The following is a 174,098-nucleotide window of genomic DNA, read 5'->3' on the forward strand; positions in this document are numbered from 1 at the left end:
GGGGTTCTTGTTGTGGTTTCAATTTTTCCCCCCCCCCCCGCCCCCCCCGGGGGGGGGGGGGGGGGGGCCCGGGGGGGGCGGGGGCCCCCCCGCCAGCACCTCAGCTGCCGCCGAGCGCCGCCTTGGCGTTCTTGTCGAAGCTCTGCAGCACCGTCTTCGGGTCGCCGTTGGCCAACCCCTGCAGACCGGTGTCGAGGTCCTTCAGGACGCTGTCCATCTTCGGGGCGTTCACCGGGCCCTGGGCGTACGCGGCGCCGTCGATGAACACCTTGTCCGCCTGGAAGGCGGCGGTGTACTGGTCGCGCGCCGACTGGCGGGACGGCATCACACCGAACGCCTTCGCGAAGGTCATCTGCTGCTCACCGCTGGTCATCGCCTCGACGAACTTGATCGCCTGGTCCTTGTACTTGCTCTTCGCGGCGATGCCCCAGCACTGGGTGAAGGAGAGGGTGCCCTGCCCCTTGGGGCCGGCCGGCAGCGCCACGACCTTGTACTTCACGTTCGGGAAGTCGTTCTGCAGGGCACCCTTGATCCAGTTGCCCTCGATGGTCATCACGGCCTTGCCCTTGCCGAACGCCTCACCGGACCAGCCGGCGTCGAGCTGCTTCGGGTACTTGGCCAGTCCGGTGCTGAGCATGGTCTTGACGTACTGGAGGGCGGCGAGGTTCTCCGGGGTGTCCGCTGTGGGCTGCTTGCCGTCCTTGCTGACCAGCCAGCCGCCGTTCTGCACCATGAAGGCGCCGATCCGGTCCCGGGTGTCACCGAGCGCCAACGGGACCTGCCCCTTGGCCTTGATCTTCTGGGCGACGGCGGTGAGCTGCTCCCAGGTCGTCGGCACGTCGGCGTCGGTCAGCCCGGCCCTGGTCCACAGGTCGGTGTTGATCTGCAGGGCCAGTGTCGAGAAGTCCTTGGGCGCGCAGTAGAGCTTGCCGTCGTACGTGAAAGCGGTGCGCAGGCTCTCGTAGAAGTCGCCCGAGTTGCTGACCTTGTCGCCGTACGGCTCCAGGGCGCCGACGCTGGCGTAGTTGGCGAACTGGGCCGCGTCCACGTAGAAGACGTCCGGCGGGGTGCCGCCGGCAAGCGCCTGACCGAGTTGCTGGGTGAGGTCCTGCGCCGGGGTGACCGTCGCGGTGTTGCCGGAGCTGCCGGCCCACTTCGCGGCGGCGTCCTGCACGGCCTTGGTCTCGGCCTCGCCGGACGAGCCGATCAGGATCTGCAGGCTGGCCGGGCCGCTGGACTGGGCGGTGTCGCCGGAGGAGTCGTCGAAGCCGCTGCCGCAGGCGGCGGAGCCGAGGAGGGCGACGGCGGCGAGGCCGGCCACCGCTGCCCGGGTGATTGTTCGGGGTGCCATGGTTTCTCCTGGTGGGGGGTGGGACTACGCGGTGTGCCGCAGCGCCAACGAGGGCTGGAGCAGCACGGGGGTGGGGGTCTCGTGGTCGCCGTCGAGGACCCCGGTGAGCAGGTCCACGCAGCGGGCGGCGGCGTCGCCGAGCGGTTGGCTGACGCTGGTCAGCCCGACCGCGGCGGCCACTGGTGTGTCGTCGAAGCCGATCACCGCCACCGGCGGGTCGATGCCGCGGATCGCCTGGAGGGCGCCGAGGGCGAGCGAGTCGCTGGCGCAGACCACGGCGCTCGGCGCGACCGCGACGAGCAGGTCACGCATCAGACGTTCGCCCTCGGCGATGCCGTCCTCGGTCTCCCGGTGCAGCCCGGTCGGGTCGACGTCGGCGGCACGCAGGGCGTCGCGCCAGCCGGCCCGCCGGTCGTCGCCGACGCCGGAGCCTTCCGGCCAGCCGATGAAGGCGATCCGCCGGTGGCCGGCGTCCAGCAGGTGCCGGGTGGCCTGGGCGGTGCCGGCAGCGCCGTCCACGTCCACCCAGGGGTGCGCGTCGAGCGCGTCCCATGGGCGGCCGAAGGTCACGAACGGCACGTCCCGGTCGGCGAGCCATTCGGTACGCGGGTCGCCGTACTTCGTGCCCACCAGCACGAACGCGTCCAACTCGTAGGTGCCGAGCAGGTCGCCGTAGGTGGCGATCTCCCGGTCGTCGTTGGTGGCGGTGTAGAGCAGGACCCGGTAGCCGGCGGCGTCGGCGGTCTCGGTGAGGCCGTGCAGGAAGCGGTCGAGCACGGAGCCGTTGATGCCGTCGCGGGTCGGGTCGATCCGGGCGGCGATGAGGCGGGACCGGCCGGTGCGCATCTGTCGGGCGGCCTGGTTGGCCCGGTAGCCGAGCGCGTTGATCGCGTCCTCGACCCGCTGACGGGTCTCCTGCCGCACGATGTGCGGGGCGTTGAGCACGTTGGACACCGTCTGCCGGCTGACTCGGGCGTGCCGGGCCACCGTCGCGATGGTCACCTTTTCGGCCACTTAATCCCTCTCGCCATCTTGAACGATCCAATTTGGATAAGGCAGGATTGGATCGTTCAAGTTTCTGGAATGTTTCGCACTTTGCACCGCCAGGGGCGCGTTGTCAAGATGGCCGCCCCGCACCCCGAGGATCTGGAGCCACACCGTGATCGAACGCCAGCTGCAACCCCTCCTGCACGAGCTGGTCGGGGTGGTCCTCGCCCCGACCAGCGCGCTGGGGGACGCGACCGGGCAGATCCGCCCGACCGGCGTCCAGGGCGTCTTCCACGCCGACGCCCGGGTGCTCTCCCGCGCCGAGCTGCGGATCGACGAGCGGGAGCTCGAAGGGCTGGCCCGCGGCGACGACGGCCCGCACGGCGCACACTTCGTGGGCCTGGCCCGCTGGCTCGGTGACCCCACGCCCGACCCCACCGTCCGCGTCGACCGGCTCCGGCGGGCCACCCGCAACGGCCTCACCGAGGAACTGCGGATCGTCTCCACCGCCACTGTCGGCGTACGGGCCACCGTCACCGTCGACCTCGGCTGCGACCTGGCACCCATCGAGGTCGTCAAGTCCGGTGGGGCCACCGACGCGTTGCCGGCCACGACCGCTCGGCCCGGCACGCTCACCTGGTCGGGCACCGGGATCACCGTCACCGTCACCGCGCCGGGCGCCGACGTGCGCGCCGACGGCGAGCGGGCCACCTCGCCCCGGCTGGTCTGGCCGGTCGACCTGCCGCCCGGCGGCGAGACCGTGCTGCGCTGGCAGTTGAGCGTCGACGACCCGCGCGCCGTCGTCGTCGGCCCGACCGGCGAGCCCGAGTGGTCCCGCCCCGAGGTGAGCGCCGACGACCGACGGCTGACCCGACTGCTCGACCGCAGCCTTGACGACCTGCGCGGCCTCCGACTGGCCGAGACCGGCGCACCAGGTGACGTGTTCCTCGGCGCCGGGGTGCCCTGGTTCCTCACCCTGTTCGGCCGGGACAGCCTCTGGGCCGCAAGGATGATGCTGCCGCTCGGCACCGACCTGGCCGCCGGCACCCTACGCGTGCTCGCCCGTCGGCAGGGCACCCGCGTCGACCCGGCGACCGGCGAGGCCCCCGGCAAGATCCTGCACGAGCTGCGCCGCCACGCGTTCGCCCTGCCCGACAACGGCCTGCGCCTTCCACCGGCGTACTACGGCACCGTCGACGCCACAATGCTCTGGGTGAACCTCCTGCACGACGCGTGGCGTTGGGGAATGCCCGCCGAGCAGATCGAGCCCCTGCTGCCGCACCTGGAGGCGGCGCTGCAGTGGCTCGGCGAGCACGCCGACCCGGACGGCGACGGACTGGTCGAGTACATCGACACCACCGGACACGGCCTGTCCAACCAGGGCTGGAAGGACTCCGGCGACGCCGTCCGCTTCCACGACGGGTCCCTGGCCACCGCGCCGATCGTGCTGGCCGAGGTGCAGGGGTACGCGCACGAGGCCGCACTGAACGGCGCCGCCCTGCTGGACGCCTTCGGCCGACCGGGTGGCGACCGCTGGCGCGAACACGCCGCCGCGCTGGTCGGCCGGTTCCGCAAGAGCTTCTGGGTCGACGGTCGCCACGGCCCGCAACCCGCGCTGGCCCTCGACCGCGACAAACGCCCGGTCGACTCGCTGACCAGCAACATCGGCCATCTGCTCGGCACCGGCCTGCTCGACCGGGACGAGGAGGCCCAGGTAGCGCGCCTGCTCACCACCGAAACGATGTCCGCCGGGTTCGGGCTACGCACCATGTCCAGCGACGACGCCGGATTCAGCCCGCTGTCGTACCACTGTGGCTCGATCTGGACCCACGACACCGCCATCGTGCTCGGCGGGCTGGCCCGGGCCGGGCACCGCGAGGCCGCGATCGGTCTGGCCGACGGGCTGCTCAGCGCGGCCGAGGCGTTCGACAACCGGATGCCGGAGCTGTACGGCGGCGACGACCGGGCGCAGGTGAGCCGCCCGGTGCCGTACCCGGCGTCGTGTCGACCGCAGGCGTGGGCCGCGACGGGCGCGGTGCTGCTGCTCCAGGCCGCCGCTGGGCTCTACCCGGACGTACCGGGCGGCACGGTGCGACTGGCACCCCTGGCGGGAGCAGAGCTCGGCGCCGTGGCGGTCGACGGCCTCCGCGTGGCCAACGCCTCGGTACACGTCACTGTCGACCGCACCGGCGAAGCCACGGTCACCGGCCTCCCCACCCCACTGACCGCAACCCCGACCCTCCCCACCCAACGCCACCCCAAAACCCCAACCCGCCTCCCCTAACCCCGCCCCCACCCCACCCCACCCCACCCCCGCCGGTCGATCATGGAGTTGTGGTGGGCGTCAGCTCCACATGTGCCCCTTATGGGAGGCACCACAACTCCATGATCGACGCGGGCCAGGCCCGGTGAACCCCGCGATCTTGCGGTTTCGGTTGTCGGTATGGGGCGGCCTGCCCTTTATGTCGCGACAGGAAGTGCAAGATCGCGGGGTCAGGGGGCTAGTTCGGCGATCAGCTCGTCGTCGTCCACGGCACCGGTGGGGTGGAAGCCCAGGGAGGTGTAGAGGGCGGCGGCTGGGGTGTTGTCGGGGTGGTACGACAGGCGGACCGGGGGGTTGCCGGCTCGGGCCGCCAGCCAGGGGGCCAGCGTCTGCACAGTGGCCCGGCCGACGCCCTGGCCCTGCTCAGCGGCGTCGATCAGCATCCCGCCGATCCAGTGCGAACCGTCGTCGTCCACGCCCCACATGACGTGCCCGACGACGGTCTCGTCGGCGTACACCGCGAGCGAGTTCCACACCTCGGAGCGAGTGCTCAGAAGCAGATAGCGCGCGCCCAGCGCGGCCACGAACCGGCGCTGGTCGTCGCGCGGGGCGACGTCGGCCACCGCCCGCCAGTTGTCGTCGTCGACCGGCCGCAGCGTCACTCGCCGCCCGGCCCGATCCAGGTGTCCCCCATTGATCATTCGCCGGATGCTACCCGGCCCGCGCTCGTAGATCTTGGACACTTTCCGTCAGCTAGGAACGGAAACTGTCCAAGATCTACGGTGCCGCGATGTGGAGGAGCGGACACGGACCGGTCAGTCGAGCAGGGCGTCCAGGCCGACGGTGAGGCCGGGACGGTTGCGCACCGCGCGGACGGCCAGCAGCACACCAGGCATGAACGACACCCGGTCGTACGAATCGTGCCGGATGGTCAGCGTCTCGCCGGTGCCGCCGAACAGCACCTCCTGATGGGCGACCAGACCGGTGGCGCGCACCGCGTGCACGCGTACCCCGTCGATCTCGGCGCCGCGCGCACCCGGCACCTCGTCCTTGGTGGCGTCCGGGACCGGGCCGAGGCCAGCCTCGGCGCGGGCCTGGGCGATCTGCCTGGCGGTGTGGGTGGCGGTGCCACTCGGGGCGTCAAGCTTGCGCGGGTGGTGCTGCTCGATGATCTCGACGGACTCGAAGTGTCGGGCGGCGCGCGCGGCGAACTGCATCATCAGCACCGCGCCGATTCCGAAGTTCGGGGCGATCACCACGCCCACCTCGGGCTTGTCGGCCAGCCAGCCGCGCACCTGTTCCAGCCGCTGCTCGGTGAAGCCGGTGGTGCCGACCACCGCGCTGATGCCCTGCCCGATGCACCACTGGAGGTTGTCCATGACGACGTCCGGCGTGGTGAAGTCGACGACCACCTCGGCGCTGGAGACGGAGGAGCGGCTGTCGCCCTGGTCGACCGCCGCGGTCAGGGCGAGATCGTCGGCGGCGTCGACCGCCTTGCAGACCTCGATGCCCATCCGGCCGCGCGCACCAAACACGCCGACCCGCAGCTGCTGGGCCGGGGTCTTTCCCTGCTCGTCAGTCACGGGGCACAACCTATCCCAATCGGGACGGGTCCTTCCGGCCGGATCCGCTGTGCTCCACCTGCCGGGACGCCCTACCGGGTTGCCTCGACCGGGCCGGGCGGCAGACCTCAGACCGCGAAGTCGCCAGCGCCGAACGGGCCCACGACGGCCAGCGACATCGGCCGGCTGAGCAGTTCGGCGGCGAGGACGTTCACGTCCTCCACTGTGACCTCGTCGACCCGGCGGAGCAGCTCGTCGACCGGCATCAGGTCGCCGTAGAGCAGCTCACCCTTGGCCAGCCGGCTCATCCGGGAACCGGTGTCCTCCAGGCCGAGCACGAACGAGCCCTTGCTCATCCCCTTGCCCCGGGCCACCTCGGCCTCGGTCAACCCGTCGGCGGCCACCCGGGCCAGCTCGGCGCGGGTCAGGGCCAGCACCTCGTCCACCTTGCCCGGCGCGCAGCCGGCGTAGACGGCGAACAGGCCGGTGTCGGCGTACTGGCTGGCGTAGGAGTAGACCGAGTAGGCGAGGCCACGCTGCTCGCGGATCTCCTGGAACAGGCGGCTGGACATGCCGCCGCCGAGCACGTTGTTGAGCACCCCGAGGGCGAACCGTCGATCGTCGAGCCGGTCGATGCCGGGGCAACCGAGGATGACGTGTGCCTGCTCGGTCTCCTTCGGCTCCACCAGTGTGGTCGCCGGCTTGGTGCGTACCGCAGGGGTCGCCGCGCGGTGCGGCGCCGGACTGGCCGGGTCGCTGTCCAGCGGGGTGCCGCGCACTGCCTGACGGACCAGCTTGACCACCGCGGCGTGGTCGAGGTTGCCGGCGGCGGCGATGACGATCTGCGGCGCGGTGTAGCGACCCCGGTAGAAGGTCTGGATCTGCCGCCGGGTCATCGGGGTGACGGTCTCGGCGGTGCCGGAGATCAGCCGGCCCAGCGGGTGATCGCCGTAGACGGCCTGGACGAAGAGGTCGTGCACCTCGTCACCCGGCTCGTCGTCGTGCATGGCGATCTCCTCCAGGATCACGCCACGCTCGGTCTCGACGTCAGCCGGCTCCAACAGCGAGTCCGCGACCAGGTCGCACATGACGTCGATCGCCAGCGGCAGGTCCTCGTCCAGCACGCGGGCGTAGTAGCAGGTGTATTCCTTCGTGGTGAAGGCGTTGGTCTCGCCACCCACCGCCTCGATCTGCGAGGAGATCTCCAGGGCGGTGCGCTTGTGCGTGCCCTTGAAGAGCAGGTGTTCGAGGAAGTGCGCGGCACCGGCCTGCGGGCCGGTCTCGTCACGCGAGCCGACCGCCACCCAGATGCCGAACGAGACGCTCCGCATCGCCGGAATCGCCTCGGTGAGGACGCGCAGGCCGCTGGGCAGCACGGTACGTCGTACCGTGCCGCCCAGCGGGTCGTCGCTGAGCGTCCGGGTCACCGCTCGGGCGGTGCCGCCGGAGCGGCCCGCCCCGGTGTCCCGAGACGGGGCCACCCCCCGTCGATCCGGTGGAAACGGCGCGCTGATGGCCCGACTCACGACTTGCTCCCGGTTCGACGAGGGGTGGGTGATGCGTTGTACGACTGTCAGCTGTGCCGGGTCCGACGACGCGGACGCTCGCCGCCCTCGCCACCCTCGCCGCCGCCGCCGTTGCCGCCCTCGCCGCCGCGCTCCGGGCCACGCCCGCCACGGTCGCCGCCACGCTCACGGTCGCCGCGGTCACGCGGAGCACGGTCGCCCCGGTCCCGGCCAGCCGGCCGGTCACCAGCGGCGGCCTCACCGGCGGCCGGAGCCTCGGTGCCCTCCGGGCGGACCTTGTCGAGGTAGATCTTGCCGCGGGCGTCGATGTCAGCGATCTCGACCTCGACCCGGTCACCGACGTTGAGGAAGTCCTCAACGCGCTCGACCCGCTTGCCGTCGCCCACCTTGGAGATGTGCAGCAGGCCGTCACGGCCCGGCAGGAGCGAGATGAACGCGCCGAACGCGGCGGTCTTGACCACGGTGCCGAGGAACCGCTCGCCCTGCTTCGGCAGCGTCGGGTTGGCGATGCCGTTGATCCGGTCGACGGCCGCCTGGGCCGACGGGCCGTTGGTGGCGCCGACGTAGATCGTGCCGTCGTCCTCGATGGAGATCTCGGCGCCGGTCTCGTCCTGGATCGCGTTGATGGTCTGCCCCTTCGGGCCGATCACCATGCCGATCTTGTCCACCGGGATCTTGACGGTGGTGACCCGCGGCGCGTAGTCGGACATCTCGGCCGGAGCCTCGATCGCCGCCTTCATGACCCCGAGGATGACCTGCCGGGCCTCGTTCGCCTGCTGCAACGCGGCGGCCAGCACGTCCGACGGGATGCCGTTGAGCTTGGTGTCGAGCTGGAGCGCGGTGACGAACTCCGGCGTGCCGGCGACCTTGAAGTCCATGTCGCCGAACGCGTCCTCGGCACCGAGGATGTCGGTCAGCGTCACGTACTGGGTCTTGCCGTCCACCTCGTCGGAGATGAGCCCCATCGCGATGCCGGCGACCGGCGCCTTCAGCGGAACACCCGCGGAGAGCAGGCCCAGCGTCGACGCGCAGACCGAACCCATCGAGGTGGAGCCGTTGGAGCCGAGCGCCTCCGACACCTGCCGGATGGCGTACGGGAACTCCTCGCGCGACGGCAGCACCGGGATCAGCGCGCGCTCGGCGAGGGCGCCGTGACCGATCTCGCGACGCTTCGGCGAGCCGACCCGGCCGGTCTCACCGGTCGAGTACGGCGGGAAGTTGTAGTTGTGCATGTAGCGCTTGCGGTTCTCGGGGGACAGCGTGTCCACCATCTGCTCCATGCGGAGCATGTTCAGCGTGGTGACGCCCAGGATCTGGGTCTCGCCCCGCTCGAACAGCGCCGAACCGTGCACCCGGGGCAGCACGCCGACCTCGGCGGTCAGCGCCCGGATGTCGCGCGGGCCACGCCCGTCCATGCGGACCTGCTCGCGCAGCACGCGGTTGCGCACCTCGGACTTGGTCAGCGACCGGAAGGCAGCACTGAGCTCCTTCTCCCGACCCTCGAACCGAGCGCCCAGCTCCTCGGCGACCCGGGCCTTGACCCGGTCCAGGGCCTCCTCGCGGTCGGCCTTGCCGGCGATGGTGATCGCCTCGGCCACGTCGGCGCGGGCCAGCTCGGAGACGGCGTCGTACACGTCGTCCTGGTAGTCCAGGAAGACCGGGAACTCGGTGACCGGCTTGGCGGCGACCTCGGCCAGCTCGCTCTGCGCGCGGCACAGCTCACGGATCGCCGGCTTGGCGGCCTCCAGGCCGCTGGCGACGACCTCCTCGGTCGGGGCGGTGGCACCGGCCGAGATGAGGGCGACGGCGTTCGGGGTGGCCTCGGCCTCGACCATCATGATCGCGACGTCGCCGTCCTCGAGCGTGCGGCCGGCCACGACCATGTCGAAGGTGGCGCGAGCCAGCTCCTCCAGGGTCGGGAAGGCGACCCACTGGCCGTCGATGTGGGCGACGCGGGTCGCACCGATCGGGCCGGAGAACGGCAGGCCGGAGAGCTTCGTCGACATCGAGGCGGCGTTGATCGCCACGACGTCGTACGGGTGCTGCGGGTCGAGCGCGAGGATGGTCTCGACGACCTGGACCTCGTTGCGCAGGCCCTTGACGAAGGACGGGCGCAGCGGCCGGTCGATCAGCCGGCAGGTGAGGATCGCGTCCTCGCTGGGCCGACCCTCGCGGCGGAAGAACGAGCCGGGGATGCGGCCCGCGGCGTACATCCGCTCCTCGACGTCGACGGTCAGCGGGAAGAAGTCGAACTGCTCCTTCGGGTGCTTACCGGCGGTCGTGGCGGAGAGAACAACCGTCTCGCCCAGCTGGGCGATGACGGAACCGGCGGCCTGGCGAGCCAGCCGACCGGTGGAGAAGGTGATCTCGCGGGTGCCGAAGGACCCGTTGTCGATCACGGCGGTGCGGGATTCGGTGCCGAGTTTGGTCTCGGTCATGTGCTGTGGTGCTCCTTCGCGTCGTGGGCCCACGACATCGGGGAGCTGCTCAGCCGGCCGGTCTTCGATCGAAGCGCCCGGGTGGCCGGCATGATGCCGGGGTTCCCGGGGGCCACTACCGGAGACCGGTACGCTGACCGGCTCCCTCTCGGGTGGTCGCGCGGCCCGTGTTTCCTCAGGTGGGACGCGGTACGGGGGAGCGGCCGTCCGGCCACTCCCCCGTCACGTCACCGGCGCAGACCGAGCCGCTCGATGAGCGACCGGTAGCGGGCAATGTCCTTCTTCTGGACGTAGTTGAGCAACCGACGGCGCCGGCCGACCAGCAGCAGCAGCCCACGGCGGCTGTGGTGGTCGTGCTTGTGCACCTTCAGGTGCTCGGTCAGCTCGGCGATCCGCTTGGTGAGAACCGCTACCTGGACCTCCGGCGAACCGGTGTCGCCCTCGGCGGTCGCGTACTCCGCGCGGATGCTGGCCTTGGCTTCCTGATCGAGCGCCATGTTCTCCCTGTTTCGATGGGTTGATCAAGTGGGTGTCCGTCGTCCCGATGGACCGGGAACGGACCGGTACCTCGCACCCGCGGCGTCGAGCAGGCACGCGAGGCCCCACGCCGGTCACCCGACGTCCCGGCAAGACTACCAGCACTCGCCGGTAACACCCGGCGAAGGGCCTCGGTGGCGGCCCGTCGCCCCGGCACGATCAGGCCAGTACGCGCCGGGTGCGCTCGACGTCCTGGTTCATCTGGGCGATCAACGGCTCGATCGAGTCGTACCGGATCTGACCACGCAGGTGCGCCACGAAGTCCAGGGCCAGTCGCTCGCCGTACAGGTCGCCGGAGAAGTCCAGCGCGTACGCCTCCACCCGCCGCTCCCGACCGGAGAAGGTCGGGTTGGTGCCCACGGAGACCGCCGCCAGCAGCGGCTCGTGCTGACCGCGGCGGATCAGCCGGGCCGCGTACACGCCGTCGGCGGGCACCGCCGCGTACCGGTGGCAGAGCAGGTTGGCGGTGGGGAAGCCCAGCTCCCGGCCCCGCTGGTCGCCCCGGACCACCACGCCCTCCACCCGGTGGGGGCGGCCCAGCGCGGCGGCGGCCGCGCCCACGTCGCCCGCGTCGACGCAGGACCGGATGTACGTGGAGGAGAAGACGGTGCCGGCCTCGGCGACGAGCGGGGCGCCCTCCACGCCGAAGCCGAACGTCTGACCCAGCCGTTCCAGCAACGCCACGTCGCCGGCGGCCCGGTGCCCGAAGCGGAAGTTGCCGCCGACCACCACCAACGCGGCGTGCAGGTGCTCGACCAGGACGTCGTGCACGAACTGCTCGGGCGGCACCCGGGAGAACTCCGGGGTGAACGGCACCACGCAGAGCACGTCCACGCCGAGCGCCTCGATCAGCTCGGCCTTACGGGCCGGCTCGGTGAGCACCGCCGGGTGCGAACCGGGGCGGACCACCTCGGCCGGGTGCGGGTCGAAGGTGACCACCACCGACTGCACGCCCAACTCGCGGGCCCGGGCCACGGCGTGCCCGATCGTCGCCTGGTGCCCCTTGTGCACGCCGTCGAAGACGCCGATGGTGACCACCGAGCGTCCCCACCCGCCGGGCGCCGCGTCGTAGCCCCGCCACCGCTGCATGCCGTTCCTCTCTGCTGTCCCGCCGGCCGGCGGGTCGACACCGCCGGCTGCGGGCCGGCGGACCTGCGCTGCGCTGTCAGGCCGGCGCGAGCACGATCTCCGCGCGGGCCCGTCCGTCCCGCTCGCTGACGATAGCGATCAGGCCGCCGGCCGGCCCGAAGACGGCGTACGGCCCGGTGAGGCCGGCCGGGTCCAGTGGCCCGCCGTGGGCGAGCACGCGGGCCTCGTCCGGCGTGGCCTCCCGGCGCGCGAAGAACCGGTCGGCCGCCGCGTCCAGTGGCAGGTTCACCACGTCCGGGGCGCGCTGTTCCAGCTCGTCGAGGGTCGCCGCCTCGGCGAGGGTGAAGCCCCCCACGGCGGTCCGCCGCAGCGCCGTGAGGTGCCCGCCGACGCCGAGCGCCAGCCCGGCGTCCCGGGCGATGGCCCTGATGTACGTGCCGGACGAGCAGGTCACGTCCACGTCCACGTCGACCACGTCCGGCTCGGTGCGACGGATCGCCAGCACCTCCAACCGGGAGATGGTGACCCGCCGTGCCGGCAGTTCGACGCTCTCCCCGTCGCGGACCCGCTTGTACGCCCGCTGCCCGTCGATCTTGATGGCGCTGACCGCGCTCGGCACCTGGTCGACCTCGCCGCTCAGCCCGGCCAGCGCGGACCGGATCGCGTCGTCGGTGACCTGCCCGGCCGGCACGGTGGCGGTCACGTCGCCCTCGGCGTCGTCGGTGACTGTGGTCTGGCCGAGCCGGATGGTGCCGGTGTAGCTCTTGCCGGCGCCGATCACGTAGGTCAGCAGCCGGGTGGCCCGGCCGACACCGATCACCAGCACGCCGGTCGCCATCGGGTCGAGGGTGCCGCCGTGCCCGACCCGTCGGGTCTTCGCCAGTCGGCGGATGCGCGCCACCACGTCGTGCGACGTCATGCCGCCGGGCTTGTCGACCACGATCAGACCATCGGTGCTCACGTCGGCCAAGCCTGCCAGATGACACCCGCTCCGCAGTGCGTGGGCAGGCCCTGCGTGACCCGAGCCTCCGGCACCTAGTATCTGCTCGCGCGCGTCACCAGCGGCGAAACTGACGGGGGAAGCATGGTCAACACGTCGTCGAACGAGCCCACACCGACGGACCCCGTCGACCCGCCACCGCCACCCACCGCGATAGCGCAGGTCAACCCGGTGCAGCTACCGGAGTGGCTGCGGTCGTCGCAGACCGAGCACCAGCCCATTGGATGGGACCGGGTCCGTTTCTTCTCGGCCCGGCACAACGGGGCCCTGCTGCTCGGCCTCGGGCTGGTGCTGGCACTGCTGATGGTCGTCGGCGGGGTGGTGTTGGTCGGTCGGGTCGCCGATGGTGTCCGCACGTCCGCCTCGGCGAGCCCCACACCGAGCAGCACGCCGCCGGTGAGCAGGGTCGGCGAACCACGGGACCTGTTCGCCGGGTCGCCGGCGGCCTCCTTCGCACCAGCCGAGGAGGCCGTGCGGATGCCGGCGGCCAAGGGCACGGGACCGTTCACCGCGACCCAGGTGCGGGCGGCGCTGGAGTCGGTGCGCAAGGCACTGATCGAGAGTCGGGTCGACATCTCGATGTTCTCCGGAGATCCGGCGCCGTTCCTCGCGCTGCTCGCCCCTGATGCTCGCGAACGGCTCCGGGGCGACTTCACCAACGGCAGCTTCCTGCGGTACGCCACGAGGATGGCGTCGCCGTCGGAGTGGGAGTTCGGCGTCCGCGCCGACGGCCGGGTCAGTTACCGCGCCACCAGGCAGAACGGCATCCGACTGCTGGAGGTCTCCACGGAGTTCGTCTGGGCGTACCCGTTCGACGTGGACCTGCGGGCGCCCGCCGGCGCGACGGTGGTGGCGCTACGCGACCAGGTGGTGTGGCAGGTGCCGCACCCGGACGACGTGCCGGCCTCCGCCCGCGGCCTCTGGATCACCTCGGCGGCGGCCGTGACCTGGAACGCGGACTGCGACCAACTCCGTGAGGGCTGGGTGCAGGAGCAGTTCTGGGTGGCCGATGTGCACGGGGACCGGATACCCGCGGGCGACCCGGGCACCATCTTCGACATCGACGCGCCCGCGCCGACCACCACGCGCTGCTGACCGGGGGGCCCGGCGACCCGTCAGCGGATCGCGCCGGTCACCGCCCACCTGCCGTTGCGCAGTCGCAGCAGCAGGGCGACCAGCCGGATCACCACGAACACGGTGAGCCCGGCCCAGATGCCGCCCAGCCCGAGGTTGAGCGCGTACGCCAGCCAGATGGCCGGCAGGAAGCCGCCAAGCGCGGCCACGATGGTGAGGTTGCGCAGGTAACGCACGTCGCCGGCGCCGATCAGCACGCCGTCGAGGGCGAACACCACCCCGGCCAGCGGCAGCATGACGACGAACCACGGCCAGGCCACCATGGCCTGCTCGCGTACCCCCGCATCGGAGCTGAACCACGACGGCACCACGCCCGCGCCGGCGGCGACGAGCAGCGCGAAGCCCACGCCGCAGACGCCGCCGAGCAGCCCGATCCGACGGGCGAGCGCCCGCGCACCCGCGTCGTCGCCGGCGCCGAGCGCGGCACCGACCAGGGACTGCGCGGCGATGGCGAGGGCGTCGAGCACCAGCGCGGTGAAGAACCAGAGTTGCAGGGCGATCTGGTGGGCACCGACGGCGGCGGCGCCGAAGCGGGCGGCGACGGCTGTCGCGGACAGGAAGCTGGCCTGGAACGCCAGCCCACGGATCAGCAGGTCCCGGCTGAGCACCAGTTGCTGGCGGATCACGCGAGGTTGGGGGCGCAGCGACACCTTCTCACCGACCAGGGTGGCGGCGAAGAGCACCCCGCAGAGCGTCTGCGCGACGACGTTCGCCACCGCCGAACCGACCAGACCCAGCCCGCCGGGGTAGACCAGCAGCGGGCAGAGCAGCGCGGAGAGCAGGTTGGGGCCGAGCACGAAGTACAGGGGGCGGCGAGTGTCCTGCACGCCGCGCAGCCAGCCGTTGCCGGCGGCGGCGAGGAGCAGGCCGGGAGCGCCGAGGGCCGCGATCCGCAACCACTGGGCGGCGGCGTCGGCGACCTCGCCACCACCACCGGCGAGGGTACGCGCGAGCGCGCCGCCGCCAACCTGCATGCCGATCGCGATCAGCAGACCGACACCGAACGCCAACCAGGACGACTGGACGCCCTCGGCGACCGCTGCGGCCCGGTCACCCGCGCCGAAGCGGCGGGCGGCGCGGCCGGTGGTGCCGTAGGCGACCACGGTGCCCACCCAGGCGGTGAGCGTCATGACAGTGCCGCCGACGGCGAGCGCGGCGAGCGGCACCCGGCCGAGGTGACCGACCACTGCGGTGTCGACAAGCACGTAGAGCGGCTCGGCGGCGAGCACCACGAGGGCCGGCAGGGCGAGCGCGGCGATCCGCCGAGGCGAGGCGGGTCGGTGAGCGGTGGTGGCGTGGTTCATCGCCGCCGATCCTGGCATGGCTGCGGTAAGGATCGCAATCCAGCAGGCTGCTTACCGTGGCCGGCGCGCCCCGTCGACCCGTGGCGCGTCAGGCTCGCCCGAGCCCTTCGCGCGGTACCTGGCGGCGCGCAGTCGGGGCGTCGGCCGGACGCTGAGCAGTCGTGGCGTCGGCCGGACGCTGCGCAGTCGGGACGCCGGTCGGACGCTGTGGAGTCCGGACGCCGGTCGGACGCTGCCCAGTCGGGACGCCGGCCGGACGCTGTGGAGCTGATGTCGTAGACGAATCACGTCGTGATGTCGCAGACGATTCAGCTCCAAAGGCGAACCGGGAGGTGCCCGGATCCTCCGACCACACGGACCCGAGGGATCACCCTCGGAGAAATCGGATCACTGACGGGTGTCCATCGACGTCTGCAGCGCGCGGCGGGCCTGCTCACGGGCGTCGTCGGTGGTGGTCTCAGGCTTGGGCTTGTTCGGCATGGTGGCGCTCCCCTTCCCAGGGCGTGAGCCGCCGACACGCGGCGGCCCTCACGGGCGGTCGTGCTGAGCGCCCCACGGCGGTCCGGGGTTACCGGAGCAGCCGACTGGGCAGCGTGAGCCCGGGTCGATCCGACCCTGGAGGGAGGCGGCACGGGGTGTGGCACCACCGCCCATGACCTGCACCGCCAGGCGGCACCGGCCTTCTCCCAAGTTATCGTTCAGGTCCACATACTGCTTACGGTTCCCGCCATTTGGACGGTCGGCGACCCGGTTCAGCGAGCCAGGAAATGCCAGCCCAGCCACCACCAGAACCCGAACAGACCGATCCGGCCCACCGGCACCGGACCGACCTCGTAGCGCATCACATAGGCGCAGACCTCGCCGAGGGTGGGGATCCGCGACCCCTCCCGCCGGGCCATCCACTCGACCACCCCGAAAAGGACCAGCGCGGTGAGGAAACCGCCGATCGCAAGCGCGCGCATCATCGCCGCACCAGCCCCCAGAAGGCGGCCAACCAGGCGAACCAGGCCGCCGAGCGAGTCAGTTGATCCTCCAGGAGAGGATCGGCCAACCGGGAGAAGGTGGGGAAGTCATCGCCGGCAGCCAACACGAAGGTCACGCCCTCGAAGACCCCGAAGACCACCACCGGCACCGCCCACCAGGCCGCCCCCGCGCCCAACCGGCGCGGCGCCGGCCGGCGCGGCACCCGGTTGCTCAGACCGAGCCAGATCAGCACCCCACCCGTCCCGAGGGTGAACAGATTCGCCTCGGTGGAGAAGGACGCGAACCGGCCACCGACGAGCGACAGGCAGACGAGGACGGGAACGGAGACGGCGGGCCGGTCCCAGGCGCGGGGGGCCTCCACGGTGAGGTCGTGCGGCTGCTCCATCCCGCAATTCTTCCCGGTATCACGGAACGCGGGAAGACCAACACTCCCCGGAGCTGACCCTGATCTTCCAGGACCGACGGACCGCCGGCGGTCCGAGGCCGGCGATCAGCCGATCAGCGCCGCGTCCAGCTGACCGCGAATCGACTCGACCACCTGCTCGGCGGTGCCCCGACCGGTGAACCCGGCCGCGAACGTGTGCCCACCACCGCCCAGTGCCACAGCGACCCGACTGACGTCCACCGCTCCCTTGCTGCGCATCGACACCGCCCACTCGGCGGGCCTGGTCTGCTTCACCACACAGCTCACATCCGCCTCGGCGGTGCAGCGCACGGAGTCGATCAGGGCCTCCAGCACGTACGGCCGCTGGTCGTGCCGGGCCAGGTCATCGAGGGTGGCGAAGGTCCAGACCAGGCCCCGACCACCGGCGGCGGCCGGCTCCAGTCGAGCCCGGCCGAGCACCTCACCAAAGAGGCGGACCGCGCCGAAGGGCCGGGTGTCGAAGACCCGCCGGGAGATGTCACCCGGCGAGATGCCGGTCGCCAGCAGTCGCGCGGCCATCTGATGCACCGCCGGAGTGGTCGCCTCGAACCGGAACGAGCCGGTATCAGTGGTCAACGCCACGTAGAGGCACTCGGCGATGGCCGGATCCACCACCACCCCGAGCCGGGCCAGCAGCTGCTCGGCCACGACCGACGTGGCCGCCGCACCCGGGTCGACCAGGTTCACAGTGCCGAAACCGGGGTTGGAGGCGTGATGGTCGAGCACCAGCGCCGCACCCGCCGACGACAGCCGCCCGGCCAACTCGCCGAGACGCGACTCGCTCGCCGCGTCGAAGCAGATCACCAGATCGGGTGCCGGGTCGGCGGCGTCCGCCGGGACCAGCAGGTCCAGGCCGGGAAGCCCTCGGAACGGCTCCGGCAGCTCCGGCGGCCCGGGAAAGGTCGCCTGCACGTCGCGTACGCCGAACTGCCGCAGGCCCAGACCGAAGCCGAGCATGCTGCCCAGCGCGTCGCCGTCCGGATTGATGTGGCAGATCAGCAGCACCCGGGCGGTCGGCGGGAGAGCCCGCACCAACGCCTCGGCCGCAGCCCAGTCCGCCTCGGCGGGGCCGCCCCCGGCTGCCCCGGCCAACGGGGCGCTAGCGGTGCTGGCGGTGCTGGTCACCGCGTTTCCCCACCCCGCGGGGTCTGCGTGACGTCGGTGGCCTCGTCGGCCTCGTCCGTCTCGTCCGCCTCATCAGCCTCGTCGTCCACCCGGTACGGCTGGGCCTCGCCCGCGTACTTCGCCTGGGCGGCCAGCCGCTGCACCTCGGCATCGGCATTGCGGGCGGCGGCGAGCAGGTCGTCGATGTGCTTGACCTGGTCCTGCACGTCGTCCAGGACGAACGTGAGGGTCGGCGAGTGGCGCAGCCCGAGGGCCTTGCCGACAGTGCTGCGCAGCAGCCCCTTGGCGCTCTCCAGCGCCGCCGCGGTGTCCGCCTGGGCCACCGAGTCACCGAGCACTGTGTAGAAGACCGTCGCGTCACGCAGGTCAGCGGTGATCCGGGCATCGGTGATGGTGATCATCCCGAGCCGCGGGTCCTTGATCTGGCTCCGCACCACCGACGCGACCAGCTCACGCACCCGTTCCGCGTGCCGGCGTACCTTGGCCGGATCAGACATCTCGCCACCTCCACGGCGTCCTGCTTCCGGTCGACCCGACGGCCAGGTGGCCGCCGGCCGACCGGCCAACATCTCGAACATTACCTTCGGGGCCGCTCCGGTCGCCCGGCACAGCCGGCACCATGGTCAGTCGTCGTCCGCGCCGTAGAGCCGGCGTCGAACCGACAGCAACTCGACCTCGGGGCGATTGGCCACCAGGCGCTCACAGGAGTCGAGCACCTCGCGGACGTGCGCCGTCTCGGCGGCCACCACGGCCACCGCCAGTTGCGCTCGACCATGCAGGTCGAGCGCACCCACCTCGGCGGCCGACACCTCGAAGCGGCGCAGCGCCGCCACGATCGGCCGTACATATGATCTCTTGGCTTTGAGCGACCTGGAGTCGCCCGGCAGCAGCAGGTCGAAGACCGCGGTTCCGGTGAACATCGCCCCGGACGATACCGCCAACCCGCCCCGCATGATCAAGGGGTTTACGCCGAGTGGCGTAAACCCCTTGATCAGCGTGTCACTGCCGGATCAGGCGCGAACCTTCTCCCGCATCTCGAAGGTCTCGATGACGTCGCCGACCTGGACGTTGTTGTAACCACCCAGGGTCAGACCGCACTCGAAGCCCTCGCGGACCTCGGTGGCGTCGTCCTTGAACCGCTTGAGCGAGGTGATCGTGAGGTTGTCCGCCACGACCGTCCCGTCCCGAAGCAGTCGAGCCTTCGCGTTGCGTCGGATGATGCCCGACCGGACGATGCAACCGGAGATGTTGCCGATCTTGGACGAGCGGAAGACATCGCGGATCTCCGCGCTGCCCAGCTCGGCCTCCTCGTACTCCGGCTTGAGCAGGCCCTTGAGCGCTGCCTCGATCTCCTCGATGGCCTGGTAGATGACGGTGTAGTACCGGATCTCCACGCCCTCGCGGTCGGCCATCTCACGGACCTTGTTCGAGGCCCGCACGTTGAAGCCGATGATCGTGACCGGCTCGGACGAGGCGCTCGCGAGCATGACGTTGCTCTCGGTGATCGCGCCGACGCCCCGGTCGAGGACCTTGAGCTGGACCTCCTCGGGGATGTCGAGGTTGAACAGCGCGTCCTCCAGGGCCTCCACCGAACCGGAGACATCGCCCTTGAGGATGAGGTTGAGCGAGGTCTTCTCGCCCTCCTTGAGCTGCTCCATGAGCGTCTCGAGGGTGGCCCGACCACGGGAGTTGGCGAATGCCGCCGCCCGCCGCCGTGCCTGTCGCTGCTCGGCGATCTGCCGCACCGTGCGGTCGTCCGCCGCGGCGAGGAACGTGTCACCCGCACCGGGCGGCGCGGTCAGACCCAGAACCATGACCGGACGCGCCGGCCCAGCCTCGGAGAGCTGGTTGCCGTTCTCGTCGAGCATGGCCCGGACCCGGCCGTGCGCCCCACCGGCGACGATCGAGTCGCCCGCCCGCAGGGTGCCCTTCTGCACCAGCACCGTCGCCACCGCACCGCGGCCCTTGTCCAGGTGCGCCTCGATGGCCACACCCTGCGCCGGCCCGTCGATCGGAGCGGTCAGCTCCAGCGACGCGTCGGCGGTCAGCAGGACGGCCTCGAGCAACTCCTCGATGCCGATGCCGGGCTTGGCTGCCACGTTGACGAACATGGTCTCGCCGCCGTACTCCTCGGCGACCAGGCCGTACTCGGTCAGCTGCTGGCGGACCTTGTCCGGGTTGGCCTCCGGCTTGTCGACCTTGTTGACCGCGACCACGATCGGCACGTCGGCCGCCTTGGCGTGGTTCAACGCCTCGATGGTCTGCGGCATCACGCCGTCGTCGGCCGCGACGACCAGGATCACGATGTCCGTCACCTGGGCGCCACGAGCACGCATGGCGGTGAACGCCTCGTGACCCGGGGTGTCGATGAAGGTCACCGCGCGGTCCACACCATCGTGCGGAACGTGCACCTGGTACGCACCGATGTGCTGGGTGATGCCACCCGCCTCACCGGCCACGACGTTCGCCTTACGGATGGCGTCGAGCAGCTTGGTCTTACCGTGGTCGACGTGACCCATGACGGTCACCACCGGCGCACGGCTGACCAGACGCTCCTCGGCCACCTCCGCGTCGAGGTCGATGTTGAACTGCGCGAGCAGCTCGCGGTCCTCGTCCTCCGGGCTGACGATCTGGATGTCGAAGCCCAGGTGCTCACCCAGCAGCTGCAGGGTGTCGTCAGAACAGGACTGGGTCGCGGTGACCATCTCGCCCAGGTTGAACATCTCCTGGACCAGCGAACCCGGGTTGGCGTTGATCTTGTCGGCGAAGTCCGACAGCGAGGCGCCACGGGAGAGCCGGACGACCTGACCCTGACCCCGGGGAGCACCCGAGCTCATGGTCGGAGCCGACAGGTTGTCGAACTCCTGTCTGCGCTGCTTCTTGGACTTGCGACCGCGAGTCGGCCGGCCACCCGGACGCCCGAAGGCACCCGCGGCACCGCCGCCACGGCCACGACCGCCGGCACCCGGACGACCGCCGCCGCCGGACGGAGCACCCGGACGGAAACCGCCACCGGGAGCACCGCCACCGCCGCCGGGACCGCCACGGTAGCCACCGCCACCGCCGGCACCCGCGCCGCCACCGGGGCCGCCGCGGTAACCGCCACCGCCACCGGCGCCACCGCCGGGACCGCCACGGAAACCGCCGCCACCGCCACCGGGACGACCTGCGCCGCCACCGGGACGACCGGCCCCACCGGGACCGGGGCGACCGGCAGCCGGACGCTGGCTCGGCATGGACGCCGGGCTGGGCCGCGGCGGCATGGAGTTCGGGCTCGGCCGCGGCGGCATGCCCGCCGGGGTGTTGGGCCGAGGGCCACCCGCACCGGCGGCCGGGGGCCGCTGCTGCTGGCCACCCTGGATGCCGAACGGGTTGTTACCGGCACCGCGCGCCGGCGGACGACCGCCCGGCCGGGCACCCGGACCGGGAGCCGGCGTGCTCGGACGAGCTGCCGGCGAACCGGGACGGGGCGGCATCGCCGCGGGACCCGGCCGAGGGCCGGGGCGGTTACCGCCCTCTGCCGGAGGCTCCCGGCGAACGGGGTTGTCCCGCTGCTGCTGGCGGGCGGCCTGCGCGGCCTTGACCGCGGCCTCCTGCTCAGCCTTCAGCGCGGCGGCACGCGCCTCCGCGGCCGCCACCTCGATGTCGTGGGCACTCGCCGGCTTGGCGACCGGGGCCGCCGTCTGCGGCGCACCGGGAACCGGACCCTTGGGCTTCGGACCGGGTGCCGGCGCGGCCGGCCGCCGAGGCGGCATCGGCTTCGCCGAAACCCGGGGCGCACCCGGGGTCGGGGTTGGCGTCGGGGTCGGGTTTGAAGCCGGCGTCGACGCGGGCGCCGACGGGGCGGCCGGAGCCGGGGCGCCGGCGGACGCGACGAATGCGTTACGCAGCCGCCGGGCGACGGGCGCCTCGACGGTGCTGGACGCGGACTTCACGAACTCGCCCATTTCCTTCAGCTTGGCGAGAACGGTCTTACTCTCGACCCCGAGCTCTTTTGCAAGCTCGTGTACGCGGGCCTTGCCTGCCACTGCACTCCTCACTCCGAGGTCGTGCGGGCAGCACCCGCAGCGACCTCACTCGTGCACTTGAAGCCTGGTCATTTCAGGGACTTCATCGTGTGCTCATGTCGGTCGTCCTACCCTGCTAGCGACCCTCGCCCGGTCGGGCTGACCGGACGTAGTGGTTGGCGCATCGACGTGCTCCGCCAGCGCACCGTGGTCGAGGACCTCGGTGCTGCGCAGCGCACGCCCGAAGGCGCGGCGCCGCACCGCCAGCGCGAAGCAGGCCGGATCCGGGTGCATGTTCGCTCCCCGACCCGGCAGCCTGCGGCGTGGATCAGGCCGGAGACTGTGACCAGCCTCGTCCCTGACCGCGACGATCCGCAGCAATTCGCTGGCCGGCGCACGTTGCCGGCAACCCACACAGGTGCGCTCCGGCTGCGCGCGTCGTACCACTGGAGGAAGTCTACCCCTAGCTCCCCGAGATCGCGCCGCCCGGCTCCCGCACGTGATCAGTTACCCCACGCGCTGCCGGCGCGGTCTGCTCCGCATCGGAACGAATGTCGATCCGCCAACCGGTCAATCGGGCAGCGAGTCGGGCATTCTGCCCCTCCCGACCGATGGCGAGCGAGAGCTGGAAGTCGGGAACTGTCACCCGGGCGGCCCGGTTGGCCAGATCGACCACCTCGACCCGCAGCGCCTTGGCCGGCGACAACGCGTTGCCCACGAAGGTGCCCGGGTCGTCCGACCAGTCGATGATGTCGATCTTCTCACCGTGCAATTCGCTCATCACGGCTCGCACCCGCTGACCCATCGGGCCGATGCAGGCGCCCTTGGCGTTCACGCCGGGGGTGGTGGAGCGGACGGCGATCTTCGTGCGATGGCCCGCCTCACGGGCGATCGCTCCGATCTCGACGGTGCCGTCGGCGATCTCCGGCACCTCCAGCGCGAAGAGCTTCTTGACCAGAGCCGGGTGCGACCGGGACAGGGTGATCTGCGGCCCGCGCATGCCCTTGGCCACGTGCACAACGACGCAGCGGACCCGCTCGCCGTGCGCGTACCGCTCGCCGGGCACCTGCTCGGACTGCGGCAGCACGCCCTCCAGCTTGCCCAGGTCGATGCTGACGATGCCCTTCTCGGTACGCGTCTCGTGCGCCTGCACCACGCCGGTGACCAGGTCACCCTCGCGGCCGACGTACTCACCGAAGTGCACCTCGTCGGTGGCCTCCCGCAACCGCTGGAGGATCACCTGCTTGGCGGTCATGGCGGCGATCCGGCCGAAGTCGTGCGGGGTGTCGTCCCACTCCCGCACCAGGCTGCCGTCGGCATCCATCTCCTGCGCGTACACCAGGGCGGCGCCCGACCTACGGTCGATCTCCACCCGGGCGTGCGGCTCGGCCCCGTCGGTGTGCCGGTAGGCGGTCAGCAACGCGGTCTCGATCGCCGCGAGAATCGTGTCGAACGGGATCTCCCGCTCGCGCTCGAGTGCGCGCAGCGCCGCGAGGTCGATGTTCACCTCTCCTCGTCCTCCACATCATCTTCGTCGTCGATGTCGTCTGAATCGTCGAACTCGTCGGAATCGTCCGCGTCGTCCGGCTCACCGAGCTCGGCGAGCCGGGTGAACTCGACCTGCACGCGGCCCGGGCCCAGCTGGGCGTACGCCCAGGCGGCGCGGCCGTCGTCGGTCTCCAGGTGCACGCCCTCGTCGTCGGCCGCGACCACCCGGCCGGTCAGCTGACGGTCACCGGCGGGCTGCTCGCCCCGCTGACCGGGCAGCGCGGCCGCCCCCCGGGCGGTCACCTTGACCAGTCGACCCACGTTGCGCCGCCAGTGACGGGGCAGGGTGAGCGGTCGGTCGACGCCGGGCGAGCTGACTTCCAACTGGTACTCGCCGGCGACGATGTCGCCACCGGTCTCCTCCGCGGCGTCCAGCGCCGCCGAGACCGCGCGGGAGACGTCAGCGACGGCGTCCAGGTCGATCCCGCCGTCGGTGTCCACCATCACCCGCACCACGTGCCGTCGGCCGGCCCGGGAAACCGACAGGTCCTCCAGGTCGTAGCCGGCGTCGTTGACCACCGGCTCGATTACGGCCCGCAGTCGGTCCCGTCGGGCGGCGAGGTCACCGCCGCGGGGGCCCGCAGCACCGCGGGGTCGACCCGTCGGCCTGGTGGCACGGCCACGCTGCGTCATCTCCGCACCCTTTCCCTGGTCGACGGGGACCCGTGGTCCCGCCATGCCGGCACGCCACCGGAGTGGACACGCCGGTGGTTGCGCAGAGCGTAACGCGCCTGCCCGGCGGCGGACCGGGCGGCGCACCGACGCCGGTGACCCCCGGACCGGCACGGATGGTGTTGACTTGGCCGGTGGGGATCGGCAGAACGACACAGCGCGACCAAGCATCCGGACATTCCCGGCGAAAGCTCCTGGGGGTCGGGGCGCTGCTGGTGCTCGGCGGCACCGTGACGCCGCTGACCGGCTGTGATCTTTTCGACCGCGACGACCAGCCAGCCCCGCCGCCCGACCCGCTGCGGCCGATGGTGGACGAGTCACTCGCGCTGGCCGCCGCGTACCGGGCGAACGCGACCGCCCATCCCGAGCTCGCCGACCGGCTCAACCCGATCGCCGAGACGCACACCGCGCACGCCGCCGAGCTGGCCCGGGTGATCGGGGTGACAGTGCCGTCGGCGGCCCCCGCCGCCCCGAACGGCGCACCGGCCGCCGATCCGAACGGCGCGCGCGCCGCCCTGCGGGCTCTGGAGAAGACCGCCCAGCAGTCCGCCGCCGCCGCCTGCGCCGCAGCGCCAGCGGAGCGGGCGGCACTGCTCGGGTCGATCGTCGCCGCCCGGGCTACTCATCAGGAGGCACTGAAGTGAGGCAGCCGTCCGCCGGGGAGGCACTCGCCTCCGCCCTGTCCGCCGAGTACGCGGCCATCTACGCCTACGGACGGATCGGTGTCCGGCTCAGCGGAGCGGCACGGGACGCGGCACGCCAGGCGGAGGCCGCGCATCGACGCCGACGCGACGCGCTGGTGGTACAGCTCACCACTGCCGGCGGCGTCGTCCCGCCGGACCGCGCCGGGTACGCCCTGCCGTTCCCGGTCACCGACCGGGCCAGCGCCCTGCGGCTCGCCGTCGAGGTGGAGGAGCGCACGGCCGCGCACTGGCGGGCCGCCCTGGCGTCCACCACCGGCGCCGAACGGGACCAGGCGCTTGCCGCCCTGGTCGAGTACGCGGTGCGGGCCACCCGGTGGCGGAAGACTGCGGGGCTGACCCCGCTGACCGTCCCGTTTCCCGGTCGACCGACCTGAGCCGGTCCACTCCGGTTGCGGTACGCATACCAGGTATGCATACTCCGTTTCCATGTCCATCCGTCACGGGTTGCTCGCCCTGCTCGAACGCGGCCAGATGTACGGCTACCAGCTGCGCGCCGCGTTCGAGGAGTCGACCGGCTCGACCTGGCCACTGAACATCGGGCAGGTCTACACCACGCTGTCCCGGCTGGAACGGGACGGTCTGGTGCGCCCGTTGCCGGAGAGCGAGGCCGGGCAGCGCCCGTACGAGATCACCGACGCCGGCCGGGCGGACCTGGCGCTGTGGTTCGCCACCCCGATCAGCCGTACCGACCGCCCCCGTGACGAGCTGGCGATCAAGCTGGCGCTGGCGCTGACCACCCCCGGGGTCGATGTCCGGTCGGTGGTGCAGGCCCAACGCAGCGCGACGATGCGGGCCCTTCAGGAGTTGACCCGGTTGAAGTACGGCAGCAACCGGCCGGAGGACCTTCCCTGGCGCCTCGTACTGGACTCGATGGTGTTCCAGGCCGAGGCCGAGGTGCGCTGGCTGGACCACTGCGAGACCAGTCTGGTCCGGCATCAACCCAGCGGCCCGGCGCCTCCCGCTTCCCGACCCGATGACCCCGACGCGCGGGACGCGGCTCGATGGGCCGGCGAGGAGGCAAGACGGTGAGCGGATCGGACGACGCGGTGCTGGACCTACGCGCCGTCCACCGCACCCATGGCGTCGGGCCGGCGGCGGTGCACGCGCTGCGCGGCGTCAGCCTGGTCGTCCGGCCCGGCGAGCTGGTCGCCGTGATGGGGCCGTCCGGCTCCGGCAAATCGACACTGCTGGCTCTCGCCGGTGGGTTGGACCGTCCGACCGGCGGCGAGGTCCGGGTCGAGGGGCAGCCGCTGGGGGCGCTGGACCGCCGCGGGCTGGCCCAGCTGCGCCGCCGTCGGATCGGCTACATCTTCCAGCAGCTCAACCTGCTGGGCAGTCTGAGCGCACTGGAGAACGTGGCGCTCCCGTTGGAACTCGATGGGACCAGCGGACGTCGGGCCCGCGCACTGGCCATGGCCGCGCTCACCGAGGTGGGGCTACCCGCGTTGGGCGACCGTTTCCCGGACCAACTCTCCGGCGGGCAGCAGCAGCGGGTGGCCATCGCCCGCGCGCTGGTGGGCGAACGCCGGCTGGTCCTCGCCGACGAGCCCACCGGGGCGCTGGACTCCCAGACCGGTGAGGCGGTGCTGCACCTGCTGCGCCGCCGGATCGACGCGGGCGCCGCCGGAGTGCTTGTCACCCACGAGGCGCGGCACGCAGGCTGGGCCGACCGGGTGGTGTTCCTCCGCGACGGCGTGCTGGTCGACACGACGGCACCGCTGGGCAGTGTCGAGCAACTGCTGTCCGGCAGCGACCGGTGACCGTTCGCCGTCCAACGCGGGCCCTCGGTCGGGCCGACACCGCGACGCCGCGGCCGGTCGCGCCGCCCGCCCCGGTCGGCCGGCGGCGGTTCGCCGAGCTGACCGGCTCCTGGCGGGCGGCGCTGCGGATCGCCCGGCGGGAGTCACGCCGGTCCCGACGGCGTACCGCCCTGGTGCTCGCGATGATCGCCATGCCGGTCGCGGCGCTGGCCTTCCTGGCGGCGAGCTACGACATGGCCGAGCTGACCCCGCAGGAACGCGTCGACCGCCGGCTCGGCGTGGCCGACGCGCAGTTGCAGTGGATCGCCAACACCCCTGTGGACCAGGACGAGTGGGGCGAGGGTTGGTCCACCCGCCAGGGCGAGCTTCCCGCGAAGGTCACAGCGGCCCAGCTGACCGCACTGCTCGGGCCGGGCAGCCGGGTCACCGAGGTGCGTCCACACGTCCCGCTGACCCTGCGCGGCCCGCACCGCGACGAGGTAGTGAACGGTCGGGTGCTGGACCTCACCGATCCGCTGACCCGCGGGCTGGTGCGGTTCCGGGCCGGCCGGGCGCCGCAGCAACCCGGTGAGGTCGCGGTCAGTCCGAGGGCGCTACGTCGCCTGGACCTGCGCCTCGGCCACGCCGTGGCCGCCGCCGACGGCAGCAGGGCGTACACGGTGGTGGGGGTGGTCGAGTTTCCCGACGACCTGGGACCGGTGGTGGCGCTGCACCCGGGGGCCGTGCCATCGACAGGTCCGGAGCCAGACGGAGTCTGGCTGGCGGACGTGCCGGGCACAGTCGACGCGGCGCTGGTGTCCCGGCTCAACGACAGTGGGGTGGTGGTCACCGCGCGGCACCTCGGCTCGGCCACCGGATCGGACCGGACCTGGCTCGGGTCGATCATGGGAGAAAACCCGAACGACCTGAGCACCGGCGTCCTGATCGCCGGCCTCGGGCTGCTGGAGGTCGTCCTGCTGGTCGGGCCGGCCTTCGCCGTCGGAGTCCGTCGCCGTCGACGGGACCTGGCGCTGGTAGCGGTGGCAGGCGGGGACGCCGCCCAGCTTCGCCGGGTCGTGCTGGCCGACGGTGTGGTGCTGGGTGTGCTGGGGGCCGCCGCCGGCCTGCTGGTCGGCGTCGGCGCGGCGTTCGCCGGTCGCCCGCTGATGGAGCAGTACGTCTTCAGCGCCCGTTTCGGCGGCTACCGCTGCTGGCCGAGCGCGCTGGTCCTGCTCGGTGGCGTCGCGGTGCTGGCCGGGGTGCTCGCGGCGCTGGCACCGGCGTGGACCGCCGCCCGGCAGGACGTCAGCGCCGGGCTCGCCGGACGACGCACCCCGGCGAAATCCCCGGGGCGGTGGTTGGCCCTCGGACTGGCGCTGGTGGTCGGCGGGGCGGGGCTGGCGGCGTTCGGGGCCACCCAGACCTCCCCGGCGGTGATCCTCACCGGGCTGATCCTCGGCGAGTTGGGGCTGGTCTGCTGCACACCCACGCTGCTCGGGGCGCTCGCCCGCCTCGGCCGGGTGTTGCCGCTGGCACCACGGATCGCGCTGCGCGATGCCAGCCGCAACCGGGCCGCCGCGGCACCGGCCATCTGCGCGGTGATGGCCGCCGTCGCCAGCAGTGTCGCCCTCGGCGGGTACCTGGCCAGCGACGGCGCCCGGGAAGCTCGCGCCTACCGGCCGGCGCTGCCGACCGGCCACGTACTGGTCTACCCGATCGGAACGACCGGGCAGCCCACGCTGGCCCAGATCACCGACGCGGCCCGGAATCAGCTCGGGGTCGGCGCGGTCGCCCCGGTGCAGACACCGAGCTGCGGGACGGAACGCACCGGCTACTGCGACATCGCGCCAGTGCTCCCGCCGACCCGGGCCTGCCCCTGGCAGCCGGGTGTTCAACTCCCCGAGGCGCACCGCCAGCAGGCCCGCGCGGATCCCCGCTGCCAGATCCGCCAGATCGACTACCTGGGCGGCTACGTGGAGGCCGAAGTCGACGACGGGACGGCGCTCCCCCTGCTCACCGGCGCGGACCCGGCCGCGACCGCCGCCGCCACAGCGGTGCTGCGGGCCGGCGGCGTGGTGGTGACCGACCCGCGCTACCTGCACGACGGCCTGGTGACCGTCCGGGTCCGCGAGAGGGAGGCCGCCCCGGACCGGGAGACCGTCCTTGACCTTCCCGGGTACGCGCTGCCCGGGGCGACCGGCCAGTCCCGCCTGATGCTGTCCACCACCGCGGCCCGACAACTCGGCCTGAGCTGGTCCCCGACCGGCTGGGTGATCGGCACCACGACCCCGCCCGACGAGGAGCAACAGGCACGGTTCGCCGCCGCCCTGCGGCCCTTCGGGACGCTCTCGCTGAGCGTGGAGACCGGCGGCCCGCCACGCGACGTCTCACCGGTGCTCCTGCTGCTCGCGGCGGCGGCCGGGCTGATCACGGTGGGGGCGGCCGGGGTCGCCACCGCGCTCGCCGCCGCCGAGGGACGCGCCGAGCTGACCACCCTCGCGGCCGTCGGCGCGGCCCCAGCGGTACGCCGGCTGCTGGCGATCTGCCAGGCCGGGGTGATCGCCGGTCTCGGTTCGGTGCTCGGCATAGTGGCCGGCCTCGGCACCGCCGCGATCGTGTTGTTCTCGGTGAACCGGCAGTACGCCAGTGACTGGCCGGTATCCGATCCGTACCCGTTTCTGGTGCCGTGGCCGGCGCTCGGGGTCCTGGTGCTGGTGCCTGTGGTGGCGATGCTCGGGGCGGGCCTGTTCACCCGGGCCCGACTGCCGATCGAACGGCGGCTGGACTGACCGATCCGCGGGGCGACCGAAACTGGACCGCGCGGGGGTGCCGCCGGGGCCGGGCAGCCGGCAGACTGACCGGCGTGTCAGTGCTCAGGAATGTCGTCCGTCGAGTCGGTCATCATCGCTGGTTCGGCGCCACAGCGCGCCTGCTGGTTCCGGCCGATCGGATGGTTGGTCGACTCACCCGGGGCCGGGTGGTCGCGCTCGGCCTGCTCCCCTCCCTGCTGATCACCACAACGGGCCGCCGCTCCGGTAAGCCCCGCAGCAATCCGCTGCTCTACGTGCCCGACGGCGACGCGTACGTGGTGATCGGCTCCAACTGGGGGCAGACCCACCACCCCGGCTGGGCGATGAACCTGCTCGCCGATCCGGCCGCCGAGGTGGACGTGAAGGGCCGGCGGGTCGCGGTGCGGGCCGAGCGGGCCTCCGGCGTCGAACGGGACCGGTTGTGGCAGCTACTGGTCACCGCGTGGCCCGCGTACCACACGTACGTGCAGCGGGCCGGTGGTCGGGAGATCCACATTTTCCGGCTGGCCCCGACCGGGCGCGGCGCGCCCGAAGCTCCGCCGTCGGCTGGCTAGGCTGACGCTCGGTAGCCAAGGCGAGGTGGTCCCGTGAGCGCGAGGAGTGAGCCGGGGTTACGAGCCCCGCAGCCGCGAACAGAGCTGGTCCGATGAGTGAGCAGGCCGACGTCGACAGGGGCCTCGACGATCGACGGTGGACGGTCGCGGAGCGGGTCGCTGAGGCGGTCCGACGACGGTTCCCGGCCGATGCGCTGGCGATCGCGGTGCACGGGCCTCTGGCGCACGGGGACGACGACGGCGGCGGGGACCGCGAGGCCGGAATGCTGGTGGTCACCTATCGACCCGGGTCCGGCCCGTCACCGGCGACCCGGCGGGTGGACGGGGTTCTCGTCGATCTGACAGTGGCCTCCGCCGAGGACTACCTGGCCCAGGCCCGGGTGCTCTCCCCGCTCTGGCCGCTGACCGCCGACCGGTACGTCACCACGCAGGCGTTGCACGATCCGACGGGCTGGTTGCGGACGTTGCGCGACGAGCACCTCGGCCGGCTGGCGCGAGCCCGGCCGGCGGAGTTCAGCACCGCGGCCCGCCAGGCGTGGTACCGGGGCAGCGCGGCGCACTCCCGGGCGGCCCGGCTGGCCGAGTGGTACGAGACCGACCAGGCTCTGCTGATGCTCGGTGAGGCCCGGCTGGCGGCGGCCACGGTGACCGGCCTGCTGAGTCGCACCTACTTCCGGGACCCGGGGGATGCGGTGCGGCGCACCGGGTTGGCCGGGGCGGACATGACCGAGGTGGGTGTGGTGCTGGCCCGGCAGGCCGAGGAGTTGGCCGCCCGTGGTCGCGCCGTCGACGGCACGATCGACGAGCTGCTCAGCACCTGAGGCGCGTCACAGCCCGCCCGGTACGCCGATCAGCGAGCCGATCAGGTAGGTGGCGCCGGCCGCCGCCGCGCCCAGCAGCAGTTGGCGCAGCCCACTGGTCCACCAGGGACGGCGGGTGAACCGGGCCACCACGGCACCGGCGACGAACAGCCCGAGCCCGCCGACGGCGAGCGCCAGCCACAGTTCGGTGGCGCCGAGCAGGTACGGCAGCAGCGGGACCAGCGCGCCGAGCGAGAAGAACAGGAACGACGAGATCGCCGCGGCCCACGGGCTGGGCTGGTCGTCGGGGTCGACGCCCAACTCCTCGCGGACGTGCACCCGCAGCGCCTCCTCCGGGTCGCGCCGCACCGCCTCGGCGACCTGGGTGGCGAGGTCCCGGGGCAGGCCCCTGGCCACCCACGCGTCGGCCAACTCCCGGGCCTCCGCCTCGGGGTGCCGTTCCAGTTCCCGGCGTTCCTTGGCCACCTCGGCGGCGACCTGCTCGTTGGCGGAGCGCACGCTCGTGTACTCGCCGAGGCCCATGGAGATCGCACCGGCGACGAGGCCGGCGCTGCCGGTGAGCACGATGCTGCGGGGCGACACCCCGCCGCCGCCGACACCGGCGATCAGGGCGATGTTGGTGACCAGGCCGTCCATCGCGCCGAAGACGGCCGGGCGCAGCCAGCCGCCGGAGACGTCCGCGTGGTGCGCCTCGCGCAGGGCCGCTGGGGTGTCGGTCACGGTGCCTGCCCTTCGTTCGCGACTGCGGAACTCCGCTTCGCTGCGTTCCTCGCGCTCACGGCAGGGTCAGGATCTCGTGGCCGTCGTCGGTCACCACGATGGTGTGTTCGAACTGCGCCGTCCACTTCCGGTCCTTGGTGACCACTGTCCACCCGTCGTCCCACATGTCGTACTGGTAGGTGCCGAGGGTGATCATCGGCTCGATGGTGAACGTCATGCCGGGCTCCATGATGTCCGTGGGGCGCGGGCTGTCGTAGTGCGGCACGTAGAGGCCGCTGTGGAAGGCCTCGCCGATGCCGTGGCCGGTGAAGTCGCGGACCACGCCGTAGCCGAACCGCTTGGCGTACGACTCGATGACGCGGCCCACCACGTTGATCTGGCGTCCCGGGGCAACGGCGCGGATGCCGCGCATCATCGCCTCGTGGGTCCGCTCGACCAGCAGCCGGGCCTCTTCGCTGACCTCGCCGACGCAGAAGGTGGCGTCGGTGTCACCGTGCACCCCACCGATGTAGGCGGTCACGTCGACGTTGATGATGTCGCCGTCGGTCAGGACCGTGGTGTCCGGGATGCCATGGCAGATGACCTCGTTGAGGCTGGTGCAGCAGGACTTCGGGAAGCCCTTGTAGCCCAGTGTCGACGGGTACGCGCCATGGTCGCAGAGAAACTCGTGCACCACCTTGTCGATCTCGTCGGTGGTCACGCCGGGCTTGCAGTGTTCGCCGGCGAGCTGGGTCGCCTGGGCGGCGAGCCGGCTGGCGATCCGCATCTTCTCGATGGTTTCCGGCGTCTGAACATGCGAGCCACGCCACTCCCGCGGACGCGTCTTTCCCACGTACTCGGGTCGGGCGATCTGGGATGGCACCGGTCGCATCGGGGAGAGCGTGCCTGGTGTCAGCGGCGGGCGGACGGTCATGCCGCAAGCCTATCGCCGGAGCCGCTGGTGACCCGCGCCACGGCCGCCCGGTGGAGGTTGTTGCCCTGCCAGGGTGGCTGTGCCATGGTGTCAGCGTGGATCAAGGGGGAGCGCCGCCCGTCTTCTCCGCCAGCGCCGAGATCGACGGTGACCACCTCCACGTCGTGGTGGCCGGCGAGGTCGACATGGCGACAGCGGACACGATGCTCCAGACGGCGCTACGCGAGCCCGCCGGCAAGATCACTCTCGACCTGAGCGCTGTCACCTTCTTCGACTCGGCCGCCATCCACGCCCTGGTCCGGCTCGCCCAGCAGTTTCCGGGGCGGCTCACCGTTCGCCCGTCCCGGCAGGTCCGTCGCGTGTTGGAGATCTCCGGCCTCGGCGAACAGGGCTGGCTCGACCCGGCCTAGACGCCCGGCCGCCGCCGGGCGCGCGGTCAGTCCTGCAACTGCCGGCGCAGCGTCACCTCGGTGCCTTCGGCGGTACGCCGTACCGACAGGTCGCCCAGCGCTCTGATCAGGGCCAGACCGCGGCCCCGGAAGCCGGAGCCGGTCGACTCCCGCCAATGCCCGCTGTCGCGCACGGTGGCGGTCACCGTCCGATCCTCGATGGCCACCTCCACACTGATCATGGCCTCGGCGGGGTGGACCGGGTGCTCGATGGCGTTCGCGGCGGCCTCGGAGACGGCGACGGTCAGGTCGAACAGGTCGGTCTCGCCGACGGAGTGCGCGACCAGGAAGTCCTCCAGCCGCTTTCGGAGCACGCTGAGCCGGGTCGGGTCCGCCGGGAGCCGCAGCGCGAAGCGGTTCAGCTCCGCCGCCTCCAGGGCGAGAACAGCCACGTCGTCGCGGCGCGGCCGGCCGGTGACCCGCTCGACCACCGCGTCGATCAGGTCCACCACGTGCTCACTGGGGGTGGCCGCGTCGATGCGCAGCTGGGCCAGTGCGGCATCGATGCCGAGCTGGCGGTCCTCGACCAGCCCGTCGGTGTAGAGCAGCAGTCGAGTGCCGGCCGGCAACTCGCCCTCGACCGACTCGTACGTCGCGTTGGGGAGGGCGCCGACCGGTGGACCGAGCGCCCGGTCATGCAGGAACGCCACGTCGCCTCCGGTGATCAACAGTGGGGACGGGTGACCGGCGCTCGCGTATCGCAGTCGACCGGTGCCCGGGTTGAACAGCAGACAGACCACAGTCGCGAAGGAGCGGCCCTCGGTGGAGCCGACCAGCCGGTTGAGCCGGGTCAGTGACTCACCCGGATCGAAGCCCTCCAGCACGTACGCCCGCAACGCGTTGCGCAGTTGCCCCATCGCCGCGGCGGCCCGGACGCCCTTACCGACCACGTCGCCGATGACCAGCACCAGCTCGTCGCCGTTGAGCGCGATCGCGTCGTACCAGTCGCCGCCCACCTCGACCTCGGCGCTGCCGGGCAGGTAACGGCTGGCCACCACCGCGCCGGGCAGTTGGGGCAGCGACCTGGGCAGCAGACTGTGCTGCAGGGTGGTGGCGATGCGATGTTCGGCCTCGTAGAGCTGGGCGTTCTCCAGTCGCACCCCGACGAGTCGGGCAAGTTGGGTCAACGCGGCGTCGTCGGCCTGCGCCTCGTCGCCGGCTGCCCGCCAGACCTGCAGCTCACCGAGCTGCTTGCCGGTCGTGCCGGTCAGCTCGGCCACGAAGGACGGATCGGCGGCGGTGGTGCCGCCGCCGTCCGCCTCGAAGCGCGCATCGGCCGCGGTGACCACCACGCGAGCCGCCTCCGCGAGGCTCAACGCGTGCCGGGCGGCGACCTGGAGCACGTCGGCGGTGGACCTGGCGGTGTTCACCGCCACCGCCGCGTCGGCCAATGCCCGGAGCCGGCGGATGATCTGCCCGCGCAACTGGCCCAGCTCGACGTTGGCCCGGACCCGGGCGATCAACTCCTGCGCGGAGAACGGCTTGGTGAGGTAGTCGTCGGCGCCGACGGCGAGACCGGCGACCGCCTCCGCGGAGCCGGCGCGGGCGGAGAGCAACACGATCGGCACATGCCGGGTACGCGGATCGGAGCGCAACGCGCTCACCAGCCCGAACCCGTCCAACCGGGGCATCATCACGTCGGTGAGCACCAGGTCGAACCCACCCTCGCGGGCCAGTGGCAGGGCGTCGAGCCCGTCGTTCGCGGTGACCACGTCCCAGGTCGGGGAGAGCAGGCGACTGACGTGCTCCTGCAGGTCGGCGTTGTCGTCGACGACCAGGATCCGGCCAGCCGAGGTGCCGTTCGTCCGCTGCCGGTCGAGCTCGGGTGCCGACGTGACACCTGCCCAGAGCGCGGTCTCCGCCACGAAGAGCCGAGCCTGCTCGGGCTCACCCACTGGCAGTGGGTCGAACGCCGCCACCCGGTCCGCCGGCAGGTGCGCCGAGCCGAACGGAACGGTCACGGCGAAGGTGCTGCCCACGTCGACGTGGCTGGTCAACCCGACCTCACCGCGGTGCATCTCGACCAGTTCCCGGACCAGCGCGAGGCCGATGCCGGTGCCTTCGTGGGTGCGTGCCCGCACCCCGGGGACCCGGTGGAACCTTTCGAAGACGTGCGGCAGTTCGTCCGGCACGATGCCGATGCCGGTGTCCGTCACCTCCAGGCGGGCCGCGCCCTCGACGGCCCGGATCCGCACCCGGATCTCACCGTCGAAGGTGAACTTGACAGCGTTCGACACCAGGTTGAGGACGATCTTCTCCCACATGTCCCGGTCGACGAAGACCGGCGTCGGCAGCGGCGGACAGTCCACCACCAGGCGCAACCCAGCCCGTTCGGTGGCCGAGCGGAAGGTGCTGGCCAGCCGGGCGGTGTAACCGGCGAGGTCGGTGGGCTGGTAGCGGGCGGTGAGCCGACCGGACTCCAGTCGGGAGAAGTCCAGCACTGTGTTGACGAGCTTGAGCAGGCGCAGCGCGTTGCGGTGCATCATGGTGAGCCGGTCGGTTTCGGCGGCGGGCAGCTCCGGGTCGGCGAGCATGTCCTCCAGTGGGCCGAGCACCAGGGTCAGCGGGGTGCGGAACTCGTGGCTGACGTTGGCGAAGAAGTTGGTCTTCGCCCGGTCCAGCGCGGCCAGCTCGGCGGCGCGGGCCCGTTCCTGCTCGTACGCCCGCTGGGTGCCGACCGCCCGGGAGATCTGGGCGGCGACCAGGCCGAGGAAGTCGCGGTAGTCGTCGTTGAGCGGCAGCTGACGGGCCACGCCGACGACCAGCGCGCCGACGGTCTCGTTGGTCGCCGTGAGCGGCAGCACGAGCGCCTGGTCGGCGGCGTCGACAGGCAACGCGTCGAGCAGAGCGGCCACCTCGATCGTGGCGGGAGCGCCATCGGCGGTCAGCCGGGCCGACAACTGCGCTGCGACATCGACGGCGGGCGGGGTGGTGCCGGTGCAGCCGGCGACTGTGAGCTGGTCGTTGTCGTCGGCCAGACAGATCAGGGCGAACGGCACGTCAGCCCGGTGCCGGCCGAGCACTCCGGCCGCTGTCCGACCCAGTTCCGTGGCGCTGCCGATGTCGCTCAGCTCGGCACCCAGCTCGGACAACGCTCGCAGTCGACGCTCGCCGAGCACCCGCCCGGTGGTCTCGCTGACGATGCAGTAGACACCACTGACCGAGCCGTCGTCCCCCCGGATCGGGTCGTACGAGACGTTGAAGTAGGTCTGCTCGACGAAGCCGTAACGGTCCAGCAGGAAGGGGTGGTCCTCACCGCGATAGGAGCGGCCGGTGCTCCGGACGCTGTCGAGCAGCGGGCCGAGCACCGCCCAGGTCTCCGCCCAGTTCGCGCGGGCCGGTTGGCCGATCACGTCCGGGTGTTTGCCGCCGATGGTCGGCCGGTAGGCGTCGTTGTAGAAGGCCAACTGCTCGTCGCCCCAGAACATGACGATGGGCGCGCTGGAGGCGAGCATCATGCCGACCGCGTTGGAGAGCGCCGGGGGCCACTGACCGGGCTCACCCAGCGGGCCGGAGGACCAGTCGAAGGAAGCCAGCCGCTCGCCCATCTCGCCGCCGGCCGCGAATGCGGCCGCCAGCATCGGCGGGGTCTCACGACCGGACAGGGCGGCATGCCCGATGTCCGCGCCCCCCTGGGCCGAGCTCATGCAGCCTCCCGCTCCGGCCGTACCCCTCGACCGTTGATCTTCACCCGCCGTGCTCCGACTTGTACCCCAGCGGACCAGCAACGTAACGCATCACGAGCGATGGACGCTGGTTACGTACGCCTGGGCCGTCGGGCACCGGACAGTGCGGGTGGACGGCGGCGTCGAACGGCGGTGGCCGGAACGCCCTGACGAGTCAGAAGACCGGCAGTCCGTCGATGCTTGCCGCGTTCCTGGTGGCCCGGTAGACGACCAGATCATCGGCGCTGCGGCGGGAGTGTGAGGTGAGTAACAGATCACGTTCGGCGCGGAAGTCCATCAGTGGCACCGCGTATCCGCAGGAATCACTGACCCGCTCCACCTCGACAGTGATGACCGCCCGGACGGCGTGCACGTCCGGCGGTGCGGGAAACTCGGCGAGCCGATCGGCGAAGGCGTCCTCGGTGACCGCGACGCTGCTGCCCCGACCGTGCAACCGGACGATCTTCGGCGGGCCGTCGAAGGCACAGAACATCAGCGTGATCCGGCCGTTGTCCCGCAGGTGGGCGATGGTCTCCGCCCCACTGCCGTGATAGTCGAGGTAGGCCACCCGGTGCGGGCCGAGGATCACGAACGTGCCCCGCATGCCCTTCGGTGACACGTTGACGTGCCCCTCGACCCCGGACGGGGCGGTCGCCACGAAGAAGAGCGGCTGCGCCGCGATGAAGTCACGCAGTCGATGGTCGATCTCCGGATAGACCTTGCCCATGCGCCGATCCTCCCACCGGTGCCGTGCACGGGCGGGGGCGATCCCGGTCACACCCGCCGGCAGGCGGCCCGCACCAACGCCGTGATCGGGGCGGGATCAGACTCGTTCTCCGGATGCCACTGCACTCCGAGCACGAACGGCAGGGCCGGATCCTCCACCGCCTCGACCACCCCGTCCCCCGCCCAACCGGTCACCGTGAGCCGGCCCGGATCGGCGACCGCCTGGTGGTGGTACGAGTTGACCTGGTCGACCCCGGCCAGCACCGATGCGGCCAGGCTCCCCGGCGCGAACCGCACCGCGTGCGCGCCGTACACCCCTGGTGCCGGGCGGTGCGCCTCGTGACCCACCACGTCGGGCAGGTGCTGGTGCAACGTGCCGCCGTACGCGACAGCGAGCAACTGCATTCCCCGGCACACGCCCAGCACCGGCACCTCGGCGGCGAGCGCGGCGGCCAACAGTGTCAACTCGCCGGTGTCCCGGTCCGGCCGGTCCTCGGTACGGGGGTCGGGCGGTTGGCCGTACCGCCCCGGGCCGACGTCCGCGCCACCGGCCAACAGCAACCCGTCGAGGACTGCCACCACATCCGCGTCCACGTCGTCCGGTGGCAGCACCACCGCCCGGCCACCCGCGGCCGCCACCGCCCGCGCGTACGCCTCCGGCACCAGCACCGCCCGCACACCCCGCCAGACCGCCCAGTCGGCGGGTTCGACGTACGCGCTGATCCCGATCAGTGGGCGTCGGCGCACTGCCGGCACCGTTCGCGACTGCGGGGCGCGCCAACCCGGCCCACTCCGCGCGCTCACAACGGGGTGACGTAGGCGCCTGTGATGCCGCCGTCGACCACGAACTGCGCGGCGGTCATGAACGAGGCGTCGTCGCTGGCCAGGAACGCCACCGCCGCGGCGATCTCCTCCGGTTGCCCGAAGCGTCCCATCGGCACGTGCACCAGCCGACGGGCGGCCCGCTCCGGGTCGGCGGCGAAGAGTTCCAGCAGCAACGGTGTGGCCACCGGGCCGGGACAGAGGGCGTTGACCCGGATGCCCTCACGGGCGAACTGCACACCCAGCTCCCGGGTCATCGCCAGCACCCCGCCCTTGCTCGCGGTGTACGCGATCTGCGACGTGGCCGCACCCATCAACGCCACGAACGAGGCCGTGTTGATGATCGAGCCCTTGCCCTGCCGACGCATGTGCGGAATGGCGTACTTGCAGCACAGGTAGACGCTCGTGGTGTTGACCCGCAGCACCCGTTCCCACGCGTCCAGGCCGGTGTCCAGGATCGAGTCGTCGTCGGGCGGTGAGATGCCGGCGTTGTTGAATGCGATGTCCACCCGGCCGTGCCGGTCGGCCACCCCGTCGAACAGGTCGCGTACCGCCGACTCGTCGGCCACGTCGGTGGCCACGAACTCGCCGCCGCACTCCTCGGCGGCCTTCGTACCGGCCGCCGCGTCGATGTCCACGCAGACCACCCGGGCCCCCTCGGCGGCGAACCGTCTCACGGTGGCCAACCCGATGCCACTGCCTGCTCCGGTGACCACTGCCACCCGGTCCTGCAACCGACCCTGCACTGGCGTCACTCCTCCGTCGCGATGAACACGTTCTTGACGTCCGTGAAGGAGTGGAGCGCGTCCGGGCCCAGCTCGCGGCCGAGCCCGGAGCGCTTCATCCCGCCGAACGGGGTCCAGTAGCGCACCGAGGAGTGCGAGTTGACGCTGAGGTTGCCCGAGTCGACGGCGCGGGCCAGGCGCAGGGCCCGACCCACGTCCCGGGTCCAGATCGAGCCGGAGAGGCCGTACTCGGTGTCGTTGGCGAGCCGGATCGCGTCCGCCTCGTCGTCGAACGGCAGCACCGAGACCACCGGGCCGAAGATCTCCTCCCGCCAGTGCCGGTCGGCCGGCGAGTCGGCCAGCAGCACGGTGGGCGCGTGCCAGAACCCGGGGCCGTCGGGGCAGGAGCCCGTGAAGGCGACAGTCGCCCCGGCGAGGTAACCGGCTGCCCGGTCCCGTTGGGCGGCGGAGATCAGCGGGCCCATCTCGGCGGTGTCGCGGGACGGATCCTCGACGCGCACCGCGCGTACCGCTGGTTCGAGCAGTTCCAGGAACCTGTCGTACACCGAACGCTGGACCAGGATCCGCGACCGTGCGCAGCAGTCCTGGCCGGCGTTGTCGAAGACCGCGCCCGGCGCGGTAGCGGCGGCGCGCTCCAGGTCGGCGTCGGCGAACACGATGTTCGCGCTCTTGCCGCCCAACTCCAGTGTGAGTCGCTTCACCTGGGCGGCGCAGCCGGCCATGATCCGTGTGCCGACCTCGGTGGAGCCGGTGAAGCAGATCTTGCGGACCGCCGGGTGGGTGACGAACCGCTCCCCCACCACCGAGCCCTCGCCCGGGATGACGGTGAAGACACCGTCGGGCAGGCCCGCCTCGCTGGCCAACTCGGCCAGGCGCAGCGCGGTGAGCGGGGTCAGTTCGGCGGGCTTGAGCACCACTGTGTTGCCGGCGGCGAGCGCCGGGGCGAACCCCCAGGCGGCGATCGGCATCGGGAAGTTCCAGGGCACGATCACGCCAACCACACCGAGTGGCTCGTGGAAGGTGACGTCCAAGCCGCCGGGCACCGGGATCTGCCGCCCGGTCAACCGTTCGGGCGCGCCGGCGTAGTAGTCCAGGACGTCGCGGACGTTGCCCGCCTCCCACCGGGCGTTGCCGATGGTGTGCCCGGAGTTGCGCACCTCCAGCACTGCCAACTCGTCCAGATGCGCGTCGACCACTGCGGCGAACCGCCGCAGCAACCGCGCCCGGTCCCCCGCCCCCACCTGACGCCAGGTCTCGAATGCCACGGCAGCGGCTGAGATCGCCGCGTCGACCTCGTCCACAGAGGCCGCCGCGACCTCCCGAAACCCCACCCCGCTAGCGGGATCCACCAGAACCGTCACGCGCCGCACCCCTCCCCGCCCCGGTCGATCATGGAGTTGTGGTGCCCCACCAAAGCCGCCTCACGGGACTTTCCGCCCACCACAAGTCCATGATCGACCCGGTGGGAGGGGGTGGGGCCGTGGTCAGAGGCGTTCGAAGCCACGGGTCAGCTCCCAGTCGGTCACCGCCGCGTCGAAGGCGGCCAGCTCGACTCGCGCCTGGTTGGCGTAGTGGGCCACCACCTCGTCGCCGAACGCCTCGCGGGCTGCCGTGGAACCCTCCCAGAGGGCCAGGGCGTCGCGCAGGGTGCCGGGAACCCGCTCGGCCTCCGGGTCGTCGTACGCGTTGCCGGTGCACTCAGCGCCCAGCTCCAGCTCGCCGTCGAGGCCGTGCAGCGCCCCGGCGACCAGCCCGGCGATCGCCAGGTACGGGTTGACGTCGGCGCCGGGCACCCGGTTCTCCACCCGCATGCCCTGCCCGTGCCCGACCACCCGCAGCGCGCAGGTGCGGTTGTCGACACCCCAGCGCAGCGCGGTCGGGGCGAACGATCCCGGCTGGTAGCGCTTGTAGGAGTTGATGTTCGGGGCGAAGAGCAGGCTGAACTCCCGCATGGTGGCCAGCAGCCCGGCGAGCACCCGCTGCCCGGTCTGCGACAGGTGCGCCGGTCCGTCGCCGAGCATCGCCGACGAGCCGGACTGGTCCCGAAGCGAGAAGTGGATGTGGCAGGAGTTGCCCTCCCGCTCGTTCGGCTTCGCCATGAAGGTGATCGCCATCCCCTCCTGGGCGGCGATCTCCTTGGCGCCGTTCTTGTAGATGACGTGGTGGTCGGCGCAGGCCACCGCCTCGTCGTACCGGAAGGCGATCTCGTGTTGCCCGAGGTTGCACTCACCCTTGGCGCTCTCCGGGGTGAGCCCGGCGTCGGCCATCTCGACGCGGATGCGGCGCAGCAGCGGCTCCACCCGGGCGGTGCCGAGCAGCGAGTAGTCGACGTTGTACTGGTTGGCCGGGGTGAGGTCGCGGTAGCCGCGCTGCCAGGCGTCCTCGTACGAGTCGCGGAACAGCACGAACTCCAACTCGGTGCCGGCGTACGCGGTCAGCCCGCGTTCGGCCAGCCGGTCCAGCTGCCGGCGCAGGATCTGCCGGGGCGAGGCGACCACGTCACCTGAGCCGTCGAGCCAGGTCAGGTCGGCCAGCAGCAGGGCGGATCCGGGCTGCCAGGGCACCCGGCGCAGGGTGGCGAAGTCCGGCACCATCGCGAAGTCGCCGTACCCGCGTTCCCAGCTCGACATCGCGTACCCGTCGACGGTGTTCATGTCGACGTCCACGGCGAGCAGGTAGTTGCAGCCCTCGCTGCCGTTGGCCACCACCTGGTCGAGGAAGAAGGGGGCGTGGAACCGCTTGCCCTGCAACCGGCCCTGCATGTCGACGAGGGCCAGCACCACGGTGTCGATCTCGCCCTCGGCGACGGCGACCCGCAGTTGTTCCAGCGTGAGCGGAGCTTTCCTCATTCGCGGGCCTCCATCACCAAGGTCTACTGGCAAACCGGATCACCGTCAATGCCCCCGGCGGCACGTGCGGCAAACCCGGCCGACGGCCGGCGGGACGGCAGCACCGCCCGTCCCGCCGGGTGCCGATCAGACCGGGCCGTCGGCCGGCGCCGGGTCGTCCGCCACAGCGGGCTCTTCGACGGTACGAACCGGGCCGGTGAACCACTTGTGGGCCGAGGCGTACCACCAGACGGCGACCACCAGGAGCACCCCGCCGACGGCGAGCGGCGCGTAGTTCACCGCCGACCAGGTGAACAGGTCGTTGCCGGGCACCCCGGCGGGCACGATCGGCAGCACGAAGTAGACGGCGATGATCGCGATCTCGATCACCGCGATCCAGCCGAGCAGCTTGTACTTGCGGCCCAGCGTCCACGGCCCGGGGACGAACCGGTCGCCCATCCGCAGCCGGAGTGCGATCGGGATGAGGAACGACAGGTAGAGCCCGAGCACCGCGACGGAGACGACCGCGTAGAAGGCGATCGGGATACCGGCGGAGCTCTCGTAGAGCGCCGGCAGGGTCAGCACCAGGCCGGCCACCGTGGCGCCGATGATCGCGTTGACCGGGGTGCCGTTGCGGTCGACAGTCGACCACAGTCGCCATCCGGGTACGGCACGGTCCCGGCTGAACGCGTACGCCATCCGGCTCATCGAGGTCACGCAGCTCATGCCGCAGAAGAACTGGCCGATCGTCGAGATGATGATGACGATCTTGAAGAAGACCGGGGTCAGCGCGGACTCGAAGATGGCGCCGGAGAAGCCGCCCGCGGCGTTGACCGCCTCGACGTCGGTGGCCGCGAAGAGGAACGCCAGCAGCAGGATCCAGCCGCCGACCGCCGAGTAGAAGATCGACTGCCAGAGCCCGCGGGCCGCAGCCTGTGAGGCGCCCCGGGTCTCCTCGGAGACGTGCGCACAGGCGTCGAAGCCGGTGATCGTGTACTGGGTCAGCAGGAAGCCCAGCGGCAGCACGTAGAACCAGAACGTCAGCCCGCCGATGTCCCCGTCGCCGAAGCCGGAGTTGTTGAACCGCTCGGTGAACACGAACTGGAAGCTCTGGTGGTTGTCGGGCACGAACACCAGGATGGCGACCACCACGGCCGCGCCGGCCACGTGCCACCAGACCGAGACGTTCTGAAGGACGTCGATGATCCGGTGCCCGAAGATGTTGATCAGCCCGTGCAGCACCAGGATGATCACGAAGAGGACGAACGCCTGCCGCAGCGTCCCGGCCCAACCGTCGAAGAGCGCCGACAGGGTGAGGTTGAGGAACGTCGCGCAGCCGTAGTCCACCGAGGCGGTGACCGCCACCAGACCGATCAGGTTCAGCCAGCCGGTGAACCAGCCGTGCACCGGGCGGCCCATGGTGGCCGCCCACCAGTAGATCCCACCAGCGGTCGGGTACGCCGACACCAGCTCCGCCATGCAGAAGCCGATGATCAGGATGAACAGCGAGATCAGCGGCCAGCCCCAGGAGATGGCGACCGGCCCGCCGTTGTTCCACGCCTGACCGAAGGTGGTGAAACAGCCGGCCAGGATCGAGATGATCGAGAAGGAGATGGCGAAGTTGGAGAAGCCACTCCACTTACGGCGCAACTCCTGTTTGTAGCCGAGTTCGGCGAGCCGCCGGGCGTCGTCGTCCAAAGGTTGCTCGGCGGTCGGCACGGGTGTCGTGGCCACTGCACACCTCCCTGAGGTGGTTCCGCGTGCGAGTGGGCAAAGTGTCGACCCGGCCGATCAAGGCGGTCAATACGTAGTCGGTGGGATTCTCTCGGCCGTCGGGCTAATTGCGTTGCCGACCGGCCGCCCCGCCCGGCATCCTGGACCAGTGACCAGGCCCGACAAGGGCCCATCCCGGGCGCTCGGACCGCCCGACCCGGTGGCGCGGGGCACGCCTCTCTCTCACGTACGGCCACTCCGCCGTACCCGAAAAGTGCCCCGCGCCCCTCTTCTCCTCGTGTTGATCAAGAGGTTTGCGTCAGATTTCGGGCCCTGCATGACGCAAAGCTCTTGATCAACGTGGTGGGGCGGGGGTGGGGTGGGGTTGTGGACGAGCCCTCACCCAGGGGCGGCGGTGAGCATGCTGGCCAGCGCTCGGTCCGGGCTTGCGAGGAAATCCGGTGCTTCCGCCTCGCATCCGTAGGGGACCAGCTTGGCGGTGCGCCGGAGGAAGTCGCCGAGAGCCTGTCGCGGGAGCCTGAACTCAGCACTCCCGCCGGGAGAGTAGAGGCCAAGCAGGAGCGTGCGGGACTCCCGAGCGGTGGAGCCGATCTGCGCGTCGCCCATGCCCGCGGGCTCGCTGAGTCCGCCCTTCAGCAGACCCCCTTCCGAGGGTCCAGGTGACGGGGGCAAATTCTTCTCCGAGGTCGAAGGTGATCTCGACGACGAGGGGGGTAAGCGTCGTTCCCACGTCGTGAGAGGCGCGAACGGGAGTCAGGTGATGTCGATCACGCCGAGACCGGGCTCCGCACACCTTCGCTTCGTGTTGGCATACGCCTTACCGCGCGCGCTGTAGCCCTGCCCACGGCCCGCATTCACCGGTGAGGTACGCCCTCAGTTGCCCCCGCCGGTCGCAGCGGGCTGAGGGGCTCTGAGAAAGATCCGCCTCGGAGCCTGACATTGTCCTGACCTGCGTCGTCATATTGGTCAGGGCGGCGACCGCCGGCCCGGAACGGAGTGAAAAATGAAGGTTTTCATCGCTGGTGGGCGCGGCCGTGTCGGCTCCCCCCTTGCTGACAAGCTGGAGGCCAGGGGCGTCGAGGTGGTCTCGGGAGGACTTGATGACGGGATCGACGTGATCTCTGGCGAGGGGCTCGCCGGGGCCCTCGTCGGAGTCGACACCATCGTGAACGTCCTGAACACCCCCCGTTTTGATGCGGAGGGGGCCATTTCGTTCTTCGAGGGAGCGATCAACAATCTGAATGCGGAGGGCAAGCGGGCGGGTGTGCGTCATCACGTCCTGCTCTCCATCGTCGGCGTCGGACAAGGAGACGCGTCTGAGATTGGGTACTACCTCGGCAAGGTAGCGCAGGAGAAGGCCGCACGATCCGGTTCGATCCCCGCAACCATCATCCGAGCCACTCAGTTTCAGAGCTACATTCCCATCCTCATTGACCAGCACACTGTGGACGGAAAGGTTTTCGCTCCCAGGTCGTTCATCCAGCCCGTCGAGCTGGACGAGGTCATTGAGCTGCTCGCCGAGGCTGCCACGACATCGGAGCCGGCGAGCGAGGTCGAGATCGCTGGACCCGACCGCTTCTACCACGATGACCTCTTCCGTGCCACGCTGGCTGATCGCGGAGACGACCGCGAGGTTGTGACCGTGGACGCGGAAGGGGCACCCGATGCCATGGTTCCACGTGGCGCTCACCGGGTAGGCACTGTGCGGTACCCCATTTCAGGAATCCCCCTCGCCTGAAGCCAAGATAAGAGGACGATGGAACGCTCGATTGTCAGCCGATAGTTGAGGCAGGCCGCGCTTAGATCGGAAAGGGTGCCCAATGTCGGAAGATCTTTCTGCCGAATCCGTTGGGCTTGGAGGAGCCGAGCGTGATGAATCGCGGATTCTCGATTCGGTCGCGGCCGAGCGACGCCGTTTGATGTCGCTGGCCTTTCGCATGATGGGCACCCTGGCCGACGCCGAAGATGTTGTGCAGGAGACGTATGTCAGATGGTACCGCCTTGAGGCCGAGGAACGCGAAGCGATTGCCACGCCCGCTGCGTGGTTGATGCGAGTTGCGAGTCGCATCTCACTCGACATGCTGGGCTCCGCGCGGGCACGACGGGAGACGTACGTCGGACAATGGCTACCGGAGCCAGTCCCATCTGACCTCTTTGCGGACACAGCGAAGGAGTCAACGAGCTCCAGTCATATCGCCGCCGATCCGCTCGATCGCGTTTCCCTCGATGAAACGGTCAGTATGGCTTTGTTGACGGTCCTCGAGTCGATGACCCCGGCGGAGCGAGTTACATTCGTGCTGCATGATGTATTCGGCGTGCCGTTTGGCGAGATTGCCAGTGTTGTAGGCCGTTCACCAGGAGCCGTAAGGCAATTGGCGACGTCCGCACGTCGGCACGTTCGAGGAGGACGGCGAGCCCAAGTTTCTCCTCAACAACATGATGAAGTTGTTCGGGCATTCCGCGACGCAACGGTTGGAGGAAATATTGAAGACCTGTTGCGCGTATTGGCCCCGGATGTCGAACTGCGAGTAGATGGCGGCGGATTCGTCAATGCCGCACCTCAGGTTATCCGAGGTTCGGATCATGTGGCGCGGTGGCTCATGGGAGTGATACGTAAGCAACCCGCTCTCCGTTTTGAGCGACGAGACACGGCTGACGGTCTCGGGTACATACTCAGGAATGAGGGGCGTCGATATGGGATGGCCACCTTTGACGTCAGTGCTGACTGTGTCACGAGCGTGTGGCTGATGCTCAATCCGCTGAAACTGACGAACTGGTCACTCGACTAAATGGATTGCAGATCATTAACACGTTGTTCTGATCTTGTTGTCCTCGCCGGTCTGTGCCTGGACCCGGTCCTGGAGGGCGGCGAGGGTCGCGGGTGGGGTTGTCGCCGGTGGGATGGTGATGCCGTGTGCTGCGAGCAGTCGCCGGTTCTTCAGGAGGGTGCGGTGCATAGCGGTGCGGCTGGTGCCGACAGCACGGCGAGGGTTTCCGCGGCCAGGGCGGCCCGCAGGTGGAGCACGGTGGCCAGGACCTGGTCGGCGAAGGCCAGCCGAGGAGGCCGACCGGGCCGGATATCCCCGTGCGGGGCCAGGGTCTCGGGCCGGTGATCGATCTTGTTCCACTTCTATGTGCCTGGTGGTAGGTGACAAGCTCATCGGCATGGCGGGCCGACCGAAGCGGAGGGCTGGCGCCTTCGCTGAGCCTGCAGTCCCGTCTTGAGTCGGGACCAATTCTTCTAGGTCAGGAGGAGGCCGGCTACCCAGAGGGCGGCGATGATCAGGGCGGCCAGGAACTCCACGAGCATCGAGAGGCCGGCGGCCTTGAGCGCCTGCACAGTGGACGGCCAGGCAAGGCGGTTGCTGCCGAGCCGTAGGCGTTCCGCCGCCCACACCCCGCCGACGAAGCCGAGCACCAACCCGACGACCGGCACCACGAAGAACCCGATGATGCCGACCACCCCGCCGGCGAGCAAGGTGGACGTCGGCACACCTGTGCGTTTCAGGTTCCGGCCTGGCCACGCGTACTTGATCAGGACGCCACCCGCGGCGGCCATGGTGGCGGCGGCGAACACCGCCCAGCCACCCATGCCTGCACCGCCGAAGATCGCCCAGAGCAGCACGCCGCCCCAGCACAGCGGCAACGCCGGCAGGCCCGGCACCACCACGCCGGCGATCCCGGCCAGGATGGCCAACCCGGCGACCACGGTCACCGCCGTCTGCGAGTCGGTCAGGTCCACGCAGTCACCTTCCCCTGCCGCCGCTCAGCCCGCAACGGTCGCCCGCTCGCCACGTTGCTGCAACTGGCTCACGGCACCACGTCACCACGGAGCCGGGCGGTGATCACCTCGGCCGGGGCGGGCGCACCGAAGTACCGGCCCTGCCCGGTGTCGCAGCGCAGCGCCCGCAGCCGTTCCGCCTGCACGCCGGTCTCCACCGCCTCGGCAGTGACCCACAGCTCCAGGGCGTGCGCCAACCGGACCAACGCGTCCACGATCCGTTCGTCGCGGTGGTCGGCCGCCACGTCGGTCCCGTCCGCGCGGATGCCCTCCACGAACGGACCGGCGAGCTTCAGGCAGTGGATCGGCAACCGGCGCAGGTACGCCAGGTTGGAGTACCCGGTTCCGAAGTCGTCCACCGCCAGCCGTACGCCGAGTGCGGCGAGCCGGTGCAGGCTGCGCAGGGGTTCACCGGCACTGCCCATCACGGCGCTCTCGGTCAGCTCCAGTTGCAGCAACTCCGCGGGCAGCCCGCTGGTCTGCAACGCGTCGGCGACAGTATCCACGATGGCCGGTTCGTCGGCCTGCCGGGCGGCCAGGTTGACGCTGACCACCAGCCGGGCGTCGGGGAACTCCCGCCACCACCGTTCGGCGTCCTCGCAGGCCCGCCGCAGCACCCACTCGCCGAGCCGGACGATCAGGCCGGTCTCCTCGGCCAGGCCGATGAACCGGTCCGGCCCGATCAGGCCCAACTCCGGATGCTCCCAACGGACCAGCGCCTCCACCGCGAGCATGCTGCCCTCCAGCAGCGACACGATCGGCTGGTAGTGCAGCACGAACTCGCCCCGCTCCAGGGCGGCCGGCAGCCCGGCGACCAGCGCCGAGCGGGCGATGTCCCGGGCGCCGCGCTCGGGGTCGTAGACCGCCCACCGGCCCCGGCCTGCCGCCTTCGCCCAGTAGAGCGTGGTGTCCGCCGCCTTCATCAGCTCGGACGGACTGGTCTCCGCCGCCGGGCACTGCACGATGCCCACACTGGCCGAGACGGCCAACTGGTGCTCACCGACGTGGACCGGGGCCGCGACGGCGGCCAGCGCGGCCTCCGCGACGGAGACCGGGTCGTCGGTGTCGTCCCCTCCGTCGACGAGGATCACGAACTCGTCGCCCCCCATCCGGGCGACCAGGTGGCCGTGGTCGGCCACGCACGCGGCCAGCCGTCGGCCGATCATCACGAGCAGCCGGTCACCGAGGTCGTGGCCGAGACTGTCGTTGATCGCCTTGAAGCCGTCCAGGTCGAGGAAGCACACCCCGACGCGCTGCCCGTCGTCCGCGGTGTCGAGCACCCGACCCAACGTCTCGAAGAACAACGTCCGGTTGGGCAACCCGGTCAACGGGTCGTGCAGCGCCTGGAAGCGCAGCCGCTGCTGGAGTTCGTACCGCTCGGTGATGTCCTCGATCATCGCGACGGTGAATCGCGGCCGGCCATCGTGTCGGATCAGCGAGACGGCCAGATCCGTCCAGACCGTCGTGCCGTCCTTGCGGTAGTAACGCTTCTCCACCCGGGCCGCGTCGTGCTTCCCTTCGATCATCTCCTGGTAGAGCTCCCACATCCCGGCCGCGTCGTCGGCGTGGACCAACCCTGCCACGTTGGTCCCGCGCAACTCCTCGATCGAGTAGCCCAGCATGTCGGCGAACGCCTGGTTGACGTCGATGATCCGACCGTCCACGCCGGCGATCCCGATCCCGATCGCGGCGCCGGTGAACACCGCCCGGAACCGTGCCTCGCTCTCGCGTAACGCCTGCTCGACCTCGTCGCGCGCCTGCCAGGCCGACCGGGCGATCCGCTCCTGCTGGCTGAAGGTGCGGTCGCGCAGCGCACGGGCAAACCCGGCGGCCAGCCCGCCCTGCACCGCCGCGATCCGGTCGGCGAGGTCGGCCGGCCGGTCACCGTCACCCAGCACCCGACGCCCGAACGTCGCGCCAAGCGCGTGCAGCGTCCACTCCAGGGCCTGCGGCTCGGTGAGGTGCGCCTCCACCAGCGCCCGCCCGACCTCCTCGGCCGGGTGGGCGCTGAACGGCTCCGCCCGTACCGCCTGGGCCAGCCGGATCGTGTGCGCCAGCAGCAGCCGTTCGGTCTCGGCCACGCTGAGCGGCACGAAACCGAGTCGACGCACCGCGCGCGCCCAGTCGGCGGCGTAGCCCTGGGCGTCCGCCCAACCGGCGAGATCCCGGCCAGCATCGACCCCGGTGGGGTCCCGGCCGGCATCGACCCCGGCGGGATCCGGGACGGCGGCCACGAGATCAGCCGGCGGGCTGGTCGTACCGGGCGACGCCCCCGAAGGCACCGAACCGCTCCGGGCGCTCGTCCACGTCGGACGGTGAGTCCGGGCGCCAGAGCGGCATGTGCACCACGCCCGGTTCCAGGACGGTCCAGTCGCCGAAGAAACCGGTGACCTGAGCGCGGGAGCGCAGGGTGATCTCGGTGGCGGTGCGGGCGGAGAGGCGCTGGGCGTCCAGCATCTCCTGCGGCTGGTCCTCGAAGGTGGAGTGGGAGACGACAAGGAAGCTGCCCGGCGCGGCGGCGGCCCGCAGGGTGGCCAGGATCGCCTCGGGTCGGTCGGCGTCCGGGATGAAGTGCACCACCCCGGCCAGCAGGATGCCCATCGGACGAGTGAAGTCGATCAGCCCGAGCTGTCGGGTCTCGGCGAGGATCCGCTCCGGCTCACGCAGGTCGGCGTGGATGACACCGGTCAGCTCGTTGCCAGCCAGCAGCTCCCGGCTGTGCGCGACCGCCACCGGGTCGATGTCGACGTACACGACGCGGGCCTTGGGGTTCACTCCCTGCGCCACCTCGTGCACGTTGCCCACGGTGGGAATTCCGGAGCCGATGTCGAGGAACTGGTCGATGCCGGCGTCGAGCAGCACCCGAACGGCCCGGCGCAGGAACTCCCGACCGGAGCGCATGGTGGCGGCGAGATTCGGGGTCATGCTGGCGATCTGCTCCGCCAACTGCCTGTCGATCTCGAAGTTGTGCGCTCCACCCAGAAAGTAGTCGTACACCCGGGCCGCGCTCGGCCTGGTCAGATCGATCTCGGTCGGCAGTCCGTCCGGCATCAGCGTGCTCCCCAGTTCATCGCCGCGGCGCGGGACGGCACCGGCGTCGGGGCGCGCAGCGGGCACGCGTGGGCACCGGTCGACCCGCGGGTCGTGTGGTGTGGACCACTCTAGGCGGCTGACTCCAGCAACAGCGAGATGCCTTGACCAACGCCGATGCACATGGTGGCCAGAGCCCGGCGGCCACCGCGACGGCGCAGCTCCAGGGCGGCGGTCAGCGCCAGCCGCGCGCCGCTGGCGCCGAGCGGGTGCCCCAGCGCGATGGCCCCACCGTTCGGGTTGACGTGGTCGGCGTCCACTGGCAGCCCCAGCTCACGCAACACCGCCACGGACTGCGCGGCGAACGCCTCGTTCAGCTCCACCACGTCCACAGCGCCCAACTCGACGCCGACGCGATCGAGCAGCTTGCGGGTGGCCGGCACCGGGCCGATTCCCATGATCCGCGGTGGCACACCGGCCGCCGCCGCGCCGACGATCCGGGCCAGCGGGGTCAGGCCGTACCGGGCGACCGCCGCCTCGCTGGCCACCAGCAACGCGACAGCGCCGTCGTTGACGCCCGAGGAGTTGCCGGCGGTCACCGTCCCGCCGTCGCGGAACGGGGTGGGCAGCGTGGCCAACTTCGCCAGCGTGGTCTCCCGAGGGTGCTCGTCGACATCGACCAGCCGGGTCTCCCGACGACCGGCCGGCACTGACACCGCCACGATCTCCTCGGCGAACCGGCCGTCGGCCTGCGCCTTGGCCGCACGCTGCTGCGACCGGTACGCGAAGGCGTCCTGCTCGGCCCGGCTCACGCCGTACTCGGCGGCCACGTTCTCCGCCGTCTCCGGCATCGAGTCGACCCCCCACCCGTCACGCATCAACGGGTTCACCAACCGCCAGCCCAAGGTGGTGTCGTAAACCTCTGCCGAGCGGGAGTACGCCGATGTCGCCTTCGGCATGACGAACGGCGCCCGGCTCATGCTCTCCACCCCGCCGGCGATCACCAGCTCGGCGTCCCCGGCGACGATGGACCGGGCTGCGCTGGCGAGCGCGTCCAGGCCCGAGCCGCAGAGCCGGTTGACAGTGCTGCCCGGCACCTCCTCGGGCAGCCCGGCCAGCAGCGCCGCCATCCGGGCCACGTTGCGGTTGTCCTCGCCGGCCTGGTTGGCGCAGCCGAGCACGACGTCGTCGACTCGGGCCCAGTCCACCGACGGGTGGCGGGCGACCAGTTCTCGGATCACGTGCGCGGCCAGGTCGTCCGGGCGGACGCCGGCCAGCGCGCCCGCGTACCGGCCGATCGGGGTGCGGACACCGGCCACCAGGTATGCCACGGTCATCGCGAGTCCTTAGGGGGTGCAGACGGCGGGGGTGGGGCACGCCCACCGGGTCACGAGGGCTGCCGGCCGCCAGGATATCCGCGCCCGCAGCGGATAGGTTGACGGCATGGCCCGGGCCCAGTTCAGCGCAGAGACCAGCGGCGGCGGCGCGTTCGTCCGCCAGCCGAACCGGTTCACCGGTCGGGTCACCGCCGACTCCACCTCGCCACCCGGCGGCGGCCCGGACGAGCAGGACCGCTGGCCGCTGGAGGCCGGCCGTTACCGGCTGATCTGGTGTCGGGCCTGCCCGTGGGCGCACCGGGCGAGGATCGTGCGCGGCCTGCTCGGGCTGGACGACGCGATCTCACTGGGCACCGTCGACCCGATCCGGGACGAGCGGGGCTGGGCGTTCGCCCTCGACCCGGACGGCTTCGACCCGGTCCTCGGGGTGAGCTTCCTCTCCGAGGCGTACCTGGCCACCGACCCGGACTACACCGGCCGGGTGACGGTGCCGGCGCTCGTCGACACACTGACCGGGCGGGTGGTCACCAACGACTATCCGCAGCTCACCCTCGACTTCTCCACCGAGTGGCGGTCGCTGCACAGGGCGGGGGCGCCGGACCTCTACCCGGAGGCGCTGCGCCCCGAGATGGACGCGCTGATGGCCGAGATCCACACCGACGTCAACAACGGCGTCTACCGCTGCGGGTTCGCCACCTCCCAGGAGGCATACGACGAGGCGTTCCGGGCGCTCTTCGCCCGGCTGGACGCGCTCTCCGAGCGGCTGGCCGGGCAGCGCTACCTGATGGGCGACACGATCACCGAGGCGGACGTGCGGCTGTTCACCACGCTGGTCCGGTTCGACGCCGCGTACCACGGGCACTTCAAGTGCAACCGCGACAAGCTGACCGAGATGCCGGTGCTCTGGGCGTACGCCCGGGACCTGTTCCAGACGCCGGGTTTCGGCGAGACGGTGGACTTCGACCACATCAAGCGGCACTACTACGGCACGCACCGGGAGATCAATCCCAGCGGCATCGTGCCACTCGGGCCGGACGAATCCGGCTGGAGCACGCCGCACGGGCGTGGTTGAGCCGGGTCGGCCGGCCGCCCCGCACCGGCGCTGCTCGCCACCGGGGCCGTGTTCACCGCCGTGTCCGGGGCGGTCACCTGTTCCGGCGGCTGCCCGTTGCCGCCGTTCGAGCGCGCGACGACGGCGGACCTGGTGCACGGCGGCGCGAGCATCGCGGCGACCGCGGCGGTGGTCTTTGCCATGATCACGCTGGCCGTCTCCGGGTCGGCCGGACGGACGGTGCGTCGGTTGGCCGGGGTGGCCGCCGTGCTGGCCCTGCCGCTCTGTGCCACTGTGGGGCTGGCGATGCTCGTGATCGGTCGGGGCCCGGTGGTGGGGTTGCTGGAACGGCTGATCCTCGCCCTCGCGGTGCTGTGGGGCCTGGGCACCGCCACCGCGCTGGCCCTCTGTAAGGAGCCTCACGCCGTCCGGTCCTTCCGATGAGCGGGAATCGGCGTATCGTCGGCCAGCGATGACCAATGTCTGGGGCCTCACTGTCCGCCTGTATGTCGATCTCCGACTACAGGCCAGTGGCATCTGTCCGGGCTAGCCGCGTTCCTACGCCTGCCCCGATCGGACCGGACAATTGGATACATTTTCATGCCCTTCAGCCTGCGCAAAATTCCCTTCTCCGTGCAGATCCTGCTCGGCCTCGTGCTCGGCGTCGCGCTGGGCTTCCTTGCCCGCAGCAACGACCTGAGCTGGCTGACCAGCACCCTGCACACAGTCGGTAGCCTCTTCGTCCAACTCCTCAAGCTGGCCGTGCCGCCGCTGGTCTTCACCGCCATCGTGGTCAGCGTGGTCAGCCTGCGCGGCGTCGCCAACGCCGCCCGGCTCGCCGTCAAGACCCTGATGTGGTTCGGCATCACCGCGCTGATCGCGGTGAGCATCGGCATCGGCCTCGGCCTGCTCACCAACCCGGGCAAGGGCGTGACCCTCGACCTGGGTGGCGCGGCACCGCCGAAGAACACCGGCTCGTGGACCGACTTCCTCACCGGCATCGTGCCCACCAACCCGGTCGGCGCGTTCGTCGAGGGCAACGTCCTCCAGATCGTCTTCCTCGCCGTCGTCATCGGTGCTGCGGCCCTGCTGGTCGGCGAAGCCGCCGAACCGTTCGTGGCGCTGAACCGCTCCCTGCTGGAGATCGTCCAGAAGGCGCTCTGGTGGGTCATCCGGCTCGCCCCGATCGGCACCCTCGGCCTGATCGGCAACGCCGTCGCCTCGTACGGCTGGGACCTGCTGGCCCCCCTCGCGAAGTTCACCACAGCCGTCTACGTCGGCTGCGCCATCGTGCTGTTCGTGGTCTACCCGCTGGTGCTGATCCTGGCCGGCCGCCTCAACCCGGTGCGCTTCTTCGCCGGCGCCTGGCCGGCGATCCAGCTGGGCTTCGTGTCCCGCTCCTCGGTCGGCACCATGCCGGTGACCCAGCGCTCCGTCGAGCGACTCGGCGTGCCCCGTGAGTACGCCTCGTTCGCTGTGCCCTTCGGCGCGACCACGAAGATGGACGGTTGCGCCGCCATCTACCCGGCCCTCGCCGCGATCTTCGTGGCCCAGGTGTTCGGCGTGCACCTCGGCATCGGCGACTACCTGCTGATCGCCTTCGTCTCCGTGGTCGGCTCGGCTGCCACCGCCGGCCTGACCGGCGCGATCGTGATGCTCACCCTGACCCTCAGCACGCTGGGTCTGCCGCTGGCCGGCGCCGGCCTGCTGCTGGCCATCGACCCGATCCTGGACATGATCCGCACCGCCACCAACGTCGCGGGTCAGGCGCTGGTGCCGACAGTGGTCGCCGCCCGCGAGGGCATTCTCGACCGCGAGGCGTACGAGTCCGCCGGTCGGCGTGACCTGACCGAGCCGGAGCCGGTAGCCAACAACCGGCCCGAGCTCAGCCCCGTTCCTGCCTGACCGATTCACCAGTACGGCGACGGGCCCCTCTCCCCGGGGGCCCGTCGCCGTGTCGGAGAGGATGATGCGATGAGCTCCCTGTTCACTCCCCTGGCCCTGCGCGCTGTCACAGTGCCCAACCGGATCGCCATGGCACCGATGTGCCAGTACTCCGCCGGCCCGGACGGCCTGCCCACCGACTGGCACCTGATCCACCTCGGCAGTCGCGCTGTCGGCGGCGCCGGCCTGGTGCTGACCGAGGCGACCGCCGTGCTCCCCGAGGGCCGGATCAGCCCGCAGGACACCGGCCTCTGGTCCGGTGCGCACGTCGACGCCTGGCGACCGGTGACCGCGTTCGTCGCCGCCCAAGGCGCGGTGCCGGCCGTCCAGCTCGCGCACGCCGGCTTCAAGGCCTCCACCTACCGGCCGTGGGCGCCGCAGCGCGGTGGCGTGCCGGACGCCGAGGGTGGCTGGACGCCGGTCGCCCCCGGCCCGGAGCCGTTCACCGCCGACTACCGGACGCCGACCAGCCTCGACGAGGCCGGCATCGCCGGGGTGGTCGAGGCGTTCGCGGCCGGAGCCGTTCGCGCGCTGGACGCCGGCTTCGCCGCCGTGGAGATCCACGCCGCCCACGGTTACCTGCTCAACGAGTTCCTCTCGCCGCTGACCAACCACCGCACCGACGCGTACGGCGGCGACCGGGCGGCCCGGATGCGGCTCACCCTGGAGGTGGCCCGCGCGGTGCGCGCCGCGGTCGGCGAGGACGTGCCGGTGCTGACCCGGATCTCCGCCACCGACTGGGTCGAGGGCGGCTGGACGATCGAGGACAGCGTGGTGCTCGCCGGTGAGCTGGCCGGTGTCGGCGTCGACCTGGTCGACGCGTCCTCCGGTGGGGTGAGCACTGACCAGCGCGTCCCACTCGGCCCGGGCTACCAGGTGCCACTGGCCGCGCAGATCCGCCGCGAGGCCGGCGTACCTACCGGCGCGGTGGGCCTCATCGTCGAGCCCGAGCACGCCGAGCAGATCGTCGCCAGCGGCGAGGCCGACCTGGTGCTGCTGGGCCGGGAGTTGCTGCGCGACCCGTACTGGCCGCGCCGGGCCGCCGCGAAGCTCGGCGTCGCGTACTCCGGCCCCGCCCAGTACGCCCGCGCCTCCTGATCCCCACCGGTCGGGCGGCCGCCGCGTGAGCGGCCGCCCGACCGTCGGTCAACCGGCCAGGTGTGACCAGTCGCCCTCCAGGTCCTGCCAGGTGCCCTGGGCGGCCACCGTGCCGCCGAGCAGCACCACCACGTGGTCGGCCCGGACCAACGCGGCGCGTTTCGCTGTCGAGCCGACAACCGTCACCCCGTGGCCCCGCAACGCCTGCCACAGCGCCAGCTCGGTGGTGACGTCCAGCGCCGACGACACGTCGTCGGCGACAAGCAGTTCGGTACGCGGGGCCAGCGCCCGGGCCAGCGCCAACCGCTGCAACTGCCCGCCGGAGAGCCGGGTGCCCTTGTGCCCGATGAGCAGGCCCAGCCCACCACCGGCGGCAGCCAGATCGTGGTCGAGCTGGGCTGTGCTGACCGCCCCCGCCGCATCCACCTGGTGCCCGAGGGCGATGTTGTCGGCCACCGTGCCGGAGAGCACCCGGGGCAACTGACCGACGTAGCCGACCTGGTTGGGACGCAGGAACAACTCCGGCTCGGTGACGGGGTCACCGTTCCAGGCCAGCTCGCCGGTGTGGTGCACAATCCCGGCCAGCCCGCGCAGCAACGAGGACTTGCCCGACCCCACCGGCCCGACGACCAACACCAACTGCCCGCGCTGCACGGTCAGGTCCACGTCCCGGACGGCCACAGTGCCGTCGGAGTGCACCACCCCGAAGCCGCGCAGCTCCAGCCGGCGCAGCGGATGCCGGGGCGGCATGGTCGGCGCGGGCGCCGTCCCGGCGGTCAGGTCGACCTCCGGCACCCCAGCGGAGTACGCGCTCACCCCGGTCATCGCCGCCGTGCGCCGGGTCCAGACCCGCGCCGAGGGCAGCTGCGAGATCAACGACGCCGTCGTCCAGGCGAACCAGCGGGCCGCGCCCAGGGTGGACACGGCCACCAGCACCGCCCCGGCGGAGAGCGAGCCGTTCAGGTAGAGCGCCCACGCGCCGATCGGCAACAACCCGCTGGCCATCGACGGCGTGGAGCGCGCCCACACCTGCACCGAGATCTCCCGCCGCTGCCTGTCGCTGCGCAGCACGTCCAGGCTCGCCAGGTGGCGCAGCACCGCAGTGGTAGCGCCGGCGAGCTTCACCGTCCGCGCCGCGGAGAGAGCGGAGACCAGCGCCGTGGCGAAGGAGGCCCGCGCCGCCACCGTCGCCCGGGCCGCACGCTCCAGCTTCGGCCCGAACAACGTCGCGGCCAGCCCGGAGACGACCATCGTACCGAGGAAGAACAGCCCGGGTACGACGCTGCCGGTGACCGCCGTCATGGCGACCACGAGCACCAGCGCGACCGTCTGGTCCAGCACGTTGTCGGCGAGTTGGACCACCCGTTCGGTGTCCCCACCCTGCGCCACCACCTCGGCGGGGGTGTGCGAGCTGACCCGGCGCGGCCCGGTCTGGCCGTGCACCAGGCGAAGGCCGATCCGCAGCATCTGCCGCACCCACCACTGCGGGAACCAGACGTGGGTGTAGAACGGCAACGGCAGGGTGATCAGCAACCCGGCGACGATCCCCACCGCCGGCAGGTACGGGTTACCGGTCCCGTCGACCAGGTCCGCCCAGAGCCAGGGCAGCACCGGGCCGTCCAGCCCGAGCAGGCTGAGACCGAGGAACAGCACGATCGCCGCCGCACCGTACCGGGGATCGTTGGTGCAGAGCCGGAAGATCTCCCGCAGCGTCCGGGCCGGCGGCACCGGCGGCAGCGGCGGCGGATCGGCCCGGGTCGGCCCGACCGTTGTGGCCTGCTCCGTCGGTCCGACCGCTGTGGCCCGCTCCGTCGGTCCGACCGCTGTGGCCCGCTCCGTCGGTCCGACCGGCTCGATCCGGGCCGGCGGCGGCTCGCTCGGCCAGGCGTCGGCCGGGCCGGGGCCGACCAGCAGGTCGGTGCCGACGCCGGCACGACCGGCCGGCGCCACAGTGGCGTACGCGGCGGCGTGGCTGGTCGCCAGGAGTTCGGCGAAGCGGGTCGACGTCTCCAGCGGACCGGCCTCGACCACCGCGCCGTCGGCCAGGACGACCACCTCGTCGCAGCGGCGCACCGAGGAGAGTCGGTGCGCGATGACGATGCCGATCCGGTCACGCAGCAGGCGTTCGGTGGCCCGCTGCACCCGCGCCTCGGTGACCGGGTCCAGCCGCGCGGTGGCCTCGTCGAGGATCACCACGTGCGGCTCCCGGACCAGGATCCGGGCGAACGCCACCAACTGCTCCTGACCGGCGGACAGCACATGCCCGCCCTCCCCCAGCCGGGTCGTCAACCCGTCCGGCAGCTCGGCGATCCAGCTGGCCAGGCCCAACTCGTCGAGCGCCCGAGCTGCCGCGTCGAGCAACTCAATGTCGAAGAGCGCCACGTTCTCGGCGAGAGTGCCGGCCAGGATCTCGGTGCGCTGCGGCACCAACGCCACCCAGCGGCGCAACTGCTCGACGTCGAGGTCGCACAGGTCGGTGCCGCCGAGGAAGACAGTGCCCGGCGGTACGTCGACCGCGCGGGTGAGCACCTTCGCCAGGGTCGACTTGCCCGAACCGGTCCGCCCGATCAGCGCGTAAGAGCGACCGCGCGCGAAGGTGAGGCTGAGCCCGCGCAGCGCGGCCCCCCGGCCACTCTCCCCGTACGCGAATGTCAGGTCCCGAATGCGCAGGTCACCCTCGCTCGGGCTGGCCCCGCCGACTGGCTCCTGCCTGGCCTTGTAGAGCAACTGCACCCGCGCCCACGCGCCGAGCGCCTCCTGGATCTCCGGCACCATCCGGCTGACGTGTTCAGCGGTCGCCCCGAAGGCCAGGGCGAGCAACCAGATGGCGGTGAGCCGGGCGGCGTCGATCCGGCCGCTCGCCAACGCCCAGGCACCGCCGAGCACCACAGCGCCGATGCCCGCCCGGATCGTCGCGGTGGCCACCGTCGCCACCCGGGCGGACAGCACCCAGACCACCAGGCCACGGGACAGCACGGCGGAGGCCCGCCGGGCGTACAACCGCAGCACGTACGGCCGCGCCAGACTGGTGCGTACGTCGTCCTGGCCGTGCACCGCCTCTTCCATCACGGCGGCCAGGTCGGACCACGCCTCCTCCTCGGCCATCCGGGCCGGGCCGATCCGCGCCGTGGGCCGGCGCAGGCCGACCGCGAGCACCACAGTGAGCAGCAGCATGGCGATCCCCGCCGGCCACCACACGAACACCGCCACGACCATCGACAACAGACCGACGCAGAGGCCCTGGGCGAGCCGGGTGCCCTGGTTACGAATTGCCGACGCAACCTGATAGACGTCCCCGTCGATGCGGTCCAGCAACTCGCCCACCGGAGTGGTCTCCAGGGTGGGCAGGTCCTGCCCGAGAGCGACGCGGCAGAGTCGGCGACGCACGTCCGCTGACCAGTCGGCGGTCAGGCCGGCCATCAGCAGACTCACCGCGAGGTCGCTGAGGACAACGGCAACCAGGGCCGCGGCCAGTACGGCGAAGAAGCCAGCCGAACGATGCACCAGCACCGCACCGGCCAGCGCCGACGCGCCCGCCTGCCCTGCGGCACCCAGCACGATGAGGACGGCCACGATCGTCACACGACGGGTCGAAGTACCCCACAGATCACGGAGCAGGCGCATGGAAAGTCCTCCGGGACGTGGGTGGCGGAGACCTCAGCCTGCCGGCACCACCCCGCCACCTCAACCGATTTTCCGGCCGTGAGCAGGGACTCCGTCCGTTGAAGCGGACCGGGCGGCCACCGTTCTCGATGCCGTACCCACCGTCGCGCCACCCGTTGATCAGCTAGACGCGCGGCACCGCGCCAGCGGTTCTCGGGCCAGAGCCGCCGCCCCGCCGGCCACCCTCGTGCCACCCACTCGATCAACCAAATCGGGATGCCGCGCCCGCGATTCTCGGATCAGAGCCGGCGCCCCGGCGGCCACCCTCGCGCCACCCACTTGATAGACCAAACCGGGCACCGCGCCCGCGATTCTCGGGTCAGGGTCGCTCTCGCCCGAACCGGTGCGTGCCGCGCCGCGGGTTTGCCACCGAAACCCACCGACGCTGGCCTTCTTGTCCGGTTTGCGCGGTCCGTGCGCCCCGACCGATTCGTGATCGACTCGGGTTTCATGAACTCGGGGTGTCCGCCCGTCCGGGACACCCCGTCTTCCGTGAATCCGAGTCGATCACGCGGGTGAGGGTCGATTCGACGCCTTGGACGCGGCGCTGGATGGGTGGTTTGTCCGGCAGTGGGGGTTTCTGGGGTGTGGCCGGGCGCACGCGTGGGCCGGAATCATGGCGGGGCCGGGGTCGTTACATACCCTGACGATCGCAGTACCACGGGCCCGCCGCCCGCCCCCTCGGGGCAGGTCGCGCAGGTTGGAATGCCGGCCAACGCCCGGTCGTTGCAGTCCCCACGACCGACCGCAGGCACCGCCACCATGAGGGTGCCGGCAGATGGGCCAACCCCGGAATGACCCCGGTCCGCCGGTCGTTACATAGGGTCCCGGCGCCACGAGCCCCCCGGCTCGGCAGGTCGCCGACCCGACGCCCTGATGGGCGTCACCCCCCAGAGACTTTTCCCTTTGTATGTGCAGCGCCGGACGAGGTGCTCACACCCTGCCGCCGCCCCCCTTTGGTGGTCGGGGTGTCCTACCCCCGAAGGAGCTACCCCTCATGAACACGATCTTCCGTAAGAGCATGCTGTCCGTTGCTGGTCTCGCGTTCGCCGGTGGTGTGTTCGCCGGCCCGATCGCCGCCCACGCCGCCACCCCGGCCGTGGATGCCAAGCCCGCCGCCGTGGCCGTGCAGTCGGCGGCGCCGAAGCCGCAGGGCGACCAGTCGCACATCACCCTCAACGATGAGCAGACCGCGAACGTGAAGGCGATCATCGCCGCCACGAAGAAGGCCGGTCTGCCGGAGCGGGCCGCGGTGATCTCGATCGCGACGAGCTTGCAGGAGTCGAAGCTGGAGAACCTGGGCCACCTCGGCGATATGAACGACCACGATTCGCTGGGCCTGTTCCAGCAGCGCCCGTCCAGTGGTTGGGGCACCCCGGAGCAGATCACCGACCCTGAGTACTCGACGACGGCGTTCCTCAAGGGTTTGAAGCAGGTCGACGGGTGGCAGGACATGCCCCTGACCGACGCCGCGCAGACCGTGCAGGTGTCGGCCTACCCGGACGCCTACGCCCAGTGGGAGCAGCAGGCCACCGACCTCGTCGGCCAGCACTGGAACAGCTGACCACCAGCACCACAGCAGGACAAGCATTCAACACCACCGCACGACAGCAGCACGCACAACAGCACCACCGCACGACACCGACCGCTGGCCGGCACCCCAACCCGGGGTGCCGGCCAGCGGCCTTTCCGTTGCGTCCGACCGCCGGACCGTCGGACCCGTGAAGCCGACCACCAACCACCGATACGCCGACCACCAACCGCCAACCATCAACAGCCGGCCCCGCTGGGGAATGTCGCGACGCAGGGACCCGCGGCGGAGGCGGATGGCGTCACCAAGCGGCACTCGTTCACAGATCTTGGACACTTTCCGTCCTGCGCTAACGGAAAGTGTCCAAGATCTGTAGGGACAGGCCGCCTTGTGGCACCGGGCTGGTGCGCGTCGGTAAGGCGGACCGCCGGCGGCCAACCCGCAGCGGTCAGAAGAGGACGGTGGCCAGGGTGCCGATCGGCTGGAAGCCGCAGCGTTCATAGACGCGGCGGGCCGGAAGGTTGAAGTCGTTGACGTACAGGCTGACGGTGGGGGCGACCCGTAGCAGCGCGTCGCGGACCACTGCTGCCATGGCGGCGGTGGCGATCCCCCGGCCTCGCCACTCGGGTGCCACCCAGACGCCCTGGATCTGCGCCGTCCGTTTGGTCACTACGGCCAGCTCGGCCTTGAACACGACCTTGCCGTCGATGATGCGGGCGTACGCGCGGCCGGTCCGGACCAGGTCGTTGACCCGCCGGCGGTAGCTGCGTCCGCCGTCCTCGGCCAGCGGGGAGACGCCGACCTCTTCGGTGTACATCGCCACCGCCGCCGGGAAGAGCCTGTCGACTTCGCCGGAGCGAACCTGGCGTACCTCCGGGTCGGCCGGTACGGGTGGCAGCGTGTCGGTGACCAGCAACGGCTGATTGGGGCGAACGTCTCGCGCTGGCCCCCACGTGTCGGAGAGGCGGTCCCACAGCCCGAGGACGGCGTCCGCGCGGCCGACGATGGAGGAGCAGAGCCGCTCCTCGCCCGCGAGCAGGTCGGCGAAGGCAGCCACCGCTGCGTCACTGGCCAGCACGGGAGTCAGGTTGCCGCCGAGCCAGCAGAGTGACTCGAGGTTGCGGCGAGCCCCGTACCCCAGGATTCTGCCCTCGGCCCGCCACCACGAGAGTCCGCGCGCGGCGATCCGCTCGGCGACCTGCGCGCCCGCGAACGGGTCATGGTCGAGCAGTCGCTCGACCGCGCGGCGCTCCGATTCCCCCAGTTGGCGTACCGGCACCGTCAGCACGACTATCAGCCTGCCAGATCGGCACCCTGCTTCGCCGGTCGAGTGACAAGGCCGGCACCGTCTCGGCCGGGCCGGGTCCGTCCGGCCCACCGGACGACCGGGGGCACCAGGGCTCCGAGCAGGAGAAACAGGGCACCGAGTACGAGCCAGCCAGGTACGCCCCAGCCGAGCGCTAGGGTGGTCACCACCACCGGTGCGAGCATCTTGCCCAGTTCGTAGCCCATGCCGTACGCCCCCTGGTACTGCCCCTGGGCGTCCGCTGGTGCCAGCCCGAAGGAGATCCCCCAGCCGGCGGCGGAGTGCCACAGCTCCCCGGTGACGTGCGCGAGTGACCCGAGGCCGAGCAGGCCCACCGCGCCGACGGTGGGCAGCGCGCCGCTGGCGGCGAAGAGTACGCAGGCCAGGGCGATGGCCACGCCTGCTCGGCGGGCGGCGCGGGCGGCTCCGGGCAGGGTGGCGGCGGTACCCGCGGCGCGTACCTGAAGGAGCACCACCAGCACTGTGTTGACAAGCGTCAACGCGGAGATCATCCAGGCGGGTGCCCGGGTGTGGCCGGCGATCCACAGCGGCAGGGCGATGGTGAGCAGGCTGAAGTGCATCGACATCAGCCCGTCGACCAGTGTGAAGGCGAGGAACGGGCGGTCCCGTAGGGCGACCAGCCGGGGGCCGTGCGTCGGGGTGGCGACCGGGGCGACGGTGGGCAGTCGAAGGAAGACCACCGCCGCGGCCAGTGATGTCGCCGCCGAGGCCAGGATCAGCGCGACGTACCCGGTTCGGGTGTCGGCCGCGATGGCGAAGCCGCCGAGGACAGCGCCGACGGAGATCCCGACGTTGGTGGTGGCTCGCAGGTAGGCGCGGGTGCGGACCCGCTGGTCGGCTGGGATCGCTCCGGCGATCAGCGCGCCGCGGGCGCCTCGCTCGACCGCGTCGGCAAGCGCGGTGGCCGCTCCCACCAGAACGAACGTGGGGAACGACCGGACGGCGATCAGGCCGATGGTCAGGGTGCCGGCGACGAACAGCGCGCCTACCTGCACGCTGCGGGGGCCGACGCGATCGGCCAGGTAGCCGCTCGGGGCGCTGGCCAGCACACCGACCAGGGCCGAGATGGTCAGCCCGATGCCGACCTGGGTGGCCGACAGGCCGACCGACCGGGTGAGGAAGAGAGCGCTGGCGACGAGCCAGAGACCCCGCCCGACGGTCTTGACCAGAGTGCCGAGGGTGAGGACCCGGGCCGGGCCCGGCGGGGGAAGCAGGCGCATGACCGACACCCTAACAAGACGTACGTACGGTTTGGTAGATGAGGGTTGTCGGCGATGCATTGCCGATATATCGTTGATGCATCAGCGATAGTCCAAAGGAAGGAAGAACCCGATGAGGTTCCACCGACAGCACCACCCGATGCACGAGGCCCGGATGCGGGGGTTCGGCTTCCCGCCGGTCCCGCCCGGTCCGCACGGTCATGGCCACGAGCACGGACACGGCGGCCCCTGGGGCGGCCGGGGCCGTGGACGGGGTCGGGGCCGACGCCCCAACGTCCGAGCCTCCGTGTTGGCCCTGCTCACCGAACGGCCGATGCACGGCTACGAGATGATCCAGGAGATCGACTCCCGCACCGGCGGTGCGTGGCGGCCGAGCCCCGGCTCGATCTACCCCACCCTCCAGCTATTGGAGGACGAGGGCGTGATCGTCGCCAGCACCGAGGAGTCCGGTGGCGGGCGGAAGCGGTTCACCGTCACCGAGGCCGGTCAGGCAGAGGCCACCGAGGCCGCGCAGACCCCACCGTGGGCGGACGTCGCCCAGGGCACGGTGAGCAACTGGCACGACATCCGTGACTCCGGCGCGCAGGCGATGAACGCTCTGCGCCAGGTGATGATGAACGGCACCGACGACCAGCGTGAGCGGGCCGCCCAGGTGCTCGACGAGACCCGGCGCAAGCTGTACGCGATCCTCGCCGAATCCGAGTGACGCCAGGCCGCACCACAGCGCACGACGCCAGGCCCCACCACGGCGCACGAGCACCAAGGCCGCCAGGCCGCACCAGCTACGGGCACCACAGCGCTCAAGCGCACGATCAGCGCAAACGCACAGCGGCCGTTCCCCGCACGGGGAACGGCCGCTTTTTCCAGCTCGAAAATCAGTGCACGGTGACGGTCGGGCCGGTGACCAGCCCGCGCAGCTCCTCGGGAAGCTCGGCACCCATCTCGTCGGCGATCCGCAGCGCCTCTTCGATCAGGGTCTCCACGATCTGGGCCTCGGGCACCGTCTTGACGACCTGCCCCTTGACGAAGATCTGGCCCTTGCCGTTGCCGGAGGCGACGCCGAGGTCGGCTTCCCGGGCCTCGCCCGGACCGTTCACCACGCAGCCCATGACGGCGACCCGCAGCGGCACCGGCAGCCCTTCCAGGCCGGCGGTGACCTCCTCGGCGAGCTTGTAGACGTCCACCTGGGCCCGCCCGCAGGACGGGCACGAGACGATCTCCAGGCCCCGCTCGCGCAGACCGAGGGACTCCAGGATCTGGTTGCCGACCTTGATCTCCTCGACCGGCGGGGCGGACAGCGACACCCGGATCGTGTCGCCGATCCCCTCGGCCAGCAGCGCGCCGAAGGCGACCGCCGACTTGATGGTGCCCTGGAACGCCGGGCCGGCCTCGGTGACGCCGAGGTGCAGCGGGTAGTCGCACTGCTCGGCGAGCTGCCGGTACGCCCGGATCATCACGACCGGGTCGTTGTGCTTGACCGAGATCTTGATGTCGCGGAAGCCGTGCTCCTCGAAGAGCGAGCACTCCCACAGCGCCGACTCGACAAGCGCTTCGGCGGTGGCCTTGCCGTACTTGCTCAGCAGGCGCTTGTCCAGCGACCCGGCGTTGACGCCGATCCGGATCGGCACGCCCGCCGCCCCCGCGGCGCGGGCGATCTCCTTGACCTTGTCGTCGAACTGCCGGATGTTGCCCGGGTTGACGCGGACCGCCGCGCAGCCGGCGTCGATCGCGGCGAAGACGTACTTGGGCTGGAAGTGGATGTCGGCGATCACCGGGATCTGCGACTTCTTGGCGATCGCGGGCAGCGCCTCGACGTCGTCCTGGGACGGCACCGCCACCCGGACGATCTGGCAGCCGGACGCGGTCAGCTCGGCGATCTGCTGAAGGGTCGCGTTGATGTCGGAGGTGAGGGTCGTGGTCATCGACTGCACTGACACCGGCGCACCACCACCGACCGGAACCGAACCGACCATGATCTGGCGGCTGGCCCGACGGGGAGCGAGCGGCGGGGGCGGCACGGCGGGCATACCGAGACTGATAGCTGTCACTTCAGGCACTCACCTTGAGAAGAGCGTGATGGGGTTGACGACGTCCGCGGCGATGGTCAGCAGCGTGAACGCGCCACCGATCAGGATCACCACGTACGTGAAGGGCATCAGTTTGAGGTAGTCCACCCGACCGGGGTCGGTCCGGCCGATCCGCGCGTAGACCCAGGAGCGGGCTCGTTCGAACCAGGCGATGGCGATGTGGCCGCCGTCCACCGGGAGCAGCGGCAGCAGGTTGAACACGCCGATGAAGAAGTTCAGCGACACGAAGAGCATGAAGAAGACCAGCCAGGCGTTGTTCTCCACCGCTTCCCCGCCGAGTCGGCTGGCGCCGACCACGCTGATCGGGGTGTCGACGTCCCGCTCGCCGCCGGTGAGGGCGGTCCACAGGGCGGGGACCTTCTGCGGGAGGCGCTGGAGCGCCTGGGCGGTGCCGACAGCCAGGTCGCCGGTGAAGTCGGCGGTGGCGCCGAAGGCGCCGACCGGGCCGTACGTCACGCGGGTGGGCGTGCTGGGGACGAGCCCGACGCCGAGCGCGGCCACCGGCGCGGCGGCACCGTTGGGGTCGTTCAGCGGCGGACGCTGGGTCTGCGCGAGCACGGTGCTGGTGGTGCCCGGCTGCCCGTCGCGGACGTAGGCGATCTGCGCGGTGTCGCCCGGCTTGAGGCCGCGCAGCGTGGTGAGCAGGTCGCCGTAGGAGTTGATCTGGGCGCCGTTGACCGAGGTGATCCGGTCGCCGTTCTTCAACTGCGCCTGGGCGGCCGGGCTGGCCGCGTCGGCGGGCGTGCATGCTCGCAGCGAGTTTTCCGGCACCACGCACTCACTGAGCCGGATGACGGCGGGCTCCTGGCGGGCCTGCGCGTCGGTGGTCGGGAAGTCGGGGTTGGGCAGGCCGGCGGAGACGGCGAGGATCCAGATCGTGACCAGGGCGAGCGCGAAGTGCGTGATCGACCCGGCGGCCATCACGATCGTCCGCTTCCAGACCGGGTAGCGCCACATCACGCGCGACTCGTCGCCCGGCTCGACGTCGTCGTCCTGCGGCGTCATCCCGACGATCTTGCAGAAACCGCCGAGGGGAATGCCCTTGAGTCCGTACTCGGTCTCGCCCCGCTTGAACGACCAGATGGTGGGGCCGAAGCCGACGAAGTATTTCGTCACCTTCATCCCGAACATCTTGGCGGTCAGCAGGTGACCCGCCTCGTGCAGGCTCACCGAGATGAGAATGGCCAGGGCGAAGAGGACCACCCCGAGCAGGTACGACATCAAGCTCCTTCCACCGAACCCGCGATGATCTCCTGCGCGTGCGCGCGTGCCCACGACTCGGCCGCGAGCACGTCCTCGACGGTACCTGGTTCGTCGAAGTCCGGAGCCTCCTCCAACACACGTTCGAGGGTGTCGACGATGCCGAGGAACGGCAGTCGGCCCGCCACGAACGCGGCCACGCACTCCTCGTTCGCCGCGTTGTAGATCGCCGGCCGGCAGCGCCCGGCCTCCCCGGCGGCCTTGGCCAGGGCGACGGCCGGGAACGCCTCATCGTCGAGCGGCGCGAACTCCCAGGTGTGCGCGGCCGTCCAGTCGACGGCGGTGGCCGCCTCGGGGACCCGGTCGGGCCAGCCCATGCCCAGCGCGATCGGCAGTCGCATGTCCGGTGGGCTCGCCTGGGCGATCGTCGACCCGTCGACGAACTCGACCATCGAGTGGATCACCGACTGCGGGTGCACCATCACGGTGATGTCGGAGTACGGCACGTCGAACAGCTCGTGCGCCTCGATCACCTCAAGCGCCTTGTTGACCATGGTAGCTGAGTTGATCGTGACGACCGGCCCCATGTTCCAGGTCGGGTGCGCGAGGGCCTGCTCGGGTGTGACCTGCGTCAACTCCTCGCGCCGCCGACCCCGGAACGGGCCACCGCTGGCCGTGACGATGAGCCGCCGCACCTCACCCCGCGTCCCGGAGCGCAGACACTGGGCCAGCGCCGAATGCTCCGAGTCGACCGGCACGATCTGCCCCGGCCGCGTCACAGCGGCCTTGACCAGCGGGCCGCCGGCCACCAGCGACTCCTTGTTGGCAAGCGCGAGGGTACGACCACAGCGCAGCGCGGCCAGCGTAGGAGCGAGGCCCAGCGAGCCGACCACCCCGTTGAGCACGATGTCGCACTGCCACTGGGCCAGCTCGGTCATCGCGTCCGGCCCGGCCACGATCTTGGGAAGCTTGAAGTCGCCCGTGGCCCAGCCGCGCCGACTCGCCTCCGCGTAGAACGCGAGTTGCAGGTCCTGCGCGGCGGACGCCTTGGCCACCCCGACCGCCTCGACGCCCAGTTCGAGGGCCTGCGCGGCGAGCAGTTCGACGTTGCCGCCGCCGGCACCCACGGCGACCACCCGGAACCGGTCCGGGTTGCGCCGGACGATGTCGATGGCCTGGGTGCCGATCGAGCCGGTGGACCCGAGCAGAACAAGGTCGCGGGGGGAAGTCACATGGCCATTCTTCCCCACCACCGCTGTACGCCCGCTGGGAGCCTCAGCCTTCCCCGCCCGGTGCTTCCGGCAGCGCCTCCTCGCCGAGCAGGTCGGCCGGATCAATGGAGAACTCGAACGGCTCCCGCATGACGAAGCGCGTCCCCGCCGCAGCGGCAGCCACCGGCCGGTACTCCCCCTCGGTCAGCTCGTACAAGGCGATGGTGGGCACCCGATTGCGCAGGTCGACCCGGAGGAAGAAGGGCACACCGGCTGCGGCGTACTCACGCGGTCGGTCGATGATGTCCTTGCGCCGGTTTCCGGGCGAGACGATCTCCCCGAGAAGCACGGCATGCCCGATGTCCATCGTCGTTCGACCGCCGCCCGGAGCGTCGAGAATGACGATGTCCGGAATGAAGAGATCCTGGCCCGAGACGATGTTCGTTTCAAGGTAGAGCCACAGCTTTGCCCGACGGGCCGCCTGCTTGAGGAGGTAGGCGAGGTCCAGCTCCGCGTCCTGATGGTCGTAACCGGCATGTGGTGTCACGATCACGCTTCCGCTCAGGACCTCAACCTTGGGGCCGTTGGTCTCCGGCAACAGGTCGAGGGCGAGCTGTGCGGTCCACGGCTCGTCGTGCCACCGCAGCACGTCGAACGACGGCTCGGTGTGCTGCGGCGCCGGTTCCGGCGCGAACGCTGCCTGGGCCATCCGGGCTCACCCCCTCAGCGGACCATCCTGCTCAGGTCAGCCTAGTCACGCCGCCCCGCCCGGTACGGCATCGCACACACGGTGCGACAGATTGGGATATCGGCCTGGTCGCCCAGGTTCCGGCGGCGTTCAGACCGGGGCGACGCAAAACACGACGTCGAGGTAGTCGGAGCGTTTTGTCCAGTTCGAGTAGTGGTAGTCCATGAAGCCGGGTGCCTGGGCCTCGCACACCGCATCGGCCTGCGCCTCGTCGGCGACAGCCTGTTCGACGCGAGCCAGCACCCGCCACGTCCCGGGACCACACGGGGAAATCTCGTACACCACGGTGGCCGCGCCACCGACGTTGCGCACACACTGGCCGGCCTGCACGAACTGCTCGTCGCCGCTCGCCGTGGCGGTGGGAGTGACCAAGGTCGGGCTCGCTTCCGGGCTGGTCCTCGCCGCTGGTGTGGCGCGGGACCCGGCCCATTCGATCACCTGGAACACCACGCCCACGATGCCGGCGATCGCGGCAGCGGCACCCAACCAGCGCAGCACTGCCCGCAGCGGTCGGCTTGTGGTGGACCCGGTTTCGTCATCCATGCTCGCCTCCGACCCTGCTACCGGGCAGCCACCGCGATCGCGGCGCCGATCCACCTTCCACATTGACAGGTCAGCACGAGGCACGTCACGCACCCTGGATCGCCACCAGAGGCAGCACAACTTCCGCTGCCCACCCTGTCGAACCAGGTCAACTGCCGTCCTCGACGGTCATGACCGGTTCTACCCGTTGGCAGCGGCGTCGGATGTCCGACTAACGCCAATACCCGGCGCTGATCGACTCGGGTTTACAGAAGTCGGGGTGTCCGCAGCGTGCAGACACCCCGACTTCACTGAACTCGTGTTGATCAAACGCGATCGTCGACCGGGGGCCGCCGGAGCGGCCCCCAGGCAGGGCTAGCCGCCGTTGATGACGAACTGCGAGCCCGGCTGGATGACGATGTTGCCGTCGGCCGAGTTGGTGATTGTCACGTTGGTCAGGTTGGCGTTGCCGCGCGCACCGCTCATCGCGAGGATGCCGGCACCGTTGACGGACCTGTCGATCCGCACGTTGGTGATCGCGAGGTTCGGTATGTTGCCGCCACCGTTCTTGAACTGGATGCCGTCGTACGTGGAATCGATGATGTCGGTGTCGCGGATCGTGACCCCGACGATGTCCCTGGTGGCCGGGAAGATCGTGATGGCACCGAACTCCTGGTCCTCGTTCCAGAAGGCGCCGCCGGTGCGGTAGAGCCCGTTGTTGGCGATCAGCGTCGTGCCGGAGAACGGCAGCGGGTCGTGGTCGGTCGCCAGCATGATGCCCGGGTAGTTGGCGGTGTCGTAGATCAGGTTGTTCTCGATCGAGTTGTCGTAGCCGCCGTAGATGGCGATGCCGTTGGCCCGCCAGGGCAGCTGGATGGTGTTGTTGACGAAGTGGTTGTCGTGGGCGATGTCGACGTTGCGGTCCTTGACGTACGGGTTGGCCCACACGGCGAGCGCGTCGTCACCCGTGGTGCGGAAGGACGAGTTGAACACCCGCGAGTTACGCGTGCCGTTGCTGAAGTTGATGCCGTCGGCGTACGTGTTGCGGATCCGCATGCCGGAGAAGTCCAGCCCGTCGGCCGGCCCCCACAGGTCGGGGATGTTGTCGTAGTCGCGCCCCACCCAGACGCCCACGTTGGCGTGCTCGATCCAGACGTTGCTGATCTTCGTGCCGGTGCCGAAGCGACCGTTCAGACCGACGCCACCCTCGGCGTTGCCGTCACCACCGCGGATCCGGCCCGAGCCGAAGATGGCGATGTCGGAGATCTGGGTGTTCTTGTCGATGTCGAAGCCGAAGTTGCCCTCGTGCGGGTGGTTGATGCCGCCCACCACGTTCTGCGGCTCGGTCAGCGTGTAGAGCTGCGAGTGCCACATCCCGGCGCCCCGGATCGTGACGTTGCTGATGCCGACCTGGTTGTGCGTACCCCGGTTCAGCGGGTCGTCGGTCAGGATCTTCTGCTCCTGCCGCCACTGCCCGGCGGGGATCCAGACGCAGCTGATGACACCGTTCTGGTCGTCGGTCACCGCCCGCTGGATGGCGGCGGTGTCGTCGAGCCCGTCGTTCGGGACCGCACCGTACGAGGTGATCGAGGTGCAACCGGCCGGCTGGCTCGCCGCCGGCGCCACCTGCTCCAGATCGATCATGTCGATGACGTAGAAGGAGGCGGTGTCACCCGAGTCGCGCTGCAACTTGAACCGGGTGCCGGCCGGGTACGACTGGGCCAACAGCGCGTTCGACTCGTCGAAGAGTCGTCGGGCGTCGGCCTGCGGGGTGTTGGTCAGCGCCTCCGGTCCGTCGGTGTTGCCGTAGAGCCAGCTGTGCTTCGACGACAGCGTCAACTTCCGGGAGAAGACGTCGTTGACGTAGAGGCTGATGCTCGCTTCGATGCCGCCTCCACCGGGCGCGTCCGGGATGGAGTTGCGCACCACTATCGAGTTGGACTGGTTGGCCGAGGTGAACTCGACGAACTGGCCGGTGCTGGTGAGTCGTACCGACTTGCGACCCGAGGACTCGCTGGCGAAGTTGGTGTGCCCGAAGGTACGCAGCGGGTCGGCCTCCAGCAACGTGCCCTGGTAACGGCCGGCCTCCGCCTCGTAGGAGACGTACGGGACGGCGGCCCCGCGACCGACCACTATCGACTGGCTGAACGAGTTGTTCGTCTCGTTGGTCTCGGTGACCAGGTTGGTGGCGTCGGCGGTGGCGGTGATGGTGGCGCCCCCGCTGGTGGCGGTCCAGCTACCGCTGACGGGCACTGTGACGGTCGCGCCGGCGGCGATCGAGGCGGTGCTGGTGTTGAGGGTGGTGCTGCCCGCCACCAGCCGGGTGACAGTTGTCGCGCCGGTAGCTGTGGTGCCCCGGTTGCGAACCGTCACGGTGAAGGTGACGGCCGCCCCGACGGCCGGGTTCGGCGGGTTCGAGGCGATGCTGAGCACCTGGAGGTCGGGGCCCGGGGCCTGCGTCACCACCAGCGGCGACGCCGCGGTGAAGCTGTTGTTTCCGTTGTTCTGCTCGACGATCGTGTTCGCCGGGTCGACCACCGCCGAGACGGCGTAGCTGCCCATCGGCCGCGTGCCGGCGTTGAACGACACCGTGGTGGAGGCGCCCGCGGCGAGCGTGCCCACGGTGGCGCTGCCGACGACCGCGCCGGCCAGGCTGAAGTTCACGGTGGTCGCGCCCGCGGCAGCCGACCCGATGTTCTGCACCACGGCCGAGAGGGTGACCGCCGAGACCTCGCTTGGCGACGTGGGCGACCAGGTCACGGAGCTGACGACCAGATCCGGGTTGGGTGCCGGGGTGCCGCACACCTCAAGCTCGGCCACCTGGCCGGACGGGGCACCGGTGTTGCCGGTGAACCGCAACTGCACGTCCGCTGTGGTGGCGCTGACCGGGATGGTCACGACGTTGGTGCCCTGGGTGAACTGGTAGGCCGCCGCCGACACCAGACTGGTGTACGCCGACGACGCCTGGTCGCGACCGAGGACCTGGATGGTCTGGGTACGGGTGCCCCAGGACGAATCCGGGTTGAGCTTCACTGTGACACCGGAGATGGAGTGGTTCGCGCCGAGCGCCACTGTCAGGTTCTGCGGGTAGCTCGCCGCGCCCTCCCAGTAGGTGCTGAGCTGCCCGTCGTTCGCCTTGTCCGGGGTGAAGCTGAAGGTGGAGCCGCTCGCCGTCATGCTCTTGCCCTGCGCCACGTTGGTGCAGGCCGGCGGGTTGCTGCCGGTCCGGGTGACGGTGTTGCTGTTGCCGGAGAGGTTGCCGGCGCCGTCGCGAGCACGGACGAAGTACGACACGGTAGCCGTCGCCGGCTGGGTGTCCTGGTAGGTGAGGACGGTGCCCAACGTGGCGATCAGGCTGCCGCCCCGGTAGACGTTGTAGCCGGCGAGCCCACTGCCACCGGAGTCGGTGGAGGCACCCCAGGTCAGCGTGATCGTGCTGCCCGACGTGCTCTGCGACAGGGTCCCCGGGACGCTCGGCGCTGTGGTGTCACCGCTGCCGGTCCGGGTCACCGTGTTGCTGTTGCCGGAGAGGTTGCCGGCGGCGTCGCGGGCCCGGACGAAGTACGACACGGTGGCCGTCGCCGGCTGGGTGTCGTTGAAGGTGGTCACGTTGCCGACGGACTGGAGGAACGCGCCGTTGCGGTAGACGTCGTAGCCGGCGATGCCGCTGCCGCCCGCGTTGTCGGTCGACGCGACCCAGTTGAGGCTGATGGTGGTGCCCGACTGGGTGTAGGAGAGGTTGCCGGGAACGCTCGGCGCTGTGGTGTCGGGGGTGCTGCCGCCGCTGCCGTACACCTCCAGCTCGGAGAGCTGCCCGGCCGGCCAGCCGCTGTTGGCGGTGATGGTGATCCGGACGTAGCGGGTGGAGGTCGAGCTGAAGTTGATCGTGGCGGTGCTGCCGCTCGCCGGGTTGAAGGTGTAGGTCTGCGACCCGACCAGGTCGGTGAAGGACGAACCGTTGGTGCTGCCTCGCACGCTCAGCGTCTGCGTCCGGGTGCCCCAACCGGAGGTCGGCAGCTTCAGGACGACCTGGTTGACGCTCTGCGATGAGCCGAGATCGACCTGCACCCACTGCGGGAAGGCGTTGTTGACGCTCTCCCAGTAGCTGCCCGCGTTGCCGTCGACGACCTTCGACGAGTCGTAGACGTCGGCGTGGCCGCTCTCCTGGGTGGGACGGCCCTGGGCGAGGTTGGTGGCCGCCGGCGCGAAGCCGGTGCTCGGTGCGGCAGCCGGGTCGACCGGTCGGGCGGCGGCGGCCGGGCCGGCGAGGGCGGTCGCCCCGGCCGTCGCGATCAGCGCGGCGGCGGCCGTGGCCGCCACCATCCTGAACAGATTCGTTCGTCTCATCACTGTCCTTGTCGTCGGGGGACGGTTGCCGCGGTGGCTGGACCACGGGGTGGGGGTGCGGCGGTGCAGCGCCGGCCGACGCGAGAGGGCCGGTGTCGAGAGAGACGGGATGGCACGGGCGGCGCGGGGGCGGCGCTCGTCCTGGAAACACCAGATGGGTACGACCATCAACGGGCCTCCTGAGGAGGCCCGTTGAATCTTCCGGGAGCATGCACAGAATCGTGCACGCCTTTGTCGAAATCTTGCATTACTTTGGCCAAAGGTTACTGACGTGCTACCGGAGCGTCAACACTTCGACAGCAGTCACTATTGACGGACTTCCCTGCCCCCCGACGGCTGCCGCCCGCACCGACCGGCCCACAAATTCGGGGAAGGTGTCGCCCCCGACCACTGGAGGCCAAACCTTCCCCGGAGTTGCGCAGGATCTTGCGTCAGGTCGTACGGGAACGATCAGGCATCTGATGCCGTCAGCACGAAGGTCTCCAGCAGCTCCCCGCCGTACCAGTCGGTGCGCTGACCGACATGCCTCATGCCCAGCCGCCGAGCGACAGCCATCGACGGCTCGTTGCTCGGCGACACGACCGCGTAGATCTCCCGGGTACCGGCGGCGAACTCCCGGGCCACCACCGCGCGGGCCGCCTCGGTGGCGTAGCCGTGACCCCACGCGTCCGGGTGCAGGTGCCAGCCCACCTCGATGTCGTCGGTTCGGCGCGACTCGTCGCGCCCCGGCAACGGCTTGAGCAACACGGTGCCCACCACCTGACCCGTCTCGCGTACCTCGATCGCCCAGGTGCCGTACCGGCCGCCGTCGTCGGCGTGCCGCTCCTGCCAGCTCCGCAGCCGCTCGACGGCCTGGGCGGGGTTGGTCATCGGCAGACCCGACGCCACACCCAGATATCGACTGACCTCGGGACGCGAGTAGATGTCGTAGATCCGGGCCAGATCGGCCGGATCGTCGGTCCAGTCGCGCAGGATCAGGCGTTCGGTAGTGAGAACAGTCATGACCGGCGATCTTAAGGAGTGACGGCCTCGACGACAGGGAAGGAGAACCCGATGGGCAACGGATGGCAGCGCGCGAAACGGATCACCACAGCCGCGTTCCGTCCGGTGCGCGGACGGGACCTGTCGCTGCACGCCGCCGCGATCACCTTCTACGGGGCGATCGCCGTGGTGCCGGTCGCCCTGCTGGCGATCTGGCTCACCGCGCTGGTGGCCGGGGCCGACCGGGTACGCCGGCTCACCTCGTACGCCGTGGAAGCCCTGCCCACCGCGATCGGCGCGCCCCGGGCGGTGGAGGCACTGGTCGACGCCGGGGTGGGGTTGACGCCGCTGCTGGCGCTGGCCTCCCTGCTGCCCGCCTCGCTGTATGGCGAGGGCCTGCGCAGGGCGTTCGTTTCGGTGGCCGCGCCCCGCACCGACGAGCACCTTGTCGGCTGGCGGGGCCGGCTCCTGCTGATGCCACTGCTCGCGCCGGCCCCCGCGCTGCTGCTGTCGATCCTGTTGGCGCTCCCGCTCACCACTCGCCTCGTACGCCAGGGCGGTTGGCTCGGTGTACTCGGCGTGGTGCTGTCGTTCCTAGCGGTCTGGCTGGTGCTCACGCCGGTGCTGGTGTGGGTGTTCCGGGTCGTCGGGCCGGCCTCACCGGACTGGCTCTCCACCCTCGGGATCGGGTCTTTCACCGCGGCGAACCTCTCCGGATTCCTGCACGGCTTCGTGCTCTTCGCCTCGCTCCCGCTGGACCTCGGAGTGCCCTTCGGCGGCTTCGACGACATCGGCGCCGGCGTGGCGGTCCTCCTCTGGCTCTACCTGTTCCATGTGATCGTCCTGGCCGGCTACTCCGCCACCCTGGCCCTCTCCAATTGGCGCACCACCCGCCCCCACCCACCCCACCCACCCCACCCCTGAGCCTGGTCGATCATGAAGTTATTGCCGCTCCACTCGGCGTGTCGGGGCAATAACTTCATGATCAACGCGGGCTGGGGTGGGAGGGGGAGGGTGGCGGCGGGTGGCGGGTGGCGGGGTTAGGGAGTGGAGAGGGCTTCGGTGGGGGTTAGGCGGGCGGCTCGGATTGACGGGTAGACGCCGGCGATCACCCCTACCAGGAGGGCGCCGGTGATTCCGCCGAGCACCGCGGTCAGTGGGATCGTGGGCGGCCAGCCCTGGTAGCTGGCGTAGCCGACCGTCGCGAGCACCCCCAGGACGGCCCCGGCGGCACCGCCGAGCACGCTGAGCAGCACCGACTCGGTGAGGAACTGCACCCGGATCTGGCCGCGGTTCGCGCCGAGCGCTCGGCGTAGACCGATCTCCCGACGACGCTCCAGCACCGAGATGACCATCGTGTTGGCCACGCCGATCCCACCGACCAGCAGGGCGACCGCCGCCAACCCGAGGAACAGCGCGGAGAAGCTGCTCTCGGTGGCCCGTTTCGCGGCGAGCGCGTCGGAGGGGCGGCTGACCTGGACCAACCCGGGCAACTGCGGGTTGAGGGTGGCCGGCAGCACGGCGCGGACGTCCTCCAACGCGTCCTCAGTGGCCCGCAGGTAGACGACAGTGGGGTGACCGTCGAAGTCGAGCATGGCCTTGGCGGCGTCCCACCCGACCAGCACCGAGCGGTCCAGATCCGGGGAGAGCGGCAACGGGTCCAGGATGCCGATCACGGTGAACCAGCGCTCGCCGATGAACACCTGGGGTGGTTGCCGGGGATCCACAGTGGCAAAGCCGAGCCGGCTCGCCGCTACGTACCCGAGGACTGCTGTCGGAAGCTGGGCCGAGCCGGCGTCGAGGGCCCGCCCGCTGCGGATCCGGCCGTTGACAGTCCCCAACAGGTCCGGCCGGGACGCGAGCACTGTGAGCCCGGACGTGTCGTAACGGTCCAGCAGGTCGTTGCGGCGTACGGCGGTGTGCGTGTTCGCGACCGCGCTCGCCGTCTGGACCGGCCCGATCCGCGACACCATGGCAGCGGCGTCCTCGGGCAGGAGGACGGGCGGGTTCTGATCCGGCACGGGCTCGACCCGCAGCAGGTTGGTGCCGAGGGCGGAGAGCTGGTCCATCAGGTCGCGCTGGCTGGACGCGGGGATACCCACCACGACCACCAACGTGGCGATGCCGATGGAGATGCCCAGGGCGGAGAGGACTGCCCGCATCCGGCGGGTGGTCAGGCCGAGCAGACCGAGCCGGAGTACGTCGGTCGGGGCGAGCCGGGTCGACCGGGTGTCACCCGGGGACGGACTCACACCCCGCTCCCGGTGACGGTGTCGGCGACGATCCGGCCGTCGCGGATCTCCACCTGCCGAGGCGTACGGGCGGCGAGATCGCGGTCGTGGGTGATCACCGCGATGGTGGTGCCCTCCGCGTTGAGGTCTGTGAGCAGGGCAAGAACCGCCTCTCCGTTGACCGTGTCGAGGGCGCCGGTCGGTTCGTCGGCCAGCACCAGCGCGGGCTCGTTGACGAGCGCGCGCGCTATCGCCACCCGCTGCCGCTCCCCGCCGGAGAGCTGCTGCGGCAGGTGGTCGACACGGTGCGCCAGGCCGACCCGGGCCAGCGCCTCGATCGCCGTTCGGCGACGGCGGCGGCGGGGCACCCCGGCGTAGAGCAGGCCGGTGGCGACGTTCTCGGCGGCATTCAGCCCGTCGGTGAGGTGGAACTGCTGGAAGACGAAACCGAGCCAGCGGCCCCGCAGCGCGGAGAGCCGACGGTCGGACAGCGCGGTGACCTCCTGCCCGGCGACGCGTACCCGACCGCTGGTCGGCAGGTCGAGGGTGCCCATGATGTTCAGCAGCGTGGACTTGCCGGACCCGGACGGCCCGACGATGGCGAGCATCTCGCCCGCGCGCACCGTCAGTGAGACGTCGTCAAGCGCTGTCACCCCGCCGGGGTACGTCCTACTGACTGCCTCGACGCTCAGCACCGGTTCGGCGATCACGATGCCGTCATGACGTCGAGGCCCTCGGTCACACCGGTGCCGCTGATCTCCACCAGACCCCGCGCGAACATCCCGGTCTCCACGGCCACCAGCCCACCGTCGGGCAGTTGCAGCGCATGCCCGCCCTCGCGGAGCGCCACCAGCGCGCCGACCGGCACCGCGAGCACGCCCTTGTGGACGGCGGTGGTGAAGCGGACCTGCACCGTTGCCGCGTCCAGCTTGGCCACGTCCGCTGCCCGGGTCGGTGCGACGAGGACGTCAACCGTCGGCGGGCTGCCCTGCCCGGTGCCGTCGTCCGAGCCACCGCCGCGCACCGTCTGCGAGATCGAGGCGACGGTGGCCGGGATCTCGGAGCTGTCCGGCAGGGCGACGACCACTGCGGCGCCCACAGTGATGGTGCCGACCTCGGTGGCCCCGACCGGCACTGTGACCAGCTTGACCTTCTCGGTGACGGCCAGCAGCTCACCGGCGACCGGGTCACCGGGCAGCGCCTTCACCGCACTGACCCGGGCCGGCCCGGTCAGCACAGCTGCCTGCCCGACCTCGATCGTGCCCGTGGGGTCCAGGCCGAGTGCCTGCTGCCACTTCTTGATCGCGCTGACCAGACTCTTGGTGAGCAGTGCCTGACCCGTTCCGATCTTCGTGCCGTCGGTGCCCCGGGACGGCTGCGTACCGGTCTGGTAGCCCAGCGCCTTCAGGTTGTCCGACACGATCCGTACGTCGCTGCCCACCAGACCTGGCTTGTCGAGCGTGCGGAAGAGCGGCGTCCCGCCGAACAGCACCGGCACCGGTCGGTCGTTGACCCAGTAGAGCGCCTTGCCCCGGGCCACCGTGTCGCCCACCTTCGGCAGCCGGGTGACGACGCCCTCCCCCGCGCCCTTCACCAACCGCTCCGGGCCGAAGCCGAGTGTGCCGTTCAGCGAGCGGCTGTCCGACAGGTCGGCCCGGGTCACAGTCGTCGTGGCGACCGGCGGCGGGGCGCTCGGGGCGTCACCGCCGGGGTGACGCCGCAGAGCCAACGCCCCGACGCCCGCACCCACGGCGACCACCACTGTCACCACCGCCACCACGATCGCGGTACGCCGGGTCGTCCGCCGACCAGGGCCGTCGGTCGGGTTACTGCCGGGCACCGAAGATCTCCATCGTGCATTCCTTGTCGAGCTTGGCCACGGCCTGACCGTCAAGTCCGTTGGTCGGGTCGGCGACCCCGTCGTCGTAGGTCCAACCGGAGCCGTCCGGCAGCGAGTGGATCTTCATTCCGCGTCCACGCAGGCACTGGACGTAGTCGTTCCACTGACTCACGTAGTTCGGGTTCTTCTTCGGATCCAGCTCCGGCGGCTGGAGCGGCAGCTTGTTCGCGCACGCCACGTACGCCGCCTTCGGCTCCCCGCTCTGGTCGAGGGACAGGCCCGTACCGTCCCCCACCGGGCCGGGTTGTGACCGGCCGTCGTTCAGCTTCACGCCGTTGTCGTGCAGGCAGATGTTGTACGTCCCCCAGAGCCGCTCCTCCTCCTCGTCGGTCATGTCCAGGCGTAGCTGTGGCCGACCGTTGGCGGCGCCACCGGTGGGGGTGGCGCTCGCCCGGGCGGACGGGGTGACGAGCGACGCGACATCGCCGCTGGCGGTGCCCTTGTCGGCGCTGGACGCACCGCCGCCGCAGCCGGTGAGGGCGACGGCGAGCACCGTGACCGCGGCGAGGCCGGCCGCGACCCGATGGGTTGAGTTGGTCATGGCGTGCAGCTTCACGCCCGGGTGTCAGAGACCTGTAAGGAACCGGTCGTCATCCGATAGTCCCAGCTCAGCGGCAGTGCTGGAACCGGTCGGGGCCACGTACAGTCGCTGCCGTGTGTGCGTACGTGCTGGTGGCCGAGGACGACCAGAAGCAGGCGGAGCTGGCGCGCCGGTATCTGGAACGCGAGGGGCACGAGGTGGTCGTGGTGGCCGACGGGCGGGCCGCGCTGGAGCAGATCCGGCAGCGGCCCCCGGATCTGCTGGTCCTCGACGTGATGATGCCGAAGGTCGACGGCCTGGACGTCTGTCGCATCCTGCGCCGGGAGTCGGACCTGCCGGTGCTCATGCTGACCGCCCGGTCGACCGAGGACGACCTGCTGCTCGGCCTCGACCTGGGCGCCGACGACTACATGACGAAGCCGTACAGCCCGCGTGAACTGGTCGCCCGGGCCCGCAGCCTGCTGCGCCGGGGCCAACGGACGCAGGCGGACCCGGTGCTGCGGGTGGGCGCGGTGCACGTCGACCCGGTGCGCCACGAGGTACGCAGCGACGGCCGCCTCGTCGACTGCACACCTGGTGAGTTCCAGCTGCTCCAGGCGATGGCCGCCCAGCCCGCCCGGGCGTTCACCAGGGATCAGCTCCTGGGCTACCTGCACGGTTTCGACAGGTACATCACCAACCGGACCGTGGACGTGCACGTGATGAACCTCCGCCGGAAGATCGAGCCGAATCCGCGCAAGCCGGCCCGGTTGGTGACCGTGTACGGCATCGGATACAAGTTGGTCGAAGAGTCCCCCCGTGTCGGTTGAGGTCCCGCTGCGCCGCAGCCTGCTGCTCCGACTGCTGGCGCTGGCCGTCCTCATCGCCATCGGCTCGATCGCGGCGACCGCGTGGCTGGCCGTCCGCACCACCACCGGAGCGATCCGGCAGGAGCAGGGGCAGGCGCTGGCCGACGACGCGCGCATCTACGACACGGTGCTCGCGTACGCGGCGACCCATCCGAACTGGGACGGGGTCGACGCGGCAGTTCGGCCGCTCGCCCAGGACGTCGGCCGGCGGATCGCCCTGACCACCGAGACGGGTGCGCCGATCGCGGACTCGGCACCCGGCGCGGGCCCGTTGCCGACGACGTCGTCCGCGGCCGTCGACGCGCTTGCCGTCGACACCGCGCTGATGCCCGGCACCACAATGCCGGGCGGCGGTGACGGTGGCGCCAGCCGCATCGACCCGCGCGCCATCGGGCCGTACCAGCTTCCACCTGAGGAGCGCGCCGCGCTGCGCGACGAGGCGGCCCAGGCGGTCCAGTGTCTGCGGCTCCGGGCGCAGATCGACGCCACCGTCGTGGACGGGCCCACCGGCCGCCCCCGCATCGACACCCCCGGCACCGACCTCGCCGACAGCGCCGTCTGCGGCCAGGCGAGAGAGGATCTCGCGACCCGTACGGCCACCGAGGGCAAGGCGCTCGCCCAGCTCAACGCCCTGGTGAACACCTGCCTGGCGCGGCGACGCCTGCCCGCCGTGCAGGTGGACCTGAACTGGACCTGGACGAGGCAGCCGGCGGCCAGCGCACCCGATTCCCGCAGCGCGGCCGGCGTCGACCAGGAGCACAACCGGGCGGTCAGCGCCTGCGTCGGCACCAGTCGACGCGAACAACTCCTGCCGTACGTCGCTCCGGCCGCGACCCTCTTCGTCACCGACCCGGGCGGTCGCCCCTCGACCACCTTCGACCTCTCCCCGGCCAACCAGACCCGCATCGTCGCTGTCGCCGGCCTCGTCCTGCTGGTGACGATCGGCTTCACAGTCCTCGCCGGCATCCGGCTGACCCGCCCGCTGCACGCGCTGACCGGGGCCGCCCAGCGGATGCGCGACGGCGACGGCGCCGCCCGGGTCCGGGTGACCGGCCGCGACGAGATCGCCCGGCTGGCCGAGGCATTCAACGACATGGCCGAGCGGCGGGAACGGCTGGAGCAGTTACGCCGGGCCATGGTCAGCGACATCGCCCACGAGATGCGTACGCCGGTGAGCAACATCCGGGGTTGGCTCGAAGCGGTCGAGGACGGCGTCGCGGCCCCCGATCGCCGGCTGCTCTCCTCACTGCTGGAGGAGGCGACGGTGCTCCAGCACGTGATCACCGACCTGCAGGACCTGGCCGAGGCCGACGCGGGCGCGCTGCGGCTGCACCCTGAAGAGGTCTACCTCGCCGACCTGCTCGCCCAGGTCGCTGAGGCGCACCGGGCCCAGGCCGACCGGGTCGGCGTCACCATCACGGTACGCACCGAGGCCGACCCGCGGGTGCACGCCGACCCGGTGCGACTCCGCCAGGCCGTGGGCAACCTGGTCGCCAACGCGGTGCGGCACACCCCGTCGGGCGGGCGCGTGACGATCAGCGCCAGCGCGAACGACGCCGAGGTCGTCGTCTCGGTGGCCGACACCGGCAGCGGTATCAGCGCCGAGGACCTGCCCCGGGTCTTCGACCGCTTCTGGCGGGCCGAGAAGTCCCGTAGCCGGCTGACCGGCGGCAGCGGCCTGGGCCTCGCCATCGTGCGCAAGCTCACCGAGGCCCACGGCGGCACAGTCAGCGCCACCAGCACCCCCACCCAAGGCTCCACCTTCACCCTCCACCTCCCCCACCCCTACCTCCCCCCACCCGCCGGCCCGGTTGATCATGAAGTTATTGCCACTCGGCGCGGCGTGTCGTGGCAATAACTTCATGATCAACGGACGACGGGGTGGGCGGGCAGGTGGGGCGGGGTATGGGGCGGGGTAAGGGTGGGGTGGAAGGGGTGACCTGGTTGGGCAGGGCGGACTAGGCTGCCGCGGCATGAGCAGTGAGATTCCGGCCCGCGCCGACGTCGTGATCGTCGGTGCCGGGCACAACGGTCTGGTCTCCGCAGTCCTGCTGGCCCGGGCCGGCCTGGACGTCCTCGTGCTGGAGGCCGCCGACGTGATCGGCGGCGCGACCCGCACCGAGAACCCGTTCCCGAAGGTGCCGGGGCTGCGCCACTCCACCGGGTCGTACCTGCTCGGGCTGATGCCCCCGGAGCTGCTCGCCACGCTCGACGTACGGATTCCGGTGCTGCGCCGCGACCCGCACTACTTCCTCCCCACCCCGGGCGGCCTCGGCTCGCCGTACCTGCTCTTCGGCAGTGACACGGCCGCCACCCGGGCGCAGCTCGCCGATTTCTTCTCCCCCGGTGACGTAGCCGCCGACGACGCCATGCAGGCCGAGTTGGCCGCGCTGCGGGAAGACCTCGCCCCGGCCTGGCTGGCCGAGCCGCTGAGCGTCCAGGAGACCGCCGAGCGGCACGTCCGCCCGGCGCTGCGCCAGGTATTCGTCAACCTCGTGCAGGGTTCGGTCGCCGACTACCTGGCCCGGTTCGAGTTCCGCTCCGAACTGCTGGTCAGCATGTACGCGGTCACCGACGGCCTGTCCGGGCTCAACGCCGGCCCGGACGACCCCGGCACCGGCCACAACTTCCTCGTGCACAACATGTGCCGACTGCCCGGCTCCGGCGGCACCTGGATGATCGCCGAGGGCGGGATGGGCACCGTCTCCCGGACCTTCGCCGAGGCCGCGCGCGCCGCCGGGGCCAGGATCCTGACCGGTACGCCGGTGCACGCGGTGACGCTGGACGGCGGCGCGGCGAGCGGAGTGGTGCTGGCCGACGGTCGGGAGGTCGCCGCTCGGGTGGTCCTCGGCGCGTGTGACCCGTACCGGCTGATGGACCTGTTGCCCGACGGCGCGCTCCCGGCGCGGCTCGGCGAACGGATGGCGGCGGTCCGCCGGCCCGGCACCACCCTCAAGCTGAACCTGGCGCTCACCGGGCTGCCGCGGTTCTCCTGCCTGCCGGACGGCACGCCGAGCCCGTTCGGCTCGACCATCCACCTGCTGCCCGGGTCGGCATCGCTGGTCGGCGGGGCGGAGGCGTCACCGATGACCGCGCTGCGCGCCATGTGGGCGGACGTGCAGGCCGGGCTGCTGCCGGCGGAGCCCACCATCGAGTGGTACCTGCACACCACAGTCGACCCGTCGCTCTCCGACGCCGCCGGGCACCACTCGTCGGCGCTCTTCGTCCAGTCCGTCCCCTACGAGTTGGCCGGCACCACCTGGGACGCGGAGCTGCCCGGCTACGTCGACCGGCTGCTCGGAATCGTCGAGCGGTACGCCCCCGGCACCGGTGACCTGATCGCCGACGCGGTGCCGCTGCCGCCGCCCGGCATCGAGGAGCACTTCGGCATCACCGGTGGGCACATCCACCACGTCGACAACACCGTCTCGTTCACCGACCGGATGCCCTACGCCACCGGCGTCGACGGTGTGTACGCCGGCAGCGCCGGCTGCCACCCGGCCGGCAGCGTCATCGGCGCGGCCGGCCACAACGCCGCCCGCCGCATCCTCACCGACCTGGGCCGCTGACCAGACTCCCGCGATCTTGCACTTTCGGACGCCGATACGGGTGGTATGCCCCGCTCAGGCGCGACAGCAAGTGCAAGATCGCGGTGGTGAGGGGGTCAGATCACTGCCTCGCCGGCGGGAGCCGGGGTTTCCGCGTCCACCCGGTGGGCTCGCACCTTGTGGCCCACGCTGGTCAGGCAGCGGCCGCTGGGCAGGTCGAAGCGCCAGCCGTGCAACTGGCAGGTGAGCTGGTCGCCGTCGACGATGCCGAAGCGGGTCAGGTCCGCCTTCAGGTGCGGGCACCGCCGCTGCACCACCCAGTCGCCCAACGTGATGTCCTCGGCGTCGGTGCTGCGCTCGTGCTCGTCGTACCAGCCCTCGGCGTACTGGAGCCGCTCCTCGGAGAGACACTTGAAGAACGCGTAGACGAACTCGTTGTACTGGCCGATCCGGGCCGCCGAGAACCGGCAGGACAGGAAGAGCGAGTTGACCCAGTCCACCTCGTCGATGAAGAGCAGGTGCTCGATCAGCGACCGCTCGGTCCGGAACCGGTAGCGCACCTTCTCGTCCGCGTACGGCCGGACCTCCTTGCCGGGGAAGTCCACCACGATCGACTCGACGCTCTCGCCGTCATACCCCACCAGGTCGAAACGGACCGGACCGCCGACCCCCTTGGCCAGGTAGATCGACTCGTCGAGCAGCGGCTCGATCCGACGCTTCATCTCGCCGAGCACGTCCACCTCGGGGTGCCGCCAGGACGCCTTCTCCGCCTCGATGATCGGGCGCTTACGCTCCCGCATCTCCTCCAGGTGCGCGACCTTGTTGGCGAAGAACTCCTGCACCGGCACCGGGTGGGTGGTGCTCGCGCCCTCGGTGGTGACCTCGGCGACGCTGCCCGGCAGCAGCACGATCCCGTTGGTGCCACCGACCTTGGCGTACTCCGACAGGAAGACCGACTGGTCGGGGAAGATGTTGCCCTCGTCGCCGTGGATGTCGTTGAACTGCCACAGGGCGTCGTCGAGGAAGCACGGCGGGCCGGCGATCGGGAAGACGTGCGACGCCTTCAGGTCGTCGATGTACCGCCAGGTCCGGTCGAACTGCCGGTCACGCTTCTGCTTACCGAACGCGGTCTTCGCCGCCTGCGGCAGTTCGTAGACCATCGGGTACCAGATCGCACCGGAGAACTGGAGCAGGTGCGCGTGCACGTGCCCCAGTTCGGCGAACACGCTCAGGTCGGTGGGGCGGGCGTCGTTCTGGTTGAGCAGCCGCACACCCTCGTACTCGACCCAGAGCGAAGAATCGCCGATCGGCCCGTCGGTCGGGCTGGTCAACGCCTGAATCATGATCTTCAGGCCGCCGGGCAGCTCCACCACCTGCTCGTTGGGCGCCTTCAGGAACTTGGTGAAGCCCAGCGCCCGGAACTCGTCCTCCATCTCCGAGGTGGGGAACTCGGGGAGCAGGACGGTGGCGTCCTTGGAGACGAAGTCGCGCAGGTGCTTCGCGTCGAAGTGGTCCCGGTGCAGGTGGGAGACGTACAGGTAGTCGACCTGCCCCAGGCTCTCCCAGTCCAGCAGTGAATTGTCCGGGAACGGGAACCACGACGCGAAGTAGGCCGGGTTGACCCACGGGTCGCACAGGATGCTGCCCGCGGCCGTGTCGATCCGCATGCTGGCGTGCCCGGTTCCGGTCACTCGCACCGCACAGTCCCCCTCAAACAGACAATCAGGTGTACGCCAAACGCTACCGGAGCGAGTCTGACCGCCGCCCCGCGACGCCGGTAGTGCCATCCAGCCCAGGTGGGGCAGGGCCGATGGCCAGGAAACCCCCACCCCACCGCACCGCGTACGAGGCGTGCCAGACTAACCAAAGATCCGATCGCGAGGGAAGGACCGACAGTGGCAGGAAGCGAGCCGGTAACGTCGCCAGACCAGCACAAGCCCGGGCACCGCAAGGCCGGGCAGATCGGCGCCGTGCTGTCCGCACTGGCGCTGCTGGCGATGATCTGCGGCAACCACGAGGGCAGGGTCGAGGACATCTGGCTGATCGGCCTGGCCGCGCTGCTGCTGATCATCGTGATCGGCGACATCGTGTTGCGGCGCAGCGGTCTGCGCTCCTGACCCGACCCACCGCCGGACGACCGGCCGACGTACGCCGAGGGCCCGCCCCCACCCGGGGGACGGGCCCTCGTCCGTATCGCGTCGGGTCAGCGCCCGAAGAGGATGTCCTGCACGTCCTTGAGCGCCGCGTCGACCTCGGCCTCGAAGTAGCCACCCGGCACCAGGCCGAACCGGAGCGTGTCCAGGTCCTTCGGGTCGACAGGCATCGGGTTCCGGCGCTGCATGCCACCGAGCAGGGTGTCGAAGAACCGGTCCACCTGGTCGGGGTCGTACCCGCTGCCGAACCGGCGCACCTGGAAGCTGCGACGGATCTGGTCGACCCGGTACAGGTCGCTGCCGGGCGGACCGGCCATCGGCGGACCACCCATCGGCGGGCCGCCCATCGGGGGGCCGGCCACCGCGGGCGGACCGGCCATCGGCGGGGCACCCATGCCCTGCTGCGGCAGCGGAGGCGGACCGGCCGGACCACGGCGCATGTCGCGCAGATCCCGCTCCGGCATCCGGATCTCGGCCGTCATGTCGGCGCGACCGTGCCGCCCCGCCTCGAAGCCGTCGAAGCGCGGCTCCTCCGGCGGCGGCGGATAACCGCCGGGCGCGCGCTGGTCGTCGGGGCCGTACCCGCCGCGCTGATCATCCGGGCCGTAGCCACCGGGTGAGCGCTGGTCGTCCGGCGGGCCGTACCCGCTGGGACCGGCGGGCAGGCCGCGCTGCGGCATGCCGTGGCCACCCATCGGGCCGGGGCCCATCTGGCCACCGGGGCCCATCGGGGGGCCGGCCGGGCCACGTGGCGCGTCGTAACCACCGCCGCGGGGGGCGTCGTACCCACCGGCGAAGGCACCGGTCGGCTCGTCGTAGCGGCCGTAGGGCGGGCCGGCCTGCGCGGGCATCGGCCGGGGCGGCATCGGCTGCGGGACCATGCCCCGGTCATCACGCATCGGCGGACCCATCCGGTCCGGTGGGCCCATCCGGTCACCCATCCGGGGGTCGCCACCGCGCCCGGCGCTGTTGCGCTCCTCCAGCTCGGCCAGCTGCCGCTCGACCCGGTCCAGGTGCAGGTCGACCTGCCACTCGTCGTAGCCGTTGAAGCGGACCCGGAAGACGACGTCATGAACCTCCTGGGAGGCCACCGGGGCACCGACCTGTCGGCCGTCGAGCGTCGCCTCGACCCGGTCGAGGAAGGCATCCACCTCGTCGACCTTGTATCCCCGGCGGAGCGCCTTGCGCCGGAAACGCTGACCCTGACTCGCCACTATGTCTCCTGGTCTCGTTCGCCACGCCCGGTCACGCCGGTGCCTCTCCGGCGCGGTCGGTGTTGGTGTCGTTGTCTTCGGCGGCGGCAAGCTGGCCACACGCGCCGTCGATCTCGCGACCTCGGGTGTCCCGAACTGTGGTGGACACCCCGGCGTCGCGCAACCGCCGGACGAACTCCCGCTCGACCGGCTTCGGGCTCGCGTCCCAGCGGCTGCCCGGCGTCGGATTGAGCGGAATGAGGTTCACGTGGGCCAATTTGCCGGCCAGCAGCCGCCCGAGCAGGTCGGCTCGCCACGGCTGGTCGTTCACGTCCTTGATCATCGCGTACTCGATCGACACGCGGCGGCCCGTCCGGGCGGCGTAGTCCCACGCTGCGTCCAGCACCTCGGCTACCTTCCAGCGCTGGTTTACCGGCACGAGTTCGTCGCGCAGATCATCATCGGGCGCGTGCAACGACAGCGCAAGGGTCACTGAGAGGTCTTCGCTGGCCAGTCGGTGGATAGCCGGAACCAGGCCGACAGTGGAAACGGTGATGTGCCGCTGGGACAGACCGAGCCCCTCCGGTGCCGGGCTGACCAGCCGACGGATCGCCGCGATCACCCGGTTGTAGTTGGCCAGCGGCTCGCCCATGCCCATGAAGACGACGCGCGACAGCCTCGGCGGGGAACCGGCGACCACGCCGGAGGCAGCCACCCCGGCCATGTACACCGCCTGGTCGACGATCTCCGCCGTCGACAGGTTACGGGTCAACCCGGCCTGGCCGGTCGCGCAGAACGGACAGGCCATGCCGCAACCCGCCTGGCTGGAGATGCAGACGGTCACCCGGTCCGGATAACCCATCAGCACGCTCTCCACCAGCGCACCGTCGTGCAGCCGCCAGAGCGCCTTGCGGGTCGCGCCGTCATCGCAGGCCAGCTCGCGCACCGGGTTGAGCAACGTCGGCAGCAACTGGTCGGCCAGCCGCTCCCGGGTCGCCGCTGGCAGATCGGTCATCGCCTGCGGGTCGCGGACCAACCGCCCGAAGTAGTGGTTGGAGACCTGCTTGGCGCGGAAGGCCGGCTCCCCCAGCCCGGTGACCAACGCCTGGCGGCCGGCCAGGTCCAGGTCAGCGAGGTGCTGAGGGGGCATGGAGGCCCGGCGCGCAGCGGGGGCGACCGAGATGGCGGGGATCAAGGGCAGGCTCGTCATGGCTGGTCCAGTGTGTCACGCCGTCGGCGGCGGCTGCCGCTCCGGAGGTGTCGAACGGGCCGCGACCACCACAGCCGGATGACCAGGTCGCCGTGATTCATACCTCAGCCCACCACCGGCACGAAGACCGCCAACAGCAGGTAGGCCGTCGGCACAGCGAACAGGATCGAGTCCAGTCGGTCCATCAGACCGCCGTGGCCGGGCAACAGGTTGCTCATGTCCTTCACGCCGAGATCCCGCTTGATCATCGACTCGGCCAGGTCGCCGAGGACCGCCGCGCAGGAGACGGCCACCCCGAACAGCGCACCCCACCAGGGGGCCACCTCGAACATCAGCCACAGCAGCAACGCCCCACCCAGGGCCGCCGCGGTGACCGAGCCGGCGAAGCCCTCCCAGGACTTCTTCGGGCTGATCGACGGGGCCATCGGGTGACGGCCGAAGGAGACCCCGGCCGCGTACCCACCGGTGTCGGAGAGGACCACCCCGATCAGCGTGGCCAGGATGCGCAGGCGCCCATCGCCGGGGGCCGCCGCCAGCAACGCCGCGAAACCGGCGAGGAACGGCACGTAGACGGCGATCAGGGTGGCCGCGGTGAGATCCCGCTGGAAGCCGGCCGGCCCGTCACCCAACCGCCAGATCATGGTGCCCAGCACTGTGACCAGCAGCCCCAGGCTGAGCGCGTCCGGGCCGGCGTACCAGGCCAGACCCACTGTCAACACGCCGCCGGCGATCAGTGGCACCAGCGGCGGGTGCGCGCCGCTGCGGCGTACCGCGCGGGCCATCTCCCAGATGCCGATGGCGACCGCGGCGGCGATCACCGGCAGGAATGCCAACGGATAGAAGACCAGCGGCACCACGATCAACGCGCCGAGGCCGAGCCCGACCCCGATCGCCGCGGGAAGGTTGCGCCCGGCCCGCCCGGTGCCCACCTGCTGGGTGGCCGGCCGGTCGAGGCTGGCCCGACGTCGCCCCTTCGACCGTCGACCCGTGGTCGGCTCCGGCTCGGCCGTCGGCTCCAGCTCCGGCCCGATCTCGGCCCCGATGGGCGCCAGCTGCGCGGTCGGGTAATCGGTGTCGTCAGGGCGGACCGGCCCGTCGAACGGTCCCGGGCCGCCGTACCTGCCAGGCTCGTCGAAACGCGGGACACCGCCGCGGGGCGGGGCACCCTCCGGACCGCTGGACGCGCGGTCGCCGTACCGGTCACCGCGACCCCGGTCGTCGTACCGGTCGGGCTGGTTGCGGTCGTCGACGCGCCGGTCACGGTCGTCGAAGCGGTCATCCGGGCGGACCGGGCGGCCACGCTCGTCGTACGGGTCCGCAGGGTGCGGGTCGGCGTACGGCCGGGCGTGCGGGTCGGCGTACAGCTCAGGGCCGGCGGCCGGACGGCGGCTCCACTGGCCGGCCTCCAGCTCCTGGTCCGGCCAGGGCAGCGCCACCGGGCGCTCCGGCCGGTCCCAGCCGCGAGGCTCGCTGCCGTAGGGGTCGGGGTGGGACATCACGCACCGCGAAGCGGCACGAGAACCACCACATGACGCAAGACCACAAGCATCCCCTACACGTGCGATGTTCCTCCGATTGACCGCCCCGACGGTCGGTCGATCCCCGGTGTTCACCACCCGGTGGCCGGGAATCCTGCCGAGCCTACTGCACACGCCGGATCGGCACGGCGGACGAGGCACGCCCACGGACGCCACCCGGCGCCGCCGGCCCGCCGGCCAGCGACGCACACCCATCCGGTACGGCAGACCGCAGGCGATCCGCAGCCGTCGATCCGACTCGTCCGGTGCGCGATCGAGTACTGAGCGCACCCGCCCGGCGTGGTCCGCTGGTGCCGCGCCGGCGCCAGCCCGCGCTCCGGAACGGGGGAAGGGCACTCACATGTACAAGTTCGGTCTCGCGGTGCTGACGGTGGCCGCCATGGTCCTGGGAGCAGGGTCACCGGCCGCCGCCACCACGGCACTGACCAGGATCACCATCGACCGCCACACCAGCGAGCTGTACCCGTTCGAGCCGCCCGTCGGCGAGCCGGGAGTGACGTACCCGGCGGCAGCGGTCACCGCCACCGCCCGGAACTGCCCGGCCGGCATCGTCCTCATGTCGGCCTCGCTGGTGCAGGACGGCCTGCCGACACTCTGGGCCACCGGGGGGCACGGCGCCGGCGAGATCCTCTGCGACGGCGGCACCGTCGAACTCGGAATGGCGTTCGCCCGGATCGCTCCGGCGCTGCACCCCGGCCGGGCCACCGCCCACTTCTCGCTGCGCGACTCGGACACCGGCGAGCAGTTCGCCGAAAGCACCAGGACCGTCTGGATCCCCTGCTGACCTATGGAACGAGGCCCGTTCCCGACGTCGGGAACGGGCCTCGGAGCATGGGTCACACCTCGAGCAGCTCGGTTTCCTTGTGCTTCACCAGGTCGTCGATGCTGGCCACGTACCGCTGGGTCAGGTCGTCGAGCTCCTTCTCGGCGCGGCGACCGTCGTCCTCGCCGGCCTCGCCGTCCTTGACGATCCGGTCCAGCTCCTCCTTGCCACGGCGGCGGACGTTGCGGATCGCCACCTTGGCCTCCTCGCCCTTGTGCCGAGCCACCTTGATCATGTCGCGGCGGCGTTCCTCGGTCATCTGCGGGAGCAGGATGCGCAGCTGGTTGCCCTCGTTGTTCGGGTTGACCCCGAGGTCCGAGTCGCGGATCGCCTTCTCCATGGCGTTGATCTGCGAGTTGTCGTACGGCTTGATGATGGCCATCCGCGGCTCGGGAACCGCGATGGACGCCATCTGCGTCAGCGGCGTGGGCGTGCCGTAGTAGTCGATGATGACCTTGGAGAACATGGCGGCGTTGGCGCGACCGGTACGGATGGCGCCGAACTCCTCCTTGGCGTGCTCAACCGCACGCTCCATCTTCTCCTCGGCCTCGAGGAGGGTGTCGTCGATCACCGGTCTCCTCGCCTCCTTCTGTGCTCGTGGTGGGCTCTGCTGAAAGTCGTCAGACCGCTGTCGTCGTCGCCGGTCGGCGGGGTTCAGGCGGTGATCAGGGTGCCGATCTTGTCGCCACCCACAGCGCGGATGATGGTGTCCTCACCCTGCGCGCCAAAGACCAGCATCGGCAGGCCGTTCTCCATGCAGAGGCTGAACGCCGCAGCGTCGGCCACCCGCAGGTTGCGGCGCAGCGCCTCGGAGAAGGTGATCGAGTCGAGCTTGCTGGCGGTGGGGTCGATCCGCGGGTCGGCGGTGTAGACGCCGTCCACGCCGTTCTTGCTCATCAGCACCACGTCGGCCCGGATCTCCAGCGCCCGCTGGGCGGCCACCGTGTCAGTGGAGAAGTACGGCATTCCGGCGCCGGCGCCGAAGATGACCACGCGGCCCTTCTCCAGGTGCCGGATGGCCCGCAGCGGGATGTACGGCTCGGCGACCTGGGCCATCGTGATGGCGCTCTGCACCCGGGTCTCGATGCCCTCCTTCTCCAGGAAGTCCTGGAGCGCGAGGCAGTTCATCACGGTGCCGAGCATGCCCATGTAGTCGGCGCGGGCCCGGTCCATCCCGCGCTTCTGCAGCTCCGCGCCGCGGAAGAAGTTGCCTCCGCCGACCACCACGGAGACCTGCACGCCGCGGCGGACCACTGTGGCGATCTGCCGGGCGATGGCCTGGACGACGTCCGGGTCGACGCCGATCGCGCCGCCACCGAAGACCTCACCGGAGAGCTTCAGCACCACCCGGCGGGCACGCCCCGGCGGCGGTGCCGTCGGATCGTCCAGCTCCAGCGTCCGGTCACTCACAACCTGCGTCATCCGCCCCGCCCTTCCCCACGCGCACGCCCCGTGCGGCGCGTACCGCGAACCTGCCGCTGCCGACCCTATGTGACGAGGAGGCCGCGGTGCCTGTCACGTACACCGGCGGCCTCCTCGTTGACGTCTTCTGCCCACGGGCGCGCGTGGCGCCCGGTGGCGGCTCAGGCCTGGCCGACCTCGAACCGCACGAAGCGGGTGACCTCGATGCCGGCCTCGGCCAGCAGCTGCTTCACCGACTTCTTGTTGTCAGAGACGGACGACTGCTCGATCAGGACGAAGTCCTTGAAGAAGGAGTTGACCCGACCCTCGATGATCTTCGGCAGAGCCGCCTCGGGCTTGTTCTCCTCGCGGGCGGTCTGCTCGGCGATGCGCCGCTCGGACTCGACGACCTCAGCCGGAACCTCGTCCCGGGTGAGGTACTTCGGCCGCATCGCGGCGATCTGCATTGCCACACCACGGGCGTCGGCGTCGCCGGCCTCGTCGGTCTTGCCGGTGTACGACACCAGCACACCGACCGCCGGCGGCAGGTCCTGGGCCTTGCGGTGCAGGTAGACGGCGGTGGTGCCCTCGACCCGGGCGAACCGGTTGAGGACCAGCTTCTCGCCGATCTTGGCGGACTGCTCCTGGATCAGGTCCGCGACGACCTTGCCGTCGAGCTCGGTGGCGAGCAGCTCCTCGGCGGAGTTCACGCCAGCGCGCTCACCGTGCTCGACCAGCTGCTGGCCCAGCGCGATGAACGACTCGGTCTTGGCGACGAAGTCGGTCTCGCAGTTGAGCTCGAGCAGCGCCTTGCCGGAGTGGGCGACCAGGCCGTTCGCGGCCGTACGGCCGGCCCGCTTGCCGACGTCCTTGGCGCCCTTGACGCGCAGGATCTCGACGGCCTTGTCGAAGTCGCCCTCGGCCTCGGTCAGCGCCTTCTTGCTGTCCATCATGCCGGCGCCGGTGAGGTCGCGGAGCTTCTTGACGTCCGCGGCGGTGATTTGGGACATGGCTCTCTCTTCGGTGTTGAGACGGCGTGTGGATGGTCAGAGGTGCCGGTTACCCGGATCCGGGCGGATCGTGCCCGGCGTACCGTCGCTGCCCGCCGTTCGCGAAAACGGACGGCAGGGCAGCGACGGTGCGATCACTCCGCGGTCGCGGCCGCCGGCTGCTCGGTGGCGGCCTGCGCCGGCTGCTCCGGGGTGGCGGGCTGCTCGGTGGCGGCAGCGGCGGGCTGCTCGGCCGGGGCGGCCGGAGTGGCCGACTCGTCGGCCTTCTTCGGCTCAAGCAGCTCGCGCTCCCACTCGGTCAGCGGCTCGTCGCTCGCGACACCCTCGGGCTTCTCGTCGTTGCCCCGGCGACGGCCGGAACGCGCGATCAGACCATCCGCGACGGCGGCGGCGACGACCTTGGTCAGCAGCTCCGCCGACCGGATCGCGTCGTCGTTACCCGGGATCGGGAAGTCGACCTCGTCCGGGTCACAGTTGGTGTCCAGCACCGCGATCACCGGGATGCCCAGCTTGCGGGCCTCGTCGACGGCGATGTGCTCCTTCTTGGTGTCGACGATCCAGACCGCGGCGGGAAGCTTCTGCATGTCCCGCAGGCCACCGAGGGTGCGGGTCAGCTTGATCTTCTCGCGGGAGAGCTGCAGGGTCTCCTTCTTGGTGTAACCGGCGGCGGTGCCGCTGAGGTCACCCAGGCCCTCCAGCTCCTTCATCCGCTGGAGCCGCTTGTAAACGGTCTGGAAGTTGGTCAGCATGCCACCGAGCCAGCGGTGGTTGACGTACGGCTGGCCGACCCGGGTCGCCTGCTCGGCAATCGCCTCCTGGGCCTGCTTCTTGGTGCCGACGAACAGGATGCTGCCACCCTCGGCGACGGTCCCACGCACGAACTCGTACGCCTTCTCGATGTACTCGAGGGTCTGGCGCAGGTCGATGATGTAGATGCCGTTGCGCTCGGTCATGATGAAGCGCTTCATCTTCGGGTTCCAGCGCCGGGTCTGGTGCCCGAAGTGGACACCGCTCTCCAGCAGCTGACGCATGGTCACGACGGCCATGGTTGGGGTACTCCTCAAGGTCCCTGGTTGTCACGCCCGGCCGGTGGCCGGGCGTCCTGGCGCCTGGTCGCCGACCCATGGTGGACCCGATCAAGATCGGGACCAGGGAGGCCGTCGCTCCACGACGATTCGTGAAGAGGGCGCGCGAGGTCGACCGCACGAGGCGGTCGCCAGTTGGCCAGTGTACGCCCCTCACCCGTTCAGCCGCCCCGGGGTGCGCGTGGCGTGCTGCTCCGCCGCTCCGCCGCTCGCTCGCGGGCGTCGGCGCGATCGCGGGCGTCGGCGCGATCGCGGGCGTCGGCGCGATCGCGGGCGTCGCCGGGAAGATCGCGCTGGTTCGTGGAAATAGTGGCCTCCGCGTCGCCGGATGCCACTATTTCCTGGTTGTTGTCCGAATCATCAGCGCGCACCCGGCCGCTGGCGGGCCGGTCGGGTCAGCCGGCGGCGAGCGCGGCGGTCACGAACAGCACCAGGCCGACGGTCAGGTAGGCCGTCGGTGGGCGCAGCCAGCCCCGACCGTTGTCGGCGAGCGCCAGACCTCCGGTTCGGAGCCCGTACAGCCCGGTCGCGAAGATCGGCAGTCCGGCGACCAGGGCGATACCCGCCACCACGTTCCCGGCATCCACGGGGTCGCCGGTCACACCCGCCAGCAGCACCCGCAACGCGGGAACCTCGAAGACCAACACCAACAGAGCGAAGAGTACGGCCAGCACCGGTCGGCGGGTCCGATAGACGCCGTCGGCGGCCGGCGGATACACCGGCGGCTCACCTGTGGGCAGGTCGGGGCGCGGGCCGATCCCGGGCATCGGGCCGGTAGGCATCTCCAGCGGGTGCGGCGTGTCGCCGCCACCCCGGGTGGGCTCGATGATCGGGTACCCGGCGAGCGGAGCGGGACGAGCCTGGTCAGCGAGCACGCCGGCCGACTCTGTCGCCGCGCTGTCGCGGGTGGTGTCAGGTGCCGCGCTGGTCACCGGAGATCCCGCAGTGGTCGTCTCGCGGGCGGCCCGGCGTCCGGGCAGCTCACCAGAAATCTCCGAGGGGTCCCGGTCCGCCCGCCGCGATCGGGTGGCCCGGTAACCGTCCACCTCCGGCCGGGCGGCACCCAACGGGTCGACAGCGCCGAAACGCCCCGAATCAGCCTCGCTCGCCCCGAACCGACCAGTCTGATCGTCCAGGACGCCGAAGCGACCGGAGTCCGGCTCCGGCGTACCGAAGCGGCTCGCGTCGACGGCGCTCAGACGACCCGAGTCCGACTCCGGCGTACCGAAGCGGCTCGCGTCGACGGCGCCGAAGCGTCCCGAGTCCGGCTCGCGGCGGCGGCCGACTCCGGTGTCCTCGACGGAGCGGCCGTCTTCCGCGCCACGCTGCTCGGGGACCTCACCGTCCCGGTACCGCGCTTCGCCCGCGCCACGCCACTCCGACTCGCCGTAACCGCGACCCCGCTCGTCGGGGTACCAGCGCGGCTCCTGATCTTCCGGAAAACTCCGTCGTCCGTCCACGTCAGGCACCGTATGCGACCGGCCACGCCCGCGCCATTTCAGCCCGGTCGGCCGCGCCGCCGATCGTCCGGGACAGCGCGGACACGAGTCGCGCCGTAGCACAGCGCCGGCATGATCGTCCGACTGTCCACAGCACCCCCGTTGTCCACAGGCGGGCCGCCGCCGGGTCGCGGCGGTCACCCTCCGGCGGGCACCGTGCCGGCCATGACGAAGCGGAACCAGGCGGTTGGCGCGTACGGCGAGCAGTGTGCGGCCCGGCACCTGACCGAGGCGGGGCTGCGCCCTATCGCCCGAAACTGGCGCTGCCCGGCCGGGGAGATCGACATCATCGCGTGGGACGGACCCGTGCTCGCCTTCTGCGAGGTGAAGACCCGACGGGGTGAGGCCTTCGGCACCCCGGCCGAGGCGGTGGTGCCGGCCAAGGCCCGCCGTCTGCGGGGGCTCGCCGCGCGGTGGCTGACCGAGACCGGCACGACCGCCGAGGAGGTGCGCTTCGACGTGCTGTCGGTGCGGCTGCCCGACGCCGGTCCGGCGCAGGTCGACCACCTCAAGGGCGCGTTCTGACATGCGTACCCGGAGGATTGGTGACGCGCCGTGAGCTACGCGAAGGTGCTCTGCGTGGGGCTGGTCGGGGTGACCGGCCACCTCGTCGAGGTGGAGGCCGACCTGGCCGCCGGTCTGCCGGCGGTGGTGATCTCCGGCCTGCCGGACACCGCCCTGCACGAGGCCCGCGACCGGGTCCGCGCCGCAGTGGTCAACTCCGGCCAGCGCTGGCCCAACCGGCGGATCACCCTCAACCTGCTGCCCGCCACGCTGCCGAAGTTCGGGTCGGCCTTCGATCTGGCCATCGCCGCGGCGCTGCTGGGTGGCTCGGGTGAGTTGCCGCTGCTCCCCCTGGAGGGGGTGGTGGTCCTCGGCGAACTGGGGCTCGACGGGACGGTCCGGCCGGTGCGCGGCGTACTCCCGATGGTCGCCGCCGCAGCCCAGGCCGGCGTCGCTCGGGTGATCGTCCCGGTCGGCAACGCCGCCGAGGCCGCCGTCATCCCGGGGGTACGGGTGCGAGCGGTGGACACCCTGCACCGGCTCGTCGCCTTCGTTCGGGACGGGACCCCGCTCATCGAACCACCGGCGGACATCCCGGAGCCACCGGCCGGTGGCCCGGATCTCGCCGACGTCGCCGGCCAGCAACTGGGTCGGCGCGCCCTGGAGGTCGCAGCGGCCGGCGGGCACCACGTGGCGCTGCTCGGCCCCCCGGGCGCCGGCAAGACGATGCTCGCCGAACGACTGCCGTCGATCCTGCCCGAGCTTGACGACGACGCGGCGCTGGAGGTCACCGCGCTGCACTCGGTCGCCGGGCTGCTGCCGCCGGGTGGTCGGCTGCTGCGTCGCCCGCCGTTCCAGGCGCCGCACCACACCGCGACAGTGCCGTCGCTGGTCGGGGGCGGCTCGGGGCTGGCCCGACCCGGCGCGGTGTCGCTGGCGCATCGCGGGGTGCTCTTCCTGGATGAGGCTCCTGAGTTCAGCAAGGGCGCGCTGGAGGCGCTGCGCCAGCCGCTGGAGCACGGCCGCATCCAGCTCAGCCGCAGCGGGGGCAGCACCGTGTACCCGGCCCGGACCCAGTTGGTCCTGGCGGCCAACCCGTGTCCGTGCGCCCAGCCGGCCGGCAACGCTCGCTGTGAGTGCAGCCCGCTGGTCCGCCGCCGCTACCTGGGGCGGCTCTCCGGGCCGTTGCTCGACCGGATCGACGTTCAGGTACAGCTGATGCCGGTGCGGGCGGCCGAGTTGATGGCGACCGACAGCGTCGAGCCCTCGGCGACTGTCGCCGCCCGGGTGGCGGCGGCCCGGCAGGCAGCCGCCGCCCGCTGGGCCGACCTCGGTCGACGGCTCAACGCCGAGGTGGAAGGTCCCCACCTGCGCCGACCGCCGTGGCGGCTGCCGGCCCGGGTCACCGTGGAGTTGCGTGGCCGGCTCGACTCCGGCTCGCTGTCGGCGCGCGGCTTCGACCGGGTGATCCGGATGGCCTGGACCATCGCTGATCTGGACGGTCGCGACCGACCTGACCAGGACGACGTCCGGGAAGCGCTTCAACTACGGACGGGGGAGGTGGCGTGAGCGCCGAGGACGAACGAAGGCTGGCCCGGGTCGCCCTGACCTGGTTGGCGGAGCCGGGCACGCGCGCTGTGCATCACCTTGTCGAACGACACGGTCCGGTGGAGACCCTGGCTCTGCTGCTCGACGGCGGCAGTCCGGACGGCTGGCTGCACACCACTGTCGCCGCACGCTCGGCGTCCGGCGACGCGCGGGCGGTGGCCGCGGAGGCGCTGGAGCGGGCGGACCGACTGGGTGCTCGACTGGTCACGCCGGACGACGAGGAGTGGCCGGCCCAGGTCGCCAGCCTGGCCGCGATGCGGCTGCCGGACGTCAGCCGCCGGGTGGACTGTGAGACCGCCCCGCCGCTCTGCTTCTGGGTACGCGGGAGCTGGCCGCTCGGCGAGGCTCTGGACCGTTCGGTGGCAGTGGTCGGGGCGCGGGCGGCCACCGGCTATGGGCAGCACGTCGCGACCGAGTTGGGGTACGGCTTGGCGGAGCGGGACTGGACTGTCGTGTCCGGTGGCGCGTTCGGCATCGACGCCGCCGCCCACCGGGGCGCACTCACCGCTGGCGGTCTGACCGTCGCGGTGCTCGCCTGCGGGCTCGACCGTCCGTACCCGATGGGCAACGCCGCGCTCTTCGACCGGATCGCCGAGACGGGGCTGCTGCTCAGCGAGTGGCCGCCCGGAGCCGAGCCGCTGCGGCCCCGGTTCCTGATCCGCAACCGGGTGATCGCCGCAGGCACCCGGGGCACCGTCGTGGTGGAGGCGTCGGCGCGCAGTGGCGCGACGCAGACCGCGCGGCGAGCCATCCACGCCAGTCGGGTGGCCATGGTGGTGCCAGGGCCGGTGACCTCGGCGATGTCCGTCGGCGCGCACGAGTTCCTGCGCGAGCAGTCCAAGGCCCGACTGGTCACCGGGGTCGCGCACGTGCTGGAGGAGGTAGGTCGGATCGGCGTGGACCTGGCCCCGCTGGCACGTGGACCGCAGCGGGCCACCGACGCGCTGGACGACGACGCGCTGTCGCTGCTGGAGGCGCTGCCCCGCCGAGGCGCGATGGGAGTGGACCGGCTCTCCGCACGCGCCGGCGTCGACGTCCGGACCGCGTTGCGCAAGCTGTCGCTGCTGGAGGAGCTGTCCATGGTGGTCCGTCGCGACGACGGCTACACCCTCGTCGCACCAGCCAAACAGAAGCGTGCGGCGGCGGAGACGTCCGGTCGACCTGTTGCCTGAGCGGATGCGTCACCGCCGCCCGGCCGAGGTGGTCGTCCGGGATGCCGGTGCCCTCTCGCGGTCGGGATCCCGGCCAGCCGATACTGCCGGTACCGTGCCCGGTCATGGGTGCAATCAAGCCGTGGCACATCAGCGTGCTCTGCTGTCTCGTCGTGACCGCCGTGCTCGTTGTCGGCTTGGTCGTGTTCCTGATCAAGAAGAACAACCGCCGGTAGTCGCGGGTGGACATCGGCGCCGTCGTGTCCGGTGGCGGAGGCGGACCGGCCGTAGGCTGGTGCCGTGTCAGCCGTCAGTGAGGGTGCCGGGGCCGAGGAACCGGCCGGCACGTCGGCGCGGCCACGATGAGCCGCCCGGACCGGGGCACCCGGGCCATGCACCAGGCGCTCCCGCCAGCGTTGCGCGACGCTGTCGACGACTTCGCCGAACACCTGTCCCGGGTCCGTAACCGCTCGGCGCACACCGTCCGCGCGTACGTCACCGATCTGGTCTCGCTGCTCGACCACGCCGTCCGGATGGGCTGCGTCGACCTCGCCGAGCTGGACCTGTCGGTGCTTCGCAGTTGGCTGGCGCGGCAGCGCACCACGGGTGCGGCCCGCACGTCGTTGGCCCGGCGGGCCGCGTCGGCGCGGGCATTCAGCGCCTGGGCACACCGGGCCGGCCTGCTCCCCGCCGACGTGGGCGCCGCGCTGGCCAGCCCTCGCGCGCACCGGGACCTGCCCAGCGTGCTGCGTGCCGACCAGGCCGCCGCTCTGGTCGAGGCACCGTCCCGGCAGGCACCGCCCGCCAGCCCGGGAGACCCGGACCCAGCCCGCACGGACGCGAGACGCACGAACCAGGCGCGCACGCACGTAGCCCACCGGGACACCGAGCCCACGGACCCAGCCGCCGGGCCGGCCTCGATCGCGACGGAGGAGACCGAAGCGGTGCCGCTACGGGACCGGGTGCTGCTGGAGCTGCTCTACGCCACCGGCGTACGGGTCAGCGAGGCGTGTGGGTTGGACGTCGGGGATGTCGACCACGGCCGGCGGGTGATCCGGGTGTTCGGCAAGGGCGGGCGGGAGCGTTCGGTGCCGTACGGGGTGCCCGCCCAGCGGGCGTTGGACGACTGGCTGCGCCGGGGCCGCCCGGTGATGGTGGGCGCCCGCTCCGGCGACGCGCTGCTGCTGGGTGCCCGGGGTGGTCGGCTCAACCCGACGACCGCACGTCAGATTGTCGGTGCGTACGCAGAGGCCGCCGGGCTCCCCCGGACCAGCCCGCACGATCTGCGCCACTCCGCGGCCACCCACCTTCTGGAGGGTGGCGCGGATCTTCGCGCCGTGCAGGAACTGCTCGGCCACTCGTCGCTGGCGAGCACACAGATCTACACCCACGTCTCGGTCGAGCGGCTGCGTACCGCCTACCGGCAGGCGCACCCGCGCGCCTGATCAAGGGCCGGAGGGACCGCACGCCCGCCTGATCAAGGGCCGGAGGGCGTGCGAGCGTGGCGGTTACGATCATCAAGTGAGCGTCCCGAATCCTCCTGAGCCGATCCCGGGCGCCCGCCTGCTCTTCTCCCTGGACCCGGCGGTCAGCCACCTCAACCATGGCTCGTTCGGCGCGGTGCCGATCGGCGTGCAGCGCGCCCAGCAGCGGCTGCGCGACGAGATGGAGGCGAACCCGCTGCGCTTCTTCACCCAGGGGCTGGTGGACAGGATCGCGCACACCCGCCGGCACCTCGCAGCGTTCCTGGGCGCCGACCCGGACGGCAGCGCCCTGGTGGGCAACACCACCACCGGCGTCGCAGTGGTGCTCCAGTCGGTTGGCCTCAAGGCCGGCGACGAGGTGCTGAGCACCGACCACGGGTACGGGGCGGTGAGCCTGGCCATTCAGCGCGAGTGCCGCCGCACCGGCGCTGTCAGCCGGGTCCTGCCGATCCCCCTGGCTGCCACCGATGAGCAGATCGTGCAGAGCATCCGCGCCGGCCTGCGCCCCGGGCGGACCCGGTTGCTCGTCGTCGACCAGCTCACCTCGGCCACCGCGAAGCTCTTCCCGGTGGCCGCCGTCGTCGGGGTGGCCCGCGAACACGGCGTGCCGGTCCTGGTGGACGCCGCGCACGCCCCGGGCATGCTGCCCACGGCGGTGGCCAGCATCGGCGCGGACTTCTGGGTGGGCAATCTGCACAAGTGGGCGTACGCCCCGCGCGGGACCGCCCTGCTGGCGGTGGCGCCGCAGTGGCGGGACCGGATTGAGCCGCTGGTGGTGTCGTGGGAGCAGGAGTCGGGTTTCCCGGCCCGGCTCGAGTGGCAGGCGACGCTGGACTACACGCCCTGGCTGGCCGCCCCGGCGGGCCTGTTCACGATGCGCAGTCTGGGCGTCGACCGGGTGCGGGCGCACAACGCCGCGCTCGCCGCGTACGGCCAGCGGGTGGTGGCGGACGCCCTGGGGGTGGCCCCCGCCGACCTGCCGGAACCCGGCGGGCCGGGGGTGGCGCTGCGCCTCATCCCCCTGCCGGCCGGCACGGGCACCACGATCGACGCGGCGCGGGCGTTGCAGGCGCGGATCGGTGAGCGACTCGCCGCCGAGGTGGCGGTGATGAGCTGGAACGGCCGGGGGTGGCTGCGGCTCACCAGCCAGGTCTACAACGCCACCGACGAGTACGAACGGCTGGCCGCACGGCTGCCGGCACTGCTCGCCCAGCGCTGACCGGACGGCCGGGAGCGGACACCGCGACCGGACCGACCGGGAGCAGCCGAACCTGGCCGAGGCCGAGCAGGGCCAGCGGGTCGAGGTATTCCTCGCCCCGGCGCAGGCCCCAGTGCAGGCACGCCTCGGCCGGGCACCCCGGATGCCCGGGCAGCAGCTCGCCCAGCGGCGCGCCGGCGGTGACCGGCTGGCCGGGGCGTACGCCGGGTTGGACCGGCTCGTGGGTGGTCCGCAGCCCGTCGGCGTGCGCCACGGTGACCACCGGTCGACCGGCCACCAGACCGGCGAAGAGCACGGTGCCCGGCCCGGCACTCCGCACCACCGCTCCAGCGGGAGCGGCCAGGTCGACGCCTCGATGGCCAGGCAGCCACTGTCGCGGCGGCGGGTCGAACCGGCGCACCGGACGGGGCGGCCCGTCGAGCGGCCAGCGAAACCGCCCGGCGGGCGGCGGGGCGACGGTCGGCTCCCCCAGGGCCGCTACCGGCACGGTCGGGGTCGGTGGTTGACCGGGCACCGCCGCTACCAGCACCGCCAGCCCGCAGAGCTGGACGGTCAGCGCCAGCGGGAGCGCGGCGCAGAGCAGCACGGTGCGGCGGATCGAACGGGCGGATGGCTGTCGCATGACGGCAGCCTCAGGCCGACGCTGGGTCGTCAGCCAGCCCGGCCGACGAGGCTGTGGACAACCGGAGGCGCTGTGGACGACCACCCGACGCCCTCGATGATCTGCTATGCCCGGACGCTGAGCCGACACCTGACAGACCAGGTCACCACCACTGTTCGTTGGACCCGGTCTCGTAGTCGTACTCCTCGACGTGCTCCCACTCCTGCCCGGTCGCTTTCTGGTAGGCGTTGGACGGGACGTCAAGAAGCGATTCCGCGTGGGCGGCCTCGTCGGTGGTGAAGCGCGCGAACGCCGCCGGATCGACCAGTACGGCATCGAACGCCGCTGGTCCGGCCACCACCACCGCGCAACGGGCGTACAGGAAACTGTCATCGGACAGACGGTCGCCGCCGGGCAGGACGGTCTGAGCGAGCATCCGACGGTCCAGTTGGTAGAGCGTGAACGCGAGCGTCTCCGCGAAGCCGATGATCCGCTCCACCGGCTCTTCCGCCAGCACGGCGGTCAACCGCTCGTACGGCCCGTCGTCGTGCGCCTCGGGCCGGCCGCCCAGCACCGCGACGAGCCGCCAGAATTCCTCATCCGCAATCATCACAACCCTCAATGATCACTCGGCCGAACCGGTACCGACTCACCACCCCCGCGCGGCCGTAGCTCCGGTGTCGTTCTCGGGTCGCCACGCAGGGCCTAGGCTGGGCCGCGTACGGCGGGTGCCGCCGTCTGTGCCGGGGAGGCCGCATGACCACTCTCGATGACCGGACGTCGTCCCCCACCGGGCCCACTGTGACCGAGGTGAGCGGCCCGTCCCGGCTCGCGGAGCCGGACGAGAGGATCAGCGCCGAGGAGTTGCAGCTCGCGGCCCGCAACCACGGCATCCCGTTGGAGGCGCTGCGCTACGACGTCACCCCGGCCGGGCTGCACTACCTGCTGATCCACTACGACATCCCGGAGCTCGACCCGGCGACGCACACGTTGACCGTCGGAGGTGCGGTGGACAGTCCGTTGACGGTCACCCTCGCCGACCTGCGCGAACGGCCTCGCGTCACCCGGCAGGTGACGCTGGAGTGCGCCGGCAACGGCCGGGCCCTGCTGCACCCCCGGCCGGTCAGCCAGCCCTGGCTGGTCGAGGCGGTCGGCAACGCGGAGTGGACCGGGACCCCCCTCGCTCCGCTGCTGCGGGAGGCGGGCGTCGGCCCGGACGCGGTGGACGTGGTCTTCACCGGCGCCGATCACGGTGTGGAGCGCGGGATCGAGCAGGACTACCAGCGGGCGCTTCCGGTCGCCGACGCGCTGCGCGAGGAGGTGCTGCTGGCGTACGAGATGAACGGCGCTCCCCTGCTGCCGCAGCACGGGGCGCCGCTGCGGCTGATCGTGCCGGGCTGGTACGGCATGGCGCACGTGAAGTGGGTCCACTCGATCGAGCTGCGGACCGAGCCGTTCGAGGGGTACCAGAACGCGGTGGCCTACCGGTTACGCCGGGACGCGGACGACCCGGGCGTGCCGGTCACCCGGATCGAGCCACGGGCGCTGGTCCGTCCACCCGGGTTCCCCGACTTCATGTCCCGCCGTCGGGTGCTGCGACAGGGCCCGTGCACGCTGGATGGTCGGGCGTGGTCGGGGCACGCCCCGGTGGTCGCCGTGGAGGTGACCACCGACGGTGGGCAGAGCTGGGCGCCGGCCGTGCTGGACCCGGCGGACGCGGGGGACTTCGCCTGGCGGCGCTGGCGGCACGAGTGGGTCGCCACCCCCGGCCGGTACGTGCTCGGCGCGCGGGCGACCGACGCGTCCGGGCGGACCCAGCCGGTCGAGCAACAGTGGAACCGTGGCGGCTTCGCCAACAACATGGTGCAGCGGGTCGAGGTGGTGGTGCCGGCCGAGTGATCGGCGGCGGGTGTCACGCCACGGGTGGGGGGCCCGTGGCACGGCCCGGCGGCTCGGGTGCGCTCAGCCGCCGAAGCCGGAGTCGGCGGGCAGTGAGATGTCGGGCTTCTCCAGCTCCTCGACGTTGACGTCCTTGAACGTCATCACCCGGACGTTCTTCACGAAGCGGGCAGGACGGTACATGTCCCACACCCAGGCGTCGTGCATCTCGACCTCGAAGTAGACCTCGCCGTCGGAGTTACGCACGTGAAGGTCGACCTGGTTGGCCAGGTAGAACCGACGCTCCGTCTCCACCACGTAGGAGAATTGGCGGACAATGTCGCGGTACTCCCGGTAGAGCTGCAGCTCCATCTCGGTCTCGTACTTCTCGAGATCTTCCGCGCTCATCGCACTCCGCCTTCCATGGCCACATCTTCCCCCACCGGCGTCGGAGGCCGAGGCTGCTCGCCCAACGCCACGCCGACGGTACCCCCTGACGCCCACGAGCGCTCCATCGGCTCATCCGGGCCGTGGCCGCCGGGCCGTCGGGCGCGCGGCGGCCGGCCGTCGCGGCCGGAGACCGCGGCGACATTGACGTACGAGAACCGGTGCTCACGGCACGGCCCGTGCTCCCGCAGCGCCGCCGAGTGCTCCGGGGTGATGTAGCCCTTGTGCTCGGCGAAGCCGTACGCCGGGAACACCCCGTCCAACTCCACCATGAGGCGGTCCCGGGTGACCTTGGCCAGCACACTGGCCGCCGCCACACACGCGGCCACCCGGTCGCCCTTCCACACCGCCAACCCGGGCACACCCAGGCCGTCCACGCCGAACCCGTCGGTCAGCACGTACTCCGGGCGGGTGGTGAGCGAGGCGAGCGCCCGGCGCATCGCGGCCAGGTTGCACACGTGCAGACCCCGGGCGTCGACCTCCTCGGCCGGGATGACCACCACGGCGTACGCGAGTGCGGTGTCCACGACCTCCGCGTACACGCGTTCCCGGCTGGCCGGGGTGAGCAGCTTCGAGTCGGCCAGCCCTTCGATCTCGCCGCGCCGCCCCTCGGGCAGCACCGCCGCGGCGGCGACCAGCGGACCGGCACACGCCCCGCGGCCCGCCTCGTCGGCCCCGGCGACGTGCCGGAAGCCACGCCGCTGCAACGCCCGCTCCAGGGCGTACAGGCCGGCCTCGCGACGCACCACGGTGCGCGGCGGGGTCAGCACGACGCCTCGCCGTGGCCGGCGGTGGTCGACAGCCCCAGCCGGGCCAGCAGGGCGGGCAGTTCGGGCGGGTAGAACCGGTCACCGCTGGCCGCCAGCTCGCCTGGATCCCACCAGCGGTGGTCGGCGATGCTGCGTCGCTCGATGTCGTTGAAGCCCGTGGTGTCCACCTGCCAGGAGTCCACCCGGAAGCTGAAGAAATCCTGCTCCTGGCGGTACCAGATGCCGTCGAAGGAGAAGTCGGTCGCGTCGGACCAGACCGGCTCGCCCAACTGGGCCGGGTCGAGTCGCAGACCGGTCTCCTCGGCCAACTCACGGGCGGCGCCCGCTGCCGGCGCCTCCCCCGGATCGAGCCCACCGCCTGGGGTGAACCAGTAGCGGTGCCCGGGTCGGGCCGGGTCGAAGCCCTTGAACAGCAGGACCCGGCCGGCCGCGTCGACGAGCAGCACGCGGGCCGCGCGTCGAGGGGTGTAGACGGTCACCGCACCAGCCTGCCAGACCGACTGCCGATCGCCCACGCCCCGTCGGCCTACGGCTTGGGAATGCCGTCGAAGCCGTCAGGCACCGTCAGCCAGGTGGCCCGGTTGAACGGCCAGAAGACGGTGAACGCCCGCCCGACCACGTCGTCCTCGGGGATGGTGGCCTCGGTGATGTTCTGCTGGGACTGCTGCCAGTGCTCCAGTGAGTCGCCGGAGGCGGAGCGGTGGTCGCCCATCACCCACAGCCGGCCCTTCGGCACGGTGATGTCGAACTCCTGGTCGGCGGGCTTGTCGCGAATCCCGTCCATGGAGAAGATGTACGGCTCGTCCAGCGACTTGCCGTTGATCATCAGCCGTTCCTCGGGGTCGCAGCAGACCACGTGGTCGCCGGGGATGCCGATCACCCGCTTGATGAAGTCCTCACCGTCGGGGTTACCGCTCCACGCGGTCGGTGCCTTGAACACGATCACCTCGCCGCGGTGCGGTGACCGGAAGTCGTAGACCAGCTTGTTGACCAGCACCCGGTCATCGATCTTGAGAGTGTTTTCCATGGACGGGGAGGGGATGAAGAAGGTCTGCAGCACGAAGGCGCGGACCAGCACCGCGACCAGGATCGCCACACCCAGCAGGATCGGCAGTTCCTTCCAGAAGGAACTGCGCGGCTTGTCGGTCTGCTCGTCAATCACGCCAAGGAGCCTACGTTGCCCGGCTGGACGGCACCGTCCGGAACGCGCGGGAACCGCGTAGTGCGACTGCCAACGGAAGCATCAGCAGCGCACCGCCCTGCGGAGTCGGTCGCGCCGGAGTCGCACCGGGGGACGCCGTGGCCGGCCCGGAGACATCCTCGAACGTGGACGGCACCGACAGCGCGCTCCACCGCGACGACGGCCAGACCACCATGAAGGCCCGGCCGACCACGTTGTCGATCGGCACCGGCCCCTGGCAACGCGCATCCTGGGAGACCTCACGGTGGTCACCCATCACGAAGATCTGACCGGGTGGCACGACGATCTCGTCGAAGCGCCGGGAGCGACACTCCGCCGGGTTGGGTGGCAGGTCCAGGGGTGAGTCCCGCAGGACGTACGACTCGTTGAGCGGGATGCCGTTGACTGTCACCCGGCCCTGGCTGTCGCAGCACCTGACCCGGTCACCGGGGAGACCGATCACCCGCTTGATGAAGTCCTTCTCACCGGGGCGGCTCACCCCGACCAGGTCGCCGACGGTGCGGGCGAGCCGGCCGCCGACACCGGGCTTCGGCTGCTCGTCGACCTGTGGCGCCCAGCGGTCGGTGCCCCGGAAGACCACCACCTCGCCGCGCAGCGGGTCACGAACGTCGTAGACGACCTTGTTGACCAGCACCCGGTCACCGACGAGGAGGGTGTCCTCCATCGAGCCGGACGGAATGAAGAACGCCTGGAGCAGGAAGGTGCGGATCAGCACCGCGAGGCAGAAAGCGACCACCAGCAGCAGCGGCAGCTCCTGCCAGAGAGGCATCTGCCGGCGGGTGCGGCGAGCCCGTCGGCGCCACGGATCGACGGTGCCGTCCTCGTCAAGCGTCTGCACCACGCCACTCCCCGGTCCGCAGAAAACACCACCGCCCGGGAGCCTCGTCGAGGCTCCACGGGCGGTAGTGGACAACTGCCCGCCACCTGGGCGGGCCCGCCGCCTCGCTGCGCCCGTACCGACCAGGGTAGTGCGCTCTGGTCGTTACGGCATACGCGCAGCTCGGGCGGCGTGGCGAGCGGGAAGTCAGCTGGGCTGCTTCTCCCGCTTCTCCTTGATCTTGGCCTTCTTGCCGCGCAGCTCGCGCAGGTAGTAGAGCTTGGCGCGACGCACGTCACCGCGGGTCACGACCTCGATCCGGTCGATGCCCGGGCCGTTGAGCGGGTAGGTCCGCTCGACGCCGACACCGAAGCTGACCTTGCGGACCGAGAAGGTCTCGCGCAGACCGTCACCCTGGCGGCGGATCACGACGCCCTGGAAGATCTGGACACGGGACCGGTTGCCCTCGACGACGCGGGCGTGCACCTTGACGGTGTCACCGGCCCGGAAGTCGGGAAGGTCGGTCCGCTTCGACTGGGCGTCAAGGGCGTCCAGGATGTTCATCGCTGCGTCCTCGTAAGGCTCACGGCGCACCGTCACTCGGTGCGCGGGTGGGTGATTCTGATTCCCGGGTGGTGATCGGCGGACCGACCCCGGTCGGGGATCCTCGCAGCCGACCGCGGGCGCGGACGGATGCGGCAACCCCCCTACTTTGCCACATCTCCCGGTGGAGGTTGAAATCCGGCCTGGTCCAGGGCCGCGATGTCCCGTTTGTCGAGCCGATCGGCAGGCAGCGCGGCCAGCAGGTCCGGCCGGCGGGCGGCAGTTCGCAGCAGGCCCTCCTCGCGCCGCCAGCGGGCGATCTTGCCGTGGTCACCGGAGCGGAGCACCTCCGGCACGTCGTGCCCACGCCAACTCGGCGGCTTGGTGTAGATCGGCGCCTCCAGCAGCCCGTGCGCGTGCGACTCCTCGTCCAGCGAGCCCGCGTTGCCCAGCACCCCGGGCAGCAGCCGGGTGACCGCCTCCAGCATCACCAGGACCGCGACCTCGCCGCCGAAGAGCACGTAGTCACCGAGCGACACCTCGGTGACCGGCATCCGGGTGGCGGCGTGCGCCAGGACCCGCTGGTCGATCCCCTCGTAGCGGCCGCAGGCGAAGAGCAGATGCGACTCGGCCGCCAACTCGTACGCCATGGCCTGGGTGAAGGGGGCACCGGCCGGCGACGGCACCAGCAGCCTTGGCGGCGGGGCGTCGACCGGCGCGAGGGCGTCCAGTGCCTCACCCCACGGCTCGGGGCGCATCACCATTCCCGGCCCGCCACCGTAGGGGGTGTCGTCGACAGTGCGGTGCACGTCGTGGGTCCAGGTCCGCAGGTCGTGCACGGCGAGCTGGAGTACGCCGTTGGCCCGCGCCCGTCCGATCAGCGACAGGTCGAGCGGGGCGAAGTACTCCGGAAAGATCGACACGACGTCGACGCGCATGCGGGCTGGTCCTAAAGGTCGAGCAGTCCGGCTGGCGGGTCGACGATCACACGTCCACCGGCCAGGTCGACCTCCGGAACGATCGCCCGGACGAACGGGATCAACGCGGTACGCCCCTCGGGGCGCCGCAGCACCAGCAGGTCGGACGAGGGCGCGTGGTCGATGCGGGCGACCTCGCCCAGGCGTTCGCCGGCCGGGGTCACCACGGCCAGTCCGACCAGCTGATGGTCGTGGAACTCCTCCGGGTCGTCCGGTGGGGTCACGTCGGCGCTGTCCACCACGAGCAGGGTCCCGCGCAACGCCTCAGCGGTGTTGCGGTCCGGGATGCCCTCGAACGCGATCAGCACCCGACCCTGGTGGAAGCGGGATTCCTCGATGGTCAGCTCCGCGGGAACCCGGAACGGCACCCCGGGCTCATCGCTGGCTGGCGGGGGTGTCGCCCCCGGCTCAGTGCGCAGCACTGCACCGGGGGCGAACCGTGCCTCGGGCTCGTCGGTCCGCACTTCGACGGTGACCTCACCACGGACACCGTGCGGCTTGCCGATCCTGCCGACGACGAGCTGCATCAGTACGAGTCGACGATGTCGACGCGAACCCCGCGCCCGCCGATGGAGCCGATCACCTGGCGCAGCGCCTTGGCGGTCCGGCCGGACCGCCCGATCACAGTGCCGAGGTCCTCGGGGTGCACGCGGACTTCGAGCCGCTTGCCCCGACGGGAATCGACCAGCCGCACCCGGACGTCGTCCGGGTGGTCGACGATGCCCTTGACCAGGTGCTCCAACGCCGGACGCAGTGGCATGTCAGGCCTGCTCACCGGCGTCGGCAGCGGCCGGCGCCTCGGTCTTCGGAGCCTCGGCGGCCGGCGCCTCGGTCTTCGGAGCCTCGGCGGCCTTGGCGGCCTTCTTGGCCGGCTTGGCCGGGGTCTCCGGGGCGAGCCCGGCGGCGGCCTTCGCCTCAGCCTCGTACGCCGCCTTGCGGTCGGCCCGCTCGGGGGCGACCAGGAGCGGCGGCGGGGCCGGCAGGCCCTTGTACTTCTGCCAGTCACCGGTCAGCTCCAGCAGCCGCTGCACCGCCTCGCTCGGCTGAGCGCCGACGGACAGCCAGTACTGGACCCGCTCCGACTTGACCTCGATGATCGAGGGGTCTTCCTTGGGCTGGTAAACCCCGACGAACTCGATCGCCCGGCCGTCGCGCTTGGTGCGCGAGTCGGCGATGACGATGCGGTACTGCGGGTTGCGGATCTTGCCCATCCGCAGGAGCCGGATCTTTACGGCCACAGTTGTTTCGCTCCTGTTGCGATCTCACCGGCCCAAACGGGCGGTGTGCATGGGTGAGCGCCGACCGGCACAGTGGGGTTGGGCCGGAGACTACTCGGTGGACTGGCGACGTGCCCGGGTTAGAGGGCGCCGGACGCGCGCCGGATACCAGCGACCTATTCTGCCAGATCCGATGCCGATCTCCCGCATCGGACCCGTACACGGCGTTGTCGGTGACCTGGGATACCGCTCAGCGCACCGGCGGACGGTCCCACCCCGGTGGCATTTTGTCCGGTATGACCCATTCTGGCGGGGGTGTGAAGTCACACCAGGTGCCATCGAACGGGAACTCGCCGGCCTCGGCGAGCGCGATCACCCGCTCCCCCTCGGCGCGGACCGCCTTCTCGTCGGTCACCCAGTAGTCGGCGCCGAAGGCGAGCCGCTCGACGAACTCGCCCTCGTCCTTCCACTCCCAGCTGCGGTCCGGCCACACCACCACGTCCAGGTCCTGGTCCACCACGTCGACACCGGCCACCAGGCCGTCGTCCCAGCGGACACCGGGGTCCTCCAGGTTGACGTACCAGTGGGCGAACCGACCCTGGGCGTCGGAGAACCACCAGACGGAGTGCGCCGCCCCGGTGGGCAGGAACTTCAACAGCGGCGGGCCGTTCCAGCGCCCCTCCGCCAACCGGTACGTCGACGCGATCCACTCGACGAACGGCATCGCCCGCATCCCCAGCCCGGCCTCGGTCACCTCGTGGGCCACCGGCGAGTCCCGGGCGATCCAGACCAGCAAACCTCGATCGTCGTCGCTGACCACGCGGGCCGGCCGGACCCACCCGATCCGGCCGTGCCGCACATTCCGATGCATGATCAGCCGACCCGGCTCGAACCGGTCGACGGGGTTACCCGGCCACACCTCAGTAGGCGCGGGCGAGGATGGCGACCAGATCCGGCTCGTCCTCCGAGTCCGGTACCGAACCGTCGGCGCGCAGCAGGCAGCGCACCGTGACGCCCTGACCGTTCGCCTCCGCCTCACCCGCCACGCCGACCGCCGACCACGGCACCCGCGCCCAGCCGGTCGCGGCGGCCTCGATCGCCTCGGCCAGGGTGGCCACCTCCACGGTGCGCGACTCGCGGTTGGCCAGCGCCTGGTCGTGCAGCACCTGCTGGTCGGTCTCCAGGGCGGCCAGCACCGCGGTGACCACGTCCGCCACCGGGGTCGGGGTCTTCGAACCGTCGGTCCGACGCACCACAGTCGCGTTGCCCACGGCCAGGTCACGGGGGCCGACCTCGACGCGTACCGGATAGCCGCGCAGCTCGGCGTCGACGGCCCGGCGGCCGAACGGGGTATCGGTCCGGTCGTCGAGCGCGACCCGGACACCGGCGTCGCGCAGGCCGTCGCGCAGCTTGGCCGCCGCCTCGCCGACGCCGTCGCCGTCCTTGACGATCATGACGTACGCCTGGATCGGCGCGAGCCTCGGCGGCACGCGCAGACCGTTGTCGTCGCCGTGCGCCATGATCAGGCCGCCGAGCATGCGGGTGGACGTGCCCCAGGAGGTGGTCCAGGCGTGCTCCCGACCGCCCTCCTTGGAGGAGTAGCTGATGTCGAACGCCTTGGCGAAGTTCTGGCCCAGCTCGTGGCTGGTGCCCAGCTGCAACGCCTTGCCGTCGCCCATCATGCCTTCGCAGGTGTACGTGGCCGTCGCCCCGGCGAAGCGCTCACGCGTCGTCTTCAGGCCGACCACCACCGGAATGCCGATCACGTTGACCATCAGGTCCTCGTACGCCTCGTGCAGGATCCGCCGCGCGTACGCCCGGGCGTCCTCACGGGTGGCGTGCGCGGTGTGCCCCTCCTGCCAGAGGAACTCGCTGGTACGCAGGAAGATCCGCGGACGAAGCTCCCACCGGACCACGTTCGCCCACTGGTTGAGCAGCAGCGGCAGGTCCCGGTACGAGTCGATCCACTTGGCCATGAACTCGCCGATGACCGTCTCGCTGGTCGGACGCACCACCACCGGCTCGGCCAGCGGCTTGCCACCACCGTGGGTGACGACCGCCAGCTCCGGCGAGAAGCCCTCGACGTGCTGCGCCTCGCGCTTGAGGTAGCTCTCCGGGATGAACAGCGGGAAGTACGCGTTCTCCGCACCCGCCGCCTTGATCCGAGCGTCCATCTCAGCCTGCATACGCTCCCAGATGGCGTAGCCGGCCGGTCGGATGACCATGGTGCCGCGAACCGGGCCGTTGTCGGCCAGCTTCGCCTTGGCGATCAGGTCCTGGTACCAGCGGGGAAAATCCTCCGCACGGGGAGTGAGCACGCGTGCCATGACCGCACATCCTATGCGCCGCTCGTCAGGGCGGTGCGCTCGGGCGCGGCATCGTTGGCCTCTGCCGTCACTACCTACCGCGATCCGCACGCCGGAGCGGCTCCCACCCCCGAACGTCGGCGCTCGGCGGCGCCGTTCCGACGAGCGCACCGACCTGAGGCCCCCGATCTGGCACACCTGACCGCGAGCCGGGTGCGCCGGAGGGCCCGACACCGGCAGCGCACCCCGCCCGATCACCGGCCGGTCCGGCCGACACGCCGGCCTACACTTCGACCACCATGATTGAGCAGAGGGACCCCACCCCGCTACGGACCGGCATCGTCGACGCCGCCCGCGCGCTGACCGTCGCGACCGGATGGGACGGCGTCCGGATGGGTGCCGTCGCGAACACCGCCGGGGTGAGCCGACAGACCGTCTACAACGAGTTCGGCAGCAAGGCCGGGCTGGCCGAGGCGCTCGCCCGCGCCGAGGTGGACAGGTTCGTCGGCGCCGTCCGGGCCGCTCTGCTCGCCCACGGCACCGACGTACGGGCCGGCGCGTACGCGGCTATCGCGCACACCCTCACCACGGCGGCGAAAAACCCGCTGATCAAGGCGATCCTCACCAGCGCCCGGGGCGGCTCGGACGAGTTGCTGCCGTACCTCACCACCCGGGCCGAGGTGGTGCTCACCGAAGCGGCCGGCGCACTGATCAACTGGGCCGGCGACCACCTGCCCGGAGCGGACCACGACGCGCTGGCCTTCGCCGCCGACACCATCGTCCGCCTGGTGGTCAGCCACATCGTGCTCCCCCGTGAGCCGATCGAGCAGACCGCCACGGCCCTCGCCGACCTTGCCGTACACCTCTTCAGCGCCGCCGCCCGCCCGGCCCCCTGACCCCGCACCGCCCGCCCAGTGGCCGAAGCCGCACACCCGCCCGCGCCCCCGTCGTGCGCCCGCCGTGCCCCCGCACCCCCGCCGCGCGCTCGCCGCACGCCCGCCGTGCGCCGCCGCACCCCCGCCGCGCGTTCGCCGCACCCCCGCCGTGCGCCGCCGCGCCCCTGCACCCCGCACCCCGCACCCCGCACCCCGCACCCCGCACCCCGCACCCCGCACCCCGCACCCCGCACCCCGCACCAAGATCGGAGCAACATCCGGGATGTTGCGGGGATCCTCCTCATTGATCTCGCCGCACGCCAAGATCGCGCTCGATCCTGGATGTAGTGGCATCCCCAAACATCGAGGCCACTACATCCTGGTTCGAGCGCGATCTTGGCGTGCCGGGCGGGACGCAGGGCGGCACGCGGCAAGGGGCGAGGCGCGGGGCGGGGCGCGACGCGGGGCGGGGCGCGGGGCGGGGCGCGGGGCGAGGCGAGGCGCGGGGCGAGGCGAGGCGCGGGGCGAGGCGAGGCGAGGGGCGCGACGCAGGGCGAGGCGCGGCGCGCGGGGCGGCGCGGCCTGCGGAGGTCAGCGGATGACGCGTCCGCGCAGGATCGTGCGGGACGGGGCACGGACGACGCGCAGGTCACTACGGGGGTCTTCGGGGTAGACGGTCAGGTCGGCGAGGCCGCCTTCGACCAGGCCGGCGAAGCCGAGCCACGCTCGGGCGCCCCAGGAGGCGGCGGCGAGTACGTCGATGGGTGCCATGCCGGCCTGTTCGTGCAGCAGAAGCATCTCCTCGGCGGCGAGCCCGTGGTCGATGCCGCCGCCGGCGTCGGTGCCCACGTAGATGGGCACCCCAGCCTCGTACGCGGCGCGCACCACTTCGGGGAAGCCGTCGCGCAGCGCGAGCATGTGGTCGGCGTACCCGGGGAACTTGCTCCGCGCCTGCTCGGCGATGCCCCCGAAGGTGGCGATGTTGATCATCGTGGGGACCAGTGCGGTGCCCTGGCGGGCCATCTCGTCGACCAGGTCGAGGCTGAGCCCGGTGCCGTGTTCCACCGAGTCGACCCCGGCCCGCACCATGATCTCGACGGCCGACTCGGAGAAGGTGTGCACCGCGGCGCGTACCCCGGCGTCGTGCGCCGCCCGCACGGCGGCGGTGAGGGTGTCCGCGTCCCAGGCCGGCGCCAGGTCACCGACGCCCCTGTCGATCCAGTCGCCGACCAACTTGACCCAGCCGTTGCCGGCCCGCGCCTGCGCGGCCACAGTGGCGGCCACCTCGGTCGCGTCGACCTCCACGCCGATGTCGCGCAGGTAGCGCTTCGGCGGGGCGACGTGCTGGCCCGCGCGGGCCAGTCGCGGCAGGTCCGGCTCGTCGTCGAGTTCGGGGTACGGGTACGGCGAGCCGGCGTCCCGGATCGCCAGCACCCCGGCGTCCCGGTCGACGTGGGCCAGTGCGCGGGCCTGGTCGAGCGAGGTGATCGGGGCGCCACCTCTGGCGATGCCGATGTGGCAGTGCGCGTCGACCAGCCCTGGCAGCACAAAACCACGGTCGACGACGGTCTCCGCGCCGGGCACCGGGGTGAAGGTCACCCGGTCGCCGACCAGCCAGAGATCCCGTACCTCGTCGTCGGGGAGCAGCACGCCGCGCACATGAAGAACCATGCGCACAGTCCTACCCGATCACTCCGCCTCGGGGGCGAGCAGGTGGTTCTTCCGGCAGGTCCACGGAGACCTTCCAGGGCTGCTCGGTGACGAACAGGTCGCCGGTGTGGGCGACCTGTTCGTACTCACGGTTGGCAAGGATGACGTCGCCCGCCGTCACCGACACGCGTCAGCGCGGGCCCTTGTCGCCGCCCTTGCCGAGCTTGTTGAAGTCGATCTTCGGGAGCTTGAAGCCGGGCGGAAGACCCTGGCCGCCGGCGAGGTCGTTCGGGTCCATCCCCGGCGGGAGCTGCGGCATGCCACCCGGGAAGCCGGCGGGCATCCCGGCGCCCGCGCCGGTACGCGGACGACCGCCACCCTTGGCGCCCTTGCGCTTGTTCTTCGGCGACTTGGTCGCCTTGCGGCGGCCACCGCCGGGCAGGCCCATCATGCCGCCCATCTGCTTCATCATCTTCTGCGCGTCGGCGAAGCGGTTGAGCAGCTGGTTGACGTCCATCACGGTGACGCCGGAGCCGTTGGCGATGCGCGCCCGGCGGGAACCGTTGATGATCTTCGGGTTGGTCCGCTCGCCCGGGGTCATCGACCGGATGATCGCGGTGACCCGGTCGAAGTGGCTGTCGTCCAGCTCGGCGAGCTGGTCCTTCATCTGCCCCATGCCGGGCATCATGGCCAGCACGTTGGCGATCGGGCCCATCCGCCGCACCGCGATGAGCTGGTCGAGGAAGTCGTCAAGGGTGAACTGCTCACCGCCCATCAGCTTGGCGGTCATCTTCTCCTTCTGATCGGAGTCGAAGGCCTGCTCGGCCTGCTCGATCAGAGTGAGGACGTCGCCCATGCCGAGGATCCGGCTGGCCATCCGGTCGGGGTGGAAGACATCGAAGTCCTCCAGCTTCTCACCGGTGGAGGCGAACAGGATCGGCTGCCCGGTGACCTCGCGGACCGACAGCGCGGCACCACCGCGGGCGTCGCCGTCGAGCTTGGAGAGCACCACACCGGTGATGCCCACGCCGTCGCGGAACGCCTCGGCGGTGCGGACGGCGTCCTGACCGACCATCGCGTCGATGACGAAGATGACCTCGTCCGGCGAGACGGCGTCGCGGATGTCGGCGGCCTGCTGCATCATCTCGGCGTCGATGCCGAGCCGGCCGGCGGTGTCGACGATGACGATGTCGCGGGCGGCGCGCTTCGCGTGCTCGATCGACGCGCGGGCCACCTGCACCGGGTCACCGGTGCCGTTGCCGGGCTCCGGGGCGTACACCTCGACACCGGCCCGACCACCGAGGACCTGGAGCTGCCCGACGGCGTTGGGGCGCTGGAGGTCGGCGGCGACGAGCAGCGGCTGGTGTCCCTGCCCCTTGAGCCAGCGGGCCAGCTTGCCGGCGAGCGTCGTCTTACCGGAACCCTGGAGGCCGGCCAACATGATCACCGTCGGCGGCTGCTTGGCGAACTGGAGCCGTCGACCCTCGCCGCCGAGCACCTTGATCAGCTCTTCGTTGACGATCTTGATGATCTGCTGGGCCGGGTTCAGCGCCTGGGAGACCTCGGAACTGCGGGCCCGCTCCTTGACGGCCGCGATGAAGCCCTTGACCACCGGCAGCGCGACGTCCGCCTCCAGCAGCGCGAGGCGGATCTCGCGCGCGGTGGCGTCGATGTCGGCGTCGGTGAGCCGCCCCTTGCCGCGGAGCTTGGTGAAGATCCCGGACAGGCGGTCACTCAAGGTGTCAAACACGCGAACATCCCGTTTGTCAGTGTTCCGGCGGGCACAACGCGGCCGGCACTGCGGAGTCCGGCCACCGCTAGGGTAACCGCCCGGCCGTAGGGCCGCTGTCGCCCGGCCCGGGCCTCACCCCGACACCAACCCCGACTGGTACGCGAACACGACGAGCTGGGCCCGATCCCGGGCTCCCAGCTTGCCCATCGCCCGGCTGACGTGGGTCCGCGCGGTCGCCGGGCTGACCACGAGCTGTGCGGCGATCTCCTCGTTGTTCAGGCCCTCACCGACCAGGCCGACGACCTGACGCTCACGATCGGTCAGCGCGTCCAGGCGGGGGTGCGGACGAAGCACCCGGGACGGCCGGGTGGCGAACTCCCGCACCACCCGGCGGGTGACCGACGGCGACAGCAGCGCCTCCCCCTCGGCGACGAGCCGGATCGCGCGCAGCAGCTCAGCCGGTCTGGTGTCCTTGGTGAGGAACCCGCTCGCACCGTGCCGCAGCGCGTCGAAGACGTACTCGTCCAGCTCGAAGGTGGTGAGCACCACCACCCGCGTGCCGGTCAGATCGGGGTCGGCGACGATACGGCGGGTCGCCTCGATGCCGTCGATGCCGGGCATCCGGATGTCCATCAGCACCACGTCCGGCCGTTCCCGACGCGCCAACTCGACAGCCCGCAGCCCGTCGGACGCCTCTCCGGCCAGCGTCAGGTCGTCCTCGCTCTCCACCAGCGCACGCAGCCCGAGCCGGACCAGGTCCTGGTCGTCGGCGATCAGCACCCGGATCACGTCGTCGGCTCCACCGGCAGCCCGGCGTACACCCGGAACCCGCCCCCGGCGCGCGGCCCGGTGCTCAACCTCCCGCCGAGCGCCGCGACCCGCTCGCGCATCCCGGCCAGACCGTGGCCACCCTCGTCGTCGGCCGGAGCCGTCCCGGCGCGGTCCGCACCCACCCCCCGGTCGGTGACCTCGACGGTCACCTCGTCGACGCGGTAGTCCACTGTCACCTCCGCGCTCGCCACTCCCGCGTGCCGCAGCACGTTGGTCAACGCCTCCTGCACCACCCGGTACGCGGCCAGGTCGACAGCGGCCGGCACCTCCCGGGGGTCCCCGACCACGCGCACCTCGACGGCGAGCCCCGCCCCGGCGAGCCGGTCGCGCAGCGCGGGGAGCCGGGCCAGGCCGGGTACCGGCTCGCGCTCGGCGCCCCGCCGCACCGCGCCCAGGGTGACCCGCAGCTCGTCCAACGCCTCGCGGCTGGTCCGGCTGATCGCGGTCAGGGCCACCTCCGCCTGCTCCGGCCGCTTCGGCAGCAGGTGCAGGGCGATCTCCGCCTGCATGCTGATCGCGGCCAACCCGTGCCCCACCACGTCGTGCACCTCCTGCGCGATGCGCAGCCGCTCCTCGTCGGCCTGCCGTCGCGCCTGCTCAACTCGGCTGCGGGCCTCTTCGGCACGGGTACGCGCGGTCGCCTCACGGCTCACCCGCACCACCACCCCCACCGCGAACGGCACGACCACCCAGGCCGCCGCGGGCAGCACTCCCGTCCAACCCGGCGCGGGCCCCCGCCCGAAGAAGACGTGCGCCAACAACAGGACGAACGCGCCACCGGTGGCGAGCGCCGCCTGTCGCACCGGCAGCCACACGGCCACTGTGTAGACCGCGACCAGGAACGTGACCAGAATCGGCCCGTACGGGTAGCCGATCAGCAGGTACGTCGAGATGGCCACGGTGACCACGGCGAGGGTGGCGACCGGGGCTCGCCGCCGACTCAGCAGGGCGAGCGCGGCGACGGCGATCAGCAGCCGGCTGGCGGCGTCCACCGGCCTCGACCCCGGCTGGTTGTCCCCGGCCAGACCCGTGGCGAGCAATCCGAACCCGAGCAGCACCAGGGCGAGCGCGGCATCCGCCGCCACCTCCGGCCACCGCCACCGTCCGCCTCGTCGCATGGCCGTCATTCTGCCCGCGCGGGTGCCGCTCGACGTGCGTCCACGAGCGGCACCGCCCCTACGCCCCCGGACGTACCCCACCCCACCCTCACCCCCGCGATCTTGCACTTTGTGTTGCCACCGTGCGGCTTTTGCGCGGTATGCGGGGACACTAAGTGCAAGATCGACGCGGGAGGGCGGGGGCGCGGGTGAGGGCGGGGCGGGGCGGGGGGGTTAGACGGCGGCTAGGACGGCGGTCTCTAGGCGGGCCCGGGTGGCGTCGTCCGGCCAACCGCCCACCAGATAGAAGGCGTCGACCACGTCGGCGCCGAGGGTGGAGATGCGGGCCGCGCGAACCAGGGCGCCGGCCTCGTCGAGCGCGCAGGCGACCCGGTAGAGCAGCCCGGCGGCGTCGGCGGCGCGCAGTTCCAGCAGTACAGCGTCGGTGGCCGCCTCGCGGTGCCAGACCACTCGTGGCGCCGCGCCTGCGCCACGGCTGGCGAGCGCACGGCCGCGCAGCCGTTGGGTGACCGACACGTCGCCGGCGACCGCCCGGCGCAGGTCGGCGCGGAGGGGGACCGGGTCCGGCGGAAGTCCGTAGCGGGGTTGCACCCGGCACTCGACCAGGGCCCGGCCGTCGACGGCGGAGGCGTCCGCGGAGATCACCTCCAGCCGGTGCAGCGCCAGGCAGCCGGCCACCGTGGCGAGCAGACCTCGCCGGTCCGCCGCCGCGACCGACACCCGGTCGCCGGTCAGGTGGACGACCGGCAGTGGCCCGGCCAGCAACTCCGGGTCCGGGGCGGGTGGCTCGGGGAGTACGCCGGTGTCCAGCGCGGTGCGAACCCGGGCGACCAGTTCGGCGACGAGTCGGCCCTTCCAGTCGGACCAGGCCGCCGGGCCGGTCGCCGCCGCGTCGGCGCGGACCAACGCGTGCAGCACGTCGAGGGTGCCGGTATCGCCGACCGCCTCGGCCACCGAGGCGATGGTGACCGGGTCGCTCAGGTCCCGGCGGGTGGCCACGTCGGGCAGCAGCAGGTGCAGCCGGACCAGCTTGCCGATCAGCTCGACCTCCGCGGTGGGCAGACCGATCCTGGTGGCCACCGCCTGGGCAACCGGCACACCGACGGTGCTGTGGTCACCAGGGAGGCCCTTGCCGATGTCGTGCAGGAGAGCGCCGAGGAGCAGCAGGTCGGGGCGCTCCACCTCGCGGGCGTGCCGGCTGGCCTCGTGCGCGGTCTGCACGAGGTGCCGGTCGAGGGTGAAGCGGTGCACCGGGTTGTGCTGGGGCAGGCTGCGCAGCCGGGTCCACTCGGGCAGCCAGCCGTCGACCAGCCCGTACCGGTCGCAGGTCTCCCAGGCCGGCACCAGGCCGGGACCGGCGCCCAGCAGGGTGATCAGCGCGGCCCGGGCCTCGGCCGGCCAGGGGGCCGGCAGGGGCGGGCAGTACGCCGCCAGCCACTCGCAGGTGGCCCGCGCGATGGGGATTCGGGTAGTGGCCGACGCGGCGGCCACCCGCAGCGAGAGGCTCGGGTCGGGGCGCGCCCCGATCGCCGTGCGGGCGAGCACCAACTCGCCGTCGTGTTCGACCACGTCGCGGGCGACCGGGCGGCGGGCCGGGCGGCCGGTGCCGCCGCGGGAGCGGCCGGAGCGCAGCCGGTCGGCGGCCCGGAAGGCGTCGTCCAGGGCGTGGCTGACCGTGCGGGCGTCACCGGCAACCCGACGCAGCAGCGCGTCGCCGTCTTCCACGACGGCTCCCGGGCGCCGCGCGGCGTCAGACGCGCCGGACTGGGGTTGGCGCAGGCCGAGCAGGTTGGCCACTCCGTCGCGCTCCTGGGCGACCAGCCGGTCGACCCGTCGGCCGACCTGCTGGTGCAGCGCGTCGCGGGTGTCCAACAGGCGCAGGTGAGCGGCGCGTACGGCGGGACGCAGCGCGTCGGTGATGCCGGCGGCGGAGATCGCCCGCAGCAGCCCCACGTCGCGCAGACCACCGGCGGCCTCCTTGAGGTCGCCCTCCAGCAGGAACGCCAGTTCACCGTGGGCCTGCCAACGAGCTTCGGTGACCTCACGCAGGCCGGGCAGGTGCCGGACGGCGGTGCGCCGCCAATGATCGGCGGCGGTGCGGATCAGCGCGTCGGCCAGCGCCTGGTCCCCCACGATCAACCGGGCGTCGAGCAGCCCGAGGGCGACCTTGACGTCGTCCTGGGCCACCGAGAGCGCCTCGGCGACGGTGCGTACGGAATGGTCGAGCCGCAGGCCCGCGTCCCAGATCGGGTACCAGACCGAGGCGGCCAACTCGTCGGTGCCGGGCACCCCTGCGTGCAGCAGCACCAGGTCGAGGTCGCTGTACGGAGCACACTGCCGCCGACCCAGCCCTCCGACGGCCAGCAGTGCCACCCCGTCCCGCGCCGGCAGCAACCCACGCAGGAACGAGTCGTAGGCCGCGGCCCGTCCCCGCCGAGCTGCTTCCCCGATTCCCCCGGGAACGCCGACGACCTCGTTGATCAAGAGGTTCGCGTCGCCGTCATCGGCGGGTCCTGACGCGTTCTTCTTGATCAACGAGGTCATGTCGGTAGTGGCCCGCGTCAGAGTGCGTCGAGGCCGCGTTCGCCGGTACGTACCCGGACGACCTCTTCGACACCGGTGACCCAGACCTTGCCGTCACCGATCTTGCCCGTGCGGGCCGCTCCGACGATGGCGTCCACCACCTTGTCGACGTCGATCTCGTCGGTGAGCACCTCGACCCGGATCTTGGGCAGGAACTCGACCGTGTACTCGGCACCCCGGTAGACCTCGGTGTGCCCCTTCTGCCGCCCGTACCCCTGAACCTCGCTGACGGTCAGCCCGGCCACCCCGAGGGCGTGCAGGGCCTCCTTCACCGCGTCCAGTTGGTACGGCTTGATGACTGCGGTCACCAGCTTCATGTCCAACCCCTCCATCCCAGGAACGTTAACCGGCGACCTTTTCGCTGACCGGCTCGGCGGGCTCCGCCTCCGGCTTGGCACCACTCGTCGTGCCGCCACCGGGGGTGCCGATGCCGGCCATCGCGAACGCGCTGCCCGTGCCGCCGCCGGCCGGGGACAGGTCGTAGCTGCTCTCGGCGTGCTCGGCGATGTCGATACCCTCGACCTCCGCCTCACCAGTGACGCGGAAGCCGATCGTCTTCTCGATGACGAAGGCGAGCACCCAGGCGATGCCGAACGACCAGGCGGTGACGATCAGGCCGGCGAGGGCCTGCCGCCCGAGCTGGGTCGCGCCGCCACCGTAGAAGAGGCCGTCGGAGGCGCCCACCACGTCGGTGATCGCGGCGTTCACCGAATTGGTGGCGAAGAGGCCGAGCCAGAGCGACCCGATCCAACCACCGACGAAGTGCACGCCGACCACGTCGAGCGAGTCGTCGTAGCCGAGCTTGTACTTGAGGCTGACGGCGAGCGCGCACACCGCGCCGGCGACGATGCCGAGCAGCACTGACGCCCACGGTGCGATGAAGCCACAGGCCGGGGTGATGGCGACCAGGCCGGCGACGGCGCCGGACGAGGCACCGACCATCGTCGGCTTCCGGGTCTTGACCCACTCGACAGCGATCCAGCCGAGCACCGCCGCCGCCGTGGCGAGCTGGGTGTTGATGAAGGCGAGTCCGGCGACCGAGTCGACTGTCAGCTCCGAGCCGGCGTTGAACCCGAACCAGCCGAACCACAGCAGACCAGCACCGAGCGCGACAAGCGGGATGTTGTGCGGCTTCATGCCCTCACGCGGCCAACCGAGCCGCTTACCGAGGACCAGGACCACGGCCAGGGCCGCCGCACCGGCGTTGATGTGCACAGCGGTGCCACCGGCGAAGTCCAGTGCGTGGATGTCACCGCCGATGATGCCGCCGCCCCACACCCAGTGGGCGACCGGGAAGTAGACCAGGGTGGCCCAGCCGAAGGCGAACAGCAGCCAGCCGGCGAACTTGGCCCGGTCGGCGATGGCACCGCTGATCAGCGCGACGGTGATCACCGCGAAGACCATCTGGAAGGCCATGAACACGTAGAGCGGGACGCCGATGCCGCTGGGGTTCTCCGCCGTGGCACCCCACAGGTCGGTTTCGGCGAGGAAGGTCTTGGTGCCGAGGTACGCGCCCGGGTCGCCCCAGAAGCCGTTCACGTCGGTCCCGAAGGCGACGCTGAATCCGTAGAACCACCACAGAATAGAGATGAGCCCGATAGCCGAGAAGCTCATCATCATCATGTTGAGTACGCCCTTGGCCCGGTTGAGGCCGCCGTAGAACAGCGCCAGTCCGGGGGTCATGAGCAGCACGAGCGCGGTCGAAACCAGCAGCCACGTGGTATTGGCGCCGTCGATCGTCGGTGCTTCAGGCACGCTGGCCTCCTAAAGGTGAAGTCCTCCTTCGCGGCTTTCCGGGGCAGCGTCGCCCGTAGGCCGGTTGCGCGGAAGCTTCGCGGCCGGCTGTTTCACTTTGGGTCCCGTGCGGGTTTCCGTTTCGTGACGGGTTGTTTCGGACGTGTCACGAACTCCGCACGGTCATCAGCATGGACGATTGTGGATCGACCGGACGGCGATCGTCGATGGCTGACCGGTCAACGGCATCGACCGGTGCGCTCGACCGGCCCGGCCGAGCATCGACCGGTCGGCGCTCAGCGGAGGGCGTTCTCCAGGGTGTGCCGCTCGTAGTCGAGCAGTCGCAGATCGCGCATCGGCCGACGCAGGTGGCCCTTGTGCACGATCCGGACGAACGCCGGCTCGCCGGCGGCGGCCATCCGCCGGATCCCCTCGACGTGGTCCACGATCCGTTTACGGATGGTCCGGATCAGCCGGTGCCGGTCCCGGGGGATCAGCCCGTACGCGTCGGCGAAGAGCCGGAGGCGGCGCGGCCGGTCCGGGTGCTTCCAGCCCAGCGTGATCGAGTCGCGGTCCGCGAAGATCGGCACCCAGGTCCAGGCCGCGTACGCCACGTCGTAGATCCGCGCTCCGGGCGAGGCGAGGTCGAAGTCGATCAGCCCGAGAGTGCCGTCCGGACGCCAGATCACGTTGTGCGGCGCGGCGTCGTGGTGGCAGATCACCTCGGTGTCCGGTGGTGGGGGCCCGAACGAGCGCCAGACCGCCGCCTGCGGAGGAGTGAAGCCGTACTGCGCGTCGTGGAACATCCGCAGCATGGTGGCGACGGTGACCAGGGCCTCGTCGGTCACCCAGTGCGGGGCGAGCGGATATTCTCCGCACTCCCCCTCCAGGTACGACAGCACCTCACGGTTGCGCTCGTCCATCCCGAGCGCCCGGGGGGCTCCGGTGAACCCCACGTACTCAAGGTGGCGCAGCAGCGCGTGCACGGACGGGGTCCACGGTCCGGCGTTGCGCCGGACCGTGTCACCCACGCGGACAACGGTGCTCACGTTGCCGCCGTGCAGCGGGATCTCCTGCGAAGTCACGTACGGTCTCCCGAGGCGCTGCGAAGGATGGCCAGGGTCACGCCAGCCCGCGTACGCGCGATCGTCAGTGGTCACCCGAGACTACGCGTCCCGGCCGGTGGCCTCGGTCCCCAGCAACGCGTCGACGAACTGCGCCGGGTCGAACGGGGCCAGGTCGTCCTTGCCTTCGCCGAGGCCGACCAGCTTCACGGGGATGCCGAGCTTGCGCTGCACGGCGATCACGATGCCGCCCTTGGCGGTGCCGTCGAGCTTGGTCAGCACCACCCCTGTCACGTTCACCACCTCGGTGAAGACGCGGGCCTGCTCCAGGCCGTTCTGCCCGGTGGTGGCGTCCAGGATGAGCAGTGTCTCGTCGATCGGGCCCTGCTTCTCCACCACGCGCTTGACCTTGCCCAGCTCGTCCATGAGGCCGACCTTGTTCTGCAGGCGGCCGGCGGTGTCGATGAGCACGGTGTCCACGCCGGTGTCGATGCCGCGCTTGACGGCGTCGAACGCGACGCTGGCCGGGTCGGCGGCCTCGGGCCCCCGCACGGTCTCCGCTCCGACGCGCGAGCCCCAGGTCTCCAGTTGGTCGGCCGCGGCGGCCCGGAAGGTGTCCGCCGCGCCGAGCAGCACGCTGCGACCGTCGGCCACCAGCACCCGGGCGATCTTGCCGCAGGTGGTGGTCTTGCCGGCGCCGTTGACGCCGACGACCAGGACCACCGCCGGCACGCCGTCCTTGGGTGCGGTCCGCAACGAGCGGTCCAGGCTCGGGTCGAGCGCGTTGACGAGCTCGGCGGCGAGCAGCGCCCGCAGCTCGGAGGCCGAGCGGGTGCCGAGCACCCGGGTGCGCTCGCGGAGCCGGTCGACGATGTCGCGGGTGGCGTCGACGCCGACGTCGGCGGTGATCAGGCTGTCCTCGATCTCCTCCCAGACGTCCTCGTCGAGGTGATCACGGGCGAGCAGGCCGAGCAGGCTCTTGCCGAACACGTTCTGTGAGCGGGACAGCCGGGAGCGGAGCCGGACCAGCCGCCCGGCGGTCGGCTCGGGAACCTCGACCTGCGGTTCGAGCACCGGCGGCGGCTCGACCAGGACACCGGTGGACAGATCGGACTCCGGTGCCTCGACCGGCGGGCCGGCGAGATCCTCCTCAGCCCTGGTGTCGACCTCGGTGCGTGGCAGCGGGGGCTCAGGCCGCCGCCGCAATCGCGGCACGACCAGCCCGACCGTGCCGGCGATCAGCACACCGAGCAGGACCAGAGCGAGGACGAGATATTCGGCCATGCCGGAATCCTGTCAGATGCCGGCGGCGGCGTCCCAGCCACCGCACCCCGAGCCGTGCCCGGAGTCTCAGCCACCGCACCCCGGCCGGTGCCGGGGACCGGCGGTAGGCTCGGCCGCATGCCCGCCGCACACCTCCTCATCGGCCCACTTCTGCGGCGAGTGGTGGACACCCGGGCGACGATCTGGGTGGAGACGGCGGCGCCCGCCGTGGTCACCGTCCGCACCGCCAGCGGCGCCACCGGCACCGCGCCCACCTTCTCGGCGTACGACCACCACTACGCCCTCGTGGTGGTGGAGGGCCTTGCCCCGGACAGCGAGACCACCTACGAGGTGCTGGTCGACGACGAGATCGTCTGGCCGGTGCCGAGCAGCGGGTTCCCGCCGAGCGTGATCCGCACGCGGGCCGCCGACGATCGGGACCAGCCGGTAAATCTGATCTTCGGCTCGTGTCGCGAGACCACCCAGCACGCCACCACCCGCAAGCTGCCACCGGACGCGTTGGACGCGTACGCCCGGAGGTTGATGGCCGACCCGGAGTCGAACCCGCTGCCGGACCTGCTGGTGCTGCTCGGAGACCAGGTCTACGCCGACGTCACCTCGCCGACAGTGCGCCGGCTGCTGCGTCGACGGCGGCGGCGGCCGAAGGGCGCTCCGGCCGACCAGGTGGTGAGCTTCGACGAGTACACCAAGCTCTACCTGGAGTCCTGGCGCGATCCGGAGATCCGCTGGCTGCTCTCCACAGTCCCCAGCGTGATGATCTTCGACGACCACGAGATCATCGACGACTGGAACACCTCGGCGGCGTGGCGAGCCGAGGTGCGCGAGCAGCCGTGGTGGCAGGAGCGGATCGGCAGTGGGCTCGCCTCCTACTGGGTCTACCAGCACCTGGGCAATCTCTCCCCCGACGAGATCGTCGCCGATCCGGTCTTCGCGAAGGTCGCCGCCGCCGAGGACGCCACCAGCGTGCTGCGCGAGTTCGGCCACCGGGTCGACCAGGAGTCCGACCTGGCGCACGACACCGAGCGTTGGCGCGCGGTGCAGTACCAGTGGAGCTACGCACTGGACCTGGGCCGGACCCGGCTGGTCATGCTGGACAACCGGTGCAGCCGGGTGCTCGAGTCCAACAGCCGGGCGATGCTGCCGCCCGGCGAGTGGGCCTGGTTCCTCGACCAGGCGCACGGGGTCTACGACCACCTGGTGGTGGGCGCCTCGCTGCCCTGGCTGCTGCCGCAGGGCATCCACCACATCGAGGCATGGAACGAGAAACTGGCGGACTCACGCCGGCCGTGGGTGGCGCGCGGGGCGGAGAAGCTGCGTCGCGCCCTGGACCTGGAGCACTGGGCGGCGTTCCGCCGGTCCTTCGAGGGGCTCGCCGAGACGTTCGCCCGCATCGGCACCGGCACGCCGCGGCAGTCCGGCGCGCGGATCGGGGCCGGCCCGGCGTACGCCCCACCGGCGTCGATCAGCGTGCTCTCCGGTGACGTGCACCACTCGTACGTCGCGCAGGCCCGGTTCCCGGACCCGGCGGTTGTCACTCCGGTGCACCAGCTCACCTGTTCGCCGATCCACAACCAGGTGCCGGCGGGCATCCGTCCGCTGATGCGGCTGGGTTGGTCGCCCGGTCCGGCTGGGGCCACCCGGGCGCTGGCCCGTTCGGCGGGCGTACCTCGACCGGGGGTGCGCTGGCGCAAGCTGGCCGGCCCGTACTTCGGCAACGCCGTCGCCACACTGACCCATCACGGACGCGGGGCCGACGTGGTCATCGAGGGCACCACCAAGGATGGGCACCTACGCCCGGTGATGCGGCGTCGGCTCTCCGGCGACGGCGAGCCGGCCGCGCCGTAGTCTCTACGCCGTGGACGAGCACCTGCCGGAGCCGATCCGGGCGGTTGAGCACGAGTTGACCGCTCTGCTGCGTCGTGGCCGGGCGGTCTCCTGGGAGATCGCCCGGGAGGTGCACCCGAACCTGGAGCCGAACACCTACGGGTTGCTGCTCTGGTTGCGGCGTAGCGGGTCGATCCGGTTGACCGAGCTGGCGGCGCGGCTGGGCGTGGGCAAGGGGACGCTGAGCCGTCAGATCAACGCGCTGGAGGTCCTCGGTCTGGTGCACCGCGACCCTGATCCGAGTGACCGGCGGGCCGCGCAGATAGGCCTCACCGACGAGGGGCAGCGCCGGTTCGACGTGGCCCGCGCGGCCCGGCTGGGCGAGTTCCTGCGCGCTCTGGACGGCTGGCCGGAGCGGGACGTCGAGGAGTTCGCCCGGCTGCTCGGCCGGTTCAACGACTCCTGGCAGTAGCCGCCCACTCCGGGCGGCCCCTGGCAGTAGCCGCACAGCGCCGGGGAATAGGGCGCCGTTCGATCAAGTTGTTGCTTCAGGCAACCAAGACATACGGTTGCCTCAGGCAACTCCCAGGCGGCCCGTGCGTACCAGCCCCGCCGTTCCACCTCGACTCCGCTCGGAGGCAACAAACGATGAGCCAGGCGACAGCGCCTCCCCAGGCGACCGCCGTGACCATGACCCACCGGCAGATCCTGGAAGCACTCTCCGGCCTGCTGCTGGGTCTGTTCGTCGCGATCCTCTCCTCCACGGTCATCTCGAACGCGCTGCCGCGGATCATCACCGAACTGCACGGCGGCCAGTCCGCGTACACCTGGGTGGTGACCTCGGCCCTGCTCGCGACCACAGCGACCACCCCCATCTGGGGCAAGATGGCCGACCTGACCAGCAAGAAGACCCTGGTCCAGCTCGCCCTGGGGATCTACGTGCTGGGCTCGGTGCTGGCCGGCCTCGCCCAGGGCACCGGTGAGCTGATCGCCTGCCGGGTGCTCCAGGGCATCGGCGCCGGCGGTCTCACCGCGCTGGCCCAGGTGATCATGGCCACGATGATCGCGCCCCGCGAACGAGGCCGCTACAGCGGCTACCTCGGCGCCGTGATGGCCGTCGGCACCATCGGCGGTCCGCTGATCGGCGGCGTGATCGTGGACACCTCCTGGCTCGGCTGGCGCTGGTGCTTCTACGTCGGCGTGCCGTTCGCCATCCTCGCGCTGATCGTGCTCCAGAAGACCCTGCACCTACCGGTGGTCAAGCGGAAGGCCGAGATCGACTGGTGGGGAGCCACCCTGATCACCGCGGCCGTCTCGGTGCTGCTGATCTGGGTCTCGCTCGCCGGCGACCAGTTCGCCTGGGCCTCCTGGCAGACCGCCGCCATGGTCGTCGGCGCGTTGGTCCTCGGCGCGCTGGCGATCCGGGTCGAGACCCGGGCCGCCGAGCCGATGATCCCGCCGCGGCTGTTCCGCAACCGCACCATCACCCTCGCCGTCGTCGCGAGCATCGCCGTCGGCGTGGGCATGTTCGGCGCGTCGATCTTCCTGGGCCAGTACTTCCAGATCAGCCGCGGTCAGAGCCCGACCATGTCCGGCCTGATGACCCTGCCGATGATCCTCGGCCTTCTGGTCGCGTCCACTGTCATCGGGCGGGTCATCAGCAAGACCGGCCGTTGGAAGCGGTACCTGGTCATCGGCTCGGCGCTGCTCACCATCGGCTTCGCGCTGATGGGCACCCTCCGCGCCGACACCAGCTTCACACTGCTCAGCGTCTACATGCTGCTGATCGGCGTCGGCCTGGGCATGACCATGCAGAACCTGGTCCTCGCCGTGCAGAACACCGTCGGCCCGCACGAACTCGGCGCGGCCAGCTCGGTGGTGGCGTTCTTCCGCAGCCTGGGTGGCGCGATCGGCGTCTCCGCCCTCGGAGCGGTGCTCGCCCACAAGGTCAAGGACTACACCGCCGACGGGCTGGCCCAACTCGGTATCCCCGCTTCCAGCTCCGGCAGCGGCGGCGCCCTGCCCGACGTGCACACCCTGCCCGGCCCGCTGCGGGCGGTGGTGGAGAGCGCGTACGGCCACGGCGCCGGTGACATCTTCCTGGCCGCCGCCCCGTTCGCGCTGATCGCGCTGATCGCGGTGGCCTTCATCAAGGAGGTGCCGCTGCGCCAGCACAACGGCAACCCGGTTTCCGACCAGGTCGAGCGGGAATCGACTCTCGCTGCCGGCGCTGGCGCACCCGTGATCCGTACCGGCGAGCAGAGGTGAGGTAGAACCATGGGCGTGGGAGCACCGGACCGCGAGGAGTACGGTCCCCGGACCCGACCGCTGCCCTTCGAGCGCGGCACGGACGGCCCTCGGGTGATCATGGCGGGTGTCGACGGCACCCGCACCTCCGAGCGGGCCGGCTCCTACGCCGCGGGCCTGGCCCGTCGGCAGAGCGCCGCGCTGGTGGTGGTCTTCGTCAGCTCACCGAGCGGGCTGACCGCCCTGGTGCCCGGCATGGACGCCGGGGCGGTCCAGCGCACCCACGACGAGTTGGCCGACGAACTGCGCCGCGAGTGCCGGCGTGGGGCCGAGCAGTGGGGCATTCCGGTGACCCTGCTGGTGCGGCGCGGCGACGCGTACGGCGAGCTGTGCGCGGCGGCCGACGAGTTCCGGGCCGACATGGTGGTCGTCGGCGCCTCCGAGCAGGCCGGACACCGGCTGGTCGGCTCGGTCGCCACCCGGCTGGTCCGCGCCGGCCGCTGGCCCGTCGTCGTGGTGCCCTGATAACCCGTCGCGCCATGTCCGAGGCGCCGGGCAGGATGCGCGGCATGACCTGGATCGCGCCGGAGATAACCCGGACCCCCGAACCGTACGTCGGCGACGAGCGCACCATGCTCGACGGCTGGCTCGACTACCACCGACAGACACTCCTGCTCAAGTGCGCCGGCCTGACCGGGGAGCAGTTGCGGACGCCGAGCGTGGAACCGTCCGGGCTGACCCTGCTCGGCCTGGTCCGGCACCTGGCCGAGGTGGAGGCCTGGTGGTTCCGGGAGAACTTCGCCGGCGCGCCTGTCGACTACCCGTACTTCACCCCGGAGAACCCGGACGCCGACCACGACGTCAGCGCCGCCGACGCCGAGACCGACTTCGCCATCTTCCACCGCGAGGTGGCGCTGGCCCGAGAGGCCGCCGCCGGTCACTCGCTCGACGAGACGTTCACCGAGGTCGGCGCGAAGAAGCGCACGTTCAACCTGCGCTGGGTGTACGTGCACATGATCGAGGAGTACGCCCGCCACAACGGCCACGCCGACCTGATCCGGGAACGCATCGACGGCGTCACCGGCGAGTGACAAGCGCTCAGTAGTCCAGGGCCGCCCGCAGGTAACGCAGGTCGGCGTGGCCGCCCCAGCGGTGCGCCGACAACCCTGCGGCCCTGGCACCCCGCACCGCCCAGTCCTCGTCGTCGACGCAGAGGACCCGGGCCGGCGGGGTGGCCAAGGCCACGCAGGCGGCCTTGAAGTATTCCGGGGCGGGCTTGTGCACGCCGATCACCGAGGAGTTGACCACCACGTCCAGCTCGCCGACCAGGCCGAGCGCGGCCAGGTCGGCGTCGAGCAGGTCGGTGGCGTTGGTGCCCAGCCCGACCCGGACGCCCGCCGCACGGACCTCCCGGACGAACGCCAGCACCTCCTGGTCTACCTCGCCCCGGTAGCCCTGCCACTGCTCCACCGCGGCGCGGGCCCGTTCCGGGCTGCCCACCGATTCGGTAAGGGCGTCCGCCACACTGTTCATCCACTCGGCGTGGTTGACCTGGCCGGTGAGCACCGGCTGGAGCCGCCCCCACTGCATGGCGATCTCACCGAGCACACCCTCGGAGAGGCCGTACTCCCGCTCGACAACGGCTGCCACCGCCGGATCCCACCGGCGCAGTACGCCGTCGAAGTCCAGCAGGAGCGCCGTCGCGCGTTCCCGAGCCACTACCCGTTCTCCTCGCCGCGGCCGTGCCGCTGGTCGTCCTCGTCGGCCCGGTTGAGCCGTTGGCTGATCACCTGGGTGACCCCGCTGCGCATTGTCACGCCGTAGAGCGCGTCGGCGATCTCCATCGTCCGCTTCTGGTGCGTGATGACGATCAGCTGACTCTTCTCGCGCAACTGTGCCAGCAACGTGATCAGCCGGCCCAGGTTGACGTCGTCCAGGGCCGCCTCCACCTCGTCCATGATGTAGAACGGGCTGGGCCGGGCGCGGAAGATCGCCACCAACATGGCCACCGCGGTCAGCGACCGCTCGCCACCGGAGAGCAGCGACAGCCGCTTGATCTTCTTGCCCGGTGGGCGGGCCTCCACCTCGACGCCGGTGGTGAGCAGGTCGTCCGGTTCGGTGAGGATCAGCCGTCCCTCGCCACCGGGGAAGAGCACTGTGAACACCTGCTCGAACTCCCGGGCGGTGTCCTCGAAGGCGCTGGCGAAGACCTCCAGGATCCGCTCGTCAACGTCCTTGACCACTGTGAGCAGGTCCCGACGGGTGGCCTTGAGGTCCTCCAACTGCTCGGAGAGGAACTTGAAACGCTCCTCCAGCGCGGCGAACTCCTCCAGCGCGAGTGGGTTGACCTTGCCGAGCAGGGCGAGTTCGCGTTCCGCCTTCGCGGCCCGCTTCTCCTGCACCGGCCGCTCGTAGCGCACCGGCTCGGGCACCGGCAGACCGTCACGTTCGGCCGCCGCGACGTCCACCTGGGTCGGCGGAACGGGCTGAGTCGGGCCGTACTCGGCGACCAGCGTCTCCACGTCCAGCCCGAAGTCCTCGGCGGCCTTCGCCTCCAATTGCTCGATGCGCAGTCGCTGCTCCGCCCGGGCCACCTCGTCGCGGTGCACCTGGCTGGTCAGCCGCTCCAACTCCGCGCCGAGCCGCTTGGCGGCACCGCGTACCTCCTGAAGCTCTGCCTCCCGCGCGGCGCGCTCCAGGGCGACCGCGTCACGGTGCTCCTCGGCCGTTGCGATCGAGGTGGTCAGCCGGGTCAGCGCCTCCCGGGCGCCACCGGCGACGGACCGGGCGATGCCCGCGCCTCGGGCGCGGGCGGCCCGCCGGGCCGCCGCGCGTTCCCGGGCGGCCCGCTCCGCGGTGGCCTGCCGCGCGAGCGAGTCGGCCCGGCCGGCGATCGAGGAGACCCGCTCCTCGGCGGTACGCACTGCGAGCCGGACCTCCATCTCGTTCTGCCGGGCCTGCGGCACCATGGCCGCCAGTTGATCCCGTTCGTCGCTGGAGGGCTCGGCGTCGACAGGGGTCTCCTCGGCCAGCCGGAGCCGCTCCTCCAGCTCGGCGAGCGCGGCGAGGTCCCGTTGCCGGGCGGCCTCGGCGCGGGAGCGGGAGTCGCCGAGCCGGTCGGTCTCGGCCTTCGCGGAGCGGGCCGCCGCGCCCAGCTCGGCCAGCCGGCGAGCCGCGGCGTTGCGGTGGCTCTCCGCCTCGCGCTTCTCGGCGGCGGCGTGCTGCACGGCCTCCTTGGCGGCCGCCACCTCGGCGCGCGCCTCCACCAACTGATCACGCAGCTCCAGGCCAGCGCGTTCGGCGGTGACCCGGTTGGCGCGGGCCTCCTCGACGGCGGCCTGCACCTCGATGTAGCTGGGGGCCTTGGCCGACCCGCCCGCCGCCGCGTACGCCCCGACCACGTCACCGTCCGGGGTGACCGCCCGCAGCTCGGGGTTGCTGGCGACCAGCTCGGCGGCGGCGGCGAGATCGTCGACGAGTGCCACGTCCCGCAGGGCCCGGTGCACCGCTGGACGCAGCTCGGCGCTGCACTCCACGAGGTCGGGCGCCCACCGGGCGTCGTCCGGCAGCTTCGGGCGCAGCGCGTCGGCGGAGCCGGTCATGCCGGGCCCCGCCGGACTGCCGACCAGCAGGCCGGCCCGGCCGGCGTCGGAGATCTTCAACATCCGCATCGCCTCGACGGCCTCGTCCACCCCGCTGACGGCGACGGCGTCGGCGAGGCCGCCGAGCGCAGCGGCCAGCGCGGCCTCGTGACCGGGCGCGACGGTGAGCAGCCCGGCGAGGCTGCCGAGCAGGCCAGGCACGTCTCCGGCGCGGGAGAGCAGCGCCCCGGCGCCGTCCTTGCGCCGCAGCCCCAGGGCGAGCGCCTCCTCGCGGGCCTTCCAGGTGGCGGCGTCCTTCTCCGCTGCCCGCTCGGCGTCGGACAGCGATCGGACGGTGGCCTGGGCCCGTTCCTGCACGGCGACCGCCTCGGCGTGCCGGGCGTCCAGGTCCGCGTTGTCCCGGTCGGCCTCGGTGGACTGGGCGGCGACCGCGTCCAGGTCGGCCTGCGCCTGCTCGGCGCGGCCCAGCGCGTCGGCGTGCGCTGTCGCGAGGCGTTCGATCTCCTCGCCGGCGCTGGTGGTCCGGGCCCGGGCGGAGTTGACCTGGCCGGTGAGCCGGGCCATTCCCTCGCGCCGGTCGGCGATGGCCTTGGCCGCGGCGACGAGCTCGCGCTCAGCGGCGGCCAACTGCCGCTCCAACTCCTGGCGGTGCTCAACAGCCTCGGCCAGTCGGATCTGGTCGTCGGTGAGCGCGCCGCGCAGCTCCTCCTCCTGCTCGCGGACGCGTTCCGCCTCGGCCTCCAGCTGCTCCGGGTCGCGGCCGGGCCGCTCATCGTCGCCGGTGGCGCTGAGGTGCCGCAGCCGCTCCCGGGCCAACTGCTCGATCGAGCGGAAGCGTTCCTGGAGGGCGGAGAGCTTGTACCAGGTGTCCTGGGCGGCGGCGAGCAGCGGAGCGTCCTCCGCGAGGGCGGCCTCCAACTCGCCGAGCCGGCCCTGCACCTCGGTGTGCTCACCCTCGATCTGCTCGCGTCGTTCGCGCAGCGCGGTCTCGTCGGCGATCTCCCGGTCGAGGGTGGTCCGCAGGGTGGCCAGGTCGTCGGCGAGCAGCCGCAACCGGGCGTCGCGCAGGTTGGCCTGGATGGCGGCGGCGCGCCGGGCCACCTCGGCCTGCCGGCCCAACGGCTTGAGCTGACGACGCAGCTCGGCCGTGAGGTCGGTCAAGCGATTGAGATTCACCTGCATCGCGTCGAGCTTGCGCAGCGCCTTTTCCTTGCGCTTGCGGTGCTTGAGGACGCCGGCAGCCTCCTCGATGAACGAGCGGCGGTCCTCCGGCTTGGCGTGCAGCATGCCGTCGAGGCGGCCCTGGCCGACGATGATGTGCATCTCCCGGCCGATGCCGGAGTCCGACAGCAGCTCCTGGATGTCGAGCAGCCGGCACGAGTTGCCGTTGATCTCGTACTCGCTCTCGCCGGAGCGGAACATCCGGCGCGTGATGGAGACCTCGGTGTACTCGATCGGCAGCGCGCCGTCGGTGTTGTCGATGGTGAGGGTGACCTCGGCGCGACCCAGTGGCGCCCGGCCGGCGGTGCCGGCGAAGATGACGTCCTCCATCTTGCCGCCACGCAGCGCCTTGGCGCCCTGCTCGCCGAGGACCCAGGCGATGGCGTCGACGACGTTGGACTTGCCCGAGCCGTTCGGGCCCACCACACAGGTGATCCCGGGCTCCAGCTTCAACGTCGTCGCGGAGGCGAAGGACTTGAACCCCTTCACCGTCAGGCTCTTGAGATACACCTACTCGATCCTCGTCCGGTGGCCGCCGTACCGTCGCCGGCTGCGGGGACCTGGGTGAACTCGCAGACTAACCCGGCGGTGGGAGTGGCCCGGCACGCGACCCGCCCCGCGTCACGTCGACAGTGGGCGCGCTGTTGTTCGGGAGACCGCGAGAAAGGCAAGCGCCTTTCATGATCGGCTTATCCGCCGACGCGCTTTCCGGTAACTGTGCAGCGCGCTTCCCGCACGATCAGCAACAAGATCATGAATGGTCGGCGTCGAAAAGGTCCCGGACAGTGTTGCGCGCCGGCACAGAGGTGTCGGCGCGCATTTTTGCGATGGTGCGATTCAGTTTTTACGACCTGAAGATCAGGTCAGCGCCGGCTCGGCCAGACGGAGCAGATCGTCCGCCTCCGCCGCAGCCGCCGCGAGCCGATCATTGTCGGCACGCAGACGCGTGATCTCGAACTCCAGTGCCTGAACCCTGGCACGCAGTCGGGTGACCTCGTCGAGCAGACGCCGGTCGGGCGCTGCACCTACGTGGCCGTAGAGGGCCTTCGCCATGCTGACTCCTTGATATGCGCTGCCGGAAAGGCCGGCCAACGCGCGCCCATTTGTACGCGGCTGTCATTCCAGGCTGTATCTGGGCATGACCGGGCGCGACTGGCGACACCTATATATTGAGCCGCAAACCCCTCCTTCGTCAAGTTCTCGCAGGCCGTAGATCATCTCCACGTCGACCTGTCCACTTGTCGGGGGGGCTGCCGCAAGGCACGGACACTCTCTGTCCGGACGCCTTTACTGTACGCCCGGATCTGCGGAAGTCCGCACCCTGGTGCCCGACTTCCCCTTAACTCTTTCTTAGCCACGTTGCCGCAGGTCGTAGGCGCGCCGTAGCGTCACCCCGGCCCGCAACCGACCCCTGGAGGCATAGGCGTGTACGGCTGGACCGATCCGATGGACCCCAACGGCGCCCCCCGGCGCGCCGGAGGGCCGACCGACGAGCCGGCCTGGCTGCACGACCGCCCGGAGCCCCGCTCGGCCTACCTCTTCGGCGACGAGCCCGGTCAGCCGGGCGACGAGTGGCACCGGGAGCAGCCCACCGACGGCCGGCAACCGGACCCGGCGATCCCCGCCGAGGCGGCCGACGCCCGCACCGCCGCCTGGGCGGCCTACCAGCCGGAGGGCGAGACCGACGGCTGGGACGACAGCTACCCGGCCCAGGACAGTGGCCGGCGCGCCGAGGCGCCCGGCGGTTGGCACACCGACACCGACCCGGAGACCACCGACGGCTGGCGCGGCGCCGCCGAGACCGGCCGGCCCGGCGAGGGACGACACCGCTCACCACGCCGCTGGCGCCGGCCGCTGATGATCGGGGGCGCCGCCGCGGCCGCCACCCTCGTGGTGAGCTTCGGCGTCGGCGCACTCACCCTGCCCGGCGGTGACGACGGGGCCGCCCAGCCGACGGCCGTCGACGACACCTACGCCACGTCGGCCGCGCCGACCGCAGAACCGGCGCTGGACACCCTCGCCGCACCCTCCCCGTCGACCATCCCGAGCCCGGCGTCCCCCAGCCCAACGCCGACCAAGGTCGTCAAGCCCACGCCGGCGACGTCGCGGACCACCGCCGCGTCGCGCCGCAGCGTCGAGCGCAGCACCGCGCCGAGCAACACCGGCAACTCCACCGCTTCCAGCGGCTCCAGCGGCTCCGTCAGCGCTCAGGCCCGCGAGGTGGTGGACCTGGTCAACGCCGAGCGGGCCAAGGCCGGCTGCAAGGCGCTGAGCATCGACGACAAGCTGATGACGGCCGCCCAGCGGCACAGCCAGGACCAGGCCGACCACCAGAACATGTCGCACACCGGCAGCGACGGCAGCAACGCCGGCACCCGACTGGACCGGGTCGGCTACACCTGGCGCACGTACGGCGAGAACGTGGCCTGGAACCAGAAGACCCCGGCTGCGGTGATGGACGCCTGGATGAACAGCTCCGGCCACCGGGCCAACATCCTGAACTGCGCGTTCACCGAGATCGGCGTCGGCATCGCCAACAGCAACGGACCGTACTGGACGCAGGTCTTCGCGGCGCCGCGCTGACCGCGCGTCGTTCCCGCCCCCGCGCTCGTTGACCCGATGAGGTACGTCGGGCCGCAGCGTGGGGGCCGCGTACCGGTGCGGGCGGCGACCGGCCGTCCGGGACCCGGGAGCTGCCGATGCGGATCCGGCCGCGGCGACGCGTCGCCGTACGCCCACTGCGCCGCGTCCTGTCCGTCAGCGTCGCACTCGTGCTCGTGGTGCCGGCGTACGGTTGCCGGCCAGTGCTGACCCCGCCCGGCGCGCCCACCGCGTGGCCGGCGACGCAGGCCCGGCACTGGCAGTGGCAGTGGCAGCTCAGCGGCCCGCTCGACCCGGCGGTGGACGCCCACGTCTTCCTCCTCGACCCGGTGGCCACCACCGCCGCGCAGACCGCCGAACTGCGCTCCCGGGACCGCCGGTTGATCTGCCAGGTGAACGTGGGATCGGTCCGCTCCGACGACCCGGACGCCAGCCGGTTTCCGGAGGTCGTCCGGGGTGCGGCCGGGCGTCGACCCGACAGCCGGTGGCTGGACGTCCGGAGTTGGGACGCGCTCCGGCCGGTTCTGGCCGACCGGTTCCGGCTCTGCCGGGGCAAGGGCTTCGGCGCGGTCGCGCTCTTCGACGCCGACGGGTACGCGGCGCGCAGCGGCTTTGCGCTCGACTTCGACGACCAACTGCTGTTCAACCGCCGGCTGGCCGAGCTGGCCCGCTCGCTGAGTCTCTCCCCGGGGCTGGTCAACGACGTGCCACAGCTCGCCGCACTGGCCCCGGACTTCGACTTCGCGGTCAACGAGGAGTGTGTCCGGCTGGCCCAGTGCGCCAAACTGCTGCCGTTCAGCGACGCCGGCAAGCCGGTCTTCCACGTCGAGTACACCGGCTCGACCGACGACTTCTGCGTCACCACCGTCGGCTACGGCTTCGCGTCGATCCGCAAGGACCGCACCCTGGACGCCTCCCGCGAACCCTGCCCCCTCCCCTAACCCAGTCCCCCTCCCCACCCCGCCCTCACCCCGCCCCGCCCCGCCCCGCCCAGCCCTGCCCCGCCCAGCCCCGCCCAGCCCCGCCCCGCCCCGCCCCGCCCCGCCCCGCGATCTTGCACTTTCGGTCGCCGGTTTGCCGGGTTGGCCCGGGTTTGTCGCGACAGAAACTGCAAGATCGGCGAGGCTGGGCGGGGCGAGGGCGGGGCGGGGCAGGGCTGGGCGGGGCAGGGCTGGGCGGGGCGGGGCTGGGCGGGGCTGGGCGGGGCTGGGCGGGGGCGGGTGAGGGCTGGGCGGGGTTACGGGACTGGGACCAGCTCCGGGGCGGGGGCGGGCGGGTCGGTGGGCGCGGGGGCCGGGCGGGGGCGCAGGAAGCGCGGGGCCCACCAGTTGGCGTCGCCGAGCATCGTCATCAACGCCGGCAGCACCACTCCCCGGATGATCGTGGCGTCCAGGAGGATCGCCGCCGCCAGACCGATGCCGAGCTGCTTCATGTCGATCGTGCTCAGCGTGGCGAAGATCGAGAAGACCCCGACCATCACGATCGCCGCGCTGGTCACCACCCCGGCCGACGAGGTGATCCCGTACGACACGGCGTCGCGGTTGGGCAGGCCGGACCGGACGCCCTCGCGGATCCGACTGACCACGAAGACGTGGTAGTCCATCGAGAGGCCGAAGAGCACCACGAACAGGAACAGCGGCAGCCAGGACACGATCGCGCCCATCGACGTGAAGCCGAGCAGTCCCTGCGCCCACTCGCCCTGGAAGATCAGCACCAGCAGGCCGTACGCGGCGCCGGCGGAGAGCAGGTTCAGCGCGATCGAGCTTGCCGCGATCACCACCGACCGGAAGGTGAACGTCATGACCAGGAAGGTCAGCACCAGCACGAAGCCCATGACCAACGGCAGCTTGTCCCGGACGTGCTGGGCGTAGTCCTCACTGTCGGCGACGCTCCCGCCCACCGCGTACTCGATGCCGGGGATGCCCCGCAGCTCGACCGGGACCAGGTCCCCGCGCAGCTTCTCCAACGACTGCACCGACCGGTCGTCCCGACTGGCGTACGGGGTGGGGACGTCCAGCACCGAGACCCGCCGGTCGGCCGACACCTCGATCTTCGGGCCGTCCGCCTCGGCCGGGGCGAACAGCGGGTCGCCGGCCGCCCGGGTGGACAGGTCGGTGAGGGCGGCGCGTACCTGGTCGGCCTGGTCGGCGGGTGCCCGGACGGCCACCACGTGATTGGTGCCGGCGCTCGGGAAGGCGGCGGTGAGCCTGTCGTACGCCTGCATCGCCGGAGTCGTGCGAGGCAGGTCCTCCATGCCGGGGAACTTCAGCTTCATGCCGAGCGCCGGCGCGGCCAGCGCGAGCAGCAGCCCGACCGAGATGACGAGCGTCGCCACCGGTGCGCGCAGCGCGGGCCGGAGCACCGCCGGCCACAGGCGGGGCGCGCGGGGCTCGCCGTGCCGGCCGGTACGCGGCGCGGTGAGCCGCCAGAGCAGCGGCACCCGGGGCCGGTCCACCCAACGGCCGAGCCGGGCCAGCAGGGCGGGCAGGACGGTCAGTGAACCGGTCACCGCGACGGCGACCACGAGGATCGAGCCGATGGCGAGGGACGAGAAGACCACGTCGCCGGCGAGCAGCAGCCCGGCCATCGAGATGATCACCGCGAAGCCGGAGACCACCACCGCGTGCCCGGAGGTCTCCGCGGCGATCTCCACCGCGTCCAGACCGGACCGGCCCTTGGCGCGTTCCTCCCGCTCCCGACGGATGTAGAACAGCGAGTAGTCCACGCCGACAGCCATACCGATCAGCAGGATCACCGGTGCCGTGGTGTCGGTGGCCGGCACCAGGTGCGAGGCGAGAGTGGACAGACCCATCGCGGCGGCCACCGAGGAGAGTGCCAGCAGCACCGGCACGCTTGCCGCGATCAGCGCGCCGAACGCGATGATCAGGATCGCCAGGGTGACCGGCAGACTGAGCAGCTCGGCCCGCTTGAAGTCCTTACCCAGCGTGTCGTCGAGAGCCTGGCCGATCGACGGCCCGCCGACCTGCTCGACCCGCAGCCCCGGATACGCGTCCTGCACGCTGGCGGTGGCGTCGCGCAACGGCTGCACCCGATCCGAGGCCGTCTCCGGGTCACCCGACATGGTGATCGGCAGCAGCAACGCCGAGCCGTCCCGCGCGGTGACCGGCTGGCCCACCCCGGCCACCCCGGCGACCGTACGCAGCCGGGCCGCCGCGTCGTCGGCCGCCGACTTCGCCGCCGCCTGGTCCAACGCGCCACCCCGGGAGGTGATCAGGACGTTGTCCACGGCCGGGTCGTCGAAGTCACCGGCGTCCACGATGAGGCTGGCCCGCCCCGCCTCGCCGATCGCCTGGTCGCCGCTGGTGGCCTCGTTGAGTCCGGCGGCGTTGCCGCCCACGAAGCACACCGCCACGAACACGGCCCACAGTGCGATCGCCCGCCACGGATGCTCGGCGCTCCACCGCGCCAGCCGCACCGTCACCGGTCTTCTCCCCATCTCGGGTCCCCCTGTCACGTCAGCCCCCTGTCAACTGTGCTGACGTTAGGTGCGTGACGAGGCGGTCACATCGGGGATCGACCCGGGCCCACCCTGGAACCACCGGACCGGGCACGGGGGTGCGTTCGCCGGGGGTCGGACCCCGATCCGGACGTACACCGGGGTCCACCCCGCAGCGACAGGCCGCGACCCGCCGGTATCGCCCCGAGCCGACTCCGGGTCATCCCCGAAGGGAACCCCGGGGCCGTGGCTGACAGTGCGGGCAACTGTACGAGGAGCGGTTCATGAACGCCTCGCGGCGGATCGGCGCGCCACACCGCCGGCACGGCTCACCCTCGCGGCCGTAGGCGTTGAGCGCCCGGTCGAAGTAGCCACTCTCGCCGTTGACGTTCACGTAGAGGGCGTCGAAGCTGGTGCCGCCCTCGCTGATCGCCTCGGCCAGCACGTCACGGACGTGGCCGAGCAGGCGCTGCGCGGCCGGGCCGGTCAACGCGTCGGTGGGTCGGCCGCCATGCAGCTTGGCGCGCCAGAGCGCCTCGTCGGCGTAGATGTTGCCCACTCCGGAGATCAGGGTCTGGTCGAGCAGCGCCCGCTTCACCTCGGTGTGCCGGCGGCGCAGCGCCGCGACGAAGGCCTCGTCGGAGAACTCCGGGTCCATCGGATCGCGGGCGATGTGCGCGATCTCGTCGGGCAACTCGGCGCCGCCCTCGCTCACCGAGAGCCCGCCGAACGTGCGCTGGTCGACGAAGCGCAGCTCCGGGCCGTCGTCGCTGAACCGGAACCGGACCCGAAGGTGGGTCTCGTCAGTCGTTCCGGGTGGCTGGAGCAGCAGCTGGCCCGACATGCCAAGGTGCCCGACGATCGCGTCACCGCTGTCCAGTGGCAGCCACAGGTACTTGCCGCGACGGCGGGCGTCCAGCACCGTCCGACCGGCGAGCACGTCGGCGAAGTGCACGTCGCCGGGAACGTGCCGGCGGACCGCACGCGGATGACGAACCTCGACCGAGGCGATCCGACGGCCGACGACCCACTGGGCCACCCCCTGCCGGACCGTCTCCACCTCGGGCAGCTCAGGCACGCGGCCCGCCCGTCTCGTGACCGTCGGCGCCCCCGGCCGGCAGCGCCTGCGCCAGGTGGTCGGACTGCTCGGCCTCAGCCGCCCGCTCGGCGCGCTCCAGCGGCCCGAACGGCTCGTCCCGGTCGCCTGCGTCGTCCCGACCAATGGTCTGGTCCTGGCGATCGTCGCCGGCCCGGCCATCCTGGCCGTCGTCGCCGTTCTGACCGTTCTGCTCGGCGAGCGTCCGCCAGGCGGCCTCGGCGGCCCGCTGCTCGGCCTCCTTCTTGCTGCGCCCCTCAGCGCCGCCGTACCGGATGCCAGCCACCACCACCCAGGCGGTGAACGTCTTGAGGTGATCCGGGCCGGTGCCCTCGATCCGGTACTCCGGGACGCCGAGACCGAGCGCCGCCGTCAGCTCCTGGAGGCTGGTCTTCCAGTCCAGTGCGGCCCCGCGACCGGCCGACTCGGCCATCAGCGGGTCGAAGAGCCGGTGGATGACGATCCCCGTGGTGTCCAGGCCGTACTGGAGGTAGATCGCGCCGAGCAGCGCCTCCAGCGTGTCGGCGAGGATGCTCGCCTTGTCCCGGCCGCCGGTCGTCTCCTCACCCTTGCCGAGCAGCAGGTACGCGCCGAGCCCGTCCGGGCCCAGACCGCGGGCCACGTCGGCGAGCGCCCGCATGTTGACCACGCTGGCCCGCAGCTTGGCCAACTGCCCCTCAGGCAGATCCGGGTGGTTGTGGAACAGCGCCGTGGTGATCACCACGCCGAGCACCGAGTCGCCGAGGAACTCCAGCCGCTCGTTGGTCGGCAGCCCGCCGTTCTCGTACGCGTACGACCGGTGGGTCAACGCGCGCTGGAGCAGCTCGGGTTCCAGGCTCACTCCGAAGGCGGTTTCCAGGTGACCGACGGACGCCCGCCGCCGCTTGTCGTTGCTCATGTGCGTACCTCGGTGTCGGTGGAGCGGTCGGTGCGACCCGTCGCGGCGTCGCGGTCGAGCAACGCGGTGACGAGATCGGTGGCGCGCCGCCGCCACAGGTGGGCGGCGAGAGCTATGCCGGAGGCGACGTCGTCGGCGCGGGCGGACCCGTGACAGACGACCACCGTCCCCGCGACGCCCAGCAGGGCCGCCGCGCGGGGCGCGCCGCCCTGGGCAGGTGGGCCGCCGGCCATCGCGTACGCGCCCTCAATGGCCTTGAGCAGCACGTTACCGGTGAAGCCGTCGGTGACGACCACATCGGCGCGCGCGCCGAGGGCCACGTCGTACCCCTCGACCAGGCCGACGTAGCGCGCCCCGCCGGGCAGCGGTTCGACGGCGAGCAGGGGGTCGGTGGCGCGGCGGACCCGGTCGCCCTTGCCGGCCTCGGTGCCGACCGAGAGCAGCCCGACCCGGGGCGCGGCGATCGAGTGGGCCACCGCCGCGTACGCGGCGCCGAGCACCGCGTGGCGGGCGAGGGTGGCCGGGCGGGGTTCCAGGGAGCCGCCGACGTCGAGCAACACGACAGGCCCCGCCACGGCGGGCAGGGTGGCGGCCAGCGCGGGTTGACGGATCTCCGGCGAACGGCCGAGGCCGAGTACGGCAGCGGTGACTGTGGCACCGGTGGCGCCGGCGGAGACCAGGGCGTCGGCGGTCCCGTCCCGGACGGCGGTTACCGCGGCGCGGACGGTGCTCTCGGAGCGGGCGGCGCTGGGATGGTCGGCCATGCCGACGACATCGCGAACGGGCCGCACCGTGATCCGGGCGCGTTGCGCCGGATCGAGGGCAGCAATCAACTCGTCGGCGACCTCGGTCGGACCGACGAGAAGCAGATGCAGGTCAGGGTCGGCGCGCATGGCCCGCAGAGCGCCGTCAACCACGACGGCGGGAGCGTCGTCCCCGCCGAGGAGGTCAACGGCGATCCGCGCGGCGCCCGGCTCCACCGGAACGCCGGCCGGACTGGGCCGGCCGGCGTCGGAGGGAGCCGGAGCGCCGGGCGAATGCCAGGATGCGCGCGCCGCCCGACCTGGGGTCGGGGGCGTCACTCGGCGTCCAGGTCAGACCTCGAGAACCTGGCGGCCGTTGTAGGTGCCGCAGACGGAGCAGGCGGCGTGCGGCAGCTTCGGGGACTTGCACTGCGGGCACGCAACGGTCGCGACCACCGTCGCCTTCCAGTTCGCCCGGCGGGACCGGGTGTTGCTGCGCGACATCTTGCGCTTCGGGACGGCCACGGTTCTTACTCCTCTGTAACGGTCAGTTGCGACAGGCCCGCCCAACGCGGGTCGATCTGCTGGTGACTGTGGTCGGCCGGCAGATCGTCCCAGTGCGCCCCGCATTCGGGGCACAGTCCTGGGCAGTCCTCCCGGCAGAGCGGGTTGGTCGGCAGCGTGAGCACCAACGCGTCCCGCAGCGCCGGCTCCAGGTCGATCAGATCGCCCTGCATCCGGCCCACCTCGTCCTCGTCGGTCGTGGCGTCCGTGGTGCTGTCCTCGTACGCGTACAGCTCCTGGATCGTCACGCCCATCGAGTCGTTGATCTCGCGCAGGCAACGGCCGCACTCGCCCCGGACGGGACCGGTGATGGTCCCGGAGACGAGCACGCCCTCGGACACCGACTGCAACCTCAGATCGAGGTCGAGGTCAGCACCCTCCGGCACGCCGATCAACTCCACACCGAGGTCCGCCGGTGCCGGCACGACCCGCCGGACCTCACGCAACGCGCCAGGGCGACGCGGGAGGTCCCTCGTGTCGAGGACCAACGGCGACCTGGGGTTGAGTGTCGATGGCGAGTGCTTGGGCATAGTTAGACTCCGGCCGGTGAGAGGCCGACAAAAAAGGTTACCTGGACGACCGCCGGACCGTCGAACCGGGGGCGACGCCCGCCTGAGAAGTCGGCTGGTGAGGTGCCGCTCAGAAGGGTAGCGGGCGTTCCGCCTCATCCCCAGCGAAGGTGCCGATCTCCCGCAACGCGTGCATCTTGTCCCGGCCGCGCTCTATCGAGGCCAGCGCCCTGGTGAGGAACTGCTCGAAGTTCGCCAACGCGGTGTCGACGTAGTCGTCGACCTCCTCACGCAGGCGCTGCGCCTCGGCGCGGGCCTCGCCGATGATCCGGGCGCCCTCGTGCTCGGCCGACACGGTGATCTCGTTCACCGAGACCAGGCGGGCGTGTTCTGCCTCACCCTCACTGATGATCCGGTCCGCCTCGCGCTTGCCGGCGTCCATGATCTTGTCGCGCTCCTCCAGGAGTGCGGCGGCGCGACGCAGGTCGGCAGGGAGATCGGCACGCATCTCATCGAGGGCAGCGATCATCTCACCCCGGTCGACCATGCAGTTGTTGCGCGACATCGGGACGGAGCGGGCCTGCTCCAGGATGGCGATCAGTTCGTCGATGCGATCGAGCGGGTCCACCGGCTACCTCACTCCTGTCGTTCGTCGGCCGACCTCCATGATGCGGGCTACGGCCGTTCCCCGCGCCACCAATCATGTCGTGCCTGCCCCACCGCCGCCCCACTCACCCCAACCCGGCGAGTCGCGACATAGTCACCCGCGCTCCCCCCGCGCTCCCCCGCGCCTCCCCCCCGCGCCGATCTTGCACTTTCGGTCGCGCCAAACCAGGCCGAAAGGGGCGATCCGGGAACCATAAGTGCAAGATCGCGGGGTGAAGGCGCGGGGTGGGGTCGCGGGGTGGGGTCGCGGGGTGCAGGCGCGGGGTGGGGGGAGCCGGGGTCCGTTAGGGGCGGGGGCCCAGGCGGGCCTGGAGGGCTTCGCGGACCGGGTCGGGGACGTGGGCGGAGATGTCGCCACCCCACTTGGCCACGTCCTTGACCAGGCTGGACGAGAGGAACGAGTAGAGCGGGTTGGTCGGCATGAAGAGCGTCTCGACGCCGGCCAGACCGATGTTCATCTGGGCCATCTGCAACTCGTAGTCGAAGTCGCTGACCGCCCGCAGGCCCTTGATCAGCACACTGGCCTGCTGTGCCCGGCAGAAGTCCACCAGCAGCCCTCGGAACGACTCGACCCGCACGTTGCCGTACGACGAGGTCACCTCGCGGAGCATCTCGATGCGCTCCTCGACGGTGAACAGGCCACTCTTCGACTGATTCACCAGCACACCGACGATCACCTCATCGAAGAGCCGACTGGCCCGCCCGATGATGTCAAGGTGTCCGTTGGTGACCGGGTCGAACGAACCGGGGCACACCGCACGTCTCATGATCGGCGACCGTACCAAAGGGTGGTCTCGCCGTAACGGCGACTGCGTTCGGCGGTGATCCCCTCCACCCAGTCGAACTCCCTGGTGCGCCGGGACCGCTCCACCACCACCAACGCGTCGGGCGCCAACCAGCCGCCGTCGACCAGCGCCGCCAACAGCGCGGTGATCTCCTCGTCCGGCACCGCGTACGGCGGGTCGGCGAAGACCACGTCGTACGGCTCGCCGTCCGGTCCGGCGGCCAACACCGTCGCCACCTTGCCGGTGACCAGACGGGCTGCCGGACCGGCACGGAGGACCGCCACGTTCTCCCGGATCACCCGGGCCGCCCGCGGGTCGGACTCGACCAGCAACACGTGTCGGGCACCTCTGGAGAGCGCCTCCAGGCCGACCGCGCCGGAGCCGGCGTACAGGTCGGCGAAGCGGGCGCCATCGAGATCGACAGCGGCCTGGACGGCACTGAACAGCGCTTCCCGAACCCGGTCCGAGGTCGGTCGGGTGCCGGCGCCGGGCGGCGCGGCGATCCGCCGGCCACCGAGCGTCCCGGCCACGATCCGGGTCACCGTTTCCTCCTGCTCATGCCCGCGACGCTACGCGATGCGGCGCGGACCCGGTCAGCACGGCGCGGATCGCGGAGCCGGCCAGCGCGGCGTACCTGAGCAGCCACGTCGGCGTGACATCCACCGTGGAGCCGGGACGGGCGGACCGTCCCCAGTGACCGGACCGACACCTTCGGTTCATCAAAGATCACGAATCGACTACATTGCCGGATGGCAATGATCTGAACTCCCCTCATTAACCACCCATCAGTACAGTCTCCCCCTGTCCCCGCTTTCGACGCGGGAACACCACCGCGTCGCGCGACGCCCCGGTGAGCAGGTGACTCCCCGGTCACGATGTCTCCCGGCCTCCCGCCACGCGATCCGTACCCCCCTCATCAGGAGCAGGCGTGAACCCTCCCAAGTCTCCGTTCCGGCGCGTCGCGGCCATCGCCGCAGGCGCGTTGATCGGCCTCGCCGGCGTCGTGACGTTCGCCGCACCCGCCAGCGCCCACCACAGCGAGATCCAGGTCAAGGCCGACTGTGACACCGCCACCGGCGAGTGGGTGGCCACCTGGACCGTCAAGAGCTACGCCCCGGGCAACGTCAAGAACTACAAGTTCAGCGAGGTCTCGGCGAAGACGTACGTCGGCGACACCGCCAGCGACGCCACCATCGACGGCATCGCCGTGACTGAGGGCAAGGTCTACCCGCACGCCGTCAGCGACGCGGTGGTCGCCACCCAGCGCCTGGACGCGAAGACCACCAAGGCCACCCTGTCGGTGCGGGCCATGTGGGACAACGAGTTCGAGGACGACAAGCTGCGCTCGCAGTCGATCGAGTTCAGCGAGTCCTGCGCCAAGGAGCAGCCCCCGGTTCCGGCCACCCCCAAGCCGACCGCCAACGTGGCCGCCGACTGTGACGGCGACGTCGTCGTCAAGCTCGGCAACGCTGAGGACGCCACCGCTCCGGCGAAGTTCACCATCACCGGTGCCGGCGACTTCACCAAGAACGTCACCGTTGCGGTCGGCGAGAGCAAGTCGGTGAAGGTGCCCGCCAAGAACGCCACCGGCATCAAGGTGGTTGCCGACGGGCAGGACAAGCCGCTCTTCGAGGGCACGCCCGCCGCCGCCGAGAACTGCGTCGAGCCCGGCGAGCCGGCCGGCAGCTACAAGTCGACCTGCACCGAGCTGATCTTCGACATCGCCAACCCGGCCGACGGTAAGACGATCACCATCACCTTCACCCCGAACAAGGGCAAGGCCCAGACGCTGACCGTCGAGCCGGGCAAGAGCGGCACCGTCACCTTCCCGGCTGAGGAGGGTCTGACCGTGACCCCGGCCGCCGAGGGCCTCGACGACACCAGCCCGATCGCCTGGGAGAAGCCGGCCGACTGCACCCCGGGTCAGGGTGGCGGCGACAAGGACGAGCCGGCCCTGCCGCTGACCGGTGCTGCCACCGGCGGCATCATCGCCGGCGCGGCGGTCCTGCTGGCCGCCGGTGTGGCGCTGTTCATGGTGGCGCGTCGTCGTCGGGTTCGCTTCACCGCCTGAGACAACACGCTCTGACACCTGAGGGCGCGTCGACCAACCGGTCGGCGCGCCCTCAGCCACGTACTGGCCTGGGTGATCGACTCGACGTCACTGAAACCGGGGTATCCGCGTCGGCGGGACACCCCGGTTTCATGAAAGCCGAGCGGATCAACGGCGAGGCGGACGGCGGCCGGGCGTGTGGTCAGCCCTTCTCCAGGTACTCCGCGCGGTCCTCGTCCACCAGTGCGGCCACCGAGGCGGCCAGTGCCGGGCTGCGGGCCAGCTCCGGGTCGCCCTCGATCAGAGTGATCGCCTCGGCACGGGCGTCGCGGATCAGGTCGGCGTCGCGTCGCAGGGACAGCAACCGCAGGTGCGAGCGACGCCCGGACTGGGTGGCACCCAGCACGTCGCCCTCGCGGCGCTGCTCCAGATCCAGTTCGGCGAGCTTGAACCCGTCGCCCGTGGACGCCACCGCGTCCAACCGTTCCCGCGCCGACGAACCCTCGGCCGCCTCGCTGACCAACAGGCAGAGCCCGGCGGCGGCGCCCCGACCGACCCGGCCCCGCAACTGGTGCAGCTGGGAGACGCCGAACCGGTCGGCGTCCAGCACGATCATCACTGTGGCGTTCGGTACGTCCACGCCAACCTCGACCACTGTCGTCGCCACCAGCACGTCCAGGTCACCAGCCGCGAAGGAACGCATCACCGCATCCTTCTCGTCGGCCGGCAGGCGACCGTGCAGCACCCCGATCCGCAGGCCGTTCAGCGGGCCCTCGGCCAGCAGCGGGGCCACCTCGGTCACCGCCAGCGGTGGCCGACGGCCGTTGTCGTCCTCGGGTGGCGGCTCCTCGTCGCTGGTCGGCCCGTGTTCGAAGTCCGGCGCCTTCGCGTTGGCCGCTCCGGCCCCGGACCTCGAATCCCCGATCCGCGGGCACACCACGTACGCCTGGTGGCCGGCCGCCACCTCCTCGCGCAGCCGACGCCAGGCCCGGTCCAGGTAGGCGGGCTTCTCGGCGGCCGGCACCACGTGCGAGGCGATCGGCGACCGCCCCCGGGGCAGCTGGGAGAGCGTGGAGACCTCCAGGTCGCCGTAGACGGTCATCGCCACGGTGCGCGGGATCGGGGTGGCCGTCATCACCAGCACGTGCGGCGGCTGATCGGCCTTGGCGCGCAGGGCGTCGCGCTGCTCCACGCCGAAGCGGTGCTGCTCGTCGACCACCACCAGGCCGAGATCGGCGAAGTCGACCCCCTCGTAGAGCAGGGCATGGGTGCCGAGCACGATGCCGGCGGCACCGCTGGCCACCTCACCGAGCGCCCGCCGGCGGGCCGCCGCGCCCAGCGAACCGGTGACCAGCTCGACCCGGGTGGCGTGCTCCACGGAGCCCAGCTCACCGGCCCGCCCGAGCGGACCGAGCAGGTCGAGCATGCCGCGGTGGTGCTGGGCGGCCAGCACCTCGGTGGGCGCCAGCAGCGCGGCTTGCCCGCCCGCGTCGACCACCTGGAGCATCGCCCGCAACGCCACCACCGTCTTGCCCGAGCCCACCTCGCCCTGCAACAAACGGTGCATGGGATGCGGGGCGGCCAGGTCCGCCGCAATCTCCACACCCACCTCACGTTGGCCGGCAGTCAGCTCGTACGGGAGTCGGGCGTCGAATGCCTCCAACAGCCCGCCCGGGCGCGCCGGGCGGGGCCGGGCCGGCCAGTCGGCCGCCCGGTGCTTGCGCTGCACCAGGGTCACCTGGACGGCGAATGCCTCGTCCCACTTGAGGCGCCGCCGCGCCTGGTGCAGCGCCTCCTTGCTGGACGGGCGGTGGATCTCGGTCAGCGCGACGCCCAGCCCGACCAGCTTGCGGCTGGCCCGCACGGCGCTCGGCAGTGGATCGTCCGGTGGGGTGAACGTGTCCAGTACGACGCGCACGCAGCGCGCGATCACCCAGGTCGGCACGGCCGCCGCCGCCGGGTAGACGGGGATCAGCGCCCCGGCGAACTCCTCGATGTCGTCGCTGACCGCCGCCTCACCGTCGCCACCCTCGCCGAGCAGGACGTACTCCGGGCCGTTGAGCTGCCGTTTGCCCCGGAACTCGGTGACCTTGCCGGCGAACAGCCCCCACCGGCCGGGGCGCAGCTCGCGCTCGCGCCACGCCTGGTTGCCGAAGAAGGTCAACGTCAGCACCCCGCCCGAGCCGTCGCCGACTGTCACCTCCAGCAGGTTGCCCCGCCGCTGCCGCATCGGGCGCACCGCGGTGCGCTGCACCTGGGCCAACACCGTGACCTGCTCACCGACGTCCAGTGAACGGATGTCGGTGTGTTCGCCACGTTCGTCGTACCGACGCGGGAAGTGGTAGACCAGGTCACCTGCGGTGTGCAGGTCGAGGTGCGAGGCCAGCGCCTTGGCTGTCTTGTCCCCGACCAGCTTCTTCAGCGGAGTGTCCACAGTCGCTGGTTCGCTCATTCGATCCCTACCAGGAGCGGATAAAACGGCTGGCCGCCCGGGTACGCGTGCACCTCGACGAACGGCCAGCGTCGCGCGACGTGCGCGCGGACGGCGTCGGTGAGCCCGGCCGGAGCGTCCACCCCGGCCAGCAGGGTGACCATCTCGCCACCACCACCGAGCATCCGGTCGACCACTGCGGCGCAGGTGTCGGTGAGGTCGGTGCCGATCAGGTGCACCTCCCCCTCCACCAGCGCCAGCACGTCACCGGGACGGCACTGGCCGGCCACTGTCAGCGCCTCCCGGCTGGCATGGCAGACCTCGGCGTAACGGCAGGCGCCAGCCGCCTCGGCCATCGCGATGACGTCGTCCTCGAAACGACGGTCACCGTCACGGACCGCGAGGGCTGCGAGGGCCTGCACCGGCGAGCGGGTCGGCACCACGCTCACCTTGATGCCGTACCGATGGGCCTCCCGGGCGGCGGCGCTCGCCACCGCCTCGGTGTTGGCGTCGTTGGGCAGCACCACCACCCGGGCCGCGCCGGTGCTGCGGACGGCGTCCAGCAACTCGCCGGTGGACGGGTTGCCCGGCACGACTGTGGCGCCCTCCGCGGCGAACAGGTCGGCGATGCCGCCGCCGGTGGCCACCACCACCGCGGCCCGGCCGGCCACCACCGGGCCGGAGGGCGACTCCGACTGGTCGGCGAAACGGGTGACCGAGATGCGGTACGGGCGGCCGGCGGCGACACCGGCCTCCACCGCCGCGCCCACGTCGTTGACGTGCACGTGCACGTTCCAGGTGCCTTCCGGCTCACGCCCGTCGCCGACGACGACAAGCGAATCTCCCAGGGCGTCGAGCGCCCGCCGCAACCCGGCGACCGCCTCGGCTCGGGCGTCGAGCAGGAACTGCACCTCGTACGCGTATTCCTCCGAACCGGTCTCGCGGGCGACGGTGGCCGCCGGGCGGGCGGCGGAGCGCGGCGTCGGTGCGGGCCGGGCGGTGGGCTCCCCGGTCAGCACCTCGACCAGGGCGTCGAGCAGCACGCAGAGCCCTCTGCCGCCGGCGTCGACCACACCCGCGCGGGCCAGCGCCGGTAGCTGTTCCGGGGTGCGGGCGAGCGCCTCGGCCGCCGCCCGGGCCGCGACGCCGGCCACCGTCGGCAGGTCGTCGCTGTCCGCGCCCTCGGCTGCGGCGGCGGCCGCCGCGACAACGGTGAGCACTGTGCCCTCGACCGGCCGGGAGACAGCGGTGTACGCGGCGGCGGTGCCGGAGCGCAGCGCGGCGGCCAACTCCCGGCCACGCACCGCCGGCGCCCCGGCGACCTGGTCGGCGAAACCACGCAGGATCTGCGAGAGGATCACCCCGGAATTGCCTCGCGCGCCGAGCAGCGCGCCCTGGGCCATCAGCCGCAGCGCGTGCCCGTGCGCCGTCGGCCCGCTGTCGGGGAGAGTGTCCAGATCCATGGCGAGGGCCTGCTGCGCCGAGGTGAGGGTGAGCACCAGGTTGGTGCCGGTGTCGCCGTCGGGCACCGGATAGACGTTGAGCTGGTCGATCTCGCCCTGGTGGCGCTTCAGTGCGGCCAGCCCGCTCGCGCACCAGCGGCGGACCGCGGCGGCGTCGAGGGTGTCCAGCACGGGCAGAAGCCTACTGGCGCGCACCGACACCCGTCGGACTCGTCCGGCGTGTCCTCGCCGGCCCGGGCCGGCGGTGGCCGCAGCCGGGACGAGCGCCTCCGGTACCCTTGCCGCCGGGCCGGCCCACCGCAGGGCGGACGGGCCCACGACCAGGCGTGAGCCGGGGCACGGGCGAACGCTGGACCAGGCCGGTTGGCCGGGTCGGCGAGTCATCGGGTAACCTGACCAGGTTGCCCGGGCAGCACCTGCCGGCGACCTCATGAACGTATCAATCCCAGGAGTATCCCGTGGCTAGCGTGTGCGACGTCTGTGGCAAGGGACCGGGCTTCGGCCACAACGTGTCCCACTCGCACCGGCGGACCAACCGCCGCTGGAACCCGAACATCCAGTCGGTGCGTACCCCGGCCGGTGGTGGCAACACCAAGAAGTTGAAGGTCTGCACCTCGTGCATCAAGGCCGGCAAGGTCACCCGCGCCTGACGCGGTAGCACCCACCTTTTCGTTCGGCTCAGCCGGCGGGCCCCGAGGGTCCGCCGGCTCTGTCGTGTCCCCGGGCAGACGCCGCAGGCCAGGCCCGCCAGGGCCTGATCCAGCAGCCGGTCCGGTCGGGCCGACAGTGACCCGGCACACCGGCCAGGCCGGGCCCGCCGAGGGCTGGCCCGCGGGTCAGAGGGTGCGGCCGAAGGAGACGCAGCCCTCCGCGTCCTTGTAGAAGCCGAAGTTGGGGATCCGCTCGTACCCGGCGGAGCCGTACATGGCGATCGCCTCGGGCTGCTTGTCGCCGCATTCCAGGACCACTCGCTTGCGGCAGTGCTCACGGGCGGAGCGCTCGACGGCCGCCAGCACCGCGCGGGCCACGCCCCGCCCCCGTGCCTTCGGCGTCGTGTACATCCGCTTCAGCTCCGCGGTGTCCGCCCCGTGGCTGCGCCAGCCACCGCAGCCGACCGGCTCGCCGCCCAGGTAGGCCACCAGGAACGCGCCATCGGGCGGCTCGAACTCGGCGGCGTCCACGGGGGTGTCGTCGCCGGTGCCGCCGTAACGGGCACCGAGGTCGGCCAGTGCGGCACGGATCAGGTGCTGCGCCACCGGTGCGTCGAACCGCACCACCCGGATCTCGATCTCACTCACGGTATCCAGGGTACGGCCGCTCGCGGGCCTCACCGGAAGTGGTCCCAGCCGGTCGGGCCGTCGTAGGCGACGCCGTCGACCGTCACGCCGGCACCGTCGGTGACCAGACCGATCGGCCGCCAGCCCGATGGCAGCACCACCGCCGGGGGGAAGGTCGCGGCCAGCGCGTGATCGTCGCCACCGGCGAGGATCCAGGTGTACGGGTCGACGCCGAGCGCCTGCGCCGCGTCGGCCATCTGCCGGGGCACCTCGAACCCGTCGCGGCGGACGTCGACAGCCACCCCGCTGGCCGCCGAGACGTGCCCGAGGTCGGCGAGGAGCCCGTCCGACACGTCGATCATGGAGGTGGCGCCGAGCTGGGCGGCTTGCGGGCCGGCCTGGTAGGGGACCTGCGGCCGCCGGTACGCCTCGACCAACAGCCGAGGCGTCCGGAAGCCCCGGGTCAGCACGGTCAGCCCGGCTGCCGCGTACCCGGTGCGCCCGGCCAGCGCGAGCACGTCCCCCGGTCGGGCGCCCGAGCGCAGCACGGGCGGACGGCCCGCCAGGTCGCCCAGCGCGGTGACCGCGACGGTCAGTGTGGGACTGGCCGACATGTCCCCGCCGACGACGCTCGCGCCGACCGTCGCCGCTTCCGCGGAGAGCCCGTCGGCCAGCTCCTCCGCCCAGGCGGTGTCCAGGTCCGCCGGCATGCAGAGAGCGACAAGCAGGGCGGTCGGCGTGGCACCCATCGCCGCGATGTCCGCCAGGTTGGCGGCTGCCGCCCGGTGCCCGACGTCGCGGGCCGAGGACCAGTCCCGTCGGAAGTGCCGCCCGTCGACCAGCACGTCTGTGGAGGCCGCCACCCGGCCGTCCGGCGCGGCCACCACCGCCGCGTCGTCGCCCGGGCCGAGCAGGGTCGTCGGCCCGTACGACAGCCGGGCGGTGATCTTCCCGATCAGCCCGAACTCCCCGATCCCGGACATCCCGACGCCACCGTGGGCGTTCCGCCCGTGCCGCCCGGCTCCGCCGTGCTCGCTCACCGCTGCTCCTTGACCACCGATAGGGATCAGACCTGGTCCGTAAGGTAGTTTCACCCTTCGGGCCGCTCCCGGGCGGCGACGGACGGAGGTCGAGTCGTGGTACAGGCGTACATCCTCATCCAGACCGAGGTAGGCCGCGCACGTGACGTGGCGGGTCTCATCGCGGACATCTCCGGCGTGGTACGCGTCGACGCCGTCACCGGGCCGTACGACGTGGTCGTCCTCACCGAGGCGAACACCGTCGACGAGCTCGGCAAACTCATCGTCAGCAAGGTGCAGATGGTGCCGGGCATCACCCGCACCCTCACGTGTTCGGTGGTGCGGCTGTAAGTGGACGAGATGACGACCTCCTCCTCGGCGCTGGACGACGACGGGGCACGCGACGCGGCCGACGGGCCGTCCGAGCCGGCTGACGGTAACCGCGAGTCGACCGATCCCGCCGCCGCCGCGCCGGCCGGCCGCGATCGGACCATGCGTGGCGCGGCCCTGCTGGCCACGTTGATCGCGCTGCCGATCACGCTGCTGGTGGCCGTGCTGGCCTTCAGCAAGCTCAGCCCGGACGCGCCGGCCGCCGCGCCGACGCCCTCCGCGACCACCGCCCGGGTGCAGTCCACCACCCCGGTGGAGATGGCCGCCCCGGCGCTGGCCACCCGCCCGGCAACTGTCTGCAGGGCCCTGCTCTCCCAGCTTCCGGCCAGCATCCGCGACCTGGCCCAGCGGCCGGTCACCGCCGGCCCGGAGCAGAACGCCGCCTACGGCGACCCCGCGCTCACAGTGGCCTGCGGCGGCACCGAGCCGGCCTTCCCCAGCACCGACGAGGTCTGGACGGTCAACCGGGTCTGCTGGCACTTGGCCGAGCAGGCCGACGCGGCGGTCCTCTCCACTGTCGACCGGGAGACGCTGATCACCGTGCGCGTCCCGCGCTCGTACGAGCAGCCGTTGCAGTGGTTGCCGACGATCTCCAGCACGATCGTGGCGAGCGTGCCCTCCGGCGGCGCGATTCCGTCCGGCTGCCAGCGCTGAACCCGAACCGACTCCGCCCGCGCCGACTGACCGGCGCGGGCGGGGTTCGGACGGTTCAGTGCAGGCCGACGCCGCGCCGCTGGGCGGTACGGATCAGCCGGTTGACCAGCTTCGGGTACTCCAGGCCGGAGGCCGCCCACATCCGCGGGAACATCGACGTCGGGGTGAAGCCGGGCATCGTGTTGATCTCGTTGAGGTAGACGTCCAGCTCGGGAGTGACGAAGAAGTCCGCCCGGGCCAGACCGGCGCAGTCCAGTGCGGTGAACGCGCGGACCGCGTACTCCTGCACCTGGCGGGTCACCTTCTCCGGCAGGTTGGCCGGGATGTCGTACTCGCAGGAGTCGTCGAGGTACTTCGCCTCGAAGTCGTAGAAGTCGTGGTCGGCGACGACCCGCACCTCGGCCAGCACTGACGCCTCGGGCGTGCCGCCGGCCTCGCCCTCGAGCACACCGCACTCGATCTCGCGGCCGACGATCGCGGCCTCGATGATGACCTTCGGGTCGAACTGCCGGGCGGCGGCGACCGCCGCGTCCAACTCGGCCCAGTCGGTGACCTTGCTGACGCCGAACGACGACCCGGCCCGGGACGGCTTGACGAAGACCGGCAGGCCGAGGCGCTCCTTGTCCTGCTCGGTGAGCGTCATGCCGTTGCGCAGCACGGCGTACGTGCCGACCGGGATGCCCTCGATGGCACAGAGCTTCTTGGTGAACTCCTTGTCCATGGCGGCCGCGGAGGCGAACACGTTCGCCCCGACGTAGGGGATGCCGGCCATCTCCAGCATTCCCTGGATGGTGCCGTCCTCGCCGTAGGTGCCGTGCAGCACCGGGAAGACCACGTCCACGTCGGCCAGCGCCCGGGGGCCCTCGGTCGGGTCGAGCACCATCAGTCCGTTGCCGGTGGGGTCGGCGCGCAGCACGATGTCGTCACCCGAGTCGGCGGTGATCTCCGGCAGCTGACGGGCGTTGATCGCGAGCTGGGCGGGGTCTCCGTTGGTCAGCACCCACTGGCCAGCCCGGGTGATGCCCACCGGCACCACCTCGAACTCGTCCGGGTCGAGTGCGCCGAACACGCTGCCGGCGCTGACGCAGGAGATGCCGTGCTCCGGGCTGCGGCCGCCGAAGACGATCGCCACGCGGGTCTTGCCTGGGGTGGTCACTCCGGTCACCTCTTCGTACGCGACTGCGGCTGGTCGTGCTCGCCGGTGGCGCTCACCCGGTTGACCTTACTGTGCGTGGCCGCGAGGCGAGGCGATACCCGGCGAGCCACGGCACGACACGGCAAACAGTCAGGAGAGGATATACGGTGTGTAATCGGACGGTAGCGGCGCCGCAGAGCGCTGACCTGGGGCTGCTCAGTCCCGGGAGTGCCGGCGGCCGACTGCGATCACCTTCACCCGCTGCCGGCCGGCCCGCACCATGCCCAGCGCCATGAACGCGCCGGCGATGCGGTCGGCGGCCTCCCGGCTGCTGGCGCCGACGACCTGCCGGCGCCGCTCCGGCGCCACCCGCTCGTTGCGGTTGACGCCCTCGACGGGACGCACGTCGGTGAGCACCACGAGGAAGCGGGTCATCGCACTCCGCCCGAGGGTACGGCGGAGGGCTCCGGGCGGGTTCGCACGTCGTCTCCTTCCGGCAGGCCGGGATGGAGGGGCGGCACGCGACGATCGGGTACGGGGGAGAAACCCGATCGCCGCGCGCCCCATCCCCTCCGGTCGCTCACCACCACCGTCGCCACGACAACCGGCGGTGAGGACGCCATAACAGATTGACACGTGTATAGGCGTGAATGCAACTCCCATCGACGTTCTCTCATGCAGACGTTCCCGCAAATGTATGCGACCATCGATGCATGGCCCCGAAGACCGCCCGTGCCCGCCGGCTCGGCATCGCCCTGCGCCACCACCGGGAAGCCGCCGGTCTGACGCTGGAGACCGCGGCGGATGAGATCAACAGCACCCGCAGCACCCTCTCCCGCTACGAGAACGCCCAGACCCTGATCAGCCCGGCCACCGTGCGCGCCCTGCTCACGTCGTACGGGGTGAGTGCCGAGGAGGTGGCTGCGGCGGTGCAGCTCGCCAAGGACGCCCGCAAGCCCGGCTGGTGGGTGTCGTACTCCTACCTGCTGGATCCGCGCACCATCGACTTCATCGCGCTGGAGGCCGAGGCGACAGCCATCGCCAACTTCGAGCCCTCGGTGGTGCCCGGCCTGTTGCAGACCGCTGACTACATCCGTGGTGTGATGCGCGGCGGGCCGCACACCCTCGGCGACGACCTGGTGGAGCAGCGGGTCAAGATCCGGCTCGACCGACAACAGCGACTCACCGCCGACCAGCCGCCCATCCTCGACGCGATCATCGACGAGGGCGCGCTGCTACGGCCGGTTGGTGACCAGTCGGTGATGAACGGGCAACTACGGCACCTGGTCAAGATGGCCGAGTTGCCGAACATCAGCGTCCAGGTGATTCCGCTCTCCGCCGGCTACCACCGGGGCACCCGGGGTTCCCTGCACATCCTCGAGTTCGCCGACCCGGAGGACCCGATCATCGCGTCGGTGGAGACCGTTGCGGGGCAGATGATCCTCGACCGCGCCGGCGAGACGCGTACCTGCACCAAGATCATGGAGCATCTCCGAAGCGTGGCGCTCAGCCCGGCGGACAGCCGCGAGATGCTCCTGTCAGTCCTGAAGGGACGGTAGGACCGATGACCCCGATGATCACAGCGGCCTTGGCCGCGGCGCGGTGGCGCAAGAGCAGCCGCAGCGGCGACGAAGGCGCCTGCGTGGAGGTGGCCGCGATCCCGCGGCTCGTTGCCGTGCGCGACTCCAAGGACCCGGCCGGCCCGGCCCTGCTGTTCCCAACAGCGGCCTGGGCCGCCTTCGCCCAGGCGCCACCGCAACGCTGACCAGAGGTGCCGAGCCGGTGCGGGCCGAGGCCCGCACCGGCTCGGGCAACCAGCGGGCAGGGCGCTCCGTAACAACGCCCGCGCCGCCAGCGGGCAGGACTTCGGAACGCCCCCCGCGCCGGCTCAGGCAACCAGCGGTCGGGACTCCGGAGCGGCGCGGAGGGTCTCCAACGCGGCGATCGCGACGCCTCGGGCACCGGCCATGTCCCGATCCGGCACCAGGGCGAAGGTGGCCACCGCGGCCTGCTCCTCGCGGAGCACCGTGTGCTCACGGACCGTCGCCAGGAACCAGTCGCGGAACTCCGGTGCCGCCTCCACCACTCCGCCGCCGACGAAGTACGCGTGCGGGTCGGTGAAGTTCGCGGCGACTGTGAACAGCCGCCCCAGCGCCATCGCCTGCTGGGTGAAGAGGTCCCGCGCGAGGGCGTCCTCGCGCTCGCCGTACCCCCGGACCAGCTTGGCCGCCCGGGCCACCGGCTCGGCCGCGAGCGGGTGGTCGGGGTACCGGGTCAGCCAGTACGGCAGCAGATTGCGTTCGATGCCGGTCAGCGAGGCGACGCTCTCGACATCTCCGGTGAAGCCGCAGGCGCAGGTGGGCTCCTGCTGACCCGGGCCGAGCAACCCGTTCAGCGGGATGTGCACGTGGCCCAACTCTCCCGCCATCCCGGCCGCGCCGGCGATCACCCGACCGCTCTCGACCACACCGCCACCCAGGCCGGTGCCGACGATCGCGGACACCGACGAGCGGTTCATCGCGTCGGCGCCGAAGTAGACGTGGTGGGCGTAGAGCGCGGCCGCGTTGCCGTCGTTGTGATAGACCACCGGCAGCCCGAGCCGTCGCTCCAGCGCCCCTCGCACGTCGAAGCCGCGCCAGGCCGGCTGGGAGAAGTTGGTGGAGCCCCGCGACGAGATGACGCCCTCAGCGCTGGCCGGGCCGGGAGTGTCCAGCCCGACCGCCTGGACCAGGTCGCGCGGCACTCCGGTCTGCGCCAGGGCCCGGTCCAGCGCCTGAGCCAACGCCTCGATCGCCGCCTCCGGCCCGGCCCGCACCTCGCTGGGGATCTCCAACAGCCCGTCCACCAGGAAGCGGCCGTCCACCGTCAGCACTGTGGCGTTGTTGCTGGTGCCGCCGTTGTCCAGCCCGACGACAACCGGCACCCCTGCGCTGCCCACCGAAACCGCCTCCCGCCGTCATGAGTGTGAGCCGAGGCTAGTGCCAACCCCCCTCCCCCGCCATGCCCGGGCGGCCCGAGCACCCTCAGCCGGCCGTGCACGCAGCCCGCCACAGTCGATCAAGGAGTTGTGGTGGGGGATGAATTACTCGTTATTGCACTTACCGGGCACCACAACTCCATGATCGACTCGGGTCAGGGGCGGCGGGCGAACACCGCTGTGGCGTCCAGGTCTTCGTCGTGGCGCACTGTCGGTACCAGGCCGGCCGCGCTGAACGCGGTGCAGAGCGTGTCGACCTGGGTGGTGCCGGCTTCGACCACCAGGTGACCGCCGGGGGTCAGCCATCCGGCGGCGTCGGCACCGACCCGACGCAACACGGAGAGCCCGTCCGGGCCGCCGTCGAGCGCCACCGGGGCCTCGTGCAGCCGCGCCTCCGGTGGCATCAGCGCGACAGCGTCGGTCGGCACGTACGGGGCGTTGGCGACCACCAGGTCCAGCCGACCCCGCCACTGCCGGGGCAGCGGCGCGAAGAGGTCGCCCTCGTACACCTCGGCGTCCAACCCGACCACGTTGCGGCGCGCACACGCCACGGCCGCCGGATCGATGTCGGCGGCAGCCAGCCAGCGGGGCGCGAGCCGGTGCGCCAACGCGACAGTGGTGGCCCCGGAGCCGCAGCACAGGTCGACCACGGCCGGCGCCGCGCCGGTCAGTTCGGCCGCCACCTCGACCAGCAGGGCGGTCCGGGCCCGGGGCACGAAAACGCCCTCGTCGACGGCTATCCGCAGGCCGCAGAACTCCGCCCAGCCGAGCAGGTACTCCAACGGAACGCCCGCCGCCCGGCGGTCGGTCAGCTCGGCCAACGCCGCCGGGCTGCGCGCGGCGGCCAGCAGCAGCTCGGCCTCGTCCTCGGCGTAGACGCAACCGGCGGCCCGCAACCGACCCACCAGGGAGGCCCGGTCGGCGGGGAAAGGGAGCGCCATAGGAGCCGTCAGACCGATCCCGCCGCATCCAACGCGGCGGCGATGTCGGCCACCAGGTCCGCGGTGTCCTCCGCGCCGCAGGAGAGCCGGACGAAGCCCGGAGCGGTGTCGTCGCCCCACTGCGCCCGCCGGTCAGCGGTGGTGTGCAGGCCACCGAAGGAGGTCGCCGCCGCCACCAGCCGGGCGGCCTCGACGAATCGGCCCACCCGGTCGGCGTCGCCCAGGTCGAACGAGAGCACCCCCGGTATCCGGCGCATCTGCGCCGAGGCGACCGGGTACGCCGGGTCGTCCGGCCGCCCCGGCCACCGCAGGCCGGTCACGTCCGAGCGGCCGGCGAGCAGGTCGACGACGGCGGCGGCGTTCGCGCTCTGCCGCGCCAGCCGCAGGTCGAGAGTGGCCAGTGACCGGTGGGCCAGCCAGGCGTCGAACGCGCCCGGAACCGCCCCGGTGGTGGTACGCCAGGTCGTCACCGCGTCGATCAGCTCGGCGGACCGGCTGGCCAGGTAACCCAGCAGCAGGTCGGAGTGACCGGTGAGCGCCTTCGTCCCGGAGGCGACCACCAGGTCGGCACCGAGATCCAACGGACGCTGACCAAGCGGGGTGGCAGTGGTGTTGTCCACGGCGAGCAGCGCGCCGGCGGCGTGCGCCCGCTCGGCCAGGGCCGCCACGTCGACCACGTCGAGGCCCGGGTTGGCGGGCGTCTCCACCAGCACCAGCCGGACGCCCTCGAACGACGGGTACGGCCCGACGGTCGGCGCGAACAGCACCCGGACACCGATCGTCTCCAGCACACCGGTGGCGAACGCCCGGACCGGGAAGTATCCGTCGGTGGGGAGCACCACGGTGTCCCCCGGCCGCAGCAGGGTGAGCAGCAGGCCGGTGATGGCCGCCTGACCGGTCGCGAAGACCCGGCAGTCACCGCCCTCCAGCTCGCCCACCGCCGCCTCCAGCAGCCGACGGGTCGGGTTGTCGGGGCGACCGTAGCCGTTCGGTGACGCGCCCTGCCCCTCAAACGGGTCGAGGTGGTACGGCGCGGCGAAGACCGGCCCCGGCAGGAACGGGTCCCCCGGTGCCGGCTCGGGCAGGCCAGCACGTACGCAGCGGGTGCCGTCTCCCCACTCGCTCATCGGGTTCCTCACTCGTACGACTCGGGTTTGGCGGTACGGCTCATCAGGGTCTCCACCGCGAGGCGCGGGTCCATGCCCTCGTGGCAGATCCGCTCGACGTGCTCGGTGATCGGCATCTCCACGCCGTGCGCCCGGGCCAGGTCGCGGATCGCCAGACAGCTCTTCACGCCCTCGGCGGTCTGCCGGGTGGCGGTCTGGGCCTGCTCCAACGTCTCGCCCCGGCCCAGATGCTCGCCGAAGGTGCGGTTGCGGGCCAGCGGGGACGAGCAGGACGCGACCAGGTCGCCCATGCCGGCGAGGCCGGCGAAGGTGATCGGGTCCGCGCCGAGCGCCACGCCCAGTCTTGCCGTCTCGGCCAGCCCACGGGTCATCAGCATGGCCCGGGTGTTGTCGCCGAAACCCATCGCGGTGGCGATGCCGTACGACAGGGCGATCACGTTCTTGACCGCCCCGCCCAGCTCACAGCCGATCACGTCGTCGTTCGTGTAGGGGCGCAGGTACGGCGTCCGGATCGACGACTGGACGAGTGTGGCGCGGGCGCTGTTCGTCGCGGCGACCACTGTCGCGGCGGGCTGCTCGGCGGCGATCTCCGGGGCCAGGTTCGGGCCGGACACGACGACCACCCGGTCCGCGGCGACCCCGGCGGTCTCCACGATGACCTCGCTCATCCGCTTGGTGGTGCCCAGCTCGATGCCCTTCATCAGCGACACCAGTGTGGAATCCGGGTGCAGGTGCCCGGCCCATTCGGCGAGGTTGCCGCGAAGAGTCTGCGACGGCACGGCCAACACCACGACCTCGGCGCCGGTGATCGCCTCGGCGGCGTCGGCGGTGGCGGTGACGCGGGCCGGGAGCAGCAGGTCGGGCAGGTACTCCGGATTACGGCGCTCGGTCCGGATGCTCTCGGCGACCGGCGCCCGGCGGGCCCACACCGTCACGTCCCGCCCCGCGTCCGCGAGGATCTTGGCGAACGCGGTGCCCCAGGAACCGGCACCGAGCACCGCGACGTGACCGCTCATGCCACCGCTCCGCTTCGCTTCGCGGCGGCCTGAACGGCACCGCTGAGCCGGATGATTCGCTCGCTCCGCTCGCTCATGCCGCGTTGTCCCGCTGCTCGCGGCCGCCGGAGGACCGGGCCGGTCGCTCCCACAGTGGCGGCGGGGTACCGCCACGGATCTCGGCGAGCATGTCCCGCAGCCGCAACATGATGGTGTCCGTCATCTCCTCGAGGGTGGCCCTTGTCGGCTGGGCGTCCGCCCACCGGCTCAGGTCGATCGGCTCCCCGGCGGCAACGGTCACCGGGATCCGGGGGCGAAGGCTGACACGGGTCGTCCGCGGGTCGAAGATCCGTTCCGGCCCCCACATCACCACCGGTACGACCGGGGCGCCGGTGGCCAGGGCCAGCCGGGCCGCACCGGTCTTGGCCTTCATCGGCCAGAGCTCCGGCTGTCGCGTGGTGGTGCCCTCAGGGTAGATCACCACCGCGCCGCCCTCGTCGAGCGCGGCAACCAGTGCGTCCAGCGAGCGGACGGCGTCCACGCTGCCCCGCTCGACCGGGATCTGCAGACACCGGTGCAGGATCCAGCCGACCACCGGCACCCGGAACACGCTGGCCTTGCCCAGGTACTGCGGCCAGCGCCCGGAGTCGTAGATGAAGTGCGCGGACACCAGCGGGTCGGCGTGGGAGATGTGGTTCGCCACGATGATCATGCCGCCGTCGCCATGGAGATGCTCCTGACCACGCCAGGTACGCCGGGTCCAGACGGTCATCACCGGCTTCACCAGCCCCACGGCGAACCGTTGCCAGAACCCCAGCCTCCGCCGTGCCACTGTGCCTCCTCCTCGCGCCCCGACCCCGCCGCGAAATCCCGCCCGCGACGCCCGCAGCGGAAATCATGCCTGCTCGCCCCCGGTACGGCCAGCGAGGGGCCCGCCGTCCGGCTGGCAGGATTGCGGACGTGACTCAGCCGAGGTGGGCCGTGGTGGTGCCGGTGAAGCGGCTGGCCGTGGCGAAGAGCCGGCTGCGGGGCGCGCTGCCCGGCGTACCGCATGAGGAGTTGGCGCTGGCCCTGGCGTCCGACACGCTCCGCGCGGTGCTGGCCTGCCCGGCGGTCGCCGAGGCCCTGGTGGTGACCGACGACGCCCGGGTGGCGGCGGCGGCGCGGGCCGGCGGCGCGCGGGTGCTGCCGGACGAGCCGGACGCCGGCCTGAACGCCGCGTTCCGGCACGGGGCGGCCAGCGCCGTCGGCGGGTGGGTGGCCGGGATCACGGCGGACCTGCCGGCGCTGCGCCCGGCCGAGTTGGCCGGTGCGCTGCTCGCGGCGCAGAACAGCCGACCCGGGGTACGCCGGTTCCTGCCGGACGCGCCCGGCGGGGGCACGGTGCTGCTCACCGCAGGGCCCGGTGTGCCGCTGGATCCGCGTTTCGGGGTGGGCTCGGCGGTAGCGCACGCGGCGAGCGGTGCGCAGCCGCTGGAGGGCGACTGGCCCAGCCTGCGCCGGGACGTGGACACCGCAGCGGACCTGGTCGCCGCCGCCCGGCTCGGGCTGGGGCCGCGCACTGCCGCGCTGGTGGCCGCCGGTCGCCCCGCCCGCGCGGCAGGCTGAGCCGCCCGGTGGGCTGAGCCCGCGCCACCGGGTGAACCGCCGGGTGTACGGTGCCAGCATGCAGGGCACTGTGGCCAGCTACGACGCGGCGACGCGCAGCGGTGTCCTGCTGCTCGACGACGGCACCGAGATGCGTTTCCCCGCGCGGGCCTTCGACGCCTCCGGGCTGCGGCTTCTCCGCCTCGGGCAGCGGGTTCGCATCGACACCGATCCCGACGGCGAGGTTGTCCGGGTGACATTGCCGACGATGATCTGACCCGGCGAGCCCAAGTTCATTTTGCGTTTACCGTAATCGGGTGATTATGAGCGGGTGAGCACCCCTCGCGAGCAACCGGCCCACCCGCCCGCCACCGACCTCCGCAACGGCGCCCGTACGCGCGGCACCGATGGGCGGTTCCGCCCGTCTCGCGCTGAACGTGCCGGCGCCGCCCGCGCCGACACGCTCGCCGACGATCCCGGTGCCGCCTCCTCCGGGCTGGACGAGGTCATCGACCCCGCTCCGAAGATCGCAGCGGACGGCCCGGCCGCCGGTGACGTCCACCAGGTCCTGCCCGACGACCTGCCGACAGGTGCCGCGCCGGAGGACGACGACGAGCCTCCGGCGGCCCCGCCGCTGCCCGAGGACCGGTTCCTCAACCGGGAGCTCTCCTGGCTCGACTTCAACGCCCGGGTGCTCACCCTGGCCGAGGACCAGCGCACCCCGCTGCTGGAGCGGGCCAAGTTCCTGGCCATCTTCGCCAGCAACCTCGACGAGTTCTACATGGTGCGCATCGCCGGGCTGAAGCGGCGGCTCTCCGCCGGCCTGCCGGTGCGCGGCGGGGACCGGCTGCCCCTGCGTACGCAGTTGGAGCTGATCGCGGAGCGGACCGCCGCGCTGGGTGCCCGGCACGCCGCCTGCTTCGTCGACGACGTGCTGCCCAAGCTGGCCGACGAGGGCATCCGCATCCTGCGCTGGGGCGAGCTGGGCGACGGCGAGCGAGAGCGGCTGCGCACCTACTTCCGGGAGCACATCTTTCCGGTGCTGACCCCGCTCGCGGTGGACCCGGCGCACCCGTTCCCGTACATCTCGGGGCGGTCGCTGAACCTGGCGGTGGCGGTTCGTGACCCGGACGGCGGTTCGGAGCTGTTCGCCCGGGTGAAGGTGCCCAACAACGTCCCCCGCTTCGTCCGGGTGGACCGTGACCAGCCGGGCGTGCGGATGTTGCCGGTGGAGGACCTGATCTCGGTGCACCTGGGGCAGCTGTTCAGTGGCATGCAGGTGGTCGAGTGCCACCTGTTCCGGGTCACCCGCAACGCCGAGGTGGAGGTCGACGAGGACCGCGACGAGGACCTGCTCCAGGCCCTGGAACGGGAGCTGGCCCGACGGCGGTTCGGTCCCCCGGTCCGCCTGGAGGTCGCCGCGTCCATCTCCGACCACATGTTGGAGCTGCTCGTCCGCGAGCTGGACATGGACGACCAGGACGTACTGCGGGTGCCCGGCCTGCTCGACCTGTCCGCGCTGTGGCAGGTCTACGGCGAGGCGGACCGGCCGGACCTGAAGGACCCGCCGTTCGTGCCGGCCACCCATCCCCGCCTCGCCGAGGGCGAGGTGCCGCGCAGCGTCTTCTCCACACTGCGCGACGGGGACATCCTGGTGCACCACCCGTACCACTCGTTCGCGACCAGCGTGCAGCGCTTCATCGAGCAGGCCGCCGCCGACCCGAACGTGCTGGCCATCAAGCAGACCCTCTACCGGACCAGCGGCGACTCCCCGATCGTCGACGCGCTCGTCGACGCGGCCGCCGCCGGCAAGCAGGTGGTGGTGCTGGTGGAGGTGAAGGCCCGCTTCGACGAGGTGGCCAACATCGGCTGGGCCCGCACGCTGGAACGCGCCGGCTGCCACGTGGTGTACGGCCTGGTCGGCTTGAAGACGCACTGCAAGACCGCGCTGGTGGTCCGGCAGGAGGGCAACCAGATCCGTCGCTACTGCCACATCGGCACCGGCAACTACCACCCGAAGACGGCCCGGCTGTACGAGGACTTCGGCATGCTCACCGCCGACCCGGAGAGCGGCGCCGACCTCACCGACCTGTTCAACGTGCTCACCGGGTACAGCCGGCAGACCGCGTACCGGCGGTTGCTGGTCGCCCCGCAGGGCATCCGCAGCGGCCTCATCGAGCGGATCGAGCGGGAGATCTCGCACGTCCGCCTGGGCATGCCCGGCCTGGTCCAGTTCAAGGTCAACTCTCTGGTCGACGAGGGGGTGACCGACGCGCTGTACCGCGCCTCCCAGGCCGGTGTCCACGTCGACCTGCTCATCCGGGGCATGTGCACGCTGCGCCCGGGCGTCCCGGGGCTGTCGGAGAACATCAGGGTCCGTTCGATCCTCGGCCGGTTCCTGGAACACTCCCGGGTCTTCCGGTTCGGCAACAACGGTGAGGCCGAGTTCTGGATGGGCTCGGCCGACCTCATGCACCGCAACCTGGACCGGCGGGTGGAGGCGCTGGTGCAGGTGAGCGACCCGATCGCCCGCGCCGAGTTGGACCATGTGCTCACCGCCGCGATGAGCCCCGAAGTGGACGCGTTCGAGCTGGCCGGCGACGGGACCTGGACCCGGCGTACCGGCGGTGACAACGCCCCCCGGGCCCATCTCCAGGAACTGCTGCTGCGCCGCGTCGGTGGCACGGCCAGCTGACCGCGCAGCGCATAGGCTGAGCTGATGGTCGAGGAGGAGCAGAAGTACGAGGTGGACGACGCCTACGTGCTGCCGGACCTGACCGGCACGGCCCCGGCCGGCGGTCGGGTCCGGGCACTGCCACCGGTGACGCTTGTCGCCCGCTACCTCGACACTGTCGACCTGCGGCTGGCCCGGGCCGGTGCCTCGCTGCGCCACCGCCGGGGCGACGAGCTGCCGTGGACTGTGAAACTACCGACCGGCACGCCTGGCGTCCGGCACGAGATCTCCCGTGCCGGGCCGAAGGGGCAGCCCCCTCCGGAGCTGGTGGAGCTGGTCACCGTCCTGCACCGGAGTGCGCCGCTGGCCCCGGTGACTGTGGTGCGGACGGTGCGGCACGCGTACGAGGTGTGTGACCGGGCCGGCGCCGTCCTCGCCGAGGTGGTGGACGACCGGGTGACGGTGCTCGACGACACCGGCAGCACCACCGACACGTTCCGCGAAGTGGAGGTGGAGCTGAAGGCCGGCGACCGGAAGCTGCTCGACCGGGTCGGCGGGGTGCTGCGCGAGGCTGGCGCCCGAGGCGGGTCGTTCACGCCCAAGCACGTACGGGCGCTGGGCGAGACGGCGCAGGCCGATCCGGACCTGGTCGCGCCGGCCGGGCTGACCGCCGAGCCGAGCGCCGGTGACGTGGTGACCGAGGCGCTCCGCAAGGAGATCCGCCGGCTGTTGGCGCACGACCCGCTGGTCCGGCTGCGCGCCCCGGCCGCCGGTGGCGACACCGCGGTGCATCAGATGCGGGTGGCCTGCCGACGTCTGCGCAGTGATCTGCGCACCTTCAAACCGTTGCTGCGAAAGACCTGGTCCCGCCCGCTACGCACCGAGCTGCGCTGGCTGGCCGACGTGCTCGGCGCGGCCCGCGACGCCGAGGTTCTGCGCGCGCGGCTGCGCCGTACCGCCGACGCCGATCCGCTGAGCCCGCTCGACCGGGGCGCGGTGGACCGCCTCGACGAGGTGCTCGCCGAACGGCAGCGGCGGGCGCTCACCGCCATCGACGAGATGCTGCGTTCCGCGCGCTACCTGGCCCTGGTGGACTCCCTGGTGCTGGCCGCCCGCGCGCCCCGGTTCACCCGCCGGGCCGCAGCGCCCGCCGGGCAGGCGCTACCAGCGCTGGTGGCCCGCCCCTGGCGACTGTTGACCGGGCCGGACGGCGTCGGTGGGCTCGACGCGCAGTCGCCGGACGACCGCTGGCACGCCGTCCGCAAGGAGGCCAAGCAGACCCGGTACGCGGTCAACGCGGTGGCCCCGACGGTCGGAACTGGCGCACGACGGCTGTCCCGCGCACTCGCCGGCGTGCAGGACGTGCTCGGCGAGCACCAGGACGCGGCGGTGGCGGCGGACACCTGGTTGGAAATCGCCGCCGAGCGACCCGACGACCACGAGCTGGCCGTCACCGCCGGGCGGCTGGCCGAGCGGGAACGCCAGTCGGTACGCCGGATGCGGGGTTTCCTCCCGGCCGCCTGGCACCGGGCCACCCGGCGACGGCGTACCAGTTGGCTGCCGTGACGGGCATCCGGGCGGCCGGCGGGGTGCCCTGGCGGCCGACCGACGACGGCGTACACGTCTGCGTGGTGCACCGCCCCCGCTACGGTGACTGGACGCTGCCGAAGGGCAAGCTGGAGCCGGGCGAGCACGCGCTGGCCGCGGCGGTCCGTGAGGTGGCCGAGGAGGCCGACGTGCGGGGTGTGCCGCAGGTGCGGCTGCCGTCGGTGCGGTACCGCAGCGAGGGGCAACCCAAGCTGGTCGACTACTGGTCGATGCTCGCGGTGGCCAGCGGCGGTTTCCAACCGGACACCGAGGTGGACGACATCCGCTGGCTCGCGGTGGACGACGCGATCCGGTTGGTCAGCTACCCGCACGACGCCGAGGTGTTGGCGGCGTTCGCCGCGCTGCCGTCGGTCACGGCGACTGTCGCGCTGGTCCGGCACGCGCACGCCGGTAAGCGGGCCACCTGGTCCGGCCCGGACGTCGGGCGGCCCCTGGACGCCGAGGGGTGGGCCCAGGCGAGCAGGCTGGCCGAGCTGATCGCCCTGATCCGACCGGCCCGACTGGTGTCGGCGTCACCGCGACGGTGCGTGCAGACACTCGACCCGGCCGCCGCGTTGCTCGACCTGCCGATCGAGGTCTGCGGCGACCTGGACGAGCCACAACCCGGCCAGCAGAGCGACGAGCAGATCCTGGCCACCGCCGCCCGAGTGCTGGAGCTGGCCAGCGCCGGTGGGCAGTCGGCGGTGTGCAGCCAGGGCAAGGTCCTGCCGGGCGCCCTGGAGCGGCTGACCGGCCGCACCGATGAGGACTTCACCACCCCGAAGGGCGGCGGCTGGCTGCTCGCCTTCGCCGCCGACCGGCTGCTCGCCGCCGACCGGCTGTAGGGCACCGCGTTCGTACGGGCCCGGCCTGGTCAGCGGGGCGGCAGGGTCACTGTCACAGCGACCGGCAGATGATCGCTGGCGGTGCTGCGCGGCGCGACCGGATCGCCGGGGGTCAGGCCGGGCGAGACGAAGATGTGGTCGATCTGCTGGCGCGGGTCGTCCGCCGGGCTGGTCGCCAGTGGTCGGGCGGCGGCCAACGCGTCGACCAGGCCGGCCTTGGTGAACTGGGCGAACGCCTCGTCGCCCGGCTCGGTGTTCAGGTCACCCGCCACCACCAACGGCCTACCGGCGGCGTACCGGGTGGCGAAGTCGGCGACCGCGCGGGCCTGGACCACCGGGCCCTTGCCGGGCGGCGGTTGCAGGTGGGTGCTGACCACTGCGGTACTGACACCGTCGCCGAGATCCAGCGTGACAGCGAGGGCCTGCGCTCCGGTGGGCGCGCCGACGGCGGCCAACGGCAGGGTCCGCGGATCGCGTACCGGCCAACGGCTGAGGACCGCGTCACCCCAGACCGGATCGGCGGCCGGCCCGAAGACGTACGGCATGGCGAGCCGGTCTGCCAGCAGGTCCAGGGTGTCGTGCCCGCCGTTGAGCAGCCACGCCCGGTCCACCTCGCTGAGCAGCACCACGTCGGGCCGTTGCCTCTCGACGACCTGGGCGAGGCCGGTCAGGTCGAACCGGCCGTCCAGCCCGAACCCCATCCGGATGTTGTACGCCACCACCGTCAACCGTTGCGGTGGGCCGTCGCGGTTGCTGGCCACCGGCACCTCGTCGGCGAGCACCGGTGCCAGCACCGCCAGCGCGGTGACAGCGGCGGCGGCCCGGAGCGGCGGAAACGGCCCGGGAAGCCGGTGGACGACGGGCCGGGCGGTGAACGCCACCGCGGCGATCAGCACTGCCACCACCACCGGCACCGCCGCGTTGGGGTAGCCGAGGTCGTAGGCCGAGTAGTAGCCGACAGCACCGAGCGCGAAGACGAGCATCCCGGCGGCGACCGCGTACCCCCGCCGGGAGGCGCTGGCGCCACCAGCGGTGTCGACGCTCGCGGTGTCGTTCGCAGGCTGGCTCGTGTCGTCGGTCAGGGCGAGGCAGGCGCCGAGGCCGACAGCGGCGAGGAGGATCGCCGGCAGGAGCAGGTCGCCCCGGTCGAGGGCGAACAGCACCGCCCCGCCGAGCAGCGCCACCGGGCCGTACGCCCGGCCCCACCCGCTGGGCGGCCGGGTCAACGCGGCGCACAGGAACCCGGCGACCGCCACCGGCACCGGCGCCAGGCCGAACAGCGGCGAACGAGCCACCCCGTCCCCGGCGACCAGGTACGACATCCCGGTTCGGGCCAGCGCCGGGGAGAGCGCCACCATTCCGGCCAGCAGCAGCGCCGGCCCGGCCAGCAGCCAGGCTCGGCCACCACCAGGGCCGGCAGCGGCGTCAGCGGGGCCGACAGGGCCGACAGCGGCGTCAGTGCGGGCGTCACCTGCACCGCCGCGCTGGCCGGGTTGCGCCGTGCCGGCCAGGAACACCGCCACCGCGACGGCGCTGAGCAGCCAGGCCACCCAGTCACCCCGCCAGACCAGGTCGACGGTGTCCAGAACCGCGTGCACCGCCGCGTTGACAGCGAATCCCAACGCCAGCCCCGGGACCGGGCGCTCGGTGTCGGCGGCGACGCCGACCAGCCAGACCAGCCCGGCGAGCAACCCGGCGGTGGCCAACCAGAGCTGCGTACGCCCGCCGGGACCGGCGGTGAGCGCTAGCCGTGCGACGGCGAGCGCGACGGCGGCGACGACAGTGACCGGGCGGGCTCCGACTCGGCGGACCACTGCGGGTGCGCCCATCGCGAGCACGAACCAGCCGAGGGCGAACGCCCCCATCAGCTCGGCCGGGGTGGACGCCGCCTGACCGAAGATGGTGATGATGCCGGGCAACCAGACCCGCAGCACGTCGATGAGGAGGAGCACGCCCAGCGCGAGCGTTCCGGTGGTGAGCTGGCGGTAGCGCACCGGCGCCCCATTTCCCGTCGACGGGCCGGCCCAGGGGTGGCCGGCACGGCGATTCTGCGCGAGCGAGCCAACCCGGTCAACGGTCCCCGTACGCCGAAGGGCCGTCCCGGTACGCCGCAAGGGCGCCCACCCACTGGTGGACGCCCTTGCGGTTCGGGTCGGTCAGCGCTTGCTGGCCGCCTTCTTGGCCGGAGCCTTCTTCGCCGGCGCCTTCTTGGCCGCCGTGCTCTTGCTCGCCGCCGCGGTGGTCTTCTTCGCCGCGGTCGACCGGGTCGCGGCGGTGGTCTTCTTCGCCGCGGTGGTCTTCTTGCTGGCAGCCGTCTTGGTCGCCGTGGTGGTTTTGCTCGCCTTGGCCGGGGCGGTCTTCTTGCTGGCGGCCGTCTTGGTCGCCGTGGTGGTCTTGCTCGCCTTGGCCGGGGCGGTCTTCTTGCTGGCCGCCTTGGCGGTGGTCGCCTTGGTGCCCGCCGCCTTGGCGGTGGCCGCCTTGGTGCCGGTCGCCTTGGTGCCCGCCGCCTTGGCCGTGGCGGTGCTGGTGGCGGTCTTCTTCGTCGCCACCGTGGCCTTCGGCACCTTGCCGCTGGCCACCATCTCCTTGAACCCGGCGCCGGGACGGAAGGTCGGGACTGACGTCTTCTTGACCTTCACCGCCTCGCCGGTACGCGGGTTGCGCGCTGTTCGCGCGCCACGCACACGCTTTTCGAACGCTCCGAATCCGGTGATCGCCACCTTCTCGCCCTTGGTGACCGCCGCCTGGACCTCGGTGAGGACCGCGTCGAGCGCGGCCGTCGCCATCTTCCGGTCCCCCAGGCGAACGGCGAGCGCCTCGATGAGCTCGGCCTTGTTCACGACTTCCTCCCGATTGTGCAACTGACTCGTCGCGAGCCATTCTGCGCGCACGGTATGCCCTGTGCTGCCGGGACACAAACATTCGGTAGAAAAAAGCCCTTGTGTCGTAACGGATTCACCCCCACCGGTTGGACCGATGGGGGTGAAATCCGCTGTGCGAGCGGCCTAACGGCTATGCCACGGAGGGCAGGAACGGCAGTCGGCGCGCCTCGTAGGAGTCGATGTCGGCGGCGTGGCGGAGGGTGAGTCCAATGTCGTCGAGGCCTTCCAGGAGCCGCCAACGGCTGAAGTCGTCCAGCGGGAATGACCAGCTCGCGTCCCCCGCCCGGAGCTGGCGGGCGGTCAGGTCGACTGTCACCGCAGTGGTGGGATCCGCCTCGACCAGGTCCCACAACTCTTCGACGGCTTTCAATTCCAACTCGACCGGCAACAGACCTTCCTTGAGGGCGTTGCCGCGGAAGATGTCACCGAAGCGCGGGGCCACCACGGCACGGAAGCCCCAGTCCCGTAGCGCCCAGACGGCGTGCTCCCGGGATGAGCCGGTGCCGAACTCCGGGCCGGCGATGAGGATCGACGCCCCGGAATAGTTTTCATCGTTGAGCACGAATGTCGGATCTTCCCGCCAGGCGCTGAACAGCCCGTCGGCAAAGCCCGTCCGGGTCACCCGCTTGAGGTACACGGCGGGGATGATCTGATCGGTGTCCACGTTGGACCGGCGCAGCGGCACGGCGGTGCCGGTGTGGGTGGTGAACTTGTCCATCTCGTCGGTCCCTTCTACAGGTCGGCGGGGGCGGCCAGCCGGCCGACCACTGCGGTGGCGGCGGCCACCGGCGGGGAGACCAGGTGGGTACGCCCACCCCGGCCCTGACGGCCCTCGAAGTTGCGGTTCGAGGTGGAGGCGGAGCGCTCGCCCGGCTTCAGCGTGTCGGGGTTCATCCCCAGACACATGGAGCAGCCGGCGAACCGCCACTCGGCCCCGGCGTCGGCGAAGACCTTGTCCAGACCCTCGGCCTCGGCGGCCTCGCGCACGGCGGCGGAGCCGGGCACCACGAGCATCCGGACGCCGTCGGCGACCCGGTGCCCACGCAGCACGTCAGCGGCGGCCCGTAGGTCCTCCAGGCGACCGTTGGTGCAGGACCCCACGAAGACGACGTCGATGGGCAGCTCCCGCAGCGGGGTGCCGGGGCGCAGGTCCATGTACTCCAGGGCCCGGCGGGCGGCCGTGCGCTCCGAGTCGGTGGTGAACTCCTCAGGGTCCGGCACCGGGGCGCTCAGCGGCGCACCCTGCCCCGGGTTGGTGCCCCAGGTGACGAAGGGGGTGATCTGGCTGGCGTCCAGGGTCACCTCGGCGTCGAAGCGCGCGCCCTCGTCGGTGGGCAGCGTCCGCCACCACGCCACCGCCGCGTCCCAGTCCGCGCCCTGCGGCGCGTTGGGTCGACCCTTGAGGTACGCGAAGGTGGTCTCGTCCGGCGCGATCATGCCGGCCTTGGCACCCCACTCGATGGACATGTTGGCGATGGTCATCCGCCCCTCCATGGAGAGGGCGCGGATCGCCTCGCCGCGGTACTCGACGATGTGCCCGCGACCTCCACCGGTGCCGACCTGCGTGATCAGCGCGAGCACCAGGTCCTTGGCGGTCACGCCGGGCGCGAGGCGACCGGTGACGTTCACCGCCATCGTCTTCGGCCGGCTCTGCGGCAGCGTCTGGGTGGCCAGGACGTGCTCCACCTCGCTGGTGCCGATGCCGAAGGCGAGCGCGCCGAAGGCGCCGTGGGTGGCGGTGTGCGAATCGCCACAGACGATCGTCAGACCCGGCTGGGTGAGGCCGAGCTGCGGGCCGATCACGTGCACGATGCCCTGGTTGTCGTCGCCGAGCGGGTGCAGTCGCACCCCGAACTCGGCGCAGTTGCGGCGCAACGTCTCGATCTGCGTACGCGACGTGGGGTCCGCGATGGTGAGGAGGTCACCACGGCGGAGGCGGAACGCCGGGTCGGCGTACCCGGTAGGGGTGTTGTGGTCCTCGGTCGCGAGGGTCAGGTCGGTACGACGCACCCGGCGTCCGGCGAGCCGCAGCCCGTCGAAGGCCTGCGGGCTGGTCACCTCGTGCAGCAGGTGCAGGTCGATGAAGAGCAGGTCCGGCTCACCGGCGGCGGACCGTACGACGTGCGCGTCCCAGACCTTCTCGGCCAGGGTCCTCGGCTCAGGAGTGACTCCCACCATCTGGACATCCTAAATTCTGGGAGGTAAGTTTCGGCTTGTGGGACACAGTATGAGCGGTGTCGGCGTTCTCGACAAGGCGGTGGTCATCCTGGCCGCCTGCGTCGACGGCGCCAGCCTTGCCGAACTCGTCGAACGCACGAAGCTGCCCCGGGCCACGGCACATCGCCTGGCCCAGGCCCTGGAGATCCACCGAATGCTGGTGCGTGACACCCAGGGCAGATGGCGGCCCGGCCCCCGCCTGGGCGAGTTGGCCAACGCCGCGCCGGACGTTCTGCTGACCGCCGCCGAGCCGCTGCTGGCCGCGCTGCGCGACGCCACAGGCGAGAGCGCGCAGCTCTATCTGCGCCGCGCCGACGAGCGGATCTGCGTGGCAGCGGCGGAACGCGCCAGCGGCCTACGGGACACCGTTCCGGTCGGCTCGGTGCTGCCGATGACGGCCGGCTCCGCGGCCCAGATCCTGCTCGCCTGGGAGCCGCCGGAGGCGGTGATGCCGCTGCTGCCGCGCAGCAAGTTCACCGGCCGCACCCTCGCCGAGGTACGCCGTCGCGGCTGGGCGCAGAGCGTCGCCGAGCGGGAGGCCGGTGTGGCGAGCGTCTCCGCCCCGATCCGCGACCGTACCGGCCGGGTCATCGCCTCGGTCAGCATCTCCGGCCCGATCGAACGCCTGGGCCGCCGCCCCGGCGAACGCCACGCCATGGCAGTGGTAAGAGCCGGCCAACGCCTATCCGGCCTCTAACCCCACCCCCACCCCCACCCCCCTCCCACCCTCTCCCCGTTGATCATGAAGTTATTGCCACCCACTCCGGCGTGTCATGGCAATAACTTCATGATCAACGCTG

At 71.6% G+C, this 174,098-nt stretch carries 157 protein-coding genes and 1 pseudogene; 50 read left to right on the forward strand and 108 right to left on the reverse strand.

Annotation, left to right across the window (positions count from 1 at the left end; all coding sequences use genetic code 11):
* Positions 1-100: 100 nt before the first annotated feature.
* Both AB0B98_RS12755 and AB0B98_RS12760 read right to left on the reverse strand, forming a co-directional pair.
* Positions 101-1,351, reverse strand: a complete 1,251-nt coding sequence (locus AB0B98_RS12755) for an extracellular solute-binding protein (RefSeq protein WP_357362588.1) — start codon at positions 1,349-1,351, stop codon at positions 101-103.
* Between the two features lie 24 nt (positions 1,352-1,375).
* Entirely contained in the window at positions 1,376-2,365 is a 990-nt protein-coding gene (locus AB0B98_RS12760; protein WP_357362590.1) for a LacI family DNA-binding transcriptional regulator, read from the reverse strand.
* 145 nt (positions 2,366-2,510) lie between these two features.
* Between AB0B98_RS12760 and AB0B98_RS12765 the strand changes: the two genes are divergently transcribed.
* Positions 2,511-4,622: a glycogen debranching N-terminal domain-containing protein gene (locus AB0B98_RS12765; protein WP_357362592.1), complete on the forward strand. Its 2,112-nt coding sequence runs from the start codon at positions 2,511-2,513 to the stop codon at positions 4,620-4,622.
* A 209-nt stretch (positions 4,623-4,831) separates the two neighbouring features.
* On the opposite strand, the gene AB0B98_RS12770 is transcribed toward AB0B98_RS12765, so the two are convergent.
* The 7 genes from AB0B98_RS12770 to truB form a co-directional block, all read right to left on the reverse strand.
* The gene (locus AB0B98_RS12770; protein WP_357362594.1) at positions 4,832-5,302 is read right to left on the reverse strand and encodes a GNAT family N-acetyltransferase; all 471 of its coding nucleotides are present in this window, start codon (positions 5,300-5,302) and stop codon (positions 4,832-4,834) included.
* Positions 5,303-5,416: 114 nt separating this feature from the next.
* Positions 5,417-6,184 (reverse strand): 4-hydroxy-tetrahydrodipicolinate reductase, encoded by a 768-nt coding sequence (gene dapB / locus AB0B98_RS12775; protein ID WP_238671759.1) that lies wholly within the window; start codon positions 6,182-6,184, stop codon positions 5,417-5,419.
* A 107-nt stretch (positions 6,185-6,291) separates the two neighbouring features.
* Positions 6,292-7,689 (reverse strand): pitrilysin family protein, encoded by a 1,398-nt coding sequence (locus AB0B98_RS12780; RefSeq protein WP_238671758.1) that lies wholly within the window; start codon positions 7,687-7,689, stop codon positions 6,292-6,294.
* A 47-nt stretch (positions 7,690-7,736) separates the two neighbouring features.
* On the reverse strand, positions 7,737-10,127 hold the full coding sequence (locus tag AB0B98_RS12785; RefSeq protein ID WP_357183024.1) for a polyribonucleotide nucleotidyltransferase: 2,391 nt from the start codon (positions 10,125-10,127) through the stop codon (positions 7,737-7,739).
* 227 nt (positions 10,128-10,354) lie between these two features.
* Positions 10,355-10,624: a 30S ribosomal protein S15 gene (gene rpsO, locus AB0B98_RS12790; RefSeq protein ID WP_030337594.1), complete on the reverse strand. Its 270-nt coding sequence runs from the start codon at positions 10,622-10,624 to the stop codon at positions 10,355-10,357.
* Between the two features lie 199 nt (positions 10,625-10,823).
* Complete coding sequence (locus AB0B98_RS12795; RefSeq protein ID WP_238671756.1) at positions 10,824-11,753, reverse strand: bifunctional riboflavin kinase/FAD synthetase; 930 nt, start codon at positions 11,751-11,753, stop codon at positions 10,824-10,826.
* 76 nt (positions 11,754-11,829) lie between these two features.
* A complete protein-coding gene (gene truB / locus AB0B98_RS12800) occupies positions 11,830-12,714 on the reverse strand; it encodes a tRNA pseudouridine(55) synthase TruB (RefSeq protein WP_091402049.1) in 885 nt (294 codons plus the stop codon).
* Positions 12,715-12,837: 123 nt separating this feature from the next.
* On the opposite strand from truB, the gene AB0B98_RS12805 reads away from it, so the two are divergent.
* Entirely contained in the window at positions 12,838-13,848 is a 1,011-nt protein-coding gene (locus AB0B98_RS12805) for a hypothetical protein (protein ID WP_357362596.1), read from the forward strand.
* 20 nt (positions 13,849-13,868) lie between these two features.
* On the opposite strand, the gene AB0B98_RS12810 is transcribed toward AB0B98_RS12805, so the two are convergent.
* The 10 genes from AB0B98_RS12810 to rimP form a co-directional block, all read right to left on the reverse strand.
* A complete protein-coding gene (locus AB0B98_RS12810; protein WP_357362598.1) occupies positions 13,869-15,191 on the reverse strand; it encodes an MATE family efflux transporter in 1,323 nt (440 codons plus the stop codon).
* A 752-nt stretch (positions 15,192-15,943) separates the two neighbouring features.
* Positions 15,944-16,153, reverse strand: coding sequence for a DUF6186 family protein (locus AB0B98_RS12815; protein ID WP_357284532.1), 210 nt, complete (start codon positions 16,151-16,153; stop codon positions 15,944-15,946).
* Entirely contained in the window at positions 16,153-16,560 is a 408-nt protein-coding gene (locus AB0B98_RS12820) for a hypothetical protein (RefSeq protein WP_210784728.1), read from the reverse strand. The genes AB0B98_RS12815 and AB0B98_RS12820 overlap by 1 nt, the downstream gene beginning before the upstream one ends.
* A 105-nt stretch (positions 16,561-16,665) precedes the next feature.
* A complete protein-coding gene (locus tag AB0B98_RS12825; protein ID WP_357362600.1) occupies positions 16,666-17,724 on the reverse strand; it encodes a bifunctional oligoribonuclease/PAP phosphatase NrnA in 1,059 nt (352 codons plus the stop codon).
* Positions 17,721-18,221 (reverse strand): 30S ribosome-binding factor RbfA, encoded by a 501-nt coding sequence (gene rbfA / locus AB0B98_RS12830; protein WP_357284387.1) that lies wholly within the window; start codon positions 18,219-18,221, stop codon positions 17,721-17,723. Before rbfA ends, AB0B98_RS12825 begins: the two co-directional genes overlap by 4 nt.
* Before the next feature lie 126 nt (positions 18,222-18,347).
* Positions 18,348-18,644, reverse strand: a complete 297-nt coding sequence (locus AB0B98_RS12835) for a DUF503 domain-containing protein (protein WP_238671751.1) — start codon at positions 18,642-18,644, stop codon at positions 18,348-18,350.
* A gap of 90 nt (positions 18,645-18,734) precedes the next feature.
* A complete protein-coding gene (gene infB, locus AB0B98_RS12840) occupies positions 18,735-21,752 on the reverse strand; it encodes a translation initiation factor IF-2 (protein ID WP_357362602.1) in 3,018 nt (1,005 codons plus the stop codon).
* Positions 21,753-21,845: 93 nt separating this feature from the next.
* Positions 21,846-22,178: a YlxR family protein gene (locus AB0B98_RS12845; RefSeq protein ID WP_112624296.1), complete on the reverse strand. Its 333-nt coding sequence runs from the start codon at positions 22,176-22,178 to the stop codon at positions 21,846-21,848.
* A gap of 16 nt (positions 22,179-22,194) precedes the next feature.
* A complete protein-coding gene (nusA, locus tag AB0B98_RS12850) occupies positions 22,195-23,238 on the reverse strand; it encodes a transcription termination factor NusA (RefSeq protein WP_357362604.1) in 1,044 nt (347 codons plus the stop codon).
* Positions 23,235-23,912, reverse strand: coding sequence for a ribosome maturation factor RimP (gene rimP / locus AB0B98_RS12855; RefSeq protein ID WP_238671747.1), 678 nt, complete (start codon positions 23,910-23,912; stop codon positions 23,235-23,237). The genes nusA and rimP overlap by 4 nt, the downstream gene beginning before the upstream one ends.
* 155 nt (positions 23,913-24,067) lie before the next feature.
* Between rimP and AB0B98_RS12860 the strand changes: the two genes are divergently transcribed.
* The 7 genes from AB0B98_RS12860 (at position 24,068) to AB0B98_RS12890 (ending at position 30,579) form a co-directional block, all read left to right on the forward strand.
* Complete coding sequence (locus tag AB0B98_RS12860; protein ID WP_357362606.1) at positions 24,068-24,595, forward strand: hypothetical protein; 528 nt, start codon at positions 24,068-24,070, stop codon at positions 24,593-24,595.
* Entirely contained in the window at positions 24,592-25,029 is a 438-nt protein-coding gene (locus AB0B98_RS12865) for a ferritin-like domain-containing protein (RefSeq protein WP_357284403.1), read from the forward strand. The genes AB0B98_RS12860 and AB0B98_RS12865 overlap by 4 nt, the downstream gene beginning before the upstream one ends.
* A 52-nt stretch (positions 25,030-25,081) precedes the next feature.
* The gene (locus AB0B98_RS12870) at positions 25,082-25,684 is read left to right on the forward strand and encodes a PadR family transcriptional regulator (RefSeq protein ID WP_238671744.1); all 603 of its coding nucleotides are present in this window, start codon (positions 25,082-25,084) and stop codon (positions 25,682-25,684) included.
* Positions 25,657-26,415 (forward strand): ABC transporter ATP-binding protein, encoded by a 759-nt coding sequence (locus AB0B98_RS12875; protein WP_357362608.1) that lies wholly within the window; start codon positions 25,657-25,659, stop codon positions 26,413-26,415. The genes AB0B98_RS12870 and AB0B98_RS12875 overlap by 28 nt, the downstream gene beginning before the upstream one ends.
* Positions 26,412-29,183, forward strand: coding sequence for an FtsX-like permease family protein (locus AB0B98_RS12880; RefSeq protein WP_357362610.1), 2,772 nt, complete (start codon positions 26,412-26,414; stop codon positions 29,181-29,183). Before AB0B98_RS12875 ends, AB0B98_RS12880 begins: the two co-directional genes overlap by 4 nt.
* Positions 29,184-29,257: 74 nt before the next feature.
* Positions 29,258-29,758, forward strand: coding sequence for a nitroreductase/quinone reductase family protein (locus tag AB0B98_RS12885; RefSeq protein WP_238671742.1), 501 nt, complete (start codon positions 29,258-29,260; stop codon positions 29,756-29,758).
* Between the two features lie 92 nt (positions 29,759-29,850).
* The gene (locus tag AB0B98_RS12890; protein ID WP_357362612.1) at positions 29,851-30,579 is read left to right on the forward strand and encodes a nucleotidyltransferase domain-containing protein; all 729 of its coding nucleotides are present in this window, start codon (positions 29,851-29,853) and stop codon (positions 30,577-30,579) included.
* Positions 30,580-30,585: 6 nt separating this feature from the next.
* Here AB0B98_RS12890 and AB0B98_RS12895 read toward each other — a convergent pair whose 3' ends face one another.
* On the reverse strand, positions 30,586-31,299 hold the full coding sequence (locus AB0B98_RS12895; RefSeq protein ID WP_357284426.1) for a VIT1/CCC1 transporter family protein: 714 nt from the start codon (positions 31,297-31,299) through the stop codon (positions 30,586-30,588).
* Positions 31,300-31,354: 55 nt separating this feature from the next.
* Entirely contained in the window at positions 31,355-32,212 is an 858-nt protein-coding gene (gene map / locus AB0B98_RS12900; RefSeq protein WP_357183077.1) for a type I methionyl aminopeptidase, read from the reverse strand.
* 95 nt (positions 32,213-32,307) lie between these two features.
* Here map and AB0B98_RS12905 point away from each other — a divergent pair, with 95 nt between their 5' ends.
* Positions 32,308-32,622 (forward strand): STAS domain-containing protein, encoded by a 315-nt coding sequence (locus AB0B98_RS12905; RefSeq protein ID WP_238671738.1) that lies wholly within the window; start codon positions 32,308-32,310, stop codon positions 32,620-32,622.
* A 26-nt stretch (positions 32,623-32,648) separates the two neighbouring features.
* Here the strand turns inward: AB0B98_RS12905 and AB0B98_RS12910 are convergent, their stop codons facing one another.
* The 8 genes from AB0B98_RS12910 to AB0B98_RS12945 all read right to left on the reverse strand — a co-directional run bounded on the left by AB0B98_RS12910 (position 32,649) and on the right by AB0B98_RS12945 (position 43,854).
* Positions 32,649-36,308 (reverse strand): SpoIIE family protein phosphatase, encoded by a 3,660-nt coding sequence (locus AB0B98_RS12910; protein ID WP_357362615.1) that lies wholly within the window; start codon positions 36,306-36,308, stop codon positions 32,649-32,651.
* A gap of 193 nt (positions 36,309-36,501) precedes the next feature.
* A complete protein-coding gene (locus tag AB0B98_RS12915; protein WP_357362616.1) occupies positions 36,502-37,053 on the reverse strand; it encodes a pyridoxamine 5'-phosphate oxidase family protein in 552 nt (183 codons plus the stop codon).
* A gap of 47 nt (positions 37,054-37,100) precedes the next feature.
* The gene (locus AB0B98_RS12920) at positions 37,101-37,799 is read right to left on the reverse strand and encodes a gamma-glutamyl-gamma-aminobutyrate hydrolase family protein (protein ID WP_357362618.1); all 699 of its coding nucleotides are present in this window, start codon (positions 37,797-37,799) and stop codon (positions 37,101-37,103) included.
* Between the two features lie 53 nt (positions 37,800-37,852).
* On the reverse strand, positions 37,853-38,620 hold the full coding sequence (locus AB0B98_RS12925; protein WP_030489498.1) for a 3-oxoacyl-ACP reductase: 768 nt from the start codon (positions 38,618-38,620) through the stop codon (positions 37,853-37,855).
* Between the two features lie 5 nt (positions 38,621-38,625).
* Entirely contained in the window at positions 38,626-39,981 is a 1,356-nt protein-coding gene (locus tag AB0B98_RS12930; protein WP_357362620.1) for an aldehyde dehydrogenase family protein, read from the reverse strand.
* A gap of 123 nt (positions 39,982-40,104) precedes the next feature.
* Positions 40,105-41,469 (reverse strand): glutamine synthetase family protein, encoded by a 1,365-nt coding sequence (locus AB0B98_RS12935; protein WP_238671733.1) that lies wholly within the window; start codon positions 41,467-41,469, stop codon positions 40,105-40,107.
* 126 nt (positions 41,470-41,595) lie between these two features.
* Positions 41,596-43,182: an amino acid permease gene (locus AB0B98_RS12940; RefSeq protein WP_357362623.1), complete on the reverse strand. Its 1,587-nt coding sequence runs from the start codon at positions 43,180-43,182 to the stop codon at positions 41,596-41,598.
* Positions 43,183-43,560: 378 nt separating this feature from the next.
* Positions 43,561-43,854, reverse strand: a complete 294-nt coding sequence (locus tag AB0B98_RS12945) for an SsgA family sporulation/cell division regulator (RefSeq protein WP_357362625.1) — start codon at positions 43,852-43,854, stop codon at positions 43,561-43,563.
* A gap of 331 nt (positions 43,855-44,185) precedes the next feature.
* On the opposite strand from AB0B98_RS12945, the gene AB0B98_RS12950 reads away from it, so the two are divergent.
* Together AB0B98_RS12950 and sigJ are read left to right on the forward strand one after the other, a co-directional pair.
* Positions 44,186-44,920 (forward strand): NmrA family NAD(P)-binding protein, encoded by a 735-nt coding sequence (locus tag AB0B98_RS12950; protein ID WP_357362626.1) that lies wholly within the window; start codon positions 44,186-44,188, stop codon positions 44,918-44,920.
* An 82-nt stretch (positions 44,921-45,002) separates the two neighbouring features.
* Positions 45,003-45,971: an RNA polymerase sigma factor SigJ gene (sigJ, locus tag AB0B98_RS12955; RefSeq protein ID WP_357362628.1), complete on the forward strand. Its 969-nt coding sequence runs from the start codon at positions 45,003-45,005 to the stop codon at positions 45,969-45,971.
* Positions 45,972-45,986: 15 nt separating this feature from the next.
* Here the strand turns inward: sigJ and AB0B98_RS12960 are convergent.
* The 5 genes and pseudogenes from AB0B98_RS12960 to pcaF form a co-directional block, all read right to left on the reverse strand.
* Positions 45,987-46,285, reverse strand: a pseudogene (locus AB0B98_RS12960) (ISAzo13 family transposase); the annotation flags it as partial.
* A 138-nt stretch (positions 46,286-46,423) separates the two neighbouring features.
* The gene (locus AB0B98_RS12965; RefSeq protein WP_357362630.1) at positions 46,424-46,924 is read right to left on the reverse strand and encodes a DUF456 domain-containing protein; all 501 of its coding nucleotides are present in this window, start codon (positions 46,922-46,924) and stop codon (positions 46,424-46,426) included.
* A 68-nt stretch (positions 46,925-46,992) separates the two neighbouring features.
* Complete coding sequence (locus AB0B98_RS12970; RefSeq protein WP_357362632.1) at positions 46,993-49,197, reverse strand: EAL domain-containing protein; 2,205 nt, start codon at positions 49,195-49,197, stop codon at positions 46,993-46,995.
* A gap of 4 nt (positions 49,198-49,201) precedes the next feature.
* Positions 49,202-50,014, reverse strand: a complete 813-nt coding sequence (locus AB0B98_RS12975) for an SAM-dependent methyltransferase (protein ID WP_357362633.1) — start codon at positions 50,012-50,014, stop codon at positions 49,202-49,204.
* A gap of 110 nt (positions 50,015-50,124) precedes the next feature.
* Positions 50,125-51,330 (reverse strand): 3-oxoadipyl-CoA thiolase, encoded by a 1,206-nt coding sequence (gene pcaF, locus AB0B98_RS12980; RefSeq protein ID WP_357362635.1) that lies wholly within the window; start codon positions 51,328-51,330, stop codon positions 50,125-50,127.
* A gap of 106 nt (positions 51,331-51,436) precedes the next feature.
* Here pcaF and AB0B98_RS12985 point away from each other — a divergent pair, with 106 nt between their 5' ends.
* From AB0B98_RS12985 to AB0B98_RS13000, 4 genes are all read left to right on the forward strand, one after another.
* On the forward strand, positions 51,437-52,402 hold the full coding sequence (locus AB0B98_RS12985) for a glutathione S-transferase C-terminal domain-containing protein (RefSeq protein WP_357362637.1): 966 nt from the start codon (positions 51,437-51,439) through the stop codon (positions 52,400-52,402).
* Between the two features lie 48 nt (positions 52,403-52,450).
* A complete protein-coding gene (locus tag AB0B98_RS12990; RefSeq protein ID WP_357362638.1) occupies positions 52,451-52,825 on the forward strand; it encodes a DUF998 domain-containing protein in 375 nt (124 codons plus the stop codon).
* 168 nt (positions 52,826-52,993) lie between these two features.
* On the forward strand, positions 52,994-54,286 hold the full coding sequence (locus AB0B98_RS12995; RefSeq protein ID WP_357362756.1) for a dicarboxylate/amino acid:cation symporter: 1,293 nt from the start codon (positions 52,994-52,996) through the stop codon (positions 54,284-54,286).
* 69 nt (positions 54,287-54,355) lie between these two features.
* Positions 54,356-55,423, forward strand: a complete 1,068-nt coding sequence (locus AB0B98_RS13000) for an NADH:flavin oxidoreductase/NADH oxidase (protein WP_357362640.1) — start codon at positions 54,356-54,358, stop codon at positions 55,421-55,423.
* A 48-nt stretch (positions 55,424-55,471) separates the two neighbouring features.
* Here the strand turns inward: AB0B98_RS13000 and AB0B98_RS13005 are convergent, their stop codons facing one another.
* Positions 55,472-59,047 (reverse strand): ABC transporter ATP-binding protein, encoded by a 3,576-nt coding sequence (locus tag AB0B98_RS13005; RefSeq protein ID WP_357362642.1) that lies wholly within the window; start codon positions 59,045-59,047, stop codon positions 55,472-55,474.
* Between the two features lie 1,036 nt (positions 59,048-60,083).
* On the opposite strand from AB0B98_RS13005, the gene AB0B98_RS13010 reads away from it, so the two are divergent.
* The gene (locus tag AB0B98_RS13010; protein ID WP_357362645.1) at positions 60,084-60,650 is read left to right on the forward strand and encodes a hypothetical protein; all 567 of its coding nucleotides are present in this window, start codon (positions 60,084-60,086) and stop codon (positions 60,648-60,650) included.
* 415 nt (positions 60,651-61,065) lie between these two features.
* Here AB0B98_RS13010 and AB0B98_RS13015 read toward each other — a convergent pair whose 3' ends face one another.
* Both AB0B98_RS13015 and AB0B98_RS13020 read right to left on the reverse strand, forming a co-directional pair.
* Positions 61,066-61,905 carry a DUF4081 domain-containing GNAT family N-acetyltransferase gene (locus AB0B98_RS13015; RefSeq protein ID WP_196921561.1) on the reverse strand — a complete coding sequence of 280 codons (840 nt, stop codon included), beginning with the start codon at positions 61,903-61,905 and terminating at the stop codon, positions 61,066-61,068.
* 5 nt (positions 61,906-61,910) lie between these two features.
* A complete protein-coding gene (locus AB0B98_RS13020; protein WP_357362647.1) occupies positions 61,911-63,164 on the reverse strand; it encodes an MFS transporter in 1,254 nt (417 codons plus the stop codon).
* Between the two features lie 112 nt (positions 63,165-63,276).
* Between AB0B98_RS13020 and AB0B98_RS13025 the strand changes: the two genes are divergently transcribed.
* On the forward strand, positions 63,277-63,870 hold the full coding sequence (locus AB0B98_RS13025; RefSeq protein ID WP_357362649.1) for a PadR family transcriptional regulator: 594 nt from the start codon (positions 63,277-63,279) through the stop codon (positions 63,868-63,870).
* 169 nt (positions 63,871-64,039) lie between these two features.
* Here AB0B98_RS13025 and ispG read toward each other — a convergent pair whose 3' ends face one another.
* The 7 genes from ispG to AB0B98_RS13060 all read right to left on the reverse strand — a co-directional run bounded on the left by ispG (position 64,040) and on the right by AB0B98_RS13060 (position 74,281).
* Complete coding sequence (gene ispG / locus AB0B98_RS13030; RefSeq protein ID WP_112588507.1) at positions 64,040-65,212, reverse strand: flavodoxin-dependent (E)-4-hydroxy-3-methylbut-2-enyl-diphosphate synthase; 1,173 nt, start codon at positions 65,210-65,212, stop codon at positions 64,040-64,042.
* Positions 65,213-65,221: 9 nt separating this feature from the next.
* The gene (locus AB0B98_RS13035) at positions 65,222-66,472 is read right to left on the reverse strand and encodes a site-2 protease family protein (RefSeq protein ID WP_238671720.1); all 1,251 of its coding nucleotides are present in this window, start codon (positions 66,470-66,472) and stop codon (positions 65,222-65,224) included.
* The gene (gene dxr / locus AB0B98_RS13040) at positions 66,472-67,683 is read right to left on the reverse strand and encodes a 1-deoxy-D-xylulose-5-phosphate reductoisomerase (protein WP_357362651.1); all 1,212 of its coding nucleotides are present in this window, start codon (positions 67,681-67,683) and stop codon (positions 66,472-66,474) included. The genes AB0B98_RS13035 and dxr overlap by 1 nt, the downstream gene beginning before the upstream one ends.
* A 43-nt stretch (positions 67,684-67,726) precedes the next feature.
* On the reverse strand, positions 67,727-68,371 hold the full coding sequence (locus tag AB0B98_RS13045; RefSeq protein ID WP_357362653.1) for a Uma2 family endonuclease: 645 nt from the start codon (positions 68,369-68,371) through the stop codon (positions 67,727-67,729).
* Positions 68,372-68,500: 129 nt separating this feature from the next.
* Positions 68,501-68,953: a hypothetical protein gene (locus AB0B98_RS13050; protein ID WP_357362655.1), complete on the reverse strand. Its 453-nt coding sequence runs from the start codon at positions 68,951-68,953 to the stop codon at positions 68,501-68,503.
* 354 nt (positions 68,954-69,307) lie between these two features.
* Positions 69,308-73,279, reverse strand: coding sequence for a CARDB domain-containing protein (locus AB0B98_RS13055; RefSeq protein ID WP_357362657.1), 3,972 nt, complete (start codon positions 73,277-73,279; stop codon positions 69,308-69,310).
* Positions 73,280-73,729: 450 nt separating this feature from the next.
* On the reverse strand, positions 73,730-74,281 hold the full coding sequence (locus AB0B98_RS13060) for a GNAT family N-acetyltransferase (RefSeq protein ID WP_357362659.1): 552 nt from the start codon (positions 74,279-74,281) through the stop codon (positions 73,730-73,732).
* 51 nt (positions 74,282-74,332) lie between these two features.
* Between AB0B98_RS13060 and AB0B98_RS13065 the strand changes: the two genes are divergently transcribed.
* Positions 74,333-75,184 carry a YhjD/YihY/BrkB family envelope integrity protein gene (locus AB0B98_RS13065; protein ID WP_357362660.1) on the forward strand — a complete coding sequence of 284 codons (852 nt, stop codon included), beginning with the start codon at positions 74,333-74,335 and terminating at the stop codon, positions 75,182-75,184.
* 116 nt (positions 75,185-75,300) lie between these two features.
* Here the strand turns inward: AB0B98_RS13065 and AB0B98_RS13070 are convergent, their stop codons facing one another.
* The 4 genes from AB0B98_RS13070 to AB0B98_RS13085 all read right to left on the reverse strand — a co-directional run bounded on the left by AB0B98_RS13070 (position 75,301) and on the right by AB0B98_RS13085 (position 78,932).
* Positions 75,301-76,422 carry an ABC transporter permease gene (locus AB0B98_RS13070; protein ID WP_357362758.1) on the reverse strand — a complete coding sequence of 374 codons (1,122 nt, stop codon included), beginning with the start codon at positions 76,420-76,422 and terminating at the stop codon, positions 75,301-75,303.
* A gap of 86 nt (positions 76,423-76,508) precedes the next feature.
* A complete protein-coding gene (locus AB0B98_RS13075) occupies positions 76,509-77,198 on the reverse strand; it encodes an ABC transporter ATP-binding protein (protein ID WP_357362760.1) in 690 nt (229 codons plus the stop codon).
* A complete protein-coding gene (locus AB0B98_RS13080) occupies positions 77,198-78,331 on the reverse strand; it encodes a peptidoglycan-binding domain-containing protein (RefSeq protein WP_357362662.1) in 1,134 nt (377 codons plus the stop codon). The genes AB0B98_RS13075 and AB0B98_RS13080 overlap by 1 nt, the downstream gene beginning before the upstream one ends.
* Entirely contained in the window at positions 78,318-78,932 is a 615-nt protein-coding gene (locus AB0B98_RS13085) for a hypothetical protein (protein WP_357362664.1), read from the reverse strand. The genes AB0B98_RS13080 and AB0B98_RS13085 overlap by 14 nt, the downstream gene beginning before the upstream one ends.
* Positions 78,933-79,045: 113 nt before the next feature.
* On the opposite strand from AB0B98_RS13085, the gene AB0B98_RS13090 reads away from it, so the two are divergent.
* From AB0B98_RS13090 to AB0B98_RS13100, 3 genes are all read left to right on the forward strand, one after another.
* Positions 79,046-79,741 (forward strand): response regulator transcription factor, encoded by a 696-nt coding sequence (locus tag AB0B98_RS13090; RefSeq protein WP_357289432.1) that lies wholly within the window; start codon positions 79,046-79,048, stop codon positions 79,739-79,741.
* A complete protein-coding gene (locus tag AB0B98_RS13095) occupies positions 79,731-81,638 on the forward strand; it encodes a HAMP domain-containing sensor histidine kinase (RefSeq protein ID WP_357362666.1) in 1,908 nt (635 codons plus the stop codon). Before AB0B98_RS13090 ends, AB0B98_RS13095 begins: the two co-directional genes overlap by 11 nt.
* 115 nt (positions 81,639-81,753) lie before the next feature.
* Positions 81,754-83,349, forward strand: coding sequence for an NAD(P)/FAD-dependent oxidoreductase (locus tag AB0B98_RS13100; RefSeq protein WP_357362668.1), 1,596 nt, complete (start codon positions 81,754-81,756; stop codon positions 83,347-83,349).
* A 95-nt stretch (positions 83,350-83,444) separates the two neighbouring features.
* Here AB0B98_RS13100 and AB0B98_RS13105 read toward each other — a convergent pair whose 3' ends face one another.
* Positions 83,445-85,025 carry a Rieske 2Fe-2S domain-containing protein gene (locus AB0B98_RS13105; protein ID WP_091400310.1) on the reverse strand — a complete coding sequence of 527 codons (1,581 nt, stop codon included), beginning with the start codon at positions 85,023-85,025 and terminating at the stop codon, positions 83,445-83,447.
* A 198-nt stretch (positions 85,026-85,223) separates the two neighbouring features.
* On the opposite strand from AB0B98_RS13105, the gene AB0B98_RS13110 reads away from it, so the two are divergent.
* The gene (locus tag AB0B98_RS13110) at positions 85,224-85,445 is read left to right on the forward strand and encodes a DUF2631 domain-containing protein (RefSeq protein WP_036412111.1); all 222 of its coding nucleotides are present in this window, start codon (positions 85,224-85,226) and stop codon (positions 85,443-85,445) included.
* 86 nt (positions 85,446-85,531) lie between these two features.
* Here AB0B98_RS13110 and AB0B98_RS13115 read toward each other — a convergent pair whose 3' ends face one another.
* From AB0B98_RS13115 to AB0B98_RS13125, 3 genes are all read right to left on the reverse strand, one after another.
* Positions 85,532-86,695 (reverse strand): DivIVA domain-containing protein, encoded by a 1,164-nt coding sequence (locus tag AB0B98_RS13115; protein WP_357362669.1) that lies wholly within the window; start codon positions 86,693-86,695, stop codon positions 85,532-85,534.
* A gap of 31 nt (positions 86,696-86,726) precedes the next feature.
* On the reverse strand, positions 86,727-87,884 hold the full coding sequence (rlmN, locus tag AB0B98_RS13120) for a 23S rRNA (adenine(2503)-C(2))-methyltransferase RlmN (protein ID WP_091400305.1): 1,158 nt from the start codon (positions 87,882-87,884) through the stop codon (positions 86,727-86,729).
* Between the two features lie 104 nt (positions 87,885-87,988).
* Positions 87,989-89,380, reverse strand: coding sequence for a phosphatidate cytidylyltransferase (locus AB0B98_RS13125; protein ID WP_357362671.1), 1,392 nt, complete (start codon positions 89,378-89,380; stop codon positions 87,989-87,991).
* Between the two features lie 382 nt (positions 89,381-89,762).
* Here AB0B98_RS13125 and AB0B98_RS13130 point away from each other — a divergent pair, with 382 nt between their 5' ends.
* Positions 89,763-90,206 carry a hypothetical protein gene (locus AB0B98_RS13130; protein ID WP_357362672.1) on the forward strand — a complete coding sequence of 148 codons (444 nt, stop codon included), beginning with the start codon at positions 89,763-89,765 and terminating at the stop codon, positions 90,204-90,206.
* Positions 90,207-90,258: 52 nt separating this feature from the next.
* Here the strand turns inward: AB0B98_RS13130 and frr are convergent, their stop codons facing one another.
* From frr to AB0B98_RS13155, 5 genes are all read right to left on the reverse strand, one after another.
* Positions 90,259-90,816, reverse strand: coding sequence for a ribosome recycling factor (gene frr / locus AB0B98_RS13135; protein ID WP_088946658.1), 558 nt, complete (start codon positions 90,814-90,816; stop codon positions 90,259-90,261).
* 83 nt (positions 90,817-90,899) lie between these two features.
* Positions 90,900-91,667 (reverse strand): UMP kinase, encoded by a 768-nt coding sequence (gene pyrH / locus AB0B98_RS13140; protein WP_238671702.1) that lies wholly within the window; start codon positions 91,665-91,667, stop codon positions 90,900-90,902.
* A gap of 161 nt (positions 91,668-91,828) precedes the next feature.
* Entirely contained in the window at positions 91,829-92,656 is an 828-nt protein-coding gene (gene tsf / locus AB0B98_RS13145; protein ID WP_112588474.1) for a translation elongation factor Ts, read from the reverse strand.
* 134 nt (positions 92,657-92,790) lie between these two features.
* Positions 92,791-93,702 carry a 30S ribosomal protein S2 gene (gene rpsB / locus AB0B98_RS13150; RefSeq protein ID WP_238671701.1) on the reverse strand — a complete coding sequence of 304 codons (912 nt, stop codon included), beginning with the start codon at positions 93,700-93,702 and terminating at the stop codon, positions 92,791-92,793.
* A gap of 434 nt (positions 93,703-94,136) precedes the next feature.
* Positions 94,137-95,201: a hypothetical protein gene (locus tag AB0B98_RS13155; protein WP_357362675.1), complete on the reverse strand. Its 1,065-nt coding sequence runs from the start codon at positions 95,199-95,201 to the stop codon at positions 94,137-94,139.
* Positions 95,202-95,405: 204 nt separating this feature from the next.
* On the opposite strand from AB0B98_RS13155, the gene AB0B98_RS13160 reads away from it, so the two are divergent.
* From AB0B98_RS13160 to AB0B98_RS13180, 5 genes are all read left to right on the forward strand, one after another.
* Positions 95,406-95,765 carry a YraN family protein gene (locus tag AB0B98_RS13160; protein WP_238671699.1) on the forward strand — a complete coding sequence of 120 codons (360 nt, stop codon included), beginning with the start codon at positions 95,406-95,408 and terminating at the stop codon, positions 95,763-95,765.
* Between the two features lie 30 nt (positions 95,766-95,795).
* Complete coding sequence (locus tag AB0B98_RS13165) at positions 95,796-97,313, forward strand: YifB family Mg chelatase-like AAA ATPase (protein ID WP_357362677.1); 1,518 nt, start codon at positions 95,796-95,798, stop codon at positions 97,311-97,313.
* Entirely contained in the window at positions 97,310-98,524 is a 1,215-nt protein-coding gene (gene dprA, locus AB0B98_RS13170; RefSeq protein WP_357362679.1) for a DNA-processing protein DprA, read from the forward strand. Before AB0B98_RS13165 ends, dprA begins: the two co-directional genes overlap by 4 nt.
* Before the next feature lie 341 nt (positions 98,525-98,865).
* Positions 98,866-99,948: a tyrosine recombinase XerC gene (locus tag AB0B98_RS13175; RefSeq protein ID WP_357362681.1), complete on the forward strand. Its 1,083-nt coding sequence runs from the start codon at positions 98,866-98,868 to the stop codon at positions 99,946-99,948.
* 76 nt (positions 99,949-100,024) lie between these two features.
* Positions 100,025-101,206 (forward strand): aminotransferase class V-fold PLP-dependent enzyme, encoded by a 1,182-nt coding sequence (locus tag AB0B98_RS13180; RefSeq protein WP_357362683.1) that lies wholly within the window; start codon positions 100,025-100,027, stop codon positions 101,204-101,206.
* Here the strand turns inward: AB0B98_RS13180 and AB0B98_RS13185 are convergent.
* A complete protein-coding gene (locus tag AB0B98_RS13185; protein WP_357362685.1) occupies positions 101,127-101,828 on the reverse strand; it encodes a M23 family metallopeptidase in 702 nt (233 codons plus the stop codon). The genes AB0B98_RS13180 and AB0B98_RS13185 overlap by 80 nt on opposite strands.
* Positions 101,829-101,970: 142 nt before the next feature.
* Entirely contained in the window at positions 101,971-102,417 is a 447-nt protein-coding gene (locus AB0B98_RS13190; protein ID WP_357362761.1) for a DUF4240 domain-containing protein, read from the reverse strand.
* A gap of 146 nt (positions 102,418-102,563) precedes the next feature.
* On the opposite strand from AB0B98_RS13190, the gene AB0B98_RS13195 reads away from it, so the two are divergent.
* The gene (locus tag AB0B98_RS13195; protein WP_357362687.1) at positions 102,564-103,706 is read left to right on the forward strand and encodes a sulfite oxidase; all 1,143 of its coding nucleotides are present in this window, start codon (positions 102,564-102,566) and stop codon (positions 103,704-103,706) included.
* A gap of 63 nt (positions 103,707-103,769) precedes the next feature.
* Here the strand turns inward: AB0B98_RS13195 and AB0B98_RS13200 are convergent, their stop codons facing one another.
* The 12 genes from AB0B98_RS13200 to proS all read right to left on the reverse strand — a co-directional run bounded on the left by AB0B98_RS13200 (position 103,770) and on the right by proS (position 111,984).
* Positions 103,770-104,093 (reverse strand): DUF2469 domain-containing protein, encoded by a 324-nt coding sequence (locus tag AB0B98_RS13200; RefSeq protein ID WP_007075222.1) that lies wholly within the window; start codon positions 104,091-104,093, stop codon positions 103,770-103,772.
* Positions 104,090-104,902 carry a ribonuclease HII gene (locus AB0B98_RS13205; protein ID WP_238671691.1) on the reverse strand — a complete coding sequence of 271 codons (813 nt, stop codon included), beginning with the start codon at positions 104,900-104,902 and terminating at the stop codon, positions 104,090-104,092. The genes AB0B98_RS13200 and AB0B98_RS13205 overlap by 4 nt, the downstream gene beginning before the upstream one ends.
* Entirely contained in the window at positions 104,896-105,381 is a 486-nt protein-coding gene (locus tag AB0B98_RS13210) for an NUDIX domain-containing protein (RefSeq protein ID WP_357362763.1), read from the reverse strand. Before AB0B98_RS13210 ends, AB0B98_RS13205 begins: the two co-directional genes overlap by 7 nt.
* A 47-nt stretch (positions 105,382-105,428) precedes the next feature.
* Positions 105,429-106,064, reverse strand: coding sequence for a signal peptidase I (lepB, locus tag AB0B98_RS13215; RefSeq protein WP_357362689.1), 636 nt, complete (start codon positions 106,062-106,064; stop codon positions 105,429-105,431).
* 10 nt (positions 106,065-106,074) lie between these two features.
* Entirely contained in the window at positions 106,075-106,944 is an 870-nt protein-coding gene (gene lepB / locus AB0B98_RS13220) for a signal peptidase I (RefSeq protein WP_238671689.1), read from the reverse strand.
* A gap of 183 nt (positions 106,945-107,127) precedes the next feature.
* Complete coding sequence (rplS, locus tag AB0B98_RS13225; protein WP_030335223.1) at positions 107,128-107,484, reverse strand: 50S ribosomal protein L19; 357 nt, start codon at positions 107,482-107,484, stop codon at positions 107,128-107,130.
* Between the two features lie 143 nt (positions 107,485-107,627).
* Positions 107,628-108,401, reverse strand: coding sequence for a tRNA (guanosine(37)-N1)-methyltransferase TrmD (gene trmD / locus AB0B98_RS13230; protein WP_124817732.1), 774 nt, complete (start codon positions 108,399-108,401; stop codon positions 107,628-107,630).
* Between the two features lie 11 nt (positions 108,402-108,412).
* Complete coding sequence (gene rimM, locus AB0B98_RS13235) at positions 108,413-108,967, reverse strand: ribosome maturation factor RimM (RefSeq protein ID WP_357289497.1); 555 nt, start codon at positions 108,965-108,967, stop codon at positions 108,413-108,415.
* Positions 108,967-109,227 (reverse strand): RNA-binding protein, encoded by a 261-nt coding sequence (locus AB0B98_RS13240; protein ID WP_186718042.1) that lies wholly within the window; start codon positions 109,225-109,227, stop codon positions 108,967-108,969. The genes rimM and AB0B98_RS13240 overlap by 1 nt, the downstream gene beginning before the upstream one ends.
* A complete protein-coding gene (gene rpsP, locus AB0B98_RS13245; RefSeq protein WP_357362691.1) occupies positions 109,202-109,678 on the reverse strand; it encodes a 30S ribosomal protein S16 in 477 nt (158 codons plus the stop codon). The genes AB0B98_RS13240 and rpsP overlap by 26 nt, the downstream gene beginning before the upstream one ends.
* A 229-nt stretch (positions 109,679-109,907) precedes the next feature.
* Complete coding sequence (locus tag AB0B98_RS13250; protein WP_357362693.1) at positions 109,908-110,528, reverse strand: DUF402 domain-containing protein; 621 nt, start codon at positions 110,526-110,528, stop codon at positions 109,908-109,910.
* A gap of 49 nt (positions 110,529-110,577) precedes the next feature.
* The gene (gene proS, locus AB0B98_RS13255; RefSeq protein ID WP_112588417.1) at positions 110,578-111,984 is read right to left on the reverse strand and encodes a proline--tRNA ligase; all 1,407 of its coding nucleotides are present in this window, start codon (positions 111,982-111,984) and stop codon (positions 110,578-110,580) included.
* Between the two features lie 278 nt (positions 111,985-112,262).
* On the opposite strand from proS, the gene AB0B98_RS13260 reads away from it, so the two are divergent.
* Positions 112,263-112,859, forward strand: a complete 597-nt coding sequence (locus tag AB0B98_RS13260) for a TetR family transcriptional regulator (RefSeq protein WP_357362696.1) — start codon at positions 112,263-112,265, stop codon at positions 112,857-112,859.
* A gap of 570 nt (positions 112,860-113,429) precedes the next feature.
* On the opposite strand, the gene AB0B98_RS13265 is transcribed toward AB0B98_RS13260, so the two are convergent.
* The 10 genes from AB0B98_RS13265 to ftsY all read right to left on the reverse strand — a co-directional run bounded on the left by AB0B98_RS13265 (position 113,430) and on the right by ftsY (position 124,834).
* Positions 113,430-114,509, reverse strand: coding sequence for an amidohydrolase family protein (locus AB0B98_RS13265; protein WP_357362698.1), 1,080 nt, complete (start codon positions 114,507-114,509; stop codon positions 113,430-113,432).
* Between the two features lie 10 nt (positions 114,510-114,519).
* Positions 114,520-114,675, reverse strand: a complete 156-nt coding sequence (locus AB0B98_RS13270; protein ID WP_357362700.1) for a hypothetical protein — start codon at positions 114,673-114,675, stop codon at positions 114,520-114,522.
* A gap of 3 nt (positions 114,676-114,678) precedes the next feature.
* Positions 114,679-116,238 carry a signal recognition particle protein gene (gene ffh / locus AB0B98_RS13275; RefSeq protein ID WP_357362702.1) on the reverse strand — a complete coding sequence of 520 codons (1,560 nt, stop codon included), beginning with the start codon at positions 116,236-116,238 and terminating at the stop codon, positions 114,679-114,681.
* A 114-nt stretch (positions 116,239-116,352) separates the two neighbouring features.
* Positions 116,353-117,009: a response regulator transcription factor gene (locus AB0B98_RS13280; protein WP_357362704.1), complete on the reverse strand. Its 657-nt coding sequence runs from the start codon at positions 117,007-117,009 to the stop codon at positions 116,353-116,355.
* The gene (locus AB0B98_RS13285; protein WP_357362706.1) at positions 117,006-118,169 is read right to left on the reverse strand and encodes a sensor histidine kinase; all 1,164 of its coding nucleotides are present in this window, start codon (positions 118,167-118,169) and stop codon (positions 117,006-117,008) included. The genes AB0B98_RS13280 and AB0B98_RS13285 overlap by 4 nt, the downstream gene beginning before the upstream one ends.
* Before the next feature lie 213 nt (positions 118,170-118,382).
* Entirely contained in the window at positions 118,383-120,713 is a 2,331-nt protein-coding gene (locus AB0B98_RS13290; protein WP_357362707.1) for a [protein-PII] uridylyltransferase, read from the reverse strand.
* Between the two features lie 17 nt (positions 120,714-120,730).
* Positions 120,731-121,069: a P-II family nitrogen regulator gene (locus AB0B98_RS13295; protein ID WP_172862163.1), complete on the reverse strand. Its 339-nt coding sequence runs from the start codon at positions 121,067-121,069 to the stop codon at positions 120,731-120,733.
* Positions 121,070-121,094: 25 nt separating this feature from the next.
* On the reverse strand, positions 121,095-122,507 hold the full coding sequence (locus AB0B98_RS13300) for an ammonium transporter (RefSeq protein WP_238671569.1): 1,413 nt from the start codon (positions 122,505-122,507) through the stop codon (positions 121,095-121,097).
* Between the two features lie 275 nt (positions 122,508-122,782).
* Positions 122,783-123,646 (reverse strand): aminoglycoside phosphotransferase family protein, encoded by an 864-nt coding sequence (locus tag AB0B98_RS13305; protein ID WP_181518597.1) that lies wholly within the window; start codon positions 123,644-123,646, stop codon positions 122,783-122,785.
* Between the two features lie 6 nt (positions 123,647-123,652).
* Positions 123,653-124,834 (reverse strand): signal recognition particle-docking protein FtsY, encoded by a 1,182-nt coding sequence (gene ftsY, locus AB0B98_RS13310; protein ID WP_112603473.1) that lies wholly within the window; start codon positions 124,832-124,834, stop codon positions 123,653-123,655.
* Between the two features lie 117 nt (positions 124,835-124,951).
* On the opposite strand from ftsY, the gene AB0B98_RS13315 reads away from it, so the two are divergent.
* The 5 genes from AB0B98_RS13315 to AB0B98_RS13335 all read left to right on the forward strand — a co-directional run bounded on the left by AB0B98_RS13315 (position 124,952) and on the right by AB0B98_RS13335 (position 129,996).
* The gene (locus tag AB0B98_RS13315; RefSeq protein WP_357362709.1) at positions 124,952-126,679 is read left to right on the forward strand and encodes an alkaline phosphatase D family protein; all 1,728 of its coding nucleotides are present in this window, start codon (positions 124,952-124,954) and stop codon (positions 126,677-126,679) included.
* 10 nt (positions 126,680-126,689) lie between these two features.
* A complete protein-coding gene (locus AB0B98_RS13320; protein WP_238671571.1) occupies positions 126,690-127,130 on the forward strand; it encodes a MarR family transcriptional regulator in 441 nt (146 codons plus the stop codon).
* A 176-nt stretch (positions 127,131-127,306) separates the two neighbouring features.
* A complete protein-coding gene (locus tag AB0B98_RS13325; protein WP_357362711.1) occupies positions 127,307-128,926 on the forward strand; it encodes an MDR family MFS transporter in 1,620 nt (539 codons plus the stop codon).
* Positions 128,927-128,935: 9 nt separating this feature from the next.
* Entirely contained in the window at positions 128,936-129,430 is a 495-nt protein-coding gene (locus AB0B98_RS13330; RefSeq protein ID WP_238671573.1) for a universal stress protein, read from the forward strand.
* Between the two features lie 44 nt (positions 129,431-129,474).
* Positions 129,475-129,996, forward strand: a complete 522-nt coding sequence (locus AB0B98_RS13335) for a DinB family protein (RefSeq protein ID WP_357362713.1) — start codon at positions 129,475-129,477, stop codon at positions 129,994-129,996.
* Positions 129,997-130,003: 7 nt separating this feature from the next.
* Here AB0B98_RS13335 and AB0B98_RS13340 read toward each other — a convergent pair whose 3' ends face one another.
* The 3 genes from AB0B98_RS13340 to AB0B98_RS13350 form a co-directional block, all read right to left on the reverse strand.
* Positions 130,004-130,624 (reverse strand): HAD-IA family hydrolase, encoded by a 621-nt coding sequence (locus tag AB0B98_RS13340; RefSeq protein WP_238671575.1) that lies wholly within the window; start codon positions 130,622-130,624, stop codon positions 130,004-130,006.
* Positions 130,624-134,238 (reverse strand): chromosome segregation protein SMC, encoded by a 3,615-nt coding sequence (gene smc / locus AB0B98_RS13345; RefSeq protein WP_357362714.1) that lies wholly within the window; start codon positions 134,236-134,238, stop codon positions 130,624-130,626. Before smc ends, AB0B98_RS13340 begins: the two co-directional genes overlap by 1 nt.
* Positions 134,239-134,586: 348 nt before the next feature.
* Positions 134,587-134,781: a hypothetical protein gene (locus AB0B98_RS13350; protein WP_007456482.1), complete on the reverse strand. Its 195-nt coding sequence runs from the start codon at positions 134,779-134,781 to the stop codon at positions 134,587-134,589.
* A 372-nt stretch (positions 134,782-135,153) separates the two neighbouring features.
* On the opposite strand from AB0B98_RS13350, the gene AB0B98_RS13355 reads away from it, so the two are divergent.
* A complete protein-coding gene (locus tag AB0B98_RS13355; protein ID WP_357362716.1) occupies positions 135,154-136,311 on the forward strand; it encodes a CAP domain-containing protein in 1,158 nt (385 codons plus the stop codon).
* A gap of 116 nt (positions 136,312-136,427) precedes the next feature.
* Complete coding sequence (locus tag AB0B98_RS13360) at positions 136,428-137,270, forward strand: endo alpha-1,4 polygalactosaminidase (protein ID WP_357362718.1); 843 nt, start codon at positions 136,428-136,430, stop codon at positions 137,268-137,270.
* A gap of 296 nt (positions 137,271-137,566) precedes the next feature.
* Here the strand turns inward: AB0B98_RS13360 and AB0B98_RS13365 are convergent, their stop codons facing one another.
* The 9 genes from AB0B98_RS13365 to rsmD all read right to left on the reverse strand — a co-directional run bounded on the left by AB0B98_RS13365 (position 137,567) and on the right by rsmD (position 145,589).
* The gene (locus tag AB0B98_RS13365) at positions 137,567-139,786 is read right to left on the reverse strand and encodes an MMPL family transporter (RefSeq protein WP_357362719.1); all 2,220 of its coding nucleotides are present in this window, start codon (positions 139,784-139,786) and stop codon (positions 137,567-137,569) included.
* Positions 139,787-140,006: 220 nt separating this feature from the next.
* The gene (mutM, locus tag AB0B98_RS13370) at positions 140,007-140,864 is read right to left on the reverse strand and encodes a bifunctional DNA-formamidopyrimidine glycosylase/DNA-(apurinic or apyrimidinic site) lyase (protein ID WP_091393055.1); all 858 of its coding nucleotides are present in this window, start codon (positions 140,862-140,864) and stop codon (positions 140,007-140,009) included.
* Positions 140,857-141,780, reverse strand: coding sequence for a ribonuclease III (gene rnc, locus AB0B98_RS13375; RefSeq protein WP_357362721.1), 924 nt, complete (start codon positions 141,778-141,780; stop codon positions 140,857-140,859). The genes mutM and rnc overlap by 8 nt, the downstream gene beginning before the upstream one ends.
* Positions 141,777-142,760, reverse strand: coding sequence for a phosphate acyltransferase PlsX (locus AB0B98_RS13380; RefSeq protein WP_357362722.1), 984 nt, complete (start codon positions 142,758-142,760; stop codon positions 141,777-141,779). The genes rnc and AB0B98_RS13380 overlap by 4 nt, the downstream gene beginning before the upstream one ends.
* A 114-nt stretch (positions 142,761-142,874) precedes the next feature.
* Entirely contained in the window at positions 142,875-143,048 is a 174-nt protein-coding gene (rpmF, locus tag AB0B98_RS13385) for a 50S ribosomal protein L32 (protein WP_030335284.1), read from the reverse strand.
* A 5-nt stretch (positions 143,049-143,053) separates the two neighbouring features.
* Positions 143,054-143,617, reverse strand: a complete 564-nt coding sequence (locus AB0B98_RS13390) for a YceD family protein (RefSeq protein ID WP_091393061.1) — start codon at positions 143,615-143,617, stop codon at positions 143,054-143,056.
* Between the two features lie 109 nt (positions 143,618-143,726).
* Complete coding sequence (locus AB0B98_RS13395) at positions 143,727-144,224, reverse strand: hypothetical protein (RefSeq protein WP_196921503.1); 498 nt, start codon at positions 144,222-144,224, stop codon at positions 143,727-143,729.
* Positions 144,225-144,546: 322 nt separating this feature from the next.
* Positions 144,547-145,029, reverse strand: a complete 483-nt coding sequence (gene coaD / locus AB0B98_RS13400; protein WP_091393067.1) for a pantetheine-phosphate adenylyltransferase — start codon at positions 145,027-145,029, stop codon at positions 144,547-144,549.
* Positions 145,026-145,589 (reverse strand): 16S rRNA (guanine(966)-N(2))-methyltransferase RsmD, encoded by a 564-nt coding sequence (gene rsmD / locus AB0B98_RS13405; protein ID WP_238671074.1) that lies wholly within the window; start codon positions 145,587-145,589, stop codon positions 145,026-145,028. The genes coaD and rsmD overlap by 4 nt, the downstream gene beginning before the upstream one ends.
* Positions 145,590-145,975: 386 nt before the next feature.
* On the opposite strand from rsmD, the gene AB0B98_RS13410 reads away from it, so the two are divergent.
* Positions 145,976-147,118: an LPXTG cell wall anchor domain-containing protein gene (locus tag AB0B98_RS13410; RefSeq protein ID WP_238671073.1), complete on the forward strand. Its 1,143-nt coding sequence runs from the start codon at positions 145,976-145,978 to the stop codon at positions 147,116-147,118.
* Positions 147,119-147,299: 181 nt separating this feature from the next.
* Here the strand turns inward: AB0B98_RS13410 and recG are convergent, their stop codons facing one another.
* Complete coding sequence (recG, locus tag AB0B98_RS13415; protein WP_357362724.1) at positions 147,300-149,549, reverse strand: ATP-dependent DNA helicase RecG; 2,250 nt, start codon at positions 149,547-149,549, stop codon at positions 147,300-147,302.
* Positions 149,546-151,162 carry a DAK2 domain-containing protein gene (locus AB0B98_RS13420; protein WP_238671071.1) on the reverse strand — a complete coding sequence of 539 codons (1,617 nt, stop codon included), beginning with the start codon at positions 151,160-151,162 and terminating at the stop codon, positions 149,546-149,548. Before AB0B98_RS13420 ends, recG begins: the two co-directional genes overlap by 4 nt.
* Positions 151,163-151,449: 287 nt before the next feature.
* Between AB0B98_RS13420 and rpmB the strand changes: the two genes are divergently transcribed.
* Positions 151,450-151,641 (forward strand): 50S ribosomal protein L28, encoded by a 192-nt coding sequence (gene rpmB / locus AB0B98_RS13425; RefSeq protein ID WP_011905179.1) that lies wholly within the window; start codon positions 151,450-151,452, stop codon positions 151,639-151,641.
* A 186-nt stretch (positions 151,642-151,827) separates the two neighbouring features.
* Here the strand turns inward: rpmB and AB0B98_RS13430 are convergent, their stop codons facing one another.
* A complete protein-coding gene (locus AB0B98_RS13430) occupies positions 151,828-152,289 on the reverse strand; it encodes a GNAT family N-acetyltransferase (RefSeq protein WP_357362727.1) in 462 nt (153 codons plus the stop codon).
* A 29-nt stretch (positions 152,290-152,318) separates the two neighbouring features.
* A complete protein-coding gene (locus tag AB0B98_RS13435; RefSeq protein WP_238671084.1) occupies positions 152,319-153,251 on the reverse strand; it encodes a thiamine-phosphate kinase in 933 nt (310 codons plus the stop codon).
* Between the two features lie 153 nt (positions 153,252-153,404).
* On the opposite strand from AB0B98_RS13435, the gene AB0B98_RS13440 reads away from it, so the two are divergent.
* Positions 153,405-153,638, forward strand: a complete 234-nt coding sequence (locus tag AB0B98_RS13440) for an Lrp/AsnC ligand binding domain-containing protein (RefSeq protein WP_030335303.1) — start codon at positions 153,405-153,407, stop codon at positions 153,636-153,638.
* On the forward strand, positions 153,639-154,331 hold the full coding sequence (locus AB0B98_RS13445) for a DUF3515 family protein (protein WP_238671069.1): 693 nt from the start codon (positions 153,639-153,641) through the stop codon (positions 154,329-154,331). It begins immediately after the preceding gene.
* Positions 154,332-154,386: 55 nt separating this feature from the next.
* Here the strand turns inward: AB0B98_RS13445 and AB0B98_RS13450 are convergent, their stop codons facing one another.
* Positions 154,387-155,487 (reverse strand): D-alanine--D-alanine ligase family protein, encoded by a 1,101-nt coding sequence (locus AB0B98_RS13450; protein WP_357362729.1) that lies wholly within the window; start codon positions 155,485-155,487, stop codon positions 154,387-154,389.
* 195 nt (positions 155,488-155,682) lie between these two features.
* Positions 155,683-155,901 (reverse strand): hypothetical protein, encoded by a 219-nt coding sequence (locus tag AB0B98_RS13455; RefSeq protein WP_030335309.1) that lies wholly within the window; start codon positions 155,899-155,901, stop codon positions 155,683-155,685.
* A gap of 278 nt (positions 155,902-156,179) precedes the next feature.
* Between AB0B98_RS13455 and AB0B98_RS13460 the strand changes: the two genes are divergently transcribed.
* Together AB0B98_RS13460 and AB0B98_RS13465 are read left to right on the forward strand one after the other, a co-directional pair.
* Positions 156,180-157,025 (forward strand): helix-turn-helix transcriptional regulator, encoded by an 846-nt coding sequence (locus AB0B98_RS13460; RefSeq protein WP_091393087.1) that lies wholly within the window; start codon positions 156,180-156,182, stop codon positions 157,023-157,025.
* Positions 157,026-157,030: 5 nt separating this feature from the next.
* The gene (locus AB0B98_RS13465; protein WP_112582016.1) at positions 157,031-157,231 is read left to right on the forward strand and encodes a DUF397 domain-containing protein; all 201 of its coding nucleotides are present in this window, start codon (positions 157,031-157,033) and stop codon (positions 157,229-157,231) included.
* A 123-nt stretch (positions 157,232-157,354) separates the two neighbouring features.
* Here the strand turns inward: AB0B98_RS13465 and AB0B98_RS13470 are convergent, their stop codons facing one another.
* From AB0B98_RS13470 to AB0B98_RS13490, 5 genes are all read right to left on the reverse strand, one after another.
* Positions 157,355-158,404 carry an ROK family protein gene (locus tag AB0B98_RS13470; protein WP_238671067.1) on the reverse strand — a complete coding sequence of 350 codons (1,050 nt, stop codon included), beginning with the start codon at positions 158,402-158,404 and terminating at the stop codon, positions 157,355-157,357.
* 194 nt (positions 158,405-158,598) lie between these two features.
* Positions 158,599-159,384 (reverse strand): putative protein N(5)-glutamine methyltransferase, encoded by a 786-nt coding sequence (locus AB0B98_RS13475; protein ID WP_357362731.1) that lies wholly within the window; start codon positions 159,382-159,384, stop codon positions 158,599-158,601.
* Between the two features lie 8 nt (positions 159,385-159,392).
* Positions 159,393-160,511 carry a cystathionine gamma-lyase gene (locus AB0B98_RS13480; protein WP_238671065.1) on the reverse strand — a complete coding sequence of 373 codons (1,119 nt, stop codon included), beginning with the start codon at positions 160,509-160,511 and terminating at the stop codon, positions 159,393-159,395.
* Positions 160,512-160,519: 8 nt separating this feature from the next.
* Positions 160,520-161,527, reverse strand: a complete 1,008-nt coding sequence (locus AB0B98_RS13485) for an NAD(P)H-dependent glycerol-3-phosphate dehydrogenase (RefSeq protein WP_238671064.1) — start codon at positions 161,525-161,527, stop codon at positions 160,520-160,522.
* 73 nt (positions 161,528-161,600) lie between these two features.
* The gene (locus AB0B98_RS13490; RefSeq protein ID WP_357362733.1) at positions 161,601-162,338 is read right to left on the reverse strand and encodes a lysophospholipid acyltransferase family protein; all 738 of its coding nucleotides are present in this window, start codon (positions 162,336-162,338) and stop codon (positions 161,601-161,603) included.
* A gap of 128 nt (positions 162,339-162,466) precedes the next feature.
* Here AB0B98_RS13490 and cofC point away from each other — a divergent pair, with 128 nt between their 5' ends.
* The 5 genes from cofC to AB0B98_RS13515 are packed head-to-tail and all read left to right on the forward strand — an operon-like array spanning position 162,467 to position 168,199.
* The gene (cofC, locus tag AB0B98_RS13495; protein ID WP_357362735.1) at positions 162,467-163,114 is read left to right on the forward strand and encodes a 2-phospho-L-lactate guanylyltransferase; all 648 of its coding nucleotides are present in this window, start codon (positions 162,467-162,469) and stop codon (positions 163,112-163,114) included.
* 58 nt (positions 163,115-163,172) lie between these two features.
* Positions 163,173-163,370 (forward strand): hypothetical protein, encoded by a 198-nt coding sequence (locus tag AB0B98_RS13500; protein ID WP_030335323.1) that lies wholly within the window; start codon positions 163,173-163,175, stop codon positions 163,368-163,370.
* 54 nt (positions 163,371-163,424) lie between these two features.
* The gene (locus tag AB0B98_RS13505; protein WP_357362737.1) at positions 163,425-165,788 is read left to right on the forward strand and encodes an RNA degradosome polyphosphate kinase; all 2,364 of its coding nucleotides are present in this window, start codon (positions 163,425-163,427) and stop codon (positions 165,786-165,788) included.
* A 24-nt stretch (positions 165,789-165,812) separates the two neighbouring features.
* A complete protein-coding gene (locus tag AB0B98_RS13510) occupies positions 165,813-167,333 on the forward strand; it encodes a CYTH and CHAD domain-containing protein (protein WP_357362739.1) in 1,521 nt (506 codons plus the stop codon).
* Entirely contained in the window at positions 167,321-168,199 is an 879-nt protein-coding gene (locus AB0B98_RS13515; protein WP_357362741.1) for an NUDIX hydrolase, read from the forward strand. The genes AB0B98_RS13510 and AB0B98_RS13515 overlap by 13 nt, the downstream gene beginning before the upstream one ends.
* Positions 168,200-168,228: 29 nt before the next feature.
* Here AB0B98_RS13515 and AB0B98_RS13520 read toward each other — a convergent pair whose 3' ends face one another.
* The 4 genes from AB0B98_RS13520 to leuC all read right to left on the reverse strand — a co-directional run bounded on the left by AB0B98_RS13520 (position 168,229) and on the right by leuC (position 173,259).
* Entirely contained in the window at positions 168,229-170,193 is a 1,965-nt protein-coding gene (locus tag AB0B98_RS13520; RefSeq protein ID WP_357362743.1) for an endonuclease/exonuclease/phosphatase family protein, read from the reverse strand.
* 162 nt (positions 170,194-170,355) lie between these two features.
* Positions 170,356-171,039: an HU family DNA-binding protein gene (locus tag AB0B98_RS13525; protein WP_357270030.1), complete on the reverse strand. Its 684-nt coding sequence runs from the start codon at positions 171,037-171,039 to the stop codon at positions 170,356-170,358.
* A 172-nt stretch (positions 171,040-171,211) separates the two neighbouring features.
* Positions 171,212-171,799, reverse strand: a complete 588-nt coding sequence (leuD, locus tag AB0B98_RS13530; protein WP_238671054.1) for a 3-isopropylmalate dehydratase small subunit — start codon at positions 171,797-171,799, stop codon at positions 171,212-171,214.
* Between the two features lie 14 nt (positions 171,800-171,813).
* A complete protein-coding gene (gene leuC / locus AB0B98_RS13535; RefSeq protein WP_279516866.1) occupies positions 171,814-173,259 on the reverse strand; it encodes a 3-isopropylmalate dehydratase large subunit in 1,446 nt (481 codons plus the stop codon).
* Positions 173,260-173,308: 49 nt separating this feature from the next.
* On the opposite strand from leuC, the gene AB0B98_RS13540 reads away from it, so the two are divergent.
* The gene (locus AB0B98_RS13540) at positions 173,309-173,995 is read left to right on the forward strand and encodes an IclR family transcriptional regulator (RefSeq protein ID WP_007456408.1); all 687 of its coding nucleotides are present in this window, start codon (positions 173,309-173,311) and stop codon (positions 173,993-173,995) included.
* Positions 173,996-174,098: the final 103 nt, after the last annotated feature.

Source organism: Micromonospora sp. NPDC048947 (assembly GCF_040649495.1).
Lineage (GTDB): Bacteria > Actinomycetota > Actinomycetes > Mycobacteriales > Micromonosporaceae > Micromonospora > Micromonospora alfalfae.

Bases quoted from the DNA above. Each gene is read 5' to 3' on its own strand.
- rnc (WP_357362721.1), bottom strand. From the start codon at position 141,780: ATGAGCAACGACAAGCGGCGGCGGGCGTCCGTCGGTCACCTGGAAACC.
- proS (WP_112588417.1), bottom strand. From the start codon at position 111,984: ATGGCACGCGTGCTCACTCCCCGTGCGGAGGATTTTCCCCGCTGGTAC.
- AB0B98_RS13130 (WP_357362672.1), top strand. From the start codon at position 89,763: ATGTACAAGTTCGGTCTCGCGGTGCTGACGGTGGCCGCCATGGTCCTG.
- AB0B98_RS12910 (WP_357362615.1), bottom strand. From the start codon at position 36,308: ATGAGCTCGGCCCAGGGGGGCGCGGACATCGGGCATGCCGCCCTGTCC.
- AB0B98_RS13435 (WP_238671084.1), bottom strand. From the start codon at position 153,251: ATGTCCGGGATCGGGGAGTTCGGGCTGATCGGGAAGATCACCGCCCGG.
- AB0B98_RS12975 (WP_357362633.1), bottom strand. From the start codon at position 50,014: ATGCCGGACGGACTGCCGACCGAGATCGATCTGACCAGGCCGAGCGCG.
- AB0B98_RS12805 (WP_357362596.1), top strand. From the start codon at position 12,838: ATGGTCAACACGTCGTCGAACGAGCCCACACCGACGGACCCCGTCGAC.
- AB0B98_RS12755 (WP_357362588.1), bottom strand. From the start codon at position 1,351: ATGGCACCCCGAACAATCACCCGGGCAGCGGTGGCCGGCCTCGCCGCC.
- AB0B98_RS13465 (WP_112582016.1), top strand. From the start codon at position 157,031: ATGACCCCGATGATCACAGCGGCCTTGGCCGCGGCGCGGTGGCGCAAG.
- AB0B98_RS13480 (WP_238671065.1), bottom strand. From the start codon at position 160,511: ATGAGCGAGTGGGGAGACGGCACCCGCTGCGTACGTGCTGGCCTGCCC.
- AB0B98_RS12835 (WP_238671751.1), bottom strand. From the start codon at position 18,644: ATGTTCACCGGAACCGCGGTCTTCGACCTGCTGCTGCCGGGCGACTCC.
- AB0B98_RS13325 (WP_357362711.1), top strand. From the start codon at position 127,307: ATGAGCCAGGCGACAGCGCCTCCCCAGGCGACCGCCGTGACCATGACC.
- AB0B98_RS13175 (WP_357362681.1), top strand. From the start codon at position 98,866: ATGAGCCGCCCGGACCGGGGCACCCGGGCCATGCACCAGGCGCTCCCG.
- AB0B98_RS13360 (WP_357362718.1), top strand. From the start codon at position 136,428: ATGCGGATCCGGCCGCGGCGACGCGTCGCCGTACGCCCACTGCGCCGC.
- AB0B98_RS12890 (WP_357362612.1), top strand. From the start codon at position 29,851: ATGAGTGAGCAGGCCGACGTCGACAGGGGCCTCGACGATCGACGGTGG.
- AB0B98_RS12770 (WP_357362594.1), bottom strand. From the start codon at position 5,302: ATGATCAATGGGGGACACCTGGATCGGGCCGGGCGGCGAGTGACGCTG.
- AB0B98_RS13455 (WP_030335309.1), bottom strand. From the start codon at position 155,901: ATGACCCGCTTCCTCGTGGTGCTCACCGACGTGCGTCCCGTCGAGGGC.
- AB0B98_RS13460 (WP_091393087.1), top strand. From the start codon at position 156,180: ATGGCCCCGAAGACCGCCCGTGCCCGCCGGCTCGGCATCGCCCTGCGC.
- AB0B98_RS13290 (WP_357362707.1), bottom strand. From the start codon at position 120,713: ATGACCTCGTTGATCAAGAAGAACGCGTCAGGACCCGCCGATGACGGC.
- AB0B98_RS13330 (WP_238671573.1), top strand. From the start codon at position 128,936: ATGGGCGTGGGAGCACCGGACCGCGAGGAGTACGGTCCCCGGACCCGA.
- AB0B98_RS13295 (WP_172862163.1), bottom strand. From the start codon at position 121,069: ATGAAGCTGGTGACCGCAGTCATCAAGCCGTACCAACTGGACGCGGTG.
- AB0B98_RS13485 (WP_238671064.1), bottom strand. From the start codon at position 161,527: ATGAGCGGTCACGTCGCGGTGCTCGGTGCCGGTTCCTGGGGCACCGCG.
- AB0B98_RS13020 (WP_357362647.1), bottom strand. From the start codon at position 63,164: ATGCGCCTGCTTCCCCCGCCGGGCCCGGCCCGGGTCCTCACCCTCGGC.
- AB0B98_RS12985 (WP_357362637.1), top strand. From the start codon at position 51,437: ATGGCCCGGGCCCAGTTCAGCGCAGAGACCAGCGGCGGCGGCGCGTTC.
- rpsO (WP_030337594.1), bottom strand. From the start codon at position 10,624: ATGGCGCTCGATCAGGAAGCCAAGGCCAGCATCCGCGCGGAGTACGCG.
- leuC (WP_279516866.1), bottom strand. From the start codon at position 173,259: ATGGTGGGAGTCACTCCTGAGCCGAGGACCCTGGCCGAGAAGGTCTGG.
- pcaF (WP_357362635.1), bottom strand. From the start codon at position 51,330: ATGACCGTGGCATACCTGGTGGCCGGTGTCCGCACCCCGATCGGCCGG.
- rimM (WP_357289497.1), bottom strand. From the start codon at position 108,967: ATGCAGCTCGTCGTCGGCAGGATCGGCAAGCCGCACGGTGTCCGTGGT.
- AB0B98_RS13195 (WP_357362687.1), top strand. From the start codon at position 102,564: ATGACCACTCTCGATGACCGGACGTCGTCCCCCACCGGGCCCACTGTG.
- AB0B98_RS12935 (WP_238671733.1), bottom strand. From the start codon at position 41,469: ATGAGGAAAGCTCCGCTCACGCTGGAACAACTGCGGGTCGCCGTCGCC.
- AB0B98_RS13200 (WP_007075222.1), bottom strand. From the start codon at position 104,093: ATGAGCGCGGAAGATCTCGAGAAGTACGAGACCGAGATGGAGCTGCAG.
- AB0B98_RS13010 (WP_357362645.1), top strand. From the start codon at position 60,084: ATGAACACGATCTTCCGTAAGAGCATGCTGTCCGTTGCTGGTCTCGCG.
- tsf (WP_112588474.1), bottom strand. From the start codon at position 92,656: ATGTCCCAAATCACCGCCGCGGACGTCAAGAAGCTCCGCGACCTCACC.
- AB0B98_RS12950 (WP_357362626.1), top strand. From the start codon at position 44,186: ATGAAGGTTTTCATCGCTGGTGGGCGCGGCCGTGTCGGCTCCCCCCTT.
- AB0B98_RS13035 (WP_238671720.1), bottom strand. From the start codon at position 66,472: ATGTCGTACCTGCTCGGGGTGGTCCTCTTCGCCCTGGCCATTCTCATC.
- AB0B98_RS13475 (WP_357362731.1), bottom strand. From the start codon at position 159,384: ATGGCGCTCCCTTTCCCCGCCGACCGGGCCTCCCTGGTGGGTCGGTTG.
- AB0B98_RS13125 (WP_357362671.1), bottom strand. From the start codon at position 89,380: ATGTCCCACCCCGACCCCTACGGCAGCGAGCCTCGCGGCTGGGACCGG.
- rbfA (WP_357284387.1), bottom strand. From the start codon at position 18,221: ATGTCTGATCCGGCCAAGGTACGCCGGCACGCGGAACGGGTGCGTGAG.
- AB0B98_RS13100 (WP_357362668.1), top strand. From the start codon at position 81,754: ATGAGCAGTGAGATTCCGGCCCGCGCCGACGTCGTGATCGTCGGTGCC.
- AB0B98_RS12795 (WP_238671756.1), bottom strand. From the start codon at position 11,753: ATGCAGCGGTGGCGGGGCTACGACGCGGCGCCCGGCGGGTGGGGACGC.
- AB0B98_RS13160 (WP_238671699.1), top strand. From the start codon at position 95,406: ATGACGAAGCGGAACCAGGCGGTTGGCGCGTACGGCGAGCAGTGTGCG.
- AB0B98_RS13540 (WP_007456408.1), top strand. From the start codon at position 173,309: ATGAGCGGTGTCGGCGTTCTCGACAAGGCGGTGGTCATCCTGGCCGCC.
- sigJ (WP_357362628.1), top strand. From the start codon at position 45,003: ATGTCGGAAGATCTTTCTGCCGAATCCGTTGGGCTTGGAGGAGCCGAG.
- AB0B98_RS12875 (WP_357362608.1), top strand. From the start codon at position 25,657: ATGGGCCGGCGAGGAGGCAAGACGGTGAGCGGATCGGACGACGCGGTG.
- AB0B98_RS13065 (WP_357362660.1), top strand. From the start codon at position 74,333: ATGGGCAACGGATGGCAGCGCGCGAAACGGATCACCACAGCCGCGTTC.
- map (WP_357183077.1), bottom strand. From the start codon at position 32,212: ATGACCGTCCGCCCGCCGCTGACACCAGGCACGCTCTCCCCGATGCGA.
- AB0B98_RS13025 (WP_357362649.1), top strand. From the start codon at position 63,277: ATGAGGTTCCACCGACAGCACCACCCGATGCACGAGGCCCGGATGCGG.
- AB0B98_RS13350 (WP_007456482.1), bottom strand. From the start codon at position 134,781: ATGGCGAAGGCCCTCTACGGCCACGTAGGTGCAGCGCCCGACCGGCGT.
- AB0B98_RS12815 (WP_357284532.1), bottom strand. From the start codon at position 16,153: ATGCGCGCGCTTGCGATCGGCGGTTTCCTCACCGCGCTGGTCCTTTTC.
- AB0B98_RS12870 (WP_238671744.1), top strand. From the start codon at position 25,082: ATGTCCATCCGTCACGGGTTGCTCGCCCTGCTCGAACGCGGCCAGATG.
- AB0B98_RS13260 (WP_357362696.1), top strand. From the start codon at position 112,263: ATGATTGAGCAGAGGGACCCCACCCCGCTACGGACCGGCATCGTCGAC.
- AB0B98_RS13070 (WP_357362758.1), bottom strand. From the start codon at position 76,422: ATGCGGGCAGTCCTCTCCGCCCTGGGCATCTCCATCGGCATCGCCACG.
- AB0B98_RS13005 (WP_357362642.1), bottom strand. From the start codon at position 59,047: ATGCGCCTGCTCCGTGATCTGTGGGGTACTTCGACCCGTCGTGTGACG.
- AB0B98_RS12785 (WP_357183024.1), bottom strand. From the start codon at position 10,127: ATGACCGAGACCAAACTCGGCACCGAATCCCGCACCGCCGTGATCGAC.
- AB0B98_RS12860 (WP_357362606.1), top strand. From the start codon at position 24,068: ATGGTGTTGACTTGGCCGGTGGGGATCGGCAGAACGACACAGCGCGAC.
- AB0B98_RS13190 (WP_357362761.1), bottom strand. From the start codon at position 102,417: ATGATTGCGGATGAGGAATTCTGGCGGCTCGTCGCGGTGCTGGGCGGC.
- leuD (WP_238671054.1), bottom strand. From the start codon at position 171,799: ATGGACAAGTTCACCACCCACACCGGCACCGCCGTGCCGCTGCGCCGG.
- pyrH (WP_238671702.1), bottom strand. From the start codon at position 91,667: ATGACGCAGGTTGTGAGTGACCGGACGCTGGAGCTGGACGATCCGACG.
- ftsY (WP_112603473.1), bottom strand. From the start codon at position 124,834: ATGGCCGAATATCTCGTCCTCGCTCTGGTCCTGCTCGGTGTGCTGATC.
- AB0B98_RS13055 (WP_357362657.1), bottom strand. From the start codon at position 73,279: ATGAGACGAACGAATCTGTTCAGGATGGTGGCGGCCACGGCCGCCGCC.
- AB0B98_RS12915 (WP_357362616.1), bottom strand. From the start codon at position 37,053: ATGGGCAAGGTCTATCCGGAGATCGACCATCGACTGCGTGACTTCATC.
- rplS (WP_030335223.1), bottom strand. From the start codon at position 107,484: ATGAACATCCTGGACGCCCTTGACGCCCAGTCGAAGCGGACCGACCTT.
- AB0B98_RS13510 (WP_357362739.1), top strand. From the start codon at position 165,813: ATGGTCGAGGAGGAGCAGAAGTACGAGGTGGACGACGCCTACGTGCTG.
- AB0B98_RS13315 (WP_357362709.1), top strand. From the start codon at position 124,952: ATGCCCGCCGCACACCTCCTCATCGGCCCACTTCTGCGGCGAGTGGTG.
- AB0B98_RS13045 (WP_357362653.1), bottom strand. From the start codon at position 68,371: ATGGCCCAGGCAGCGTTCGCGCCGGAACCGGCGCCGCAGCACACCGAG.
- coaD (WP_091393067.1), bottom strand. From the start codon at position 145,029: ATGAGACGTGCGGTGTGCCCCGGTTCGTTCGACCCGGTCACCAACGGA.
- trmD (WP_124817732.1), bottom strand. From the start codon at position 108,401: ATGCGCGTCGACGTCGTGTCGATCTTTCCGGAGTACTTCGCCCCGCTC.
- recG (WP_357362724.1), bottom strand. From the start codon at position 149,549: ATGAGCGAACCAGCGACTGTGGACACTCCGCTGAAGAAGCTGGTCGGG.
- AB0B98_RS13335 (WP_357362713.1), top strand. From the start codon at position 129,475: ATGACCTGGATCGCGCCGGAGATAACCCGGACCCCCGAACCGTACGTC.
- rimP (WP_238671747.1), bottom strand. From the start codon at position 23,912: ATGACGCAGCGTGGCCGTGCCACCAGGCCGACGGGTCGACCCCGCGGT.
- AB0B98_RS13365 (WP_357362719.1), bottom strand. From the start codon at position 139,786: ATGGGGAGAAGACCGGTGACGGTGCGGCTGGCGCGGTGGAGCGCCGAG.
- AB0B98_RS13285 (WP_357362706.1), bottom strand. From the start codon at position 118,169: ATGCGACGAGGCGGACGGTGGCGGTGGCCGGAGGTGGCGGCGGATGCC.
- AB0B98_RS12820 (WP_210784728.1), bottom strand. From the start codon at position 16,560: ATGGAGCAGCCGCACGACCTCACCGTGGAGGCCCCCCGCGCCTGGGAC.
- AB0B98_RS13390 (WP_091393061.1), bottom strand. From the start codon at position 143,617: ATGCCCAAGCACTCGCCATCGACACTCAACCCCAGGTCGCCGTTGGTC.
- rpsB (WP_238671701.1), bottom strand. From the start codon at position 93,702: ATGGCCGTCGTGACCATGCGTCAGCTGCTGGAGAGCGGTGTCCACTTC.
- AB0B98_RS13000 (WP_357362640.1), top strand. From the start codon at position 54,356: ATGAGCTCCCTGTTCACTCCCCTGGCCCTGCGCGCTGTCACAGTGCCC.
- rlmN (WP_091400305.1), bottom strand. From the start codon at position 87,884: ATGACGAGCCTGCCCTTGATCCCCGCCATCTCGGTCGCCCCCGCTGCG.
- AB0B98_RS13050 (WP_357362655.1), bottom strand. From the start codon at position 68,953: ATGGATGACGAAACCGGGTCCACCACAAGCCGACCGCTGCGGGCAGTG.
- AB0B98_RS13185 (WP_357362685.1), bottom strand. From the start codon at position 101,828: ATGCGACAGCCATCCGCCCGTTCGATCCGCCGCACCGTGCTGCTCTGC.
- AB0B98_RS13265 (WP_357362698.1), bottom strand. From the start codon at position 114,509: ATGGTTCTTCATGTGCGCGGCGTGCTGCTCCCCGACGACGAGGTACGG.
- AB0B98_RS12810 (WP_357362598.1), bottom strand. From the start codon at position 15,191: ATGAACCACGCCACCACCGCTCACCGACCCGCCTCGCCTCGGCGGATC.
- AB0B98_RS13500 (WP_030335323.1), top strand. From the start codon at position 163,173: ATGCAGGGCACTGTGGCCAGCTACGACGCGGCGACGCGCAGCGGTGTC.
- AB0B98_RS13060 (WP_357362659.1), bottom strand. From the start codon at position 74,281: ATGACTGTTCTCACTACCGAACGCCTGATCCTGCGCGACTGGACCGAC.
- AB0B98_RS13085 (WP_357362664.1), bottom strand. From the start codon at position 78,932: ATGACCAACTCAACCCATCGGGTCGCGGCCGGCCTCGCCGCGGTCACG.
- AB0B98_RS13250 (WP_357362693.1), bottom strand. From the start codon at position 110,528: ATGCATCGGAATGTGCGGCACGGCCGGATCGGGTGGGTCCGGCCGGCC.